The sequence below is a fragment of the Leptospira montravelensis genome, from assembly GCF_004770045.1.
Lineage (GTDB): Bacteria > Spirochaetota > Leptospiria > Leptospirales > Leptospiraceae > Leptospira_A > Leptospira_A montravelensis.
The window spans coordinates 1-230,686 of sequence record NZ_RQFO01000017.1; the positions used below are offsets into that span (position 1 = coordinate 1).

At 38.1% G+C, this 230,686-nt stretch carries 211 protein-coding genes and 2 rRNA genes (1 of these 213 cut by a window edge); 92 read left to right on the plus strand and 121 right to left on the minus strand.

Features of this window, described 5'->3' with window-relative positions:
• Nucleotides 1–141: 141 nt before the first annotated feature.
• From rrf (EHQ31_RS13915) to EHQ31_RS13925, 3 genes are all read right to left on the minus strand, one after another.
• Nucleotides 142–258, minus strand: a 5S ribosomal RNA gene (gene rrf / locus EHQ31_RS13915).
• A gap of 56 nt (nucleotides 259–314) precedes the next feature.
• On the minus strand, nucleotides 315–1,262 hold the full coding sequence (locus EHQ31_RS13920; RefSeq protein ID WP_135571159.1) for a hypothetical protein: 948 nt from the start codon (nucleotides 1,260–1,262) through the stop codon (nucleotides 315–317).
• 245 nt (nucleotides 1,263–1,507) lie between these two features.
• Nucleotides 1,508–2,536, minus strand: coding sequence for a hypothetical protein (locus EHQ31_RS13925; protein WP_135571161.1), 1,029 nt, complete (start codon nucleotides 2,534–2,536; stop codon nucleotides 1,508–1,510).
• Nucleotides 2,537–2,734: 198 nt separating this feature from the next.
• Between EHQ31_RS13925 and EHQ31_RS13930 the strand changes: the two genes are divergently transcribed.
• On the plus strand, nucleotides 2,735–3,214 hold the full coding sequence (locus EHQ31_RS13930) for a VOC family protein (RefSeq protein ID WP_135571163.1): 480 nt from the start codon (nucleotides 2,735–2,737) through the stop codon (nucleotides 3,212–3,214).
• A gap of 269 nt (nucleotides 3,215–3,483) precedes the next feature.
• Here EHQ31_RS13930 and EHQ31_RS13935 read toward each other — a convergent pair whose 3' ends face one another.
• The 3 genes from EHQ31_RS13935 to rrf (EHQ31_RS13950) all read right to left on the minus strand — a co-directional run bounded on the left by EHQ31_RS13935 (nucleotide 3,484) and on the right by rrf (EHQ31_RS13950) (nucleotide 5,499).
• On the minus strand, nucleotides 3,484–3,978 hold the full coding sequence (locus EHQ31_RS13935; RefSeq protein ID WP_135571165.1) for a hypothetical protein: 495 nt from the start codon (nucleotides 3,976–3,978) through the stop codon (nucleotides 3,484–3,486).
• Between the two features lie 354 nt (nucleotides 3,979–4,332).
• Complete coding sequence (locus tag EHQ31_RS13940) at nucleotides 4,333–4,665, minus strand: helix-turn-helix domain-containing protein (RefSeq protein WP_135571167.1); 333 nt, start codon at nucleotides 4,663–4,665, stop codon at nucleotides 4,333–4,335.
• 717 nt (nucleotides 4,666–5,382) lie between these two features.
• Nucleotides 5,383–5,499: ribosomal RNA gene (gene rrf, locus EHQ31_RS13950) — 5S ribosomal RNA — on the minus strand.
• A 91-nt stretch (nucleotides 5,500–5,590) separates the two neighbouring features.
• On the opposite strand from rrf (EHQ31_RS13950), the gene EHQ31_RS13955 reads away from it, so the two are divergent.
• Nucleotides 5,591–6,055: a GyrI-like domain-containing protein gene (locus tag EHQ31_RS13955; RefSeq protein WP_135571169.1), complete on the plus strand. Its 465-nt coding sequence runs from the start codon at nucleotides 5,591–5,593 to the stop codon at nucleotides 6,053–6,055.
• On the opposite strand, the gene EHQ31_RS13960 is transcribed toward EHQ31_RS13955, so the two are convergent.
• A complete protein-coding gene (locus tag EHQ31_RS13960; RefSeq protein WP_135571171.1) occupies nucleotides 5,992–6,762 on the minus strand; it encodes a PrsW family glutamic-type intramembrane protease in 771 nt (256 codons plus the stop codon). The two genes, EHQ31_RS13955 and EHQ31_RS13960, sit on opposite strands and share 64 nt — an antisense overlap.
• Nucleotides 6,759–8,567, minus strand: a complete 1,809-nt coding sequence (locus tag EHQ31_RS13965; protein WP_135571173.1) for an energy transducer TonB family protein — start codon at nucleotides 8,565–8,567, stop codon at nucleotides 6,759–6,761. The genes EHQ31_RS13960 and EHQ31_RS13965 overlap by 4 nt, the downstream gene beginning before the upstream one ends.
• A gap of 63 nt (nucleotides 8,568–8,630) precedes the next feature.
• On the opposite strand from EHQ31_RS13965, the gene EHQ31_RS13970 reads away from it, so the two are divergent.
• The 6 genes from EHQ31_RS13970 to EHQ31_RS13995 all read left to right on the plus strand — a co-directional run bounded on the left by EHQ31_RS13970 (nucleotide 8,631) and on the right by EHQ31_RS13995 (nucleotide 14,683).
• Entirely contained in the window at nucleotides 8,631–10,031 is a 1,401-nt protein-coding gene (locus EHQ31_RS13970) for a glycine--tRNA ligase (protein WP_167481668.1), read from the plus strand.
• Nucleotides 10,032–10,496 carry a GNAT family N-acetyltransferase gene (locus EHQ31_RS13975; RefSeq protein ID WP_135571177.1) on the plus strand — a complete coding sequence of 155 codons (465 nt, stop codon included), beginning with the start codon at nucleotides 10,032–10,034 and terminating at the stop codon, nucleotides 10,494–10,496.
• Nucleotides 10,497–10,698: 202 nt separating this feature from the next.
• Nucleotides 10,699–11,625 carry an esterase/lipase family protein gene (locus tag EHQ31_RS13980; protein ID WP_420844120.1) on the plus strand — a complete coding sequence of 309 codons (927 nt, stop codon included), beginning with the start codon at nucleotides 10,699–10,701 and terminating at the stop codon, nucleotides 11,623–11,625.
• 95 nt (nucleotides 11,626–11,720) lie between these two features.
• Nucleotides 11,721–12,770: a lipase secretion chaperone gene (locus tag EHQ31_RS13985; RefSeq protein ID WP_135571181.1), complete on the plus strand. Its 1,050-nt coding sequence runs from the start codon at nucleotides 11,721–11,723 to the stop codon at nucleotides 12,768–12,770.
• A complete protein-coding gene (gene lnt / locus EHQ31_RS13990) occupies nucleotides 12,739–14,361 on the plus strand; it encodes an apolipoprotein N-acyltransferase (RefSeq protein ID WP_135571183.1) in 1,623 nt (540 codons plus the stop codon). Before EHQ31_RS13985 ends, lnt begins: the two co-directional genes overlap by 32 nt.
• 25 nt (nucleotides 14,362–14,386) lie before the next feature.
• A complete protein-coding gene (locus EHQ31_RS13995; RefSeq protein WP_135571185.1) occupies nucleotides 14,387–14,683 on the plus strand; it encodes a hypothetical protein in 297 nt (98 codons plus the stop codon).
• A gap of 106 nt (nucleotides 14,684–14,789) precedes the next feature.
• Here the strand turns inward: EHQ31_RS13995 and EHQ31_RS14000 are convergent, their stop codons facing one another.
• On the minus strand, nucleotides 14,790–16,790 hold the full coding sequence (locus EHQ31_RS14000; RefSeq protein ID WP_135571187.1) for a helicase: 2,001 nt from the start codon (nucleotides 16,788–16,790) through the stop codon (nucleotides 14,790–14,792).
• Between the two features lie 115 nt (nucleotides 16,791–16,905).
• Here EHQ31_RS14000 and EHQ31_RS14005 point away from each other — a divergent pair, with 115 nt between their 5' ends.
• Genes EHQ31_RS14005 through EHQ31_RS14020 form a run of 4 tightly spaced genes read left to right on the plus strand, consistent with a single transcriptional unit; the run spans nucleotide 16,906 to nucleotide 21,544 of the window.
• Entirely contained in the window at nucleotides 16,906–18,204 is a 1,299-nt protein-coding gene (locus EHQ31_RS14005; protein ID WP_135571189.1) for an ABC1 kinase family protein, read from the plus strand.
• Between the two features lie 10 nt (nucleotides 18,205–18,214).
• A complete protein-coding gene (locus tag EHQ31_RS14010) occupies nucleotides 18,215–18,454 on the plus strand; it encodes a FeoA family protein (protein WP_135571191.1) in 240 nt (79 codons plus the stop codon).
• Nucleotides 18,451–20,520, plus strand: coding sequence for a ferrous iron transport protein B (feoB, locus tag EHQ31_RS14015; RefSeq protein ID WP_135571193.1), 2,070 nt, complete (start codon nucleotides 18,451–18,453; stop codon nucleotides 20,518–20,520). The genes EHQ31_RS14010 and feoB overlap by 4 nt, the downstream gene beginning before the upstream one ends.
• Nucleotides 20,521–20,551: 31 nt before the next feature.
• Nucleotides 20,552–21,544 (plus strand): N-acetylneuraminate synthase family protein, encoded by a 993-nt coding sequence (locus tag EHQ31_RS14020; protein WP_135571195.1) that lies wholly within the window; start codon nucleotides 20,552–20,554, stop codon nucleotides 21,542–21,544.
• Nucleotides 21,545–21,557: 13 nt separating this feature from the next.
• On the opposite strand, the gene EHQ31_RS14025 is transcribed toward EHQ31_RS14020, so the two are convergent.
• From EHQ31_RS14025 to EHQ31_RS14065, 9 genes are all read right to left on the minus strand, one after another.
• A complete protein-coding gene (locus tag EHQ31_RS14025) occupies nucleotides 21,558–22,790 on the minus strand; it encodes a vitamin K epoxide reductase/DsbA family protein (protein WP_135571198.1) in 1,233 nt (410 codons plus the stop codon).
• Nucleotides 22,790–23,536 carry a 1-(5-phosphoribosyl)-5-[(5-phosphoribosylamino)methylideneamino]imidazole-4-carboxamide isomerase gene (hisA, locus tag EHQ31_RS14030; protein ID WP_135571200.1) on the minus strand — a complete coding sequence of 249 codons (747 nt, stop codon included), beginning with the start codon at nucleotides 23,534–23,536 and terminating at the stop codon, nucleotides 22,790–22,792. Before hisA ends, EHQ31_RS14025 begins: the two co-directional genes overlap by 1 nt.
• Nucleotide 23,537: 1 nt before the next feature.
• Entirely contained in the window at nucleotides 23,538–24,164 is a 627-nt protein-coding gene (gene hisH / locus EHQ31_RS14035; RefSeq protein WP_135571202.1) for an imidazole glycerol phosphate synthase subunit HisH, read from the minus strand.
• Nucleotides 24,161–24,742, minus strand: coding sequence for an imidazoleglycerol-phosphate dehydratase HisB (hisB, locus tag EHQ31_RS14040; RefSeq protein ID WP_135571204.1), 582 nt, complete (start codon nucleotides 24,740–24,742; stop codon nucleotides 24,161–24,163). The genes hisH and hisB overlap by 4 nt, the downstream gene beginning before the upstream one ends.
• 263 nt (nucleotides 24,743–25,005) lie before the next feature.
• The gene (locus EHQ31_RS14045; RefSeq protein ID WP_135571206.1) at nucleotides 25,006–25,473 is read right to left on the minus strand and encodes an LIC11177 family protein; all 468 of its coding nucleotides are present in this window, start codon (nucleotides 25,471–25,473) and stop codon (nucleotides 25,006–25,008) included.
• Between the two features lie 49 nt (nucleotides 25,474–25,522).
• A complete protein-coding gene (locus EHQ31_RS14050) occupies nucleotides 25,523–26,470 on the minus strand; it encodes a rhomboid family intramembrane serine protease (RefSeq protein ID WP_135571208.1) in 948 nt (315 codons plus the stop codon).
• Between the two features lie 183 nt (nucleotides 26,471–26,653).
• The gene (locus EHQ31_RS14055; RefSeq protein WP_135571210.1) at nucleotides 26,654–27,352 is read right to left on the minus strand and encodes a Crp/Fnr family transcriptional regulator; all 699 of its coding nucleotides are present in this window, start codon (nucleotides 27,350–27,352) and stop codon (nucleotides 26,654–26,656) included.
• Between the two features lie 65 nt (nucleotides 27,353–27,417).
• A complete protein-coding gene (locus EHQ31_RS14060) occupies nucleotides 27,418–28,236 on the minus strand; it encodes an enoyl-CoA hydratase/isomerase family protein (protein WP_135571212.1) in 819 nt (272 codons plus the stop codon).
• Nucleotides 28,220–28,747: a hypothetical protein gene (locus tag EHQ31_RS14065; protein WP_135571214.1), complete on the minus strand. Its 528-nt coding sequence runs from the start codon at nucleotides 28,745–28,747 to the stop codon at nucleotides 28,220–28,222. Before EHQ31_RS14065 ends, EHQ31_RS14060 begins: the two co-directional genes overlap by 17 nt.
• A 92-nt stretch (nucleotides 28,748–28,839) precedes the next feature.
• Between EHQ31_RS14065 and EHQ31_RS14070 the strand changes: the two genes are divergently transcribed.
• Nucleotides 28,840–30,129 carry a PilZ domain-containing protein gene (locus tag EHQ31_RS14070; protein ID WP_135571216.1) on the plus strand — a complete coding sequence of 430 codons (1,290 nt, stop codon included), beginning with the start codon at nucleotides 28,840–28,842 and terminating at the stop codon, nucleotides 30,127–30,129.
• Here the strand turns inward: EHQ31_RS14070 and EHQ31_RS14075 are convergent, their stop codons facing one another.
• From EHQ31_RS14075 to EHQ31_RS14090, 4 genes are all read right to left on the minus strand, one after another.
• Nucleotides 30,130–31,284, minus strand: coding sequence for a tetratricopeptide repeat protein (locus EHQ31_RS14075; RefSeq protein ID WP_135571218.1), 1,155 nt, complete (start codon nucleotides 31,282–31,284; stop codon nucleotides 30,130–30,132).
• Nucleotides 31,285–31,370: 86 nt separating this feature from the next.
• Nucleotides 31,371–33,911, minus strand: coding sequence for a penicillin acylase family protein (locus EHQ31_RS14080; protein ID WP_135571220.1), 2,541 nt, complete (start codon nucleotides 33,909–33,911; stop codon nucleotides 31,371–31,373).
• 3 nt (nucleotides 33,912–33,914) lie between these two features.
• Entirely contained in the window at nucleotides 33,915–35,117 is a 1,203-nt protein-coding gene (locus EHQ31_RS14085; protein ID WP_135571222.1) for a hypothetical protein, read from the minus strand.
• Nucleotides 35,118–35,187: 70 nt separating this feature from the next.
• On the minus strand, nucleotides 35,188–35,844 hold the full coding sequence (locus tag EHQ31_RS14090) for a lytic transglycosylase domain-containing protein (RefSeq protein ID WP_135571224.1): 657 nt from the start codon (nucleotides 35,842–35,844) through the stop codon (nucleotides 35,188–35,190).
• A gap of 163 nt (nucleotides 35,845–36,007) precedes the next feature.
• Here EHQ31_RS14090 and EHQ31_RS14095 point away from each other — a divergent pair, with 163 nt between their 5' ends.
• The 4 genes from EHQ31_RS14095 to EHQ31_RS14110 all read left to right on the plus strand — a co-directional run bounded on the left by EHQ31_RS14095 (nucleotide 36,008) and on the right by EHQ31_RS14110 (nucleotide 41,128).
• Nucleotides 36,008–38,389 (plus strand): HAMP domain-containing sensor histidine kinase, encoded by a 2,382-nt coding sequence (locus tag EHQ31_RS14095; RefSeq protein WP_135571226.1) that lies wholly within the window; start codon nucleotides 36,008–36,010, stop codon nucleotides 38,387–38,389.
• Nucleotides 38,390–38,535: 146 nt separating this feature from the next.
• Nucleotides 38,536–39,342 carry a hypothetical protein gene (locus EHQ31_RS14100; RefSeq protein ID WP_135571228.1) on the plus strand — a complete coding sequence of 269 codons (807 nt, stop codon included), beginning with the start codon at nucleotides 38,536–38,538 and terminating at the stop codon, nucleotides 39,340–39,342.
• A 41-nt stretch (nucleotides 39,343–39,383) separates the two neighbouring features.
• Nucleotides 39,384–40,190, plus strand: a complete 807-nt coding sequence (locus EHQ31_RS14105) for a hypothetical protein (RefSeq protein ID WP_135571230.1) — start codon at nucleotides 39,384–39,386, stop codon at nucleotides 40,188–40,190.
• Nucleotides 40,191–40,345: 155 nt separating this feature from the next.
• Nucleotides 40,346–41,128, plus strand: coding sequence for a hypothetical protein (locus EHQ31_RS14110; RefSeq protein WP_135571232.1), 783 nt, complete (start codon nucleotides 40,346–40,348; stop codon nucleotides 41,126–41,128).
• A gap of 106 nt (nucleotides 41,129–41,234) precedes the next feature.
• Here the strand turns inward: EHQ31_RS14110 and EHQ31_RS14115 are convergent, their stop codons facing one another.
• The 4 genes from EHQ31_RS14115 to EHQ31_RS14130 form a co-directional block, all read right to left on the minus strand.
• Nucleotides 41,235–44,414 carry an efflux RND transporter permease subunit gene (locus EHQ31_RS14115; RefSeq protein WP_135571234.1) on the minus strand — a complete coding sequence of 1,060 codons (3,180 nt, stop codon included), beginning with the start codon at nucleotides 44,412–44,414 and terminating at the stop codon, nucleotides 41,235–41,237.
• The gene (locus EHQ31_RS14120; protein WP_135571236.1) at nucleotides 44,392–45,804 is read right to left on the minus strand and encodes a TolC family protein; all 1,413 of its coding nucleotides are present in this window, start codon (nucleotides 45,802–45,804) and stop codon (nucleotides 44,392–44,394) included. The genes EHQ31_RS14115 and EHQ31_RS14120 overlap by 23 nt, the downstream gene beginning before the upstream one ends.
• Before the next feature lie 4 nt (nucleotides 45,805–45,808).
• Nucleotides 45,809–46,033, minus strand: coding sequence for a YgaP-like transmembrane domain (locus EHQ31_RS14125; protein ID WP_135571238.1), 225 nt, complete (start codon nucleotides 46,031–46,033; stop codon nucleotides 45,809–45,811).
• Between the two features lie 98 nt (nucleotides 46,034–46,131).
• On the minus strand, nucleotides 46,132–46,398 hold the full coding sequence (locus EHQ31_RS14130; RefSeq protein WP_135571240.1) for a metal-sensitive transcriptional regulator: 267 nt from the start codon (nucleotides 46,396–46,398) through the stop codon (nucleotides 46,132–46,134).
• Between the two features lie 41 nt (nucleotides 46,399–46,439).
• Here EHQ31_RS14130 and EHQ31_RS14135 point away from each other — a divergent pair, with 41 nt between their 5' ends.
• Nucleotides 46,440–47,195 carry an SAM-dependent methyltransferase gene (locus tag EHQ31_RS14135; RefSeq protein WP_135571242.1) on the plus strand — a complete coding sequence of 252 codons (756 nt, stop codon included), beginning with the start codon at nucleotides 46,440–46,442 and terminating at the stop codon, nucleotides 47,193–47,195.
• Nucleotides 47,196–47,208: 13 nt separating this feature from the next.
• Here EHQ31_RS14135 and EHQ31_RS14140 read toward each other — a convergent pair whose 3' ends face one another.
• Nucleotides 47,209–48,462 carry an FAD-dependent oxidoreductase gene (locus tag EHQ31_RS14140; RefSeq protein ID WP_135573948.1) on the minus strand — a complete coding sequence of 418 codons (1,254 nt, stop codon included), beginning with the start codon at nucleotides 48,460–48,462 and terminating at the stop codon, nucleotides 47,209–47,211.
• Nucleotides 48,459–49,961, minus strand: a complete 1,503-nt coding sequence (locus tag EHQ31_RS14145; RefSeq protein WP_135571244.1) for a succinate CoA transferase — start codon at nucleotides 49,959–49,961, stop codon at nucleotides 48,459–48,461. The genes EHQ31_RS14140 and EHQ31_RS14145 overlap by 4 nt, the downstream gene beginning before the upstream one ends.
• Before the next feature lie 71 nt (nucleotides 49,962–50,032).
• Between EHQ31_RS14145 and EHQ31_RS14150 the strand changes: the two genes are divergently transcribed.
• The gene (locus EHQ31_RS14150) at nucleotides 50,033–50,443 is read left to right on the plus strand and encodes a zinc ribbon domain-containing protein (protein ID WP_135571246.1); all 411 of its coding nucleotides are present in this window, start codon (nucleotides 50,033–50,035) and stop codon (nucleotides 50,441–50,443) included.
• Nucleotides 50,444–50,451: 8 nt separating this feature from the next.
• Here the strand turns inward: EHQ31_RS14150 and EHQ31_RS14155 are convergent, their stop codons facing one another.
• Nucleotides 50,452–52,335, minus strand: a complete 1,884-nt coding sequence (locus EHQ31_RS14155) for an ABC transporter ATP-binding protein (RefSeq protein ID WP_135571248.1) — start codon at nucleotides 52,333–52,335, stop codon at nucleotides 50,452–50,454.
• Nucleotides 52,336–52,337: 2 nt separating this feature from the next.
• Here EHQ31_RS14155 and EHQ31_RS14160 point away from each other — a divergent pair, with 2 nt between their 5' ends.
• Nucleotides 52,338–53,762, plus strand: coding sequence for an ABC transporter substrate-binding protein (locus tag EHQ31_RS14160; RefSeq protein WP_135571250.1), 1,425 nt, complete (start codon nucleotides 52,338–52,340; stop codon nucleotides 53,760–53,762).
• Here EHQ31_RS14160 and EHQ31_RS14165 read toward each other — a convergent pair.
• Genes EHQ31_RS14165 through EHQ31_RS14195 form a run of 7 tightly spaced genes read right to left on the minus strand, consistent with a single transcriptional unit; the run spans nucleotide 53,719 to nucleotide 64,300 of the window.
• The gene (locus EHQ31_RS14165) at nucleotides 53,719–56,202 is read right to left on the minus strand and encodes a transglycosylase domain-containing protein (protein ID WP_135571252.1); all 2,484 of its coding nucleotides are present in this window, start codon (nucleotides 56,200–56,202) and stop codon (nucleotides 53,719–53,721) included. The genes EHQ31_RS14160 and EHQ31_RS14165 overlap by 44 nt on opposite strands.
• Entirely contained in the window at nucleotides 56,199–58,526 is a 2,328-nt protein-coding gene (gene lon / locus EHQ31_RS14170) for an endopeptidase La (protein WP_244247470.1), read from the minus strand. The genes EHQ31_RS14165 and lon overlap by 4 nt, the downstream gene beginning before the upstream one ends.
• A 58-nt stretch (nucleotides 58,527–58,584) precedes the next feature.
• Nucleotides 58,585–60,579 carry an excinuclease ABC subunit UvrB gene (gene uvrB, locus EHQ31_RS14175; RefSeq protein WP_135571256.1) on the minus strand — a complete coding sequence of 665 codons (1,995 nt, stop codon included), beginning with the start codon at nucleotides 60,577–60,579 and terminating at the stop codon, nucleotides 58,585–58,587.
• Nucleotides 60,580–60,585: 6 nt separating this feature from the next.
• On the minus strand, nucleotides 60,586–61,254 hold the full coding sequence (locus EHQ31_RS14180; RefSeq protein WP_135571259.1) for an ATP-binding protein: 669 nt from the start codon (nucleotides 61,252–61,254) through the stop codon (nucleotides 60,586–60,588).
• 48 nt (nucleotides 61,255–61,302) lie between these two features.
• Complete coding sequence (locus EHQ31_RS14185; RefSeq protein WP_135571261.1) at nucleotides 61,303–61,770, minus strand: tRNA (cytidine(34)-2'-O)-methyltransferase; 468 nt, start codon at nucleotides 61,768–61,770, stop codon at nucleotides 61,303–61,305.
• A gap of 8 nt (nucleotides 61,771–61,778) precedes the next feature.
• A complete protein-coding gene (locus tag EHQ31_RS14190) occupies nucleotides 61,779–62,933 on the minus strand; it encodes a S1 RNA-binding domain-containing protein (RefSeq protein WP_135571263.1) in 1,155 nt (384 codons plus the stop codon).
• The gene (locus EHQ31_RS14195; RefSeq protein WP_135571265.1) at nucleotides 62,930–64,300 is read right to left on the minus strand and encodes a hypothetical protein; all 1,371 of its coding nucleotides are present in this window, start codon (nucleotides 64,298–64,300) and stop codon (nucleotides 62,930–62,932) included. The genes EHQ31_RS14190 and EHQ31_RS14195 overlap by 4 nt, the downstream gene beginning before the upstream one ends.
• 37 nt (nucleotides 64,301–64,337) lie before the next feature.
• Here EHQ31_RS14195 and EHQ31_RS14200 point away from each other — a divergent pair, with 37 nt between their 5' ends.
• Nucleotides 64,338–65,042, plus strand: a complete 705-nt coding sequence (locus EHQ31_RS14200; RefSeq protein WP_135571267.1) for a histidine kinase — start codon at nucleotides 64,338–64,340, stop codon at nucleotides 65,040–65,042.
• A 3-nt stretch (nucleotides 65,043–65,045) separates the two neighbouring features.
• Nucleotides 65,046–65,888 carry a glycosyltransferase family 2 protein gene (locus EHQ31_RS14205; RefSeq protein WP_135571269.1) on the plus strand — a complete coding sequence of 281 codons (843 nt, stop codon included), beginning with the start codon at nucleotides 65,046–65,048 and terminating at the stop codon, nucleotides 65,886–65,888.
• Here EHQ31_RS14205 and EHQ31_RS14210 read toward each other — a convergent pair.
• A complete protein-coding gene (locus tag EHQ31_RS14210; RefSeq protein ID WP_040917277.1) occupies nucleotides 65,793–66,137 on the minus strand; it encodes a hypothetical protein in 345 nt (114 codons plus the stop codon). The two genes, EHQ31_RS14205 and EHQ31_RS14210, sit on opposite strands and share 96 nt — an antisense overlap.
• A 74-nt stretch (nucleotides 66,138–66,211) precedes the next feature.
• Between EHQ31_RS14210 and EHQ31_RS14215 the strand changes: the two genes are divergently transcribed.
• The 5 genes from EHQ31_RS14215 (at nucleotide 66,212) to mutS (ending at nucleotide 72,183) form a co-directional block, all read left to right on the plus strand.
• Complete coding sequence (locus EHQ31_RS14215) at nucleotides 66,212–67,102, plus strand: shikimate dehydrogenase family protein (RefSeq protein WP_135571271.1); 891 nt, start codon at nucleotides 66,212–66,214, stop codon at nucleotides 67,100–67,102.
• A 42-nt stretch (nucleotides 67,103–67,144) separates the two neighbouring features.
• Nucleotides 67,145–68,344 carry a Mur ligase family protein gene (locus tag EHQ31_RS14220; protein ID WP_135571273.1) on the plus strand — a complete coding sequence of 400 codons (1,200 nt, stop codon included), beginning with the start codon at nucleotides 67,145–67,147 and terminating at the stop codon, nucleotides 68,342–68,344.
• A 62-nt stretch (nucleotides 68,345–68,406) separates the two neighbouring features.
• Nucleotides 68,407–69,027 carry a TetR/AcrR family transcriptional regulator gene (locus tag EHQ31_RS14225; RefSeq protein ID WP_135571275.1) on the plus strand — a complete coding sequence of 207 codons (621 nt, stop codon included), beginning with the start codon at nucleotides 68,407–68,409 and terminating at the stop codon, nucleotides 69,025–69,027.
• A gap of 17 nt (nucleotides 69,028–69,044) precedes the next feature.
• Entirely contained in the window at nucleotides 69,045–69,677 is a 633-nt protein-coding gene (locus EHQ31_RS14230; RefSeq protein ID WP_135571277.1) for a phosphoribosylanthranilate isomerase, read from the plus strand.
• On the plus strand, nucleotides 69,661–72,183 hold the full coding sequence (gene mutS / locus EHQ31_RS14235) for a DNA mismatch repair protein MutS (RefSeq protein ID WP_135571279.1): 2,523 nt from the start codon (nucleotides 69,661–69,663) through the stop codon (nucleotides 72,181–72,183). Before EHQ31_RS14230 ends, mutS begins: the two co-directional genes overlap by 17 nt.
• On the opposite strand, the gene serB is transcribed toward mutS, so the two are convergent.
• The 7 genes from serB to bioD form a co-directional block, all read right to left on the minus strand.
• Entirely contained in the window at nucleotides 72,154–73,053 is a 900-nt protein-coding gene (gene serB / locus EHQ31_RS14240; protein WP_135571281.1) for a phosphoserine phosphatase SerB, read from the minus strand. The two genes, mutS and serB, sit on opposite strands and share 30 nt — an antisense overlap.
• Nucleotides 73,054–73,055: 2 nt before the next feature.
• The gene (locus EHQ31_RS14245; protein ID WP_135571283.1) at nucleotides 73,056–73,781 is read right to left on the minus strand and encodes an SGNH/GDSL hydrolase family protein; all 726 of its coding nucleotides are present in this window, start codon (nucleotides 73,779–73,781) and stop codon (nucleotides 73,056–73,058) included.
• A gap of 19 nt (nucleotides 73,782–73,800) precedes the next feature.
• Nucleotides 73,801–73,980, minus strand: coding sequence for a hypothetical protein (locus EHQ31_RS14250; RefSeq protein WP_002975048.1), 180 nt, complete (start codon nucleotides 73,978–73,980; stop codon nucleotides 73,801–73,803).
• Nucleotides 73,981–74,004: 24 nt separating this feature from the next.
• On the minus strand, nucleotides 74,005–75,519 hold the full coding sequence (locus EHQ31_RS14255) for an MFS transporter (protein ID WP_135573950.1): 1,515 nt from the start codon (nucleotides 75,517–75,519) through the stop codon (nucleotides 74,005–74,007).
• Nucleotides 75,520–75,611: 92 nt separating this feature from the next.
• The gene (bioB, locus tag EHQ31_RS14260) at nucleotides 75,612–76,667 is read right to left on the minus strand and encodes a biotin synthase BioB (RefSeq protein WP_135571285.1); all 1,056 of its coding nucleotides are present in this window, start codon (nucleotides 76,665–76,667) and stop codon (nucleotides 75,612–75,614) included.
• A gap of 63 nt (nucleotides 76,668–76,730) precedes the next feature.
• Complete coding sequence (gene bioA / locus EHQ31_RS14265) at nucleotides 76,731–78,053, minus strand: adenosylmethionine--8-amino-7-oxononanoate transaminase (protein WP_135571287.1); 1,323 nt, start codon at nucleotides 78,051–78,053, stop codon at nucleotides 76,731–76,733.
• A complete protein-coding gene (bioD, locus tag EHQ31_RS14270) occupies nucleotides 78,043–78,735 on the minus strand; it encodes a dethiobiotin synthase (protein ID WP_135571289.1) in 693 nt (230 codons plus the stop codon). The genes bioA and bioD overlap by 11 nt, the downstream gene beginning before the upstream one ends.
• 59 nt (nucleotides 78,736–78,794) lie before the next feature.
• Here bioD and EHQ31_RS14275 point away from each other — a divergent pair, with 59 nt between their 5' ends.
• Together EHQ31_RS14275 and EHQ31_RS14280 are read left to right on the plus strand one after the other, a co-directional pair.
• Nucleotides 78,795–79,316 (plus strand): cyclic nucleotide-binding domain-containing protein, encoded by a 522-nt coding sequence (locus tag EHQ31_RS14275; protein WP_002975024.1) that lies wholly within the window; start codon nucleotides 78,795–78,797, stop codon nucleotides 79,314–79,316.
• Complete coding sequence (locus EHQ31_RS14280; RefSeq protein WP_135571291.1) at nucleotides 79,313–80,371, plus strand: AI-2E family transporter; 1,059 nt, start codon at nucleotides 79,313–79,315, stop codon at nucleotides 80,369–80,371. The genes EHQ31_RS14275 and EHQ31_RS14280 overlap by 4 nt, the downstream gene beginning before the upstream one ends.
• A 37-nt stretch (nucleotides 80,372–80,408) precedes the next feature.
• Here the strand turns inward: EHQ31_RS14280 and EHQ31_RS14285 are convergent, their stop codons facing one another.
• Complete coding sequence (locus EHQ31_RS14285; RefSeq protein ID WP_135571293.1) at nucleotides 80,409–81,323, minus strand: DMT family transporter; 915 nt, start codon at nucleotides 81,321–81,323, stop codon at nucleotides 80,409–80,411.
• Nucleotides 81,324–81,368: 45 nt separating this feature from the next.
• Between EHQ31_RS14285 and EHQ31_RS14290 the strand changes: the two genes are divergently transcribed.
• Genes EHQ31_RS14290 through EHQ31_RS14305 form a run of 4 tightly spaced genes read left to right on the plus strand, consistent with a single transcriptional unit; the run spans nucleotide 81,369 to nucleotide 84,399 of the window.
• Nucleotides 81,369–82,583, plus strand: coding sequence for a hypothetical protein (locus tag EHQ31_RS14290; RefSeq protein ID WP_135571295.1), 1,215 nt, complete (start codon nucleotides 81,369–81,371; stop codon nucleotides 82,581–82,583).
• Nucleotides 82,564–83,229 carry a uracil-DNA glycosylase gene (gene ung / locus EHQ31_RS14295; RefSeq protein WP_135571297.1) on the plus strand — a complete coding sequence of 222 codons (666 nt, stop codon included), beginning with the start codon at nucleotides 82,564–82,566 and terminating at the stop codon, nucleotides 83,227–83,229. The genes EHQ31_RS14290 and ung overlap by 20 nt, the downstream gene beginning before the upstream one ends.
• Nucleotides 83,219–84,106, plus strand: coding sequence for a DMT family transporter (locus EHQ31_RS14300; protein ID WP_135571299.1), 888 nt, complete (start codon nucleotides 83,219–83,221; stop codon nucleotides 84,104–84,106). The genes ung and EHQ31_RS14300 overlap by 11 nt, the downstream gene beginning before the upstream one ends.
• A complete protein-coding gene (locus EHQ31_RS14305; RefSeq protein ID WP_135571301.1) occupies nucleotides 84,103–84,399 on the plus strand; it encodes a 4a-hydroxytetrahydrobiopterin dehydratase in 297 nt (98 codons plus the stop codon). The genes EHQ31_RS14300 and EHQ31_RS14305 overlap by 4 nt, the downstream gene beginning before the upstream one ends.
• Nucleotides 84,400–84,456: 57 nt before the next feature.
• On the opposite strand, the gene EHQ31_RS14310 is transcribed toward EHQ31_RS14305, so the two are convergent.
• The gene (locus tag EHQ31_RS14310) at nucleotides 84,457–85,380 is read right to left on the minus strand and encodes a porin OmpL1 (protein ID WP_135571303.1); all 924 of its coding nucleotides are present in this window, start codon (nucleotides 85,378–85,380) and stop codon (nucleotides 84,457–84,459) included.
• Nucleotides 85,381–85,604: 224 nt separating this feature from the next.
• Between EHQ31_RS14310 and EHQ31_RS14315 the strand changes: the two genes are divergently transcribed.
• From EHQ31_RS14315 to EHQ31_RS14325, 3 genes are read left to right on the plus strand one after another with little or no spacing between them, the layout of a single operon-like run.
• Nucleotides 85,605–86,126: a hypothetical protein gene (locus EHQ31_RS14315; protein WP_135571305.1), complete on the plus strand. Its 522-nt coding sequence runs from the start codon at nucleotides 85,605–85,607 to the stop codon at nucleotides 86,124–86,126.
• A gap of 46 nt (nucleotides 86,127–86,172) precedes the next feature.
• A complete protein-coding gene (gene carA / locus EHQ31_RS14320) occupies nucleotides 86,173–87,258 on the plus strand; it encodes a glutamine-hydrolyzing carbamoyl-phosphate synthase small subunit (RefSeq protein ID WP_135571307.1) in 1,086 nt (361 codons plus the stop codon).
• A gap of 26 nt (nucleotides 87,259–87,284) precedes the next feature.
• A complete protein-coding gene (locus EHQ31_RS14325; RefSeq protein ID WP_135571309.1) occupies nucleotides 87,285–87,470 on the plus strand; it encodes a DUF5808 domain-containing protein in 186 nt (61 codons plus the stop codon).
• On the opposite strand, the gene EHQ31_RS14330 is transcribed toward EHQ31_RS14325, so the two are convergent.
• From EHQ31_RS14330 to EHQ31_RS14410, 16 genes are all read right to left on the minus strand, one after another.
• On the minus strand, nucleotides 87,432–88,478 hold the full coding sequence (locus EHQ31_RS14330; RefSeq protein WP_135571311.1) for a hypothetical protein: 1,047 nt from the start codon (nucleotides 88,476–88,478) through the stop codon (nucleotides 87,432–87,434). The genes EHQ31_RS14325 and EHQ31_RS14330 overlap by 39 nt on opposite strands.
• An 8-nt stretch (nucleotides 88,479–88,486) precedes the next feature.
• Nucleotides 88,487–89,884 (minus strand): MBOAT family O-acyltransferase, encoded by a 1,398-nt coding sequence (locus tag EHQ31_RS14335; protein WP_135571313.1) that lies wholly within the window; start codon nucleotides 89,882–89,884, stop codon nucleotides 88,487–88,489.
• Nucleotides 89,885–89,894: 10 nt separating this feature from the next.
• A complete protein-coding gene (locus EHQ31_RS14340; protein WP_135571315.1) occupies nucleotides 89,895–92,111 on the minus strand; it encodes a GAF domain-containing protein in 2,217 nt (738 codons plus the stop codon).
• Nucleotide 92,112: 1 nt separating this feature from the next.
• On the minus strand, nucleotides 92,113–94,413 hold the full coding sequence (locus EHQ31_RS14345) for a hypothetical protein (RefSeq protein WP_135571317.1): 2,301 nt from the start codon (nucleotides 94,411–94,413) through the stop codon (nucleotides 92,113–92,115).
• A gap of 9 nt (nucleotides 94,414–94,422) precedes the next feature.
• Entirely contained in the window at nucleotides 94,423–94,719 is a 297-nt protein-coding gene (locus EHQ31_RS14350) for an SLBB domain-containing protein (protein WP_135571319.1), read from the minus strand.
• A 47-nt stretch (nucleotides 94,720–94,766) separates the two neighbouring features.
• On the minus strand, nucleotides 94,767–95,147 hold the full coding sequence (gene atpC, locus EHQ31_RS14355) for an ATP synthase F1 subunit epsilon (RefSeq protein WP_135571321.1): 381 nt from the start codon (nucleotides 95,145–95,147) through the stop codon (nucleotides 94,767–94,769).
• A gap of 5 nt (nucleotides 95,148–95,152) precedes the next feature.
• Nucleotides 95,153–96,559, minus strand: coding sequence for a F0F1 ATP synthase subunit beta (gene atpD / locus EHQ31_RS14360; protein WP_135571323.1), 1,407 nt, complete (start codon nucleotides 96,557–96,559; stop codon nucleotides 95,153–95,155).
• A 21-nt stretch (nucleotides 96,560–96,580) separates the two neighbouring features.
• Nucleotides 96,581–97,450: an ATP synthase F1 subunit gamma gene (gene atpG / locus EHQ31_RS14365; protein WP_135571325.1), complete on the minus strand. Its 870-nt coding sequence runs from the start codon at nucleotides 97,448–97,450 to the stop codon at nucleotides 96,581–96,583.
• Between the two features lie 11 nt (nucleotides 97,451–97,461).
• Entirely contained in the window at nucleotides 97,462–98,976 is a 1,515-nt protein-coding gene (atpA, locus tag EHQ31_RS14370) for a F0F1 ATP synthase subunit alpha (RefSeq protein WP_100742137.1), read from the minus strand.
• Nucleotides 98,973–99,536 carry an ATP synthase F1 subunit delta gene (gene atpH, locus EHQ31_RS14375; RefSeq protein WP_135571327.1) on the minus strand — a complete coding sequence of 188 codons (564 nt, stop codon included), beginning with the start codon at nucleotides 99,534–99,536 and terminating at the stop codon, nucleotides 98,973–98,975. Before atpH ends, atpA begins: the two co-directional genes overlap by 4 nt.
• A complete protein-coding gene (locus tag EHQ31_RS14380) occupies nucleotides 99,533–100,057 on the minus strand; it encodes a F0F1 ATP synthase subunit B (protein ID WP_100742135.1) in 525 nt (174 codons plus the stop codon). The genes atpH and EHQ31_RS14380 overlap by 4 nt, the downstream gene beginning before the upstream one ends.
• Nucleotides 100,058–100,059: 2 nt before the next feature.
• On the minus strand, nucleotides 100,060–100,344 hold the full coding sequence (atpE, locus tag EHQ31_RS14385) for an ATP synthase F0 subunit C (RefSeq protein WP_002975055.1): 285 nt from the start codon (nucleotides 100,342–100,344) through the stop codon (nucleotides 100,060–100,062).
• Between the two features lie 48 nt (nucleotides 100,345–100,392).
• Nucleotides 100,393–101,490 (minus strand): F0F1 ATP synthase subunit A, encoded by a 1,098-nt coding sequence (gene atpB / locus EHQ31_RS14390; protein ID WP_420844121.1) that lies wholly within the window; start codon nucleotides 101,488–101,490, stop codon nucleotides 100,393–100,395.
• Nucleotides 101,491–102,067: 577 nt separating this feature from the next.
• Nucleotides 102,068–103,081 (minus strand): DUF5018 domain-containing protein, encoded by a 1,014-nt coding sequence (locus EHQ31_RS14400; RefSeq protein WP_135571332.1) that lies wholly within the window; start codon nucleotides 103,079–103,081, stop codon nucleotides 102,068–102,070.
• A 232-nt stretch (nucleotides 103,082–103,313) separates the two neighbouring features.
• Nucleotides 103,314–103,679, minus strand: a complete 366-nt coding sequence (locus EHQ31_RS14405; RefSeq protein WP_420844122.1) for a MarR family winged helix-turn-helix transcriptional regulator — start codon at nucleotides 103,677–103,679, stop codon at nucleotides 103,314–103,316.
• Nucleotides 103,680–103,752: 73 nt separating this feature from the next.
• Nucleotides 103,753–104,238 carry a glutathione peroxidase gene (locus EHQ31_RS14410; RefSeq protein WP_135571336.1) on the minus strand — a complete coding sequence of 162 codons (486 nt, stop codon included), beginning with the start codon at nucleotides 104,236–104,238 and terminating at the stop codon, nucleotides 103,753–103,755.
• Between the two features lie 323 nt (nucleotides 104,239–104,561).
• On the opposite strand from EHQ31_RS14410, the gene EHQ31_RS14415 reads away from it, so the two are divergent.
• Both EHQ31_RS14415 and EHQ31_RS14420 read left to right on the plus strand, forming a co-directional pair.
• On the plus strand, nucleotides 104,562–105,851 hold the full coding sequence (locus tag EHQ31_RS14415) for an ammonium transporter (protein ID WP_135571338.1): 1,290 nt from the start codon (nucleotides 104,562–104,564) through the stop codon (nucleotides 105,849–105,851).
• Between the two features lie 5 nt (nucleotides 105,852–105,856).
• On the plus strand, nucleotides 105,857–106,204 hold the full coding sequence (locus EHQ31_RS14420) for a P-II family nitrogen regulator (protein ID WP_135571340.1): 348 nt from the start codon (nucleotides 105,857–105,859) through the stop codon (nucleotides 106,202–106,204).
• A 43-nt stretch (nucleotides 106,205–106,247) separates the two neighbouring features.
• On the opposite strand, the gene EHQ31_RS14425 is transcribed toward EHQ31_RS14420, so the two are convergent.
• The 3 genes from EHQ31_RS14425 to lepB all read right to left on the minus strand — a co-directional run bounded on the left by EHQ31_RS14425 (nucleotide 106,248) and on the right by lepB (nucleotide 109,551).
• Complete coding sequence (locus EHQ31_RS14425) at nucleotides 106,248–107,942, minus strand: thiamine pyrophosphate-binding protein (RefSeq protein WP_135571342.1); 1,695 nt, start codon at nucleotides 107,940–107,942, stop codon at nucleotides 106,248–106,250.
• Between the two features lie 342 nt (nucleotides 107,943–108,284).
• On the minus strand, nucleotides 108,285–108,512 hold the full coding sequence (locus tag EHQ31_RS14430) for an AtpZ/AtpI family protein (RefSeq protein WP_135571344.1): 228 nt from the start codon (nucleotides 108,510–108,512) through the stop codon (nucleotides 108,285–108,287).
• 1 nt (nucleotide 108,513) lies between these two features.
• On the minus strand, nucleotides 108,514–109,551 hold the full coding sequence (gene lepB / locus EHQ31_RS14435; RefSeq protein WP_135571346.1) for a signal peptidase I: 1,038 nt from the start codon (nucleotides 109,549–109,551) through the stop codon (nucleotides 108,514–108,516).
• A gap of 112 nt (nucleotides 109,552–109,663) precedes the next feature.
• On the opposite strand from lepB, the gene EHQ31_RS14440 reads away from it, so the two are divergent.
• The 4 genes from EHQ31_RS14440 to EHQ31_RS14455 all read left to right on the plus strand — a co-directional run bounded on the left by EHQ31_RS14440 (nucleotide 109,664) and on the right by EHQ31_RS14455 (nucleotide 113,069).
• A complete protein-coding gene (locus EHQ31_RS14440; RefSeq protein WP_135571348.1) occupies nucleotides 109,664–110,455 on the plus strand; it encodes an aldolase in 792 nt (263 codons plus the stop codon).
• Complete coding sequence (locus EHQ31_RS14445; protein WP_135571350.1) at nucleotides 110,456–112,282, plus strand: DUF2079 domain-containing protein; 1,827 nt, start codon at nucleotides 110,456–110,458, stop codon at nucleotides 112,280–112,282.
• 132 nt (nucleotides 112,283–112,414) lie between these two features.
• Entirely contained in the window at nucleotides 112,415–112,675 is a 261-nt protein-coding gene (locus EHQ31_RS14450) for a ribbon-helix-helix protein, CopG family (RefSeq protein WP_135571352.1), read from the plus strand.
• Nucleotides 112,653–113,069 carry a type II toxin-antitoxin system VapC family toxin gene (locus EHQ31_RS14455; RefSeq protein ID WP_135571354.1) on the plus strand — a complete coding sequence of 139 codons (417 nt, stop codon included), beginning with the start codon at nucleotides 112,653–112,655 and terminating at the stop codon, nucleotides 113,067–113,069. Before EHQ31_RS14450 ends, EHQ31_RS14455 begins: the two co-directional genes overlap by 23 nt.
• A 25-nt stretch (nucleotides 113,070–113,094) precedes the next feature.
• Here EHQ31_RS14455 and EHQ31_RS14460 read toward each other — a convergent pair whose 3' ends face one another.
• The 3 genes from EHQ31_RS14460 to EHQ31_RS14470 all read right to left on the minus strand — a co-directional run bounded on the left by EHQ31_RS14460 (nucleotide 113,095) and on the right by EHQ31_RS14470 (nucleotide 115,571).
• Entirely contained in the window at nucleotides 113,095–114,117 is a 1,023-nt protein-coding gene (locus tag EHQ31_RS14460) for an MBL fold metallo-hydrolase (protein WP_135571356.1), read from the minus strand.
• Nucleotides 114,118–114,126: 9 nt separating this feature from the next.
• Nucleotides 114,127–115,305 carry a MaoC family dehydratase gene (locus tag EHQ31_RS14465; protein WP_135571358.1) on the minus strand — a complete coding sequence of 393 codons (1,179 nt, stop codon included), beginning with the start codon at nucleotides 115,303–115,305 and terminating at the stop codon, nucleotides 114,127–114,129.
• Between the two features lie 71 nt (nucleotides 115,306–115,376).
• The gene (locus EHQ31_RS14470; RefSeq protein WP_135571360.1) at nucleotides 115,377–115,571 is read right to left on the minus strand and encodes a hypothetical protein; all 195 of its coding nucleotides are present in this window, start codon (nucleotides 115,569–115,571) and stop codon (nucleotides 115,377–115,379) included.
• A gap of 71 nt (nucleotides 115,572–115,642) precedes the next feature.
• On the opposite strand from EHQ31_RS14470, the gene EHQ31_RS14475 reads away from it, so the two are divergent.
• The 3 genes from EHQ31_RS14475 (at nucleotide 115,643) to EHQ31_RS14485 (ending at nucleotide 120,033) form a co-directional block, all read left to right on the plus strand.
• Nucleotides 115,643–117,247 carry an NADP-dependent glyceraldehyde-3-phosphate dehydrogenase gene (locus EHQ31_RS14475; protein ID WP_135571362.1) on the plus strand — a complete coding sequence of 535 codons (1,605 nt, stop codon included), beginning with the start codon at nucleotides 115,643–115,645 and terminating at the stop codon, nucleotides 117,245–117,247.
• Nucleotides 117,248–117,323: 76 nt separating this feature from the next.
• Entirely contained in the window at nucleotides 117,324–118,637 is a 1,314-nt protein-coding gene (locus EHQ31_RS14480) for a DUF1554 domain-containing protein (protein WP_135571364.1), read from the plus strand.
• Between the two features lie 118 nt (nucleotides 118,638–118,755).
• Complete coding sequence (locus tag EHQ31_RS14485) at nucleotides 118,756–120,033, plus strand: esterase/lipase family protein (protein ID WP_135571366.1); 1,278 nt, start codon at nucleotides 118,756–118,758, stop codon at nucleotides 120,031–120,033.
• Nucleotides 120,034–120,043: 10 nt separating this feature from the next.
• Here the strand turns inward: EHQ31_RS14485 and EHQ31_RS14490 are convergent, their stop codons facing one another.
• Both EHQ31_RS14490 and EHQ31_RS14495 read right to left on the minus strand, forming a co-directional pair.
• A complete protein-coding gene (locus tag EHQ31_RS14490; protein WP_135571368.1) occupies nucleotides 120,044–120,985 on the minus strand; it encodes a histone deacetylase family protein in 942 nt (313 codons plus the stop codon).
• Between the two features lie 98 nt (nucleotides 120,986–121,083).
• Nucleotides 121,084–121,647, minus strand: coding sequence for a hypothetical protein (locus tag EHQ31_RS14495; RefSeq protein ID WP_135571370.1), 564 nt, complete (start codon nucleotides 121,645–121,647; stop codon nucleotides 121,084–121,086).
• Nucleotides 121,648–121,733: 86 nt separating this feature from the next.
• Here EHQ31_RS14495 and EHQ31_RS14500 point away from each other — a divergent pair, with 86 nt between their 5' ends.
• Nucleotides 121,734–122,690: a putative glycoside hydrolase gene (locus tag EHQ31_RS14500; RefSeq protein ID WP_135571372.1), complete on the plus strand. Its 957-nt coding sequence runs from the start codon at nucleotides 121,734–121,736 to the stop codon at nucleotides 122,688–122,690.
• 40 nt (nucleotides 122,691–122,730) lie between these two features.
• Here the strand turns inward: EHQ31_RS14500 and EHQ31_RS14505 are convergent, their stop codons facing one another.
• The 4 genes from EHQ31_RS14505 to EHQ31_RS14520 all read right to left on the minus strand — a co-directional run bounded on the left by EHQ31_RS14505 (nucleotide 122,731) and on the right by EHQ31_RS14520 (nucleotide 126,914).
• On the minus strand, nucleotides 122,731–123,753 hold the full coding sequence (locus EHQ31_RS14505) for a lipase secretion chaperone (protein ID WP_135571374.1): 1,023 nt from the start codon (nucleotides 123,751–123,753) through the stop codon (nucleotides 122,731–122,733).
• An 87-nt stretch (nucleotides 123,754–123,840) separates the two neighbouring features.
• The gene (locus tag EHQ31_RS14510; protein ID WP_135571376.1) at nucleotides 123,841–124,752 is read right to left on the minus strand and encodes an esterase/lipase family protein; all 912 of its coding nucleotides are present in this window, start codon (nucleotides 124,750–124,752) and stop codon (nucleotides 123,841–123,843) included.
• Between the two features lie 156 nt (nucleotides 124,753–124,908).
• Nucleotides 124,909–126,276 carry a DNA repair protein RadA gene (gene radA / locus EHQ31_RS14515; RefSeq protein ID WP_135571378.1) on the minus strand — a complete coding sequence of 456 codons (1,368 nt, stop codon included), beginning with the start codon at nucleotides 126,274–126,276 and terminating at the stop codon, nucleotides 124,909–124,911.
• Nucleotides 126,276–126,914: a ribonuclease D gene (locus tag EHQ31_RS14520; protein ID WP_135571380.1), complete on the minus strand. Its 639-nt coding sequence runs from the start codon at nucleotides 126,912–126,914 to the stop codon at nucleotides 126,276–126,278. The genes radA and EHQ31_RS14520 overlap by 1 nt, the downstream gene beginning before the upstream one ends.
• Nucleotides 126,915–126,968: 54 nt before the next feature.
• Here EHQ31_RS14520 and EHQ31_RS14525 point away from each other — a divergent pair, with 54 nt between their 5' ends.
• The 4 genes from EHQ31_RS14525 (at nucleotide 126,969) to EHQ31_RS14540 (ending at nucleotide 132,846) form a co-directional block, all read left to right on the plus strand.
• Nucleotides 126,969–128,855 (plus strand): glycoside hydrolase family 36 protein, encoded by a 1,887-nt coding sequence (locus EHQ31_RS14525; protein WP_135571382.1) that lies wholly within the window; start codon nucleotides 126,969–126,971, stop codon nucleotides 128,853–128,855.
• Nucleotides 128,856–128,924: 69 nt separating this feature from the next.
• Complete coding sequence (locus EHQ31_RS14530; protein ID WP_244247407.1) at nucleotides 128,925–129,389, plus strand: putative lipoprotein; 465 nt, start codon at nucleotides 128,925–128,927, stop codon at nucleotides 129,387–129,389.
• A 350-nt stretch (nucleotides 129,390–129,739) separates the two neighbouring features.
• Nucleotides 129,740–131,227 carry a hypothetical protein gene (locus EHQ31_RS14535; protein WP_244247408.1) on the plus strand — a complete coding sequence of 496 codons (1,488 nt, stop codon included), beginning with the start codon at nucleotides 129,740–129,742 and terminating at the stop codon, nucleotides 131,225–131,227.
• On the plus strand, nucleotides 131,224–132,846 hold the full coding sequence (locus EHQ31_RS14540; protein ID WP_135571386.1) for a dolichyl-phosphate-mannose--protein mannosyltransferase: 1,623 nt from the start codon (nucleotides 131,224–131,226) through the stop codon (nucleotides 132,844–132,846). The genes EHQ31_RS14535 and EHQ31_RS14540 overlap by 4 nt, the downstream gene beginning before the upstream one ends.
• Here the strand turns inward: EHQ31_RS14540 and EHQ31_RS14545 are convergent.
• From EHQ31_RS14545 to EHQ31_RS14555, 3 genes are read right to left on the minus strand one after another with little or no spacing between them, the layout of a single operon-like run.
• Nucleotides 132,803–133,915, minus strand: coding sequence for a SpoIIE family protein phosphatase (locus EHQ31_RS14545; RefSeq protein WP_135571388.1), 1,113 nt, complete (start codon nucleotides 133,913–133,915; stop codon nucleotides 132,803–132,805). The genes EHQ31_RS14540 and EHQ31_RS14545 overlap by 44 nt on opposite strands.
• Nucleotides 133,916–133,942: 27 nt before the next feature.
• The gene (locus EHQ31_RS14550) at nucleotides 133,943–134,758 is read right to left on the minus strand and encodes a hypothetical protein (RefSeq protein ID WP_135571390.1); all 816 of its coding nucleotides are present in this window, start codon (nucleotides 134,756–134,758) and stop codon (nucleotides 133,943–133,945) included.
• Nucleotides 134,758–135,657, minus strand: coding sequence for a histone deacetylase family protein (locus tag EHQ31_RS14555; RefSeq protein WP_135573954.1), 900 nt, complete (start codon nucleotides 135,655–135,657; stop codon nucleotides 134,758–134,760). The genes EHQ31_RS14550 and EHQ31_RS14555 overlap by 1 nt, the downstream gene beginning before the upstream one ends.
• Nucleotides 135,658–135,748: 91 nt before the next feature.
• On the opposite strand from EHQ31_RS14555, the gene pyk reads away from it, so the two are divergent.
• Nucleotides 135,749–137,185, plus strand: coding sequence for a pyruvate kinase (pyk, locus tag EHQ31_RS14560; protein WP_135571392.1), 1,437 nt, complete (start codon nucleotides 135,749–135,751; stop codon nucleotides 137,183–137,185).
• Here pyk and EHQ31_RS14565 read toward each other — a convergent pair.
• From EHQ31_RS14565 to EHQ31_RS14595, 7 genes are all read right to left on the minus strand, one after another.
• On the minus strand, nucleotides 137,178–138,440 hold the full coding sequence (locus EHQ31_RS14565) for an aminoacetone oxidase family FAD-binding enzyme (RefSeq protein ID WP_135571394.1): 1,263 nt from the start codon (nucleotides 138,438–138,440) through the stop codon (nucleotides 137,178–137,180). The two genes, pyk and EHQ31_RS14565, sit on opposite strands and share 8 nt — an antisense overlap.
• 3 nt (nucleotides 138,441–138,443) lie before the next feature.
• The gene (locus EHQ31_RS14570) at nucleotides 138,444–138,866 is read right to left on the minus strand and encodes a VOC family protein (protein WP_135571410.1); all 423 of its coding nucleotides are present in this window, start codon (nucleotides 138,864–138,866) and stop codon (nucleotides 138,444–138,446) included.
• Nucleotides 138,867–138,875: 9 nt separating this feature from the next.
• Entirely contained in the window at nucleotides 138,876–140,060 is a 1,185-nt protein-coding gene (locus EHQ31_RS14575) for a sterol desaturase family protein (protein WP_135571412.1), read from the minus strand.
• A 142-nt stretch (nucleotides 140,061–140,202) separates the two neighbouring features.
• Nucleotides 140,203–140,814: an ABC-type transport auxiliary lipoprotein, LBF_0736 family gene (locus tag EHQ31_RS14580; protein ID WP_135571413.1), complete on the minus strand. Its 612-nt coding sequence runs from the start codon at nucleotides 140,812–140,814 to the stop codon at nucleotides 140,203–140,205.
• Nucleotides 140,815–140,819: 5 nt separating this feature from the next.
• Entirely contained in the window at nucleotides 140,820–141,767 is a 948-nt protein-coding gene (locus EHQ31_RS14585; protein ID WP_135571415.1) for an MlaD family protein, read from the minus strand.
• On the minus strand, nucleotides 141,764–142,531 hold the full coding sequence (locus tag EHQ31_RS14590) for an ABC transporter ATP-binding protein (protein WP_135571417.1): 768 nt from the start codon (nucleotides 142,529–142,531) through the stop codon (nucleotides 141,764–141,766). Before EHQ31_RS14590 ends, EHQ31_RS14585 begins: the two co-directional genes overlap by 4 nt.
• On the minus strand, nucleotides 142,528–143,652 hold the full coding sequence (locus EHQ31_RS14595) for an MlaE family ABC transporter permease (RefSeq protein WP_135571419.1): 1,125 nt from the start codon (nucleotides 143,650–143,652) through the stop codon (nucleotides 142,528–142,530). Before EHQ31_RS14595 ends, EHQ31_RS14590 begins: the two co-directional genes overlap by 4 nt.
• 87 nt (nucleotides 143,653–143,739) lie before the next feature.
• Here EHQ31_RS14595 and EHQ31_RS14600 point away from each other — a divergent pair, with 87 nt between their 5' ends.
• The 10 genes from EHQ31_RS14600 to fliE all read left to right on the plus strand — a co-directional run bounded on the left by EHQ31_RS14600 (nucleotide 143,740) and on the right by fliE (nucleotide 152,725).
• Nucleotides 143,740–144,828, plus strand: coding sequence for a helix-turn-helix domain-containing protein (locus tag EHQ31_RS14600; protein WP_135571421.1), 1,089 nt, complete (start codon nucleotides 143,740–143,742; stop codon nucleotides 144,826–144,828).
• Nucleotides 144,829–144,943: 115 nt separating this feature from the next.
• Nucleotides 144,944–145,807, plus strand: a complete 864-nt coding sequence (locus tag EHQ31_RS14605) for a sterol desaturase family protein (protein ID WP_135571423.1) — start codon at nucleotides 144,944–144,946, stop codon at nucleotides 145,805–145,807.
• Nucleotides 145,808–146,001: 194 nt separating this feature from the next.
• A complete protein-coding gene (locus tag EHQ31_RS14610; RefSeq protein WP_208652785.1) occupies nucleotides 146,002–147,282 on the plus strand; it encodes a DNA methyltransferase in 1,281 nt (426 codons plus the stop codon).
• A gap of 1 nt (nucleotide 147,283) precedes the next feature.
• On the plus strand, nucleotides 147,284–148,141 hold the full coding sequence (locus tag EHQ31_RS14615) for a DNA methylase (protein ID WP_135571425.1): 858 nt from the start codon (nucleotides 147,284–147,286) through the stop codon (nucleotides 148,139–148,141).
• A 175-nt stretch (nucleotides 148,142–148,316) separates the two neighbouring features.
• On the plus strand, nucleotides 148,317–148,673 hold the full coding sequence (locus EHQ31_RS14620) for a YciI family protein (RefSeq protein WP_135571427.1): 357 nt from the start codon (nucleotides 148,317–148,319) through the stop codon (nucleotides 148,671–148,673).
• Entirely contained in the window at nucleotides 148,660–149,904 is a 1,245-nt protein-coding gene (locus EHQ31_RS14625; protein WP_135571429.1) for an RNA polymerase sigma factor, read from the plus strand. Before EHQ31_RS14620 ends, EHQ31_RS14625 begins: the two co-directional genes overlap by 14 nt.
• Before the next feature lie 164 nt (nucleotides 149,905–150,068).
• Nucleotides 150,069–150,923 (plus strand): SDR family NAD(P)-dependent oxidoreductase, encoded by an 855-nt coding sequence (locus tag EHQ31_RS14630; RefSeq protein ID WP_135571431.1) that lies wholly within the window; start codon nucleotides 150,069–150,071, stop codon nucleotides 150,921–150,923.
• Nucleotides 150,924–151,354: 431 nt separating this feature from the next.
• Nucleotides 151,355–151,786, plus strand: a complete 432-nt coding sequence (flgB, locus tag EHQ31_RS14635) for a flagellar basal body rod protein FlgB (RefSeq protein ID WP_135571433.1) — start codon at nucleotides 151,355–151,357, stop codon at nucleotides 151,784–151,786.
• Nucleotides 151,787–151,796: 10 nt separating this feature from the next.
• Complete coding sequence (flgC, locus tag EHQ31_RS14640; protein ID WP_002975027.1) at nucleotides 151,797–152,258, plus strand: flagellar basal body rod protein FlgC; 462 nt, start codon at nucleotides 151,797–151,799, stop codon at nucleotides 152,256–152,258.
• Nucleotides 152,259–152,359: 101 nt separating this feature from the next.
• Complete coding sequence (gene fliE / locus EHQ31_RS14645; RefSeq protein WP_135571435.1) at nucleotides 152,360–152,725, plus strand: flagellar hook-basal body complex protein FliE; 366 nt, start codon at nucleotides 152,360–152,362, stop codon at nucleotides 152,723–152,725.
• Between the two features lie 75 nt (nucleotides 152,726–152,800).
• Here fliE and EHQ31_RS18965 read toward each other — a convergent pair whose 3' ends face one another.
• From EHQ31_RS18965 to EHQ31_RS14670, 5 genes are all read right to left on the minus strand, one after another.
• Nucleotides 152,801–153,334 (minus strand): hypothetical protein, encoded by a 534-nt coding sequence (locus tag EHQ31_RS18965; protein ID WP_244247409.1) that lies wholly within the window; start codon nucleotides 153,332–153,334, stop codon nucleotides 152,801–152,803.
• Nucleotides 153,303–154,235: an MBL fold metallo-hydrolase gene (locus EHQ31_RS14655; protein ID WP_135571437.1), complete on the minus strand. Its 933-nt coding sequence runs from the start codon at nucleotides 154,233–154,235 to the stop codon at nucleotides 153,303–153,305. Before EHQ31_RS14655 ends, EHQ31_RS18965 begins: the two co-directional genes overlap by 32 nt.
• Before the next feature lie 61 nt (nucleotides 154,236–154,296).
• Nucleotides 154,297–155,901, minus strand: coding sequence for a glycerol-3-phosphate dehydrogenase/oxidase (locus tag EHQ31_RS14660; protein ID WP_135571439.1), 1,605 nt, complete (start codon nucleotides 155,899–155,901; stop codon nucleotides 154,297–154,299).
• Complete coding sequence (locus tag EHQ31_RS14665; RefSeq protein WP_135571441.1) at nucleotides 155,898–156,749, minus strand: aminoglycoside phosphotransferase family protein; 852 nt, start codon at nucleotides 156,747–156,749, stop codon at nucleotides 155,898–155,900. The genes EHQ31_RS14660 and EHQ31_RS14665 overlap by 4 nt, the downstream gene beginning before the upstream one ends.
• 15 nt (nucleotides 156,750–156,764) lie before the next feature.
• Nucleotides 156,765–158,363 carry a xylulokinase gene (locus EHQ31_RS14670; protein ID WP_135573960.1) on the minus strand — a complete coding sequence of 533 codons (1,599 nt, stop codon included), beginning with the start codon at nucleotides 158,361–158,363 and terminating at the stop codon, nucleotides 156,765–156,767.
• 243 nt (nucleotides 158,364–158,606) lie between these two features.
• Here EHQ31_RS14670 and EHQ31_RS14675 point away from each other — a divergent pair, with 243 nt between their 5' ends.
• The gene (locus EHQ31_RS14675) at nucleotides 158,607–159,812 is read left to right on the plus strand and encodes an MFS transporter (RefSeq protein ID WP_135571443.1); all 1,206 of its coding nucleotides are present in this window, start codon (nucleotides 158,607–158,609) and stop codon (nucleotides 159,810–159,812) included.
• 119 nt (nucleotides 159,813–159,931) lie between these two features.
• Here the strand turns inward: EHQ31_RS14675 and EHQ31_RS14680 are convergent, their stop codons facing one another.
• The 3 genes from EHQ31_RS14680 to EHQ31_RS14695 form a co-directional block, all read right to left on the minus strand.
• Complete coding sequence (locus EHQ31_RS14680) at nucleotides 159,932–160,426, minus strand: DUF7000 family protein (RefSeq protein ID WP_135571445.1); 495 nt, start codon at nucleotides 160,424–160,426, stop codon at nucleotides 159,932–159,934.
• A 266-nt stretch (nucleotides 160,427–160,692) separates the two neighbouring features.
• Nucleotides 160,693–161,328: a hypothetical protein gene (locus tag EHQ31_RS14690; protein ID WP_135571448.1), complete on the minus strand. Its 636-nt coding sequence runs from the start codon at nucleotides 161,326–161,328 to the stop codon at nucleotides 160,693–160,695.
• Nucleotides 161,329–161,385: 57 nt separating this feature from the next.
• The gene (locus EHQ31_RS14695) at nucleotides 161,386–162,039 is read right to left on the minus strand and encodes a TetR/AcrR family transcriptional regulator (protein WP_135571451.1); all 654 of its coding nucleotides are present in this window, start codon (nucleotides 162,037–162,039) and stop codon (nucleotides 161,386–161,388) included.
• Between the two features lie 165 nt (nucleotides 162,040–162,204).
• Between EHQ31_RS14695 and EHQ31_RS14700 the strand changes: the two genes are divergently transcribed.
• Complete coding sequence (locus EHQ31_RS14700; protein ID WP_135571452.1) at nucleotides 162,205–163,674, plus strand: aspartate aminotransferase family protein; 1,470 nt, start codon at nucleotides 162,205–162,207, stop codon at nucleotides 163,672–163,674.
• 246 nt (nucleotides 163,675–163,920) lie between these two features.
• On the plus strand, nucleotides 163,921–165,621 hold the full coding sequence (gene fliF / locus EHQ31_RS14705) for a flagellar basal-body MS-ring/collar protein FliF (protein WP_135571454.1): 1,701 nt from the start codon (nucleotides 163,921–163,923) through the stop codon (nucleotides 165,619–165,621).
• A 5-nt stretch (nucleotides 165,622–165,626) separates the two neighbouring features.
• Here the strand turns inward: fliF and EHQ31_RS14710 are convergent, their stop codons facing one another.
• Nucleotides 165,627–168,188: an adenylate/guanylate cyclase domain-containing protein gene (locus tag EHQ31_RS14710; RefSeq protein ID WP_135571456.1), complete on the minus strand. Its 2,562-nt coding sequence runs from the start codon at nucleotides 168,186–168,188 to the stop codon at nucleotides 165,627–165,629.
• Between the two features lie 86 nt (nucleotides 168,189–168,274).
• Between EHQ31_RS14710 and EHQ31_RS14715 the strand changes: the two genes are divergently transcribed.
• On the plus strand, nucleotides 168,275–169,162 hold the full coding sequence (locus EHQ31_RS14715; RefSeq protein ID WP_244247410.1) for an alpha/beta fold hydrolase: 888 nt from the start codon (nucleotides 168,275–168,277) through the stop codon (nucleotides 169,160–169,162).
• A gap of 100 nt (nucleotides 169,163–169,262) precedes the next feature.
• Here EHQ31_RS14715 and EHQ31_RS14720 read toward each other — a convergent pair whose 3' ends face one another.
• Genes EHQ31_RS14720 through dapA form a run of 4 tightly spaced genes read right to left on the minus strand, consistent with a single transcriptional unit; the run spans nucleotide 169,263 to nucleotide 172,821 of the window.
• On the minus strand, nucleotides 169,263–170,312 hold the full coding sequence (locus EHQ31_RS14720; protein ID WP_135571461.1) for a CdaR family protein: 1,050 nt from the start codon (nucleotides 170,310–170,312) through the stop codon (nucleotides 169,263–169,265).
• Nucleotides 170,309–171,139, minus strand: coding sequence for a diadenylate cyclase CdaA (gene cdaA / locus EHQ31_RS14725; protein ID WP_135571463.1), 831 nt, complete (start codon nucleotides 171,137–171,139; stop codon nucleotides 170,309–170,311). The genes EHQ31_RS14720 and cdaA overlap by 4 nt, the downstream gene beginning before the upstream one ends.
• 1 nt (nucleotide 171,140) lies before the next feature.
• On the minus strand, nucleotides 171,141–171,944 hold the full coding sequence (gene dapB / locus EHQ31_RS14730) for a 4-hydroxy-tetrahydrodipicolinate reductase (RefSeq protein ID WP_135571465.1): 804 nt from the start codon (nucleotides 171,942–171,944) through the stop codon (nucleotides 171,141–171,143).
• A complete protein-coding gene (gene dapA / locus EHQ31_RS14735) occupies nucleotides 171,937–172,821 on the minus strand; it encodes a 4-hydroxy-tetrahydrodipicolinate synthase (RefSeq protein WP_135571466.1) in 885 nt (294 codons plus the stop codon). The genes dapB and dapA overlap by 8 nt, the downstream gene beginning before the upstream one ends.
• A 77-nt stretch (nucleotides 172,822–172,898) precedes the next feature.
• Here dapA and EHQ31_RS14740 point away from each other — a divergent pair, with 77 nt between their 5' ends.
• Both EHQ31_RS14740 and EHQ31_RS14745 read left to right on the plus strand, forming a co-directional pair.
• Nucleotides 172,899–173,966, plus strand: a complete 1,068-nt coding sequence (locus EHQ31_RS14740; RefSeq protein ID WP_135571468.1) for an MraY family glycosyltransferase — start codon at nucleotides 172,899–172,901, stop codon at nucleotides 173,964–173,966.
• A gap of 27 nt (nucleotides 173,967–173,993) precedes the next feature.
• Nucleotides 173,994–174,977: a DUF368 domain-containing protein gene (locus tag EHQ31_RS14745; RefSeq protein WP_135571470.1), complete on the plus strand. Its 984-nt coding sequence runs from the start codon at nucleotides 173,994–173,996 to the stop codon at nucleotides 174,975–174,977.
• Here the strand turns inward: EHQ31_RS14745 and EHQ31_RS14750 are convergent.
• The 3 genes from EHQ31_RS14750 to EHQ31_RS14760 are packed head-to-tail and all read right to left on the minus strand — an operon-like array spanning nucleotide 174,943 to nucleotide 179,116.
• A complete protein-coding gene (locus tag EHQ31_RS14750) occupies nucleotides 174,943–176,448 on the minus strand; it encodes an aromatic amino acid ammonia-lyase (RefSeq protein ID WP_135571472.1) in 1,506 nt (501 codons plus the stop codon). The two genes, EHQ31_RS14745 and EHQ31_RS14750, sit on opposite strands and share 35 nt — an antisense overlap.
• 43 nt (nucleotides 176,449–176,491) lie before the next feature.
• Nucleotides 176,492–177,958, minus strand: coding sequence for a sodium:proton antiporter (locus EHQ31_RS14755; protein ID WP_208652800.1), 1,467 nt, complete (start codon nucleotides 177,956–177,958; stop codon nucleotides 176,492–176,494).
• Between the two features lie 57 nt (nucleotides 177,959–178,015).
• Nucleotides 178,016–179,116 (minus strand): MBL fold metallo-hydrolase, encoded by a 1,101-nt coding sequence (locus tag EHQ31_RS14760; protein ID WP_244247411.1) that lies wholly within the window; start codon nucleotides 179,114–179,116, stop codon nucleotides 178,016–178,018.
• A 13-nt stretch (nucleotides 179,117–179,129) separates the two neighbouring features.
• Between EHQ31_RS14760 and EHQ31_RS14765 the strand changes: the two genes are divergently transcribed.
• The 5 genes from EHQ31_RS14765 (at nucleotide 179,130) to EHQ31_RS14785 (ending at nucleotide 183,682) form a co-directional block, all read left to right on the plus strand.
• Nucleotides 179,130–179,531, plus strand: coding sequence for a hypothetical protein (locus EHQ31_RS14765; protein WP_135571477.1), 402 nt, complete (start codon nucleotides 179,130–179,132; stop codon nucleotides 179,529–179,531).
• Nucleotides 179,532–179,561: 30 nt separating this feature from the next.
• Nucleotides 179,562–180,338, plus strand: coding sequence for a YdcF family protein (locus EHQ31_RS14770; RefSeq protein ID WP_135571479.1), 777 nt, complete (start codon nucleotides 179,562–179,564; stop codon nucleotides 180,336–180,338).
• A 101-nt stretch (nucleotides 180,339–180,439) separates the two neighbouring features.
• The gene (locus tag EHQ31_RS14775; RefSeq protein WP_135571481.1) at nucleotides 180,440–180,832 is read left to right on the plus strand and encodes a cytochrome c maturation protein CcmE domain-containing protein; all 393 of its coding nucleotides are present in this window, start codon (nucleotides 180,440–180,442) and stop codon (nucleotides 180,830–180,832) included.
• Nucleotides 180,829–183,027, plus strand: coding sequence for a heme lyase CcmF/NrfE family subunit (locus tag EHQ31_RS14780; RefSeq protein WP_135571483.1), 2,199 nt, complete (start codon nucleotides 180,829–180,831; stop codon nucleotides 183,025–183,027). Before EHQ31_RS14775 ends, EHQ31_RS14780 begins: the two co-directional genes overlap by 4 nt.
• A gap of 1 nt (nucleotide 183,028) precedes the next feature.
• Entirely contained in the window at nucleotides 183,029–183,682 is a 654-nt protein-coding gene (locus tag EHQ31_RS14785; protein WP_135571485.1) for a cytochrome c-type biogenesis protein CcmH, read from the plus strand.
• 30 nt (nucleotides 183,683–183,712) lie between these two features.
• Here EHQ31_RS14785 and EHQ31_RS14790 read toward each other — a convergent pair whose 3' ends face one another.
• Nucleotides 183,713–184,870, minus strand: coding sequence for an aminotransferase class I/II-fold pyridoxal phosphate-dependent enzyme (locus EHQ31_RS14790; RefSeq protein ID WP_135571487.1), 1,158 nt, complete (start codon nucleotides 184,868–184,870; stop codon nucleotides 183,713–183,715).
• A 74-nt stretch (nucleotides 184,871–184,944) separates the two neighbouring features.
• On the opposite strand from EHQ31_RS14790, the gene EHQ31_RS14795 reads away from it, so the two are divergent.
• Nucleotides 184,945–185,700: an SIR2 family NAD-dependent protein deacylase gene (locus EHQ31_RS14795; protein WP_135571489.1), complete on the plus strand. Its 756-nt coding sequence runs from the start codon at nucleotides 184,945–184,947 to the stop codon at nucleotides 185,698–185,700.
• Between the two features lie 85 nt (nucleotides 185,701–185,785).
• Nucleotides 185,786–186,142 carry a DMT family protein gene (locus tag EHQ31_RS14800; protein WP_135571491.1) on the plus strand — a complete coding sequence of 119 codons (357 nt, stop codon included), beginning with the start codon at nucleotides 185,786–185,788 and terminating at the stop codon, nucleotides 186,140–186,142.
• On the opposite strand, the gene EHQ31_RS14805 is transcribed toward EHQ31_RS14800, so the two are convergent.
• The 4 genes from EHQ31_RS14805 to EHQ31_RS14820 all read right to left on the minus strand — a co-directional run bounded on the left by EHQ31_RS14805 (nucleotide 186,128) and on the right by EHQ31_RS14820 (nucleotide 191,485).
• Nucleotides 186,128–186,805 carry a phosphopantothenoylcysteine decarboxylase domain-containing protein gene (locus EHQ31_RS14805; RefSeq protein WP_135571493.1) on the minus strand — a complete coding sequence of 226 codons (678 nt, stop codon included), beginning with the start codon at nucleotides 186,803–186,805 and terminating at the stop codon, nucleotides 186,128–186,130. The genes EHQ31_RS14800 and EHQ31_RS14805 overlap by 15 nt on opposite strands.
• On the minus strand, nucleotides 186,802–187,332 hold the full coding sequence (locus tag EHQ31_RS14810; protein ID WP_135571495.1) for a phosphopantothenoylcysteine decarboxylase: 531 nt from the start codon (nucleotides 187,330–187,332) through the stop codon (nucleotides 186,802–186,804). The genes EHQ31_RS14805 and EHQ31_RS14810 overlap by 4 nt, the downstream gene beginning before the upstream one ends.
• A complete protein-coding gene (locus EHQ31_RS14815) occupies nucleotides 187,333–188,703 on the minus strand; it encodes a hemolysin family protein (protein ID WP_135571497.1) in 1,371 nt (456 codons plus the stop codon).
• A 172-nt stretch (nucleotides 188,704–188,875) separates the two neighbouring features.
• The gene (locus EHQ31_RS14820) at nucleotides 188,876–191,485 is read right to left on the minus strand and encodes a hypothetical protein (RefSeq protein WP_135573964.1); all 2,610 of its coding nucleotides are present in this window, start codon (nucleotides 191,483–191,485) and stop codon (nucleotides 188,876–188,878) included.
• 56 nt (nucleotides 191,486–191,541) lie between these two features.
• Here EHQ31_RS14820 and EHQ31_RS14825 point away from each other — a divergent pair, with 56 nt between their 5' ends.
• The 3 genes from EHQ31_RS14825 to EHQ31_RS14835 all read left to right on the plus strand — a co-directional run bounded on the left by EHQ31_RS14825 (nucleotide 191,542) and on the right by EHQ31_RS14835 (nucleotide 197,621).
• Nucleotides 191,542–195,036 carry a PAS domain-containing hybrid sensor histidine kinase/response regulator gene (locus EHQ31_RS14825; RefSeq protein WP_135571499.1) on the plus strand — a complete coding sequence of 1,165 codons (3,495 nt, stop codon included), beginning with the start codon at nucleotides 191,542–191,544 and terminating at the stop codon, nucleotides 195,034–195,036.
• 139 nt (nucleotides 195,037–195,175) lie between these two features.
• The gene (locus tag EHQ31_RS14830; protein ID WP_135571501.1) at nucleotides 195,176–196,111 is read left to right on the plus strand and encodes a family 2A encapsulin nanocompartment shell protein; all 936 of its coding nucleotides are present in this window, start codon (nucleotides 195,176–195,178) and stop codon (nucleotides 196,109–196,111) included.
• A complete protein-coding gene (locus EHQ31_RS14835) occupies nucleotides 196,098–197,621 on the plus strand; it encodes a family 2A encapsulin nanocompartment cargo protein cysteine desulfurase (RefSeq protein ID WP_135571503.1) in 1,524 nt (507 codons plus the stop codon). The genes EHQ31_RS14830 and EHQ31_RS14835 overlap by 14 nt, the downstream gene beginning before the upstream one ends.
• Before the next feature lie 15 nt (nucleotides 197,622–197,636).
• Here EHQ31_RS14835 and epsC read toward each other — a convergent pair whose 3' ends face one another.
• Nucleotides 197,637–198,503, minus strand: a complete 867-nt coding sequence (gene epsC, locus EHQ31_RS14840; protein WP_135571505.1) for a serine O-acetyltransferase EpsC — start codon at nucleotides 198,501–198,503, stop codon at nucleotides 197,637–197,639.
• A 144-nt stretch (nucleotides 198,504–198,647) separates the two neighbouring features.
• Between epsC and EHQ31_RS14845 the strand changes: the two genes are divergently transcribed.
• Both EHQ31_RS14845 and EHQ31_RS14850 read left to right on the plus strand, forming a co-directional pair.
• Nucleotides 198,648–200,525 (plus strand): ABC-F family ATP-binding cassette domain-containing protein, encoded by a 1,878-nt coding sequence (locus EHQ31_RS14845; protein ID WP_135571507.1) that lies wholly within the window; start codon nucleotides 198,648–198,650, stop codon nucleotides 200,523–200,525.
• On the plus strand, nucleotides 200,522–202,276 hold the full coding sequence (locus EHQ31_RS14850; protein WP_135571509.1) for a PP2C family protein-serine/threonine phosphatase: 1,755 nt from the start codon (nucleotides 200,522–200,524) through the stop codon (nucleotides 202,274–202,276). Before EHQ31_RS14845 ends, EHQ31_RS14850 begins: the two co-directional genes overlap by 4 nt.
• Before the next feature lie 7 nt (nucleotides 202,277–202,283).
• Here EHQ31_RS14850 and EHQ31_RS18970 read toward each other — a convergent pair whose 3' ends face one another.
• From EHQ31_RS18970 to EHQ31_RS14870, 4 genes are read right to left on the minus strand one after another with little or no spacing between them, the layout of a single operon-like run.
• Complete coding sequence (locus EHQ31_RS18970; protein ID WP_244247412.1) at nucleotides 202,284–202,853, minus strand: hypothetical protein; 570 nt, start codon at nucleotides 202,851–202,853, stop codon at nucleotides 202,284–202,286.
• Nucleotides 202,854–203,543, minus strand: coding sequence for a hypothetical protein (locus tag EHQ31_RS14860; RefSeq protein WP_244247413.1), 690 nt, complete (start codon nucleotides 203,541–203,543; stop codon nucleotides 202,854–202,856).
• A gap of 7 nt (nucleotides 203,544–203,550) precedes the next feature.
• Nucleotides 203,551–204,090 carry a hypothetical protein gene (locus EHQ31_RS14865; protein WP_135571511.1) on the minus strand — a complete coding sequence of 180 codons (540 nt, stop codon included), beginning with the start codon at nucleotides 204,088–204,090 and terminating at the stop codon, nucleotides 203,551–203,553.
• 3 nt (nucleotides 204,091–204,093) lie between these two features.
• Nucleotides 204,094–204,501 carry a hypothetical protein gene (locus EHQ31_RS14870; RefSeq protein WP_135571512.1) on the minus strand — a complete coding sequence of 136 codons (408 nt, stop codon included), beginning with the start codon at nucleotides 204,499–204,501 and terminating at the stop codon, nucleotides 204,094–204,096.
• Between the two features lie 240 nt (nucleotides 204,502–204,741).
• On the opposite strand from EHQ31_RS14870, the gene ilvC reads away from it, so the two are divergent.
• On the plus strand, nucleotides 204,742–205,743 hold the full coding sequence (gene ilvC, locus EHQ31_RS14875) for a ketol-acid reductoisomerase (protein WP_135571514.1): 1,002 nt from the start codon (nucleotides 204,742–204,744) through the stop codon (nucleotides 205,741–205,743).
• Between the two features lie 51 nt (nucleotides 205,744–205,794).
• Nucleotides 205,795–207,114, plus strand: coding sequence for a thiolase family protein (locus EHQ31_RS14880; protein WP_135571516.1), 1,320 nt, complete (start codon nucleotides 205,795–205,797; stop codon nucleotides 207,112–207,114).
• Nucleotides 207,115–207,362: 248 nt separating this feature from the next.
• On the opposite strand, the gene EHQ31_RS14885 is transcribed toward EHQ31_RS14880, so the two are convergent.
• Nucleotides 207,363–208,235, minus strand: coding sequence for a hypothetical protein (locus EHQ31_RS14885; RefSeq protein ID WP_135571518.1), 873 nt, complete (start codon nucleotides 208,233–208,235; stop codon nucleotides 207,363–207,365).
• Between the two features lie 122 nt (nucleotides 208,236–208,357).
• Between EHQ31_RS14885 and EHQ31_RS14890 the strand changes: the two genes are divergently transcribed.
• Together EHQ31_RS14890 and EHQ31_RS14895 are read left to right on the plus strand one after the other, a co-directional pair.
• A complete protein-coding gene (locus EHQ31_RS14890; RefSeq protein WP_135571520.1) occupies nucleotides 208,358–209,212 on the plus strand; it encodes an SH3 domain-containing protein in 855 nt (284 codons plus the stop codon).
• The gene (locus EHQ31_RS14895) at nucleotides 209,205–210,458 is read left to right on the plus strand and encodes a phospholipase C/P1 nuclease family protein (RefSeq protein ID WP_135571522.1); all 1,254 of its coding nucleotides are present in this window, start codon (nucleotides 209,205–209,207) and stop codon (nucleotides 210,456–210,458) included. The genes EHQ31_RS14890 and EHQ31_RS14895 overlap by 8 nt, the downstream gene beginning before the upstream one ends.
• Here EHQ31_RS14895 and EHQ31_RS14900 read toward each other — a convergent pair.
• The 3 genes from EHQ31_RS14900 to EHQ31_RS14910 form a co-directional block, all read right to left on the minus strand.
• Nucleotides 210,455–210,835: a DUF2237 family protein gene (locus EHQ31_RS14900; RefSeq protein WP_135571524.1), complete on the minus strand. Its 381-nt coding sequence runs from the start codon at nucleotides 210,833–210,835 to the stop codon at nucleotides 210,455–210,457. The two genes, EHQ31_RS14895 and EHQ31_RS14900, sit on opposite strands and share 4 nt — an antisense overlap.
• Before the next feature lie 154 nt (nucleotides 210,836–210,989).
• On the minus strand, nucleotides 210,990–212,192 hold the full coding sequence (locus EHQ31_RS14905) for a M23 family metallopeptidase (RefSeq protein ID WP_135571525.1): 1,203 nt from the start codon (nucleotides 212,190–212,192) through the stop codon (nucleotides 210,990–210,992).
• Nucleotides 212,189–213,394, minus strand: coding sequence for a M23 family metallopeptidase (locus EHQ31_RS14910; RefSeq protein ID WP_135571527.1), 1,206 nt, complete (start codon nucleotides 213,392–213,394; stop codon nucleotides 212,189–212,191). Before EHQ31_RS14910 ends, EHQ31_RS14905 begins: the two co-directional genes overlap by 4 nt.
• A gap of 102 nt (nucleotides 213,395–213,496) precedes the next feature.
• Here EHQ31_RS14910 and EHQ31_RS14915 point away from each other — a divergent pair, with 102 nt between their 5' ends.
• Complete coding sequence (locus tag EHQ31_RS14915; RefSeq protein ID WP_135571529.1) at nucleotides 213,497–214,234, plus strand: glutathione S-transferase N-terminal domain-containing protein; 738 nt, start codon at nucleotides 213,497–213,499, stop codon at nucleotides 214,232–214,234.
• On the opposite strand, the gene cutA is transcribed toward EHQ31_RS14915, so the two are convergent.
• Entirely contained in the window at nucleotides 214,204–214,527 is a 324-nt protein-coding gene (gene cutA, locus EHQ31_RS14920) for a divalent-cation tolerance protein CutA (RefSeq protein WP_135571531.1), read from the minus strand. The two genes, EHQ31_RS14915 and cutA, sit on opposite strands and share 31 nt — an antisense overlap.
• Nucleotides 214,528–214,577: 50 nt before the next feature.
• Here cutA and EHQ31_RS14925 point away from each other — a divergent pair, with 50 nt between their 5' ends.
• Nucleotides 214,578–215,366, plus strand: a complete 789-nt coding sequence (locus EHQ31_RS14925; RefSeq protein WP_135571533.1) for an NADase-type glycan-binding domain-containing protein — start codon at nucleotides 214,578–214,580, stop codon at nucleotides 215,364–215,366.
• Nucleotides 215,367–215,384: 18 nt separating this feature from the next.
• Here the strand turns inward: EHQ31_RS14925 and EHQ31_RS14930 are convergent, their stop codons facing one another.
• Together EHQ31_RS14930 and EHQ31_RS14935 are read right to left on the minus strand one after the other, a co-directional pair.
• Complete coding sequence (locus EHQ31_RS14930) at nucleotides 215,385–216,428, minus strand: hypothetical protein (RefSeq protein ID WP_135571535.1); 1,044 nt, start codon at nucleotides 216,426–216,428, stop codon at nucleotides 215,385–215,387.
• A 108-nt stretch (nucleotides 216,429–216,536) separates the two neighbouring features.
• Nucleotides 216,537–217,631, minus strand: a complete 1,095-nt coding sequence (locus tag EHQ31_RS14935; protein WP_135571537.1) for a DegT/DnrJ/EryC1/StrS family aminotransferase — start codon at nucleotides 217,629–217,631, stop codon at nucleotides 216,537–216,539.
• Nucleotides 217,632–217,764: 133 nt separating this feature from the next.
• On the opposite strand from EHQ31_RS14935, the gene EHQ31_RS14940 reads away from it, so the two are divergent.
• The 3 genes from EHQ31_RS14940 to EHQ31_RS14950 are packed head-to-tail and all read left to right on the plus strand — an operon-like array spanning nucleotide 217,765 to nucleotide 223,671.
• Nucleotides 217,765–219,039, plus strand: a complete 1,275-nt coding sequence (locus EHQ31_RS14940) for a valine--pyruvate transaminase (RefSeq protein WP_135573970.1) — start codon at nucleotides 217,765–217,767, stop codon at nucleotides 219,037–219,039.
• A complete protein-coding gene (locus EHQ31_RS14945; RefSeq protein ID WP_135571539.1) occupies nucleotides 219,036–221,357 on the plus strand; it encodes a hypothetical protein in 2,322 nt (773 codons plus the stop codon). Before EHQ31_RS14940 ends, EHQ31_RS14945 begins: the two co-directional genes overlap by 4 nt.
• 49 nt (nucleotides 221,358–221,406) lie before the next feature.
• Entirely contained in the window at nucleotides 221,407–223,671 is a 2,265-nt protein-coding gene (locus tag EHQ31_RS14950; RefSeq protein WP_135571541.1) for an arginine/lysine/ornithine decarboxylase, read from the plus strand.
• Nucleotides 223,672–223,888: 217 nt separating this feature from the next.
• On the opposite strand, the gene EHQ31_RS14955 is transcribed toward EHQ31_RS14950, so the two are convergent.
• Nucleotides 223,889–224,530 carry a hypothetical protein gene (locus EHQ31_RS14955; protein WP_135571543.1) on the minus strand — a complete coding sequence of 214 codons (642 nt, stop codon included), beginning with the start codon at nucleotides 224,528–224,530 and terminating at the stop codon, nucleotides 223,889–223,891.
• Between EHQ31_RS14955 and EHQ31_RS14960 the strand changes: the two genes are divergently transcribed.
• Nucleotides 224,529–225,563, plus strand: coding sequence for a sodium:calcium antiporter (locus tag EHQ31_RS14960; RefSeq protein WP_135571545.1), 1,035 nt, complete (start codon nucleotides 224,529–224,531; stop codon nucleotides 225,561–225,563). The genes EHQ31_RS14955 and EHQ31_RS14960 overlap by 2 nt on opposite strands.
• Here the strand turns inward: EHQ31_RS14960 and dprA are convergent.
• On the minus strand, nucleotides 225,553–226,479 hold the full coding sequence (gene dprA, locus EHQ31_RS14965; protein WP_135571548.1) for a DNA-processing protein DprA: 927 nt from the start codon (nucleotides 226,477–226,479) through the stop codon (nucleotides 225,553–225,555). The two genes, EHQ31_RS14960 and dprA, sit on opposite strands and share 11 nt — an antisense overlap.
• 11 nt (nucleotides 226,480–226,490) lie before the next feature.
• On the minus strand, nucleotides 226,491–227,408 hold the full coding sequence (locus tag EHQ31_RS14970) for a tetratricopeptide repeat protein (protein ID WP_135571550.1): 918 nt from the start codon (nucleotides 227,406–227,408) through the stop codon (nucleotides 226,491–226,493).
• A gap of 50 nt (nucleotides 227,409–227,458) precedes the next feature.
• Here EHQ31_RS14970 and EHQ31_RS14975 point away from each other — a divergent pair, with 50 nt between their 5' ends.
• Genes EHQ31_RS14975 through EHQ31_RS14985 form a run of 3 tightly spaced genes read left to right on the plus strand, consistent with a single transcriptional unit; the run spans nucleotide 227,459 to nucleotide 229,990 of the window.
• Nucleotides 227,459–227,887, plus strand: a complete 429-nt coding sequence (locus EHQ31_RS14975) for a GNAT family N-acetyltransferase (protein WP_135571552.1) — start codon at nucleotides 227,459–227,461, stop codon at nucleotides 227,885–227,887.
• Nucleotides 227,884–228,657, plus strand: a complete 774-nt coding sequence (locus EHQ31_RS14980; protein ID WP_135571554.1) for an SDR family NAD(P)-dependent oxidoreductase — start codon at nucleotides 227,884–227,886, stop codon at nucleotides 228,655–228,657. Before EHQ31_RS14975 ends, EHQ31_RS14980 begins: the two co-directional genes overlap by 4 nt.
• Nucleotide 228,658: 1 nt before the next feature.
• Nucleotides 228,659–229,990 carry a DUF445 family protein gene (locus EHQ31_RS14985; RefSeq protein WP_135571556.1) on the plus strand — a complete coding sequence of 444 codons (1,332 nt, stop codon included), beginning with the start codon at nucleotides 228,659–228,661 and terminating at the stop codon, nucleotides 229,988–229,990.
• A gap of 4 nt (nucleotides 229,991–229,994) precedes the next feature.
• Here EHQ31_RS14985 and EHQ31_RS14990 read toward each other — a convergent pair whose 3' ends face one another.
• A protein-coding gene (locus EHQ31_RS14990) for an Lnb N-terminal periplasmic domain-containing protein (protein WP_244247416.1) crosses the window boundary here: on the minus strand, nucleotides 229,995–230,686 show its end. Its footprint extends 1,366 nt past the window's final position; the window shows 692 of its 2,058 coding nt (coding positions 1,367–2,058); its start codon lies off the right edge, out of view; it ends in the stop codon at nucleotides 229,995–229,997.

Consider the following 230,686-nt stretch of genomic DNA (forward strand, 5'->3'; position numbering starts at 1 on the left):
TGCTCCCTATGGGTCGCAAGTCTGTCATTTCGCGAACAATTGGTGACTAGCGGTACTATTGGGTTTGCTCAATGGATTTTATTTTGTACATAAAAAAAGCCAACCTTGCGGCTGGCTTTTTTTATTGAGTTATAAGTGCTAACCCGGCAACGTCCTACTCTCCCATTGAGCGAACCCAATAGTACCATCGGCGATGAGAAGCTTGACTTCCGTGTTCGGAATGGGAACGGGTATGGCCTTCTCTCCATAATCACCAGGAGTAATTACCATTACTTCCAAGTGGACTGGATTTGCAAGTACTTTTATAAGAAAAGTTACAAATTTAAATCGTAAGTAATACCTAGTTTTAGACCAGACATTGCGATTTGGTGGTCAGCTGTAGCAGATACAAACTCCATCAATGTCCCAACACGGTCCAGTGTGTCTCCATAAAAACTAAGGGCGATGGGACTCTTGGCTTTAGCAGTCATGTTCTCTCTTTCAAAACTGACAAAGAGCCGAAGTTTTGGTAAGATTACAATACTTCCTCCCACACTTATTTTTTCAGAATAGAAAGTATAACCACCGTTAGCAAAATTAAAAGCAAACCCATTATTATAAACTCTAATCTGTTCTGTGTTGTAGGTTCCTGTTGAATTTAAGAGAAAAGGTCCAAAAAGTAAGAAATCAGCAAATAATGTAGCTCTATCGTTAAGATCAAATTCGAAACCAACACCTACAAGTCCTGAAGTACCTGATGTTGTTTTTGTATCTTGTCCTAAAAACGAAGGACCACCAATCCCTAAATAATTGCCTTCAAATGATTGGCTCATACTACGAATGACATACTTTGGAAGGATCCGAAAATTGGAACTGGGAGACAAAGTGATTCCTAAGTTTATATCTGAATAAAGTAAACGGTAATCTCCTTCTTTAATTCCTAGACCTGTGGCATAATAAGAATTCCATTCATAACCACGGGTAAACCGATTCAAATGTAATCCAAGAAAAACATTACTCAAGATCCCTGCATTTAAAGAATGAAAATAATCAAATCCAAAATCGTTGATAAGTGACATTCCTCGATTGTTTTGCCAATCTTGGTTATATTCTAATCCAACAATATCACTGTAAAAATTTCTTTTCTCTAAATCTGTCCTAAGGCTTCCGAGGAATGCTGCACCTTTGATTCGTAATGCGTTCCCTTCCACTTTACCTTGTGCGAACACTGATCCGGTAAAAAGGGAAATGATGATCAGAAAAAAAACGAGACTACGTTTCATGAATTGAATACCTCTACCTTCCAATAACAAATGAGAAACAGTTGGCTCAAGGAAAATTTTAATCTATAAATTCTTTTTATAGCATGATATATCCAAATCCCTGAAATTTTTTTCTAATTCGAAAACTTCAACTGCATTTCACAAATTTGTCACGAAGATAAAACATTAAAAACAATTTAAAGTAACAATTCAAAATATCTGTTTCAAAATTATAGCTTATGATTTTGAATAACAAAAAATGAAATTCAAAACTCTATAGGCATATACACTGCTATGTGAAAGGTTCTCATTTCGTATGTGTAACCATTTTCTTTTACGATTGGTCCGCCAAAAGAAAGACGACCACGAATACCAGCAAACTGCGGAGTTTCAATATAAAACATAAAAGCAAATCTTGCATTTGAGTTAATATTCACCTGGTTTCTGAATAAACTACTCAAAGCCAAAGATTCAACTGCAGAATAACGTCCAGTAGAAAAAGCTGTCGCTGCTGTCAAGTCAGGGCGGAGTAAACCTTGGCTGGCAAAGTAATATCCTAATAGTTCCAAATTATTTCCTGAACCTAAATTTGCCAATAAATAGGAAAGCGTAGGATCATCGCTTGGATTTATATTTCCAGATGCAAATTGAATCGCACTAACATTGTTTAGAAATTCAGACCGGTTTCCTCGATTAGACAATGCTAATGCGATTCCAGTTCCTGGATCCTGAAAATCAACATTTCCACGCATACGAACAGTGGCGGGTCCCAATCCAAATCCTAATCGAAATGTATCTGGGTTTCCTACGTAAAAAATAGGAACTAACATTGAATAGGTTCCTTCCATACTTGTATCCAAGTCATCTTTTACGCGGTTACTTTGAGTAGGATTTGAATTCGAACTACCAGAACCAGATGAACTTCCACTTGAAGATGTCGAAGAAGGCGAATCAACAGATGGCAATTTAGTTACAAATTGCCTATCAAGATAAAAATTCGAATTATGTAAAAGTAAGTTGATACCAAAATATTTTGTAATTTGGTAATCGGCTGATTTTAGATCCAACATCCACGTAATTTTACCCGGTCCCTCCTGTGTCATGGTTGCATTTCTTCCACGGCCAGATATATCAACAGTTACACTTTCAATCATCACCCCAGGGTTGATGGAAAAATATTTTGTCCTAGGAGGTTCTTCGGCAGCGATCTCCTTTTCCTTTTCAGAAGCTTCATCAGCAAACAATGGGTAGGCACAGAAAAATGTTGAGAGTATTATTAGTAAAAAGTATCGCATAACAAAAACTATTTTTGGCTAATCTAAAAACCAGCAACTATTGGTGCAATGATAAATTCATGACGGACGGATCTTTGGAAAAAAATAAGGATCTCCGCAGACAAAAATACATAATATTGACGATGATTTTGTATACTCTAAAACCTTAATATATTATAATCTCCTTGATCAAAATTGCTTTTATCATAGAAAAAGACTATGAAAAAGAGCCAATTATTAGAAATGCACAATGTAGGAATCGTTGTGGAATCGCTCGACAACGCCATTTCCTTTTTCCAAGAAATTGGCCTAATACAAGAAGGCCGAATGACCGTTGCTGGCGAATGGGCAGGACTAGTCACTGGACTAAAAAATCAGCAAGTAGAAATTGCGATGATGGTGACGCCAGATGGACACACTCGTATTGAACTTTCTCAATTTATATTGCCAAAAGCAATCGATGACCATAGGAGAGCACCTGTCAATTCTCTAGGTTATCTTAGGGTCATGTTTAGAGTGGACAATTTGGACGAATTGTTATCACGTCTAACAAAACACGGTGCTTCTATTGTAGGAGAAGTAGTATTATTCGAAAATATATATAAACTCTGTTATATTCGCGGAGTTGAAGGAATCCTAATCGGACTTGCAGAACAAATTGGAATCCATACTGCAACAGACATTTTAGAGAAACCGTAATACAGCTCTAATGATTTCCAGTATTTTTTATAAAATAAGAAATACAAGATGATTGTTTCAAAAAAAAATATTCCATCCAAATCTTATGTTGGATACCAAGTAGTAAGAATCAATATGTTACCATGCCTAAAGTAAAAATTCATTACTTTACTCACAATTGGAGTATATTTTTTGGACTGCGAAAGCTAAATTGCCTACCTAACTAGAAATGTGTGAGAACAGCGTTGATCGTATATTATACAATGATTGGCACTTAACTGCTTTTTAATTTATATGCAGAGCCCGTTGTTTTCCTTTTTTCCGTTTAGAATATTAATTCTATTTCTTGAATATCCAACTTTCCCATTCCATTTAAAGCAACTGGTATGAAAGTAGATTGATGGACATTCAAAGTATATTGAAGTTAGCTGTCCCGGGAAATTCCAAGCTTCATTACTATAAAGAGGAATATTATTTCGGTTAATCTTGAGATTAATAAATTCTTTTTCTTTTCCTTGTGTATTAAAAATAGCTGAAACTATTAATTCATTATTTTGGTTATCCCAGATTTTAATCTTACTTTTAGAGTTTTGATTAAAAAATGTTTTTTGATCTGATGTTAAGTTTAGGCAATTTTTAAAAGGAAATTTTATGTTCTGGTTATCAGACTCAACCCAATTTTCCGTTTGATTACAATAAATTTGCAATTGGAGTATTGATAAAAGAAAAAAGGTTATCGCAATCCTTTTTAAACTTTGATATATTAGAAATTGATTTTTAATCATAAGATTTTTTTGAAATTTAATATAAAAAAATTCTGCATTTTCATTTTGTAGTTTTTGGGAAATCTTGAATACTTTAAATTCTATGAAATAATATTAGAGAATAGAGTAATGCACGTATACCTGATTATTTAGAAATAGAAAGAATTACCTGAAAGTGTTACCTATGTCCTCACGGCATACAACCGAAATGTTCGCATAACGAACTAGGCTAATCGACATCCCTGCCCCTAAGTCCCGAACGGGACGTTAGGGACTGGCACGGAGTTTGCGGATGCAAACGGAATGTGCCGAAGCGCAGCGTTTCCACGCTGTTATACGAAGGCCCCAGTTATAGAATAATATTGTTTAGAAAAATTAGGAAGCTTTCAAGAGAACAAATTCTTTTTTGGATTTTCCTGTTTTGTTATTTCGGAGTCTTGCTTTTATTTCTAGATCCATTCCTAGACTGTCCAAATAATTAATTAAAGTAGAAATTTTCATATCTTTTCTTGATTCAAGTTTAGAGAGCCCAGATTGTGAAAATTTAGTAATGTCTTCTTGTCTTAATCCCACAAGTTTTCTTAATTCTGCAAGATTAATATGAAAAAGCATTTGTTCTGCTTTATGTTTTGCTCTCGCAATACTTTCTGCAGGAAGCGATTTTTCAAGATTTTCTATTGAATTTCTTTTTACTTTTACTTTCTTCATAATTCTCCCCGTTTTCGATTAACCAATTCTTGTAAATCTTCTCTACCATCGGAATCATTTCTTCATAAAGCCCTCTTATCATTTCCTCTTTTATCGCCACCGGCAAGCAATAGGCCAATACTACCTTAGGGAAAACGAAAAAGATTCTAATTAATTTTAACTTAACTTAAACACGAAGTTCTTTGAGATTTTTAATCTTTGAACTTTGAATTGAATCAGCAAAAGGTCTTCCGAGTAGTAGCCATTTTTGTCGTAAAAGATAAAAGTGAACTAATATTTCTTCTAAAGTGTTTAAATCGAGTTTTTGAAGCCAATTATCGAACTCTTCAGTAGATTCAATTTCCCACACATTAAATTTTTGCCTAAAAAACTTGATTCAGTCAAATGAATATTCACTTAAATTCATATTTTTATAATTTAAAAGAGAATATCTGTGGCTTTCGTATAACTTGTAAATTAAAGAAATACCAAAGATGGATTTTATTTTGTACATAAAAAAAGCCAACCTTGCGATTAGCCTTATCCTAAATATATTTTTTTATTCAAATCCACCCGGCAATGCTGCGCAAGTGACCCGTAGGGAACGAGCAGGTGACTTTGGCGGGCGTAGCAGCGAAGCGTAGCCAAAAGTCGCGGACATTAGCCGGACAACACAGAGTGCCCACAAATAAAAAAGGCGCTCACTTGCATGAACGCCTTAATAAACAATAATGACTAACCCGGCAATGTCCTACTCTCCCATTGAGCGAACCCAATAGTACCATCGGCGATGAGAAGCTTGACTTCCGTGTTCGGAATGGGAACGGGTATGGCCTTCTCTCCATAATCACCAGGAGTAATTACCATGTGTACAGAGAGCTACGGTAAGTCAAACCATTCTTTAAGAAAAGGTTGCGTTTTTTTATCAAACTGAAACTTTTTCTTTATGCCGGAAATGACAGAGCCACTCATAAAAACTGAAACATTCACGGTGATGGGACTTCGCATTCGAACTTCCAATGCACCTGGAGACGCCGATGTGAAGATACCCGAAGTTTATTCCAGGTTTTATAAAGAAGATATACCAAAACTTATGGAAGTTCTACGTAAATTTGATCCATTGTTTGGTGTGTATTTTAACTATGCGTCTGATGAAAATGGAGCTTATGATTTTTTGTTAGGTTATGCAGTGGAAACAGATGTCAAACCGCTTCCGGGAATGGAAAAGATTGAGATAGCACCACAAAACGGTCGTTATTTTCAAATTCAACCTGGAGCACCTGAAGAAGTAGTTCCTAAATTTTGGGCAGAAATTTGGAACCATCCAGAAATTCCCCAAATTAGAACCTACAAATTCGATTGGGAAGAATATTCAGAAGCTGGAATTAGAGTTTTTCTTTCTACAAAATAAACATATTCCCGCCAATCGTTTACCACCCAAACCCAAATTCCTACAAACATGGAAGTAGCGATCCAAAGCCCAATGGTGGATCCTGGAATGAGAAGAAAATCCACAACTCCGTGTTGCCAAACTGCTAATACAAATCCAAAACCTAAATATAGTCTTTTGGTAGTAACTTCTAATTTAGCGTTACTCTTGAGTAGAAACATAGAAAAACATAGATTGATTAACAAATGGATGTTTGAAGAATGAATCGTTCTTGCAAAAAATAGGTCTAATTTTTTTTCTTCTGGTTCTCTGGCAATATAATGAGTATTTTCAATAAAAGAAAATCCCATCGCAACAAATGCACCAAACAAAACAACGGCGGGTGAAAAAGTTTTATTCTTTTTATCGTAACCCAATCCAAAAGACAAAATCATGATAAAAAATATTTTAAACGTTTCTTCCATAATTCCAGCTTGAATAAAAGCCAAATGAGCAGTTTGCGATAACATACTTACTTTTTTCTTTGGCATAAAATCAGTTTCCGGCCAAAGAATTGGATGTAGTCTTAAAATCAGATCTGTGGACAACCAACCAAAGAACAAAGCCAAAAGTATTCCCAAAATTTCCTGCCATCCTTTTTTCGGTTGGTAAGCCTTCCAAATCACAATAGCCCAAGGTAGGACTGTCAAAGATCCGATGAAATACTCAAATAAGCCTACTTCTTTCATTCTGATAATTCTTCCATATAACGGCCGTCAAATAAATTGATCATTTCTTTTTGGAGGGGAGTTGGAACAAATTCTGGGTCGATCGGTCCATTCCAAAAAAGTTCAGTCACACGAATGTCGTTTTTTGTCCCCGGAGGTGGCATAAGCGGCCCTAAACTTTCAACAAGTTGTAAGGTCCGTAAATCTTGGTCAGGGTAATCAGAAGCTTCCACAAGTTCTACATCAATCACATCCCCATCTTGGGTAATGGTATAGGCCACTACTGAAGAATAAGGATGGGGTGCCTTAGCCCAATAGTCCATATAACTTTCAGGAATGCGCATCTTTGCTGAAATATAATTGGAGTAAGTTGGTGGAACTTTTTTTCCGCGTATCTTTTTGATATAACCTTTGACTGGGCCACTATCTGCGACTTTTTCGTTAGAGATTTTTTCCCCTTTCTCCTTATTTTCTGTTTCGTTTCCGGTAACAATTCCCCCATTTAAACCTTTCGTATCATCTGGAACATTAGGATCGATGAAATAGAATTCCATTTTTTCTGGTTGGAAGTGGTTATTTTTTTGTGAAGACTGATCTATCTTTTTATTACGTTGGAGTGTGATAGGGATAAGAAAAACAAGGCAAATCAATATCAAATGAAAGAGTAAGGAGAGTGGTAATATATTTCTAAATCCTTTTCGTAAACCTGGTTTAAAAAAAGGTTCGGAATCTCCTACCCTGTCTTCTTTTACTCCTAAATTTTCTAAACTAAACGACTTTTCTAAAAGGTAAGAAGAATAAAAATAGATTCCAACAAGTGCCGAAATCGAAAATACCGCATAGGCAATGTTTTGTGAGGAGATAAAAAAATCTTTATCTGGAACTCCGGGTTTTAATCCAAATCCTGCCAAAAACTGAATCCCAAAAATGGGGCTGACATAAGAAAATACCCAAACTGCAGAAAACAAAAACAAAAGTAAGGTCAAAAATAAAATGGGGAATCCACGCCAGTATTCATAAACATATACATGTCCAAAACCTGGTAAGATACGGTCCCGAAATTTTGCTTTTTCTTTTACAACCAGTTCCAAACGAAAAGGAAATTTTGTCTGTGTAACTACGGCTTTTTTCCAACGTTCGCGAATACGAATTCCCTCCATATAACGCAAATAAGGTTTTGCAACAATAGAAGGAATTTTATTTCTATTGAAACTAAAAAGCAAAATACAAAGTGAGATGGAATAATTAAAAACAAATTGGTAAACATCCACTAAAGGTGAAAGTGGTGAAAGAGATTTGTTAGGATGTAACTTTTCTGAAAGATACTGAAATCCGAAATTCAAAAGGAGAGCTAAAAACAATACAAGTAAGACCGTATCGAACTTAGCATCTCGAATCCGCATGTCTGTACGGATTTTATCATAAGGATTTATCGTTTGTAACCTTGCCGATCTTATCGATTCTCTTTTATGATTTCTCTTACGACTATGAATGTAGTTTGAAAGTAAAAGGATAAAACAAAGTAAAACAAATCCAAATTTTAACTGGAAACTCCTGGAATCTTTTGCCAGAAATTCGTTGATCACAGCTTCCCATTCCAAACCCGACCTGTGCAAAAGTTCAATTGGGTAAAAGATAATCCAAGAAAGGATGTAAACTGCCACGACAGCTATGGCTCGCAGACGTAGCCGGAATTCTCCAGGAAAAGCAAAAAGAACCCCCAATGCCAAAAAAGGTCCGAGAGAAAATTGTGGGGACATCCAAAGGAAGAAGGTTAAGGATTTTTTAGCCCAAGGAGAGAGTGATTTTACGTTTGCCGAATCCATTCTTTAGTCTTATCTCAAGGAAAATACTTTGAATTTTCATGGAAAACAAAAAATTTGGCGGATATGGCACAGCCGAAAGAGAAAGAAGAACAGTCGCTCAAACCCATAGTCGCAGTCTCCAAAAGAAGGGGATTTGTTTTCCCAGGTTCCGAAATTTACGGAGGCCTTTCCAATACCTTTGACTATGGTCCGAATGGAATTGAAGTATTAAACAATCTAAAACGACTTTGGTGGGAATACTTTGTGCACAGACGGGACGACGTTTTGGGCCTTGATTCCTCTATTCTCCTCCACCCCCGCGTTTGGGAGGCATCTGGCCATATTTCCAACTTCAACGACCCCTTAATGGATTGCAAAAAATGCAAAACTCGCGTGCGAGTGGATAAATTTTTGGAGGATAAGGAAGGTGAAGGTGCTGCTACGGGGAAAAGTTTAGAAGAACTAACAAACACCATTCGAGAGAAAGCCTACGCCTGCCCTACTTGCGGAACTGTGGGAAGTTTTACCGATGCACGTCAGTTCAACTTAATGTTCAAAACATCTCACGGTGCTTCGGAAGAAGGAGCGACTGACATTTATCTTCGTCCGGAAACCGCCCAAGGGATTTTTATTAATTTCAAAAACGTCACCCAAATTGCTCGGAAAAAAGTACCCTTTGGAATTGCTCAAATTGGAAAATCCTTCCGTAACGAAATTATGGCCCGCCAATTTATCTTTCGGACCCGTGAGTTCGAACAGATGGAAATGGAGTTTTTCTGTGAACCAGGCACTCAAAAAGAATGGTTCAAGTATTGGGTGGATTACTGCATGGACTGGCTTGTGAATGTGGTAGGCCTAAAAAAAGAGAATCTTCGCGTTCGTGAACATGAAAAGGAAGAACTTTCTTTCTATAGTGATTCCACAAGTGATATTGAATACAAATATCCATTTGGTTGGGGTGAACTTTGGGGTGTTGCTTCCAGGACTGATTATGATCTTACCCAACATGAAAAGTTTTCTTCCGAAGATTTAAAATACCATGATTTGGATCAGAAGAAAAAGTATCTTCCTTATGTTGTGGAACCGGCACTAGGCCTAAACCGCCTATTCTTAGCCGTGTTATGTGATGCTTACGAAGAAGAAAAATTAGAAAAAGACGACATTCGTACTGTATTACGATTTGGGAAACGAGTGAGCCCCATGAAAGTGGCCATTTTTCCACTTATGAAAAAAGACGGACTTGATGCCAAAGCAAAAGAGATATATTCCGATTTAAGAAACCATTGGTATGTAGACTATGATGAAAGTGGCGCCATTGGAAAACGATATCGCCGTCATGATGAGATTGGAACTCCATTCTGTGTTACCGTAGACTATGATACAATGAACGATGGAACCGTTACCATTAGAGAAAGAGATTCTATGAAACAAGAAAGAATTTCAATCACTGAGTTAAAAAATTACCTCATCAATCGAATGGTTTAGGTGATTCGAGATTTAACAGAAACTGATAGAAACCAAACCATCGAACTTGTAAATCAATTTTACCGGAAGGTAAACGAACTCGAGTTAGATGGTTTGTTTCGCATCCGCCCCCGCGCTGCCACAAAATTTACTGATATCTATTTCAAACTGGTTGGAACTGGCAAAGTTTATATGCGAGGTTTTTTCGAAGAACAAGAACTTGTTTCCTTACTCATTGGAAGGATAGAAGAAAAACCTCACTTAGAAGAAGAAAGAAGTCTTTTTATCGATCTTGCTGTCACCAAACTAGGCAAAAAGAAAAAAGGATACATGTCTGCCCTTTTAGAGGATGTCGATCTTTGGTGCAAAGAAAAATCCATTCCCGCCATTGAACTCAGAGCCATTTTACAGAACGAAGAAGCCGTTAAGTTCTGGGACAAATCTTCCTTTGAAAGATTTTACATTCGCTACCGTAAACGGGTGTGACTAAAATCCCATAGACCTTTTTTACCTGACGTTCACTACCCACTTAGAAACTCCTTTACCAACCCGAAAGCAAGTACCTGGAATCTTTCGAATTACTAAGAAATGCCTCTTTTTTTCCTATTTGTAGTGAAAATATCCTTGCCCCAAATAAGGCATTTTGACACAGTTTTATCTTAGAAAATTCAGAGGTGAAATATATATGATTCGAAAAGGTCTTTTAGCCATTTTTATCACAATTGCTCTTGCAACTCCTGTCCTTGCCAGTTCCGGTTCTTCTTCCAAACCACTTGCAGGCACTTATCCCATTATCCTTTCTCATGGCCTTTTTGGCTGGGGCGAAAACTCCGGTGGAATCATTAGTATTGTAAACTATTGGGGTGGATCTGACGACTACCTAAGAAGCCAAGGAGCTACGGTATTTGCTCCAGGAAAAACAGCTGCCAACTCAAACGAAGTTCGTGCTGCGGAACTAAAAGCGGCTATTCTTACTTATGCTGCTGCTACCAATTACACTGGAAAATTCCACATCCTTGGACATTCACAAGGTGGACTTGATAGCCGTTATATGGTTTCTAACTTAGGACTTTCGGGCCGCACAGCAACACTCACTACTCTGAACACACCACACTACGGATCACCGATTGCTGATATCGTGAAGACAGTTTTACCTAGTTGGATCCAACCATTTGTAGCAAGCATCGTTGAAACTCTTGTGAAAATTGTTTATGGTGGTACTAACCAACAAAACGCATTGGCGGCACTTTCCTCTTTGAGCAAAGAAGGACTTACCTCTTTTAATTCTTATACTCCTAACAGATCAGGAGTAAAATATTTCTCTTACGGATCTTCAATCACCATTCCTGACCTCATCCAACACCCACTTATGGGTATCCTTCACCCTGCTTGTGGTGCTGGTGGACTTTTCCAAGGACAAGGTTTTACTAACGATGGTCTCGTTCCACTTTCTTCACAAAAATGGGGAACATGGAAAGGTGGGCCTTCTTATGGAATTTTTACTACAGGGATCGACCACTTACAAGCATCCAACACTCTTCGTTCAGGAAGTCTTTGGTATGATGTGGAAGGTTTTTATATGAATATGGCTTCTAACATGAAGGCTAATCAATAGTCCACTACCGAAGATTTTTTTAAAAACCCAAGCGCTTGCTTGGGTTTTTTTGTTTCCAGAAGTATCAATCCATCCTTTACTACGAACCATCTCTTATGAATCTTAAAATCTTTCGTTATCTTAGTTATGTTTTGGGAGCCATCCTCCTGCTTTATATTGTGTACCGTATCATTGGACCGAAGGAATTGGAAATCTCAAATGAGGAAAATCCCAATGACAAAGCAGAATCATACTTTCGAACACAAAGTGATGGTTTCTCTGTGGACCCCTTTTACTTAGAATCTGCAAAAACAATCTTTTCTCCAGACGGACAATTCCTTCGATTTGATGAAATATTAAGTCGTGCCAAATCAGGTGAATTAAATTTAGTTTCTGAACTTTGGAATTTACGCAGACAATGCCCGGAAGGAAGCACCAGGGAACAATGTCACGAATATATCAAAGCATTTCTTCAAAACGAATACGGTGGAGAAGACGCTAAAAGACTCATCAATATGCTCTCCAATTATCTGAAATATGAAGAGGCAATGGTACATTTAGATCCTTCTAGTAAGTCATACACCAACCAAGAAAGATACGAACAAATCAAACAACTTCGTAGGAAGTATTTTGCAAAAGAAGATGCAGAACTCATTTTCGGTTTAGAAGAAGCAACCGCAGATTTTAGTTTTAATAGAAAAAATTTCCTCGATGAAACCAAAAATCTAAAAGCTGACGAAAGACTAAGATTATATGAAGATTATCGAAAAAAATCTTTTGGAAACTATTACAATGCTGTAGTTGCTAGAGAACCATTATTTGATAAATTCGAAAACGAAATGGATTTAAGACAGGCTGAACTTTCAAGGTTATCCGGTTCAGAGAAAGAATCAAAAGAAAAAGAAGTTCGCATTCGTTACTTTGGAAAAGATGGAAATGATCGAATGGAAAAGGTTCTCAAGGAAATAAAAGAAGAAGAGGAAAAAATTTCTAAACTCCAAGGAGAAGAAAAAAACCTTCTTAAAAACTATCCGAATCTTTCCGAATCAGAACGTGAAAAAAAATTAATGGAACTTAGAATCCAAACCTTAGGAAGCAAGGAATTAGCAGAGGAATATACAAGAAGAATGGAATATGAGAAAACACTCAAGAATTCCGAAAATTAAACATCCTCTTCTTTTACTTTTACCAGTAGCAATTTTATTTGCATTGGCACTGGAACCCTTCGGATTATCATCCGCGGGGTTTCTCTGTATATTTTTGATACTCTATATCACAAAACAACTTACTATCATTTCTAGTTGGAAACAAACTTTCATTGCTACCCTATTATTTTCAAGCCTTGTTACTTTAACCAGCTTCTACTGGATTTGGAATGCCATAAGAAATATATCGGGACAGGGGATTTTCGCCTCCTCCCTTCTGTTTTTGGTCTATGCACTTCTATCGTTTTATAAAATAGGTTTTATTTTTTTGGGCTCTGTTTTTCTCACCAAACAGAGAATCATTAAAGATTCATATTTTTTTTTATTGGTTTTACCTTCTCTTTTTTTGATTTCCGATTGGATTTGCCCAATGATCTTTCCCGTGTATTGGGGAGACTTGTTTCGTAACCAAATCCTTTGGAGGCAAATGGCAAGATTTGGGGTAGAGGTATTAGGATTTGTTTCGGTCATCTCGGCCGCCTTATTTTATTTGTTGTTTTTAAAACAGACAAAAGGGATCCGAAGTTATTTTTCTTACCTATTACCAATTGTTTGTTTTTTCTCGATTAATTTATACTTCCTCGCAGAAACCATTCCTCAAGGTAGTATGGTACATCTTGCATTAATACAACCAAACACAAAATTTGCAAAACGGGAAATTCAGGAAAACCAAGTATGGATGACAAATACCATCCAAACAGTTTACGATATAGGTTTAGAAACCATTCGTTTCGCACCCAAACCGATTGATTTACTGGTACTACCTGAGTCTTCCATTCCATTTCTTGGCACCTTAGATTCAAAAAACCCCGATTCAACGTATAGCAAAAGTTTTGTGGAAATTACAGAAAGCCTCGTTACACTCAGTAATGCACCTCTTGTTTTTAATGAATTGGTATGGGACGGAGGGTCTAGAAACTCATTTACCCTCCTGCATCCAATATCTCTAATCACAGAAAGAAGATACAAACAGGCACTATTACCTTTTGGTGAATATTTACCGGGAGAAAATCACTTTCCTTGGCTTAGAAACATATTTCCAGAAACGAGCCATCATATTCCCGGCAACCTAACAGACGCTTTAAGATTCCAAACCAAAACGGGAGAAACGGTTACACTTAGTCCGATGATTTGTTATGAAATCCTATACCCCGAATTAGGTCGTAAGATGATAGGACATTCCCCATCGGAATTCATTCTCAATCTCACCAATGATTCCTGGTTTGAAAGTCAGACAGAAACGATGCAACATGCAGGCGCCGGTAGACTTAGATCGATCGAACTCGGAAGGCCCGTTGTCCGTGTTGCCGTCACTGGCCTTACCACTGCCTATGATTTCTGGGGAAGAGAAATGATGGGAGAATTACAAACATTCCAAAAAGCTATCGGTTATTTGGATTTGCCATTAGTTCCTAAGGAAAGAATGACTCCTTATATCCAATTCGGACCTAGTCCTTGGCGAATCATGGCTGTTTTTCTAATATTTTTTGTATTTTTCCGTAGTCCTCGACCTATACTCCTCAATAAAATGAAAAATGAAATTGAAATTTAGGTAAGGATAGAAAGGCTATTCGAATATGGAATGGGAAAAAATACTTCGCGATGCGGTGAAAGAAAATTCAATTAAGGAATTGTATCTCAGAAAGGTACCTTCTTTAAAGACCTGCGAAGATTGGAATAAGGTCGTAGAAGTGGGAACAGTGGACCACAAAACGAAGTATGCGTATTATAAGGGTGGACTTGTTAAATATGGAGAAAGGTTGTTCTTTGTGACACAAGAACGTTTGGACGCAGTTTCTCCCTTTCGTAAATGGGATTTTAAAAACAAAATCAAAGTAACTGACCCAGAACTTGCTGCTGGCGAAAAAAAATAAATTCCTACACTGGTAATTGATTTCCTACACGAATCAATTGCTGTACATAAAAAAAAGACCAACTTTAGTTGGTCTTTTTTTATTATAAACAGAAAAGTTTCTTAAACTAACGATTCAGTCGAATGATCATGTTTAATTTTTCTGCAATGGCAATGACTTCCATCACCTTCGATTTCTCGATGATGATTCCTGTCGGACTCACTTCTTCTAAAACAAATTTTTTGCCTTTGATCTGACCCAAAAGAAGTTCCATCACCTGAGAGTCTTTGGTTCTCAGGAGAACTGAATCTTCTGTAATAGTAACGATAGGAAGGTTATTACCCCAATCATCCAATAAGAAGAGTAAGTTCTGAGCAAGTTCCGCCTTCGATGATTCTCTTAAAAAATGAATGAAAGTTTCTTTATCATAACCAAGCAAAATTCCCAATTGGAAACTATCTTTGGTAAGTAAAAAAGTATAAACCCTATCGTAATCTTTTAACTCACAGAAAGCTTTTAATAAATGAATTCCATGTAAAGAAACTCGATCAGGGAAAGCAATGATCGAGAAGTCAGGGTTGATGGTAATTCCACCTTTTTCTGTTACCGTAACCAGAGGTTCATGGTTGAAATAGTGGGCTCCAAGCTCGGAAAGGCTAAGGTTTCTTTGCGGATATTCTACTTCAATAAGACCAAAGAGTTGTAAGTAAAAAATAGCAGAAATGATTTCTTTACGTAAGTCTGCTAAATCCTCTTCATAAGTTTTGATCTGAAATGTTGGTGAAAAAACCAAATGGTCACGAATGATATGAGAAAAAATCACTGAAGAGTTGATTTTTCCATGTGCCATTATGAGTTTTACTGTTTTGTCTAAAATACCTTTTTCGTAAAACGGGACTTCGGTGGCAGTAAACACTTCTGCTGGATTGAGACGACGTGTTCTTGCCTCATTCACTTCATGAATCACAAGCTTCATGATTTCAAAGATGTCTTTCTTTAAAAATTCATCAGTTTCTTGAATGAGAATTACGTTTTCACCTTTGATATCTACATATCCTAAAAGTTTTAAGATAGGAAGGATCAGTTCAATTTGATACACCTGGCTTTTTTCAGGAAAAATTTCTATATCAGGAGATAAAAGTTCGGTTTCCGTTCTTTTGTGATCTGCTTGTTTGATTTTCCCAGATTTTGCAAGGTTCAAACCTTTACGCGAAATATAGGAAATGAGTTTTTTTACGTTTAAGAAAAAGTCGAGACCATTGGCAGAAATTTTTTCCTGACGAACTCGGGTTCCTTTTTTTACAGGAGGTAAAATAGGAGAAAACTGCAAAAAATCCAAAATTTCTTTTGGAATCACAATCACTCGAATGAATTTGTCTTCAACGTAATATAAATCACGAACTAAATAAAGAGATGTAAGGTGAGGGATGGTTTGTTCAAACCTACCACGATTTACCGTGATATAATTACGAATGGTATTTGCTTCAATGACACCACCATGAATGTAAATTTGGTGAAGGACATCTTTATCAAAATCAGAAAGGCCATCGATTAACTTTTGAAGGAACTCTTGTTCGAGAGCATTCTTTAAAAATGTTTCAATGTGTTCGCCTTTTTTGGCACCTACAGCTTCTTTCCATTCTTCTGGAAGTTCCGCTAGTGTTGCTTTGTGTAAAGCTTTCTCAATCGAGAATTTAAACTTTTCACCTTTAGGATTTGTTTCTACTTTGATGAGTTTTAAGTATTCATCATACGTATGGTATTTATCTAAATTGTTAGTGAGACGTTCGCGGTTCTTTCTTTGGTATAGAAGGTAGTACTTTCTGAGTACGTTCAGTTCCATCTCCACGTTAATGGGAGGAATGTTGACCTTTCTCGAAATTTCTCCGAGTGTCATGACCCCTTTGTTCTTTAATATGGAGGTCAGAATATTGACTTGGAGGGGAGTGAACTTTTCCAGAATCCCTTTTAGGTAAAATTCGTTCTGGAAAATCTCCATGAGGCCCAAAATAGTCGATTTTTTGTCCTTTCCTGGGATCTTTTGGATGTTCCAAAGGCTTGCGATTTTTTTGATCTCGTTGAGATCGAGTTTCTCTAACTCTTGGTACAGGACAGTTTCTTGGCTCATGGTTGCGATTTGATAAGTTTTTGATTGAGACCTATTCCTGCAACTCTATTTCACTTACAGGATCGAAGGGGATTTTCTCGTTTCCAATCCCGATTTAGGTCTCAAACTAGGACGTATGGATTCTCTTTCTGAAATCGTTTCTTTCGGCTGGCAATCGAGCCTACGAGTCGCCCATTCCAGTTTTGTGTTCACTTCTAGGGCGATTGGGATTCTGGCCCATCTTACCAAAGGAAACCCCAACCATAGAGAAATAGCCATTACCCTCCGAGAAGCATTCTCTGACCTGGGAGCCACCTATATCAAACTGGGGCAATTCATCGCAAGTGCCCCTTCCTTGTTTCCCAAAGAGTATGTTGAGGAAATGCAGGCTTGTTTGGATTCAGTGCGGCCTGTAGCATTTCGGGACATCCGATCCTCCGTCGAACGAGAATTGGGTGGTAAACTCGAAACTTTGTTCCATAGTTTTGATGAAACCCCTCTGGCTTCTGCTTCCATTGCGCAAGTCCATGCTGCTGTCACAAAGGAAGGTTTGGATGTAGTTGTAAAAGTCCAAAGACCTGACGTTCACCTAACGTTAAAAACTGATATGCAGATTTTGAGAATCCTTACAAAGATATTAGAAATCATTGCTCCTGAATTTAAAAAATCAGGACTTACCGCTATGTTTGAAGAATTTCAAACTTCGATCTTACAAGAAATAGATTTTATACAAGAAGCAAAAAATATTGAAGAGTTTGAAGATTACCTTTTGCGTGTGAAAGAATCAAGAGCAAGAGTTCCAAGAGTATACCATACACTTTCCTCAAAGAAAGTTTTGACTATGGAAAGATTTTATGGAGTTCCTATCACCGATGAAGTCGGCCTTCGTAAGTTCACAAACAATCCGAGAAAAATTTTAAGTGATGCTTTAGAAATTTGGTTTTCTTCTCTATCCAACCAAGGTTTTTTTCATGCCGATGTACATGCAGGAAATCTTATGATTTTAAAAGATGGAACCATTGGATTTATCGATTTTGGAATTGTAGGAAGAATTTCTCCTAAAATTTGGAAAGGACTTATGTTGTTTACCCAAGGAATTGGCATCGGCGAACCTACGTTAGTGGCAAAAGGGTTAGTAGAAATGGATTCTACTGATAGTGGAGTGAATCCTACTGTACTTGCAAAAGAATTAGATTCTGTTTTTAATGAATTAGAATCAGTCTATGTTCATTTGACCGATAATGAGATATTTGACGAATCCAGGGTGAATCGAATTATGTACGAGATGAAGGAAATCGCCGAAAAAAATGGATTAAAAATTCCGAGAGAATTTGCCCTTCTCATGAAACAAATGTTATATTTTGATAGGTATGTAAAGTCGATTGCACCAGAAATCAATTTATTTCGCGACACACAAAAATTTGCAATCTCATAAACCAAAGATAATGACAATACAAGATTTAAAAATCGGAGAAACAGCAGCGATTGTTTCCTTAGATTCAAGACATCTCCCAAGACCAATGTTAACCGAGTTATTAGAACTTGGCTTTTTCCCCGGTGCAGAAATCACACTCAAAGGAAAATCTTCAATACTGGGTAAAATGATTTGTGATCTTAACGGAACCACAATAGCTTTACGAATTCAAGATGGAAAAGCCATAGAGATTAAATTAAAACAAACATGAAAGAAAATCGAATTTATTTAGTTGGGAATCCTAATTGTGGGAAATCAACTTTATTCAACCAACTTACAGGCCTAAAACAAAAAACAGGAAACTTCAGCGGAGTTACCGTCGAAAAAAGAGAAGGAACTCTAAATTTAGATAACGTTGACTGGACTATCACCGACTTACCAGGCACATACGGTCTTGGAGGAGTTGCGGAAGATAAAAAAATTGCTTATGAAGTATTACTTTCAAGAAAACCAGAAGAACAAGTAATTTATGTTTTAGATGCGTTGAATTTAGAACGTGGTCTTCAGTTTTTACTTCAAATTATTGATATGGGTGTTCCAACACTTGTAGTTTTAACTATGAAAGATGTGTTGGAGAAAAAAAGAATTCAATTGGATTTAGAAAATTTAAAAAAATCCATTGGACTCCAATTTGTTTTGGTTAATGCAAAATCTGGTGAGGGGATTGAAAACTTAAAAGAGATTCTAAAAAATCCAAATAGTTTTCAGAAACGCCCTCGATTATGGACTTGGGGATCAAAAGAAGAAATTTTTTTGTCTACCGCAAAACAAAAGCTAGGCATCAATACAAATGAAGCAGAATTCTTTTTATCACAATCGCTCAAGTTTATCAATAAGGACCCTCACTTAAGTGACAAACGTTATTTCACAAAGTTTCCAGAAGAAACTCAAAACTGGTTACAATCAACTGTAGAAGGAAAAGGTTTTCATTTTTACTACGAAGAAGAAATGATCCATCGCTCCTTTTTTATTAAAAAAGTTTTGGCAAGTGTTATCACCTACCCAAAATCCATTCCCGGCAGTTGGGAAGAAAAATTAGATCGAGTTTTATTACACCCAGTCCTTGGTTTTGTTTGTTTTTTCCTTTTGATGGGACTTCTATTTCAAAGTTTATTTAGTTTTGCCGAATTACCAATGGATTTAATTGAATCCGGGATCACAAACTTACAATCATTTGTTGATGGTTTCTTAGACGATGGACTTTTAAAATCTTTAATTTCAGAAGGGATTATTGGTGGTGTGGGAAGTGTTATCGTATTTATTCCTCAGATTGCACTTTTATTCCTATTCATAGGAATTTTAGAAGAATCTGGTTATTTAGCGCGTGCTAGTTTCTTAATGGACCGAGTGATGGGAAAATTTGGACTATCCGGAAAGTCTTTTATTCCTTTACTTTCTTCTGCCGCTTGTGCCGTTCCGGCGATCCTTGGAACAAGAACCATAGAAAACAAATCAGACCGTTTTACAACAATTATGGTATCCCCACTTATTATGTGTTCTGCTAGATATCCTGTATACATTTTAATTGTGGGAACTGTTTTTAGTTTTCCACCTGTTTTGGGAATATTTAATATCCAAGGGTTTGTTCTTTTCTCTATGTTTTCTCTTGGTATGATTGTTAGTTTCGGGTTTGCCCTTCTCTTCCGCAAAACTGTTTTTAAAGAAGATGCTTCCTATTTTGTAATGGAACTTCCCAGATACAATCTTCCTTCTTTAAAAAGTTTATTTCATACAGTTTATGCAAAGGTAAAATCGTTTTTATCAACCGCAGGGCAGATCATTTTGTACATATCTGTTTTGCTTTGGTTTCTAAGTCACTTCCCCGCAGATTACAAAAACAACGAATGGAAAACAAGTCCCATTGAAACATCATATATAGGTACCATTGGTAAGGGAATGGAACCTGCGATCCAACCGCTTGGTTTCGATTGGAAAATTGGAATCTCCATTTTAACATCTTTTGCCGCAAGAGAAGTGATGGTTTCCACCTTAGCAGTGCTATATGGATCAGAGGAAAACGAGGAAGGAGAATCCCTACGATCTACACTTCGCACCGAAACAAGGGCTGATGGAAGCCTCGTTTGGACACCACTCTCTGGATTATCACTCCTTGTATTTTTTGCCTTTGCCAGTCAATGTATGTCCACACTCGCTGTAACCAAAAAAGAAACCGGAACCATTTTTTGGCCGATTGTGCAGTTTTTGTATATGACAACACTTGCCATTTGTTCTTCCTTTCTCATTTTCCAATTAGGAAAAATTTTAGGATTTTCTTAATTTGCCGACAATGATCTAAAGAAGGGAACAATTGGATTTTAAAATTGGATCAAAAACTCTTACAAGAAAATCAGAACCGTATTTAGTTGCTGAAATTGGACTAAACCATAATTCTGATTTAGAAATTGGCAAACGAACTATTGCCAAAGCAAAAGAATCTGGAGCGCATGCGGTCAAATTCCAAACCTATAGGACAGAAGAGTTCATTGATTCGACAAACCCTGACGTAAAATTTCTTTTTGATATTTTCAAACAATATGAATTGAACGAATCACATCATAAGGAATTTCAAAAAACTTCCTTAGACCTAGGACTTGATTTTTTTTCTACACCACTTTGTGAATCCGCAGTTGATTTGTTATGTGGATTAAATGTACCTGTATTAAAAATCGCTTCTGGCGATATAGTTAATTTGCCTTTATTAAAAAAATCAATCCAATCCGGGAAACCTTTGATTGTTTCCACTGGTGCTGCATTGCCAGAAGAAGTGACAAGAGCCATTTCTCTTTTTCAAACTAACCAAACAGAAGTTTGTCTACTCCATTGTGTTTCTATGTACCCCACACCATTAAATAAGGTAAACCTTAGATCCATTCCTTATTATTTGGATACCACTGATTATGTTGTTGGTTTTAGTGACCATTCGGATGGAACATTGGCATCTTCTTTGGCTTGTGGTTTGGGTGCCGTGGTTTTTGAAAAACACTTTACTTTGGATCGAAATTTAGAAGGCCCCGATCATGGAATTTCGATGGACCCAATGATGTTTTCTAAATTGGCAAGTGACCTAAAACAAAGTTTTGAAATGGGCGGTGTTTATGGAAAGAATACACACACGGAAGAAACAGGTGGTTGGTTCTATGGAAGAAGGTCATTGTATAAAAAAGGGAATTCAGTTCTGAGCCTCAGGCCAGCCTTACATACAAAAGATCAAAATGTTTTAAATTCCTGGGAGTTAGACCGAGTGGGAGATCCTTCTCTATTACAAGAAGGACCGATTCGTTTGGCACCTAAGTCTAAATAGGTGCCAAATTAAATTACATTTTTTGAATGATTTGTTCGAGAAGTGATTTTAGAAAAGCTGGATTGGGTGTTCCACTTTCGATTTTTCTATCATTCACATAAAGAGAAGGAGTCGATTGGATATTTAACTTCTCGGCTTCATCAATCTCCGCATTCAATTGATTTTGTGCTTCTTTAGAAGCCATACATGCTTTCAATGAATTGACATTGAGGCCAATAGAATTAGCTAAATTGACAACACTAGATCCTGAGTGAGCAACACCCTTTTCCAAGTTATCATATAAACCACGATACATCGGCTCAAACTTTCCTTGTTTATCTGCACAAATGGCTGCAATGGCTGCAACACAAGAGGTTGCCCCTGGCCTTGGTTGTTGCATAAGACGGTTACAAGTTCCGTCTAGTGGAAAGTTTTTATAAACTACACGAACCATTCCATCATATTCGGAAAGAACCGTATGTAAGATATGACTTGTGTGCATACAATGCCCACAATTATAATCTGCATATTTTACAATAGTGATCGGTGCATCTTTTTTACCAATAAAAGGATAACCTTCCACTTTGATTCCGAGTGTTGGCTCTTGGAAATAAGCCGCAATTTTTGATTGGATTTCTGCCGAATCCATTCCTCTTGAAGTGGCTAGCGTATTGGAATTAGACCCACTCACCCACATTTTGCTTGTGGCAAACCCAAGAGAAAAACTGAAAAAATATACCAGAGCTGCCGTTGTTATTCCATCTTTGATGGCAACAGGGAAATTCAAGGTTGGTTTACCTTCAGTTTTCCAAAGTAAAAACAAAATCCCTAGGAGAGCAATGGTAACGATGTAAGTGATGAAACAAAGTTGGCAAATGGTTCCGATAATACCTACAGAAATCCCAAAAAGTACAAAATCAAAAATCAGTCCTAAAACCAGAATAGGAAACAAAAGAGAAATAAAATTAGAAACTTCTTCATTCGTTTTAGCTCTAGTTACCAAAAAGAAAGAATATGTAATTAGTCCGTAGAAACCAAATCCAAGTAAGGCGATCGGAACATTTCCTAAAAAAGGAACTCCAGGAATCGCCGAATAAGAACTCTCTGCAACTTTTAAGCAGGAGTCACCACCGCCTAACGCAGAACAGGCAGAACTAGCAACATTTTCAGTTCCAATTCCAAAATATTCAATTGCCAATAGGAAAGAGACGATGAGTCCTATGGCTCCACCAATCACCCCTGCTAATGCTAAATTCTTACGATTCATCAATTTTCATTCCTCTTCTTACTTAGAATCCTGATACTTTCTTTTAGGTCTAATTTTCCTTCATAAATGGCTTTTCCCGTGATGGCACCAAAAAGTTTCCCTTGGGAAACCTCATATAAATTCACCAAATCATCGATAGAGGATACTCCTCCCGAAGCCACAAGTTGCAAATCAGGAAATTGTGATAACAACTCTAAATACACCGCAGTATTAGGTCCTGCCATCATTCCATCTTTCGAAATATCAGTAAAAATCACATGCCTGATTCCCATAACATACATTTTTTTTAAAAAATCTGTGTATTTGATACCAGAGTTAGTTTCCCAACCTTTCGTGCGAACCAATCCATCTTTGGCATCCACACCAATCACAATACGGTTTGGGCCGTAGGTTTTTAAACCTAACTCTACCACTGACGGATCTTCCACGGCCACAGTTCCTAAAATAAACCTAGAAACTCCAAGCCCATCATAAAATTTCATATTCTCCAAAGAACGGATTCCACCGCCTAGCTCTAATTCTACGGAGCAGTTAGCTTTGATTTTACGGATGGCTTTCTCGTTTTCTGATTTCCCGGTTTTCGCAGCGTTTAAATCCACAATATGGATGAGAGTGGCACCTTGTTCTTCAAAAACTTGGATCATTTTTTCTGGTTCAGAAGAATAAACTGTTTTTTTAGAATAATCCCCTTGGAGTAAACGGACAGCTTCGTTATCTAAAAGATCAATAGCAGGTAATACTAACATATTAAAGTTCTATAAAATTTTTCAGGATTCCAAGACCTGTTTTATCTGATTTTTCAGGATGAAACTGAGTTCCAAATATAGCTTCTTTTTCTACTACAGCAGGAAAGGATTCTCCATAATAATGGCAGTTAGCTGTGATGTCCAACCTGTCTACACCAACAGGTCTATAGGAATGGATAAAATACATAAAGGATTCGTTCGGAATCCCTTTCAGCAATTTTGTATTTTTTGCTTTGATATCGAATAGTTTGTTCCAACCCATATGGGGAACTTTTAAGTTTTGTTTGCCTTCAAACTTTCTAATTTTACCACGAATAAGCCCTAAACCAGGAATGGTGGTTCCTACTTTCGACGTTTCATCTGAATCTTCAAATAACACTTGATAGCCGATACAAATCCCAAACAAAGGTTTGTTGGCCGCAACATGATCTTTTAATACAGATGAAAATCCAGCTTCTTCTAAGTTCTGCATCGCTTTATCAAAATGTCCATCACCAGGCAGAATAATTTTATCTGCTTTTTTTACTGTTTCTATATCACTTGTGAATTTAAAATCATTTGTATAAAGGGAAACTGCTTTTAGTAGGGAATGGATATTCCCCATTCCAAAATCTAAAACTGCAATCACTCCAACATTCCTTTTGTAGAAGGGATTTGATCCTTTGCCAGTGTATCAATAGCAAGCGCTTGCCGTAGAGCCTTACCAAGGCCTTTAAATATAGATTCATGGATGTGGTGGCGATTTTCACCGTAGTGAACGACCACATGCAAATTCATTTTCGCATTGAGGGCAAATTTTTGAAGAAACTCAAGGGTAAGTTCTGCATCATAAATTCCAAATTTTCCGTCCATAGGAGGCCCGGTGTATTTAAAATAAAAACGTCCACCTAAATCCACGGCTACGGTGGTTAGAACTTCGTCCATTGGCAAAGTGAAATGACCATAACGAAAAATTCCCTTTTTGTCACCTAGCTGAGTGTGGATCATTTGGCCCATGAGGATGGCGGTGTCTTCCACCGAGTGGTGGCAATCGATACCAATATCCCCACGGAGTTTTAGATCCATATCGATGAGTCCATGTTTGGAGATATGAGAGAGCATATGCTCAAAAAAAGGGATTTCTGTATCAAACTGATAGACCCCTGTGCCTCGGACATTGAGGTCGAGTCGGATGTCTGTCTCGGATGTCTTTCTTGATTCCACCATATTCCTAGCATGTTTGTTAGAAAACCCAGGTGTCAAGAGAGAATGTGAGGGAACTTTAAGACGCGAGGCTAAAGACCCCTGCCAAATCATACCCTACGAAAACCCAGAAAAAATAAACTAAGGCAATTACCGTAAAAATAAGAATGCGTTTCCAATATTCTTGCAAAGAAGTCCCTCTAAAGAGAGAAACAACTGTAACCAAAATCCTTTTCAGTTTTTTTAGGGAAATCCCAATTTTTTAAAGCCCGTAGGCGCTTTTTCTCTTATTTACCGAATCGTTGGTTGAACATACGCACGAGTTCCGAGATGGAATCTTCCACATATTTAAAATGTTTTGGTTTCATCGGATCCAAAGGCATCATATCATGAATTTTTTTATAACGGTCAAAGGACTCTCGAATGTATTCTAGGTACTTTTGGCTTGTGATTCCATAACGTTTGAAGATAGATTCATTCTCAAGGAACATTCTCTTAAAATCATCTGCATATGTTCCGTCGTTCAAAAAATAGAAACGGAGGTCCGTTTTAGCCTGTGAAAAAACTATATCGATATTCGTAATGAATTTGGAAGTTTTGACCGTATCTGTTGTTTCTTGGCTCTGCGAAGACAATTTCGCTGCCGCTTGTTCGATCGCTTTTTGTTCGGAACTACGTTTTTCTTTTTCGAATTCTTTTGCTAATTTTTCGCGTTTGAGAACCTCTTCTACAGAGGATTTCTTTTCTACAGGCATGTTTTCATTATCCCCATCTCAAGAGACTGTCAAGAAATTAGACGAAAAATTATTCTTTTGCCTTACGAAGTGCACAATTTGCTAACCATTCACAACGTAAGCAGATCGGATCCTCGGTGTTATACGTAGATGGAGGACAAATATTGGCGTTTGCCACTTGGATTCCTTGTAAATAATTTATTACCGAATCCTTATCTTTCTTAGAATCAATCTGTTTCAATACAGATTCGTTGATTTTTTTTTGGTCTTGGAAAAGATCCTCAACAACAGCCGGTTTGGCCTTCTGTTGGATTTTAGTCTCTCGTGGAGCTTCCCATTCTAGTCCTGGAATGTAAGGCAAACTACCCGGTTTGATTTGTTTTTGGAAAATTTTATAGAGGATGAGCGCAGTAAGTGCACCACCCAAATGACAGGTATTGGAGATGGCTGCATTTCCCAGTTGGGAAATTAAATATCCAATCACAAGGGATACCCAAACTGCATTTTTAGCTTTAACTGGAAAAATAAATAATAGGAGTTCGGCATTAGGATAAAAAATACCAAATAAAGCGAGCAATCCAAAAAGAGCCCCAGAGGCACCAATGGTTTGTGTGGTCATGGATTCCAAAAATGGAATATTACCACCTAACATTGTATTCAAATAAGCAGAAAGAACCACAAAAATTCCCGCACCAATTTGTGAGGCAAAATACAAAATGGTAAATTTTGTTTTTCCAATGATGGGAATGATGTTGGAACCCAACATATACATCCCATACATATTCACCAGTAAGTGAAAAGGAATTAGATCTACAGCATGTAAAAAACCATAAGTAAAAACTTGCCAAACTGCTCCACCTAACACAAAATCAGGTGTTAATCCAAATCGATAGATTAACTGTTGGTTTGCAAAGTATTGCAGAAAAAAAATAAGACAATTGATGATGAGAATTACATTCAGGGGATGAAGGATGGGATTCCCAAATAAACTAGGACTCTGGCCTCGATTTCTAGACATGTAACCTCCAGATTTTAGATGGCTTGGAAAGAAACAAGGGAAATAAAAAAAGGGGGAATCCTTTCGGAAAGTCCCCCCGGGAGTGATTTTAAGGTAAAATCAGGCAACAGACCTTACCTTGATTATCAATCATTTCTACCATCGGAATTCCGAGGTTCTGGCTTAATAGTTTATGAGAAAAAATTATGCGATTTTTGAAAGTGAATACAGAGCTGCTCTGTTCAGAATGTCGATCCGGTTTTTGTCAACAGAAATGAATTCTCTGGCCTTTAAATCAGAAAGTGCGCGAACTAAAGTTTCTGTTTTTGTTCCGATAAATGTGGCAAGGACATCACGAGTCACTTTGAGTTCCACTTGGTTCTTTCGGCCTTGGGCATTGTCTAAGACGATGAGTATTTCTGCTAATTTTTCGTGGACTTGTTTGGTTCCAAGAGAAACAACATGTTCCTCCATCTCCTGCCATTCCTTTGCCATTTGTTTAAAAACTTCCTTCTGGAAGTTGATGTCATCTTTCACAAGTGCATCGATAAGATCACCTGTGATGTAACACGCATGAGTATCTTCTACAGCAACAACGTTGTGGTGGGAAACAGAATCAGAAATACAATCTCGAAATCCAACCCAATCCCCAGGCCCACTGAGACGTAAGGTTTGTTCCTTACCACTAGCAAGTTGGACATAACTTCTCACAAGACCAGATTTGATGAAGAAAAAACCAAGAGCCTTTTCCCCTGAGGAAACAAGATGTTTGCCTCGAGGAAATACAGTGAAGTCTTTACCAGCATTGATTCTTTCTATAGTCTCATGCGCCGCACAGTGAAGGACATTGTGATTTTTATAATCACAAGCAAAACAATCAGGATTGAGTGGAAGATCCGCCATTCAGCTTCGATGTAACCTCTTAAAAAATCCTTGTCGAGCCATAATTTAGAAACCTTCTAAATTTTTTATTTGCCGGTAAACTTGGGATCCCGCTTTTCTAAGATACTTTTGATCGTCTCTTTAAAGTCGTCCGAAATAAAGTTCCGCGCTTGAGATTCTGCTTCTTTTTTTAAGGCCGAGTCTAAGTGTTTCCAGGAGTATAAATTCTTCTTTAACTCTTGTAAGGCGAGCGGTGCAGCCTTTGACAACGATAATGCTAACTCCATTGCGCGTGCATATACTTCTGTTTTGGGAACACTATCCAGCGCGAGGCCACAAGATTTGGCAAATTTACCATCAAAAGTTTCCCCGGTAAGTAATAACCTTCCCCCTAGACTTTTTCCAAGGAGTTCTGGAGATAGATAACTTGAACCCATACCAGGATGGATTCCAAGTCTTACAAAATTAAAAGAATACTTTCCTTCATCAGCAAAAATGCGCAAATCACATCCAAAGGTTAACGAAAGACCTGCTCCAATTGCATGTCCATTGACTGCTGCAATCACAGGTACTGGTAACTTACGAACTGATAAAAAGAAACCATAGAATTTCCTCATATCACGTCTGTTTTGCGAGAATGATTTTTCAGAAAACGATCGTAATAAATTTAAATCGCCACCTGCACAGAAAACATCATTTCGACCGGAAATGATTACTGCCCGAGGTAGGACTTTTTCTTTTTTAATGGAATGGATAAGGTCGGCAAATTCTTCCCCCATTTTCCATGTCATGGAATTGCGGGAACTAGGATTGTTTAGGAAGATGGAAACAATCTTTCCATCTTCTGTTTCACGGGATTCAACTTCTAGGAATTCATACTCTTTGGATTCAAATCGCGATTTCATCTATCTGAAAGGATTCGTACCAGGCTTTATCTTGTAAAGATAAAGGTTTCTTTCCAATCTCCATATTTTCAAAGTAGTTGAGTAAAATTTCTAGGTGTTGGGACTCTAAATTCTCTTTAGGAAGTGCAGAATCGATTCCTTTACTTACCAAAACTTCCGCCCTTATTTTATCTTTATAATGGTCTGGTTTTCCGCTAAAGATCAAATGGGCGGAGATAAGGTCAAAACGAATGGTATCGACAATTCGTCGCAGAGAATCTTCTGACTCTAAAAAATAACGCGACGCCACTTCGGTTTGGAAATAATCACCCCAAGTAATGAGATCAGGCAAAGATCCTGTCCGTTCCAAAATTTTCTTTTGGCTTTCCTCATCTGTATACAAACAACCGGCAAATCTTTCTACAAGTGAATGTAATTCGGTTAGGATGGCTAATTTCTCCGGACTGAGAAGCCCTTGGCGGATCATTGGTAAAAGTTCAGGATTGACTTGTTTTGGGAGAGTTAGTTCCATATACTTCCCATTTCGGCGAATTCTGTCGTTTCCTTGCATATTTTCCTCGTTAGAAAATCGATTTTGACCCTTAGAAAATCGATAATTTTAGTATGGCAATTGGCAGAACCGATTCGATGCAAGAACTCATAACGATTCTAGAATCGTTATTTGAAGAAACCATCATAGGATCCGATGTCAATATCGTTAAACATCTCTTTTATTACCTAAAGGCCGATAATAGAGAATTTGAATTTATATATGAAGAAGAAATAATTGTAGCTGCCGTAGAAGAAATTGAAGCCCACACAGTCACTTTAATGATTCCCGATCTGGTGGAACAAGGTTCCAGGCGGGCACGAGTTCGTTTTGAGGTGATGAACATCAATTACCAATTTGAGGTAGTGATCCTAGATATCCAAAAAGACAAAACAGTGATCAAAACTCCTACGGAGTTACAGTCCTACCAACTCAGAACCAATAAACGGATTCCAGTAGATGATTTGTTTATGAATTTTATCATTCTATTTAGAAGTTTAACTGGTGGTTCGAGAGAAGTGGGTAAAAACCTATATGCCGAAAGTCGATTTCCTCACCTAATGAAAGAAGTCCGAAAAGACAGGCCCGATAGTAAACTCATCAATGTTATGTTAACTGAGGCAATCGAACGAATTTCCAAAGATTATGAAATTCATTTTTTTCAACCAGATGAAAAACTAAACGAATATGATGACTTCATTAAAAAAACCATTCTAAGAACTGGAAAAACAATTTATATTTCAGATTGTAATCGAATCACTTCTTATATCAATGATCCAGGCAATGATGTTCTTTTTAATTATTTTAATGAACATAAAGAAATGACGAAGGAGTTCGGAGAAGAATTCGCATTGGATTTTTTTGAATCTATGCGTAAACATGAGTCTCGCAATTTTTACGTTTCCTATGTAATTACACCGATTCGATTGTATGAAGATGTTGTCGGATTTATCAAAGTACATTCCACAGCGATGGAACGATTTACCATCTCCAACAACCAAGCCGTATATATTTTTGAACTAGCTGAAATCATAAGTTATGTATTCACAAAAATTGCTATTCAACATGGCAGTTACGAGACCATGCAGTCCACGACAAAAGTTGTGGATATTTCTCTTGATGGACTTCTATTTGAAATATATGACAAACGCCTGTTTCAATATTTGAAACGCCACAATATCATCAAAATGTTTATACCTCTAAACAAGGAACGAACCATGATCATTCGTGGTGAAATCATTCGATTTTTAGATAAGGGAGATCATTATCACCTTGGGGTAAACTATTTCAGTTCGGCCCCAGATGATATGTTGCATTTGGAAACGTATTTATTCGAAAAGAGTATGAAAATTCTATCAGAGTGATCATGGCTGTTTTTCAGCTAGTCTAATTGCATTCAAAAGATCTTCTGACAAAGTGGTTTCACCAGTATAGTAAAGACGTAACAACTTTCCGTGTTCAATTAATTTATTACGATAATCCGTTTCTTTGACTGAACCACGAGTTTCCTTCCATTTTATATTATAGAATTCGCAAGCTAGTTTATGAAGGTAATAATCTGATTTTCTAATTGAGTAGGCTTTCTGCAAATATTCTTCTGACCTATCAGACCACTCCTCTCTTTTTTTACGGCCGTCTACCCCAACATCAGCCATATTTGAATATAAAAGATTTAAAAAAGAAGTTTCAAAACTATACAACCAAACTTCATAATTTTTTGGATAAAGATTTCGTGCTTCTTTAGCGACCAAAGGCATTAGGTCTAATTGTTTTTTATTTTCTTTTCCTTCTACTTTAAAATAAAAAGTTAAAAATCGCAAATAATCTACTAGGAATAAAAGTTTCTCTTGGGGATTCGAAAACCGCTCTCTATTTTTCCAAGCCATTGAATATTCAAATGCTGTTGATACATATCCCTCCCCATCTTTCCAATGAGCTTTTCCCAGCGCATAATGGGAATCAGGTGATCCTGGATCCAGAGAAACTGAATGTTTATACATTCGTAAGGCTTCGTCCATTTGCCCTTTGGCAAAATAATGGTCACCTTTCTTTTTAGCCATAAAAGCTTCATCGTATTTTGTAGTATCAAGTAATCTAGCGGCTGTGACTGGCCTGTCTTCAATAAGGCGCAAATACCCTTCCCCACGAACTTGCCATCCAAAAAAAGTAGTTTGGTAAACAGATTTAACAGTGATCATTCCCACAATGTTTCCATCACGAAATGTTTTGTGGTCTTGGTTCTTTTCTATTAAATACAAGGTTTGGCCCACCCGAATTCCTTTTGGGTCCCCTACCTTGATTGTCACAGTATCTGGTCTTGTGTCCACTTCCAATTCCTGTGAAAGTGTATCCACTTCATAGTAACTGGCCTTTTCAATTCCCACAACCTCCCCCACAACAATCATTCTAAGTGGATCGAGGGAAGCTTGGCTTCGAAATGCAAAGGCCAACCGATCGGATGATGATTGGGCCAAAGTTGCCGTAACCAAAAAAATAAAAAGGAAAAAGGAACGAAACATCTGGTTTAAAGATCGGCCAGAAATGAATCTTAGGTTGTAGAAAAACTGAATCCCCCACAGGCCTTGTGGGGAATTTTTATTAGAATTTACTGAGGTCGGAATTCCAATCGGAACTTTCCTGGACCCACTTGTTCTTTCGAATACAAGATTTTCCTATGGACTCCGTTAATATAATCATCTACTAAGTTCCCATAAAAGGGGCTGGCAAGATTTCCGCTATTTCCAATCGGTAGTTGGGTCACTGACTCTTCAAAACGACCATAGTCAATGACTCGTCTCTTGGAAGGACCTGCGGTAGCCGTCCAATCTTCTTTCATCAGTTTGTATTTTAAATTGTTAACCACTTCGGCACCACCGGCAGAAGGAAGAGGTCCAATATCAAAAATACCACCTATCACAGGCAATACGCCAAGCGGATGAGGATGTTTGATTTTATATAAGTTTTTCCAAGTCCAAAGACTGGGAGATGCTGATAAATGGGATTCTAAATACTTACCTGTCTCCTCAATCGACCTTTTGAGGATATCCGCTCTTGTTTCAATGACCCCTTCCGTACGTAAATCATCCCAATAAGGAGAACTTGGATTCCTTACAAAACGGCGATACGCGTTCCAATATTCAGCCATATCACCATATAACTCAAAATTGGCGGGACCCATCTCATCGATTAACAATTCACGAAGAGTGATATAAAAAAACACATCGTAAACGGCTGCACCTTGTGATTCAGGAAAATGTTCAAAATTCCATTTTTTTAGAATTCCTAAAACTTTTTTTCCGTTGGGAGTTTTTGCATCTGCAACCGACGATAAAACAAGTTCCAAATACTCTGGTGCAAAGGAAGAAACCGTATCATTCTGGATTGCTGCCAGGTCTTCCAAACTCCACTTCTCTTTTGTTTCCAAAATTCCAACTAACCTTTGAAAACGGTCAGGAGGTTGCCAGTTCCCTTCTGGTTTTCCAAGTCCTGGAAGAGACTTATTTGTCACTTGGTTATTTGCAGTAACAATGATTCCATTTTTTGGATTGATGATCTTTGGATTGTCTTTTACCGGAACATAACCAATGACATCGTTTTCACCCGTAGAACCTTCTAAAATTTTACGCGAATTCCCTGATTTTAAAATAGGGAATCTTCCTACTGCGTAATAAGCAATGTTTCCATTTTTATCCGCATAACTAAAATTAAGCCCAGGCGCCCCAATCATCGAAGAAGCAGAATCAAGTTCGGCAAATGATTTTGATTTTCCCATTTGAAAAAGAACTTCAAGGAGTGGATTTGGTAAGTGGTGGTGAGCCCAATACAAACTCACTGGCCTACCCTTAAATCCTTTTATATGTTCTGTAATGAGTGGACCGTGGTTTGTAATCCCTACTTCAAAAGGAATTTCGGTGCCATCTTTTTTACGAATGGGATCTCGATAATATGTTAAATCTTTCCAAGTATTTCCGGATTTGAATTTCCCACCCTCGATGGTTTCCAAATACAAATTTACATCATCCTGTTCTAACATGGTAAGTCCCCATGCCTTATCTCTATTATGTGCAATCAATGGGAAAGGAATGATAGATAAGAAGTATCCATAATTTTCATATCCTGGGAATTCAATGTATGCTTCATACCAAGCTCCAGGATTGGAGAGAGCGATATGTGGGTCATTGGCAAGAACTGCTCCACCACTTTCGGAACGGTTAGGTGCCACAAGCCAGGAATTACTACCTTCCAAAGGTTCAATGGGAAGTTGTAATTGGTTCACAAAAGCAACTAGTTGTTTTAAATTAAGAACCTCATTTTCTTTGGTGTTGATTTTGTTCTCAGATTTAAGTTTAGAACTTTGAATTGCGATTCGGTTTAAATCGAATTTCTCTGTTTGTTTAACATTATTTTTTTGGGAATTTCCGGCATCAGCTAACCTTTGTACACCTGGCTGTGTTTCCAAAATGGTAGCATTAGTTTCAAAATCATAACGAGGGAAAAGTTCATTTGCAGACCTACCCTTTAGTTCTGACTCCATAATGGTGTACAAACTGTCCGATTTGATCCCTTCCGCAAAAGAAAATCCCATATAAAATAAAAAGGAAATGGCATCCACCCGATCAAAAGGTTTCGGTTTGATCCCAAGAATCGTATATTCAATTGGTAAATTATCTTCAGAAAGAAAATGGTTCACTCCCTCCAAAAACCAGTCCAATTGGTTCCATGCTTCAGGATAAATATGTTCTTTTTGGCTTACATACTCTTCCGCTGTTTTTTTCAAAAGTAGTGATTTCAAAAACTGATCGGTTGGAATGAGTTTATCACCAAAAATTTCAGTGAGTTCTCCTTTCCCAATCCGCCTTTGTAATTCCATCTGAAAAATACGATCCTGTGCCATCGTATAACCTAACGCAAAATAAGCGGACTTTGCGTCTCCACCCACAATATGCGGGATCCCTGCTTCATCGCGGGTCACAGTGACAGTAGAAGTTAGTTTATTTGAAATAATTTCTCCGCTGTAACGTGGAGCTTTCAAAGATACCAGTCCCCAAAACAAAAGATGTAATGTGACTGGAAGAGTGAGAATGAAAAGTAGAAAGAGACTTAAAAATGGTCTCTTCCTGGTAAATTTAATAGTTTTTTCTAACATAGTTTATAGTAATGATTTGATTTGCCGAATACGATTTTGTTTGTCTGCCGAATCCCAAGCTGCATTGGAAAAGGATTCCACTTTATAATATTTTGTTTTATATTCATCCTTATAAGGAACAACAAGTTCACGGTCTGGTTCTGTTGTTTTTGCGGCTTGGATTTTTCTAAGTCCTTCTGCCCCTTGGTTAAACCATTCGGGATCAATCGGTAAATTCACCCGATGCCCACGAAAAGAAGTCGCCAAATAAGGACCATCTAAGTCTTTATCACGAAGTATCTTTCCAAAAAAAGTAAATTCTACTTCATTGGAACCAGAAACTAAATCACCGTCATACACAGCATAGGCGATGTATTCCCCATTTTTTTCATCCTTTAAATTTGCCTCTAAATGGTATTTCCCTTTTTTATAAACATTTACCACTGCACGAACAATAAGAGACCCGTCTTGTAATGAGTCAGAAAATACCCCGTTAAATTCTGCCGGGATGGATGGACTAGAAAAGAAACTAGAAGTAAGTGTTGTTTTTAGATTCTCTGGGCCATAGGTAATTTCAGCAACAAGTGACATTTGTCCCCAATCAGCTTTTTGCGGTTTCCATGAGAAAGTAAAAATATTATCTCCCCTGGTTTGGTCTCCATCGGTTCCGCTATCATTGACAGAGGCACTGACAACTCCATACCTTTGTCCCTCCCATTCTTTAAAAACTTGGTGAGAATCAATGGATACCTTTACTCGGTTTCTTGCTTTGTCACGACATTCTAACGTTACATACATCATGTCTTTGTTACCAATGACTGCCCAAGTTTTCGGTTGGAATAAACATACATAACCGGTTGGTTCGTTCGTTTTTGGATCAATAGAATAATCAGGTGAAGTTTCAATGATGAATGGGAAAGCCAGATCATGATTGAGAATGGACATAGGTCTTGAAAAAGGAGGGTATTCAGCCCATTCTAAATACTTTTCTAAAATATATTCTGGAGTGGCACCATCGTCAGGAACCCCACTGGATCCATCCGATCCACTTCCTGAACCGTCATCACCTTGCGTTGGATCAGAGTTACTAGCCATCCTTTCTTGTCTGGCTTTCTCTCTAGCATCTTGATCCGATCCAACATTATCCTTAAATAAAAAGAAGATAAGGCCAATCACGACCAATATAACAACTGCTAGATACACACCGTATCTACGAATTAAATCCATACGCTCCCATCCTTTTGTTTTATAAAACGGATAAGAGCCTTGTCGGTTTTAAAACTATGTAAAGTAAAATTTAGATAGAAAGAAGACTCGCAACGGTTTCAGAAATCAGACTTTCTGTTGGAGTTGGCATCGATTTCCATTCTTCATAGTATCGGTACACTGATCGTGAATACTCTGGAATGCCTCCAAATCGTTTATAACCTCCAAGCCCTGCATTATAAGATAACAAAGCGGCATCCAAGGAATCAGTACGTTCCATTAAATAATTCAAATAAAGAACACCAATGTACAAATTAATTTCAGGATCATACAAATCCTTAGCAGAAGAAAAAGGAATTCCTTCTTTTTCAGCCAACCACTTGGCTGTTGCCGGCATTACTTGCATGAGGCCCAGCGCTCCTTTATGTGACTTTGCTCTTTTGTGGAACTGCGATTCGGTCTGCACAAGGCCTACCAAAAATCCCAATTTGTCATAACGTTCCATTTTGTTACCCACGGGAAACTTAAGGTTTAGCGCTGCATTTTCCATTGCAGAAACCAATTCTCGTCTTTCCTTAGAAGTAAGGTTTGGCCTATGTTTGGCAATGTAGACCTCCAATTTCCTTTTGGAAGACTCATTTCGAACAGAAAGACCTGCAGAACTGATCTTTCCATAGGATTCTGTTAAAAAAATAAGAAGGAGGAAGGTTGCTCCTAAAATTTGGGTGAGTGAGTTTCGTTTTCGCATGGGGTCCTCTTTTTCAGACTTTCATTTGTGCATCGCACAATAAGTCCATCATTTTCGAGCGCTCCCCGCTGGCAAGGGCAAAATTGTGCACCGCACTATGGTATTTCTCCTGGGAAAACGAAATGCTTGCCGAAAGCGAAATACCAGGGTTTTCTGGATTGGCTTGGCTCCCTTACTGAATCTATACAGCTTCTTTTATTTTGGGCTCTGTTTGGTGAGTGGGATTGCCTTTGTCTACTTTATGTCTCGAAAGGAGGATTTAACTCCCACTTTCCGAGGCCTTCTCATCCCTCTGTTTTGTCTTTTTTTCTGGTCGGTGGCTTGGTCGATTTGTAATTCTTTTGTCGCACCTTGGACCGCATATGTTTTCGTTTTTTTGAAAAATCCCGTCATTTTGATTTTGGGTGTCGCTTCCTCCCATTTGGCGTTTGGATTTCAGGAAAATAGTTTTCCACGTTGGAAACAATGGAGCCTTCATATCCACAGCACACTTGCCCTCCTTGCGATTCTTTCCAACGGAATCGGTTTTTTTTTCCGTGAAGTTCATTTTGATCCTAAAATGGAATTCTATGTTCCAGACCAACATTCTTCTTCTCCGATGGTCCAACTATCCATCCTTTCTATCGCAGGTACTATGTGTTTGGTTCTTGGAAATACAATCGCCGTGCTTTTCGCTAAATATTTAAAGTTTCAAGGATTACAAAAAAGAAACACAGGTGGATTTCTTTTAGCGATCTTAGGAATTCTTTCTTTGGCTTTTGCTGACATCCTTGTGGATCTAAATTATTTCAGTAAACCAACCTTTCTTTTTTTACTCACTAACCTAACAATCATTATCATGACGATTCTTGTTTTAGTTTCACTGAACCAAGAAACAATTCCTTCCACGGTTGGATTTAAAATCATGACTTTCAACTTAACCGTATTATATTTGATTCTCTCCATTGTTGCTAATTTTTTATTCAACAGGTTTCGTGTTGATTTCCAAAATGAAATGAGTCGAGAAAAACATAGCATTAAAACACAACTGGAACTTGGTTCAACTTATCCTTTTGTTTATCTTTCTGAACTTGTCATAGACTTACAGAATCAAAATTTCCGAATCAATAAAGCAAACCTTACAAAAGAAAATATAGTAGATATCCAAAGGATTCCTAATTCATTTGAATCATTCCATCTACATTCATTTTCTAATGACCCTAGTGGAATTTATTGGACTTCCGATTTTTATGCAAAAAACCACCACTTTTTAATAGCAATCCCCTATATTGAATACAGAAACATGGTTCACCAAACTGTTGTTTGGCTAATCATCACACTCTTGTTTTCCCTATTTACTATCTTTATGTTATATCCCGTACTACATAAAACAAGTATTGTTTACCCGTTAACCAGATTACTGGCAGGGATTAGAAAAATGCATTCGGGTGATTTGTTTGTTACAGTCAAAGTATCAAGCAGAGATGAGATTGGTGAGTTATCTAATAGTTTTAACGAAATGATTTCCATTGTTAGGGACGCAAGGCTTCAATTAGAACAAAAAATCAAAGAGCGCACAGAATCTTTAAACCAAACCATCTTAGAACTAAGAGAAACCCAAGAACAACTTTTACATGCAGAACGAATGTCCACTTTGGGTAAAATTGCAGCTAGTGTGGCACATGAAATCAATAACCCACTAGCAGCTATTAAAGGTAGCATTCAATTCATAAAAGATGGACAATCAAATGTATTTGGATCTGAAAAAACTGATATGGTTATTTTAGCAGAACAATTTTTGGAAGAGTTCAAAACCCAAAAGAGATCTGAAGTCACATCCAGGTTCAAAAGAAAAAAAGAACTCATTGCTTATTTTAAATCCAAAATGATTTCCGATCCTATCTCCTTGGCAGATACCTGTTTCGATTTTAAAATTGAAACCATTCCCGAGGAATACCAAAAGTTATTCGATACAGAAGAAGGAAGAAATACCTTCCAATCCAAACTCAATGAATTTGTCATTGGGTTTCATTTAGGGATTATTGAAACGGCAGTGGAACGAGCCTCAAAGATTGTTTTTGCACTCAAACACCATTCCTACGCCGGTCCCAGGGAATCTCAAAAACACCTTTCGCTCAAAGAAGGAATCGATTCCGTTCTTTCCATGTACTCGACCAGTTGGAAACAGAATATCGAGATTGATTGGAAAATCAGTGGAGATCCCGTCATCCTTGGTCATGCAGATGAACTTGTTCAAGTTTGGACTAATCTCATCTACAATGCCATCCAAGCTTGCCCCAAAGAAGGAGGCAAAATCCAAATTTTCCTTAAAGAGGAGGAAACAGAGGCACTTGTCACCATTGAAGACAATGGAAAAGGAATCTCTGAAGACATCCTTCCCCGAATCTTTGAGCCATTTTTTACCACGAAAGAACTAGGGATGGGGACGGGGCTTGGGCTTTCCATCGTCCAAAAAATAATCCAGAACCACAATGGAAACATCCAAGTGGAAAGCAGACCGGGTAAAACCCTCTTCACCATCCGCATTCCCCTAGCAAAATCCTAGGAACCTGTCCTAAAGATTGTCAGAGAAACCCTGACAATGGCAAATTTATGTTAAAATTTTGTCTAAATTTGTAAAAAAATTTCTTGTCAATCTTTTGCCAAACTTATAAAACAAGGAGAACATACCTTCAGAAACAGGAAAACAAAATGCGAACTCTACTAGCAACCATAACGGCAGTCCTTTTAGCAGGATCCCTTAGCGCTCAAACCTACACAGTCTTCATACATGGAAAATCAGACAAAAACCATAATGGTGTCGGAACTACCGACGTAAACAGCTACTGGGGTTCCTCTGTTAATTCGGTAGGTGGAACGAGAATTTTTATCGGTTACGATGGAACTAGTGACCCGAGATCTTACGGATCTTCTCGTGCACAGACCAATATCGCTACAGGACTCACAAACTATTGCAAAGGATCTAACTCATGTAAAATCGTTTGCCACTCCGCTGGTTGTTATGCGATCGAGTATTGGTTGTCAAACTTAGGTTCAACCGCATCAGCAAAAGGATTCAATCTCACAAAAGTAACGGCACTGGCAGCGGCTTCTGGTGGATCGGAACTTGCGAACGCTCTGAATGGAATTACTTTTGGGTTTGGTGGGAACGCAATGGACAAATCTCTCATTGTTACCACAGCTCGTGGTGCCTTCAATCACAACAACACTGCTGGTGTTGCCGTAAACCACGTTCCTGGTTACAAAGGTATGATAGGTGCATCCCTCATTCTTCCTGGAGAAGATGACTACGCTGTAGCTTACCACTCTTCTTGTGGATACAACAGAACTGGTGGATTAAATAAATGCCAATCTTCGCTCACTCAGTATGAAGGTCTTTGGCCATTTGGATCCAATAAAACATACAACCAATACAGTGGACACTACCGTGCTCCTTCTGTTTCTTCTACAGGGCTTTATCTCGACCACGGTCAAATCAAAACCGAAGGTTGGAGATAAGTTAATCGGTATCATTTAAAGAAAGGAAAAGGAAAAAAGAGATGCGTAGCTCAATCACAACAATACTTGCGATGCTGTTTGCAGGATCGCTCAGTGCACAAACTTACACTGTGTTCATTCACGGTAAGTCAGACAAAAACCACAACGGTGTGGGAACAACAGATGTAAACGGATACTGGGGATCTTCCACTAGCTCCGTATCTGGATCTAAAATTTTCATCGGTTACGATGGAACTTCTGATCCTAGAACTTACGGATCTTCTCGTGCACAAACAAACATTGCCACAGGACTTACAAACTATTGCAAAGGGTCTAACTCTTGTAAAATCGTTTGTCACTCTGCTGGATGTTATGCAATCGAGTATTGGTTGTCTAACCTTGGTTCTACGGCATCCTCCAAAGGATTCAACCTTACAAAAGTAACAGCACTTGCTGCGGCTTCTGGTGGATCGGAACTTGCTTCTGCACTCAACGGAATTACTTTCGGATTTGGTGGAAACGCGATGGACAAATCTCTTATCGTAGGAACTGCACGTGGTGCCTTTAATCACAACAACACTGCTGGTGTTGCGGTAAACCACGTTCCTGGTTACAAAGGGATGTTTGGTGCGTCTGCGATCCTCCCAGGTGAGGATGACTATGCGGTGGCATACCACTCTTCTTGCGGTTACAATAAAGCAGGTGGACTTAACAAATGCCAATCTTCTCTCACACAAAGTGAAGGAATCTGGCCTTTTAATTCCAACGTAACTTACACACAATACAGCGGACACTACCGTGCTCCTTCTGTAACTGCGACTGGACTTTACCTAGACCATAGCGAAATCAAATCAGAAGGATATCGGTAAATCGCCGAAACTCCCACTTTTTTCTGAATCAAGAGAAAAGGATAGGTCAGCCAAACGGCTGGCCTTTTTTTTGCCCTAATCATATATAAATTGACATATTTGACTTATTTATGTAATTTGTGTCGTAATATAGAAAATCAGGAAAGGGAAAAAAAATGCGAAGAACCATAACAACTGTACTTGTGATGCTGTTTGCAGGATCGCTCAGTGCACAAACATACACCGTGTTCATTCACGGTAAGTCAGACAAAAACCACAACGGTGTGGGGACAACAGACGTAAATTCGTATTGGGGAACCTCTGCGAATACGGTTTCTGGATCAAAAATTTTCATCGGCTATGATGGAACCTCTGATCCTAGAACTTACGGATCTGCACGCGCACAAACAAACATTGCCACTGGACTCACAAACTATTGCAAAGGGTCTAACTCTTGTAAAATCGTTTGTCACTCTGCTGGATGTTATGCGATTGAATTTTGGTTGTCAAACCTAGGTTCAACCGCATCTGCCAAAGGATTTAACCTCACAAAAGTAACAGCCCTTGCTGCGGCTTCTGGTGGGTCAGAACTTGCTTCTGCCCTCAATGGAATAACGTTTGGGTTTGCAGGAAATGCGATGGACAAATCTCTTATCGTATCCACTGCTCGTGGGGCTTTCAATCACAACAACACAGGTGGAATTCAGATCAACCATGTGCCTGGTTATAAAGGTGCATTTGGAGCTTCTGCCATCCTACCGGGAGAAGATGATTATGCTGTGGCATACCACTCTTCTTGCGGATACAACCGTGCTGGTGGACTTGATAAATGCCAATCTTCTATTGTGAGTGGTAGCACTACTTACACACAATACACTGGTCATTTAAGAGCTCCCTCTTTAACAGCAACAGGATTGTATAAGAACCATAGTGAAATTAAAAACGAGGGAACTCGTTAATTAGTTTGTCAAAAAAAAACTTTAGGTATCGAACCTAAAGTTTTGTCTTAAAGGCTGAAAGTAATTTCAGCCTTTTTTGTTTTCATTAAGTGATTCACTTAATTCCTTAAGCGTGTTTAATCACTCCTTGTCTTGATTTACCGATAAACCAATAATATAAAACTGGGACAGCAAATCGACTGAGGACAGTGGCAGCAATTTCACCAAACATAAGTGAGATGGCAAGACCTTCAAAGATTGGATCAAATAACATCACAAAGGATCCAACCACCACAGCAGAAGCAGTGAGTAACATAGGTCGAAAACGAACTACCCCTGCATGGACCACAGCTTCTTTAAGTTCCACACCTTTCCTAATTTCACCTTCGATAAAATCTACAAGTATGATCGAGTTTCTAACAATGATCCCCGCACCGGCGATAAAACCAATCATTGAAGTTGCCGTAAAATAAGCACCCATCGCCCAGTGACCTGGTAATATTCCAATTAGTGAAATGGGAATCGGAGCCATAATCACAAGTGGGACGGAATAACTTTTAAACCACCCAAGCACTAAAACATAAATGAGTAAAATCACCACGGCAAAAGCACCACCTAAATCGCGGAACACTTCATAGGTGATAAACCATTCGCCATCCCACTTAATTACAGGTTTTGTAGTATTCCAAGGAACATCTGCAGTTTGTGTTTCATATTTAATTTTGGGTGCAAGTTTTAACATTCCATATACAGGGGCTTCTTCTTCACCAGATAGTTCACTCATCACATAATTGACTGGTTTTAAGTTTTTACGAAAAAGAGCTCGATCTTCTTCCAAATATGGTTTTCCTAAAACACGTTCCGAGGAAACAACACCCGATTCCATCGACATGATGTTCTGGTTTTGAAAAGGGTTTTTAGATCCTCGGAAACTTTGGATCACAGAAAGATTCACAGTCACTTCTTCAGGTTCTTCCGCTGTCGCCAAACTGACTAGAGGAGATTCGGAAAAAAGGATAGATCCTGTATAAGCTAAGGCTGAAGTTTTGATCCCGTAAATTCCTGATTTTTCAAAATCGATTGGGTAAACCATTTTTGGACGACCATTTCTAAGAGATGTATCCAAATCTACTACACTTGGTTCCTTACGAAAAACTTCGTAAATTTCTTCAGTTACCTTTTTTCGTTCTTGTGCTGTTGGACCATACACTTCTGCAACCATTGTAGCCATCACTGGCGGCCCTGGAGGAATCTCCAATACTTTTGTTACGGCATCATAATGTTCACCAAACTTTTGTATGTCGGATCTTAAAGTTTCTATGATTTCATGGCTTGATTCTTTACGTTCATTTTTATTTTTTAGAATCACTTGCAAATCATTCATTGAATCAAGGTTTCGAAGAAAGGAATGTTTTACCATTCCTGAAAAGGAAAATGGTGCCGCTTCTCCTGCAAAAATTTGAATTTTTTCTACATTGGGATTTTTTAAAAGAATTTTGGTTAATTCTTCAGAATACCTCATACTTTGAGTCAGCGTTGTTTCCGGTTTATAATCTAACAACACTTGGAATTCCTCTTTGTTATCGAAAGGTAACATTTTTACCTTCACCCACTTAAAACCAACAAATGCCATGGAGATCAGCAATAATCCTATGGTAACCGCACCAAATACCGCAGCGTTCTTTTTGAAACCAAGTAACCAATTCATGAAGCGGATATAAATTTGATCCAGTTTGGAAACTTTATGTTCACCGGATCCGTTTTCCGCATTTAAATGGTTTTCTTTAAGTAATCTTACAGAAGCCCAAGGTGTGATGGCAAAAGCAACGATAAGAGAGAGAATCATAGCAAGGCTTGCACCGACAGGGATTGGTTTCATATAAGGACCCATGAGTCCTCGAACAAATGCCATTGGTAAAATAGCAGCGATTACAGTAAATGTAGCAAGGATAGTAGGATTACCAACTTCCGATACGGCAACGAGTGTAGCACGAATGATTCCTAACTTTGGATTTTCTTCTAAATGCCTTTCAATGTTTTCAACAACAACTATGGCATCATCCACAAGGATCCCAATAGAAAATATCAAAGCAAATAATGTGACACGGTTTAGAGTATAGCCAAGAAAATAATAAATCGCCAAAGTAAGTGCAAGGGTCACTGGAATTGCAATTGCTACAACAAGAGCAGACCTCCAACCCATCCATAGCGCAATGAGAACCGTAACAGAAATGGTAGCAATGAGTAAGTGTTCTATCAGCTCATGCGATTTATCTTCTGCTGTACTTCCGTAATCTCGAATCACACTCAAACGAATTTCTTTAGGTAGATCTTTTTGAAATAAGTTTGCTCTTTCCAATAAATCCTTGGATAAATTGACAACATTTGTTCCTTTTCTTTTAGCAAATACAATGGTAACGGCATTTCGTTTCCCTTCACCGATTGATTTATCATACAAAGCAGAAGATTTTGTTCGTTCTTCTGGACCTTCCTCGACAGTTGCCAGGTCTTGGATCCGAACCACTCGCCCACCCCTTTGTGCGACTGGAAGTCGTTTGACATCAGATATTTTCTTTAGTACGCCACCAACCTCAATATCCATAATGGCATCTGAGGACCAATTTTTTCCAGCAGGGATCAAAGCATCATTTTGTTTCAAACTCATCGCGACTTCAATTGCAGTGACACCAAATCGATTTAGAAGGTTTGGATCTACTTTTACCCTCACGACTTTTTTCAAGCCACCTAACATTTGTACAGATGCTAAATCAGGAGTAGAAGAAAGTTCACGTGCTAAAGGTGCTACTAATTGACGTAATTCGTAATCGTTCATGTTTTCTGCACTAAAACTTAATGCCAGAAAAGGAACGTCATCTATGGAATACGATTTTACAATAGGGCTTAAAGTGTTTGGAGGAAGCACATTCTTAACTTCCATCAATTTATGATGGATTTTAACTAAAGAAGGTTCAATAGGTTCTCCCACTTTGAATCGAACGGTGATATAACTTCCATGCCATTTACTAGTGGAATAAATATATTCAACACCCTCGAGTCCCCATACGGCGCGCTCTACAAACTCTGTAACTTTACGTTCCGTCTCTTCCGGTGAAAATCCAGGTGCAGGAATCTGGATATCAATCATAGGAACAGAAATTTGTGGTTCCTCTTCTTTGGGTGTTAAGTATACAGCAAATAACCCCAAGATTAAGCTAGCAACTGCGATAACAGGAGTAAGTCTCGAATGCAGAAATGTTTCTGCAAGGCGTCCAGCAAACCCTTTTCTAATTTCTTCCAATGGATTCATTTGATTCTTCCTTATTTGAAAATAACGATGTTTCTGTTCTTACTTGTAAAACAGCAATTTCTGTTTCCATAAGCACTCGGGATAATTCTAGAGATTTATTTAATGTTTCTGCAAATTGAATGGCGTTGATGGCTCCACTTTGAAAGAGTCTCTGCATATTTACAATTTGTTCGTCTTGGAATTTTACAGTTTCTCTTACTAAATCAAGATTCTCTTTGAGAGAAATTTCTTTTTGAAAAAGAGATTTAACATGTGCTTCTTCTTCCTTAGTTTTCTCTTCGATCTTTTTCAAAGCAGCCTCTGCATTAAGTTTAGATTCTTCGACTGCTCCCATATCTTTTGGATTGTAAAGATTCATTTGTAAATACACACCAGCTTGGTAAGCATTTGTTATGTTACGACTCCCTTGGTATCCATAAGCTTCCGAATAAGCGCCAACTTTAGGTAAAAATTTGGCCATCTCCATATCGCTTTTAAGTTTTTCCCCTTCGGCATATTTGATCTGTGCATTCATTTGGTTGGATCTTTCGTAACTGGTAGGGCGTTTGAAGTGTGTATCTAAAAAAATATTCAAATCTGATTCTATAATTTCTAATTCAGATGGAGGGAGGTCTGATAGAACATATAAAGTTTCTTTATAATCATTGATTTGTAGGTCAGATTGTTTTTCTAAAACGGCAATTTGGTTTTTTATAGATTTTAATGCAAGATAACCTGCATATCCAACAGGATTTCCTTTATTACCTAGGGAATAATTGGATTGGAACTTAGATTCAATTTTCCTTATTTGTTCCAATCTACGTTTGTATTCATTTAAAGTTTGGATCGCTCGGTAATAAAAACCAGTTTGTGCAAACTCCCGGTCCCTGACAGCAAGCCACTCAAACTTAAGGCCTGTTGATCTTTTTTCATTCATGGCTGCGAGAGTTTTTCCTGAACCACCTTCATACAGTGGTAAATCCATACCAAGGGTTCCGCGAGAATATGTATGGCTTCCTGGATAATTGAGGGTATCCTTTGCAAAAAGATTCATTGTGTCCGGGTTTAATGTCGAATAAGCTTGGTTATTCGAATCTAAAAAATTTCCAGGACGATATCTTGTTGAAGCTGTAGAAAAATCGGAATCCGTTGCACTTCTTTGACTTAGTTTTCCCATAAAATTTAGCGTGGGATCGTTTGTTTGGAAGGTACGCAAATCGGTATAAACTCGAGGTAACCAGTGTTTGTCGGATCTATCTTTTGCAATTTCTCCAGCTTTCCATTCCAAATACTTGGCTTTTCTTGCAGAGGAATTCTCTTCAATTCGTTTCCACAAATCACTAAAACCTAGGCCCTCCGCAAAGAGAGCCATTGGACCGACCAAAAGCAAAATGCTAATGATTGATTTCATAATTTTAGTCCCTTACCTTTGGTTCAAAACCAAGTTTGTTCAAAAGAATGGCCATTGGACAAAAACCAATTGTTGAAAACACAACTAAGTTCACACCCACAAGTAGATTCAATAAATACCACCAAGGCGAAACAAAGGTTCCAAGTGAAACACCCACGAGACTGAAAAGTCCTGCGATGAAATATACCACACGTTCCAAATACCAAGTTTTTGTTGAAGCTAGAAACATTACCATACCCCCTATAGTATATAGATACTAAATCCACATATACCCCTATGGGTATATGTGGCAAGCGATTTATGGATTTTTTACTTATTGGGAGGGATTTAGAGAGAAAAGGCGGCGGAGATTGCTTTTTTTACATCAGTTTCGATGTTTTGTGTGGATTTTTTTTCTTTAAAGCAAGTATCCATATATTCATGGATATAAGCCTCTCCAAACTTTTTCATGGCTTGGTGGGCCGCTTTCAAAAGTAAAATTGCCTTTTCGCAGTCTTTTTCTTCCGTTGTGATTGTATTCTTGATTGCTTCCAGCTGTCCCTGGATTCGATTGATACGGTGGATCAGTTTAGTTTGGTTTTCCGAAAGGCTCATACTACATACCCGGCAGGGTATAAGATTCCAGCAAGCAAAAAATGACACCTTTCCCCTTTTCTAAATCACCAGCGTATATCCTTCCCCAATCCCCCCCTTTTTACCTTTCCAATTTTGGATTTTGGGAAGGAGAATCTTCTTTTCACACAGCAGGAATAAGGTTTGTTTCAGAATTTGCCAAAGGATGCCAGCTAAAACCAGAAGCAAAGATTTTAGAAATTGGTTCTGGGCTTGGAGGAAGTTTATTATACTGGTCCAAATACTATCATCCAAAACTCCTATCCGCAATCAATCTCCCTGGAGAACAATCTGACTTCGCCGAACAACTATTTGGTTCTAATAATATAGATGTAAAACCTTTCATAAAAGGTAGTTGGGAAGTTTTAGGATCTATACCGGATTCTTCTTATGATTATGTATTTTCTTTAGATGCAGCCTATCACTTTAAGAATCTTACCGCATTTTATAAAGAAAGTTATCGGGTCCTAAAACCTGGTGGAAGATTTGTTTTTACAAATTTTCAAATCGCAGATAATAAATTTAAAAAATTCGTATGGCTTTATTTACCTTTTCTTATACCCAAGGAAAATTTAAAATTAAATGAAGAAACTATTTTAGATTTAAAAGCCGTTGGATGGAAACAAATTGAAAGCAAAAACTGGACCTTATTCGTAATCAAAGGTTTTACCAATCATACAACAAATTTACCTATTTCCTTAAAAACATTTGCAAAGGTTTTAGATTGGTTTGTGAATTACCTTGGACTTACTTACTACTATCATGTTTTCGAAAAATAAATCCAAGTAGTGGTTAGTTTTGAATCAAATCATCTATGTTTTTGTTTAATAATTGAGAAACAACCTGTAACGCAGATTTTGCACCAGCTTCTAAAAGAGGAATTCCATACAAAGAGTAAGATCCACACAACCAAAGATTGCAGTTTGTTTGAGAATGCAATGTTGAAATCCTTTGTATGGCCTTTGCGGTTCTTTCGTCCATTACGGGTCTTTCAAACTTAGCAACTTTTAGAATATCAACCTCTTTAGGCAGTTTGTGAGGATTCCAAGTTTGAAAGATTTTTTTTCCTTTCAACTCGGGGATGATTCTCCCTAAATCCAAAGTTACCTCAGGTTTATCAAAACCTTCCCTAATTTTAAAAATTAAAGATACTTTGGGATTTAAAAAATATGATTCATCAGTATGCAGTACAACATCGCTGGATTCATAACGAAATTCATTTAAAATTTCTTTTTCTAAATCAAATCCTTCACCAAGTAAGTCTTTAGCTTGGTTCGCTTGAGTAGAAAGAATCACATGATCAAATTCTTTTTCCTCATTGGTAAATCGAATGATTGTTTTATGATTTCGTTTATAAATTTTTTGAATCCCAGCATTTAGGTTTAAATTTTTTAAATTCTCTGTTAGCCGATTCACAACATCCCTTGTTCCTAAACTTGCTGTTTCTTGAGGAGTATAAGAATAACCACGAGAATGGTATCCAATAATGGTCTCAGCCGGATACGCACCGACTGTCTCCGTTTTGCAAGTATTTACTAAAGCAAATGTTGGTAGAAGGAATTCATAAATAAATTCAGTGGAGTATCCATATTTTACTAAAAAATCTAAAATGGAAATGGACGGATTTTCTTTTTTCCAGTCTTCTTTAGCGTTTGTGTAAAACTTCAATAAATCTGAAAAAATTTGCCTTCCTTTCCCTGTTCGAAAAGAATCCATTGTTGGTATTCCAAAAGGAATACCAAAGATTTGGTGAGAACGAAATCCAAAAATAGGATCTCCATTCGATTCAACAGAAAAAGAATAATCCACTGGCCTTGTTTTGATTCCGGCCTTATCATACACTTGAAAGAGTGTTGGATAATAGTCGCGTTTGATGGTTCTAAACGGAATATCAAATTCAATATTTTCCCCATCAATCATCTGTTTGGCACCAAAGGCAGCCATACCAATCTCCGGATGTTTCTCAAATAAAGTTACATCCTTATACTTTCCAATTGCCCATGCTGCTGTCAGTCCAGTGATTCCAGATCCAACTACTGCAATCACTTCATACTTCCCGTTTTTAAGAATTGCACATGCCAAGAAAGTGCCCTTTCCAAATCATGAGGAGTATGTTTGCCTTTTGATACGCGGAGTGCGTTTTCGTAATATTCGCGAAGTTTATCTCGGTAAATGGGATGAGCACAGTTATTGATAATGAGCTCTGCTCTTTTTTTAGGAGGACAACCTCTAAGATCAGCTAATCCTTGTTCTGTTACAAATATCATAGTTGAATGTTCGTTATGGTCTGTATGTGACACCATTGGAACCACTGCAGAAATATTTCCGTCTTTGGCAAGCGATGGTGTCATAAAAATACATAAATGGGAATTTCGAGTAAAATCTCCCGATCCACCAATTCCATTCATCATCGAGGTTCCCATCACATGTGTAGAGTTGACGTTTCCATAAATATCAACTTCGATTGCTGTATTCATAGCGATGAGTCCCATACGTCGAATCACTTCTGGATGGTTTGATATTTCTTGCGGACGAATGATAAATTTAGATTTCCATTCTGAAATGTTTTGGTGGAATCTCCGGAGGCCTGCATCAGAAAAAGTCAACGCAGAGGTAGATGCAATTTCTAATTTTCCTGCATCAATCAAATCAAAAACAGAATCCTGAACCACTTCTGTATACATCTGTATCGAATGGAAGTTTGGATCTTTCGCCATACTCGCAAGAACTGCGTTTGCGATATTCCCTACTCCATTTTGAAATGGAAGATACTCTTTGGGGATTCTTCCTTTTTTAATTTCATGTTGAATGAAAGACAGTACATGAGCTGCAATGTTTTGACAATCTTCATCAGGAGTTTTAAATACAGTAGAGGCATCTGGTGTACTAGAGCGCACAATCCCTTTGATTTTATCAGGAGGGACTTGGATGTAAGGCAATCCAATACGATCCCCAGGTGTTAGAATATTAATCGGAAGTCCTTTTTCATGATGGTTGGGAAGATATACATCATGGTAACCTTTTAACTCTAACGGATGTGTATCTGTTAATTCAATAAAAACTGATTCCGCATTTTGAATGTAAGTGGCACTCATCCCAGAAGACGTGGAAAGATATATTTTTCCATCTGTGGTTACATCAATAGCTTCAACTATTGCAACGTCAATTTTTGGCAAAATTCCATGTTCGATGTATTTCACAACATGAGATAAATGCATATCGATGAAATCGGTTTCACCTTGGTTGATAAGATTACGCAAATGAGAATTGGATTGATATGGAATTCTTAATTTTAAAGCGCCAGTTCTAGCTAATGCACCGTCTAGTTCTTCTCCAGTGGATGCACCGGCATATAAATTAATAGAAAACTCTTTTCCTGATTTTATTTCTTCTTCAATTCGTTTGGCAAAAGCAACAGGAATCAGTTTTGGGTATCCAGCCGGTGTAAATCCAGAACATCCTAGAGTGACATGTTGGGGAAGAAGTGCTGCCACTTCTTCTGCTGTTTTAATTTTTTGTTCAATTAAAGGGTTTGTTACGGCCATAATTTTAAATTCTCTTCTTTGACCAAAGATAAAGAGATTGCCTAAAAATAAAAAGTCCAAATTCTGAACGTATGGATTTTCTCTTATATCTGTATTGTTTGCTATTTGGAATCATTCTGGTTACGCCTTTTTTAGTCTTTTATTACAGATTCCGACTGGATGAATCACCCTTTGGTAAAGATGAAGGAGCTTATCTAAAACCCTTTACAGAAAAGAAAAACAATTTGTTGGATTCACTGAAAGACATTCGTTCTGACTTTGATTCGGGCAAATTAACAGAAGAAGAATTCCAAACCCAATCCCTTCCCTATATTGAAGCTTTGGATTCTTTAGAAGCAGAACTAATAGATAAAAAGGCAAATGTGGCAACTCTTCCCACTCCCAAAATCAACGAGAATTGGACTTGTGCCAACTGTGGTTCGTTTGTTGCTGTTCCTAATGCAAAGTTTTGTCCCAATTGTGGAACAAGTCGTTTAGCTTAATAAAAGTATTAATTTGAGCCAGAAAACTGCATATCATACAAACGTTTGTATTTAGAGTTTTGGTTTTTTAATAAATCAGAATGGCTTCCACTTTCTACGATTTCACCGTTTTCTAAATAGTAAATTGTATCTGCAATTTTGACAGTAGATAAACGGTGAGCAATGATGATAACTGTTTTGTTTTCATACAATCTAACAAATGCTTGCTGGATAAGACGTTCAGATTCAGTGTCTAAGGCCGAGGTTGCCTCATCCAAAATTAAAACTTCCGGATTGGCAAGTAGAGTTCTTGCAATTGAAATCCTTTGTCTTTGACCACCCGACAACATTACTCCGCGTTCACCAACGATGGTATCATATCCTTCTTCAAAGGCTTCTATAAACTCAGAGGCAAAGGCATCTTCAGCAGCTCGTCTCACTTCGTCCTCAGATGCGTCAGGTTTTCCGAAAGCAATATTTTCACGAATTGAACCGTTAAATAAAAAGATATTTTGCGAAACCACTCCGATGCGTTGGCGTAAATTATCTAAACTGATATCTTTTGCATTTACACCGTCCCAAAAAATACCACCTTCACTTGGATCGATTAATCTCGGCAAAAGGTCAACTAACGTTGATTTACCGGCTCCAGAAGAACCAACAATCGCGATGGTTCCACCACGGGGCAAACTAAGATTGATATGTTTCAGTGCATAAATATCTGTATTAGGATATAAATAAGAAACGTTTTTATATTCGATGGAGGTAGAAAGTGGTCCCAAAGGATTTGGGACTTCTGGTTCCTTAATGTCCACATTTCTTCCCAAAATTTCAAATACACGATCACTTGCTATGACAGATGCTTGGATTAAATTCACAAGAATACTCATCTGTTTTAACGGGCGCATCAAAAAAATTAAGGTTAGAAAAAAAGCAATAAACATCCCTTTTGAAAAACTTGCATCTTCTAATAAGTAAGCACCTATTCCTAAAAATACCATAGTCACAACAGAGCCAGATAACTCTGTCAAGGCGGGACCTATTTGGTGGTAAAAATGTGTTTTAAAAGTTTTATCAGAAAGGTTTTGATTTACTTTAAAAAATCGATCGGCTTCTTTATCTTCCATTGAAAATGCTCGGATCACTCGAATTCCAGAAATTACTTCCTGAAGGTCCCCATTCAATTCAGATAACTGTTCTTGTTGGTTTTTTGTGGTTCGCCTGATTCGATCAGCGAATGTACTGACAGGTCCTACAATCAACGGAATTACAATAAATAATAAAAAAAACAATTTCCAACTTAATACAAGTAAGATGATCAAATGAGTGACTATATAAAAGAAATCATTAATCGCATCTTTTAGATCATTTGAAACTACTTTTCCAACAATATCCACATCATTGATCACCCGGCTCATAAGCACACCGGTCTTTTCACGATAGAACTCATTTAAAGGTAATACCTGCAGTTTTTTATAGAGAGCTTGTCTGAGATCACTGACAGCAAGTAAACCTGCAGAATTGACAAAGTAAACCGTTCCCGCAAGACAAAGAAGTTTCAAAAAGTAAATAGGTAGGATGATTAAACAAAATAGATATACCAAATCATCAGGTTTTTTATCAACTAGTTCTTCGTTTGTTTTTTGTTTGAGATTGGCAAATTGCCATTCCCAGTATTTAAGTCCCTCGAGTTGGTTTGGTTTGTTGTATTCTGAAAGTAAGGTTTGGTCTTTTTTGGTAAGAGCAATTTGGAACTTGTAATTTTCACCAGTACCCAAGGAATCAAAAATAGGAATCAGAGACGTGAGGGAGGCCCCATTGAATATGGAAACAAATATAGACAGAAATATACCAATACTGAGTCTGTATTTGTATTTTGCCAAGTATGGCCAGAGTTTTCGGTAAATCTTCACGTATGAGAACCTTATCCCTTGTTTTCTTTCTCTTGTCCCTCACTTTTTGCCAAAAGGAAACTCCCCATTTTGACTTAAAAATCGCTCTTCCCTCTGATCCAGCGCATTTGGATCCCCTATTCCTGACTGATTTGTCAGGTCAAAAATTAGCAAAGTTCCTACACCAAGGACTATTCACTCGAGAGAAAAATGGTTTTATTTCTCCTTGGATTCTTTCCTACAAAAAACTTCCACACCCAAAAAATGAAGTCTGGCGCTTCCATCTTCATTCCCATGCGCCTAGTCTTTCCGATATCGAATACAGTTTATCCCGTTTAATTTTTGAAACCTATCCCAGAAAAGGAGACTATCAGTTCTTAGTCTCTATTCGTTTGTCAGCTGAAAACCAAATCGATTTAGAATTTAAACAAGGAACCAAAGAAACAGAGTGGAAAGAAAAACTAAGTTTGCCATTTGCTTCCATCATTGGGAAAGAGGAATGGGAAAAAGGGATTTTAAAGTCTTACGGAATATACAAACTCATCACATGGAAAAAAAATGAGTTTTTAGACTTAGAGTTACAAAGTGAAACAGATCTTGAGTTCCCTAAAAAAATTAGGTTCTTGATTTTACCGCAATCCACCACTTCCTTATTTTTATACAAAAAACATCAACTAGATGCATTCAAACTTACAGACTTTCTACTTTCCTTACCCGAAGCTAATTCCGAATTCACTCTAACAAAAAGAGGAAGGTCTGTTCAGTATGTTGCAATCAACCAGAACAATCCATGTTTTGATATTCATTTTCGTAAAGCGCTCAATTTAGCAATCCCCCGCGAACTGATCATTCAGAAATTATTAGAAAACCATGCCGATTTCACTTATGGACCCGTTCCTTTTATTTACTTGGATAAAATCCAGAAGGAACCAAATAAATTTAAAGAAAAATATGATAAAGATCTAGCGATAGACGAGTTAAAAAAATCTTCCTGTTTTTCAAAAATCAAAAATACCAAATTAGAATTTCGAATGCGAGGTGATGATGAAAACCAAGCAAAAGGAAGAGCCATCAAACAAACGCTAGAGGAAATTGGACTAAAGATCCAAATTAAACCTATGGAAAAAGCTCCCTTATACAAAGAAAATGGAGAAGGCAAAGGAGACCTTACATTACTCACTTGGTATTCCGATTTTGATTCGATATGGAATTTTTTAGATCCACTCTTTCATCCGAATAAAGTTGGTAATGGGGGGAACCGCGCTTTCTATAAAAATGCAGAGGTAGGTAAAATTCTGGACCAACCTTTCAAAAATGATAAGGATGCCGTTAAAGTCATCGAATGGATCCGAGAAGACAAACCCTGGATTTTTCTTTGGTCCATCCAGGAAAACTATTTAGTATCTAAGGATTTTCTTCGTTATAACGCGCTCGTCGATTTTCTATAACGGGCGGTTCCAATTCAACTGAATCCACAGCAGTTGGCCGAATTCGACTTCCTTGCGCATCATAAGTAGAAATTTCAGAATCATCATCAACTGGTTCTGGATTGAGATTAGCATTTTGATTTAAAGGTTCTTGTTTTACAAAACCTGCTCTTTTAGGCGGTAAATCACCAATATAATAATACTGCGCATACAAAGGAACCTTACAGACGTAATCTGGATTGGATTCAATGATGGTTCCATCATCGGCACAAACATCTACCTTAACAAAATCCCCAACAAAATTTGAAATCAACTGATTCCCCATTCCTAACTTAGATTTTACATTTTGTGTGTATCGGTACCATATCCCACCTGAAACTCCAGATCCTGAACCAGGGAAAGGTGCTCCTTCATCATGCCCTACCCAAACAACGGTTACATTTCTAGGAGTAAGTCCAGCAAACCATACGTCACGAACTCCTTTTAATCCTTTCCATCTTGAGGATTTTAATTTTGGAGATTGAACGGTTCCTGTTTTCCCAGCGTATAAAAAAGGTTCCCCTTCTTTTCGCTTTAAAGTCATTGTTCCTTCCTCTGTAAGGACAGATTGTAAAGTATTGATAGCCATAGCACAAGCAACTGGATCTAATATCTGTTCTGCGGCCTCATTAGGCACTGTATTATAAAATTCGTTCCCATCTAAATCTGTAATTTTTAGAATCTTTCGAGGAGTAACTCGCCTTCCTCCATTCATAAGAGTTGCATAGACCACGGAAAGTTCCATAGGACTCAGTTCCCCAGATCCAAGTGCTAATGATAAATTCTTTTGAAACCTAGCTTCTGCTTCTTCTTCGGGGATGGAGAGAATAGCGCTTAGCTTTTGAATAAAATAGGAGATCCCAATTTCATGTAATAATTTTACTGAGACTGTATTCACAGATTGAGCAAGTGCTTGTCTAACCGTTATCTCACCTTTATAGCCCTTATACCAGTTCTTAGGTGAATAACCAGAAATATCTAACTTTTCGTCTTTGATTTTTGAAGAAGGATTTACGATTCGTTTTTCAAAGGCTAATGCATAAACAAGGGCTTTGATCGTAGAACCAGGTTGTCTCTTCGCATCTTCTGCACGATTGAATCGAAATACATTTGAGATTTTATACCCACCAACTAATGCTTCAATATCTCCTGTTTCAGGATCAAGAGAAATCATAGAACCACTAAGTTGTGGCAAAATCGCCCTTGTTACTTCTGCTAAATCTGATTTCCCTTTACTTTGATAATCTGATTCTTGTTTGGTGAGGTCTGCTCTAACTGAATCAACACCAACACGTAAAGCTTCTTCGGCAAATCTTTGTTTTTCCAAATCTAAAGTTGTATATACAAGTAAACCTCGTTCTTCCAAATCTTCATTGGAAAATCGCTCTAATATAAATCTTCTGATTTCCGAATTAAAATCTGGAGCTAAGTTGACTCTAAAATCTTTGTCTGCACCATATTTCCCAATTTCACTTGAGTATTTTGGATTTCCTTCTTCGTCTTTGGTTTCTTTGACTTTATAGATAGTTCTAAACTTTTTTAAATTCAATTCAATGGAATCTGAGAACTTATGAGGAATCTCTTTTTGCGAGGGGTGAAGCTCAGGATTCCTTGCCATATCATATAACACGCGTTTTTGTCTCGAAAGAGCGATTCCTAAATTGCGAACAGGATTATAGACACTGGGAGCGGGGATAATTCCCACAAGTAAGGCAGCTTCTTCAGGACTTAGTTCTGATGCAGGTTTTCGAAAATAATATCTAGCAGCCTCTTCGACACCAGTATTCCCTTCTCCCAAAAATATTTGGTTTAAATACATGGCCAAAATTTCTTCCTTAGAATATTGGCTCTCAATATAAAAAGTGCAATAAAGTTCGGTTAGTTTATTAAATAAATTTCGTTTTCCTAAGTTTAAAGTTAGTTTTGCTAACTGTTGTGAGATGGTAGATCCACCTTGGGACAAACGAAATTGGATTAGATTTGTCACTACAGCACGACCAATGGCCGTATAGTTTAATCCAGAGTGGGAAAAAAATTCCCGATCCTCAGAAGAAAGAACGGCCCAAACAAGGACATTATGTTTTCCTAAGTTGTCTGTTCGAATGGGCCTGAAGTTTCTCCTATAAAACTCTCCCATAACTTTTCCACTGCGATCCAAAATCTTCACTGACTTTGGTTGAAAACTATCATAAAAGTTAGAAACTTCGGATCTATATTTTTCTAGTGATTTATGTACACGAGCTTCTTCGCCTGACCAAACCACATAGGCCCCACCCAAAAAGAAAAAAGATAAAAATACACCGAAAACAATTCCTAAAGTTAGGAAACGGACTCGCCTAACCCAAAAAAAGCGAGCTAGGTCTTTCAAATGACCGTATAATACTTCCAGGATGAGAACAAAAGAATTGGTTTGTTGGTTCATCTCTTTTTACCTTTGGATTTGGGAAAAACCAACTCTTCCACTTCTTCAAAACGAGTGACAGGATAAAAAGTAACACCCTTCTTTACGTAATCTGGAATTTCTTGGAATGCCTTTTCGTTATCCTTAGGGAAAATGATTTTTTTCACACCCACACGTTTTGCAGCAACGATTTTTTCACGTAATCCACCGATAGCCAGCACTTCACCAGTTAACGTTAGTTCTCCGGTCATACCAAAACCTGGAGCAATCACACGATCTGTTACAAGTGATAAAAGTGCCGTAGCCATTGTAATCCCAGCACTAGGTCCATCTTTTGGAGTGGCACCATCTGGAACATGTAAGTGAATTGCTTTTTTCTCAAATAAACTATCATTGTTCACATAATTTTTAACAAACGACAAAGCTATGTTTGCCGACTCTTCCATCATTTTTCCCATCTGTCCGGTAAGTGTCAGTCCACCTTTACCTGGAATCAGTACGGCTTCGATTAGGAGCGTTGAACCTCCCGCATTGGTCCATGCAAGACCTAAAGCTGTTCCCGGAACTTTCGGTATGGTCATTCGATCATCCACAAAAGGTGGTGGACCTAAGTATTCTACTAAATCTTTTTCTCGAATTTCTTTGGAATACTTATCCTTTAACACTTGTTTTAAGGCAATTTTACGAACCAATTTATCAAAAGTTTTTTCGAGTCCACGTAAACCGGATTCTCTAGAATAAGAATTGATAAGGACTGATACCGTTTCCTTTTTCATAGAAAAGGAGTCAGGATTTAATCCATTTTTCAGAAAGATTTTTTTCCAAAGATACTTTTGGAATATTTGTACTTTTTCTTCTGTAATATAGCCTGAAAGTTGAATGACTTCCATGCGATCCAAAAGTACACGTGGGATAGGTTCAAACGTATTTGCAGTTGCGATGAAAAGTACATCTGAAAGATCAAACGGTAAATCCAAATAATGGTCTCTAAAATTTGAATTTTGTTCGGGATCTAAAACTTCCAGTAAGGCCGCTTGCGGATCTCCTTGGTATCCTTGTGACATTTTATCAATTTCATCTAATAAAATTACAGTATCTCGTTCTTTAGTAATTTTTAATGCACTAATGAGTTTACCAGGCATAGCACCTATATAAGTTCGCCTATGTCCTTTGATTTCAGCCTCATCTCTGACGCCACCCACAGAAAAACGATAGAATTTACGACCCAAAGCTTCCGCCACTGACTTCGCAATGGAAGTTTTACCGACACCAGGTGGGCCAACCAAACAAAGAATAGATCCTTTGCTTTTTGGATTTAGTTTATGTACTGCTAAAAATTCTAAAATCCTTTCTTTCACATCTTCTAATTTGTGATGGTCCCGATTGAGAATTTTTTTGGCATGAAGTAGATTAACATCTTTTTCGGCAGGTTTTTCCCAAGGAAGGGCATCCACCAAATCTAAATAATTTCGAATGACATTATAATCGCTGGAGATTGGATCTGAATTTTTAAATTTATCAATTTCTCTTTCTATTTCTACTATAATTTCATCCGCAACAGGAATGGACTTCAATCTCTCCAAAAGTTTTTCGTATTTGATTTCGGTTTTATCTTCTCCGACTCCTAACTCTTGTTGGATGGCTTTTAATTGTTCTCTGAGAAAAAACTGGCGCTGCTGGTTATCTATTTTATCGTTGATCTGTTCTTGGATTTTTTTCTGAAGAACCACCAACTCTATTTCTTTTTTTAAGAATAATAAAACCTTTTCCAATCGATCGTTGATCTGAATTGCTTCAATCACGGACTGGTATTCTTCTTTTTCTAAGTTTAGAATCGAACAAACAAAATCAGCCATCTTTGCTGGTTCATTCACATTCATCATCGTAAGTTTCATATCTTCTGTGAACAGAGGATTGTTTTGTGCCAGTTCCTTGGTCAAAATAAGTAAGGTTCTCATCAGAGCCTTGATATTATTTTTACTAGTACCCAACTCCTCTTCCGGATAATTTACGTTAGCTATCAATACTGGTTCTTTTGTATGTATGGAATTGATTTTAAATCTTTGAATGGTATTTACTAAAATATTCATTCCACCATCAGGTAGATTGATTTTTTTCAAAATTCGAGCCACCACTCCGATTTGGAAAATATTATCTTCCGAAGGAAGGTCAGATTCATCTTCTTTTAAAAGGATAAGTCCCAAAAATCCAGCACCTTTAGATGATTCTTCAATGGATTGAATGAATCTGCCTGGAGGAACAATTAAAGGTGTGATGATTCCTGGGAATACTGGCCTTACCTTAATGGGGAGAAGAAAAATTTGTTTTGGAAGAGAGTCTTCCATTCTCGCCAATTTTGTTGAGTTTTCCCAAAATTCATTTGTTTCCAATCAAAATCCTACCTTATGATTCTATCTTATCGGGCCCGAGTGCTAACATTTTATCACGAAACATAGCGGCCTTTTCAAAATCCAAATCGGAAGCATAACGCAACATTTCTCTTTTCAATGCATCGCGTAACTTGTCTTTGGTTTTGTATTTTTTCAAGGTAAATTCTTTTTCCATTTCCTTGAGTGCTTCTTCTTTACTATCCTCTTCCGCCATTTCACGTGGAAGGATATCATGAATTTCTTTAATGATACTTTGGGGAGTGATCCCCATTGCCGTATTATGTGCTTCCTGAATTAGACGGCGTCGTTCGGTTTCGCTGATCGCTTTTTTAATAGAATCAGTCATTCGGTCAGCAAATAAAATAGCTTTTCCGTTCACATTCCTTGCGGCCCGTCCAATGGTCTGGATCAGAGATTTATAGTTTCGTAAAAAACCTTCTTTATCTGCATCTAAAATCGCAACGAGGGAAACTTCCGGAATATCTAATCCTTCTCGGAGTAAGTTGATTCCCACGATACAATCATAAACACCCTTACGCAAATCTCTGATGATTTCAGTTCGTTCGATAGTATCAATCTCCGAATGTAAGTATGCAATTTTTAATCCCACTTCCTTATAATAATCAGTTAAATCCTCTGACATTTTTTTGGTAAGAGTAGTGATAAGTATACGTTCTTTCTTTTCAATACGAAGCCTAATTTCGTTTAATAAATCTTCGATCTGGTTGGTGGTAGGACGAACTTCCACCACGGGATCAAGCAGTCCCGTCGGACGTATGATTTGTTCAATGACCGCCTCACTTTTATCAATTTCTTTTTGATCAGGTGTAGCCGACACATACAAAGTCATCGGAGTTAAGGTTTCAAATTCCTCAAAATTCAGTGGACGGTTATCAAGAGCACTGGGAAGACGAAAACCAAAATCAACTAACGTCTGTTTTCTGGACCTATCCCCTGCATACATCCCACCAATCTGTGGAAGGGTTACATGGGATTCATCAATGATGAGCAAAAAATCCATATTGGGAAAATAATCAAGTAAACATGCGGGTCTTTCCCCTTCGTTTCTTCCAGTTAGATGGCGAGAGTAGTTTTCGATCCCACTACAATATCCCAGTTCCACAAGCATTTCCATATCATAATTGGTTCTGGATTCAATGCGTTCTGCTTCTAAATGTTTTCCCTGTTTTAGGAATTTTTCCTTTTGATCCGCCATTTCAGTTTTAATTTTTTCGATAGCGTCTTTAATTTTAGGACCAGAAGTGATAAAGTGTTTAGCAGGATAAACTACCACTCGGTCTAGTTTGGTTTTTACCTTTCCGGTCAGTGGATCAATTTTAGAAAGTCCATCAATTTCATCTCCAAACAGTTCAATCCGAATGCCTTCCTCTTGGTAAGAAGGCATAATTTCAATAGTATCTCCACGAACACGAAAATTTCCTCGGCTAAAGTCTATATCGTTTCTTGCATATTGGATATGGAGAAATTTTCGTATGATTTGGTCCCTATCGATTTTGTCGCCGATTCGTAACATCACAACCGAATTCATATAATCTTCGGGAGAACCCAAACCATAAATACAAGATACAGAACTTACGATGATTACATCATCACGTTCTAACAAACTAGACGTGGCACGTAATCTAAGTTTGTCGATCTCTTCATTCATCGACATATCTTTCTCTATAAATGTATCAGAGGACGGCACATAGGCTTCTGGTTGGTAGTAGTCGTAATAAGAGACAAAGTACTCTACAGCATTTTCAGGGAAAAATTCCTTAAACTCACGAAAAAGCTGTGCCGCAAGAGTTTTGTTATGTGACAAAATGAGAGTTGGTTTTTTGACACGAGTGATTACCTCTGCCATCGTAAAGGTTTTACCAGAACCTGTTACACCGACTAAGGTAATTTTATTTTTACCTTCGCCGAAGGACTTTGCAATATCTTCAATTGCTTTGACCTGGTCTCCGGCAGCCTTAAAAGGAGAAACCATTTTGAAATTTGCCATAGGAACCTATGTTAGTTTACGAGTTGCTTTGAGTATAGCTTGTTTTCGATTGTCGCTAATTTCTAAATCAACTGAATCGAAAAGTTTTTGCATGACCATCATACCACGCATGAGTGTTGCTGTGGAAGAAAACTTACCCCTTTGAATATCGTCTTCTAGATTAAAATCTTTTACTGTATTGATCATTTCAATGGTAAAGGTTTTGTGTTTGTCGATTTGGAATATAACTTCCACTCCGCCACCATCCCCATACTTCGCGGCATTCTCTACTGCTTCCACGGTGGCTATACAAAGATCCATACGTAAGTCTTCAATGATCCCATTTCGTTTCAGAAAATAATCAAGCCTGGCACGAACATATTGCATGGGATTGTATGGTAGAGCACCAAGGATTACAAACTGTTCTGAAGTACCCATCTTGCGAATGATAGGAGAAGATTCAGCTAACAAATATTCCCTTGGGTCCAAGGGGTTTGTGGTGATGATTCCGTCTTTGGTAAATTCATCCAGGACAGAGGTCATAGTTTCCAAAGTTGTATTTGGAATGTCCTTAAATTTCCTCTGGGTTTCCATAAACACCCAAGAGTAGAAATCGTTCACATTCCCCGAGAGGCCATTGGAGAACAAAGTTTTCACTTCTTTCTCTAACTCAGTTCTGGAGAGAGGGAACGGCATATATTCCCATTTCAAGGGGAACGGAAGAGTTGTAAATTGTTTTATCCTTTAAGGATTAGTCCGTGTATTCTCTTGGCGCAGTGCTTCATAAAGTACAATGGCAACGGCATTGGAAAGATTGATCGAACGGCTCACCTCTGCCATAGGTAAGGAAATGATATGTTCTGGAGGGCAAGACTTGTGAATTTCTTCTGGAAGTCCCGAGGTTTCCCTCCCAAATAGAAAGACATCCTTCTTTTGGAAGGTTACATCCCAGTAGACTCTGGTCCCAAACTTGGATACTAGGAAGATTCGACTCCCTTCTTTTTCCTTTTGAGTTCGGAATTCTTCGAAATCCTCAAATCTACGCAGATCCAGATCTTTCCAATAGTCAAGTCCTGCACGCCTGACTGCTTTTTCCGAAAGGTCAAAGGAGGGCTCCCCCACGATAGAGAGGGGAACACCGGCATTTACACAAAGTCTTGCTATATTTCCGGTGTTAGGTGGAATCTCTGGTTTAAAAAGTGCGATCTCCAATTCGTGAATTACTTTTTATTCTTTTTTTCCAATGATTTTTGAAGGGCTAAACCAAAACTAGAAACAGCACCTGTTGATTCCTCTTTGGACATATACTCTTGGTATTCCATCCGGTCTTTGGCTTCTGCCGCTTTAGAAATTGACAAAGCAATTTGTCTTTTTTCAGGATTGATCTCCATCACAAACACTTCCAACTTTTGCCCAGGATTAAAAACTGTATTTAGCGGAGTGCGTGAGGGAACTCCTGTTTCTTTGTTCGGAACAAGTCCAGAAAAATCATCACCTAACCGAACAAAGAGGCCAAATGGTTTGATCGACTCTAATGTCCCTGTCACAATATCAGATTCTTTAAAAGGAAGTTTCCCTGACCAAGGGTCTGACAAAAAGTCTTTTACGCTGAGAGAGATTTTGTTAGTAACCCAATCAAGCGTAAGAATTTTGGCCCGTAACGTTTCTCCGACACGAAATTCTGTGGTTAAATCAGCATTTTTTTTGTAAGTTGCTTCTGATTGAGGAACCAAGGCATCAAACCCGTCCATATCCACGATGAGTCCAAATTTATGAATGCTTTTTACAGTGCAGGATACAAACATTCCGGCCTTTAACTCTTCGCGTAACAGTTGTTTTTTGGTTTCTCTTTCTTTATCTGCAATTTTTTTCTGAGATAAAACAATTTTATTTTGTTTTTTACCAATTTCAGAAATCACAAATTTAATTCGTTTGCCGGCAATATTTGTTCCTTTTAAGGAACCATCTAATTGACTAAAAGGTACGAATGCTGGATGACTTCCCAGTTTTACATCCCATCCGCCATTAGATTCAACTAACATTTGGCCAAGAACAGGGATTTCATATTGAGCTGCCATCTCCATATTTTCTTCTGTTAGGTTGTCTCCAGAAAGACAGGTGGTAAAATAAAAATCGCCCGAGTTTTCTTTTAAAAAATAAACAACAAGTGAATCACCAACCTTAGGTAAAACTTCTTCTCTCCATTCTTCCGTAGAGATATTTCCTGTGATTTTATTTTCTATGGTTCGAATGAACACATAATCATTTTTAACAGCTGTTACTTTGGCTTCATGACGTGAGCCAGGTTCAATGGATTGTCTTTTTTTAAAACTTTCTTCTAATAAACGTTCAAATTCTGAGGATGGGCCTTTCATTTTGCGGTTCCTTCCTTGGTGGGTTTAGGGGTATAGACCAATTTTCCTCCTAATATCATGGATTCAATTGGAAATATTCCGGAACTGCGTTTCAGAGGATTTTCGTCATGAATGGAAAAATGGGCAGGCCCACCGACCCGAATTTTCCCCTCATGATCTGTGCCCATATAGGAACAAGTGCGTAAGGTCAAAGTTTGGATGATGTCACGGCGGATTTGGGAAAGAGATTCTGGGTCTCTACTGGTAGGAAGTATACTTGGGGAAAAACTTCCAAAAAGGGAGGCCCAAAACCCAGGTTTTCCTTTCACGAACTCGGCCTTCCGTTCCTCAGGTTTGGCCAAAATTGCCTCCCAAAGTCGGATTTCCACAATGGCTGCTTGGCCAGGGAAAAGTCCCCAATGCCCAGCCCCGCTGGCAAAGAGTAAATTTTTCCCAACATCGGCTTCCGTCTGGAAATTAGATTGGTAGGGGGAAAAGGAAAGTTTTTCAGAAGTATCCTCCTCCGCATCCCAAGACAAGGAATCCTTCCAACGTGATCCAAAAACCGAATGGAGACGGGACCAAACTTGGACCTCTTCTTTCCAAAGTTCTGGATTTGTTTTTAATTCCTGGAGATACAAAATAGACAACATAGGAGCCCAACGAAAGTCCCGTTTTTGAGCTCGGTACAGATTGGTTCCCTCTGGCATGGGATGAAAGATCACGGGAAAACCGGTATCGAGAGCATCCTCCCAGCTGGTTTTATCCGCAAAGGTATAAGCAACAGGAAGATACCCTCTTTCTTCTCCTTCTCTGCGTTTGGCAAAAAGTTCCGTTTGAGAAAATCCCCGGTTTTCTACTTCTTTTAAAAAGATAGGGAGGTGGCGGTTTCTTTTCGAATCGGGGGATCCGGTAAGCCCTGATTGGTAGAGAATCTCCTTCCCAGTAGTAAGTTCTGGATACAAAGCCGGTTTTTGGGATTGGGTGATGATGGGAGAAAACCACTTTGATTTGGAAATTTCGGTTTGTAAATTAGCCAATGGGGGATCGCCTACCGACTCAATGTGGCTAAATCCAGCCGCTAAAAACCCCGAAAGAAATGTGGAAATCTCATCACGACCCGTCTTTCCGCCCCGGGCATTGGAGCCTAAAGTGACAGAAGCATCACAAAATCCAGGCAATAAGTACTTAGTTTGTACAGTGGGAGCTGCGGCCTTTAGAGAAACGATTTTCCCTTGCACCACCTCTACATCCACAAATCCGCCAAAATTGGATTTTTCACTGTCCCAAATTCGAACCGATTTCATTTTCAAATTTTGAGACAAAAGTATCGTAGGGGCAAAAGCCGATATAAATAAGGAGAGGAATAGAAGCCTGCGGTTTTTCATGCTAGCGGTCTTAGTTACCTTGACAGTAAGGACTAGAATGGAAAAGATTTCGGGTATGGGAAAGGAAACAAGCGAGATTTCTGATCACATCAAATTACACATCGAAAATGGGAAAATTCTCTCGCTTAAGACACACAGAGTGTCCAAATCCGTGGAGGAACATATCAAGGAAGCAGTAGGCCTCATCCTAGATCGCCTTACTTACCCTACTCTTGTCCCCACTCTTTACACCATCATCAAAGAACTAGCGATCAATGCTTGTAAGGCCAACCAAAAACGTGTGTTTTTTGAAGAACGTGGCTACAGTATGTTAAATCCTTCTGAGTATGCCAGGGGCGTTAGAGAATACCGAGAGATGTTTTCGGAAGAAATGTCCAATGAATTTGGAATGAAAGCCAAAAAGAAAGGATACTTCTGCCTAATTAATTTTAAATTCAATGACGATGGAATCACCATAGAAGTCATCAATAACACACCCATTGCCAAAGAAGAAGAAAAAGCCATCCGCGAACGATTGGAAAAAGGAATGGTCTATGATGATATCGCTCAGTTCTATATGGACAATGCTGATACTACAGAAGGTGCAGGTCTTGGACTTGCCCTTATTCTCATCATGTTAAAAGGGGAAGGTATCGATCCCAATTTCTTTCGTATCATCATCGGAGAAGACTCTACCATAGCTCGTTTAGAAATTCCTCTCTCTGATAAATTCATTTCTGTCCGCGACCCAAACCAAATTTAATTTATGCCTCTTCCTTTATCCTGCGCCATCATTACCCAGAACGAAGAGGATAATATATCTCGCACTCTCGTTGCCCTTTCCTTTATTGAAGATATAGTTGTCATTGATTCCGGTTCTACTGACAAAACAGTTGAGATTGCTAAATCATTAGGTGCGCGCGTATTCTATCGTAAGTTTGTAAATTATGCGGATCAAAAAAACTATGCTATCGAACAAACAAAATACGATTGGGTACTTGCAGTCGATGCCGATGAAGTGGTATCAAACGGATTAAAAGTAGAAATCACAGAATTATTTACGAAAAATAAACTACAGTCGGTTGGATACCTTATCCCTCGTTTGACTTATTATTTAGGGAAGTGGATTCGATTTAGTGGATACTATCCCAATTACCAAATTCGTTTGTTTAAAAAAACGGCCGGTGAGTTTAGCGGTGGTTTGGTGCACGAAAGAGTCAAACTTTCAGGAAAACCAATTAAACTAAAAAATCCACTCTATCATTATTCCTATAAAAACATATCCGATCATTTACAATTCATTGATCGTTATTCTAGTCTGTTTGCTGAGGAAGAATTCCGAAAAGGAAAATCGAGTTCAGTACTTTGGGCTTTTTTGAAAGGTTGTTTTAAAGGATTTTATATGTATTGGATTCGGCTGGGAATCCTAGATGGCAAACAAGGATTTGTTCTCGCCCTTCTAGGATTTTATTATAACTTTCTCAAGTATTTAAAGTTATATGAAAAGTCGAATTCAATCTCTTCTTTCTTTGTTATGGTTGATTCGGTTCATGATGTAAAGAGCCGTAAATCCTCCAAGAAAGATAGCAACCAAGTTCACGTTGGATAATTGAGTGGATCCGATTTTTGGTGACATGAGCCACATGATGATATCTCGGATGTAAGTTTGGAAAGTTGCAAAAACGATTAAGGCGCCAATTCCTGCAACGAATGTAGATCCCCAAAATTTTCCGAGTAAGTCTTTACGTTTATAATAATAAAAATAATAGGCACAGGCTGCTGATGCGAGAAAAAAGAATAAAATATCTACGAGAATGGTCCACGGTTCTGATGGTGCGGCAAGCGGTAATGAAATCATTGTTCTTGTACCTGTCTATTACCTATTTTCGGTAAGCCATAGTTTAGTCCATAAGATAAAAAAAGAGGTTTTCCTTGTATTCAAAACACACTGAGATATTTGGCATCTTGGGATATCCCTTGGGCCACACCCTTTCCCCTTGGATTCATAATACCCTTTTTCAACTCTCTGGATATGATGGAGTGTATTTGGTTTTTGAAAACAAACATTGGAACGAGATAGGTCTTCGTCCCTTAATTGACTTAGGCGTACGGGGAGTATCAGTGACCATACCTTTTAAGGAATGGGCGTATTCACAAGCGAACATTGTTTGTAAGGCTTCCCAAACGATGGGTTCATCCAATACATTACTTTTCCGGGAAGGGATTGAAGCTGTGAATACAGATGGAACGGGTGCCGTTACCTCTATTTTAAAATGCGATCCCAAACTTTTAGATCCGCATATAGAAAAACAAATTTTGGTCCTAGGTAGTGGGGGTAGTGCCAAAGGAATCATATTTTCCATCGCAGAAACTCTCCATAAAAATGCGAAGAAAGGAAAAATCCAGAGAAAGGTTAAGATCCTTGCAAGAAATGAATCTGCAACCAAAGAGATTCTCAATTCTTTAGGAAATCCAGAATGGATTGGTGTTACGACCAAAGAAAACTCTATGGAAGAAGCAGAAAACTATGATCTTGTCATCCATACAACTCCCGTTGGTATGAAAGGATTTGAAGGGGAACCACTTCTAAACTCCGACTTTTTTACCAAAAAACATACGTTATTCGATATTGTTTATAATCCCTTAGAAACAGAATTAGTAAAACAAGCAAAGAAAAAAAAAGCTGAGATCATTCCTGGATACCACATGTTACTTTTCCAAGGGATTCGACAATTTGAACTATTTACAAATATTCAAACAAAACAGAAATGGATTAGGAAGGTAGAATCACTCCTTCTCAAACAATTAAAAAATCGCAATTAAATCGATTCCCAAAGTTCACAAAGGATTATAAAAATATTCTATATGTTGTTTTTAGATTTTTTAAATAGTTTACAAAACATAGAAAAAACAAGGAACTTCAATGTTTTTAAAGAATATTCTTTAGATGAACTCTCTAAACTTTTTTTATTTGTAAATACTAAACACAAAATACAGAAACCAATTCGCATCAGTGTGGTTGGAACCAATGGAAAAGGATCTACCTCACATTACCTTGCATCTCTTTTATCCATTTTTGGATACAAAACAGGACTATATACTTCCCCTCACCTTTCGACACCGCTAGAACGATTTCAAATCTTTGAAGATGGAAAACCTCAGGTGCCTAAAGAAGAGGAAGTAAATTCATTTTTTAAAAATTCAATCCTTCCTGATTTAGATAAATTTAAATCACTATCCTATTTTGAATTTTTAACCATTTTTACTTATCTCTATTTTGCAAAAAAAAATACAGATTTCGAAATTTGGGAGGCAGGACTTGGCGGAAGGCTTGACGCCACAAAACTTGTGAATGCCGACCATGTCATATTTACAAAAATTGGATTGGATCATTCTGAAATTTTAGGAGATACCAAAGAAAAAATTTGTATGGAAAAATTAGGAATCCTAACAGATGTTTGCCGAAACCTTTTGGTGATGGATCACGAAGATAATTCCTTAAAAACTCTCATTCAAAATTTTCACAAAGGAAACACTTCAGTTCAGTTCCTCCCTTTGGAACAAAAACCCACGTATTTAGAAACTAACTTTCTTTTTTCCCAAACGGCACTCAGCATTCTTTATCCAGATTTAACTCCAAAACTGAATTCGATAACTTTCGAATCTGTAGCCAAACCTCGGGGGCGTATGGAAGTTTTACAAAACTCTCCTGAAATTGTTTTTGATCCGGCCCATAACCCAGATGCCATCGCTACGACTACTCGCGAATTTGCCAAAACACATCCTTCCTTTTCCCTGCTTCTAGGAAGTCTTCCCGATAAAGACCTAGAAGGGATCCTTTTGCAACTGGAAAGCCTTCCCCTACAATCTCTGGTTTTATGGGAAGGCAGCGGTTTCGGAACTTTCCCAGCCTTACCGGATCCCCTGAAGCCAGTGGCTCAAAGGATCAACAGAAAGGAAGACCTAATCCCCCTTTTTCAAGGCAGATTTCCTGTTTTGGTGTTAGGAAGTTTTCGTCTCTATGGAATTGTGGCAAAATTAATACAAAATACAACAAACATGTAAAATTAAACTTTACAAATGAATCCTGAACGACATTGTTCTTTTAGGAAACATCGTTCAGGACCATGCAAACTCCCAAAGAACATACACGAAAAGAAATCTTACAAGCGGCTCGAGAGGAATTCATCCAACTCGGTTTTGAGAAGGCTAGTATGCGGACCATTGCAAAAAAAGCAAAGGTATCGACGAGTAATATCTATAATTACTTTGAAAACAAAGAACACCTTCTAACAGAGATACTACAGCCGGTTCTTTCTGGAATGGAAAAAGCCTTTGCTTACGTATCTCATCCAGATTACTTCGAAAAAAGATTTAACGACAGTTATGAGGCTTGGCAAGAGAGATTTCATATTGCACTTGATTATGTGGATGCCAATCGAGATGATTTTATCTTACTTTTAACCAAATCACAGGGTTCTCATTTAGAAGAATTTCCTGATACGGTTCTCACTCGTCTGACAAAAATCAACTTTGAACAGTATAGCAGTTTTAAAGAAAAAAATCCAAGTTACAAAGGGGAAGTCAGCGAATTTGTAGTTCGCAACATTCTTTCCTTTTTTCTCAATATCTTTGTGCAGATGGTTCGCCAAGGAATTTCTAAACAAGATATGTTGATTTATCAGGATAGTTTCCTTAAATTTTTACACTTTGGATACAAAGGATCGATTGCCTCTGATCTGAGTTGATTCAATCTGGTTTCCAAATGGGAACCAGATACAAAATCAAAATCTGTGGAATCAAAGACCTGGCCACATTGGAACTTTGTGTGGATCTCCAGGTCGATTTTGTAGGTCTCAACTTTTCACCACGTTCCCCTCGTGCCATCACACCTCAAACCGCTGAGGAACTTCTCCGCATCAGACAAAAATCTGGATTTCCTAAACTTGTATTTTTATTTTTTGAAAACGATATTACAGAAATTAAAACCTTAACAGAGCGTTTCAATCCAGACCTCATCCAACTCATCCGAGGAGATCAGTGGATACTTCCGCAAATTTGGAATGAATTCACGGAAACAAAAAGGTTACTACCTGCCATCCGCATCCAATCCAAGGTCACAAGTGATGAAGACCTAGAACCTAAATCAGACTTGGTCATTTTAGACAGTTATCAAAAAAATTTAGGTGGTGGGACCGGACATTCATTCCCTTGGGAATATGTAACATCCGTAAAACGACCTTTTTTACTTGCTGGTGGAATCAATCCAGACAATGTCAAATCTGCTTTGGAAACCGTAAACCCATATGGAATTGATGTAGCCAGTGGAGTGGAAACCGACGGGAAAAAAGACCCTAATAAAATAATAACTTTGGTACAAAATGTCCGAACACTATGAAGCATTAAACACTCCTGTTATGCGCCAATATATGGAAGTGAAAGAACAACACCCAGATGGAATTGTATTTTTTCGAATGGGGGATTTTTATGAAATGTTTTTAGAAGATGCAAAAATTGCCGCACAAATTTTGGACATCACTCTTACGAAACGTCAAAACCAAATTCCTATGGCAGGGATTCCTTATCATGCTACAGAAAGTTATATATCAAGGCTCATTGCAGCGGGTAAAAAAGTAGTAGTATGTGAACAAACAAAACCTGACGATCCAAAAGCCAAAATCATGTCGAGAGAAGTGGTTCGTATCATCACACCGGGAACTGTGGTGGAAGACAACCTTCTTGGCGGATACCAAAACAATTATTTATCCTTGTATTATAGGGAAAAAACTTCCGTTTACTTAGCGTTTGCTGATGTTTCCACCTCGGAGTTACTTTATTTCTTTTTTTCAGAAAATGAAACAGAAAGAATTAACGATACTATCAAACGGTTTTCTCCTAAAGAAATCATTTATACAGAAGAAGTTCCACCCTTAGCGAAAGATTCTAGAATCATCCTTTCTAAAATTCCACCTGATTATCTTCCCAAAAAGAAAGGAGCTGGAATTGATACTGTTGTCCATGTCCTTGATGCTTATCTTCAGTATAACTACCGCAAACAAAACTTTGTTTTTAAATCCCCAAGACGAATAGATGAAAACGAATATTTAGTTTTGGATGAACAAACTGTTTCTCACTTGGAGCTTGTCGAAAATCCAAATGACAAAAACCATACTTTATTTGGGGTTTTAAATCGTTGTATCACTGCCACAGGAAAGAGATACCTCAAACAGAGAATTTTATTTCCCACTCGAGATGAAAACAAAATCAAAGCCCATTGGGATAAAATAGAAATTCTTTCTTCCAATAAAAAGGAAAGACAAAAAATAAAAGAACTGTTAGGTGATTTGATTGATTTAGAGCGAGTTCTTACAAGATTTCGCGTTGGAAAAGCTTTGCCTCGTGACTTTCGTGGGATCGAAAAAAGTTTAGAATCCACAGCAAATATCAAATTCATTCTAGATGGAATTGGTTATGATTTTTCCAAACTTCCCAAAGAACTAAATGCACTATCAAAATTGTTTTTTGACACCCTTTATGACGGCGAACTTCCTGTATTTCTCGGGAACTCTCCCTTTTTAAAATCCGGGTTTAATAAAGAATACGATGATGCCATTCTTGCTCGAGAAAAAGGAAAAGATTGGATTTTGGAATTGGAAGAGAAGGAAAAAAAAGCATCAAACATTACCTCTTTAAAGATTCGTTACAACAAAATCCTTGGTTACTTTATTGAAATTTCCAAAGCACAAGCAAAAGAAGTCCCTTCTCATTTTTTAAAAAAACAAACACTGGTTACCGGAGAAAGGTTTACTTCACCCGAATTAGAAGAACTAGAACGAGCCATCCTGCAAGCTGACGGAATCATCGAAAGAATTGAAAAGGAAAAATTCGAAGAATTAGTTGCGCACTGTATTTCTCTTTATGAAGAGTTTTTGACATTGTCCAACGAAATTGCTTCTTTGGATTATCATCTTTCCCTCACCGAAACCAAAGAAGAATACCAATGGATTAGGCCTGAGATTCGAAACGACGGAATCTTAAACTATTCCGAATCACGCCATCCTGTTGTTGAAACTTTTTTACCCATTGGCGAACGTTTTGTACCTAATAGTTTGGAACTCAATCCGAGTGACAACGCCATAGCCGTGTTAACTGGTCCCAATATGGCCGGTAAGTCCACTTTTATGCGCCAAATTGCGATTAACCAAATCCTATTTCAAATGGGATCTTATGTTCCTGCAAAAAAAGCCTCCCTTGCCGTGGTAGACCGAATTTTTACTCGGATTGGCTCGGGGGACAACCTAACTAAGGGTGAATCTACTTTTTTTGTAGAGATGAAAGAGACAGCCACCATCTTAAATCAATTTTCAGAAAATAGCCTCATCTTATTTGATGAAGTTGGTCGTGGGACATCTACTTATGATGGACTTTCGATTGCATGGGCCATTTTGGAATTTTTATCTGCAAAGTTTCCCAAACCAAAAACCATTTTTGCGACCCACTACCATGAGTTGACAGAACTGGAAAAAGGAAATGGAATCTTTAATTTATATTTGGATACGTTTGAAAAAGAAGGTGAAATCCTATTTTTAAAGAAAGTCAAACGGGGAAAATCAAAACAATCCTTTGGAATCTATGTAGCAAAACTCGCAGGGATTCCAGAAACCGTTTCCGATCGTGCCAAAGAAATTCTTTCAGGGCTTGAATCTAAAAAACGAGAAATTAAAATTAAAAACGAAGAACCAAGTTTGTTTGCGGGTCTTATGGATAACCAAACAACCAATCTTTCCCCTAACGAAGAAAAGGTTTTGAAACGATTAAAACAAATTGATCCAAATCAAATTCCACCGATGGAAGCTTTATCGATTTTGGATGAATTAAAAAGAATTCTCAAAGAGAAAAACTAAAGCGGATAGATCAGTAAAATCAATCCAGTTGGTGATTTGATCTTTTAACCCTTGTTTCGCGTGAATTCCAATTCCTATTCCTGCAGCACCAAGCATTAGGGCATCGTTTGCCCCATCACCAACAGCAACCACTTGTTCCAAAGGAATCGAAAGATCTTTTGCATATTGTTTTAGATAAATTTCTTTTTTTTCTCGGTTGATGATCTCACCAAAAATTTCGCCGGTAAAAGATCCGTTCTTTTCTTCCAAACCATTGGCTTTGTAAAAACTTACAGGATACTTTTCAGAAAATAATTGCAATACAGGAGTAAATCCACCACTGAGAATTCCTAGTTTGGATCCATTTGTTGGAACAAATTGAAATACTTTTTCCATTCCCTCATTTAATGTTAATAGATCATATACTTCCCGAAAACTTTCTTTGGAAAGACCGGCTAGATGTTTCACTCGCAATCGAAGTGCTTCGTCAAATCCCATTCCACCTTCCATCGCTTGTTTGGTGACTGTGGCCACGGCTTCATACACTCCGTGTTTTCTTGCCAACTCGTCAATGACCTCTTCTTTGATGACTGTGGAATCCATATCAAAAACAAAAAGAGATTCTGCATTTTTTGGTAACAAAGATTTAAGAAACAAAAAGTCAATTTGGTGTTCTGCTAATTTCTTTCGAATTGTTAAAATTATTTCTCGATCCAACAATTCATTTACTAAAATTCGCACACAGTGTAATCCAAATCTTTCCGATCGAATCACATTTGAAGCCCTTAAATTTGATTGAAAAGATGTCTCACCAAACTTTGAATTGGTGAAAGTTTCAGAAAGTATAGATTCAGTAATCGGAGACCGAGAAATTAGTAGGAGTGAATGCATTTTTACTTTTGTAGATAGGGTCTTAGTTTTTTACCCCAGATTTCATATCCTTTTTCATTAAAATGAAGACTATCCCCATTAGGGCGTATGAATTCATCACTTAGTGTAGGAGAATCGGTTTTACGCATTTTATCCCAAACTTCGATATATTCCACATTAGAAGTGGTTCTTGCAACTTGGTTTAAAAACAAATTGAATACCGGAACAATTTGGTTTAATTCCTTCACCCGAGTTGGTGGCACAGCAATCAGAAATATCTTTGTGTTTCGATTCCGAGAGTGGATTTTATGAATGATAGAAAGGAGATTGTTTTGTACGAGACTAAGGCATTTACCTTGAATAAAGTCGTTTCCACCAATTTCAATAACTACCTTCTCAGGGTGAAGGATAAGGACATCATCTTCAATTCTAGTAAGAAGAGTCTCTGTCATATCCCCGCCAATCCCACGATTGGTAACCGACTTGCCTGGAAATTCCTTGGCCATCAAGTCTGGCAAAAACAAGTGAACCAAACTATCACCAGTAAAAACAATATCGGTTTTTTTGATTTTTATATTATCTTCTGCGTATAACAGCCGTGTGGGGAGCCAAGCTTTCTCTATATACTTTTTAAAGTTAGAGTTGTCTCGCCACCCAGGCTCCGCAAAACATTGGAAATTGGTATCGAAATAATCTCGTTTTGAGGAAGATTTACAATCAGTAACACTCAAAACAAGGGCAAAAGCCATGCCCCATCGGAGGAAGAATTTAGTCCTGTTCTTGCGGTTCATTCATTCGGAAGCGCTTTTGCCAATCTTTGATTTGGGCCTGCGCATATTCTTCCGTGTCACAAATCCGAAACTCGATCGGGTTATTTGTGGTTGTCTCGATGAGTTTGGCTTCGATATACCCGTTCTTTAACTTGGTTGTCTCAATGCGATATCTCATCTGAATAGCTCCAAAAACCAGGATTTAATTACCACGTATCTTTGCAATCTCTTCTAAAGTTTCATCTTCCTTGTATTTTCCAAAGAGAAAGATGGCGAGTAGACAGAATGCTGAGGCAAGAGGACCGGTTAAACGAACACCGAGTTCCCCTCCTACTTCTACATCTTCGACTTTACAAATGGTAGTTTCCATACTTATTTTTGCCTCTACTTCTGAATTTTTTTTCAATTCTGACTTTGGTTCTGCTACGGAAGGTGCGATGATCCCTGTTACATGGGGTGAACCATTTTTCTTTGTTTCACGATCCATTCCCAAAAGGATAACGGAACTAAAAATGAGAACTGCTAGCGTTTGTCCCAATTTCTGCATAAAAGTTCTTCCCGCATAAAACAAACCTTCGCGTTTAGAACCAGTTTTTAATGAATCAAGTTCAGCGATATCGGCAAGGATTGCATTTGGTAAGATTCCAAGGATTGCTATAGGAACAGCGGCAATCGCAACAATCAAATAACCTTGGATATGTGGTGATAATGGCAACGAATTTTTCCCGACAAAATATATAGAAAGAAAGAGGATAAGAAAAATATAGAATCCAACGAGTACGGTTTTTTTCTTTCCGATCCTTCTGGCGATCCAGTTGACCACGGGATAAAAAGCAAACGATACCAGTAACATCACAGTGAGGAGTTGGGTCACAAATTCGCGTTCTAATTCCAAAAGTACAGTTACATAATAGGAAATTCCTGTGGTGAGGATGGTAAGGGCTAAAAAATAACAGAGATCGGACAAAGCGAAGTATAGAAAATTCTTATTTTTGAATGTAAGAAAAATGGCCTCTTTGAAAGGAACACTGGAAGCTTCCGATTCACAATAGGTTTTTTCATGAATCGTAAAAACTGGAAAATACATACAAATAGCAGCAAACACACAAAGGATTCCCAAAGCATACTGACGCGATACCAAAGTTTGAACGGCACTATCCGCATCAAAAACAAACGAAGATTTTAAAACACCGGCAATCATTGGCTCGGTGGATGCCACAATGATCCCCAAGGCGTATGTCACAGAAATATAAGTAGAAAGATTCAACCTCTCTTCCGGTGTATGCCCTAGCTCTGGAATGAGAGCAAAGAAAGGTGTGACATACACTGTTAAAAATAAATAAAATAACAACATACATCCAGTCATCCAAACCAAATTGGCAGAAGAGATAAAGTTGTGTGGGGGAACAAAAATGAGCCAACAAAAGACGGCTGCAGGCAATCCTCCGAGAAAAAGAAAGGGAATCCGACGTCCAAATCGAGAACTAAACCGGTCCGAAGAATTAGCAATGATGGGATCAGTAAAAGCATCCCATAAACGACCAACCGCAGCGACCACTCCAATGGTAGACAGCCCCCAGAAGGCCAACTTTTCAATGAGATCAGGGAAACATTCCTGTCCTAGTTTTGGTGCGGGTGGAAGATAAAAATAAACTTGGTGAAGACCAATGATATTGATGAGAGTGGACCAACCCAATTGGCCGATCGCATAACTCATCTGTTTTCGAAATGGTAAAGAAGGTTTTCGCATTTTTCTCACTAGAGGCGGTAAAGTAGAAGCATACTACCGCCAAAAGTTAAAAAGGCAAACTACTTTTTATGTTTATAGAGTTCTGGAAAATTTTTCTCGTCGTAAAGGAACTGCGACTCGTACTCATCCCATCCTTCTGGTACCCCTTCTGTAAATTCAGGAACCATAGAACAATCCCGAATTAAGTTCATCGTTTGAACCATCTCACTGCCTTTTACATTTAAGTATCCTTCAGCAAACAATGAGTTGGCTACAAAAAGTGCCATTGATTGTAAAGAACCTAAATGACCTTCTCTTCCGGCACCAATTCGAATTTCTGAATCGGGATTCACCAATCGAAACATAGACAATACACGAATACAGAATTCTGGGGTGAGTGATGACTTCTGGATGGCATGGCCTTTGATAGGAATAAAGAAATTAACAGGGATAGATATCACACCAAGTCGTTTGAGTTCAAAAGCAACTTGTACCAAATCTTTGAGTTCTTCTCCCATACCCACAATGATCCCTGAACAAAGCCCGATGTCAGCTTCTCTTGCCGCCTCAAGTGTTGTTAGTCGGTCTTTAAAGGTATGTGTGGAACAAATTTCGTTGTATTTGGATTCGGATGTGTTGAGATTATGATTGTATCGGTCAAGGCCCGCATCTTTTAAGGTCCGAGCTTTTTTTGCATCCAAGATCCCAGCCGACAAACAAACCTTCATTCCCAATTCCCCATTGATTTTAGAGATTGTCTCGGCAAGTTTATCAACAGCTTTGTCTGTTGGACCACGACCCGAAGTTACCATACAAAAGCGGTAAGCTCCGTTTTCTTTGGCACGTTTGGCATCTTCCCAGATTTCTTCAGGAGATTTAAGTGAATACTCTTGGATTCCTGAGTCTCCACCCTTTCTTTGGGCGCAGTAACCGCAGTCCTCAGGGCAATAACCATTTTTGATATTATCTAATATATGAATGCGAACACGATTGGTATAATAACGATTTCTTTCTTCTGCGGCACGAGCGACGACCGAAAGCAAAGGGACTTTTCCTTCAAGGATTTCAAGGGCTTCCATTTCCGTAATTAAGGAAGGTGTGGTGGAAACAGTTTTTTCTTGGACTTCTGCGATCATGGGAACAGATTCTTTTCGACGCCAACCTGTGTAAACGAAGAAAATCTCTTCGTATATTTAGTATCAATCTGAATCTACAAAACTAAGAAGGGTTTCTTCCATTGCCAAAAAAATTTGATCTAGGGATTCCTCCGAAATAGTATAAGGAGGTGTGATATAAATCGTTCTTCCAAGTGGACGCAAAAGAACGCGAAACTCTCTCATTTGTTCCCGTATTTTTTTCCCAATAGGATTCAAATATTCATCTTCTGCGATAGTTTCTTTGTATTCAAAAGCAAAGATTCCACCAAACACACGAACATTCTGGATTCGTTTTCCTAATTTTTTTTGGAATGGTTCTATTCGCTTTCGCAATGAACTTTCTAATTTTTTAACAAGTTCGAGTCCATTTTCTTTTAAAAGTTTTACTGACGCATAACCCACGCTACATGCCAAAGGGTTTCCCGTCATTGTATGTGCATGAAAGAATGCATGATAAGGATCTTTAGATAAAAATTGTTGATATATGAATTCAGAAACTAATGTGGCACCGAGGGGTAACATCCCCCCAGTGAGTCCTTTTGCCATCACTAGAAGATCTGGCTTCACTCCTGCCACTTGGTAAGCAAAAAACTCACCTAGTCTTCCCATTCCTGTAAATACTTCATCAAAGATAAGAAGCGTATTGGTTTGTGTCGCAAGTTCCCTAAGTTTGATTAATACTTTTTTATCATAAAATAACATCCCGTTGGCGCCAAATACCAAAGGTTCAATGACAATGCCTGCATAGTCATTTTGTTTGATACTAAGTTCTAAATCGTTTAAACATTCTGTAGCACAACTGCTCACATTTTTTCCCCAAGGGCAATTCATACAATTGGGAGCTGGGAATTCTTTTGTTGGGAACCTAAGATCAGAAAAAATTCGATTAAAATAATTTTTTCCAGAAACATTCATGGCTCCAATGCTATCACCGTGGTAGGAACTAGAAAATACTAGAAACTCTGATCTAGGTTTGAAGTCTGGGTGGTTTCTATAATATTGGATAGCGAGTTTTAATGCAATTTCTATCGCATTTGATCCGTTATCTGAATAGAATACTTTATGGAAATCAAAATGAGTGAGTTCTAATAATGATTTAGATAAGGCTTCGGCAGCAGGATGGATGTGACCTGCAAGCATCACATGATCTAGTTCATCAATTTGTGTTTTAAGTGCGGATACTAACTTAGGATGACGATGACCAAAAATCATTGTCCACCAACTTGCAATGGCATCAATCCACTGATTTCCTTCAGAATCTTTTACGAACTCCCCTTGGGCTTCGACGATATCGATTAATGTTTCCCCTTCTTCTTGGATGGTCAAGGGAACCCATGTATACGTTTGGAGTGGGTTAAACTTCATCTTCTGGATTGAGTAAGGTATCAATTACATTCCGATCGGTATCAAAATGATTATTAGTAAAAGAAATAAATTCGGAAGGAGATAACTTTTGCTTTGGAAAATTGGTAATTCCTAAACAAGGAGCACCACCTAATCTTTGTATTGTTTCCGCATTATCAACCTGAAGCGAACTTTCAGGTCCCACTAAATAAAATCCAAGTACAGCAACGAACCTACTTGTAAGTGCATCTAAGGTCAGTAAGGTATGATTGATAGTGCCAAGCTCAGTCGATCCAATGACCACAACAGGAAAATTACTTTCCCCGATACCTCTTATGGTTAAATAGTCGTCAGTCCACGGAACAAAAACGCCACCGGCACCTTCTACAAGGGTATTGGATTTTCTTTCTTTAGAAAGTTCATTCAATAGGAACTTAGGATCTAAAATTCTGCCTTCTTGTTTAGAGGCATAATGTGGACTGGCAGGAGTTTGGAATTCATACACTGGTTTTAGAAAATAAGATTCTGGTAAGTCGGTAGTTTTTTGGACCAATTCTGTATCACCAGTGCCTACAGCCCCAGTTTGGATGGGTTTCCAATAACGAAATCCATAACTTTCCGCGTATTTTGCCATAAAGAGGCAGGAAAAAAAAGTTTTTCCCACATCGGTCCCGGTTCCTGCAACGTAAAAAGCTTGGCCCATACGGATCAAGTTTTATCAATTCTTACCCTCGTCTATCCGATTTATATAGGAGAGGCTTTATGCAACTTCCCCTTTGGAAATCCATTCTCAAACGTGACGAAAATCCGATTACCGAGATTTCTCATTTTTTACGTGAAACCGCTATCTTTGAAGGAATGTCTCGAAGGACATTACGAGAAGTAGCAAGACTCATCCACAAACGGAAGTACTATGCAGGTGAAACCATTTTTTACCAAGGCCAAGCGGGAACGGGAGTGTATCTCATTTTACAAGGGAAAGTTGAAATTTTTTCGGAAAGAGAAGGTGTTACTTTAAAGCTCGCCGAACTAGAGAAAGGTGCCTTTTTTGGTGAACTTGCGTTATTCCAAGACTTTCCAAGATCTGCAACTGCCGTGGCCCTTGTTGATTCTATTTTACTTGGTTTTTTCCAACCAGAATTAAAAACATTATTGGAAACCAAACCGAGAGTGGGAAACGACTTACTGCTTAGTTTTGCATCCATTATTGCCGACAGACTCCGCAAAACAAATGATACACTCGAAGCTGCTTACTTCAAAAGTAAAAAAAATAAAACCAAATGAATCCAAAAGAATTCAATATATCATCCTTAATATTAAGAACTGCATTTTTTGGACTCATAGCTCTAACGGTTTTAATTGGAGTTGTAGGTGTAAAGTTCTTAGCAATTCCACTCTTAATTTCAGGAATCCATTTTTATATCTTTCATGGAATTGTTGACTATTTTGAATCAAGAGGAATCCATAGAGCCATAACAATTATCATTATTTTTTCTATTTTGATTTTTGCTGCTTATTGGTTTCTGGCTTTTTATCTACCAAATCTTTTTGAAAAGGCACAACCCATTGTTTCTGAATGGTCTGTCAAAATGGATGATCCCAATTTTCAATTATTAGATTTTAATAAATTACCAGTACTCTCAAAAAATCCGGATCTCTGGAAAAAAATCATTAATCCAGAAGAAGTGGCAAAGATGGCAACAAGTAATTTAGAAGAATTTTTAAGAGAATTGATTGTGATGATCCCCACTTTTATAAGTTGGATGATCATTATACCAATCATCAGTTTCTTTTTGCTTCTGGATGCAAATTTGATTTATAAAACAATGATAAGTTTTATACCAAATCGTTTTTTTGAAATGTTTCTAATGGTTTTTTACCGAATGAACCAACAGATTACTAGTTACTTAAAAAGTTTAGTGATCCAATGCGGAATTATGGCTATGGTGGCTTCCATTGGATTTTATATCGTGGGAGTTAAGTTCTTTATTCTATTTGGTGTGTTTTTGGGTGTTGCCAATTCGATTCCCTACTTAGGACCACTTGTAGGAGCGATTCCACCTATTTTATTTTCGATTCTGTTTCCAGAAATTTCACCATCGATTGGATCGATAGCCTCGGTGGTCGTGGTAGCACAGCTAGTAGACAATGCGATTGTACAACCAGTGGTCATTGCCAATGCAGTTTCACTTCACCCACTAGCAATACTCATCGGAATTGCCGTTGGCGGAAATTTTTTCGGAATCTTTGGGATGTTACTCGCAATCCCAGTTTTATCCATTCTTAAAGTAACCATTGGAATTCTTTACCACGCACTCAAAGAACACCAGATCATTTAATCTATCAAAAATGGAGAGGAGATGTATTACCGGTGTGTTATTCTTCTCTCTGGTTCCATTTACCTAATTCAGAAAACACAATTCCAAAAAGGGTAAGACCGGAACCAATAGTCCCTACAATTCCCAATCTTTCGCCTAACACTAGATATGCGAGAAAAAAAGAAAACACAGGCTCTAAACTATAGAGTAAACCTGCTCTTGCGGGAGGAACTGCTTTCTGGTATCTGGTTTGAATTTGGGTTGTGAAAATCGTTGCAAAAATAGAAGTATATATGACTCCAATCCAAAATTTTAAATCAAAATGTATGGAGATGGATTGATTTAAAAATATGGATTCCACTGGAAATAAACTTGTAGATACAATCGCGATGAGTAGAATCTCAAAGGATACCAAAATTTGTGCAGGAATCTTTTTACTAAATATATCAATTAATATGATATAAATCGCAAAGAAAAATGCACCGATCAGCGTGAGCCCATCACCCAATCCAAAACCAGTGGATTTAAGAATTTCTTCATAGGATTTTCCATTTTGAGAAATCAAAAATAATCCAACCACAACAATCAAAACAGCAATCCAAGTTCGAATGGATGGAAGCCGACGTTCTATAGCAATTTGTAATAAGGGTACAAAGACAACATAAGCCCCGGTCATAAAACCAGACTGAGTGGCGGTTGTATAAACAAGGCCAATGGTTTGAAATACATATCCTAAAAGAGCAGAACAAGCGACAAAAAAGGCAGGAAATATATAGTCCCATCTGCGGTTTGCTTTGGAAAACAAAGTCTTTCGGTAAAGGAGTAAGGTGACAATTCCGGCGAGCCAAAACCTGACAGCTAAAAATAGAAAGGGAGGCACTGAATCCAGCGCAAGTTTGATGACCACAAAGGTTCCACCCCAAAGAATGGCGGCAATCACCAAAAAGAGTTCCGGAGTGAAGATCCTGGACATATTAGAAGACAATTTCTCGAAAGAAAGGTCCAGAGCAAGGAAAAGATGAATTGGAAATTTAGAATCCGCAAACCACAAACCGGAACAACCCTGAGTTGGGAGGTGTATTTTCCACCTGGAACAGCAACTTGGTCTGGAGAAAAAATCAAAGAGATTTTACAAACTGTCCCACTTCCCAACCAACCTGAACCAAATATACGCGTTTTTTCTGAAAAAATTAAACTAGAAAACACGAATTCACACCAAATCGCCTATCTTTTGTTTCACGGTCTTTTTTTAAGGGACGTTCGACTGGTAATTGGGCGTACGAAAGATTGGGACAAATCTTCTGAAGTAAGAGAAGAAGAATGGGAACGAATCCTAACTGAGGCTGTTACAATCGCAAAACCTTTGTTTTCTGACCCAAATACACGGTTCTACGAAATCAAAGAAAACTTACATATTAGTTATTTCGAAGATGAAATCACAGTTTCTCTGTCTGTAATGGGAGAACCAGCATATAAACGAGGTATTAAATCAAATTTCCCAACCAGTGCCCCTGTCCCGGAAGACTTAACACAAATTTTAATCCAACAATGTTTTGATATCTTTTTGGTTCCCAAAAAAAATGTGACTGGTTTATACATTCCATTTGCTGGTACATTGACATTCGCCACCGAATGGGCGTTACAGGAAGAGAACATTTCTCTTCTTTCCCTACCTAGAGATTTTTTGTTTTTTCAACTAATTTTGTTTCCAGAAAAATCGTTGGAACATTTCAAAAAGAAAAAAAAGGAACAACTTTCTTTAACACCAATCACATCTACTCCCATTGTCATCCAGGATACAGACCCGGCTCTAGAAAGTTACTGGTTAGAAGAGTTCAAACGTTGGAGAAAAATAATTCAAGTATCTCATTGGGATCATAGTATTTCTGATTTTTTAAGAACCTTTCCTGTTTTACCGGAAGAAGAATCAGAAGCTGCCCATTATTTTTTACCTCTAAACCCACCGTATGGTCTTCGTAAAAATGAAAGGATTGGACCTGAAGAAAAGCTGTATTCTAAAATTGGGAAACGATTGGAAGAACTTTTAAAACTCACAAAAAATCATCCTAAACTCATAGGTTTTATCCTATGCCCTACAGAAGAAAAATGGAGCGATTGTATGAGAGAACTTCGAAGTTTTTCTAAAAAAACCATCCATGTCACACATGGAGGAATCGACTTACGGGTATTATACTTTCATTCGGAGGGAAGAATTGAAAGACGTACAAATTGAATCTGGTTGGAAAGAAGTTCTCAAGGAGGAATTTGAAAAAACTTATTTTACTAACTTACGAGAATGGGTCAGAGACCAATACAAAACCTCTACCGTATATCCTCCTGCAAAATTGATCTTCAATGCATTTGATTCTTGTCCTTTTGACCAAGTAAAAGTGGTGATCCTTGGTCAAGATCCCTACCACGGCCCAGGACAAGCACATGGACTTTGTTTTTCCGTCAATGAAGGAGTTCCCTTTCCTCCATCCTTACAAAATATCTTTAAAGAAATAGCAGACGATTTACAAAAACCCATCCCAAAATCAGGGAACTTAACCCATTGGGCAAACCAAGGTGTCCTTCTTTTAAACGCAACGCTAACTGTGCAAAAAGACAAAGCAGGATCTCATCAAAACAAAGGTTGGGAAGAATTTACTGATGCTACCATCAAAATCTTGGCGGAGAAAAAATCGAATCTAGTGTTTTTGTTATGGGGATCATTCGCTCAGAAAAAAGAATTTCTCATCCCACCAAACAAACATTTGGTTTTAAAATCAGCACATCCCTCTCCTCTTTCTGCTTACAGAGGATTTTTGGGAAACAAACATTTCTCTAAAACCAACGAATACTTACTTACACAAGGAAAGAAACCCATTGACTGGTAACGAAAAAAAAGGATATTTTTTTGTATTTCTGACGGGAGTTTTTTTTGCCTTTGAGGTCATTGGGTTTAAAGAGATTTTTCGAAAGTTTAATTTGGAACCAGAAATAGCTGCTCTCTTTGGAGTTGGGTTTTCATTTTTAGTGGTGACACCCTATTTTTTAATTTCAAAAAGCAGAAGAATTAAGGTGGTCACAACGATAAAAAGAGATGGTTACATTTTAACCTTAGGAACTGTTTCTAATGCAATAGGGATCGTTTTATATTACTATGCTCTCAAACAAACCGATTTAGGTCCCGCCGCCATTCTTATCAAAACAACAGTTCTTTACAATGTATTACTTGGAGTTTTTTTCTTAGGAGAAAAGTTACATAGTACAGAAGTTTTTGGAATCCTGATTGCTATTTTGGGAATATATATGATTTCCACATTGGAAGGCCAAATCAATGTTTTGTCGGCATTTTGTATTTTACTCAGTGCCTTTCTTTTTGCGATCCAAAGTTATATGATAAAAAGATTCATCCCTGAAATTTTAGGATTAGAATATGCTTATTTAAGACTCTTACTTTTGAGTTTGTTTTTCTTTATTTATTCCCTATCTGTTGGAAGTTTTCATTTTCCTGATCTTTTTATCATAGTTACACTTGGTTTATTTTCACTTCTTGGTTATTTTTTAGGTAGAGCCTTTTATTTTGAAGCACATAATTATTTACCTATCAGTAAACTCAATGCAACTTTGCTTATTGAACCCATCTTCTTAATGTTTGTTGGTATATTGTTTATGAAAGAACCTTTTGACGAGAAAAAACTCGCAGGTGCTGCTCTCATTCTAACGGGATTGTATTTGATTGTTTTTCATAAACGAAAGGAGAAATTATGAGAGAAAAACCAACAAGTTTATCAGAAGAGGAAATTGAAAATCTTTTAGATCATTACAAGGAATGGAAATTAGACAAAAAAGATGGAAAACCAATTTTCAAATTTGAAAAAGAATTCCGTAATTTTATCGAAGCATTTTCATTTATCACAAAAGTGGCGTTAGTTTCTGAATCCATAAATCACCATGCAGAGATTTGGAATGTTTACAACAAACTTAAATTGGAATTATTTACACATGAAACCAGTAGCCTTACCACAAAAGATAAAGAATTCATCACTTTACTGATGAAATAAAAAAAGCCGGGGTTGGAAATCCCAACTCCGGCTTTTAATCTAATCAGCTAAGACAGATTAAATTTCGATTTTGTAACCTACACGGTAAGTTTGTCCACCCACTACTACTGGGTAAGCTGCCCAAGGAGCAAGTGCACTAGCACCACCAACAGATGTTACACCCGCAACACCCATTCCTGCTGAAAGGATAGTTTCCAATTCGAAGAAAAGGTGACCTTTGTCAGTTACTTTTGTTTGAGCTCCTACGATCCAGTTGAAACCGAATCCACTAGCACCAAATTTTGCATTTTCTTTTGCAACACCTGGACTTGGAACATCACCCAAAAGAGCGCCCCCACGACCAAGTAGTGGAGAACCATTAGAACCTAGTCCAGCAGTCATTAACTCTAAACCAGGAGCGTTGATTGTTCCAGATACATTCCACATACCTTTAAAGTAGTTCACACCACCACCGATGTAAACAGCTGTATCGTTAGCTGCATTGTATAATTTAACACCAATGTAAGTAGGAACTGTTACAGCAGTATAATTCCACTCTTGGTCTAACCATTTGTAACCCATTACTGTAGATGTTGTATCACCACCGGCAATTTTAGTAGTGTAGTTAGCATTGATACGGAAAAAGAGATTGTTGAGTCCGAAGATTCCTTCTTTTTCGTAACCGATGTTAATGTTACCACCAGTCATCGCTCCGCTATTTTTTCCACCGATCACTCCACCAGTAGATCTTTTTAAGCTGACCAAAGTGTTTTCTGAATAAATGGCTTTTTGTTGTCCACCAGTCAAAGCACCTGCGTTATTAGTAACTGGAAGGCGAGAATCGAGACCATCTTTTGTGATAGTTCCGCCGAGTTGCGCTAGGTCAAATTGCATACCTAGACCGACCATAAAATACGAGCGAGGACCGGATTGTGCGCTTAAGCTACCAGCTAAGCACAAAAGTAAGAACCCCATCATTCCAAAGCGAAGAGATTTGAGCATTTGATGATTACTCCTTAGTGAGTGTTTCCTGAATTTTTTTTCATTCCTGTGGACAAACGAATGCAAGTGAGCAACCGTTCATACCGACAATTGCAATGAAACTAGTCGTTCTTCTAGGATTTGTCAAATAAAATTGTTAAATTTAAACGAAAATTGTGTTAAATGTGGTAATTCGAATGAGTCTAATGCCGTCTAGGCAACAATTCCTTATTTGCAGATTGTTCTTGCTTTTTGTTCTGTTTTCCAGCGAGAATTTTGGTCGGGAACGCAAAATCATTCGTTTTTCAGGCGAATTGGTTCATTGGGATGCAAATGGACCGGAACCACAGTTCCGTTATTTGGACCCTACCAATTTACGGGAGAAAACAATCTATTGTGATGCCGACACCATGAGGTTGGCCCTTGGCAACCAATCCTTCGAAAAACACAATATTGAAGGCAAAGCCACGCAATTGAACCCCACTTCTGAGATTTGGCTTTGTTTGGGGAAACCTCATATTTTCCAGAAATTTCAGGTTTCGATTCGTTCCTCAAGTCCTCAGTCCAAAAGGATCCAAGGTCAGGTCATCGAAGCCGATGGGCAGACTGGCCAAATTGACTATTTGGTGAGAGGCAAAAGGAATTATATAACCATAACACCAGAGATTGCCAAAGAAATGGAAGATTCCCTTTCCCGAATGGAAACTGTAGAAATCGATGGGGATTACCATTACGATAGGATAAAACGTTATTACATAAAAGATTGATGAATTTTTGTTCGTCATTAGGGACCATTTCTTTGGAATGGACTGGATGCAGGCTTTTTTGGTTTTAGCAAACGGAACGGTCATGAAGGGCCGATCCTTCGGTGCAAATAAGAATTCGATTGGTGAGGTAGTCTTTAATACCTCTATGGCGGGATATCAGGAAATCATTACTGATCCTTCCTACAAAGGCCAACTTGTGACACTCACTTACCCTATGATTGGGAACTATGGAATCAATCCTGATGACATGGAATCAGATAGGATACAGGCTTCTGGACTCATCGTCAAAGAATACGTAAAACGTCCTTCTAACTTTCAATCCAAAGAAACACTAAGTGATTTTTTGATCCGATTTGGTGTTCCAGCGATTGAAGGAATCGATACTCGCAAACTAACGCGCATGATTCGTAACTCAGGTGCCATGTCTTGTGGAATTTTCATTAGCGAAACTTACGATGATTCTTTTTTGGAGGCAGTCAAAAAGGCTCCTTCTATGGAAGGCCAAGACTTGGCCCAAGTGGTCACTTGCGAAAAACCTTATGTATTTGGTGCCCATTCTCCTAGTAAGTTTAAACTTGCAGTATATGATTTCGGAATCAAAAGAAACATTTTAAAACTTTTGGATGCAGCGGGATTCAATGTTCATGTTTTCCCTGCCAAAACTAAAGCTGAAGATTTACTAAAAGAAGGTTTTGATGCATTTTTCCTTTCCAATGGTCCTGGGGATCCAGCACCGTTGGACTATGCCATTTCCTCTGCAAAAGCCATTATGGATGCTAAAAAACCTCTCTTTGGAATTTGTTTAGGCCACCAAATCATTGGTTTAGCCTTAGGCAAAAAGACCGCCAAACTCAAGTTTGGTCATAGAGGTGGAAACCATCCTGTCAGAAATGAAGAAACTGGCAAAATTGAAATTACATCCCAAAACCACGGTTTCCATGTTCTTGGTGAATCCACAAAAGAGATGCCGATTACAAGGATCAACTTATTTGATCAAACAGTTGCAGGTCTAAAAATTACAGGCCTTCCAGTTATGGCAGTCCAATACCATCCAGAGGCCTGTCCAGGTCCGCATGATTCCGCTTACCATTTCCAAGAATTTTATTCTATGGTAGAATCCAGCAAATCATAAGATTTGGCTAAATAGTGAGGTGATTCATGTCATACGGTGAAGATAAAAATTTTTGGGGAATCCCATACGGAACAGAAATTTCAGCAGAAGCATTTGTGAAAGATATTTGGGACCCAAGTACAGAGGAAATCCTAACGCCAAAACAATTTTTTGGACTCGGTTGGGGAATCAACCTACATGCCTTGGGCCGTAGAGTGGGTGTGATCAAATAAAGCCTTTTTCAAAATTACAGCAAAAGCATCTCTTCCCTTTTGGTTGAGATGTGTCAAATCTCCAAAATACTGATAGTCTTCTAAAAATTCCGATTTAAAATCTAAAACTTCCACACTCCGCTTTGGACCTACTTCAGCTTTAATTGTTTGGAAAAACTCATCCGCCACTAAGTTTGCTTTTGTTGCCAAAATGTCTTTTTCCATTTTCGGAGAAAATGGGATACGAAGAAAAACCACCTTTACTCCTCTTTCTTTCCAAAGTCGGATAAATTCGAACCATAAGTGAATTGATAATTCCCTTTTACCAGAAAGAACCTGTGAACTGCGGTGTGGAAATTCTTCCTTCTCATCTAAGTTTGGATCATCTCCAATGAATTTCCAAACCCAAGATCCTTGGTTTTTTTCCATACTTTCCTTTATGTAAAGAAATTCCTTTTTTCTTCGCGAAACATCTATTTGTGCAATGGGATCATACACCAAACGATTGATATTCGAACTTAGTCCAAAGTATGGAAATATCTTTATGATTAGCTTCCAACTCAAATCAGTTAAATTGGAAAAATAAGCCTTACGTAATAATGGATGAGTGATCGTGTATAAGGAAAAACTTCCGAAGGATAGGAATAGTTGCCGATTAGCATCAGTCACAGAATTTTTACTGGTATTTAGTGGAGAGAGGTTTACATAGACCTTTTTAAGTTTCGGAATCTTGGAAAGAACCTCCAAAGATTCCAATAAAATTCCTTCCGGTTGTTGGCTAGGTTTCGGCAAATACACAACTTCATTTATGGTAACACCTTCAATTTCTGCAATTAACTGAGGAGTCACTCCGGTTACTATTTGGCTATCACCTAATACCAATACTTTTGCATCTGAGTTAATCTTCCGTTCGTTTGATAGATACCAATAAGAAGAAGTTGTTTCACAAAAAGGCACAATCCACTCGACGGTAAGATGCATAAAAAGAGAAAGAAGAATGAATGTGCATAAAAAATAAATTGGTTTCATAGGCTAAACTAAAACTGGAAATAAAAGAAATCCTGTTTCCCAAAAGGTGAAAATAAAGAAAACCAAAGAAATAAGAAAAAAAACATTATCAAAAAGGAAAAGGGTTTCGATGAAATAAAAAAATTGGGCCTGTCGGTATCTTTCCACTCTTGCCATAAATCAAATGCTAACAATGGGATTATGGTTAATAAAACCATAATTGGTATGGAAGATACGTTTGGTAAATGGGATAAGTTTTCCAAAATCAACTTTGTTTCCATTGGCGATTGAATTCGAAATAATAGTAGCCCTAATGAAAAACTATAAAACGTAAGAAATATCCCAAGGATAAATTGGATATGATTTGATTCCTTTACAAACCCATAATGTTTTAAAGAACGATAGAATACCAAACAAAGCCCTAAATATACTCCCCAAATCAAAAAACCATAGCCTGCCCCATGCCAAATTCCCGCAAGGAACCAAACAACCATTAAGTTTATGTTTTCACGAAAGAAACCATGCCGGTTTCCACCTAACTTAATATAAACATAATCACGTAACCAAGTAGATAAAGAAATATGCCATTTGGACCAAAACAGAGAAGGATTGGATGCAAAAAATGGTCTTTTGAAGTTATTCATCAATTGAAAACCCATCATTTCGGCAAGCCCCATTGCACAGAGAGAATATCCAAAAAAATCAGCATACACTTGAAACGCTATCACTGGAGCGACAATCCACAAAATCCCAGGTTCTAAGGAATCAAAGTTCGGAGAATGGATTTCTACATAACGAGAAAATGGATCTGCAATGGTTGATTTTATAAAAACTCCCCAAATAAACAAAGATATACCATTCCAAACTTTTTCTTTAGTAATGGTTTGTTCCGATTCTATTTGTGGTATAAGATTACCAGGTCTTTCAATTGGACCGAGCAACAATAAAGGGAAAAACAAATCATATATAGCAAAAGTAAAAAAACTCTTACAAGGAAGAATTCTTTCATCATAAACTTCTATCAAATAACTAATATTATGAAATGTATAAAAAGAAATACCAATGGGTAACAAAATTTCAGGTTTCCATGTTAATCCAGGAAAACCAAAACCAATTCTTAAATCAGAAAATAATTCCCAAACAAAGATAAAATACTTAAACGCGCCAAGATAGAATAAGTTAGTAAAAATTGCGAATACGAAAAGGACTTTCCTCTTTTTCCCAGAGAGTTGTGACAAAAACCTAGCCAAACTATAGTTAAATGCCACAGAAAGAAGCAATAGAATTGTAGCGTTAACATTCCACTTTGAATAAAAATAAATCCCAAAAGCCAAAAGCAGATATTTTCGAATTCGATAGGAAACAAAATAATAAATAGTGTAGAATAGAAGAAAATGAAAAAGAAAAGAAAGAGAGTTAAATAACACAGGTAGTTACTTAGGCTTCTTCAACCATTTCCAAAAACTGATTTTTGTCCTTTGTATCATGAGGATAAGATAAATTTAATACACGATAAGTAGCTCGAAAGGATCCAATGATAGCTTCTTCTTTTTTGGAAAAAGAAGATTTTATTTTTTTAATCACTATTTCAGTTTCTTCTTTGTCTTTGCCATGAAGGACCATAGCAAACTTTCCTTGACCTACTCTCGTGAAAAAATCCAGTTCTCCAATATGATCCATCATGGTTTTTCTGAGGGCATCCGCATAGCGGGCAAATGTTCCTGCACCCACTAAATGTACCATTCGAGAAACATTTTGAATCTTAAATAACGATACTGTGAAATTAGTATTCATCTGTGATGCTTTTTCAATTTCATTTAATATCCTTGTTTCCAATGGATTAAAAGGATTTCTAAATAAAGCTTCTTTTTCTTGTAAAATCAAAAGATTGGCAAATACAGGAGCAGAAGTTTCCAAAAGAGTCACGGCTACATCTCTCGTAGTGTCTGTCCAAGCAGATCCAGTAGAATGAACAATGACCATACCCACGAGCCAATTTAAGTTGATAACAGGTAAGATCGTAAATTCGCTCATGATGCCTAATTCATCGTTAGTAAAAATTGACTTTAATTCGGCATCTTCTCTAAAATTCTCTAATTTATAGACTCCAGGAACATTGGAAACCATTCCAACAATATCAGAATCTTTACTTAGCTTAAAATCTTTCGCTCGCTCAGGAAGTATAAAATTAGAACCGAATACAATGTAATCAGAACGAGTTTCAGAATCTAAAACTAAAAAGGAAAACTGCTTTACACCTAACTTTTGCTTGATGTTATCAATAAGAAGATCGAAGGCTTCATCCATTTTCCGAACACGAGCAAATTCACGTGCAAACCGCAAAACCGATTCATTAATTTCTATAACTTCTTTTGCATGAACTAAATTTTCATTTATTAACTCAAATTCAGATACTCTTTCAAATACAGAACCTGCAATATCACCTACAATTTTTGCAAATTCTAAATCATCGGTGATATATTCTTCCCCATTAATTAGTTTTCCTAATGATAATAATCCAAAACATTTACCACCATGTCGAATCGGAACTAGGATTTCAGAACCCATTTCGTTTAATAAATTTAACTCTCGACTAGGCAAACGGGAGGATTTGAATTCACCTGCATAAATGACTGTCTCCGAATCGGATATACGTGAATAGATTTCATCGTTAGGTGAGAGATACCAAGAATCTTTGGATTGTATCCCTTGCACAGCAACTGCTTCCCATTTTGGATTTTTTGGATTCGTGGACGTAAGGACTACGACTGAATTACATCCCACTTGACCGATCAAACTATAAACTAAATTATCAAAGTAATCAGAAAATTCTTTGGAAGAGGCAATTTCCTTTGTAATTTCAAATATTGCTTGGTAATTCTCGATTCGTTTTTTGGAAGCAAGATGATAAGACATTGGTGCAGTACCAAAATCAGATTCGTCATCGAATAATACATCTTCGCCTATAGGAGCTGGATCATCTTTAGTTGGTCTTAGCGGTTGTTTTGCGGCTTCTTTTTTAGCCTCGTTTTCCCACTCATCAAAAATATTTATTTCAGGGAGTGGTGCATCAGTTTCAGTTGTATCGTCGTGAAAATCTCTATCCACTAAATCATCACCAAACTCTGGTTCATTTTCTATTGTTGGCTCAGGTGGTGGTTCTTCGTTAGACGGGAGGTCTGCCGCTAACTCAGGTGAAACTTCTTCCTCTGCAGGCAAATCAAAATCTAAATCAGGTTCTGCAAGAGGCTCAGTTTCGGAATCTTCATCTAATATTGGTTGATAATCATTGGGACTATTTTCAAAATCATCTTCTAATTGTGAGATTGGATTTTCATCCCATGCCTCATCTGCTAATTCACCAAAATCAGCATCTGTTAGCTCAGGAATATCACTTAAATCAAATTCTTCCTCCCCATCAGGATTTGGGAGGTCTCCAATTTCTGTTGGAAGAGTCTCTTGAAAATCATCGTCTAACCATTCAGAGTCGGAGTCTGCTACCGGTACAGATTCGGTTTTCGGAGTTTCAATCTCTTCACGGAAATGTTCTGCTTTTTTTAATAAAGATGGTTTATCTTGTATTTCAGAGGTAACTTTTGGAGCCTGGGACCCCGAAGTTTTTTTAATTTCTTCGGCTCTGTCGAGAAGTCCCACTTTATAACTCCAATTCTTTCATCATTTTCTTGTATAACTCGAAGTATTGTGATTTCGAGAATTCGCGAATGACTTCATCAGGAAGGTTCCCAAGTAAATTGTCTAAGTAACCCAGAACTTTTTTTCGATCACCAGCTGATAAATTTTCACTACCTGCTTCTGCAAAAGCTTCTTCAGCTGACGTTTGTTTTTCCTCTGGTGCAGATACATCTGATTTACGGAGCTCTTCCAATGGAGAAAGTTTTCCTTCCATTGCATACTCATCTAAATCAACTTCGTATACTTCCGAATCATCCGATGCCAAGGTCGGAACTCTAGTTTCTTTAGGTGAATCACTAATTGATAAATCAAAACTATCATCTTCTGTTGAATCTGATGTTAAATCTCCAAAATCTATATCTGCTTCATGTTCAACTAAGTCTTGTTCTTCGACAGAGTTAAAATCAAGTTCTGATGAATCCTCATCGCTAATTTGTTCTGACAAAGAAAATTCTTCCTCAACAGGAAGGTCAGCGATATCTTCTAATTCATCACCAGGGAGTTCTTCTCCTAAGATTTCATCCAAACTTTCGGGAGAAAGAGTAACATTTTCTGGTTCCAATTCAGCCTCTAAGGAGTCTGAGATTTCATTTGCTGAAACTTCTTCATCTTCCTCTTCGGAGGCAGTAATGTTTTCCAACTCTTCCATTGATAAAGCAATGGATTCATCTTCTTCATCCTCTTCCATCAAATCAGATTTTGGAGCCAGTTCTTCCTCATAAGGAAGTGGTGCGCGGTCAAAACTATCTACAAGTTCTTCTTCTGAACTTTCTTCAGCATCAGAAGCAATGGATTCCAATTCTTCCATTGAAAGTGCAATTGGTCCTTCGTCTTCTTCTTCAGAATATTCAAAACCTTCCATTTGGCCTTCAAGTCCTTCTTCTGAACTTTCAGATTCTTGTAGCTCGGATTCCGGTTCTCCTAAATCAAAACCGAAATCATCACCGAGGTCCGTTTCTAGTTCGTCAGTTCCTTCCATTTCAGAAGTTTCGGATTCTTCTGTTTCTTCAATTGGATCACTTGCAATGATATTACCAAGTTCGTCTGGACTTAAAGTGATAGATTCGTCTTCTAATTCTTCGTTTAGAATGTCTAGTGTAGGTTCTTCAAAATCCTCTTCAACAGCTTCGCCAGAAATGTTTTCTAATTCTTCTAATGATAATGTGAGTGGACCTTCATCATCTTCTTCTTCATCCACTTCTAAATTAGGTTCTTCTTCAGGCGTTTCAAGTTCTCCACCTAACAGGTCAAAGCCGCCTTCTTCATCAGTGAAACTAGGAAGATCAGACTCTTCATCTGATGTGAGGAATTCTTCTTCAGAACCTAAAGTTTCCTCTAAACTCGCTTCACCGCCAGCGCCAAGTATGCTACCCAGTTCTTCGTCAGATAAAGTAAGATTTTCATCTTCTTTATTCTTCCCGAATAGTTCTTCTTCTTCTGGATCGACTAGTGGTTTGAAACTTGTATCTTCTTCCTCTGTCCCAGGTCCCAAATCATCTTTAGGAATAAAGGAATCTTCATCGTCATGATCTGTTAAATCAAATTGTGGTTTTCCTTCTTCATCGAAAGCAAGGTTTGTATCAATTTCTGAATCGTCTAAATCTAAATCAAGATCAGAATGTTCGTCGATAAGATTATTAGTATGGTCTTCTTCGTCAAAGTTTGAGCGTTCTGGTTCCCCTAAATGATCTTCTTCTTCCAAATTTCCAGTGATGTTTTCTAGTTCTTCCAAGGAAAGAGAAATTGGTCCTTCTTCTTCATCCTCTGTTTCTTGTCTGGATTTTTTGGAAGTTAAAATTCCATCGGCACCGTTAAGAATTGATTCAATTTCTTTATCAAGATCAATCAAATCATCATCGAACTCTAATTCAAGATCTTCATCAAGTGCTTCGTTATATGATTGTTTTGCGGGGCTTTTGGAATTTTCTTTTTCTGACTCTTCTTCGTAGTCAGAAAAATCAGCATGAATGTCTTCATCATGCAAAATGGGGTCTTCTTCCCCAAGTAAGTTTAAATCAGAATCTAAATCTATATCTAATAAATCATCATATGAATCTGAGGAAGCAACCATATCGGAAATGGAATCATCTTCCTCATCAAAGGCGGAAATATCGTCGAGATTTGGTGCTTCAATTCCAGGCGATACATCTAAGTCATCATCACCCATATCAAAATCATCCAAATCCAAGGAAAACGAGTCTTCATCAAGTATAGGTTCGATGTTTTCTAGATCTTCGTTTTTATTCTGTTCTTGATCCGCCATTCGCCTCGATTACCGTTTTCCCAAATTTAGTACCTGGCCATCCTCTAACGGCTGTTCCAAGATACTGTCCTCCATTTTGATTTGCGTTCCGGGTATATATCCACCCGCCAATTCAATCAAATCCTTTCCGTTTGCACCTGCATCCAAGGAATAGAATCCAGGGTTCCTTACTGGTCCCTCAATTCTAACACGAATCGGTTGTTCAGAATAGATTCTTTTTCGCAAATCAGGGTTTTCCTTTAAGTAATAGAATCCGGTCAAAAGTATCGTCACCAATACAGAACGTCGAATCCAATCTATAGCCAAAGGAAATCCCCCTCTGGTTTATTTTCGGCAAGAAGGGGGGAAAAAAATTAACGTTCGTGCAGTAAAATGCGAACTTTTGCTTTCTTTAGAAGAATTTCTTTGTCTTTCGAAACCGGAAGGGCTTCCGCTTCCTCTAGGAGTTCTACCGCGTGGTCATGGGACAAATCATCCTCAGAATCTCCACCTTCGGTAAGCACTCGGATTTGGTCATTTCTCACTTCACAGAAACCCCCATCGATGGCGATTCGGAACTCTTTTCCTGCAGAATGCAATTTGATGAGCCCGAAATCGAGTTGGGAAACAAGTGTGGCATGTCCTGGCAAAATTCCAAAATAACCCACAGAACCTGGCAGAATCACTGATTCTGCCTTGCCCTGATAAAGGATTTTGTCGGGTGAGATGACCGTTAAAGTCAGTTCTTTACTCATCCGAATTAACCTTTGAGTTGTTTTGCCGCTTCGATCGCTTCGTCAATCGAACCGACCATATAGAAGGCTTGTTCTGGAAGTGTGTCATACTTACCTTCAATGATTCCTTTGAAGGAACGGATGGTATCTTCCAATTTTACATACTTTCCAGGTCGACCAGTGAACTGTTCCGCTACGTGGAACGGTTGAGAAAGGAATTTCTCCAAACGACGAGCACGAGATACTAGAATTTTGTCATCCTCAGAAAGTTCGTCCATACCAAGGATCGCAATGATATCTTGAAGGTCTTTGTATCTTTGAAGGATTCTTTGTACTTCACGCGCTGTGTTGTAGTGTTCTTCCCCAACGATTTGTGGGTTCATGATGCGTGATGTGGAATCGAGCGGATCCACAGCAGGATAAATCCCTTTTTCAGAAATCGCCCGAGATAATGTCGTTGTTGCATCTAAGTGAGCAAACGCCGTTGCTGGAGCCGGGTCAGTTAAGTCGTCGGCAGGAACGTAGATCGCTTGCACCGAAGTGATGGAACCACGAACCGTTGATGTAATCCGCTCTTGTAATCCACCCATCTCTGTAGAAAGAGTTGGTTGGTATCCTACCGCAGATGGCATACGACCAAGAAGGGCCGATACTTCAGACCCTGCTTGCGAGAAACGGAAGATATTATCTACGAAAAGTAAAATGTCTGATCCGGATTCATCACGGAAGTTTTCTGCCATAGTTAATGCAGAAAGTGCGATACGAAGACGAGCACCTGGTGGTTCGTTCATCTGACCAAAACAAAGAACTGTTTTGTCGATAACTCCCGATTCCTTCATCTCGTTCCAAAGGTCGTTTCCTTCACGAGTTCTTTCACCCACACCAGCGAACACAGAGTAACCACCATGTTGTTTTGCAATGTTGTTGATAAGCTCTTGGATAAGAACCGTTTTCCCTACCCCAGCACCACCGAATAGTCCTGTTTTTCCCCCCTTGATATAAGGAGCGAGTAGATCGATTACCTTGATTCCTGTTTCAAAAATCTCAGTTTTAGGTTTAATTTCTTCGTAAGAAGGAGCGTTTCTATGGATTGGCATCTTTTTTACGTCTTTAGGAAGGTCACCGAGTTCGTCGATAGCCTCACCAAGTACGTTAAAGATACGACCAAGAGTTTTTGTTCCTACCGGAACAGAAATTGGAACTCCTGTATCAATGACTTCTAATCCTCTTTTTAATCCGTCAGTGGATTGAAGGGAGATCGCACGAACCGTGTTGTCTCCAATGTGCTGTTGCACTTCTGCAGTAATAGTTACGTCTTTGCCGTTCACTTTAGATTGGATTTCAACAGCATTGTAGATCTCAGGCATATTCCCGGATTCAAAACTGATGTCCATTACCGAACCGATGATTTGTTTAATTTTACCTTTATTCATATATACTCCGAAAGACCTTTGTTAGGAGATGGCTTCCGCTCCCCCTACGATTTCTGAAATTTCCTGCGTAATTTTTGCCTGACGTACTCGGTTGTAACCGCGAGTCAGAAGTTTGATCATCTCACCAGCAGCATCCGTAGCTGCTTTCATTGCCACTCTTCGTGCAATGTGTTCGGAAGCTACCGACTCTAAAATGATTTTAACAAAAGTAGTTTTGATCACCATAGGAAGTAGGTTTTCCAAAATAGTTTTTGGATCCGGTTCATACAAAACCTCTGGACCAGAAGATCCTTTCACACTTGAATCTTCCATTGATAAAGGAAGAACCGTCGTGATCTCCGGTTTTTGAGTTGCTGCCGAATAGTAATGAGTGGAAATAATTTCAACTGAATCCACTGATTCATTTGCAAAACGTTCCATAAAGTAAGAAGCAAGATCGTTTGCTTCCTTACTTCCTGCTTTATCATCGATATTGGTATGTGTTGTTACCAACTCAACTTTTGCAAATTTAAAGAAAGAAATTGCCTTTTTCCCTGCTGCATGGACTTCAACTTCCACACCTTTTGACTTCAACTCTTCGATACGGTTTTTGACCATACGAAGAAGGTTGGAGTTAAAACCACCGCATAACCCACGGTTTGCGGCAATCGCAAGGATAGCAACTTTTCGGATTTTGTCCGGCTTCCTTAAGTAAGGGCTGTGGATGATCCCAGCAAGGCTAGACAAAGAAGATACTAACTCACGAGTTAAATCGGCATACGGTTTTGCCGCATTCACTTTGTTAGTGGCTTTTTTTGCCTTTGCCGTGGAGACCATCTCCATCGTTCGAGTGATTTTTCTCGTGTTTTTAACCGAGTTAATCCTCTTTTTTATCTCACGCGGTGTCGCCAAGATCTTTCCCCTTAATTATTCTTTGCTAGAAAATGTTCAGCAATCGACTTGATTGTTTTTTGCAGAGCTGCTTCTTGTTTTACTTCTTTGGCAGTTCTGATTTCTTCCAAAATTTCAGAGTGTTGTTCTCTCATCGTTTTCAAAAGGTAAGTTTCAAATTCACGAACCTTAGCTGTAGGAATTGTATCCATAAAACCTTTGGTTACAGCAAAGATGGAGATCACTTGTTCTTCTACCGGAGTGGGAGAATTGTTTGGTTGTTTGAGAATTTCAAGGACTCGGTATCCACGATCAAGCTGTGCTTGTGTCACTGGGTCGAGTTCTGTTCCTAACTGTGCAAACGCTTCTAAGTCACGGAACTGTGCAAGGTCGGACTTGAGAGTTCCCGCTACTTTTTTCATCGCTTTGATTTGCGCAGCAGATCCAACCCGTGATACAGAAATTCCCACATCCACCGCAGGGCGAAGGCCCGATGCAAATAGGTTGGATTGAAGGTAAATCTGACCATCAGTGATGGAAATTACGTTGGTAGGAATGTATGCAGATACTTCCCCTTCTTGAGTTTCAATGATTGGAAGTGCTGTCATAGACCCACCACCAAATTTATCATCAAGTTTCGCTGCTCTTTCAAGGAGGCGAGAGTGAAGGTAGAATACGTCCCCAGGATATGCTTCACGACCTGGTGGGCGGCGAAGTAAAAGTGACATTTGTCGGTATGCTACGGCTTGTTTAGAAAGGTCATCATAAACAACGAGTGTTGCTTTCCCTTCTTCATACATAAAGTATTCAGCCATAGTCGCACCAGAGTAAGGTGCAATGTATAACATAGGAGCAGGTTCAGATGCGTTTGCCGATACGATGATCGTATATTCTAATGCACCTTTTTCGCGTAACATTTCGATGGTGGAAGCAACAGTAGATGCTTTTTGTCCAATCGCTACGTAAACGCAGATCACACCTTTTCCTTTTTGGTTGATGATGGTGTCGATCGCGATGGAAGTTTTTCCTGTTCCGCGGTCACCAATGATGAGCTCTCTTTGTCCACGTCCAATGGGGATCATCGCATCAATTGCTTTGATTCCTGTTTGCATTGGTTCATGAACTGATTTTCTCATCGCAATCCCTGGAGCTGGTGACTCAACAGGTCTTGTTTTTTTTGCGTTCAGAGGTCCTTTTCCGTCGATCACTTCCCCGAGTGGGTTAAGCACACGACCGAGAAGTTCTGGTCCCACTGGAACTTCGAAGATCTTTCCTACACGTTTAACGGAAAAACCTTCTTCAATTTTAATATAATCACCGAAGATTACAACCCCTACGGAGTTTTCTTCTAAGTTGAATGCTTGTCCTCGAACTCCGTTTTGGAATTCAACAAGCTCTCCTGACATTACGTTTGTGAGTCCGTAAACTCTCGCAATCCCGTCCCCTACTTCGAGAACCGTTCCGACTTCTTCAACTTGAAGGTCTTTTTTGAAGTTTTTAATTTCTTGTTTTAGTACCGACGTTACTTCGTCTGTTTTAATTTTCATTCAAATGCTCCGACTGGGATTTTCTTTTGGAGGAGAGCCTCTTCTATTCCTGCAAGTTTTGCACGGATCGAGGCATCGATTAAAAAGTCGTCTATAAAGAGTTTGAATCCACCAATAAGGGCTGGATCCGTTTGTTCCGTAACACGTAATTCGCGTTCGAACTTGGAAGAGATAGACTTGGTGATTCGATCTACAGCTTCTTTGCCAAGAGAATCTTTGGAAACAATGCGAAGAGAACTACGATTTTTAAGTCGGTCCACTCCTGTTCTATAATCTTCCAAAATATCCTTGAGGAATAGAAATCGATTCTTACGAACCACAAGTGTGATGAAGTTGGCAACGATTTCCGATGCCTTCCCTTGAACTGACTTTTCAGCAGTTCTTTCTTTCTCAGAAGGATCAACTAATGGAGAAAGGAAATAATGGCGAATTGACTCATCAGAGAAGAAAACATCAACGAGTGCTGAAAGTTCCTCTTCTGTTGACTCAAGTGAGTTAGCTTCCTGAGCTAACTCCAAAAGTGCCGTTGCGTAAACCTTTGAAATTTGGTTCAGACTCATTTGATTTTAAGTTTATCGAGTTTTGCGATCTCTTTTTCGACAAAGGAAGCATAGTCTTCCTTCTTCAATTGTTTCTCCAAGATCTCACTCGCGATGAGAACGGACATTTCCACAATTTGGTTTTGCATTTCAGATAAAGCTCTGCTCTTCGCTAAATCGATTTCGCGAATTGCGTTATCTTTAATGCCTTTCACTTCGTTGTGTGCTTCTTCCGTCAATCGAGAGCGGAGAGCAACTGCATCTTTTTTAGCTTCATCTACAATTTTATGAGCTTCTTCCGTCGCTTTGAAGAGTTGGTCTTTGTATTCTTTTAAAGACTTTTCTGCTTCTACACGAAGGGTTTCTGCTTTGTTGATATCGCCTTGGATGCCGGAAGCACGTTCTTCGAGAGCATGAAGGATCTTGTCCCATGCAAATTTTTTAAGAACGAAGACAACAACTGAGAAAGTGACCAGGGTCCAGATGACCAGACCCGGATTGACTTTCAGCAAATTGAAGCCGGAAGCCGCGAGGATAACCAAGACTATTGTCCTTGTTCTACTTTAGTGGCACCAGCACCAATTGTTTTGTCAATTGAGCCATTGAGTTTGAGCGCGATAAGAAGAGCGATAACCACTGCGAAAAGTGCTGCTCCTTCAATCATACCTGCTGCTACGTAAAGAACGAGTTGGATCTTTCCAGCTGCTTCTGGTTGGCGGCTTATGCTTTCTGCCACTGATCCACCAATTCTACCAATACCGATTCCTGCACCAAGTAATGCAAGTCCTGCTGCGAGTCCTACTGCGATGTATCCTAAACCGAATTCCATTGTTTTCGTTTCACTCCTGTGTGTTTTATAATATAAATAAAACCAATCTTAATGTCTATGCATCACAGTTCCGATGAACACGGTTGTGAGCAGTGAGAAAATGAACGCTTGTAAAAAAGCTACAAGTAGTTCTAAAAAGTAAATAAGCACTGAACTGAGAACAGATACAGGTGCAATGAGCCAATTTTCGCTCATAAAGATAAACCCAAGTAACGCAAGGATCATAACGTGTCCTGCTGTCATGTTGGCAAGTAACCTCATGGTTAACGCAAACGAACGTGCAATATGAGTGACGATAAATTCAAGAACCCACATCAGTGGCCAGAGTGGGAGTGGAACTCCCTTAGGAACCGCATGTGCTACAAAGGAAATTCCTTGGTAAGAGAATGCGGTGCCGTATATCGTAAGTAAGGTGATGGATGCAAGAGAAAGTGTGACACTGATATCACCCGTTGGCGTGATCCCTGACCAGATCTCTCCAAAAGTATGGAGAGAATGAGGTGTATGCAAACCTAATCCTAACGAAAACTTTTGGTCTAAGGTCACAAGTCCATCGGAAGCAGCTACTGTTAGCTCACCGATCGAAGGAATGAGGCCAAACAAGTTACAGAAAAGGATAAAGAAAAACAACGAGAAGATATAGTGGTAATAAGAATGTCCGTGGTGATCAAGGGATGCATCCACAACGTTTTCTTTTAGGTAAGATATGAAAGCCTCTACACCGGATGTGAATTTGTTATGAACTTTTTTAGGGTTCCTTGAAATCAAATTGGCTGCAGGGATAAAGATGAGGAACATAAAAAAACAAGCAATCCACATCATGGTCACTCGTTTGGTGATGTGAAGGTCAAGTCCACCAACATAGTGGTATTTCACACCGTCATGGTTTACGAAGACATCATGATTTTCAGCGTCAAAACCAGGTTGCCCTTCTGTGACGATAGAACCACCAAAGTTGAGAGGGAAAATGGGAGCATCCCCTAAGTGGTGCGCCATCACTTCGCTGAAATCGAAGCCCTCATCAGAGCTGTGCCCTTCCGAATCGTTTGCAAAAACATTCGTAAAACTAAGGGAAAAAACTAATAAAAATGATAAAAAAAACCGATATTTAGACTTATTTTCCACTGAAATAGCTCGCAAATACAAGGAAAAGAAGGTGGACGAAATAGGCAATTAAAAATCCAGAAGTTGCCTCAAAAGGGTACTTTAAGACCTGCAGAGCAGTCAAAATGCCCAGATTTAGAAAGAAAGAGAGGAATACTGTAAAAAAGGGGAAGCCCGACTCTGCTAGGGCTGGTATTTTTCTCGGAAGAAACCGGAGTTGCAAGATGGCCATTTGGATCGCAAAGGACATGGCACCTCCAAAATAGAAAATCACACGATACCCATCTTCCACCAAACCAGCGGTTAGCGGGAGACTTAAAATGAAAGTAAAAAATAAATAAGTAAAATAGTGGAGATGGAACCTTTTTAGATTGATGGTACTTAGATCCATTGGTTGTAGTTTGCGAGGTGGGGGTGTGAGGGCAAGTAGGATTGGGGGTTCGTGGGGGATAGGAAGGTATAGATCCCCGCCCTAATCGAACTGGGTGGGGTTATCCACCCGCCACCCAATGGCTACCATATATCACATGTTTGTTGGCTTGAGAAGGAGGAATTGTAGGTTCACAAATTTTATTTGCTAAAGTTCATCTTTTTGCCAATTCTAAATAGAAAATTACAATTACTTTGACGAAAGTTTGTATTTGGTATTCAAATAAAAGAAAATTTTTTCCACATCTGCTTCTGAAAGATCCGTATTGAAGAATAGAACTTCAGCTATATCGGCATCAAGATTTCCATTACCTAAATAAATAGTATTTGGACTAGCACCACCAGAATAATCATAAGAGATTGATACTTGACTTTTCAAACTTCCATTCCAATACTCACGACCAGATGTCACCAACACTTGCACTGAACCTATCGCCAGAAATTCATTTTTTGGAATTGGTAAAGCTGATATAGTAGAGCAACTCGCACCATTTCGACAGACAAGATATGCAGAAATTGGATGATCTATAGAAATCTCTCTTCCTTGGCCGCCATGTATATTGATTAAAGTGATCCCACCAGTAATCGTATTAACCAACTTCATCACAAAGAAAACGCTTCCGCTATTATTAGCATACAATCCTACTCCGCCCGATAAATTCATCCTTGATACATTTGCATTTCTGAATTCTGCCACTGGGTAGCCATTGACTTGACCTTTTCGAAATAGAGTATGCACTGTCGGATATGCTGCTTGAGAAATATGATTTCCATAACCACTGACATCAGGCCAGGCAGTAATCGGATCACCATCATTTAACGTTAGTTGGTCTGCCTTAAACCAAAGCCTAAGAGAACCGGAGCCCAAAACTCTGGGTGCTACCATTTGAACAGTGTATTCATTGGTACTGCCATCTACTCCAGTCACAATATATTTTAACGGAGCTGAATAAGGGTTAGAAGTAACGCCACTTATTTGTTCCTGTCCATCCACCGTAACAGAGACACCATTTGTTTTGAAAGTTGCAATATAGGAAGATATAGAAACTATTGATTCGGAAGTGATGACAATTTTGTTTTCTGTGATGATCCCAGTCACACCTAAACTAGGAATCGAATACTCCAATATTTCTTTTGCCACCGATGGAACATAGACTTTACCGCAAGTAGGACTACCATCGGAAGTGGTCCATTTTAAGAGCAAAGTGTCTATAAACCGTTTTCCATTGGGGTCACACGGATTTTCAGAAAATGGATTTTTGCAAGACAACAAAAAAAGAATGAAACAAAAGCAAAATTTAAAATATGGCTTCAGCATAGCGCAGTTTACCTTTGCTTTTGTAAGTTCAAGTGGTTTAAAACCTAAATGATGTTGGATCATTTTTATACGACTTTTTATCAGTCAAGAATAAATTAGGAAATTTATTCCCATAATACTACATTTGGTCTAAATTTATACCAAACTTATCGAGAATTTCCTTTAATTGGTTTGCTTGGCTTTCACTAATTCCAGATAAACAAAAAATTTGTTCCGGGATTCCTTTGACCTTTTCTTTTAATTGTTTTCCCATCTTGGTTAAAGTAACAATCACAACACGTTCATCGTTGGGATTTCTATTGCGTAGGATCAATTCGTTTTGTTCCAACCGTTTGAGTAGTGGGGTTAAAGTTCCGGAATCTAGTTGCAAACGATCTCCTAATCCACTTACAGAACTTTCCCCTTCCTCCCATAGAACTAACATAACCAGATATTGTGGGTAAGTTAGTCCTACCGACTCAAGTAAAGGCCGGTAGATTTTCATCAATCGATGCATCGAAGAATATAAGGAAAAACAAATTTGGTTCTTCAAAAGAAGAACCTCCTCTGTTGGATTCTTAAGCTTTGACAAGTTTTTCGATGTCCTTTTCGATATCTTCTGGTTTTGTAATCGGAGCATATCGTTTCACAACGTTTCCGTTTTTATCAATTAAGAATTTTGTAAAATTCCATTTGATATCCAAAGAACCGAAGATTCCAGGTGCTTGTTTTTTAAGGTGTTGGTAAAGTGGATCTGTATTTGGTCCATTTACTTCTAATTTTGAAAAGATAGGAAAAGTAGTAGAGAATGTTCTCTCACAAAATAATTTGATTTCTGCGTCCGTTCCAGGTTCTTGTTGTCCGAACTGGTTGCACGGAAACGCTAAAATTTCCAAACCCTTTCCCTTCCATCGATCATAAGTTTCCTGAAGGCCTTTGTATTGAGGAGTGAATCCGCATTCGCTCGCAGTATTTACGATCAAAAGTACTTTGTCTTTAAATTGCTCCAAAGGAACTTCCTCGGATCCACGTTTTACTTTGATTTTATAAAATTCATCTGACATTTTTTCTCTCCCTTATTGCATATTAGATTGTGCACAATTTAATTTTGTTCAATCTTTTTAATGGAATTCATTGATTTTTTAAGTGGTTCTTGGAGAAATTTGCGGATAAATATAGCCCCGCCCTAATTTGGGTGGGGAACTAGACCCGCCTCCCAATACCATCGCCATACCACAACCCCAAGGACCTGGCCACAACCTTCCCCATTTCCCAATATTTTTTACAAAAAAGTTCCTAGTATTGCAGAATTGACTAGCCTTTCTCGTGAAAACATTCGTAATGATACGAATTTTATTTCTCATTTCAAAGATATTTGGAGCAAACAATGAAAATACAATTGGTCTTACGGCCTTTGTTGGTATGTATACTTTTCTTAGTGCCAGGATTCTTGGCGGCAGAAGGAGAATTACCTCCCCCCTCTACCATCGATAAATCCGACACCTCATGGATGTTAGTCTCTTCTGCATTTGTGTTTTTTATGATCCCAGGTCTTGCTTTGTTTTACGGTGGTATCGTCCGATCCAAAAATGTTCTCTCCACGATGATGCATAGTTTTGTGTCCATCATCGTAATGACATTACAATGGACGATTGTAGGATATAGTTTTGCCTTTTCAGGAGACAACCCCTACATAGGTAATTTTGATTTAGCTTTTTTAAACGGGATCAATGTTGATTCAGTAAAAGGAACTATTCCAACCTATGTGCACTTTTTATTCCAAGGTATGTTTGCCCTCATTACACCAGCGCTAATATCAGGAGCAATTGCCGAAAGAATCAAACTTTCTGCTTATGTAATTTTTATTCTCGTATGGTCAACGTTAGTTTATGATCCAGTCGCACATTGGGTTTGGTCCGATTCGGGTTGGTTGTTCCAAATGAATGCACTTGATTTTGCCGGTGGAACGGTTGTCCATTTAATCTCAGGGATTGCTGGACTTGCCGCAGCGATTGTCATCGGAAAACGAAAAGGCGACGCCGGTCTATTAACACATCCCAACAATATGACTTATACTTTACTTGGCTCAGGTTTATTGTGGTTCGGTTGGTTTGGTTTCAATGCTGGTTCGGGTCTTGCAGTAAATGGACTTGCTGCAAGAGCATTTTTAGTGACTCTGATTGCACCAGCTGCAGCAGGAGCCAGTTGGTTACTGATTGAATGGTTACATACAAAAAAAGCAACAGCACTAGGAGCTGCATCAGGAATTGTGGCTGGTCTTGTAGTGATTACACCTGCATCCGGTTATGTGGGAGTACAAGGAGCGATACTTATGGGGTTTGTTGTATCTCCAATTTGTTATATGGCTATTCTACTCAAAGGTAAACTAAATTACGATGATACTCTTGATGCTTTTGGTATCCACGGAGTAGGTGGTGCATTCGGTGCCATTCTAACAGGTCTTTTTGCATTAGAGTTAGCAGAGGGAATGACATTAGGAAACCAGATGAATGCCCAAGTAATCAGTGTAGTTGCAACAGGGATTTATTCCTTTGTTATTTCGTATATACTAGCATTAGTAATCGAAAAAACCATTGGCTTTAGAATCGAAGAAGATAAAGAAATCACCGGACTCGACCAAGAAATTCACGGTGAAAAAGGATATGATATTAGGTAAACATTATGAAATTAGTCGTCGCAATCATCCAACCACATAAGTTAGAAGAAGTTAAAAACGAACTTACAAAAAACGAAATCTATCGTTTAACAGTGAGTGATGTCCAAGGTTATGGACAACAAAAAGGGAAAACAGAAGTATTCCGTGGACATGAATACCAAGTGAACCTTCTTAGAAAGGTAAGATTAGAAATTGCTGTGAATGATGAGTTTGTCAAACCCACTGTCGATGCTATTCTAAAAGCAGCAAAAACAGGACCAGAAGGCAAAATTGGAGATGGAAAAATCTTTGTTATGCCTCTGGAAGAAGTGATTCGCATTCGTAGTGGGGAACGAGGAAACAAAGCCATCTAACATAAAATCGGCGCTCCGAGGTTTTTTCCCTCGGAGTCAAAACTTAGGTTGTTACTTGGCCTAAGATGTATTCCTGATTGGATTTTCCACCAGGTACAAATGGATACACTCCCCAACTAGACGGAACTTTCAATTCAATGATGGCTGGTCCTTCGATTTCTAAAACTTTTCCTAAATCTTCAACCCCAAACCTCCAGTCCCACTCAAAATAACCAATTTCGAATGATTGACATAACACTGAAAAATCAGGATGGAAATAGAATTTAGAACCAGAATACAAACTTCCGTAAAACAAGTCTTGTTGTTGTTTCACTAACCCCAAATGTTCATTGTTGATTAGTATGATCTTTACATTTAGGTTCTGTTCTCTAAGTGTAGATAGCTCTTGTAAGTTCATCATAATAGATCCATCACCAGTAAAACAATACACATGAGAATCCCGATGGCTTAATGCAACACCGATGGCAGTGGGAAGACCAAACCCCATAGTTCCTTGTCCACCAGATGTGATCCAAGAAAAAGGCTGACACAATGGAAAATATTGAGCTACCCACATCTGGTGTTGGCCCACATCAGTTAGTACAAAATGTTCACCCATTGGTAAAACCGAAGCAAAATCTAGAAGGATGGACTTCATTGGATGTTCCTCCGGAATTTGTTTCCAAGTTTCGATCTGTAACAAAGAATCCTTGTTTTCAATTAAAAACTCTTCTTCTAAAAGAAAGGGAAGAATTTCCGAAATATCTTTCTGTAAACTCAAGGTTACTGGTTTATTTTTTCCAATTTCACGGGCATCGATATCAATATGTATGACTTTCGCTTGGATACAAAACTTCTGAATGGCACCTGTTGCCCGATCATCAAAACGAACGCCTATTGCGATTAGCAAATCACAAACACCTAGTGCTTCATTGGCAGCTACTGTTCCATGCATACCCATCATTCCTAAATTCATAGGGTCATCTTTTTCGAAAATCCCAAGTCCCATAAGAGTGGTAACTACAGGGATATTAAAACGAGAAACAAATTCTCTTAAACGTAAGTATTCTTTTTTTGCTCCTCCACCAATATACAACAAGGGAAACTTAGAATCCTCAAGTATGGATTTGAATTCTTGTAAAAATAATTCCATCCATTGTAAGGATATATCATTTCCCTTTGGAATATGTTCATTGTAGGTGCCTGCTTTGATCAATGGATCAGAACCATTATTCCTATTTGGTAATGTAATCTTTTGTGTCTGGATGTCTTTAGGTAAATCAATCCAAACAGGACCTATCTTTCCTTCACCACATAACCTATAAGCCTCCTCCAATGTTTCAATAATTTGGTTTGGCTCCTGGATCAAATAAACATTTTTAACAATTGATGATACGATTTTTGTAGTTGGCAATTCTTGAAACGCATCAGATCCCATTAAGGCCAATGGCACTTGCCCTGAAAAAACTAACAGGGGAACTGAATCCCTTTGTGCATCAGCTACTGCAGTGATCAGATTAGCAACGCCAGGTCCAGAGGAAACAAACACGGCACTTACCTCACCTGTACTCCTGGACCTGCCTTGCGCGATAAAACCGGCACCTTGTTCATGCCTGGCTAACACATGTTCGATATTTGACACCGCCAAACTTTCATATAACGGTAGTATGGTTCCACCAGGGACACCTGGAATCCATGTAATGCCTTTTGATTCTAAAAAACGAATGATATATTGACTAACGGTGATTTGTTCCGACATAAAGATCCTCTCTTGTTGGTTTCCCCGTCGACTTTCAGCTTTCTGTCGACCGAGGAAACAAGTGAGAATTATGACAGAAAGCTACGTATGTATGAGGAGACTACGACGACGACGACTAGGACGAGAGTAGAGAGGACATAGCTAGACAATCCAAAAACGGGCATGGTGTCCATGAATTCGTTGTTTGTGGTTGCCTGTGAAGCCATTACAGTAAAAAGTTTTTTGTAAACTTTGGATCCGTCAAGAATTTATTTGAAGTGATTGAGCGATTTTCTGCAAACATGTCGCAGCCAAAGTTTAGTTTAAGTAGATGCAGTTGTAGTCGTAGAGTGGATTGGATTTTTATTCGTTTTCCTTGGCTCGTTTGATGAGAGAATAAAATGCATAAAGAAAACCTAAGAAAAAACCAATAAGGAGCCAAAGGGGCTCCGTTTTCAAATAGTCGTCAAGATAGTATCCTCCCACCACAAAAAGTGCTATGGAGGATACAAATTCAAAACCTGCACCAGCCATTGCCATAGGTGACTTCTCAGGTTTTTTGGCTGATGGTTTTTCGGATTCGTTTTCCATCTTACTCTAGGATACGACCAATTCGGTTCCACCTAACACTTAATCTCCATAAACGGTATCTTAAAGTCCTTTCAATCCAACCAAATCGAGACTCATCATCACGATAGCGAGCATTATGTGAAGAAAAAATTTCAGAATAGTGACAACGTCTATCCAATGCATCTCCTTCATATCGTTCCGCAATTTCAGGCCCTTTCTCAGCGAGTTCCTGACCATCTTTATATTCACAGGTGGAGTCCTTCCAATCGATAGAAAAATAAATGATAAGTGCCTTACCTAAAATATCTTCACGTTTTACAAATCCCCAGGCGCGAGAATCATGTGAATCATCTCTATTGTCTCCCATCACCATATACTGGCCTTCCGGGATTTGACATCCGTGTAAAAAATCGCAGAATTCGAAGATATGTGCACGACGATCATCTTCAAATCCTTCTAAAATATAATGTTCAAATCCTGGTTTGACTTCCTTAAAGAGAGCTCTTTGAGTCGCTTCTAAATTATCCAAATCTGAAAGTTCTTTTCCAATCGGAACTTCTTTTGGTTGGTAAGATTGGAACTCGTCGGAGCCTTTTTCCTTATACTCAACCAGTGCAAAGTGTACTCTGCCTCTATCTTTAGTATCAATGTATTTACGAGTGATTCGGATTGTATCACCCGGAAGACCTACAACACGTTTCACAAATCGTTTGGCAAAAATCCCAGTCCTCGATTCTTCTTGGGCAAGTGCGGTTGCCGGTGGAATAAAGGTAACAATGTCACCACGTTTGGGATCATCAATGCGAAAGAGTTCCTTTTCGGTAAAAGGCATTCGAAAAGAATATCGCATTTTATTCACAAACAAAAAATCCCCAATTTTGAGTGTGGGTATCATCGAACCTGAAGGAATATTATTAGCATCTAATATAGATGATTTGAAAGCAAAAACAAGAACGACAATGATTCCGAAAGAAATTCCAGAAGCTGCGGCTCCTTCTTTTGGTGGTTCTTTGGAATCTTGTTTTGGTTTGGATTGGAAGATGGACGAGAATATTCCCATAGGTTCGAAGCTAAGGAATCGGAATTTTCTGTCAAGAAAGGGGGAAAAAAAGCGCAAAAGACTTGTACTATTTTAGGGAATCGACGATACCATACATGGAGATCTTCTACTTATGGAAACATCAATCCACGTTTTACGAAAAACCTTACTGGAGATGAAGGAAAACTACTCTTTTGTCTGCATCAAAACAGGTACGGAAACCGAGGACATGGGAGAAGAAGAAATCTCCCTTTTAAAAACGATCACTGCCGGAATTTTGCCACTCTATGTGAAAATCGGCGGCCCAGAAGCAAGAAATGATATCCGAATTTGCCAAAGGATCGGTGTTTCTGGTATTTCTGCACCGATGGTAGAGTCCGAATATGCTCTAAAAAACTTCATTCAAACCATGAAGAATCTCCTATCACCTTTGGAATACGAATCTTATAACAAATCAATCAACATGGAAACCATCACTGGATACAGAAACTTGATGGATATCTTCGATTCCGTTCCTTTTCAAAGTTTAGAGCAAGTAACAGCTGCTAGATCAGACCTTAGTGCTTCTATGGATAAAAAACCTGATGACAAAGAAGTCACAAGAGTTTCCAAAAAAATAATATCGGAAGCAAAAAGCAGAGGGAAAAAAACTTCTGTTGGTGGAACCATCACTAAAACCAATTTTGAACTCATTGCCAATGAAATTGAACCCGACTTTATCAACTCACGCCATGTAATGGTGGATACAAAAAAGGCAATTTCAATTGGTGCGACAGATGTGGCCGAATGTATGTTATTGTTTGAAATGGATTTATTTGAATTTTTCTCTAAAACATTTCCAGAAAAAGGTTATTATTACCGTAACCGAGTGGAAATCAACAGAGAACGGATTGGCGAAAGAAAGGTATTGTACTTTATTCGTTAAGTGGTTTATTTATTTTTTTTATTCAGTTTAGTTTCTTCTTTTCTCTTTATTTCTCCTAAAAACTTTCATGCCCCCTTTCAAAAGGGGGTATTTCTTTTTTTAATTTCCCTGACCATCATTAGTTTTTGGAAAGAAAAAAAATTCAAATCAAAACAAAATTCCATATCGACTAACTTTGATTTTTTATCCGACAAACAAATCACCGTTCTCCCCTATTTACTTTTTATTAGCTCTCTTTTCTTTTTAATCACAAGTTCTTATCATGTTTTCCATTTATCAAAATCATTGGCCGATGTTTTTTTATTCCAAGACGCGGATTATATTGGCATTTCGGATATCCTCCTCTCAATTTCACGTGGAGAGGGATTTACCAGTAGCTACTATTCCGAATCAGGCGAAGGAAGTTACCTCCATCACCACTTTGCCCCAGGAATGGCAGTTCTATCTCCCTTTGTTTATTTAATTCCAAATAGATGGGGGCTTGCTGCAGGAATTTTTTTTGTATATCAATTGGGAACTATACTTTGGTTGCTTTGGGCATATCAAATCACAACCAAAAACTCAAAAGAATCTGTAAATAAATTCTTAGTATTCTGGGTCCTTGTTACAAACCAATTGTATCTCTATCGCATTGGATCCAGTTTTCATTTCGAAGTTCTGGTTTTAGTTTTCGGAATTTTCTTTTTTTATATTTGGGAAAAAGGTAAGAAGATACAAAATGCCCAGTCTTTGCAGAGCTGGTTTTACTATAGTATTTTGTCTATCGCTACAATTCTTTACCTTACTGTCAAAGAAGATATTGGGATTTACTTACTTCTATTTTTTATTCCTACAGTTTTAAATCTTTTATATAATCTTTCGAAAAAAATTAAGAATTCTCCAAAGGCTAATCCATTTTTTATTTTTTTATCTCAAGAAAAATCTACCAATCTATCACTAACAATCGTCCTTAGCATTACATTCATTTGGTTGTGTTTCATTTTTTTCTTTTATCCAAAGTTTGGTGACAAATCAGAATCCATCTCCTGGACCCAAACACTCACCCAAGAATACCATCCCGTATTCAAACAAGTAAACGGTTTTCAAAAATCACTTCAATTTTTTTTGGAGTTAACCATCAGCGGGGGACTCGGCATCTTTCAGATGTTATCTGAAGTTATGGGAATCGGACTAATATACACGACTCATCTTTTTTCATCAAGACCCTGGCACCATGAAGTATATACGTATTACTGTTATTCGCTTATACCTTTTATCCTCTATAGCGGAATTTTATGGATTCAATCCGAAAAAAAAACCAGTCCTACTTTTATTTTCTTTATGTTGGCTTGTCTGTTTTGGAAGAACTCACTCGATCAAAATTATCCACTAAATACTAAAATCGAAAGCCCTTGGAAAAATCCAACGATCCAAAGGGAAATCCAATCAGATCTGAAAGAAGTCAATTTGATTCTACTCTCCAAAAATAAGGAACCTATTCCTTGGAAGCCAGATGAGAAACAAATCCCTGAAATTCTAAAGTATTTAAATTTGCCTTCGGATCTGAAAGAAAACTCAAACCGAATATTTGTCTTCTCACAGTATAACCTTTCTTTCTACCTCGCAGACAAAACGACAACCTATCCGTTAGAACAAATCAAACACTCCTCATCTATATGCAAAAAAGCAAATGTTTGTTATATGGTCATGGCTCCTGAATTTACAGATGAAATTCTCTGGCCGAAATCGAGAATATTGGAGTATAAAAAAGAATTAGAAAACCAAAAGGGTGTTTTTGTATGGAAAGGGAACCAAATAGAAGTTTGGAAATTAAAACAAACAAACTAAGATGGTTGATTTAGGTGGGTGCTGGTTCTCTGGAAAGGGAATTAAACGATATACGCAAAGTTGCAAAATGAATCAAGAGAAAGAAAAAATAGAACTTGATTGTGATACAAATTCGTATTACAATTCTAAATTATGATCAGTTTGCGTTTACCCCCAGAATTAGAAAGAAAACTAGATTCATTTGCAAAATCTGAAGGTAAAAGTCGCACTCAAATAGTAAAAGATTCGATTCTGGAATATATCCAAAACCGAGGTAATAGCAAAACTCCCTTTGAATTAGGGGCAGATTTATTTGGAAAACATGATTCAGGGAATGCAGATTTAGCTCAAAATAGAAAAGTTTACCTTCAGAAAACTATTGGAATGAAGAATGAAAAACGTAGCTCTCGTTGATTCAGGTCCAATCATTGCATTATTCAATTCGAAAGATAAATTTCATAAACCAACTTTAAAATTTCTTAAATCATTTAACGGTGAATTAGTTTCTTCATGGCCAGTCATTACTGAAGTTGTTTACCTATTATCATTCTCAGTTGAGGCACAATCAGACTTTCTTGAATGGATTGAAAGAGGAAGTATCAAAATATTTGATTTAAACATAGAGGATCATAAATACATCAAAAATCGAATGAAAAAGTATTCTGATTTACCTATGGATTTAGCTGATGCTTCCTTGATGTGCATTTCTGAAAAAATGGGTATCGAACGAATTGTTAGCATTGATTCAGACTTTTCGATTTACAAAAACTTAAAAGGAAAATATTTACAAAACCTTTTCAAAGTTTAAATGCATTTAATCGCATAACACCGACTTAACCTACAAAATGAAAAACTTCATATCCATGCTCACGTTTTTCGATGCGAATCTGGCCTTCTAAAACCAATTTCTGGATGATGCTATACACAAGTCCCAGTGCCGTAGGTAAGTGACCGCCATTATGAACTTTTTTTCCAATGGCCGCCTCCATTAGCACTTTTAAGTCGGATTCCCCTTCTTTGAGCCGGCGTAACACTCCTTTTTCAAGGATACTCAATGTTTTTTTCACAAGCGTGATTGTTTTTTTAGGATCTTCAATTTCGCTACCATGTGCAGGTAACATTCGTTTAATGGGCTCTTCCAAAAGTTTGGAAAGTGTAAAATAATAATCACTTAAATTCCCATCCATTTCAGAATAGATGGCGGTGAGATTGGCAATGATCAAATCCCCAGAAAAATAAATGCCTGTCGAAGGATCTACAGGTGTGATATGATACAAATTATGACCCGGTGTGTGTAAAAATCGAAACAACCTCCCACCTAACTCTAAGCTGTCGTTATGATCAATTTTGACATCAATTCGTAAAACAGGATCTCCTTTTTTGGTTTCACTAAATTTACTATAAAACTGTCGCCAACCGTGGCGAGATTCTTCTAAAATTCGATTCAGTTCTTCTTTATCACCAAATGCTTTTTGAAACAAGTCTTCTGTGGCTTCTTCAAAAAGTTTCATCGATTCTAAATAATTTCCCACCCCGTCGGCCATAGCACGGTATCCATAATAGGTTACATTCTTTGCATAAGACTTCAGAACTAAAGAAGAGGAGATATGATCAAGATGGTTATGAGTATAAATAATATGACGAATGTCTTTAAACGAAAATCCATTAGTTTTTAAGGATGCTTGTAACATCGGGATGGATTCAATATAACCAGAATCAATGAGGGTTAAACCATCATCACCTTGGTATAAATAAATATTGTTTGGTGCGTAAAATGGTTGGGGGAGAATGATTTTAAAGACACCATCCCCGATGTCTTCCATCTCAGGAATTCGTTTGGGGATGGTAACTTTCATTTTTTCACCTTATGGTTGTTTTTTGATGATCAATCTTCTTTCAATTTCGAAGATTTTTTCTGGAATTTTTTCTTTTCCCAATTTCTTTTTATCGTTTTCTTTTAGGAAAAGATCAGCACCAAATTTTTCTAAAGCATCATTTGCTTTGATGTTTTTGAGTCCAATGAACTGGATTTGTACTTCACCCGCAGGGATTCCGTATTCCGTTCCTTTGTCTTCTGTAGTTAATATACGAGAAATACAAGTTACTGTATCACCAGAAAAAGCAGGTTGTGTGTGGTAACCTTCTGTGAATCCAAGTTCCCAAATAGCATTTTCAGAAATATCACGGGAAGCCATACCAGCTAACCAACCAAATACGAGTCCACCATAAACTACTGGTTCTCCACCCATTGGGCCAGAGATTCCTGCCGAATACAATTTGTCATAATGAAGTGGGTGCGTATTTCCTACTCGGAAAGTCCATTGGTAATGTTCATCAGTGATGGTTCTTCCATTTTGGTGCACATAAATTTGGCCTGGTTTGAAGTTTTCAAAGTAAGTATGGCCCCAAGTAACATCTTTCATCTCTGTTGGGAATTTGAGGTTAGGAAGTTTGAGGACGGGCGTTTTTGATTCTGGAAAAAATGCGGAAGCATCACCAGGTTTGGGATTGCCTTTGGGTTTTCCGTTGGACTGGTAAATCATGATTTTACGTTCGTATTGTAAAACCACTTCGTTTTTTTGGTTGAGACAAAGTGTTCTCACACTTACGATTCCTGGTTTGTCAGGACCTTTGTCATCGACTGCCAAAATTTTTGTGCGAGAAGAAAGTGTGTCACCTGGATAAACTGGTAATAAAAATTGTGCGTTGTAATAACCGAGGTTTGCAAGCGCCTTCTCACTGTTATTTTGTACACCAATCGAAAGTGCTAGGTTAAACACCATAAGAGGGTGGACTAGTAAATCAGCAAATCCATGTGCCTTTGCATATTCTGCAGATAGGTAAAGTGGGTTTGCATCCATAAACACAGTCGCAAATTCTTGGGCAAAACTTCTGTCCACAGTGAATTGACGAGGGTGAACATAGATATCACCTACATTAAATTCTTCGAGGTATCGTCCATAAATGTTCTTTTTGACATCGGAGAGTGAAGCAGGTGTGCTGGGAGCTAACTCACCAAAGGGGGACATAGGTTTTTCGGCCATGATAATTCCTTTTTCGAATGGGATAGGACTAATTTTCCAAGAGAGGTCCTACCGAAAACGATTTTTCAGCCTCATCCGGTCGCTCGTTTGGCGTATTCCTCCTTCCAAGCACTATGCCAGTGGTACCATTCTTCACGCACAGCACGGTACCGAACCAAATCACTACGAACTTCTAACATAAGTGATTCTAATTCTTCCACACGGCGGAAAAGTCGTAAGGTCAAAGCCTCCCACTCTTCCTGGTTTTGGTCCAGCCAAGGTTCCATAAAATTTATATCGGCTGATCTTTTCCGTAAAATGTTGCTTTTTTAGCCGGGTGGCCATTCGAATCTGGATCATGACCTTTGTTTTTCCTACTGAAGATTCCATTCCTCAAAAATACAAGATCCAACCCATCCACCAAAAAGAATACCTTCTGGGTGGAGAAATTCGGATTTGGGAGGGTGAATCACAAATTGTCAAATCACCAATCTTTTTAAACAAAAATGGGAAATTGGAACAAGTGGTTTTAGGATCCTATCCTAATTTTGATGAAAAACAAAGTTTATTAGCACTCGATGCAGCTGTCAAAGCCTTCGACCACGGAACAGGCGTTTGGCCCATTGCCACTTCTAAAGAAAGAATTGATGCCGTTCGAAAATTCATTACACTCATGAAGGGGAAAAGAGACCAAATCATTTTACTTCTTATGTGGGAGATTGGCAAAACAGAAAAGGATGCCACAAAAGAATTTGAAAGAACTATCGAATACCTAGAAGATACTATCGAATCTTTACAAGAACTGGAAACAACTTCCTCCAATTATATCAAAGAAGGAGGTCTGATTGCACAAATCAAACGTTCTCCTTATGGAGTGGTTCTTTGTATGGGACCATTTAATTACCCATTAAACGAAACTTTTTGTACACTGATTCCAGCCATCCTTATGGGAAATACAGTTGTTTTTAAACCAGCAAAGTATGGAGTGTTATTACTCCAACCGCTTCTTGAATGTTTTAAAGAAGCTTTTCCACCGGGTGTCATCAACACCGTATATGGTGATGGTGCCAAAGTCATTTCTCCGATTATGGAGTCAGGCAAAATTGATGTTTTTGCATTTATTGGTTCGAGTCATACAGCAAACCTCATCACCAAAAAACATCCCAAACTAAACCGCCTAAGATCCGTTTTAGGATTGAATGCAAAAAATCCAGTAATCGTTTTACCTGACACGGACTTAAAAACAATGGTTCCTGAAATTCTATCGGGATCCCTTGCTTATAATGGACAAAGATGTACGGCGCTCAAAATTCTTTTTGTTCACAAAGACATTTTAGATGAGTTTACTAAACTTTACTTAGAAGAGTTAGCCAAATGGAAAGCGGGAATGCCTTGGGAAGAAGCGGTGAATTTTACACCACTACCTGAAGAAGGAAAAACAAACTGGTTAAAAGAACTTTTGGATGATGCTTTGGCAAAAGGATCAAAAATTCTGAATCCTGGTGGAGGCGCAATCCATGAATCGTTTATGTTTCCAGCAGTCCTTTCGCCAGTTTCACCAAACGCACGTTTGTATCATGAAGAACAGTTTGGGCCACTGGTTCCCATTGTTCCCTTTTCGACGATCGAAGAACCTTTAGATTATATCTATGCATCCAATATGGGCCAACAAGCGAGTGTCTTTGGGAAAGATCCAAAAACCGTTGGCAAACTCATTGATATTCTAGTAAACCAAGTGGCTAGGGTGAATTGGAATGCACAGTGCCAAAGGGGTCCAGATTCCTTTCCTTTTTCTGGACGTAAAGATTCTGCCGATGGAACACTTTCCGTTTCCGATGCCCTTCGTGTTTTTTCCATTCGTACGGTTGTAAGTTTCAAAGACAATGAAATGGGACGTAATCTTCTAGGAGAAGTACTGAAAGAAAGATCTTCCAACTACCTAAGCCAAGAATTTCACTTGTAACCCCTTTTCTTTTTCCGATACTTGGGAAAGGTAAATCCCTAAATTGTTTTAGTGGATAAAGGGAGGTATACAAAACATGCGTTGGAATTTGTTAGTTACCTTCCTTTCCCTGGGTTGTTTTTTTTCCTGTAACCAGGTGAATCCTAGAGATGAGTTACTCTTTACACTCATCAGTGGACTGAATCCCATTGTTTCATCCTCCACTTCTGTTTCAGTTTCTTCCTCAGCAAAAATCAATGTATCCAGTACAAGTGTTTTACTCAAATATGGAACACCACAAAACTTTGGTATCTCACTTGTAAGACAACCAACCGCAAATGTTAACATCTCTCTCAGTTTTACTTCCTCTAAATTACAAGTAAACTCATCAAACTCTCCACTAACAAATGTTTTAACTTTTACATCGGGCGATTATAATGTTACCAAAACCGTTAGTTTATCATCAGCGACTCAAATATTAGATTCCTCATCTCTTACCATTACAGCAACCAGCGCCGACCCATTTTATAACACGAGCGGTGCAGTCTCCATCAGTCATCAGAATATCTACATGGCCTATACAGGGAATTCGTTTATATTTCAGAATGCTGTGGCGGTACCAACTCTCACTCCTTCTATCACCTTTGTGATTACCAATTGTACGGTGACTCCTGCTCTTCCCACTGGACTAAATTTAAATGCAAGCAATTGTGTGATTTCAGGAACTCCTACGAGTGGTACACTACCGGCAACCTCTTATGCAGTGACTGCCACAAACGGTTCTGATTCCGACACTCATAACATATCGATCCAAATAGAACCAACAGTTTATAAAGTGTTTATTACAGCAGCGACATTTAATGGAGACTTAAAAGGAGCCGCTGCTGATGGTCCAGCAGGTGCCGACTTAAAATGCAATGCGGACACAAACAAACCATCAACGGGAACTTATAAAGCAATGTTAACGACAGACGGTGGAGATCGAGTCGCCTGTACTTCTGACAATTGTAGTGGCGGCATTGGAGAAAATACATTTTGGGTTTACCAATCTGGAAGAATTTATGTTCGTGCGAGTGATTCCGCAAATTTATTCAGTCCTAATTCTGCAGGAATTTTACCAGCAGATGGTTCTGGCAATTTTACAACCAATCCTTACTATCTAAACCATTCCTTTGATTCAGGAACTACCAATAAGGAATTTTGGACTGGATTTGCCCTAACTAATTATTGGCAAACGGCAACGCAAGAACCTGAAAATACATGCAACAATTGGACAATCAATGTAGGTCCGTCACCAACTAGCGATGGTGGGAGGGTCGGTGCCTCCAATAGTACAAATTATTCAGCCTTCCGAAACGGCAGTGGAAGAAGCTGCGCCTCCTCATACTACCTCCTTTGTGTTGAACAATAAAACTTCCTCATTTCGATCGATTCTTTTTCGAAATTGAGTTTAAGTCACCCAGTTCAAAAAGATAGTACCAAACTTTTTTCACTCGCTTTCCCATAGATCTGAGTTACAATCTTTCTCCGTGATCCAAATCATCATCAATTCCCTTGCTGGAAAAACAGTATCCCTCACCCAAAAAACCACTGATGCCTTACTCAAAGGAGTTCAGTTCTTAGTGAAAGGAAGCCTAACGAATGCAGGCGGAGGTTTAGATTTACTATCCAATGCTTTTTTCTATAAACCGGAATGGAGAGAGGCCTTACAAAAAGCTGGTGTTCAAGTAAAGGAAACGGGTCACAAATCAAACGAAAGTTTACAGAAGACAATCGAACAGACAAACCAAGCCTTTGACAAAGCACTCTTTAAAGTAGAACTCACGGCCAAAAAAAGTGATGATATGGTTTTTGATAACAGAATGGTCTCAAGTATACTCGGAAGTTCTCATGATCAAAAATTCAAACTCACAAAGATAGATATGAGCTTTCGAACTATCGGAAAAGACATCACAGCAAAAGAAACAATTACAGAATATAAAAATTCCAACCAAACAAAATCCGTTCTTTTTCTTCCTGGATTGTTTACAGATGAAACAGTTTGGCAGGAACAAATCATAGAATACAAAGACAGAAAAATAACTTCCCCTGGCCTTGCTACAGAATTACAAGAACAAGGGTACTACCCATTTTATTTGAGATACAATCATGGACTCCCCATTCATGAAAATGGTAAAAAACTGATGCATCTTTTAGATGTTTTTTTTAATGAAGATCCAAACATTAAACCAGATATCATTTGTTATAGTTTGGGATGTTTAATCTTTCGTTCTTGTTTGTATCATGCAAAATTAGAAAATAAAGAATGGCTCAATCGATTTGGGAAAATTATCCTCATTGCAGCACCTAACAAAGGTTCGTATTTGGAAAAAATAGGATTTTGGCTTGGTTTTTTATTTGAAAAAAGTCCCAATGTTGCTCTTAAAATCATTGGGATGATTGGGAATCTTCGTAGCGATGCCATAAAAGATCTATCCTTCGGACTCATTCGCAAAGAGGAAAAAGGATGGATGGAAACCATTTCCGGTTACTTTGGAGAAACCTATTTTGGTGAATTAGATGAGATGGATGTTTACCAAGCTTACGCACTTATGGAAGGAGTAGAAAATCCACTACAAAACTTTTTAGGTGATGGAATTGTGGAGAAAAAAAGTCTCACCTATTTAACTGATAAGGTATTTACCAAAAAACCAAATCCCTCTTTAAGAACCTTAGAGCTAATCAAACAAAATCATTTTTCTATCATTAGCGCGAGACCACTCATCCATTGGGTAAAGGAAGTTTTTGGAGTCACACCGAAACTTTGAGTTTATGATATTAAGAGGTCAAGGTTTCCAAATGTAATTTCACTGATTCGGCAAGTGCCTTAAAATCATAGCCACCTTCCAAAAAGGAAATGATTCTACCGTGTGCATAAGTATCTGCGATTTTTTGGATTTCTCTAGTAAAAGTTTCAAAGGCTGAGGTAGGTAAATTCATTCCACCCAAGGGATCGTTTGTATGAGCATCAAATCCCGCAGATACCAAAACAAACTCTGGTTGGAATTTTTCCATTTCTCTATGAATTGAAGGAAAACTGGATAGATATTCAAATTCACTGGCGCCCCTTGCCAATGGAATATTTAAAGTGGTTCCAAACCCTTTCCCTCTTCCTCGTTCTGCCAAAGATCCTGTTCCCGGATAAAAAGGAAACTGATGGAGAGAAATAAAATATACAGAATCATCTTCGTAAAACTGGTGTTGGGTGCCGTTTCCATGATGGACATCCCAATCTAAAATCAATATCCGTTTGATTCCTTTGGACTGAAGGTATTTTGCAGTCACTGCAATATTATTAAAAATACAAAATCCCATAGCGTGATCCGATTCCGCGTGATGGCCAGGTGGACGAACGAGGGCCATTCCATTTTTCAAATTTCCGAGTAGTATTTCATCCGCTAAATACAGTCCAGCACCGACAGCCAAACTAGCTGCAGAAAAAGAATTGGGAGAAAAAACAGTATCTCCGTCCAAATATCCAGAGCCTTTTTCTTCGCAATACCTTCCCACCAAACGAATGTAATTTGGATCATGAATCGAGGAAATGATCGATAGTGGCGCCTCCTTAAAATCTTTTTTCAAAAGAAAATTTTTAGAAGGCAAATCTGAAAGATGGTCTAAAATGGACTCCAATCTTCCATGAGTTTCGGGATGCCCTGCGCCTGTATTGTGTTTTAAAAATGTTTCATGGAAAGTAATTCCGGTTTTTAATGATTCCACTTATCCCTCAACAATTTGTAAATTCGATTCCGTTTTATATTTTTTAAATTCCAATCATGAGTTATAAACAATTCATTGGCTAAGGAATTTAGGAAGTATTATTGAAATAACATAAACCTTTCAATAAACACAATCATCTCCACAATTTCAGCAATGATACGATCAATTTGTTTTGTAATTTGAATTTTTTCTTCTGGAGAAATGACTTTGTCCATTCCCGCATTCCCATAAATTGCATAGAATGTTTTGATATCAGCAGAAAAGGATGTGTTAAACCATTCTTTAAAGGTTCTTTGTTTCATTTTGTATTCGGGTTTAATGGAACCTGAAAGTTCCCAGACAGATCCTTCGGTGAACCTAAGTCTAAGTTCGAACAAACCTCGATCCTTTCGGATATAGGTTTCTTCATCGACAGGTGAAAAATCAATTTTACGTAACATCACAAGAACTAATAAAATATTTTCTAAATACTCAATGAGGTTCTTTTTTTCCGAACCACTAATTTTAGAATCATCACCTAAATGTTGTAAGTATGATTCCCCCATTCCTTGAAAGAGGCGTGAAACTTCCACCATGCGGTCTTTAAAATTTTTTGGATCCGATAATTCCTCAGGGAACCGTCCGTATGATTTCAGATTGAAGTCATTGGAAATTTCTAACATGCCCAAATTTTCTAGTCCCAGGCTAATTTCGTCAATCGATTCGATTTGAATTTTCCGAACCAAATGAAATTCTTGTCAATACCACCATGAAACAATACATTTCACTGCTCATCTTACTATTTTTTATATCCTGCCAGTCAGCATCCAAAACTGAAAGACGACAGAATTCAGATTCCTCAGGTATCAGTCCTGATTTTATTGAAGGACTTTACATCAATACCAAAACCATCCGTGATAAAAAACGGTGGAGCCAAATATTCCAAGGAATGAAAGAAGCTGGTATGAACACTGCAGTTGTGGATATGCAACCCTATCCACCTACTCCAGAACAAGTCGCAGAAGCAAAAGCACTTGGATTTTATATGGTAGCTCGAGTGGTTAACTTTGAAGGTGGTTTAATTGAAAAATCTCCCAACGCAAACCTAATGGCTTCGATCCAGAAGTCGATTCGCAAAGCTTGTGAATTGGGTTTCCCCGAAATCCAACTGGATTATATTCGATACGCTGACGGCGGAACCAACTTCAGTATGAGTTATGAAAAACGATATGAATCTATTCTTGGAATCATCAAAGAACATAAAGAAAAAACCAAAGATAGTTGTTCTAAAGATACACGTTGGACCGCCGATGTATTTGGACGTGTACCTTTTATAGAAAACGATGTGATTGGCCAAAAGGTAGAACCCTTCAGTGAAGAACTGAATGGACTTTATCCCATGTTATACCCATCCCATTTTTATGGTTTAACCAAAAGGGTAGCAGACCCTTATGGAACTATCAAAGACGGACTCGATCTCACAGTCAAACGTGCCAAACAAGGAACCAAGGCCATCGCGTGGGTACAAGGATTCAATATGATGGTTGGTCCAAGTAAATTAAGTTATACCGACTATATCAAGGTGCAAATGCAAGGTGCAAAAGATTCACTAGGTCATGGATTTATTGTTTGGAACGCAGGAAATGATTACTTTGAAACAATGAAAGCTTATGAAAAATACAAGTCGGAGCCAACTCCAAACAACCAACAAATCACCAAAAACTAAAAATCAACTTTTAGGTTTTGGTGCCATTGAAAGCGGGATTTTACTTTCCCGCTTCCTCAATATTTTTACGCCTGATATAAGCATCCGCTTCTTCTTCCGAACCAAGAAATTGAATCCTTAATTCTTTTAGTTTCTTTTCTTTTTCGCTAGCAGAAAGATTTGGATTCTCTTTTAAAAATTCTTTTTCTTTAGATTCATACTTTGCGATGGATTCAAAAAATTTTGTTTCTTTGGCTCTTTCCTCTGACAAACTTGCAGCACGTTCCTTTCCAAAGTATTTGGTTTCAATTTTGTTCAGATATTTTTCTTTTTCTTTGGGATCGGTAATGGCACTGAGCTCTTTATCTCGAAGACTCATTTCCAACTGATAATGGTCATATTTATCTTCTCTGGAAACTAAGGAATCGTAATAGGCACCATAGGTTTTTCGTTTTAAATCTTCATATTGTTTTACTCGTTGTTCTGCAGGAAGGTTTGCCGATTGTTTGATAAAGTTTTGTGTACCTTCTAAAAAAGAAACTTGAGATTCTTCCATTCCAAATACTAAATCTGCTTTATCACCAAGCACATCTCTACGTTTGGATTTGATTTTTTCATACAATTCCACAAACGATAAATCCGTTGGTTGTTCCCACTTTCTATATTCTTCTTCATACCGAAAGTAAGAAGAAAAGAGATCTTTTACTTTTTCTTTATCAGGTGACTCATATTCCGAATCAATATAAGCAAGGATGGTCGCATTACATTGGTCTGGAGTGTATTCAGGTTTACATTTACGACGTAAGGCCCAAACCTCCCAGACAAAGTTGACTTTACCTGTTCTCAAATCTTCTAATAACTCTAAATAAGGTTTGGTTCGGTCCTCTTTAAAAGGTGAAATTGCCTCGTCCCAAAATCCTTCCCCTGTTCCCAGAGGTGAAATTCGATCCATAGCCATTTGTTCTTCTGGAGTGAATGATTGTTTGGAAGAGTTTGTGTTTTCGTCTTTTTTTAAAAAATAAAGTAAACCCAAAAAAAATATAAGGAAGATAACTACTATGATAATAATTTTTTTAAAATCCATTCTGACTGTGTTAGAACCTAATGAGGAGTTTTGAAATTGATTCGAAATAAAAAAGCCGGACTTGGTATCCGGCTTTTGATTATGGTTTTATAAACCAGCTTTTGCGTTCTTTGCGATGTTTAGATAATAACCTTGCACATCAAAATAGTTTTGTCCACTCCAAGCCAAATTGGTTGCTTGTAAATGGTCAATACCAGTTGCAAACCAATAAGAAGACGGAGTTCCTTTCCATGCACCCCATTTTTGGGAATTCAATGGAACCACGCCATCATTACCACCACCTAAACCATAATACAATCCGCCTGCCCAAGTAATTGGGTGTGTGAGTGCCATAATAGGGTGTTGGATGAGGTCGGCCCAAGCCATTTCACTTCCATAAGAGTAGTACTTGATTCCCGATTTGTTAGGAGAATTTGTATTAAAAGTCTTCACATAACTTACAGTAAGCGATTTTCCCATTGCAATTACATCTTGTGGGCGTCCATCACGGTAAACTAGTTTTGCAAGTAAACTTAGTGCCGAATTTGCGAAAGGTTGTAACCAACCTGGGATGGCAGCAAGAACGATATCAGCCATAGGAGCCCCTTGGTGGAGGGAATTGATAGTTGTAACTGTTTGTGTTTTTCCGTTAAATCCGAGATTGGAAACCATATAACGAATGACAAGTCCCCCTTGGCTATGGCCCATCAAATGCACCTTAGAACAACCGTTTGCTGTCATCCATGTAGATACTGCCGATTGGATTTGGCTTGCACGAGTAGGAATAGAATTTGTAGCAGAACTTCCTGGCGTTGTTACTTTTGCTCCTTGGCTACGAAGGTAACCATCGAGTCCTCCCCAATACTTTACGAGTCCACCGGCAAGACCTTGGGTGTCGTCAAAACCAAGGATTCCATGAACCAGTGCGATACACTGACCATCTAATGGACCGGCAAACAGACCGGAGGTGGGGACGGAGAGGAGGGTTGCGAAAACCCCAATCATAATTTTCTTTTTCATATTTCACCTGAACTTTCTTTGTTTTTTACAATAGAAGCCCAGAAGAATGACATCAGTCAATTACTTATGGCAAAATCAGGTCAAATGTTTCAGAACAATGTTCCTAGCTAACGCTGTCTGTTAATGGATTACGAAGGACCAACTGTAGGCTTAACCCTAAAAACCTAACTCTTGTAAGTGTTTAACGGGAGTAAGTTCTAAAGAAGGAAAAAGACCATCCACTTCTTTAAAATTTCCCTGTGGGATATAGACCTTAGAAATTCCGATACCAGCCAGTTCTTTGAGTCGCAGACTAACCTGGCCGACACTCCTTACTTCTCCCGAAAGTCCCACTTCTCCAAGAAATCCCATTTCTCTGGAAACTGGTTTGTCTTTAAAAGAAGATGCAATGGAGGCAGCAATCGCTAAGTCAAGACTTGGTTCATCAATGCTAAGTCCACCTGCGAGATTACTAAAAATATCAGACTCGGATAATGGGAATCCCAAATATTTTTCAAGAACCGCTGAGAGTAAAATCACACGACGGTTGTCAAGGCCCTCAGCCATTCGCCTGGCTTGTCCATAAGAAGATTTGGTTACTAACGCCTGTACTTCGACACTAATTGCACGAGATCCTTCCATCACAGAAGATAAAACGCTACCTGACCTTTCTTCTGACTCGGGGGAAATGAACAAACGATGACGGTCGAGTACTTGTTTGAGTCCACCCGATACCATTTCAAAAATGGCAGTATCCCCAACCGCACCAAATCTGTTTTTGACAGCACGAAGGATGCGGTAATAGTTAAACCGGTCCCCTTCAAAATACAAAACCGTATCTACCAAATGTTCTAAAACCTTAGGGCCAGCAATTTGACCCTCTTTGGTAATATGACCAATCAGAAAAATAGGAACTGACGTACGTTTGGCGGTTTCTAAAAAGATTTGTGAAGACTCTCTCAGTTGAGTGATGGTACCTGCTTGGTTCACTAAACTTTCTTTGAGAATGGTTTGGATGGAATCAATAAAAACTACTTTAGGATGTAAATCAGAAATCATTTGTGAAATATTTTCTGCATACACTTCTGAAGATAAGAGAATATTTTCTGAGGTAACTCCCATTCGTTTGGCGCGTAGGCCAATTTGTGAAGCAGACTCTTCACCAGAAATATATAAAACCTTTCCTTCCTCTGCAATGTTTTTGGCTATTTCGAGAACGAGAGTGGATTTACCAACCCCCGGCTCACCACCAACTAACACCAAACTACCAGGAACAATACCACCACCAAGCACCAAATCCAATTCGCTAAAACCTGTGTGAGTGCGGGTATGGACATCGCTTACCACAGAACCTATCGATTTAGGATCGGTGTATTTTCTGTCCTTCGGTTTCCCTGAAACGGGAGAATCAAATCTTCCCGAAGAAGTATTGGTCACTTCTTCAATTTGGTTCCATTCTCCGCACGTTGGACATTTCCCAGCCCAACGAACAAAACTTTCCCCGCAGGATTTACATTGGTATTGGGGAAGTTGTTTTTTAGCCATCAGTGTTCAAAAAGATTGGGTACTTCTAAAAGATCGAGTTCTACTTGTGTTTCTAAAAAAGCAAAACAACGTTCGGCTAAAGCAAATCTATTTTCACGAATCATCATCTCAGTGAGAATAGACTCAAGTGCGATTAAAAATCGAACATCTGTGGAAGCATAATCTACTTGGTCTTTGGTGAGAATTTTTTTCCCCCAATCAGAACTCTGATTTTTTTTATCGATGTTTTCTTCAAAAAATTCACGGATTAGTTCTTTTAACCCATGTTTGTCGGTATAAGTTCTTGCAAGTTTACTACCAATTTTTGTACAAAAAACATTTTGGACTTTGATACCGAGCCTAGCCCGAAGGAAGGTCATATCCATTCTTGCAAAATGAAAAATCTTTGTGATATCTTTAGATTCAAATAATTTTTGGATGTAGGGAGCTTCGGTTTGCCCAGGAAGAATTTGAACGAGTGCGACTTTATTTTTGGAATCGGAAATTTGTACGACACAGAGTCTGTCCCGTCTGGGATTGAGCCCCATCATTTCACAATCCACAGCCAACCTGTCATCCTTTTTGAAGGCATCAAAGAAATCTTCGTTCAGATCTCCTTGGAGGACGACTGGTTTTATAGTTGAACGTTTTTGGGTCATAATGGCTTACTATGGAAACCACCCTATCAAAATCATCAAATAGATTTTTCCAAGATGAAAATTCAATACAGAGTTCATAATTCCGTCACTATTTCGAACTTCCTTCCCGTTAAGGCAGGGGTTTACCAATCCGAATGTAAAAAATTCGAGCTTTTACTTACATCCACAACTGACACTAAAACTGGCACCATCCTCAGTCCCAAACTCATTTGGCGAGAGTCGACAAGACCCGAAGTGGGATTTTCAGTAGATTACTTAGAATTAGAATTATCAATTCTGCCAGAAGGCGGAGGATATTCCTTATTCCAACATGGATACCAATCCTGGTCGATCTCAAGAAAAGTCGAAAATACATCGATTGACAGGCCGCCTTTTTTATCCTTTTTGCAATACTCCCAAGAGAATATTTATTCAAAACATGAATCAAAAGTTGGGAAGTTCATTTCGGAATACCTCACTCTTGTTTATAATAAAGAAAATGGAAATGGAGTTTTATATGCTCCTATTGAACAGGGAGAATTTGGAACCAAGTTTGAAGTAGTTTTTGGAGAATCAGCTAATATAACTTCAGTTAAAGCCATTTATGATATCCACTGTTTGCCTGACCTTCGTCCAAATGCAAAGCTAAGTATTGCTAAAATCAAAGTTCTTCCTTTCAAAGGAAACCCAGAAGGAAAACTTGCCAAATACTTTGAAGAGTTAGGAAATAAAGAAGGTCCAGGAAATTTACCAAAAAAAGTACCTACAGGCTGGTGTTCTTGGTATTATTATTATACAAAAATTGATCAAAAAACAATTTTAGACAACCTGACAAAAGTTAGAGAACTAAATCTTCCTTTTGAATTTTTCCAAATTGATGATGGATACCAAAGAGAAATTGGAGACTGGCTAATACCCAACGAAAAGTTTCCAGGAGGGATGAGAATCCTTGCTGATGAAATCAAACGTGTGGGTTTAAAACCAGGGATCTGGCTTGCCCCTTTCCTTGTTCGAAAAAAATCAGAATTCTTTCGTAAGTACCCAGAGGCCATCCTCAAAGATCAAAACGGAAAACCAGTTCCTGCTATTTACCAACCACTTTGGGGAAAAGGTTATACATATGCTTTAGACATCACTCATCCCACAGCTTTAGCCTATATAGAAAAAGTTTTTACAACTCTTGTCAAAGAATGGGGATACCCTTATTTAAAATTGGATTTTCTTTATGCAGGTCTACTTCCTGGAGATGTATATAACAAAAGTTTGTCGCCACAAGCACGTTACAGGAATGCCTTGGAACTCATTCGTAAAGTAGTTGGAAAAAACACATTTTTACTTGGATGTGGCGCACCAATGTTACCTTCAGTCGGAATTTTTGACGGGATGCGTATCTCTTGTGATGTGGCACCATTTTGGTATCCCGAAAAACTTCGTGTATTCTTAAAAGATAGAGATGCACTCTGTACAAGAACTGCCCTCATCAACGACATAACACGTTCGTCCATGCATAGACATCTTTGGCTAAATGATCCAGATTGTTTGTTAGTTCGCAAAAAAAGAAACAAAATGAACGAAGCCCAAACAAAACTAATGGCCTCCGTCATGGCAGTGTCAGGTGGGATGTTACTAGTTTCAGATGACCTCACTAAATTGGAAATGGACCGATTGGATCTTTTGAAAAAAGCCTTCCAATTGAACCGGGAATGCCAAGGGTATACGCCGGTACCTATAGGAATTTTTGATGAAGAATTTCCGGTGGCAATGTACAATCCAGCCGGTTATTTGGGAATTTGGAATCCAACAGAAGAAGAACAAACAGTGCGTTTCACCATCCCGCTAGGTTTAAAATCAAAAGCACCATTTTTAGATTTTTGGACCGGAACAATGGTGGATCTTCGAATCGTAGATGGACATTTTGAAACCACTCTTCCGGCATTTGGTTCAGTTGTAGTTGCGGTATAGTTGAGAAAATTAATTGACGGTTTCTAGTTTGGACCTAGAATCTTTGCAATTCGTCGTAAGAGGTTTTTTATGCGTTTGATTAAACATTTGAGTGTAGTATCTGTTTTAGCGGTACTTTTTTCATTTAACAACTGTTCTTTCCTGGATTCTGCTTCAGCCAGCTTGAGTCGCTTTGGTTTATCTATTTCAGATTCAACTTCTGCCCTTGTAAAATCTGTATCAAAGAGTATTTCATCCATCTCTGAAGGTGGTGACGAAAAAGCATTGAACGAATACAAAGAAGATGTTATCGCAAGTGTTGCTTTACAAATTCGTTATGAAAACCAAAAACAAGAACTAGAAAACCAACTTTCTCTTATCGCTAAATCACATGGTGTAGTAGCTTGGAGATCAAATAGTGCCACTTACATTGCTATTGGTCAGGGTTTAAAACAAGCGAACCTCACTCCATCAGAAATGAAAGCAGTTGTAGCAGATGTTGCGAAACAAAATGCGACTGTCGCAAAACTAATATTTAACGGGTACAACTTATAATTCAGATCATCTTTGGGCGGAACTTTACCGCCCTTTTCATATTTTTACTCATTCAACTTTTTGTATTTTTCCCCCAACATTTAATTTCAAAACCAAATTCTTACGGTTTTTTATATATCGATTCGAATTCTGGACAATCCAGTGGAGGCCACTCTGCCTTACGTTTTGGCGACCGAGTTTACCATTTACAATATTCCTTTGATGACAAAATTTTTCATATAGTTAGGGAACCTTGGGATGATTTTCGATTCCAATATGGAATCGTACAAAATAGAAATATAGAGTTTTACGAGTGGGAGCTTTCCGAAAAGGCAAAACAAGTATTACGTCAAAAATGGAATGAACTCTATTTGATCCAAGAAACACATATCCAAAACAGGAAAAAACTAGAGGAAGAATGGAAAGAACTAGAAGAAAAAAACAAACAAACTAATCTTAGTTTACCAATTGCGGGATTTGGTTATTTTACAAATCTGCCTGATCCCCATTCCCCCATTCCGAAACTGTTTTCCTTTACTCAAAAAGAAATAACGAAAATAAAACAAGATTCTTTATCTTTAAAAGAATCTCCGAACCAAAACCAACTAACGAATGATAATTTATCATTGCCAGATACAGAATCACCTTACCGACTAATCCATTCCATTCAAACTAAAAGAAACCTCATTCATGGTGCGGTAAAAAAACGATTTATACGAAGATTCCTAATAGATCCTGTACTTATCTATGAAAGTTCGTTTTTACAATTAAATGGTCCTGAATTCCAATTAAGCGAATCGGAAATAAAAATTTGGAAAAACCATCTAAGTCGATTGGTTCAGGATTTACGATCTTGTTTGATAAGTATAGAATGCAATGATTGGGAAGAAATGACGTTACTGATGCGAATTCTTTATATGGAAAAATCTATAACAGCTAAGACGGTCGTATTCCCTAAAAAAAATCTAAATGGATTTCGATATCTTCCTGTATTCGAGTTACCGGACTCAGTAATGAACACCAAACAGAAGGAATACGAGCAATTATTCAAACTTCAAAAAAAAACTTTTATTTCTGATTACGGCCCAATTCAATTTTTCAATTGGGAATCCTTTTTGGTTCGTTACCAAAGTTTTTTGGAGTCAGGTGTTGCCGAGGAAGGTATTGAATTTAATTGGGTAGGATATAATCCTTACCAAGAGAACTTAGAAAATCTGGAATTCTCAGATAAAGAGGAAACCAAAAACAAACAAAAGAATCTGGAAAATTACACAGAAGGAATCCAAAATCTTTATTCATATCACCTAACTTATCAAAATTGCACAACGGAACTGTTTCGTTATATGAACGAAATGTTTCCTAATGGTCGAATCGGAAATGAAACCTTTTGGGAACCATTATCAAGTAATGTCGTTAGTTTTAACTTTATACCATCAGTGGCAGCTTGGAAATTAGAATCGAATGCAGGTACGATACAAAATAAAATATTTTTATCCTATCGAAACCTAAAGAGAAAACAAATAGAAGGATTTGCAGAAAAACATTTCAAAGAGCGGTTTGTTCCAAGTTCTAAAATTTATAAATCAAACCCTATAGACCATCCGTTTTTATTTTTTACCGAAGAAACAGTTTGGAACCGTCCGGTCTTAGGATTAGCAAATGCAATTTATGGAGTTGGATATACTGGTATGGGAATGTTCACTGCTCCTTTTGATAAAGGTTATCGATTTTCCAAAGGTACAGAGACTGTATTTTATAGCCTTCCTGAACTTATGTTTTTTAATATCCGTAAAGGTCATTTTCCATTTATCTCTGCCGAAGAAATCCCAAAAGAATATTATATAAAAGAATCCTTATGAAAACAGCCATTTTTTACATCCCCTATCTTTTCGTATTACTGTCTCAATTTCTGACTACAAAACCTTGGTTTTTTCCAGGTGAAAAAAATGTTTATATATCCATATCTATTTTATTTATATTTCTACAATTCATCATATTTCATTTAAAATCAAATAAGAATAGTTACATCACAAAATGGAAAACCCATGTTCCCTCAAACTGGATCATCGCAATTTCATTTTTTATTGGTTTATTAATTTTTCCTATTCGAAATATGGATTGGGGTGATGGCTTGCTTCTATTAGAAACAAATCTTTTAGAAACAAAACTATTCGGATTTCAATTTACTTTGGATGAAATTTTAGAAACAGTTTTACATAGCCAACTTTCTAACACATTATCTAATCTCGGTTTTACAGATGATCCAAGAAATTCCTATACCTTTTTATCTCAATCAGCAGGGATTGGGATTATCTTTGGATTTCTATGGATGGCCAAAGAAAATTTTAAATCAAATTCCTTATCCATTCTCATTTTACTTTCCTCTGGTGGAATTTTACTCACGTTTGGTTATGCTGAAAACTATACTCTTGTAACAGCCTGCCATTTATTCTTATATATATTTATTTCAAAATATGTAAAAAATCCCCAAGACAGGGAAATATTGTTATATGGTGCGACTGTTCTTGTCGCCATTTCTATGTTATTCCATTTGGTTTCTGGATATTTAGTTTTACTTCTAGCCTATATATGGTTTGAACATTCTCCGAAAGAAAAAAAAATAAAACACTTATTACTTTGTGGCCTGATTGGTTTTAGTATTCTAATTCCTTGGTTTCTCTATTTTATCTATTTTCACGATCCAACAATAGACAAAAACAGCACTCATTTAATCCATCCACCTTTTTATCCAAAAAATAGATTGGTATCACTTAACCATATCAAAGAAATTATATCGGTTATATATTGGAATGCTTCGATTGCCTCTTTATTTTTACTGTATCAAATTTTCTTTTCTAAACATGCTTGGAAAAATTTTATCCAAAGGCCTGAGTCAAAGACTATGATAGTTGCCATCTTAGCTTTTTTCCTTCACGGTTTTTTTCATAACCCACAGTTAGGTTTTCCTGCGGATTGGGATCTTTTAGGTTTTTATTGGTTACCTATTACCTTTTTGGCTCACCAATTCTGGATTCAATCCAAAGAAAACGAAATTGAATGGATTCCTCCTTTTTTATTTGGAACATTGATTGTTGTCTTTTCTGCGATTACACTAAACAAAACGAATCCAGACAAAGAAATTCTTTGGGAAGTGACTAAAGGGACAATTCAAAGTTATGTGGCTGAAAATAAAAAGTATATAGATAGTTTACCTAAAGAAGATAAGAAGTTCTTTGCAAAAGGTGATTTTTTATTTTATAAAGGCGCAAATATCACAACACAATTATGCGATTTCCCCACTAAAAAAGAAATTATTAGAAAAATGGAATCACATAGAAAAGATTGGAAACTAGGTTTTGAAACTGGGAGTTTTTTATCTAAAGAAAAACTCGGTCAATTTTTGACCGAAGCCACAAAAACAAATATCGAATATATTAAATCTCTAGAAGCAAATAAGATATGTCATCCGAAGATTTAGAAGAAGTTTCTAAATATTGAATATAGTTTGTAATCTCAGTTTTCATACCTTCAACTCGGTTGTCACCACCAGGCAGTTGAATTAGAGTTTGCACCAAAGGATGGGTGCTGGAAGCGAGTAACCCATCTGAATACAAAAATAAAACATCACCCTTCTCAACCTGGATTTGATTTTCCGCGAATTCCATATCTTTCAGTATTCCTAAAATTTGCCCAGATTGGTCATGTAAAATCAATGGAGCACGTGTCTCTTTTTGAAATACAATTGGAAATGGATGACCACCCCTTGCATAAGTAATTTTTTTATTCTTATGATCCACAATGATACTTATGGCTGTCATACTGTGCGTTCCGATTTCGTTACAAAGTTCACGATTCAATCGAGAAAGTAATTCAGAAGGTGCGATAGTTGTTGTTCGTACCAATTCTCTATGAATTGTCGTCATAAGAATGGCGATGAGACCAGAAGTTACACCATGACCTTCGATATCACCCATCAAAATAAGAGTCCGGTCCCCATCCAATGGTAATACTTGGAAAAAATCACCTGATACAAAACTTACAGGTTTGATATCAGCAAATAGCTTGTGATCCAATTGAGGTAAGTTCATTGTTTTGGTTTGAATTTTTGCAGCTAACCTAAGGTCACGTTTAATGGATTCATCCATTGATTCTTTTTCTTTTAGAAAATTATAATATTCAAATGCACGTGAAATTGCAGCCTCAATAGATTTAGTATGAAAAGGTTTTAAAATAAAATCTGAGGCTCTATGGTAAAGTGAAGAAACTACCGTTTGTATGTCATGTTCCCCAGTCATCATTAAAACTTGAGTTTTTGAATCATTAGCTTTGATTTTCTGTAAGAGATCTAAACCAGAAGTCTGCGGCATATTCACGTCTAGAAAAACGATTGGATTTCGTTCCCCTTCGAAGTATTCCAATCCTTGCATTGGATTCGTGAAATATCGGACAAAATATCCCAACCCATTGATGATGAGTTCAAGAGTTTCGCAAATTTCCGTATCATCATCTATGATCAGAATTTCGGGTTTAAAAGAATATTGGGACATCTACTAGATTATCGGCTTTTGGTATGATTATTTTGAGACTAATGTGAATTTTAGTTTTTCTTTTACTTCCTCCACTTTTTTAAAATAGGCCTCATGAAATACTTTTTTCTCTAAATAAATATCTGTGCAGGATATCATTTCTCCATATTTCCATTCATAAGCTTCACCATTTTCATAACGAACTCTGTTCTGATGGATTTGAGAAGATAAATTTCTAAGGTTCGTACCTCTGAAATTTTTTACAAGAGCCCGAAAGGTTCCCTCTTTTTCAGGATCAATGAATCTGAATTTTCTAGAAAATAAAACAGCATCATGAAAATACTCGGGAACGTTGAATGCACCCGATGTACCTAATTTTTTAGATAAGTCCCGAATAAAATCTGTAAATTCATTTAGAACATTTAAACCAGGGTATTCTTGACCAAAGTATAATTCTTTTTTGATGTCACCTGGCTCAAAATTTATGTTTTGGGTGAGTAACCAATCAATATAAATCATTGGGAATTGTTCATCGTCACCTTTCAATTGAAATTGTGATACTTTTAAGCGAGTGTGAACTAAAATTTTTCTATTTTCTGATTTGATATATATTCGATTATCATAATCATTAAGGATTTCTAATTCAATGATAGAGTTATGGAAACCACGTTTTTCAACAGCTTTAATGAGACCAGCATTTACTAACATCTGTTCTACTTCATAATGAGTGAACCGATTAAATAATTTAGGTTCCATATTCAATGAAGTATTTAATTCTTTGGAGACATCCATCAAAGACAAATCATCCAAATCTAACCAATCAGACTGGTTTTTCTTTTTGTCTGTAGATGAAAAAATTCCCATTATTTTTCACCAAAGGCAGTGATGGTATTAAAATGGATTTCCACAGTGTCGCGAAAATCACGTGCATAACCACCAGCAAGAGTAACTACACAAGGTACATTCAACGACTCAGCAAATTTACGAACCATCAAATCACGTTCCTTCAAACCTTTCATGGAAACTTTCAATTCTCCAAGAGAATCATCTTCATAAGGATCAGCTCCGGCAACATAATAAATTATATTGGAGTCAAAATCTTTCCGAATTTGATTCAACGCTGTTTCTAACGTGGATAAATATTCATCATCTTTTGTGTTCGCTTCTAAGTTAATATCCAAGTTAGATACTTCTTTCTTGGGATAAAGATTTCCCTGATGCATCGAAAATGTGTAAACTTTGTCATCATATTGAAAAATATAGGAATTCCCATTCCCTTGGTGCAAATCTAAGTCAATGATGAGTGCATTTAAGTTTGGATTTGTTTCTTTCTGTTTACGTATAGCAATAGCTACATCATTTAGATAACAAAATCCTTCGGCTTTGTCAGGGAAACTGTGGTGGTAACCACCTCCCATATTAAAGGCAAACTGAAATTTCTTTGAAAGTTCTGCTGCCATCATCGTACCACCTACTCCATACATAAAACTTTCCACAATACTTCGATTAAGTGGAAGTTCGGAATACATAGTTCGCGAAGTATGTTCAAAGCCAAACAAATCGTCTAAGTATTCTTTTGTATGTACCAGTTCTAAATCTACATCTTCTGCTTTTTTAGGTAGCAAAATGTCCCAAGATGCATAGACCGGATCTCTTTTGACTCGGTTATATAAATGTGAATACTTGTGAGCCGGAAATACATGCCCCGGTAATTCGAGATTGTACGAAGAATGGTAGATGAGAGCGAGTGCATTGGATGCCATTAAATTGATATTTTTGTGAAAAATGACACAAGTCAATTCAAACCGTACAATTTACTTGCAGGAAAAAACAAAAAAGATAAGAATAGAGACTATGCCGGTAGACGAAAAAATCCCAAACAAACGCACCAAAATTATCTGTACCATTGGCCCTGCTTCCGCAAATCGCGAAACTATTTTAAGTCTGATTTATTCAGGAATGGATTTAGCAAGGATGAACTTCTCCCATTCTACTCATGATTATCATAAAGAAATATTTGAGTTATTACGGGAATGTGAACAGGAGTCCGGCAAGTCCATTGGCATTCTAGCCGATTTACAAGGCCCTAAGATAAGAACTGGAAAATTAGGCACTGGTCCCTTAGAACTCAAAACTGGCGACCAAATTGCCATAAACAATAAATCGGACTTTCTCGGTACAAAAGAGGAAATCGGCTGTACTTATCAGTACATTTTGAACGATATTGATGTTGGACACAAACTGCTAATTGACGATGGAAAACTTTCATTCGTTGTAAAATCGAAATCAAAAGAAAAAGCAATTTTGGAAACGGTCATCGGTGGTATCTTAAAAGATAACAAAGGGATTAATCTTCCAGGAACACCAATATCGGCACCAGCTCTTTCAGAGAAAGATATTGAAGACTTACAATTTGCTTTATCATTAGGAGTAGATTACATTGCTTTATCGTTTGTTAGACGGGCGAGTGATCTAGAGATGGCACGTCAGTTTATGAAAGATAGTTATGCAGGACTAATTGCAAAAATTGAACGACCTGAAGCCATTCAAAATATCGAAGAGATCATCGATAATTGTGACGGAATCATGATTGCACGCGGTGATTTGGGTGTGGAGTTAGACACACAGTATGTTCCTATCATTCAAAAAGAAATGATTACAAAACTGAACCAAAAGGGTAAACCAGTCATCACTGCCACACAAATGTTAGAAACAATGATCGATAACCCTCGTCCAACCAGGGCAGAGGCAAGTGACGTTGCCAATGCTGTAATGGATGGCACTGATGCAGTTATGTTATCCGGAGAAACTGCTTCTGGAAAATTTCCTATCGAAACAGTTAAAACTATGACAAGTATCATTCAAGCAGCGGAAGAATCTGAAATATATTTATCTCACTTGAGATATATGGATCGTTCTGAATTTGAAGTAGAACGAACGGCTCTTGGTAGTGCAGCAGAATCTATTTCTAGATCTATCAATGCAAAAGCTATCATCAACTTTACAAGATCTGGATATTCTTCCCTTCTCTCTTCAGAGTTTCGTCCTTTAAAACCAATTTACTCTTTCACCCCTTTTCTTGGTACTGCAAGGAAGATGCAATTGTATTGGGGTGTTGATTCCTATGTAATGCCTATGATGGATAAGTTTCCTGATATGATTGCCTTTATGAGTAAAACTCTAAAGTCAGAAGGAAAGTTAAAATCGGGTGATACTGTGGTAATTCTATCGGGAGCACCTGGATCAGTAGCACAGACTGTTGACTTTATACAAATCCATAAAATCAAGTAACGATTGTTTTATGAATGCCTCGGGCTGCGAGTGTTGCTGTAGTCCAGGCATTTTGAAAATTGAATCCCCCGGTAACCCCATCCACATCAATCACTTCACCAGTAAAAAATAGTCCTGGAGTTTGTTTACTTTCCATAGTTTGGAAATGAATGTCCTTTCTTGAAACTCCTCCGGCCGTTACAAATTCCTCTTTAAAGACTCCTTTTGCAACCATACGAAGTTTTGTCTGCGTAAGGGCAAGGCTCAGCGCCCTAATTTCAGATTTGGAAATATCGGAATAACGTTTGTTTGGTAGTAATTTAGTTTCTTTTAAAATCCATTCCCAAAATCTACTTGGAAGTTTCCACTCAGGATCTGGTATCAACTTTTCTCCTGGCGTTTTTTCTTTTTTTCTTAAATATATTTCTTCGATGTTTTGAGACTTTTCTCCACCGATCCAATTGACAGATAATTCTACTTTATAATCAGCTTCAAACAAAGTACGGGCTTCCCAAGCTGACAATCTCAGTGCACAAGGTCCACTTAGTCCCCAATGTGTGATTAACATTGGTCCTTTCTGAGGTTTGCCTTTTGGTAAAATTTTAATTTCAGAGTTTGGGATAACAAGACCTGTTAAATCTATAATATCTGTATTTTCAAGAGTCAGTGTAAAAAGAGAGGGAACGGGGGTTATGATTTTATGGCCTAACTTTTCGAGTATACTCCAAACTTTTCGATTGGATCCAGTAGCAATCACTACAATATCAAAATTTTCCTCAATACCACCTTCCCATAAAACTCTAAATTCATTGTTTCGGTTTGGATCTTGGTTTGTTGTATGATTCGAATAAATGCCAACTAAGCCTTGTTCAAAATGTATTGGAATTTTTTTCGATTTTAATTCCTCCAAAAAACATTGGATTATGGTTTCAGAACTATCAGTGGTTGGGAACATTCTTCCATCCGGTTCTGCTTTTAGTGTTACTCCTCTTTTTTTAAACCAATTGATTGTATCGTTAGGGCCAAAACTTTCAAATGCCCAACGTAGTTCTTTATTTCCTCTTGGATAACGCATCGAAAGTAGTTCTGGGTCAAAAAGATTATGGGTGACATTGCACCTTCCACCACCAGATATCTTCAGTTTAGAAAGAGGTTCTTTCGATTTTTCAAAGATTTGAATATCACATAACCCTTGTAATTCTTCGTAAATTTGTAGGGCGGCAAAACAGCCAGAGGCACCGGCGCCAATGATAGCAATTTTTGGTTTCTTTCGCAATTCCTACCACTCACCTGTATTAGGCATAGAGACCCACGGTTCCATAGGTGGGAGGGCTTTTCCTTTTTGAAGAAGTTCAATGGATATTTGGTCTGGCGACCTAACAAATGCCATACGGCCATCCCTAGGAGGACGATTGATGATAACTCCCATCTTTTGAATTCGTTCACAGGCTTCGTAAATATTATCTACTTCATAAGCCAAGTGTCCAAAATTTCTGCCGGTGGAATAAGGTTCTGTTTGTCCCCAGTTGTAAGTAAGTTCTACTTCTGGAGCATCCTCTTCGCCTGTAGACAAAAACACAAGTGTGAATTTTCCTTCTGGATGTTCATTCCTTCTCGAAACTTTCAGCCCAAGGATCTCTACAAAAAAATGGAGGGACCTTTCCAAATCCAAAACCCGAATCATGGTATGTAAATATTTCATCTGTTCTTACTATAAGAAAAAATACACCAAAAGCACAAGCCAAGAAAAATATTTTGGAATTTCAAAACGTGACCATTCTTTTTTTCCTTCCAAAAGCCTTCCTAATGAAACAAATGAAAAAACTAAAAGAAAGAATACTGAAGTAATTTCACCTAAAGAAAAATGGTGCATTCGTTTCAAAAAATACAAAGTCAAAATTGTCGGGATCAAAAAGGAAAATAAAAGATAAATTCGGTATATAAAATTTCCCGCCTTATTTCTGTATTGCGGAATTTTCACTTTCCTGTCTATCTCCCATTTGTTATGACTTAACCAGACTTTAGGGTCAGTCACTCCTCGGTCGACTGTAGATTGAAGATCATCCGGCCTTACAGAAGGATAAGAAAAAAAGGAACGAATCCCTTGCCATTTGTATTTTGTTTTCCACAAATCAGTAAATAAATCACGGAATACATGTATTTCGGCAGTGGCTGGGTCATAAGTTTGCAATTGTGAAACTAATCCATATCGAGGTTCCTTACTTTCTTCACAAAAAGTTCCGAACATGCGGTCCCAAAAAATGAACACTCCACCGTAATTTTTATCAATGTATTCTGGATTCATTGCATGGTGAACTCTATGATGGGAAGGAGTCACAAATAAAAACTCAAACCATGTAGGTAATTTTTTAATTGTACGTGTGTGAACCCAAAATTGGTAAGTTCGATTAAGTGCATCAATGATTAAATACGACTCCACAGGAAAACCTAACAACGATAAAGGTAAATAAAAAAGTCCTATACCAATATTACGAACAAAGGATTGCCTAAGTGCTACTGACAAATTAAATTCTTCACTAGAATGATGTACTACGTGTGAAGCCCACAAAACTTTAATTTCATGGCTGTAACGATGAGCCCAATAAAATAAAAAATCCAAAACAATAAACAAAACAATCCAATGGAAAGGTGAAGTTGGAGATAAATATATCTTCGAAAGGAATGTCACTCCCCAAGAGATTTGGTATAACTGTTTGTAAATAAAAACTAATCCTAATAGGATAAGGCCATCAAAAATACGGCTAAGGACTCCCAAACTGAGATCGGCCAAAGTATCTTCATAAAAATAATAATCCTGCTTTTTAAAACGAGTATAAAGCACCTCGGCCAACATAAGGAGAATGTAAATTGGTGCAATGGTTTCAATCAGTCTCATAGTGGATCCTTTAAGTTCCTATTATCTATACTGATCAAATTGAAAAAGCAACCTAGTTTCTTATGTTCCCACCTCGAGAAGATTTAAAAAAACAGACAATTTTGCAGAATTGTTTTTTAATAAACAATCCAGATCAGAAACTTTATTTTAATTGTTTGCTAAGATCAGAATTCAACTCATTAAAGGAATTCGTTAGTCCTAAATTCCAACCGAGTACTAAAGCTTCTGGCTCTTTTTTATCAATAGATTGGATTTGTTTGTAAGTTTTTCTAAATACTGGTGAAGAAATAAAATCTTTATCCTCATAAACTACAACTTCAAATTCAATCACTGCTTTCGGTTCTTTGGTTCGAAAATCACCATACAATTGAGTTAAATTTAATTCAATAAAATGAGTAATACTTAAACGAGTATGAACACTTGCATCCCATTCAAAATTTCCAGACTTCAAAAGAGAACGAACAAATTCTTCTTTGAAATTATGTGACGGTGGAATAAAAAAAGCATTATAAAAATCAGATTCATATACAGCGTTTTCTTTTCTATATACAAATTCTTTTCCTTCAAATTTTGGAGAAATAAAAACTTTGCGGACAATGAAAGTTCTTGGCTTTGGAACATTAAACAACTGATTAGTTTCAGTCGCCTCAATTAAATAAAATCTTTTTTCAGGAAATGTTTTACTGACCCCGAAACAATGAGTTAGGGAAAAAAGGATTCCAAAAAAAAGAAAAAACCGAATTATAACTTTCATTGTATTTATTTCCAAAGTTTAGACTTGTTTGGCGCTTCTCCAAAGAGAAACTGTGATGGGTATTTTTTTGCATTGGCAGTGACTTCTTTTAAGTCTTCCGAAGCAATTCTCAAATTTTCAATCGAAGTGGATATATCACCTTGGTTGGAAGCAAGAAGAGTGTCCAAACGTTTTAGAGTTGTTTGTAATTGAGTCATAGATGAATCCAATTTTTTTGGAAAACCTTGTGTCTCAGGACTAGCAATGAGAGCCTTTACTTCTGCATTTGTTTTACGTAGGTCTACAAGTAGACCTGTTGATTCACGTGCTAGGTCACCAAGTTTTGCATCAAGAATGGATTGATTGAGATTTTTAATGAGTTCCCCGACACCCATAAGAATTTTATCCACATCTGCCTTTTCCACTTTATCAAAAAACTTATCCACGGAAGCGGTGAAACGAGAGATGGTGCTTGGTGCTGAAGGGATATAAATAGTTTTTGGTTCCCATTCGATCGACAAAGGAGGATTTTTTTCTGGATTTAGGTAATCTACTTCTAAATATGCCGTGCCAGTTAACCCTTGTGAAGCGAGACGTACACGTAGACCACTTTGAATCATTCTTTGTACAGTTCTTTTTAAGTCGTCGCCATAAACTCCTTTGACAAAATCCGGTACTGACATCTTAATCAAAACATACCTTCCATACCTAAGTTCGGTATCTTGATTTAATTTTTCAGAATATACATTTTGCACAAAAGTAATTTCTTGAACAGTACCAACCTTTACACCACGATGTTTCACCGGAGATCCGATATCCAAACCTTGTACAGATTCGTCGAAATAGGTTTCCAAACTCACCGATCTTTGGAAGATATTCCCGGCTGTAAAAATGATCAGAAATAATATAAGTGTAAAAAAACTAACTAGGACAAAAATCCCAACTTTGAAATAAGTTTTATTTGATTGGTTCATAACTGGGAACTCTCCTGAGGAATACGATTAAAGAATTGTTTCACAAAAGGGTCTTTCGATTTTTCTTTTAAATCTTTTGGTTTACCTTCTGCAATAATACCTTTTTTGGATTTATCTAATACGATAACACGATCTGCCATTGTAAAAACAGATGGTAACTCATGTGTCACAATCACAAAGGTAACACCAAGTGTTCTCGACAAACGAATGATTAGGTGGTCCAACTCCACACTAGTGATCGGATCCAAACCAGCACTTGGCTCATCTAAAAATAGAATTTCTGGATCCATAGCCATCGCACGCGCTATGGCCGCACGTTTTTTCATACCTCCGGAAAGTTCAGAAGGATAAAGATGCGCAAAAGGAAATAGGCCAACCATTTTTAACTTCGTCATGGCAATTTCATTCATGATTGCTACTGGTAATTGCGTAAACTCTTCTAGAGGTAAACGAATGTTTTCCAAGAGAGACATGGAACCAAACAATGCACTTTGTTGGTACATAACTCCAATACGATTCCAGATTTCGATTTTTTTCTTTCCCTCTGCGATTACGATATCATTTTCATCTATCCATATACGGCCGCTAAATGGTGAAGTTAGACCAATCATATTTTTTAATACTGTAGATTTACCACAACCTGACCCACCAAGGATTCCAAAAATTTCTCCTCGGTTTACATCAAAAGAAATATCTTCCATAATAACGGTATTTCCATATCCCGTTGTTAGATGTTCCACTCGAATGATCGGTTTTTCTTTCATATTTTTAGATAAAAGTATAAGACGGAAAAAATTCCATCTAGGATAGAGACAAGTATAATAGATCCTACTACTGCCGAAGTAGTCGACTCACCAACAGCTCCTGCTCCAGATGCGGTTTTTAGACCTCGGTAACAACCGATGGAGGCAATGATCATTCCAAAAAAATAAGATTTTAAAAGTCCACCTAGGATATCTGAAAGTCCCACCGCCAAATTCACTTGGTTGATAAAAGTTACGAGAGGAAAACCAAAACTAATGAGAACAACAGCACCACCAATCAAACCAAACAAATTAAACACAATGGTCAGTAGTGGGGTCATTAAGAGTGATGCCACAAGCCTTGGAATGATTAGAAATTGTACAGGAGGAAGACCCATAGTCGTCAAAGCATCGATTTCTTCCGATACCTTCATGGTTCCGAGTTCTGCAGCAAAGGCCGAACCGGATCTTCCTGATAAAATAAATGCTGTCATCAGTGGTCCAAGTTCACGAAACAAGGAAAGGCCCACAAGGTTTGCAACAAAAATCTCGGCCCCAAATCTTCGCATTGGAATGGCTGATTGAAAAGACATGATAAGTCCAAGTAAAAAACCAATCATCGCGATGATAGGGAATGCATTTACTCCCATCGATTCCGCAACTCGAAATGTATCTTTCCAACGAATTTTAGAAGGATGTAAAAAAGAACGCCAAAAAGAAACAGTAAGTTCCCCAGTAAAGGTTACTAAATATTTAAACTCTAACAAAGAATCAATGGTAAGTTTTCCAATTTTTTCAGACCGGCGAAGACTATTTAAAAGAGTTTCTTTATTCTTTTTGCTATCATCTTCTGCAATGCTTAATCGGTATGTAAACTGATCACCTAATCCATGTAGCACGAACCTTATTTTTCTTGTTTCGCACTCGATACGTATGAGTTTTATAAAGGATATCCCAGAAGTATCAGCTTCTAACAAATTGTTTGCTTGTACTACCACTGATCGAGGAGGGTTTGATTTTAGGATATTATTGAAGGCAGTCCAATCTATGCCAGTTTCCAAAGCAGTGAGAACTGCCGGGAGGTGGATTTCTAAGGTGCTGCCTTCCCACAAAAAGGAGGATTGTCGATGAATGGTATCCACGTTTCAAACGTAATTCTAAATCGGAAGGAACCTTAGGCAAGTGATTTTATTTTACAATCCAATCGATCGAATAAAAGATGAACAAGAATGTGGAATCTCACAAGTAGTTTAATTGGTTTTTCTGCCGGGCTTTCTCTCCTTTTTGCTTGGGGAGAATTCATTAGAAAAAATACAACAGGCCAAACCAAAATCCAAGGAATGTTATTTCTCTTTGCTTCCCTATTCCAGGCACATACTTTTCTCGCTGCCACGGGGCTTTATCATTTTTTCCCACACATTTATCTGGTTCACTTGCCCTTTACTGCCTGCATAGGCGCTCTACTCAAACATTATTTTTCAGAACTTTGGGAGGAAAGTCCCAAAAGAAACCGTTTTTCTTTTTGGGAATTAGTCCCAGCCTTAATGGTAATCGTTTTGTTACTCCCTTTTTATTTATCTTCCGGAGATGAGAAAATTGCGCTTCACACAAAATACCAATCAGAGGGAGTTCCAATAAAATTTCAAATTACCATTCTCATTGCTGTTTTACCCATATTTTATGCGGCTTTTTACGTTTTTTACAATATGGTAAAATACATTCGTTTTGAGAGATTCAAAAAGTCAGCTCACCTTCGTTTGGTGGGAATTATCGTAGGGTTTGGAGCCTTTTCGAGCCTTGTCGGAATTTATACTTTATTTTTCCACCAAAGTCACGGATTGGAACTAGTTTCAACTCTTATCGCCTTGCTTCTCATCGTTGTCTATTTACTCAGACAAAAAAGTCCGGAACTTTGGGGAGAAGTGCAGAGGATTGTCAGCGAAGAAAAAAAATACCAAACTTCCCAACTGAGTGGATTCAACCTGGAAACCTTACAAAGTAAACTCAAACACTTAATGGAAGAAAAAAAAATCTACCGAGATGAAAATATAAACTTAGAGAAGTTAGCAAAAGAGATGGATCTTTCTGAACATCAACTTTCGGAATATTTGAATCTACACCAAAAGAAAAATTTCTTTCAGTTTGTGAACCATTACCGTATCCGAGAAACAAAAGAGCTTTTTTCACTACATCCAGAACGGAACATCCTTACGATCGCTTACGATGTGGGTTTCCCTTCCAAATCCACTTTCTACGACGCCTTCAAACGAGAAGTAGGTACAAGTCCTAGCGAATTTCGGAAGTCTCTCAAAAGCTGATCCGGATGGACCCGATCGGAATCTTTTTTTATTCCGGCTTTACCAATCCGGTCGATTTAGGTTTGGATTATTGTTAGAATAGATTCATTCTTGGAACAGAGGGTTAGGAAAGTTTATGTTTGGTGGACCGGTTCAGTGTGATTTAGTTTTAGATTGTGTTACCAAAATTGGTTTTACACAAGGAGTTTTGAATTTCCTTCGTTATTACCCAATTGCAGGATTTGCATTTTTACTATTCTATGTTTGGCGAAAGGATTTTTTTGAAACTTATCGCATCCAAAAGGTATATCCCAAAGTAGAAAAGGTTTGGAAAGAATTTCGCCAATCAGCTGTTACATTAATTGTATTTACATTGATTGCTACTACTAATATCACTTTGATGAAAGCAAAAATAGTTCCGAGTGCTGTTTACTTTGGGCCGCTGTCTGGTTTTGCGGGGATCGGATATATTTGTTTAAGTTTTATACTGATTACTATCTGGCATGAGACTTGGTTCTATTGGATGCATAGATTTGCTCACATTAAAAAAGTATACCCACATGTTCATTCGGAACACCACCAATCAGTAAACCCTTCTCCCCTCGCAGCCTATCGGTTCCAGGCAACAGAAGCTTTTTTAGAAGCAATTTACATTGTTCCTTTTGTTATGTTTGTTCCTGTCCATTTTTATGTAGTTTTATTCCATACTTTTTATGCCATGATCCTCAACATTTGGTGGCATTTGGGTTATGAATTTTTTCCAAAAGGTTGGGCCTCTCATCCGATTACCAAATGGATCAACACATCCACTCACCATAACCTTCATCACCAAAAGTTCCAAGGCAACTACTCCCTCTATTTCAATGTTTGGGACAGACTCATGGGAACCAACTTCCCTAATTATGAATCTTACTACGAGCAAGTCACAGCGGAAAGGGATAAAAAACGAAACGAACAAAAACTAATAAAGAATGCAGAAGCAGAAGTTTTAGTTTCTTGAAAAATTATAGGGTCATCAACCAATTAAAATGGTGACCCTGTTAGCTGGAAGATGATTATGTTTTCTCACCAAAAATCTATTTTTACAGATTCATAATGAATTATCTGTCGATTTAAATATTTAAATCTCAAGGCTAATTACTAGCCAAGAATATGAATGCAATTATATCATTATGAGATTTACTTGGCATTAGGATGAATAGTGAACAGCTTTTGTTTGATGACTTAAATTCAACTTATCCTGCCAATAGTACTACATTTGCTGACAATATGAAGTTACCTGTCCATCGATGGTTTCGGTACTCGGCTGGTTTTTCAGCTGAATGGACAAAATTTTTGATCGCTGCAAATTCATCTAAAAAAACTAAAATCCTTGATCCTTTTGCAGGTTCTGGAACAACCCTAGTATCTTCAAATGAAATGGATGTTACATCGTTTGGATATGAAACTCACCCCTTTGTCAATAGAATTGCAAAAGTAAAATTAAACCATAACCCTAACATAAAAAAACTAACAAAACTATTTAACCATGTAATTACTGATAAAAGTAAATCTCGATTTCTCTATGAAAACCAACCAGAATTATTAAGAAAGTGTTATACTGAAGATACATTGAAAGAATTGGTCAATTTCAAATATCGTTTCGATACTATCAATGACGGCAGCATTGAATCGGAATTGGTCTGGCTAATTATTACATCAATTCTTCGAATTACAAGCCATGTAGGTACTGCACAATGGCAATATGTTTTACCGAATAAAACCAAAACGAATAAACAGACACCTCAATTCGCAATGGAGAAAAAATTTAACGAAATAGTTCAGGATTTAGAATTTTTTCAAAACAAAAATATAAAAGAACTTGGACAAATTAAAAACCATGATGCGCGAAAAATTGATAATGAGTTAAAAAACAAAATTGATATGGTGATAACTTCACCTCCTTACCCGAATAACTTTGATTATGCTGATTCAACAAGACTTGAAATGATATTCTGGGGAGAAATTTCAGGTTGGTCTGAATTACAATCCAAAGTCAGAACATTTTTAATAAGGTCGTGTTCACAACATACGGCTGCTGAAAGATTAAAACTACCAGACTTATTAAGCCAAAAAGAAATTTCTCCCATTCAGGAAAATCTTGAAGAAGTCTGCTTTGAACTGGAAAGAGTTCGAAAGGATCATGGAGGGAAAAAAACTTATCACACCATGATTGCCGCCTACTATCTTGATTTGGCGAAAACTCTTCGTTCCTTACGGCACTCACTTAAAGAAGGTGGTAAAATGTGTTTCGTGATTGGTGATTCGGCGCCTTATGGTGTATATGCGCCTGCCGATCAATGGATTGGTAAACTTGCTATCGCTGCGGGCTTCAACAACTGGGAATTCGAGAAAACTAGAGATCGAAATATTAAGTGGAAAAATCGGAAACATACTGTCCCTCTAAAGGAAGGACGATTATGGATATACGGATAAAATGGCAATTTCTTATTCACACAAATTTGGACAAATCATTGGAGATTCTCTTGAAAAAGCGATTGAGCCTCATCTAAGAGAATTTGCATTAAAGAATAATCTATATTTAGATATTAAAGGAAAAAGAATCACACGAAAAGGAACAAAACTTACCTGGACCGATATTAACAACAACAAACATGACTTAGATTTTGTTATGGAAAAGGGTGGTAGCGATCACAGTCAAGGTATCCCCGTAGCATTCATAGAATGCGCATGGCGACGATATACAAAACATTCAAGAAACAAAGCTCAGGAAATACAAGGTGCAATCATCCCGCTTTTCCAAAAGTACAAAAGTAATCATCCGTTCATCGGAGTTATCTTAGCAGGCGAATTCACTAAAAATTCTATTTCACAATTAGAATCATTAGGCTTTTCTGTTTTATTTTTTGATTATGAAATTATTATTAATGCGTTTAAAGATATTCAAATTAATGCATTTTATGATGAAACCACATCCGAAAAAAAATTTCAGAAAAAAATAGAGAAATGGGAATCTGCCACAGAAGTCCAAAAAAAATCAATCTATAGTAAAATTGCAGAACTTAATAAATCCAATATTTCTTTATTCTTAAAATCATTAGAAAAATCTATAGTAAGAAAAGTAACTTCTATCAAATTGTTATCACTTTTTGGAGAGGACTATTCATTCTTAAACATTAAAAACTTAAAAAAATTTTTAATAGATTTCAACCCCGAGATTTCAAAACTAAAATTTATCAGATTTGAAGCTATTATCGAATATTCTAACGGAGACCAAATCAAAGTAGATTTTAAGAATAATAAAGATTTTGTTGAATTCCTAGAAAAATTCTAATAAACGATTTAAGAAAAAAATACTTTAAGATGATACTTTACAGGACTACCCGTAAAAGAACATTCCCATCAAATGGGATACCGATATTTGCTAAAAAAATCCAATTCCAACTATTTTTTTTCCAAGTCCATGTCCCCTTTTTCAAACTGAAAACGTTATTGTTAAGAGGTAAAAAATGAAAGAATTCACTTTGATTTTCAGAAATAGTAACCAAGAAGGAGAAAGACCTTCCCCAGAACAAATGCAAAGGATCTTACAAGAATGGATGTCTTGGATGACCAATTTATCTGCAAAAGAACAGTTAGCTGATAAAGGAAACCGTCTAGCCATCTCTGATGCAAAAACCGTCCACCCAGGTCACTTGGTTACAGATGGTCCTTACACGGAGATAAAAGAATTCATCAATGGTTATATTGTAGTAAAGACTGAATCGTTAAATGAAGCGGTAGAAATTGCCAAAGGATGTCCCATTTTAAAAATAGGAGGAAATGTGGAAGTTAGAAAAGTTGTGACTCCTGATGACCATAGCTGATAAGGGAACCATTTTACTTTCCGATTTGTTTCGAAAGGAACAAGTAAAAATGACGGCTGTGTTATGCCGTCATTTTGGAATCAAAGACCTTGATTTTGTCGAAGATATGATTGCTGAAACATTCCTTAGAGCCACCGAAGTTTGGCCACATTCAGGAATCCCAGAAAATCCATCTGGTTGGCTTTACACAGTCGCCAAAAATATCGCAAGAGATAGTTTCAGGAAAAACACAACTGAGTTAAATAATTTTAAAAATCATTTTGAGACAAACCCAAAAGAAACTTTAGAAGTAAGTTTTGAAGAGAACGTGATTGCTGATAGTCACTTAGCTATGATATTTGCGGTCTGTGAAAATACACTTTCAGCCAAAGGAAAAATCTGCCTAAGTTTACAAATACTCTGCGGGCTTAGTGTTGAAGAAATTGCCTTTGCTCTCCATTCTAATAAAGAAGCAGTTAAAAAAATTCTTTTTCGTGCAAGGGAACAACTGCGTGAATCCAATTTTGAAATTAAAAATTTGTCTACAGATGAAATCAAATTTCGAATGGATTCCGTTCTTTTAACAATTTATCTTTTATTTAACGAAGGTTATTCTTCAAAAACCAAAGATTCGGTCATTCGTATCGATTTAATAAAACAAGCAATGAATCTTGGTCTTTCACTATTAGAAACAAAATCAGCAAAAACGCCTGAATTATTTGCACTCATGTCATTATTTTGTTTTCAAGCATCTAGGCTCGATTCTCGAATAAGTTCACAAGAAACTGTAGTGGTTTTTCAAGACCAAGATAAGTCCAAGTGGGATCAAAATTTAATACAAAAAGGAAATGAATATTTTTTAGAGGCGTTTAGTGTTCCTTCCAGGTCTCGATACCATTATGAAGCTGCAATTGCATATTGGCACACCCAAAACGATTCCCTGGAAAAATGGAAATATATTTTAAGTATATATGATAATTTTTTAAAAATCTTTAACTCACCTTCTGTTTTCTTAAACAGAGTATTTGCTTATTCTAAAGTATTCGGAAAACAAAAAGCAATTGAAGAGATAAAAAACTACAGGGAAGATAAAACTCGGGATTATTTTTCTCTCTTAGGTTATTTATATTCAAACTTGAATAATGAATTAGCTTCCCTTCATTACCAAAAGGCAATTCAAATGACCAAACCAAAAAAGGAAATTGCACTATTAGAACAAAAAATCAAAGAATTAAAATTAGAAGAAATATAAATTCGCTTAACCCACTTACATAAGTTATACTCCTTTAAACCCTACTTTAAATTAATATCTTCTTTTAATACCTTATAAAGAAACAAATTTGCCGTTTGGTTCTTTTTGAATTAGAAGTTGACCGTTTTATGGAATGGATCCTTAACAGAGTTAAAAGGAAAAATATGGCTTATCATCTAAAAGACAAAGTAGTTCTCATCACAGGTGCTTCCGGAGGAATTGGAGCTGCATGCGCAAGAGAATTGTACAGGCTAGGTGCCAAACTTGTATTAACAGATATATCTCAGACATCCTTAGATGCATTAGCAACTGAGTTTACAAAAGAAAGAGTGATCACAGAAACAGTGGACGTAACCGATTGGAAATCCATCAAACAAGTGACAAATCTTGCAGTTTCTAAATTTGGAAAGCTTGATATCGTTTTTGCTAATGCTGGAATTTCATGGAAAGAATCCGCTTATACCGTTTTTAATTGCGATGCATCTGAATTTGAAAAAATTCTAGAGGTGGATTTACTTGGTGTTTGGCGCACAATCAAGTCCACATTGCCAGAGATTGTCAAAAATAAGGGACAAGTGGTTGTTACATCTTCCATCTATGCATTTACTAATGGTATGTGTAACGCACCTTATGCGACTTCTAAAGTTGGAATTGAAATGTTATCTCGTTCCCTTCGTGCAGAACTTGCAGGTAAAGGTGTAAATGTTAGTGTTTTGTACCCTGGTTGGGTTTCTACTCCCCTTACAGAAGGTGTTTTTGGAGGTGATAGTTTAACTACAAACATGCGAGAACTAGGTTTCCCTATGGTTTTAAGAAAACCAATTTCGGCTGAAAAAGTTGCAAAAGCATTTGTTTATGGGCTCATCCATAAAAAACCAAGAATCATCGTTCCGGCTCGTTGGATCCCCATCCAACTCTTCCGAGGGATTGTTGGAATTTTTTCGGATTGGTATCTTGCCAATCATACGCGCATCCAATCCTTACTTCTCGACTTGGAAAGTAGAACCAAGAAACAATAATATATAAATGGATTCAAAAAGAAAATAGGATGTCCAAGGCAAACGAGTTTCGATTGGCACACGGTGAAAAAGGAAAGTGACTTACTTTTGGGCGTAGCATTCAATTGAATCGATATAGAGAGTATGGCCTCCATATTGTTTCCTTAGAAACAAAAGAAATACGATACTTACGAGAAGGAAGGACTCCCGTTTGGTCCTCCCGATCCCTCCAAGAACTCGGATTTTAGTTCCATTCTCTGCGGCAGGGATCGAGCGGAAATCCCTCCCCAGAACCTTGGGGAGGATTGGAGGGAGAGCCCGACCCTTCCTGCTTCTCTGTTTGGTTTTAGAAACCATTGGGGCCGCCCAAAAAAAAATCGATTGAGGCGACATAAAATACTTTAGGAGGAAGAAAAACCGACCGAAAGGGGAAGGTAGAGAGGAAGAGAAATATGTTTGAAGCAACACATTTCATGAAAACTCAAGACCTATTGGAACGTGGCCTCGGTGCTGCGACACAAAGGCGTAAAGTGATTACTGATAATATCGCCAATGCGGACGTTCCTAATTTCAAACGTTCGGAAGTGGTCTTTGAATCGATGTTGAAACGTGCTATCGAATCAGAAAAAATTGAAAAGGACAAAGCAGTTCCTACTAAAATCACAAACGACCGTCATATTGAATTTTTTAAACCTCTAGATTATCGGGATGCAAAACCCAAAACCAATTTGGACTATCTGACTACAATGCGACCCGATGGAAACAACGTAGACATTGAAAAAGAAGTGGTAGATGCAAACCAAAACCAAATGAGTTACAGCCTTATGATTGATCGCTTAAACCAAAACAACCGCCTTCTCAACATTGTGATGAGAACCAACTAAGGAGTAAGTTATGGGAATGTTTGATTCGATTAATATATCTGCCACTGGCCTTTCTGCCCAAAGACTCCGAATGGATGTTATTTCGAATAACATTGCAAACTCGACTACAACGAGAAATACAAATGGAGACGGCCCTTTTCGACGTGACCGTGTCATCTTAACGCCGATTAACCTAAGAACCAATTGGAAAAGCCCTGTGTATCCTTTTGGTGTGGCTCCCGGCGAAGGCAAAGGGGTAAAGGTAATGAAAATCGAAAAGGACATGAGCCCTTTACGACTCACTTATGACCCAACCCATCCAGATGCCATCCAAACTGGCCCGAAAAAAGGCTACGTGGAACTTCCGAACATCAATATCGTCACGGAGATGACAGATATGATTTCGGCATCTCGTTCTTATGAGGCCAATGTCCAACTCATCAATGGATCCAAAGCCATGATGAATAAGGCAATGGAGATCGGTCGGGCGTAACCCCGGCCAAATACGTCGTTATTTTCCCTTTTTTTAATGTGACATAATTTTTTTCTTTAGGTTTTTTAGATTTCGCCGATGGATAGAATGAGGAAAGACCCATGTCCATTGATCGCATTGCAAACATCAGTTCCCAAACTTACAAACCACATTCCCTACTCCCACAAGGTGACAAGGTAGGAATCTTTCGCTCGAACGAACGTCACTATGGTAAAACCAATGAAGCCAAATCTCCGGATGAAGTGGCTGGAACTTTTGGAGATGCTTTAAAGAAAGCCTTCGAACAGGTGAATGACCAACAAGTGGAAGCAGATGAACTCACACAGAAAATTGTTTTTGATCCAAACTCAGTGGAACTTCATGACGTGATGATTGCGGCAGAGAAGGCTCGGATCTCATTGACATTTGCAAAAACAATGTCGGATGGATTTGTTAGAGCTTATAGAGAACTCACAACACTTAGATAAAATTTAAATCACTAACTGAACCTGTATAGCCAAACAGATTCGTTCTCTTGGAAACATACAGGTTCGTTCCATGGGTTATGGCGTAGGGCGACCAAACACGCGCTCTACGGCCTCATACCGAATTTCTATTTTGTCACTGGGAGAAACTCGAACCCCACGTTTCATCTGGACTCCATCCACCCTTTCCTCATTCACATAAACCACCCAACCTTCTGACCAAGAGTTTCTTTTCCCATTCACTTCCATAATCTCTTCGGTTCGGTTGGTAGAAATAAAACGCATGGAAGGATCTTCTTTTTTGGATAATTCAGCCAAGATGAGAAGTAAATCTTTTGATTCTAATAACGCAGACGGAATCTTTTTTGTTTCTTCATACTCATCAGATATAAAATGAATTTGGATTTGGGGTTCCTTGGAAGTTTTTGATTTCGTTGGATATGAACATTGGGAACTTAATAAAACCGGAATGGCTATGATGTAAAATAAAACGAATCGTGAAAAAAATAAGGTCCTCCATCGTTTCCAGGGGTTGTATAAATTTTGATTCATAAGTTCATATTTCAATTGAAGTTGGAATTTATACTTTTGGTTGTTTCTTTTCAAACGCATAGACTAACCCTTGCGCATTTAAATTTACATCTAGATGTAATAATTTCCAATCAGATTCTGACAGTGTAAGGGAATGTTTGTCTGCCAGTGTTTGGATCATGGCTTCCACTTTTGATTCTACAAAAGGGAGACGATCTTCTTTGGGGATGGTTTCTAAGTTGTTAATGGCTTCCTGACAAAGGATGAGACCTTCTTTTAAATCGGTCGCATTCTCTTTTAAATTTCCGATCACACCAAAATGAGTGAGGTAAGCAACCTCCGCTCCTGTTTCTAAAATTCGTTCGAGTGATCGGATGGCTTCCACCGAATCAAAGTCAGTTGGCGTTGTTGTAGGAAAAATAAATCGTTTTCCATTTTCTAAATGGGGATAGGAAATTCCAAAGGAATCACCGGTATAAATACCATTCGATTTTTTATCATAAATACAGAAGTGGTGGTTGGCATGTCCCTTTGTGTAAATAAACTGAAAGGAATGGTCTTTCCAAACAAGCCATTCCCCATCTTCCATCACTCGAACTCTATCTTTTGGCACTGGTTTAATTTCACCATACAAAGAATCAAAGTTTTCTTTTCCATAAACGGATGTGGCACTTTTGATCAGTAAACTGGGATCTATCAAGTGTTTGGCGGTTTTGGGATGAGCCAGTAAAATCGCATTAGGACAGGCTTCGAGAAGTGCCCAGGCACCACCTGCATGATCCAAATGCACATGAGTCACAATGACATAGTCGAGGTTTTCTCTTTTGATTCCCTCCGACTCCATAGTTTTTAGAATCTTTGGGATGGCATGAGTGGTATTGGTTTCCACAACCACTCCGTGCCCTTCTTCTTCTAAAAGATAAGCCGATGCCACTTGTGGCATATTTGCATACTCGGTATCAATGGTGATCACTTTGCCCATAACATGATTGTATAAGGGTAAAGTGATCTTTGTCAGCTGAAAAATTAGGAAGAGGAAAAGATCAAACTGGTAATTTTAAAGTTTTGTAAATGACCTCTGTTTCTTTCTTTTTTGTGTCTTCTGACCAGTTCCATTCCGTAGCAGCCGTATCAATGATCACCTTCATGATTTCATCCGAAAGAATTCCAAGTGTTCCAAGACCTGTCCTTCTCAAAAAAACATCTGAAAGCGATTTTGCCATTTCATAACGAATCACGTACACTACTTCCGCTAAAATTTCACCATCCGCATTCAGAACGGCTGCCAGATTTTTTGTTTTCCTAGCCAGGTCCAAAATGATTTCATATTGTAAACCGTAGTGACGAATCAAATAATCTATGGTATTTTCTGAGAAGTCAGAATTTTGTTTTTTTGCCTCTTGGATGAAAATTTCTACATTCGGGATTTGTGAAGCGTATAAGTGTTGTTTTGCGGAAATAGCTTCACCCGATTTTTTATCCAATTTTTTTTGGATTCGTTTGAAAATTGATTCTGCAAAATGTCTGCTTGTTGTGTACTTTCCACCGGCAGCCGTAATCAAACCTTGGATTCCATCACGGGCATGATCATAGAGTTCTGACCTTCTGGATGCAGAATAGGTATCATCGGAACTTTCCACCAAAGGCCGTAAACCCCCGTAAGCAAAAATAACATCATCCACTGTTAACTTCTCTTTGAGATGAGATGTTTCATTGATATAATCGATAAACTCGGTGATACTTTCTTTGGTGAGTTTCCAATCTTCGACATTTCCAAAATAAGATTTTTCAGTGGGCCCAATCATAGAGTGTCCACGCCAAGGAGCAAAACTGAAATGGCCTTTATCACCCACATACAAAGTCATTAGGTTTGTTAATTTTTTGGTAATGATATAGATCCCTTCCGAACGTTTTTTCGGCATGGGTTGTTCTGTTTTATTCGATTTAGAAAGAATGTTATGTGTCCAAGGCCCCGACGCATTGATCGTTACCTTAGAACGAATTTGGTGTTTTTGATTTGTCAATACATCATGGACTAAAATTCCAACAACGGATTTGTTTTCCCAAATTAAATTTTCCACCACTGCGTAGTTAGCAATTTTTGCACCATAAGAAACAGCAGATTTTAAAAAACTAAGGGTTAACCTTTCTGGACTCAAACAAATTGCATCATAAAAGTAAGCAGCATCTTCAAAATCACCTAAGTTTTTTTGGTTGAGTTCTTTTCGTTTGAGATACTTATGATTAGGAATTTGTTTGGATTCGTCCCAAGTCCACTTACTGTCAAAAGAAAGCAGATCATAAACAAAAAGTCCAATCCTTGCAATAAGACCTGGTTTTGGAAGTACCATAGGATAAGGATAAACTAAATTCGGTGCGATGTTAGATAGTATCCTTCTTTCTTTTAAGGCCTCTCGGACTAAACCAATTTCAAACTGTTTGAGATATCGTAGTCCACCGTGAATCAACTTCCCCGTAGCCGCAGAAGTGGCTCCACCGAAATCTTTTTTTTCGACTAAAGCCACCGTATAACCACGACTAGCCACTTCGTAAGCCAATGTGGCGCCGGTGATTCCACCACCGATGATTGTGACATCAAACTCTTCACCTTTATAAGTTTCAATAAAACGATCTAACTTTAAATTCATACTTTTCCACCATTAGCTAGCAAACGAATGGTTTGCGCCCTTAATCCTTCCCTTTCACTTGCGATATCCCAAAGTCCCATCCGTAGAATGAGTGAAGGAAGTCTCCAAGCGGAAATTTCTGCATCCATCATCCCACTTAATTTTTTATAGGATTTTAAATACCCACCGAGAATGAACTTTCTGATGATTGTATAAAAAATAATTTTTAATTTTGGTGTTCCTGGCCAAAGTTCTCCATCGGTAAACAAAAGATAGGTGAAGGCAACATCCGCAGCAGGACTTCCTTTGGCCGCAGTCATCCAATCAATTATAATTTCATCTTTTCCTTCTACGATTACATTTTCTGGATGGAAATCCAAATGCAAAATGGAATTTCCATTGGGAAGAGTTGCGATATACGATTTGGCCTTTTCTTTTTCAGTCGCACTCAAAAATGAAAGTGGTGCAGATTCCAAACAATGGTTTAAGATTTCTTTTATGTCTTGAAATTTATCTGATTTTAGCTGATGAATTCCGTAATGTAACTTCGCAAGTTTTCCAGCGATTCGAAAGAGCTCCAATGGATTTTTGTCTGGAAGTTTTGTAAGTGAAATTCCATTTAACCTGTCAATTACGATTCCAAACCGGTTCTCAACTTTGGCTTTTCCATAACAACGCATTTTCGTTGCACCTTGCTGATTGGCTTCGATGGTGTTTTTAACTTCTAAATCGATTTCTGATTCCTTTGCCTCAGGAAAAAAAAGTTTTAGAATTTGATTCTCTGGCAAGGCAAATAGATCCGCTGACCTGCCAATTGCAAAAGGTTTCCCCAAACTTGTTTTACTGTATTCTTTGTTTTGTTGATCCATTTTCTTTTCCCGAACTTATGTATTTAAATTTGCAAAATTGTTTTGGTTGGCTTTATAAAGATTTTTAAAGACCTTAAAGTTTTTATCATAAATTTCTTTATGCTTCAAATTAGGGGTCCATCTGTCCTGGATGGGAATCATTGATTTGATATCTTCAAATTTTTGAATTTTTCCAATTCCAAAAGCTACAATGGCAGCCGCTCCCATCGCGCCAACGTTTTCGGGATGAACCACTCTTTCAATGGTTTTTCCCGTGATGTCAGCTAACAACTGACAGATAAAGGCAGACCTTGCCACACCACCCACAAACCGAATGGTATCTGATGTAGGGATCTTTTTATCAGAAAGTTCTAAAATCCAACGTTTATGAAAAAGGATTCCTTCCACTACTGCACGGATGAGTGTTCTTTTTCCTGTATGTAAGCTGATGTTAAAAAATATCCCTCTTGCTTTTGGGTCTTCAAAAGGACAACGGTTGCCATGAAGCCAAGGTGTAAAAATCACTCCCTGCGAACCAGGTTCCGTATCTTTAATGGAATCAAACATAAACTCGAACAAACTTTCATACACGGCATCAGGACCATCAGTGATTTTCTTTTTTTCTAAGTACAAATCGATTTCATCTAAGGCCAAGTGGTCTCTCACCCATTGTAAACATTTCCCTGATGTTTCTTGTTCCCCAAAATAATTATAATATCCTTCTCTTGCTCCAACGATGGATGCAATCCTTGCTCCTATATCCACTGTTCTTTTTTTGGTTACAGTCCCGATCCAACCAGAAGTTCCTGCATAGATATGAGTATCACCTTCACTTACGGCTCCTGCCCCCACACCAATGAGTGAGGCATCTCCTCCACCACCAAACACGGATATGTTTTCGATTAAACCGAGATACTCCGCTGCTTCTTTTGTAAGTCCACCCACCCTTTCAGAAGAATTTACAATCTTTGGCAAATGATCCAAACGAACACCGAATAACTTACACAAAAGAGGACTCCAATTTCCTTTTCCTACCCTTGAGTTATATAAAAAAGTAGCAAAAGCAGAATCTCTTGTCATCACTGCTTCGTTTGTAGAGCGTGCGATTAAATATTCTTTTACGTCAAACCACCACTTTACTTTTGTAAATACTTCTGGTTCGTTTTTTTCTACCCATTTGTATTTCCAAATTGGATCTTTGACACTGGCAGCAACTGCCCCTGTAATCCAAAGAGATAACAAAAGTTTAATGGCATTGATTCCTTCGATTTTAAAACCGTGGCTCACTCCCGCTTTCATTTCTAACGTCGCTCTTTGGTCCATATAACTCATAGCAGGGCGCACTGCTTGAAAGTTTGCATCTGTGAGCACCAATCCTTGCATTTGCGAACAAAAGGATATACCTTGGATGAACTCCGGTTTGATTTTGGACTCTGTCAAAATTTGTGTCGTGGTATCCTTCATGGAGGACCACCAATCGTCTGGATTCTGTTCGGCACCCCCATTGTCTAGAAGTTGGATTGAATATTCCTTTGAGGCTGATTGCACAAGCTCCAGAGCCTCTGAAATCCGAAAGAGACAGGTTTTTACCCCCGTTGTGCCGATATCATAAGTCAGTATATATCCAGATTCCATGTGATCTCCGTCCGTTCGCTTTTTCACTCACTCCTACCACTTTTTCCCTTCTCCAGGGAACTATCCGAAAGGACTTTTCGTTTTTCTCCTGAAACTAGAAAAAAGTGAGTGATGACTCACAAAGATTCAGAATCATCGGCTCGGATGGCAAATCATTTTCCGTTGGGATTTCTCCATAAGAGAATTTATTCCGAACGTTTGTTTGGATGCCAAATCCGTAGATCGTAGAAAAAGGGAGTCCCCATGAGCCAAAACACTCCAAAATTATATTCCTACCGCTGGGTTGTGTTATTTGCCTATATTGTCATCACTGCCACCATTTGTTTGCAATGGTTGACCTTTGCTCCCATTGCCCGTGATGCCAAAGAGTTTTACCAGGTAAGCCCCTTACAAATCGATTTACTCTCGCTCGTATTTCTTGGCGTTTTTGTCATCATTGCCATTCCGGCTTCTTATGTAATTGATACGTATGGGATCAAAAAAGGGGTTGGGTTTGGTGCCATACTAACAGGAGTTTGCGGGTTACTCAAAGGAATTTATGCAGCCGACTATTCCATTGTTTTAATCTGCCAAATCGGTTTGGCCGTAGCCCAACCTTTTTTACTAAACGCAGTCACAAAGATTAGTGTATTGTGGTTTCCTATCCAAGAAAGAGCCACAGCGGTTGCTCTGGGAACTCTCGCCCAATTTCTAGGAATCATTCTTGTGATGATCCTCACACCCATCTTACTCCAATCAGGAAATTCCATACCTGGAGTCATGATGATTTACGGTTTTGTATCTGTAGGTTCTGCCTTTCTTTTTCTTTTACTCATCAAAGAAAAACCGCCAACTTCTCCGAGCACTCATGGAGAAGACCATGAACTCCCATTTTTGGAAGGACTTCGTTTTTTATGGAAACAAAAGGATATGAGAAAAATCCTATTTTTGTTTCTTATTGGTCTCGGAGTCTTCAATGCGGTGAGCACTTGTATCGATCAAATTTGTGAAATCAAAGGACTGAATATCGACGAATCAGGACTTGTTGGTGGAGTGATGCTGATTTCAGGAATCATTGGTGGGGTCATCATACCGCCGTTATCCGATAAATTACAAAAAAGAAAATCATTCCTCATTATTGCAATGGCTGGATTTCTTGTAGGACTTTGTTTATTCACCTTATTCCAAGGATTTATTTTCTTACTCACAGGTTCCGTAATCATTGGATTTTTTCTCCTCGGTATTGGAGCACCCATCGGATTTCAATACTGTGCAGAAATTACTTCACCAGCACCAGAATCCACTTCCCAAGGTTTGTTACTCCTTGTGGGACAAGTGTCAGGGATCCTATTTATCTTAGGATTGAACTTTTTTGGAATGATATCGTTTCTCTATATCCTACTCATTTTATCACTGATTAATTTTGTGATGGTGTTTTGGTTAAAAGAATCACCGTTTATGGAAAGTTAATTGAGAAAAAATTCGCACTGGGGGGTATCATTAAAAATTACCCCTGCGCAAGAAGGAAAAGTGAAAAATTCAAGAATCGCATAACTAGCACAAATATTCGCTTTGTTTGCCAATTCCTTTTATTTCAATTTACTACGTTTAATGTCCTCAATGATTTCCGCAGTCACCTGAACAAGACGATCTTCAATTTGTTTCGACAGCCGATCCAAATCACTAAAATCGGGGGTTTCAATGAGAACAGTTTCTAAAATGGAATATTGTGGTTTGGTAGTTCTATTTTTGTTCCACTTTGTGTTTTTAAAATACTCCCAATACCTTTCTTGGATGGGAATGGTCTGCCCCAAAAGCCAAACTTCAAATTGCATTTTTGGATGATTTAAGACAAGTCCCATCTTTAATTTTCTATCTTTCAAGAACTTGTTTCCGTAATAGAAATAGGTATAGTCCATATAGCCTTGAAAAAGACTTCCGAAGGAATAAATTTTAGAAAGATTTTTAGATAAAGTTGTGCCGAGTTTGGTTACGTATTTTACAAGCCTAGCGTATGCTTCTTGGATGTCTCCGATTTGGAGTTGTTTTTTGTATGCTTTTACATAATCATTCAAATCTTTCACTTGGCAACCTTACCCTTCTTTTGCTATTTTGTTTGTTATCGTTATCTCATACAATCTTTCAAAAAACGTAAACAAACTATCATTGATTATGCAAAACTATATTGATTGATCAAATACTCTTCTAATTCCAAAAATTTTCTTAAAAATGGAATTTTCCCAGTTTGAAAATAATAAGTGTGCCTATCGTCGTGGGCGATACCGAGGAAATGGAATCCAAACCTACTAGCAGATTCGTAATCGGCAGGAGAATCACCGTTTATGGGAAGTTAACGAAAAAACTCTTTCTCAATTTTTAAATTTGTTTCTTTCATTAACAAATAAAAGAGATATGATTCCTTTTCTTTATATGGTTCGACGAAAAGCGCATAAGGAGCGAGTGGTAGCCAATCAAAAAATCTAACAATTTTTGTATTAGTATAAACTTTTTTAGCTACATTATTGATTGAAAACTTAGTTGTAAGCGTGTAAGTAACGGATTTAGTGTTTGGTATTAGATAAATCGACAGGATAGAAAAAGCATATAATAGCCGATTTTCTTCTGCGGGGTTTTCAAAATTATATTCAAAGGTATAAACGTTGTTTGGATCAGAGTTAAGGATACTTTCACATATTGACGTTCTATAAAAATTTTCTATAATTTCTTTTTGATTTAAATAACCTCCCTTTACTTCAACTGGAAAAATAATTCCAGGTCCCAAATGGATTATATTATCATTTATTATGATTTTATGTTTATTGTAAAAATCTGGAATTCTATAGTTAGTGATATAAAAAGAATTTTGATTGATACCCGGGTAATAATGATCCAAATCTGCACTGGATCTGCATGAAATGATTACTGCCAGACAGAGCAAAATGGTAATAAACTTTCTTGATACCTTTATAGAACTATTTTGTAACATCCAAATCACGGAGTAAGGAGAAGAAAACTATTCTCACAAAAAAAACTTATTTTACCCCTACCCACCAAGCGCTCTACGGATCACTCGCATAACCCCCGCCACAATGTCTTCATCCTTATCAAACACATCTTCCCCTAAATAGATCTTCATGCGTTCTTTATAATATACGGTGGAATACGAAAATTGTAGGGTCATAAAGATATTATCTAGTAAAAATGCAGAAAGGTTACTGTCGATATCGGAGGAGATGGTTCCTTCTTTTTTGGCAAGATTGATCATTTCAATATAACATTTTGCAGATAAAGATTCAAGCTCACCGGAAAGACGTGTGATGAGTTCATAATTACTTTCCGTTGTCATTTCATTGTAGAGACGGATGATGTCTTGGTTGATCCGCGAGTGGGTTTGGATGATGCGAATGATCTTTTCTATTTTGCCAAACAAATCCAGATCCAAGGAAAGAACAGATTCTAAGGTTTTTTCTAATTGGGTGATTCCATGATCCACAACCGTGAGGAAAAAATCCTCTTTGGTTTCGAAGTATTTATAGAGGGAACCGACACTGATCCCCGCTTTTTGGGCGATGGTATTCGTATTGGCGCTGGTAAACCCACGGTTGGCAAATTCAGAAATGGCTGTGGATAAAATTCGATTTCGTTTTTCTTCGGAAATTCGTTCAAAACTGTCATTAAAATGCTTTGTCTCTGCCATACCCATCTTCCGTCCTATAAATGAAAAAAGGCTGGATTTCTCCAGAAAATTTAAGTTATTTTCCAAAGAATCCGTCATTCTTGCTAAAATTTGTGAAATCCTCCTTGACAATGAGTGATGACTCACTCATTGTCAAGAAAAAAGACCCGGAAGAGGAAAGATATTATGGCCCAAGGCTTTTCCATGAACGAATACCCAGACGTAGACCAAGTTTATAAAGATTTAAGGAAACTCATTTCCCTTCCCATCCGCTCCATTCGTAAAGACGCAATGGATGATATCATTCATAATTACTTTGATAAAAAATGCAGTAAGTCCAAAGCCATGATCACCAAGGCTTCGGAGTACATTCCAGGTGGTGTTCAACACAACCTTTCCTTCAATCACCCCTTCCCACTTGTATTCACAAAAGCATCGGGTGCTTATCTCTACGATTTAGACGGAAACAAATACATCGATTTTTTACAAGCGGGCGGGCCAACAGTTCTTGGCAGTAACCCAACTTCTGTCCGAAAAAAAGTCATCGAACTTCTAGACACAACAGGTCCTGTCACTGGCCTCTTTCACGAATACGAATACAAGTTAGCTGAAAAAATTGTCGAGTTAGTTCCTTCTGTGGAAATGTTTCGGATGCTCGGCTCGGGAACCGAAGCTTGTATGGCATCCATTCGTGTGGCAAGACTTGCCACTAAGAAAAAAAACATCGTGAAGATGGGTGGAGCCTATCATGGTTGGAGTGACCAATTGGCTTATGGACTACGAATCCCAGGCACAAGGCATTTTGAAGCCAATGGAGTTCCTAAATCCATTTTCAAATACACGCAAGAATTTTATCCGAACGATTTGAACGCTTTAGAATCTGTTCTCAAACGAAATCGTTTCCGTGGTGGCACTGCTGCTGTTCTCATTGAACCAGTAGGACCAGAAAGTGGAACAAGACCTCTTGACCGTAATTTCAACAAAGGTGTTAGAGAACTTTGTGATAAATATGGTGCCCTTCTTATTTTTGATGAAGTGGTTACCGCATTCCGTATCGGACTCAGTGGTGCTCAAGGGTATTACGGTGTGACTCCTGATCTTACTATTTTTGGAAAAGTAGTGGCTGGTGGATATCCGTCAGCTGGTGGACTAGGTGGTAAAAAAGAATACATGAAATATGTATCGGCAGGTCTTCAAACAGGCACCAAAAAGGCGTTAATCGGTGGAACGATGGCAGCAAACCCACTCAGTTCAGCCGCTGGTTATTTTACACTTTGCGAAATGGAAAAAACAGGGGCTCTTGAAAAATCAGGAAGAGCGGGAGACCGTCTTACAAAAGGATTACAAAAACTGATCAAAAAGTATGACCTTCCTTTTGTTGCCTTTAACCAAGGTTCCATTTGCCACTTAGAAACCGTAGGCACTATGTTACTCGATATCAACATAATGAAGTTCTGGACCATTAAAAAAACCATCTCTGAAGCTCATAAACGAAAACATGCGATGGAAGAAATGGGAGCTGCTTATATGTCTGAAGGACTTGTGACTCTGGCAGGAAGTAGACTTTATACCAGTGCTTCTGATACGGACGAAGTGATCGATGACGCCCTCAAACGATTTGATCGTGTGTTTCAAAAAGTGGAAGGTGTGGCTTAAAAGAAATTCTTCGAGAAAACTAGATTATCCATTCGATTTCTAGTTTTCTCTATACTTTAAACCAAACATTTTTTCCTACCCAACCCATTGAATGACGGCTGAAAACGGGAGGTCTCCTCCGTTTCTAATTGGTCTCATCGAGAAATTCAGCTAAATCCTCCTTAATTTCCACCCACCTTCGAAAAGTACTTGTACATTTCAGAATTCCCGGGAGATTATGTCTCAAATCCTCACGAGGCCCGTACTATGCCTGAACCACTGCAAAAAATCATCGATAATCTCAAAGAGTTATTCAACAAACTCGATAAAACCAAAAAAATGATTTTGGGTGGTGTGCTTGCCGTTGTGGTGGTGGCAGTCATCATTTTATCCAATGTCTCGTCCCAACGCAATCGTGTGGTTCTCTTTAAGGATTTGGATTCCAAAGACTTTTCTGAGGTTACCAAAAAACTGGATGCCCTTGGTTATTCTTATGGTTCAAGTGAAACAAATCTCATCACTGTAGATCCCGAACAAAGACAAGAGATCGTCACAAAACTTGCACAAGAAAATTTAATTCCTGCAGGTGTGACTGGTTGGGAATTATTCGACATTGAAAAATTTACAGAAACCCAATTCGACAAAGACATTAAAAAATACAGAGCACTCAAAGGTGCGATTGAAAAATCTCTCAATACATTAAGACCTATCGAAAGATCCGATGTCAACATCGCCATTCCTGAAGGTGATCTTTTTGAATCCAATTCCTATCCAGTGAAAGCCAGTGTAATTTTACACTTCAAACCGGGTGTCGAAGGAATGAGTAAAAAAGAAATCAAAGGGATTGTGAACTTAGTCGCTCGTGCGGTTCCTAAGTTAAAACCAGAAAACGTAAGTGTGGCCGATCCTGATGGTAAAATCATTTCTGACTTTGAAGAAGATTTAGAAAAAGAAAGATTAGAACTTCGTATCGTTCAAGAAAAACTTAGAATTGAAGAAGAAGAACGAGTCAAACGGCTCATCGACATTCGTAATACCCTTCGTTGGTATTTGGGTGGAGAAGATCGTGTGGACATCACACGTTTTGAATATTCCTTCAATTGGGACCAAGAGTCCTTAACAGAAAACGAAGTATTACCTGTGGTTGCGGAAGAAGACAATCCTGATACACCATATAACGAAAGAAAGTTGGTTGATGGATATTCTTTAAAAGTATCTTCCAAAGAAACAAAAGAATCTTTTAAAGGACGCGGGTTTACGCCCGATGGCCCAGCAGGAACCGAGCCAAACCTTCCTCCTGGTTATAAAGATACTGACTACCAAAAAGCAGAATATTCCAAAGACGAAAATATCAATAACTATGAATTCAACAAACGTGTGAAAGATATCAAACGCCAACCTTGGAAAATTGAAAAAATTGGTTTATCCGTAGTTGTGGATGGTGTTTGGGAACGAAAAGAACGCGAAGATGGAATGGGATATGATAGAAAGTACATTCCAGTTGCCGAAAATGATCTAAAACTCGTTCGTAAAAACTTAGAAGCAGCCATTGGATACACAAGATCTCGTGGTGACCAAATTAGTGTCATCACCATTCCCAAAGATAGAACCGAACAATTCCGTGCGGAAGACGAAGAGTATCAAAGACAACGTGCCATTCGTAATATGGTGATTGCTTCTCTTGTTATTTTAATTCTCTTAATACTAGCTATCTTAGTCTATCGTGCGATCAAAAAAGAAATCGCAAGAAGAAGAAGACTCAGAGAAGAAGAACTGGCAGCCCAACAACAAATGATGCGGGAAGCAGCTCTACGAGTGATGGACGAAGGGGGAGCCGAAGTCGAACTCTCCCTCGACGAAAAACTCAGACGAGAGTTACTCGAAAACGCAATTAACCTAGCAAAAGAAAAACCAGAAGATGTGGCACAGTTATTACGCACTTGGCTTGCTGAGGAAGAACAAACTTAACGCATTTAAGTTTCGTTTTTCCAACGGATATTGGCACCTTTGGTGATCCGGGAATATACTTCCCGGAAATACTGGTTAGGTGCCTTTCCGTCTGGATCCTGCGAATAACGAGGTCTTAGGCGATGAACAAAATACATATCCAACTCACCTTTATTTTTTCCGTGAATTTTACCTCTGTATTCCGTAACAAAAAAATATTTTACTAATTCATAAGTTTCTTTGGAAACATTGATTTTTCCTGTTTCCCCACCAGATTCCATTCGGGATGCCGTATTAACAGTATCTCCCCAAATATCATAGGCGAATTTAAACCTTCCCACCACTCCGGCTACAACAGGCCCTGTATGAATACCTAGTCGTAATTCCCAAAAAGGTAAACCTAAAGTAGATTTAATTTCCTTTAGTTGGTTCATAAAACTTTGGACTTCTAATGCCGCCAAACAAGCGTCAATGGCACTTGTTCTCGTTTCGACGGGAACTCCCCCAGCACACATATAACTATCACCAATGGTTTTTAATTTTTCTAAATTGTTTCTGAGAATGATTTCATCAAATTGAGTGAAACAGGCATCCAGTTCCTCAATTAAACTTTGTTCATCCATTCCTTCAGCTACTTTGGTAAACCCTTTGAAATCCGTAAAAAGTACAGTTACATTTTCAATCCGAGACGGTGTAACACTCCCTTTTTGTTTTAATTCCTTTGCAACTTTATAAGGTAAAATGTTGAGAAGTAACTTTTCCGATTCTTCTCTTGCTTCTTCTGCTTTGTCTTGGGCGATCAAAGCTTTTTCTCTTTCTTCATCAGCCTTTTGTTTTTCTAAATCTAACAAAAAGTAACTGATATCAAGTTCCTCTGCTAAAGGACGAGACATGATGTAAACAACTAGGTAGTTAAACAAAACAAGAGGTAGCACAATCATAGTTAAATGAAAGGCAGATTCCCCAACCCCATACTGCTCACGAATCAATGGGAAATATAGGATTGCAGCAATGCCCATAGTAATGAGGCCTAAGTTAGCAAGTCTTTGACTGAGTTGGATGGTCCTACCTTCTAAGGACAAAGCTCCATGCCGTAACACCGCATAACCAAGTAAAAACGCTGGTATAAATTGGAAATCTGCCAATGGATAAATAGGGAAACCATGACTAGGAAAAAGAGCGGCTAATAATAAAATAGCAGACAAAAAAAACGAGCCTATGATCCATTTAGATGCAAAGTTAATATAACCTTTGTTGCGAATGAATGTAAAAAGAACTAAAATAATAGCAATAGCACCATTAGCTCCAACAAGTAATTCTGCTGGGCCACCATGATGTACTCTTGACCAAGGGTAATCAAAATAACCAACAAAAAGGTAAGGTGAAGGTGCAAGGATAGCCGCAGTTACACAAAGGAAGTCGATACCTTGAATCCAAAATGGTGACTTTTGACCAATGGCCTCAAATACCAATCGCACCATGATACTTGGTGCAAAAGCAAAAGCCACAAAGGTCATCTGAGAAATACGAAGTTGAACTACATAAGAGATGTTTAACTTTAAAGGAACCGATTGGATGACATAAAATCCAGTGAGAATCAGAGCAAAGGCACAAAGTTGATTGATCCTTGCCGATGGATTGGCACCCGCCACAATGATGGAAAGGAATACAGCACCAAATACAGATACTACGGGTGGGATTCCCCAAGGATACCATTTGGCTGATTCATAAGCATCAGGGGAAAGTCCAAAGGAAACACCAAACGAAATAAAAATTAAAACAAAAGATAAAAGTGCAAATAAGAAATAAAACATTCCATTCTTTTGAAATAGAAGTTCATTTACATCAAAAAAGTCAGATCGAAATACTCCATAGGCCACAAGTAACATTGGGATAAATAAAAAGAATCCTCCCGGATACACTTTGAACCCAAGGATACTTGGAGCATTTAAAGTTGTGAGTAAAAAAAGTAAATTAACACCGTGAAATAAAGTTAGGTGATAATGTTTACGTATGTATTGATAATGTTTAATAAAAGAAGGTAATATTAGAATAAAATACCCAAGTGGTGCCAAAATCCCCCAAGGCCTAACAAATGAACTTCCTCTTGGATACTTTCCGAATGGAAATTCAAAAATAGTAGTTTCAAATCCTTTTCCAATTAAAACACCGAAATACAATACAAAACTAGCCAACCAACAAAGATAGGAATAATATAACAACAGTTTGCTTTGTTTTCCCGTCATATGGTATGCCATATAGAATGCAGTGGGAGCTAGCGGTGCTACCAGGAAGTATAATAAATCATTCCAAAAAACTAATGTGTTTACATCCTGAATCCAAGCCCTTGTTGTGAGAACAAGACCCACCGATCCAAAACTTATAAATGAAATCGTTAGGTTTAAATGGAAAATTTTATTATCAACATCTGATTTACGAAACTTTTGAAAGGCAAAATAACTTAAAAAAACACCAACAAAAAAAGTGAGAATCCCTGGAGCCCCATAAGGTATCTGGTACCAAAAATATTCCCAATCGGAAATAATTCCTTCTGGTTTTAAAAAATAAATGAGTGGGTATGATTCCATCTCTTTAAAGATCGGCTTTCGAGAAAAGAGAAAGTAGCAAATTCTTCTATTTGACTCACTTCCTCTTTTGTTGTTCTATGTCGGATATGGTTGATCTAAACTTTCCAAAAAAGAACGCTACTGAATGGTTAGCTGCTGGTAAATTTTTCGAATATAAAAAGTTTCAAATTTTCTTTATCCAAGAAGGAAGAGGACAAAACTTAATACTTCTTCATGGATTCCCAACTTCTTCTTGGGACTATTCCAAGATTTTTAACGGACTAACACGTTATTTTAATACAATCGCCATTGATTTTTTAGGATTCGGATATTCCTCAAAACCCAAAAAACATAACTACACTCTCATCGAACAAACTGATATTATAGAGAACTATATAGAAAAAAATGCATTAAAAAGAGTGAAGTTTGTTTTTCACGATTATGCAGTCAGTGTAGGCCAGGAAATTTTAGCAAGGCACTTGGAAAGAAGTGATCGAAAGTATGAAATTGATGGGGCAGTGTTTTTCAACGGAGGACTTTTTCCTCACCTACATAGACCTACTTTCAAACAAAAACTTCTCGCCACACCCATATTAGGTGCAGTCCTTTCTCGATTTTATGATGAAAAAAAATTTGGAGTAGCTTTCTCTCAAGTATTTGGAAAAAACACAAAACCAAGTGACAAAGAAATTTCTGTCCTTTGGAAACTCATCACCTACCCAAACAAAGTATTAATTCCACACAAACTTTTGAAATACATTAAGGAAAGACGAGTTCACGGAGAACGTTGGAAAAATGCACTCCTCCAAACAGAAGTTCCTTTACTTTTTATTAATGGCGGAGAAGACCCAGTGAGTGGAAGCCATCTAGCTGATGAAATCGAAAAGTTACCAATCAAAAACAAAAAACTAATTCGTTGGGAGACAATTGGACACTATCCGCAATGGGAGAATCCGGAAGAAAGTTTTAAAGAAATATATGAATTTTTAAAGTAAGGATTAAAGACCTTTATTATTTGAATTCGGTTTCAAAGAAAATGAAATGAAACCTGTCAAAATAACACCGAATTTATTCGTTAAAAAAGAAAACTCAAAATTAAGACCGATCGGAAGGAACTGTACCAGGACCTTCCATTCCGGTTCCATCATCGGTAGGATCCGAATCTGGATTCTGTTGTTCTTTTACTTTATAACGAATTTCAATTTTTTCAGGACTGATTTGTAAAATTTCAATCGCTTTTAAATCTTTATTTTTAATAATTCGGACTTTTGCAACTTGCGGTTGTAATTCGGGGATAATTTTGTTTTTAATAGGATCAAAAATATAATTACAAGGAACTTGGGCTGTAATTCCAGTAAGGATTTGTGCGGAACGAATTGGTTTTAAAGAAAAATAACGAATCGCCACTTGTTCTTCTGAAAGTTCCGCATCCAACCGAACATCTTGTCCAGAACAAACTATAGGAATTCCTGCTGCCGTTTGTTCTCCTGTTTTATAAGAAAGAGGAATGATATTAACATTCACTGTGACATCGCGTGATCCAAGGACAGTGATTCCTTTGGGAAGGTCTGGAATCCTTACTGTTTTTGCAAATGGTTCCTTTTTATCTAAAAGAGAAATTTCTGGTAATACAATCTTTGCGATTTTTTCTAAATCTTGTGGTTTTCCACTGAGTGTAATTTTTTGCGGGCTAACAATCTGCGTCAACTTTTCAAAGTTAGCTGGTGGTGCGCCTTCAAAAACCACTTCCAATGGAACCACTTTTAACCCACGAGACTCAATTTCCACAGGTACTGTTTTTTTGAGTTTAGTAACTTTTACTCCACTAGGAACACCCACGATTTTTTTAATGGGAACTTCTGTAACTCCGAGTTGGACATCCTCTGGATCAATGACTGCTTTCATAAATTGTGAATAATAATTTACTACATCTTTCAAACCTTCCACACGTACGGGAATGGTTTTTTCAGGATTTTTGGAATAGTTTAAATTACCAGATAACTTTGGATAGTCGACAGGGACATTGATTGTTTTAATTAATACTTTGGAATTTTGAAGATTTACATAAAAAATACTGGCGATGATTAACGAAACAAGTTTTGCCTTCCAGTTTCTTACCAATTTTCCATATACTTTGGAGATCATATACTCACTCCAGTATCTTTTTCTTTTGATTTACGAAGAGAATCATCCTTAGACCTTCTAGTTCCAGTCATCAAACTACTGACTAAAGCCTTGAGTTCTAGTGGTTTAACAGGATGTAACATTTCTCCTTCATAACAGATGGTAATATCACCTGTTTCTTCTGAAGTAACAATAATGATTGCATCCGTTTCTTCTGAAAGTCCCAAAGCGGAGCGATGCCTTGCCCCCAAGGTAGAAATTTCCACAGAGCTACTCATCGGCAAATAGGAGGCCGCACAAACAATTCTATTTTGTTCAATGATGACTGCTCCATCATGCAGGGGAGAATTCTTAAAGAAAATTGTTTGTAAAACTTCAGAGGTGACTTGTGCATCCAAAGGCACAGCGTTTTCAGATATATCTTTCAAACTAATGTCTTTGACGAGAACGATGATAGATCCTGTTTTTTCCTGAGCCATGATCCTAACTGCTTCCACAATTGGATCTAAATCAAAAGTAGGTTTGAGAAAAAACAATCGAAGGAGTCTTATCCTTGCCAAATCACCGGTTAGTCTTCGCAGTTCTGGTTGTAAGAGTACAATGATTGCAAACACAAGAGCTGGTCTGATATTGGTTAGGATCCATTCCAAAAGTTCGAATCCTAAATATTCAGCAAAACTTCCGGAAATCCAAATAATTCCTACACCTAGCAAAAGTTGGATTCCACGAGTTCTTCGGAGTGTTGTGTAAGTTTTATAAATTAAAAATGCGACGATTAAAACATCTAAAGATATGGAGATATAATTTTTACTCCACGGAATGATGTATAATCCTCGGAAAAAATCCAATTTATATTCCTAACACATCGAACATATTATAAAGACCTTTTGATTTGCCGTGTAAAAATTCGGCGGCCTTTACAGCACCCGTAGCAAAAGTTTTACGATCTTGCGCTTTATGAGTGATTTCAATTCGTTCTTCAGAACTTAAAAAATAGACAGTATGTTCCCCAACCACTTCACCAGCGCGCATTGTGTGCATGGCAATTTCTTTTTGGTCTCTTTCGGAATACATTCCATGACGACCGTAGATGACATTTTCTTCCGTACGTTTTGTAGCATTTAAAAGAACCTCTTTTAAATACATAGCAGTTCCCGAAGGTGCATCCTTTTTATGTCTATGGTGGATATCGAGAACTTCTACATCAAAATCTTCATCTAATACTTTAGCTGCGATCTCTGTTAATTTAAACAAAAGATTCACACCTACTGACATATTAGGCGAAAACACGATAGGAATCGAAGTTGCCGCCGATTGAATGAGAGCCTTGTCAGCATCAGTTAATCCAGTGGTTCCGATCACCAAAGGTTTTTTACTAGTTAATGCCGCATTTAAAATAGATTCGAAACCAGTATGAGTACTAAAATCGATTAGGACATCCGAAGTCTCACATGCTTTTTGTAAGTCGGTAGAAAGTAAAATACCCGATTCTTTGATACCTGCATGGTTTCCCGAATCAAATCCAGCATACACAGCACCTTCTCTTACAACGGCAGCACTTAACTCCGATTTTTTAGAAAGAGAAAGCACTTGGATGATGGCCTTTCCCATCCTTCCACCAGCGCCGATGACACCTACTTTGATTTTAGACAATGCCTTCCTCTTTTAATTGGAATACAATTTTTTTAAAGGTATCTGCCGCCGATCCTTCAGATAAAGAAGTCATTGGAAGACGAAGTTCATTTTCGCAATACCCAAACCAACTCATAGCAGCTTTGATAGGAATGGGATTGGTTTCGATAAAGGCATTGATAAATACAGGAAGAAGTTTGTAATAAATCTTTTTGGAAGCTTCTAAGTCTCCACGTAAATATAAGGAAACCATATCCACACAAGCGCGAGGAAAAAGATTTGAAACCACAGAAACTACTCCCTTTCCGCCGATCGATAACACTGGTAAGGTTAGGTTATCGTCACCTGACAACAAATCAAAGTCAGGTGGCGTGGCCGCAATTACCTTTGCCATTTGTCCTAAATCGCCTGTTGCTTCTTTGATGGCCGCGATTTTTGGATGGGCAGAAAGCCTTACAACAGTTTCCGGAAGTAAATTGACATTGGTCCTCCCAGGAATGTTGTATAACATCACCGGTTTAGATGATACATTAGCGATTTCTGTAAAATGACGATACATTCCCTCTTGTGTGGGTTTGTTGTAGTATGGATTGACCGTAAGGATTCCGTCTACTCCATCAGCACATGCAGACTCCGTGAGCTCAATGGCCTCTTTCGTAGAGTTTGAACCAGTGCCTGCAATGACTTGGATTTTCCCTGCCACAACATTTACGGTTTTTTGGATGAGTTCCTTATGTTCTTCGTAAGAAAGGGTGGGAGATTCCCCTGTTGTCCCACAAGGAACCACACCCGCCACGCCGGAGCGGATCTGGTTTTCTAGGATTTTAAAATAACTATCATAATCGATTTTCCCCTGGCGGAAGGGGGTGATGACCGCGGTATAAACGCCCTGAAACATAAATTAAACATCGAAGAGGGACGGAATTTTGCAATAAAAAACTGCCAAAAGACCCCATACCGATAAACTTTACGAAAATGCTCTATTTTTTTCCGCCAATGTTTGCCATTCTTGCGATTCTAAGCCTTATTTTGCATTCATTTTATGTTTATTCTCGATTTGGGGTCAAAGATGTGCCAAACGAACGGAGTTTGCACAATGTAATCACAAAGAAATCTGGGGGAATGTTTTTTATTCCCTTGTTTCTCCTTTCTGTTATTTCTCTCTTTTTTTGCCCCCAAACGAGAGAAGCATTTTCCTTACCAGAAGACTGGGTCCCCAAAAAAGACATTTATCTCTTGTTAGTCGGAGTTTTTATTTTTTCTATCATAGGTTTCCTTGATGATTTGTATCACCTAAGTCCTAAACTTCGCTTGTTTCTGGAACTCACAACTGTGGCTGTATTTTTAGTTTGGATAAACCCCGTGGTTTCCTATTTTGGAGCCGTATTTCTCACCAATTCGCTCCAAGTTGCTGTTCTCACCATCTTTCTTGTTTTTGCAGTAAACCTAGTAAACTTTATGGATGGGATGGATTGGTATTTAGTCACTACCTTATTCTTATCTTATTTTTCATTAGTCCTAACGGCTCCCGATTTTTACTCCATTGGAAATAGTGGATACAGTTTGTATGGAATCTTGTTTCTTTCTATGTTCGGATTTATATTTTATAATTTTCCAAGAGCCAAACTATTTATGGGAGATAGTGGGTCTTTAGCATTAGGTTTTTTTGTTATGGCATTACCGTTGTTTGTTGGGAAGTGGGGAACAGAAAAATCGGAAATTTGGGATATCACCTATTACTTTTATTTGTTTCCTTACTTTTGGTTGGATGGGATTTTTACCTTAATCAAACGATTCTTCCAAAAAAAACATCTATTCTCCGCACATAGAGAACACCTATTTCAAAGAATCACGGAAACCAAGTTCGGAAAAGTTGGATCACTTTGTATTTTTTCCCTCTTAAACCTTCTCATTGTTTGTATCCATTTTATCTTAAAAACTAATGGCATTTCCAATCTGCTTCTATTTATTATTTTATTTCTTTTTGCATCGATCAGTTATGGAATCCTTTGGCTTTTAGTACCTAGAAAAAACCTTGCATAAAGACTTTGGACTCACATCCTTTCCTTTATGCCTCTATCGAAAAAAGAAATTCTATTCTGCCTTCTCAATGGTTTTCTCATCGGGATCGCCAACCTCATTCCCGGTGTTTCCGGAGGGACTTTTGCACTCATTCTAGGGCTCTATGACAGGCTAATCACTGCCATCACTTCCTTAAACTTCGATACCATCAAAGTTTCATTAGCACTTGTATTTGGATTTTGGAAAAAAGATGTAAGAGAACGTTTTGCTTTAGAAATGAAACGTATCGATTTTTGGTTTCTTGTCTTCCTTGGAATCGGACTTTTACTTTCCGTAGTCTCTGGTGCCAAACTCATCCAGTTTTTACTCCAAAATCATCCACAAGCAACACTTGCCCTTTTCATCGGACTTATTTTTCCATCTCTTGCTGTTCCATACAAACTCATCGAAAAACATAGTTTCTTTGTTTGGTTATTCCTTATTCCAGGAATTTTACTTACCATTGTCCCTAGTTTCTTTATGGGTGATACAACTGGTTCCGAAAATCCTTTGATTGCCTTTCTCACAGGAGCCGTTGCCATCTCCGCAATGATTTTACCAGGTATTTCTGGATCTTACATCATGCTTGTGTTAGGTGAATACCAAATAGTGATTGGGAAACTTTCTTCCATCCTCGAACCAAGTTCTATTATTTTTCTAGGAGCGTTTGGAATTGGATGTTTGCTCGGACTTCTTATTTTTACTCATTTTGTAAAATGGTTATTTGTAAAATATAAATCCCATACCATGACTTTCCTCCTTGGACTCATCCTCGGATCGTTTTTTATCCTTTGGCCTTTTAAGGATTATGCACATGGCCAGGCAATCGTGGGAAGGTCGGGAGAAGTCAAACGAGACATTCAAATTGCTACAGCAAAGAACGTTCTACCAAATGATTTTGCAGAAACACAAATCCCTCTCGCTGCTTTAGTTTTTGGTCTAATACTTGGGTTTGGTCTCAACCGTTTGGAATCTTTACAAGAGAAGAAGTAGAATTTTTAAACCTTTCCATCAAAGTCTGGATTTCAAAGTCCAGACTTCGATCCGCCGCCATTGTCTTTAGGCCGGCAAACAAATCTTTATTTGGAATTAGATCCTTTCTTTTGGCAAACCGAGATGACTGGAAAACCGAAAATGCCAAAATAGATAATAATTTATACCCACTGACAACCGTTCTGCGATTTCTCAAAACAGAAATGGCACCCATAGGAACAATGTCTTGGTTATTGCCATTGGTGGGAACAGACTGCACAGAACCTGGCATACTATCTCTTCTCACTTCTGCTGTTAGGTGGGTCGACATAAGCCCTAACCCCGATAATCCTGCGTATGTACCAGGTTTATCTGATAACATCAAAGGAAACTCTCCGTTTTCTTTAGGTTCGTAGAGATAATTCAAAAAACGATCGACCCAAGTAAACCAAACAGCCATCGCATTCTGCAATCGATCAGCCGCAAAACTGACTTGGGCAGCATAAAACCCACCACCTTCAGCAAACCGAACCCCCTCTTCCGTTGGAATTAAAACAGGATTGTCTGAAAGAGAATTTAACTCTTGTTCTACGATTTGTCCTACAGAAATCATTTCATCCAAAATAGAACCAAGAATTTGAGGAATACAACGAATGGAATATATATCTTGGATTCGACTTCCTTCTTTTTTCTCTTTGGAATGTTTTGAAACCACAGGATAAAGAATTTTAACAATTTCTTTTGGGCCATGAAACTGTTTGTGGTTATGGTAAGCCGGATGGAAGGCATCAGAAAATACAGAATGAAAACTAAATAAAAACTCGAGTAGTTCCAAACTATAAGAAAGTATGTTTCGAAATTCAAGGACTTGGAGCCCGAGGAGAGCCGTGGTAAAACTTGTTCCATTGGTAAGAGAAATGGCTTCTTTTGCCTTTGGTGTCCAAGGTAAACCTGGAATTTGGGAAGTTCCACCATTCCACCGACTCGGCCCTAAATCCTTTCCTTTTCCAGTAAACCCAGATTCACCAAGAAGTGCCAAAGGAATATAACTAAGAGGAATCAAATCGCCAGAGGCAGATAGTGAACCTTTTTCAGGTAAAACAGGAATACAATCCAACTCCAAAAGTGTATTCAATAGTTCTAATGTTTTAAAATCAATTCCCGATCCACCAAGAGATAAACAGTGTATCCTCGCTGCAAGAACTGCCCTTGCTTCATTATGACTCAAATGGGAATGAGGAATCCCATCGAGAGAAAATACGGGTTCTACAGTTAAATGATAGATTAATGATTTTTGGATTTTTTCGGTATCCTCATTGGAGGCGAAGGCATGGGGCCCAAATCCAGTATGGATTCCATAAATTAATTTTTCTTTTGAAAACTTTAATATAGTTTCCAATTGGTTTCGTTCTTTCTCTAAAGATAGGCGAACGTCAGTTAAATGAGAAAATGAACCAGTTTTTGATAAGGATTGAAGTTTAGATAAGTTCAAAATGATTTAAAACCGGGGAAAAGTCCCCGGTTTGTCCAAAAGTTTAGACGAAGAACACGAAAGTAATGAGGATAAAAACAGGAACTAAAATTCCCATCGAATATGCTAAGTATCCACCGAAAGATGGCATCTTTACTTTGTTTTCTTCGGCAACAGATTTTACCATAAAGTTTGGAGCGTTACCGATATAGGTATTGGCACCCATAAACACCGCACCCACCGAAATGGCTTTTAAAATCTCTTCCGCTTGGACATTTCCAATGAACTGACCTAACGTGAGAGGAGCCGCTGCACCCGCTGGAGTGAGAAGTCCAGAAGCTAACGAACCAAAGGTGAGGTAAGTTGGCGCATTGTCCAAAACAGAGGAGAATGCTCCTGTGGCCCAGAAAAACTGCCAGTTTTGTGTAATCCCAAGTTCTTTACCATGTGCCTCAAGTAAAACAAGAGCAGGAATCATGGTAATGAAAATCCCGATAAATAAGTATGCCACTTCTTGGATCGGATGCAGAGTAAAATTGTTAAACTTACGATCTGCTTCTTTAGAAGTAAACTTAGAAAGACCAATCAGAATAATTAACACTGCCTCACGGATAAATCCAAGTGATGGAGTTTGGTTAATTTCTGGAATGTAGTTACTGTTTAAAAAAGCAACTGCCAAAATCACACCAAGTAACCAAATGAAGTTCACTTGACCACCAATGGAAAAAGGAGTGGCGAGTTTATCGTCGCGTTTTAAATCTTTTTTGGTTTCTTTTTTGTAAGCTAAGGTATCCCAAACGAAATACACTACTAACAATATAGAAACTGCCACGAGCATCTCAGGTAAAAGTTTGAATGTCCAAGTAAAAGGAACTCCTTTCAAATAACCAAGAAAAAGTGGAGGGTCGCCGAGTGGAGTTAATGATCCACCAATATTGGAAACAAGGAAGATAAAAAACACAACTGTGTGAACTACATGTTTTCTTTCGCTATTTGTTTTTAACAAAGGACGAATGAGTAACATAGAAGCACCAGTCGTTCCAATAAAGGAAGCAAGGCCAGCACCAATTAACAAGTACAATGTGTTATTAAGAGGAGTTGCATGAATGTCTCCCTTGATTACAATTCCCCCGGAAATATAAAACAATGATCCGAGTAAAATGATAAAAGGAATATAATCAAAAAATACTGTGTGAACAATATTATGGCTGTAACCATAAACCAGTAGAACCACAAAAGAAATGGCTCCGAGTCCCACAGCAAGGATCAATTTGTTATTATTGTCTTCCCACCAATGAGAAGTTTTGTGAGAGGCAACCGGTAAGATTGCGATGGAAAGTAAAATGGCAACAAAAGGTAAAACCGTCCAATACGGTAGTTCCTCGTGTACTGACTCGCCATGAGACGAATGTCCTGTTTCTTCCTGAGTGGTTGTTTGCGTCTGAACTGGAGTCGGATCTTCCGCAAATAAACCTGCTGTTGTCACAGACAAACAAACCAGGAATACTATCATTGTGAGAAGCTTCTTCAACATGCTCACCATCCTATTTTTTTAGGACAGCTTATCCGAAATCCAAACCTCTTGGAACTAAAAAAACCGTGATTCTCCAATTTTTAAAGGAACCAACTGCCCTTCTTTGAATCCTGCTCGTTTTAACTCTTCTATAGTGCGGGGCACAGGAGAATCCAGCGGCTCATCAGAAAGAACAAAGGTCATATAATGCATGGGAACTAAGTACTTTGCCTTTAGGTCGCCAAAAGCTTGAACTGCTTGTTTTGGATCGATATGCACAGGTTCCATAAGCCAACGAGGTTCGGTAGCCCCAATCGGTAAGATAGCAACGTCTACTGGCCCCAATTGATTTGTGATCTCTTGGAAATGAGTATAATACCCAGTATCTCCCCCAAAGTAAACTTTCTCTTTTTTTCCAGAAATCAAATAACTTCCCCAAAGAGTTTTATCTCGATCGAACAATCCACGACCACTAAAATGTTGGGTGGGTGTGAAAGTAATTTTTAGATCTTTCATCGTAGTTTTTTCCCACCAATCCATCTCTTGAACATTCCGTATCCCTTCATCTAACAGAAGTTTTCTGTTTCCAAGTCCTGTGAGAACTAGAGGATGAAATTTTTCTTCTAATTGTTTCAGTGTGGGTAAGTCCGTATGATCATAATGATTGTGCGATAAAATGATTAAGTCTATTTTTGGTAAGTCATCGATTTTGATTCCTGGTGGGGTATACCTTTTAGGGCCAATAAAACTAATAGGGGAACACCTTTCGCTCCAAATGGGATCGGTTAGGATGTTCACTCCATCAATTTGGATGAGAGTGGTTGCATGTCCCACCCAAGTCACAGAAAGTTGGGATAAATTTGTTTTTAACTGATTTCCATCATTCTCGACAACGGGAAAGTCCGAGTAATCAATGGGATCCACACTATAAGGCAATCGAAATCTTTGGATTTGCCAAGTGATTACATTCCAAAAACCTTTTGTTTCAAAATTAGGATTTGGGTTTTTGAACCCGCTAGGGGTATGGTGCGATGTACGAACACTAACATCAGCGAAACAGGATAGAACAAAAAAAACAAGGATGGAATATAAGCTTAGGGACTTCACTTGTTTTAGACGAAAAACAAACTTAGCTTGTTTGTAATTTTCGATTGCGTTTTTTAGAAAGAAGAACAATCGTTTTGTTATTATGTTTAGGTATAACGAAACAAAGGATTTGATGATTGCCTATGCAAAATGGAGAGACACAGTCGACCGAACCGAAGGAAGTGAAACCATTTTTGGTGCAAATGCGGAAGTATCCGAAATTGCTCGGGACCAAAGAGAAGATGCAGAATTTGAACTTAGAATTTTGATCCAAGATTTAAAAAAACAAAATCCTTCCGCCATCAAAGAATGGGTGGATATGACCAAAGCTTATTTACATAAAATCGAATCCTCCACTCCCGAAGAACAAATCCAACAACGCAAACAAATTGCAAGGGATTGGAAATATTCCAGGTCGCCGCTCGGCATTTCCGTTCGTTACCCACATCCTTCCCAATATTGGGGGAGTGGGATTGGGGTTTTCGGTCCTGATTTAGACTGGTAAGATTCCCTTGGATTCAGAATCTTACTACCAATGGATTCACTCTTTTTTACACTTTCTAAACTTGGTACGGTATTACTTTTCCCCCTTCCTATTTTTTTTATCTTATCTTTCTTTCTCATTCTAAAAACAAAGTCAAAACAAGGAAAATTACGCCTTATAGGGATCGTATTGTTTTTATATCTGGCATCTAACGCGTATGTGGCGAATTTTTTATTAAGATCCCTGGAAAAAGATTATCCACCCATCCACATCAAAGAGGTTCCCCCATCAGAAGTAGCCATAGTTTTAGGTGGGATGATCCAAACCATTTCTTCGCATCCAGGAAGGCCTGAACTTACGGACTCGGTAGACAGGTTAACGGATGCGATCCGGCTATATAAAGCGGGGAAAGTTAAAAAGATTCTTTTTACAGGTGGATCGGGACTTCTTTTTACGGATGTTTATCGAGAAGCAGACTTAGCAAAGGAATTGTTTTTAGGTCTTGGTGTTCCAGAAAAAGATTTAATTTGGGAAAACAATTCCCGAAATACCTACGAAAATGCAGTCGAAACAAAGAAGTTACTCACTGAAAAAAAGATAGAATCTGCGGTTCTTATTACCTCTGCTTTCCATATGAAACGGGCAGCAGGTTGTTTTCAGAAACAAAACATATCTTTTGTTGCCTTTCCGACAGATTACCGTTCGACAAATTTACAATCGGGAGCCTTTGAACTCTACATTCCTTCTTCCGGCTTTTTAGACCAAACGACATTATCGATCAAGGAATGGGTGGGATATTTTGTGTATCGTGCCAAATCCTATTTATAACAGTCGATTTTCTCTGGTATTTTTTAAGACCTTTTTGTTTGACCGAAACCTGCAATCAGAGAGGTTAGAGGAAAGACGGGAATCCGTCTAAAGAATGGATTATGAATCGTAAGTTTTTAACTCTTTTGTTTCTCATTGGACTTTCTCTCGGCGGAATTGCTTATTTCTCTTCGCAAGAGACCTCCTATCTCCTTTTGGATGCTTCCGAACTAGCAGCAAACCAAACTAAGTATTCAGAACAAAACCTACGCGTAAGAGGATTTGTGCGGGTGGGAAGCCTTGTCCGCGAAGGAAAAAAAGCCAAATTTGATTTAGAACTAAACGATCAAATCATTCCAGTTTTTTTTACTGGGGAAACACTTTTGCCTGATGCTTTTAAAGAAGGAGCCAGGGCTCGAGTGGATGGAAAGTTAGACCACGGGGTCCTAGTGGCTAGTCACGTAGAAGCAAAATGTGCTTCGAAATATGAAGCGGGATACGCTGAGGAAAAATGAACAATTTAGGAACCATCCTTTTATCTGCATCACTCGCCGTATTAATTTTTTCCGCCTTACAAACCATCTACGGAATTTATAAACAAGACAGAAAGGCCATAGAACTTGGCCGACTTGCCCTCATGACAAATCCATTTGTCATCGTACTTACCTTTACTGTTTTATTAACACAACTGGTCCGATCAGACTATAGCAACTATTATGTGGTCATGCATTCCAGTGAACACTTACCTCTATTTTACAAAATGACATCGATTTGGTCTGGTTCCTCCGGAAGTTTGTTGTTTTGGAATTTGATCCTTAGTGTTTTCACCTTTATCGTATTATGGCAAACTAGAAAATCCATCGAAGATCGAATTCCGATGATGAATCTTATCCTTGCTGTTTTATCTGGATTTTTTTCTTTCCTTGCCGTTTTTTATGGAGATGCGCAACCATTCCGTGAATTTGTTCCTGAAGCCGCTGCCGGAAGAGGTTTGAATCCCCTCCTCCAACATTGGGCGATGATCATTCATCCACCGATTCTTTACATTGGTTATGTAAGTATTTCCATTCCTTTTGCCATTGCAATGTCAGCACTTGTTTCTGGCCAACTTTCAGAAGACTGGATGAAGTTCATTCGCAAATGGACTTTGTTTTCTTGGTTCTTTTTGGGAACAGGGATTTTACTCGGATCCAAGTGGGCCTATGAAGAGTTAGGTTGGGGTGGTTATTGGGCTTGGGATCCTGTAGAAAACGCATCCCTTATGCCTTGGTTACTCACCAGTGCCTTTGTCCATTCTGTAGTGATCCAAGAAAGAAGAGGGATGTTAAAATTCTGGAATATGTTACTTGTCATCCTTGCATTCCACTTTAGTTTACTAGGAACTTGGATCACACGTTCAGGAGTTTTGGAAGGTCCTCATAGTTTTTCCAAATCAACCATCGGAACTCCTTTTATCATTTATATCATCGGTAGTTTTTTATTTTTCACGGGATTTGTGATTTACCGTAGAAAACAACTCACTCCTGAAAGAAATTTAGAAGCCATTACTTCCAAAGAAGGCAGTTTTTTATTAAACAACTTTCTATTAGTTCTCTCTACCGCAGCTATTTTGCTCGGTGTCTTTTCTCCTCTTTTGTATGGAAAAGAATTTAAGGCACCTTGGTTTAACTCCTGGGGTGTCCCTGCAGGGATTTTTCTTTTGCTTCTCATGGGAGCTGCCCCACTTCTTGCTTGGAGAAAAGGTGCAGGGGCCGTATTTTTTTCTACCTTACTCAAACCATTCATTGCAGGTCTTGTCGGTGGTGGGCTCTACATTCTTTTTTATTCGCAAAACTTTACCAAACCAGATAGCAAATATGGAGATGTTTTGGCAGAAGTGTATTCGGTTCTGACTGTAACGATTGGTGTGTTTACCATTTCCGGAATCATCCAAGAATACTACCGAGGAATCCGAGCACGAAGGGAAGAATTCAAAAACGAAAATATATTGGTAGCCGGTTACCGAATGTTACTCAAAAACAAACGGCGGTATGGTGGATACTTAGTGCATTTTGCTCTAGTATTAATTTTTATAGGTTATGCTGGAAATGCCTTTAAAATCAATACATCCGTTCGTTTCTTTTATGAACTCCAACCGCCGACTTCGGAAGAAATTGTCTATCAATCCATTGATAAAGCAATGATTGGTGGTTATCAAATTGAAGCCTCCACTCTCAAACTAAAACCTGTATTGATTTCTGGACTTGGTGGGGAACCAAACATTCAAAATGTGATTGTTTCCCAAGAAGGAACTTATGGAATTTTTAGAGGTACAGAAAAACTTAGTGATCTAACTACAGAACGAAGGTTTTACCCACAAATCTCTCACCTAACAGGAGATTTTGAAACCCATATCCCAACGAGTGAACCTGCAATCCTTTCGATGGCAAAGGAAGATTTTTATATCCAACTGGGAGCCATTGAAACCTCTGATTTAAAATCAGAAAATCCTGACCTTCCATTGATGTTTATGCAGTATTATTTCACACCTGGAACAGAGATGGATAAACTTAAACTATTTCTAAATTTCCCAAAACAAATTGTAGCAAACTTAGAAGTATGGGTGAACCCACTGGTAAAACTGATTTGGATCGGATCACTACTCTATTTCTTATCAGGGATATTTTTACTGCTCCCAGTCGGCGAAACCAAAAAGAAAACGGTAGGATAGAATGAAATTTGGTGATCAAATCAAAACCGAATCCACAAAGGAATCTTCTTCCTATTTTACGAATGTTTGGTTCCGCTCTCTTTTGAAATCAATTTTATTGGTGATTGGATTTTTTTTCCTATTTCCAAGTTTACTTTTAGCACAAAAAACGACCACAAATCTCAAAGAAGAGGCTCAAATCCAAACTTTTTTAAAGGTTACGGAAAACATTCGTTGTATTTGTTTACCAAGTCTCCCTATTCAATCGTGTTCGTTTAACATGTGTGCAGCGTCGAGTTATCTAAAAACCTTTATCGAAAACCGAGTCAAAGATGGAATGAAAGAAGAAGAAATCATTTCGAAAATGGAAAATGGATTCGGAACTTCCGTTTTACAAGATCCAATCGTAGTGATGTTTCAAGAAAATGGAAACCAGGGAATGGTTGATTCGATTGTCTATGGGTTCGGACCAAAAATTTTGGCCAAACCTGATGATACATGGATTAATTTCACTCTACTGGCTCTCGGAATTTTAGGTTTGTTTGGAATTTACAAATTCGGAACTAGAAAAAAGAAAGAGCCCATCACACCTAACACCAATCAAACTCTTGGTGCCTTAAAAACAACCACAGAACAAATTAAAAACAAAATCCGCAAATTCGAAGAAGAAACCTAAATCGTATTTCAAACAAAAAAAATAAACCAATTAGAGAGAATTCCAATTCTCTCTAATTAAAACTAGTTCCTTGACTAATAATTGAATATCAGGTAAGCTTAGTTTTGCATTTAAACTAATTCGTAACCTTGGTGTCGACACAGTGGGAGGACGGATGGCTCGAACATCCAATCCTCTCTCTTGTAAACTATTAGCAAAAAATAAAGCCTCTTTCTCAGTTGTCAGTAAAACGGGGATTATATGCGAAGTAGAATTGGTTAAAACAAATCCATTTTCTTCCAAAGAATTTTTTAGTATTTTTGCCAACGCCAATAAAGTCTCTCTCTCTTTATCCATAGAACAAAGTAAAGAAAGAGCAAAAGAAGCAAGTTCTGAAATCATAGGGAGGGGTGCAGTGGAAAAAATAAAGGGCCGCATTACATTCACTAAGTGATCACGTCCTATTTTTTTGGTAACAATGATCCCACCTTCAAGTCCTAAAGATTTTCCCAAAGTGTAAACTCTGTAATCAATGGATTGGATTTCAGAATAAGTCAAATCACGAAAAACTAATCCCTTCCCACTTGGGCCATAAATTCCCAAAGTATGGGCCTCGTCTAAAACCAAAACAAATCCAAATTCCTTTTTTAAACTTAGTAAAGTTTTTAAATCAGGTGAATCACCATCCATACTAAATAAAGTTTCAGTCACAACGATACGTTTATGTTTGTGGTTTGGGTCTTCCGAATCAGCTTTTACTAATAAATTACGTAAGTGGTTTAAATCCAAATGATTATAATATTTTTTTTTAGCTCCCGAAATGCGAATCCCATCTAAAATAGAAGCGTGATTTAATCGATCGGTAAACACGAAACAGTCGGGTGCAGCAATGGAATCTAAAAGTCCAAAATTTGCAGTAAATCCAGTAGAAACCAAAAGTGCGGCCTCCCCTTCAACAAAATCAGCAAATTCCGATTCAAACCTATCCATTGAATTTGTATTTCCACGGACCAACCGCGATGCTGTCGATCCAAATGGATATATATCTTTTCGCGACTGGAAGAACTCCAACATACGAGGATTAGACGTTAATCCCATATAGTCATTGGAACAAAAGTCAATTCCTTGATAGACCTTCGTTTCCCGAAACAATTGTTTTTCGTGAATGGAATTTAGTTTTTTTTGGACTTCTTCCCAATGATTAGCCATTGGCTACCAGTTTTCTATTTCCTTTATTTTTTCCGATTTAATTTTTTACCTGATTTGTTAGAATGATCCCATAGATGAGTGCCCTTCCTCCCGATATCATCCAGAGAATTCGTTCCGCTAAGAATATTTTATTTATCACGGGGGCAGGAATTTCTAGCGAAAGTGGGATTCCCACCTTTCGAGGAGAGGGCGGATATTGGAAAACATTCAAAGCCGAAGAACTAGCAACACCAGAAGCGTTTAAAAAACATCCAAATGTAGTTTGGGAATGGTACGATTGGCGACGTGGGATCTGCGCTGACGCAAAACCAAATCCAGGGCACCTAACAATTGCAAAATGGCAACTGGCCTCTCCTTCGATACACCTAATTACACAAAACGTTGATGGACTCCACCCCAAAGCAGGTAGCAAAAACTTATTAGAAATTCACGGAAATATTTTTCGTGCAAGGTGTACAAGTTGTGGTGAAAATTTTTCCTTAATGGAAGAAGGTATCAACCAACCTGGATTAAAGTATTGCCCAATATGTGAATCTCTTTTACGACCCGATATCGTTTGGTTTGGCGAAGGATATGACAACAAACTTCTAACCAAAGCCTGGGAACTTAGTAAAGCCGCCCAGATAGTTTTTGTGATTGGAACCAGTGCCAATGTTTCTGTTCCTGCAAACTTAGCATTGACTGCGATCCGAAATGGGGCATTGGGAATTGAAATCAATCCTGAAACCACTACCCTCACACCATCCATGCAATTCCACTTTAGTGCTAAATCAGGAGAAGTCCTTCCTGAAATCTTTAAAGAAGTGTTTCCAGATGCAAAACCAAACTAAATTTTTGTTTATGTTTGAAGGCTTCTTATTAGATTATCAATCATTTATACATTCGCCATTCAGAAATAACAATTAAGAGAAACTTATGTTAACCATCTTTCTTCTAGTACTTTCCAATATCTTTATGACCTTTGCTTGGTATGGACATTTAAAATACGCCAAATCAAACAATATGTTTTATATCATTTTGTTTTCTTGGGGAATTGCTTTTTTCGAATATGTATTAATGGTTCCGGCAAATCGGATCGGATTCACTGTTTATAAATTTGAAGGATTCCAACTAAAAATCATTCAAGAAGTGATAACCATTTTTGTATTTATTATCTTTGCTACAGTTTTTTTAGGAGAAAAAATCAAATGGAACTATATAGTAAGTTTTGGATTGATACTTCTTGCTGGTTATTTTGCCTTTGGTTTTGGAACTAAATCAAACGGACACTAAAAAAGATACCAGTTCTTCTGCGATTTTTTCCTTAGGAAGTGGGCCAATTTCTTTTTCTAGCCCACTAACACCAAAAATACGAACACTAGAATCCACTTCCCCAAAACCAATTCCTGATCCAACATAATTTCCAACAATAAATGTAAGTCCTTTTCGAACCAATTTGTCCTTGGCATGAAGGTCTAAATCTTTTGTTTCAGCGGCAAAACCAACTCGAAGTGAGTTTAAAATTTTGTGTTCGGTAACATATTCTGTGACCTGTTGTAATACATCTGGATTTTCTTCTAACTCAAGTAGGAGTCCTTTGGTTCCTTCTGAAGTTTTTTCTTTTTTAATTTTATGTTCAGCAGTCATAATGGGGCGAAAATCTGCCGGTGCGGCAGCCATCACAAGTAAACTATCGCTACTGATTTCTGATAATACTGCATCTCTTAATTGAATTGTGGTTTCTACTTCAATGTTTCGAACTGCACCCTTGACATGGGAGTAACGTTCCAGGGTATTTCCGTGAATATAAACTACCTCCACTGGGTATTTCAAAAAGGAAGTGGCAATTTCGTAACCCATCTTTCCCGAAGAAGCATTGGAAATATAACGCACAGGATCAATCCATTCCCGTGTGGGTCCGGAAGTAACAATGACTCGTTTGAATTTTAGATTCATGAATTAGCAGTATGAAGTTTTATGATTTGTTCCATGATGGATTCCACTGCGGCTAGTTTGCCGTATCCCTCATCCCCACAAACCACAATCCCTTTGTCAGGAGAGACAATAATCACTCCATCCGATTCCAAAGTTTTTAAATTTCTTTGGACAGCAGGGTGTAAATACATTCCAGGATTCATTGAAGGAGCCACTAACACAGGTGATGTGCATGCCAAATAAGTAGACGTTACCAAATCGTCAGCAATTCCGTTGGCCATTTTGCCTATGATATTTGCGGAGGCTGGAACCACAGCAAAAACAGAAGCAATATTTTTGATTTCAATATGAGCCATACCCGTATCAAATTCATCCACTCTAACAGGTTTTCCCGTGAGGGCTTCGAAGGTAATTTTTCCCACAAATTTGGTGGCATTGGAAGTCATAATCACACGAACTGGAAATCCTTGTTTGGTAAGACCTCTTACCAAATCGCAAGCTTTGTAAGAAGCAATGGATCCAGATACAGCAATTACAATTTCCTTCATTTATCTGTCCTCGTAGGAGAGTTCCCTTTCCATTTCTGAGTCGGTATCTTCTTCTAATTTAGGAGTGAATTGGATGGAGATGATTTTGTTTCCCTCCATTTTTTTAACCTTCAAACTTCCTTTTTTGATTTGAACGACACTACCTTCTTTTGGCATATCTTCGTTCTTTTCCATAAAATAACCAGCGATGGTTCTAACTTCTTCCATATCGGAAGGTTCTTCCCCTTCCAAAATATCAGATAAACTTGATAGTTCAGTTTCACCATCTAAAGTGATAGTTTTGGTTTTTTTATTTTTAGATGTCACATCTACCTCATCGGTGTCTGTTTCATCTCGAATTTCACCAAAAAACTCTTCGATAATATCTTCTAACGTAAGTAAGCCGGAAACACCACCGTATTCATCAATAACAATTGCCATGTGTTGTTTTTTCTCACGAAGTTTTGTCATCACACGTTCTATGGACATAGATTCTGGGACTTTCACAAAATCCTTTTCCATAATGACTGTGATTTTTTCTTTTTTACCTTTCGCAGAGAGATGTGCCGCTTGCCATTTTAAATATTTTTGAACATGGACAATACCTACAATTCGATCCAAAGTTTGATCATAAACAGGGTATCTAGAAAAACTATGTTCGGCAATGAGAGGGAGCATTTTATCTATCGTCGATTCTTGCGAAATTCCAATGATAGAAAGTCGATGTGTCATTACATCTTTTGCGGTATGTTCTGAAAAATCAAAAGTCTTTTGGATGAGTTGCATTTCTGCATTATCAATCCGACCTTGTTTCCTTTGTTCCTCTATGATGATCATAAGTTCTTCTGCCGAGTGAACATACTTATCACCAGTCCTTTGTAGACGGAAAAGTGTAAGAATTCCACCCGCTAACCGATTCATTACGAAGGTTACAGGAAAAAACAAATAATAAAACAACCACATGGGGCCAGAAACGCCTAGAGCGATTGCTTCAGTGTTTTGAATCGCAAGGGTTTTCGGAACTAGTTCTCCTAAAATCACATGTAATAATGTAATAAGTGTGAAAGAAACTCCAATCGATATGCTATGAATGGTCACAAGGTCCAGTTCAATTTGAAACATGTGAAGAAATCCGGTGACAACACTGGCAAACAAAGCTTCGCCAATCCAACCAAGGAGTAGGCTTGCTACAGTGATTCCCACTTGGCAAACCGATAACATATCGTCAATTTTAGAGATGGCTTTTTTAGTTAGATGAGCCATTGCTCGGTTTTCTTTGACAAGCTCCTCGAGGCGAGAGGGGCGAATGGAAACCATAGCAAACTCGGCTGCTACGAAGAAACCATTGACAAAGACAAGGAGGAAGATGAGAAAGATGCCGATTATTTCCATAGAAACTCGAACACCACTAAAGTATTATGATCAGGGTCCATTGGTATGAGGAATAGAATTAAGTATTTTGGACCGATCTCCCAGTGTCGCCTATAATTTTGGCTGATTTTTACCGGAAACGACCAGGATCCACGGAATTTGTCCAAAAGATTTAACTATGATTATGTCACTTTTATTGCGCTGTGGCATAGATCCAAACCCCTTCTTCACGATAACGAGTAGGATCGGCAAGGCCGGAAACTGTTCCCGCATCCAAAACAGGAAGTGTTGGAAGGTATCCCATTTTTTTTGTCCCCGAACGAAACCAAAAATGCAGCCATTGGTAATGCCAAGAGTAATCGAAAAAGGATTTGCCGACCACACGTTCGGTGTAAACGACCATCCTTGGTACAGTTCGATAATCAATCCGACGGAATAATTTTAGAAAAGGTATTTCTTCAAAAGAACCAGTTTCAGACTTACAAGACCAAGAAAGGTTCGCTACGGCATTCGCAGAACCGGCATTTGCTGGAAAATCCCAAAGATGTAACCTTTCCTTTTCTTTTAGAATCCGAGAACCTTCGAAATATGCGGTCTCCACTAAATTCATTCCTTTACCTTCCAAAGAACGCATGTTTTGTGGACACTTCCAGGAAAACACATTTAAAGGTTTTTGAGGATCCGAACCTGGTTGGAGTGAAAAGAAAAATACAAATCCGGTATCTTTCATTTCTTTTTTGAGCGTACGCATGAGACTGGCCCCAGATTCATTCAAATATATTTGCACAGTTTCATTATCTTTACTGGAACTCACAAGCTCTCTAACAGATTCAATGACTTCCGATGTGTCTGGCCTTTGGGAACGTATGACTTTCCAATTCAGTTGGTTTCGTTTGGATTCTCTCGGATTAAAAGTGAAAAGATAAAACTCTTCTTTGTAAGGTAATAAAAGAACAGTAGGATGTTTAGCAGATTCTAAATTGCGAACAGACTCCTCTTCATTTTTTCTTTGAATTTGGCTTTCCGTTTCGCGGCTATCGGCATAAGTAGAATCAAAAAACTTTGATTCTCTTGTTGTGGAAAAACCAGAGAGATATTGGAATTGTTTGTCAACAAACTGAATTTGAAATAAAGAATGGGGACTACCTTTTAAGCTGCGTGTCCATTTTACAACATTGTATTTGTAAATAGAATCCAAAAGTCCCCAAACATCGTTATCATCTCGCAAATGGCTTAAGGCATATTCAAAAAATAAATCGGTTGAAAAAGCTAAGGGCCTATAATTGCGAATATAATACAAATCTTCATAAAGATTGTTTTGTAAATAATCAGAAACTCCATCCCGAATGTTTCCATTCACTGGGCCCTTTTTGCCGGAAGCTGTATGAGCAAATACAAAGCCAAAATTTCGAAGAAACTCGGCCGCATAAAATGCATTTTCTTCATCCAAAATTCCCCTACTCTTTGTTAGTTCAATTGTGGATTTACGAAATTCTTTTCTATATATTTGGTTGTATCCTTGTAAAATGGTGGCTGCATACTCCAACCTTCTCCATTTTTTTTCCTGAGCCATATAAATAATCTCATCTGTCATTCTCGATGATAACTCAGGATTTTGATCCATTAACATTTGCGAAATTCTAAGTTTTGGCCAAATATCTGCCTCCGTTAGTTTCTCGGGATCTTTAATTTTTTGTAATGCTTTAAGCGCGACTTCGGCTCCACTAACTTTGTATAAAGTTACTGAAATCAAATCCTTAACTCCACTGATAGACATTGGTTCGTTTAAATAGGGATGATGAATATCTGCCGACCAGTTCGATAAATCTAACTTTAAATAATAATCTAAAGATTTTTTATAATCCTTTTGCAAATAAGCAAGTGCACCTAACTTGACATAAACTCTATTGAGGATAGATGCTTTTTTACCTTTTGCTAATTTCACAAAGTTAAGAAGCGATTCTTCGGTGGCTAAATAATCCCCCGAAAGGATTTGGAAAAAAGCCATACGTTCGTTTGAATTTTCGCTGACGAAACCATCTGCAATTTTTTCGAGATCCATAATCATTTTTTGTAAATGAATTCCTTCTCTCACAAAACCAAGAAATGTTAATTTGGCAGGTAGGTCTTCGTCAATTCGATCGAGCAGTGGAATCCATTCTAAATTTGGATCTTCAAAAAAAGGGGAACTGACACGCATGATATTCACAAAATGTTTATGCATATCCTTCTCTTTTCCAGAAGGTAAATCAATATAGTATTGTAATCGAAAAACTCGGCATAATGAATAGTAAGGTTTGTTCTTTTGACAATCCATACGAACCATTGATTTTTTTTCATCTTCTCCTGTTTGAAAAAGATTGGTTCGCATATTTTTTGCTAGGTTGCGAAAGTAAGTATTAGGTTCTTTTTGCACATAAGTATCAAGGATTTTAATCGCTTGAACTTCTTCCCCTTGTGATTGTTTCCATAAAGAAGTGAGCAAAGAATCGGCAAAAGCATACTCTCCTTTTTTCGTTCTTAGATCATAAAGTATATTTGCGATTCCCACTTTATCTTTTTTGCGGAGGTAATACTCCCCTAACATAAGATAATAATCAATCTCTTGGATTTGGTTCATTCCTTCCGGAGCTTTAAAGCGAAACTCATCCCGAGAATTTGAAATTTCTTTTCCTTGGATGAGAAGTTTAGAGGAATTACCCGAAACCACCCAACCATGATTTCTTTGAGTTTGGCTCATCAAATTTCCGACTGGAATGGCAGAAACGCACAAGATAAAAATAGAAAGTGACAGGCGATTCATCATCGTATCCATTATTCTTTAGGACCAATTGTTTTGGTCAAGTGACATAACAATTCATGGCAGAAAGTTTCAACTACCAATCCATTGTGGAGAGTTTTGACGAATTCCTAATCTACCTGGATCCTTTTTTAGAAATTCAATTTTCACGCACTTCTCCCAATGTTTATCTGCCACCGGATTCTATTTCTGTCGGAAAACATATCAACGACCTACATATCTCACCAAGAGATGCTCTAATTCTCGTAAATTTATGCCAAGAAACTTTGGCCAACAGGACTCCATTTCAGTTTACGACAAGCCTTCTCGGAAACCCTTTTCGTATTTCGGGGCGTTATTTAGAATTCAAAAACCAACCAGGAGTCATCCTCCGAGGGGAACCAAACTTTAGCATCGAAAATGTAATTTTGGACAGTGGACCCTATGTGATCTTTCGTTATAAATTTGATACAGAATTCGTAACAACGTATGTTTCTCCCAATGTGTCATTAAACTTCGGTTATCAAACGGGGGATTTTAAAAAAGGGATGTTAAAACCCGATGACCTCATTCATCCGGATGATAAAGAAAGATCAAACCGCGAAGAAAAAGAACATTTAAAAAATAAATCGAATACTTACCAAAGAGAATTTCGATTCCGAAAACAAGACGGTAACTATATTTATGTTGCTGTTTATAGTGTTGTGAGTTACTTCAACTCCATCCCAACGGAAAAAATTTCTTATCTTATCGATATCACAGAAAGAAAAGATAAGGAATTAGAAGTCATCAAACAAAGAGATGAACTCGCTAGTATAAAACTTTTATTCGAAGAAACAAATGCTGCTGCCAATGTAGGTGCCTGGGATGTTGACTTAATCAATAATACTTTATTTTGGGCAAAAGAAACCAAAAGAATCCATGAAGTCCCCGACGATTATATACCAAATCTAAAAACTGCGTTTGATTTTTTCCCCATAGAAGAACACAAACAAATGTTATTAGAAGCATTCAACAAAGCTGTAACTCTAGGCATATCCTATGATTTAGTATTACAAATAAAAACCAAATTAGGAAGAATTAAGTGGGCAAGGACAATTGGACATTCCGCATTTAAAGATGGGAAATGTATTCGTGTGTTTGGTAGTTTTCAAGACATTACAAGAAACGTAAACTTAGACAAACAAAGAGAAGATGCTCTTTCTAAATTAGAAACTTTATTAGATGCCACCACTCATGTGACCATTATCGGTTCAGACACTACAGGAACCATTACCCATTTTAACAAAGGTGCTGAATTCCATTTGCAATACAATGCAGAAGAGATTATCGGTAAAACCACACCTGCAATTTTTCACAGAAAGGAAGAAATCGAAGCCCGTTCCGCTTCATTAACAAGTGAATTTGGAATTCCCATTTCAGGTTTTGATACTTTTATCCACAAAGCGAAGTTAGGTGAATATGATTCTCGTGAATGGACCTACGTCCGTAAAGACAAAACAGAGTTTCCTGTCCAACTAGTCGTAACCGCTACCAAAAACAAAAATGGAGAAATCACCGGTTATCTTGGGATTGGAATTGATATTTCTGCTCATAAGGCAACGGAAGAAGCCTTACGTGCTAGTGAAAGTCGTTGGCAATTTGCATTGGAAGGTTCGGGAGATGGGATCTGGGATTGGAATGCGATTACAAACAAAGTTTTCTTTTCCAACCAATGGAAAAACATGTTAGGTTATTCGGAAGAAGAAATAGGCTCCGATATTTCGGAATGGGAATCAAGAGTCCACCCAGAAGATAAAGGAAATTATTTTGCCGATTTAGATAAACATTTTAATGGAGAAACTTCAGTTTACGTAAACGAACATAGAATGTTATGTAAAGATGGCTCCTATAAATGGATTTTAGATCGAGGGAAAGTCATTGAGTGGACAGAAGATGGAAAACCCCTCCGAATGATTGGAACTCATACTGACATCACCGAACGAAAGTTACTTGAGAAAGCACTTATTGTTGCTCGGGAAAACGCAGAAAAAGCTTCACAAGCAAAATCTGATTTTCTAGCCAATATGAGCCACGAAATCCGAACTCCACTCAATGGTGTGATTGGTTTTTCAGACCTTCTTATGCGTACAGACCTGAGCCAAGTGCAAAAAAAATACATGGAAACTGTATATCTTTCAGCTAGTTCCTTACTCGACCTCATCAATGACATTTTGGATTTCTCCAAAATCGAATCAGGAAAAATGGAACTTTATAAAGAACGTGTGAATATTTATGATTTACTCCATCAAATTGCCGAGATTGTAAAACACAAAGCATACGAAAAAGGACTCGAACTTATTCTTAACATCTCTCCCAAAGTTCCTAGAAATATATTTGTCGATTCACTAAGGTTACGACAAATCCTTTTAAATTTGATAGGTAATGCATTGAAGTTCACCCTTAAAGGTGAAATCCAAATTAAAATTTCTGCAGAGCCAAAAGACAATAACGAATACGAATTTTTATTTGAAGTCATTGATACAGGAATTGGAATTAGCCCAGAAAATAGAGAGAAAATTTTTGAAGTATTTTCTCAGGCAGATACATCCACCACACGTCAGTTTGGTGGCACAGGTCTCGGATTGTCAATATCAAGCAAATTATTAAACTTATTTGATTCTAAAATGGAACTCGAATCGGAACGCGATAAAGGTTCTCGTTTCTATTTCAAAATAGTAACATTGGCAGATAACGAAAGAAACACCGAACCGGAGTTAAAGGAAATCAAAAAAGTAATGGTTTTGGATGATAATGAAACGAATTTACTTGTGATTCGCGAAATGTTAAGCCACAAAGGCATCCAAGTTGACGATTTCAGAACAGCAAAAGAAGCATTAAATGCTATTTCCTCGGGAAACATATATGATGTTGTCATCTCGGATTTTAATATGCCTGAGATGAATGGTTTAGATTTCATTGAAAAACTTTTAAAAACAATTGAAACTAACAATCTAAAAAAACCTTTTTTATCTCTTCATACATCCTCGAATGATGAAAGTATTTACAAACGAGGGAAGGAACTCGGGATTCAATCAATTCTTTTAAAACCAATTCAAACAAACATTTTGTATGAAAGTTTAGATAAACTGATTTCTGGAAAAAATCAAGAGGTTCTAACAACCAATTATGAGCCAGTATCTCCTATCGTAATTAACGAAAAAATAAAGATCATGATTGTAGAAGACAATCCAGTCAATATGATGTTAACAAAAGCAATTGTTCAAAAATCAATACCTGGCACTATCATCATCGAGGCAGAGAATGGAGCCTTAGCCGTAGAGAATTTTATCCAAACGGAACCACAATTGGTTTTAATGGACGTACAAATGCCGGAAATGAATGGATATGATGCGACTAAAGAAATCCGAAAATTAGCAAATGGGAAGATGGTTCCCATCATTGCTCTTACCGCTGGAACTCTTTCTGGGGAAGAAGAACGTTGTCTAGATAGCGGAATGAATGATTACATTTCTAAACCTGTGGTTTTAAAAACGATCGCTGAAAAGATAAAACTTTGGCTCCGATTGGATTAAGTTGTTTAGTCTACTGATCAATTTTCACAATATTCCGCACAAAACTTAACTCTATTTTCTCAGGTCCTATTGATTCTCGTATTCGTGATTTAGGAATCAAGTAACAGTAAATGATCCATTCCCGATAAAGAGGTCATTTATGGCAGAACAAACCCAACACGCTTTGGGAGATTTAGCCGCTCGCCAACTGGCAAATACGGTAAAAACAAAAACACAGTATGGTGCCATCACTCCACGTTTTTTAGTTAGGTTACTTGACTGGAAACCTTTAGAAGCCGGTGTCCTTCGTGTCAACCGTGTGAAATCCAATGCACAAGTGGATGTACTTTGCGGACAAAAAGGAGAACAAGAACTTCCAGAAACCTTTGTTAACTACGAAGAAAAACCACGTGAATATACACTTAGTTTAATTTCCACAATCCTTGATGTACAAACTAGAGTTTCGGATTTATACAGTTCTCCACATGAACAAATCAATGAACAACTTCGTTTGGCGATTGAAAGTGTAAAAGAAAAACAAGAACTAGAACTCATCAATAATGACGATTATGGACTACTAAAAAATGTACCGGCTCACCAACGAATTAGTACAAGGAAAGGACCTCCTACACCTGATGATTTAGATGATCTCATCACAAAAGTTTGGAAAGAACCATCTTTCTTTTTGGCTCATCCACTTGCCATTGCTGCCTTTGGACGTGAATGTACAAGAAGAGGAGTTCCACCGGCCACAGTCACAATGTTTGGTACACAGTTTCTCACCTGGAGAGGACTGCCACTTATTCCAACAGACAAACTTCTAGTCAATGGAGAAACCAATCCAAAATCTGCAGCGGGAACTTCCAATATTTTACTTCTGAGAGTGGGAGAAAAAAAACAAGGGGTTGTGGGTTTATACCAATCCAATCTTCCAGGGGAACAAACTCCAGGACTATCGGTACGATTTATGGGGATCAACCGATCTGCCATTGGATCTTATTTGATTTCTCTCTACTGCTCAGCAGCCATACTTACTGACGATGCCATTGCAGCACTCGACAATGTAGATGTGGGAAATTATTATGAATACAAATGATCCGAGTTTTTTAAATCTAAAACCGGACTCATTCCCCAATGTTTCTTCGTCTCCATTTCCAGATGAAAAAACACTGGAAAAAATGGCGAAGGAAATGTTTGGCGTTTTGCAATCGTTTGGTGAAAGTAACGTTTCCACATCGGGTTTTCCAGCAAATGTTTTACCATCGCAAAATTTACCAAAAGAGTCCTTACCTTATTTAGAAGACTTAAAACTAACGGATACAGGTTTTTCCTATTCTGAGTTTTTGTCTTTTCCTAGTATCAATATACCGCAGTCAGGTGGTAGAAATCTTGCGACTTCTAGGAGAGATTTCCCTATTTTGACGGAAACGGTAAATGGGAAACCTTTGGTTTGGCTCGACAATGCGGCTACCACACAAAAACCAACTTCGGTGATCGAAAGATTATCTCAGTTTTACCTCCATGAGAATTCGAATATCCATCGTGCGGCCCATACTCTGGCTGCAAGATCCACAGATGCTTATGAAAAAGCCAGGTCTCTTGTCCAAGGATTTATCGGAGCGGGAAGTGTAGAAGAAATTGTTTTTGTGAGAGGAACTACGGAAGGAATCAATCTTCTTTCCAATATCATCTCCGACAAACACATCCAAGCTGGTGACGAAATTCTCATCACACATTTGGAACACCACGCAAACATTGTTCCCTGGCAGATGGTTTGTGCCAAAAAAGGTGCAAAGTTACGAGTGGCGCCCGTAGATGATTCAGGACAGATCATTCTCAGTGAATACGAACGTTTGTTAAACTCAAAAACAAAAATTGTTTCCATCACTCAAGTTTCCAATGCACTCGGGACTGTGGTTCCTGTAGAGGAGATGACAAGGTCGGCTCATAAAGTGGGAGCTCTTGTGATTGTGGATGGGGCTCAGTCCGTATCTCATATGCCAGTGAATGTAAAAGAGATTGATTGCGACTTCTTTGTGTTTAGTGGTCATAAACTTTTTGCTCCGACGGGCATCGGTGTGGTTTACGGAAAAAAATCCATCCTAGACAGTTTGCCTCCTTGGCAAGGTGGCGGGAATATGATTCAAGATGTCAACTTTGATCATACCACTTTCCAAGAAGCGCCGTTTCGTTTTGAAGCCGGAACAGGTAACATTGCTGATGCGGTTGGCCTTGGAGCAGCAATCGAATATCTGAATCAGTTTGGAATGAAACAAATTTCTGCCTTCGAACATGATCTATTGGAATATGGCACCAAAGAATTGTTAAAGGTTCCGGGCCTACGTTTGATCGGAACTGCCAAGGACAAAGCGGGTGTGTTATCCTTTGTCATTGATGGATTCAAAACAGAAACGATTGGAAAAAAACTAGCAGAAGAAGGAATTGCTGTGCGAGCCGGTCATCACTGTGCCCAACCAATTTTAAGAAGGTTTGGATTGGAATCAACTGTAAGGCCATCACTTGCTTTTTACAATTCTTGCGAAGACATTGATGCACTCATACGAGTGTTGTACAGTTTAGGAAGCAAGAATCGGATTGGGATTTAGTGATTTGATTTTAGTTCAAATGGTGAAATCCAAACCTTGGATTTCATTCGAACTCCTGACTCGCACTTCAGACTTCTGATACACAACCGAATAAGGAGGAATGCTTTGGGTGATCCAAGCATTCCCTCCGATGATTGACTGTTTGCCGATCACAGTGTCGCCACCTAGGATGGTGGCCCCCGCATAAATCACCACACCTTCTTCAATCGTCGGATGTCGTTTTTGTTTCGCCAAAGACTTGTTTACCGAGAGAGCACCCAGAGTCACACCTTGGTAAATCTTTACATTGTCTGCAATTTGGGTGGTTTCACCGATGACAATTCCTGTTCCATGATCCATAAAAAAGGCTCTGCCAATTTCTGCACCAGGATGGATGTCAATCCCAGTGGCTTCGTGTGCTACACCGGACAGAAGTTTTGGGAAAATAGGCAAAGCCGACTTAAAAAAATAATTAGCAACTCGGTGGACGGCAGCAGCGTAAAACCCCGAATAGGCGAGAATCACTTCATGGATACTTTCTGCCGCTGGATCTCCTAAAAATGCTGCTTCGGCATCCTCCCACATCCATTGATATAATCCAGGAAGTTTAGCTATGAAATTATGCAAAATATCATCCAAAGCAAATATGCGACCAAGTTCCTTATCCGCATAAACGGAGTAAGGTTCTAGTAAATTTTTCCAACGGATACGGAAGAGTTCCAACTGGTCTGAAATTTGATCTTTGGAAGTAAAGTTACGTTCGGAATGGTATCCTGAAAAAAGAATTGAAAACAATTCTTCTAAAAACCGACTGGCGACTTGTTTGCCACCCACAACAGATTCCGGAATGGATTGCCGACTTAGAATCGAATTGTATAATTCATCTTGTCTGTTTGATAACATGATCACCCAGTAAGTCTTGGAATAAAAAAAGAGAGAACGCTAAAAAACGGATTCCCTTAAAAACCAGAGCAAAGCAGGTAAATCGGATGTACATTCATAACAAAATATTGAATGAGATTGTCCGAATGGGCCTCATTCCATCTCATGGACATTGTGCTAGTCTCTGTATCCAAACTTTCCAAAACCATCGGCGAAAAAAAACTTTTTTCAAATCTTGACTTCTCTATCAGTGAAGGAGAAAAACTAGCCATTGTCGGGATCAATGGATCCGGTAAGTCCACACTACTCCGTGCTCTTCTTGGAAAAGAAGAAACAGACTCAGGGCAAATCATTAAAAACAATAATCTTAAAATTTCAATCCTCGACCAAAATCCTATCTTTGATCCTAAGGAAACCATCCTCGACCATATTTACAAGGGTGATAACAAACTTGTCAAAACCATCCGCAAATATGAAGAAATCTGCGAACGAATGAGTGAAGGGGAAGAAGGACTTGATGATGAGTTTACCAATGCCTCACAAGAAATGGACAGGCTTTCTGCTTGGGATTACGAACAACAAATCAAATCCATATTAAAAGAGTTAGGTGTTGAAAAATTAGAAAGAAAGATGTCTGAGTTGTCCGGAGGGATGTTAAAGAAAGTAGAACTTGCGAAGTCTCTCATTGATGAAAGTAACCTACTGATTTTGGATGAACCAACAAACCACTTAGATGTAAAATCCATTTTATGGTTAGAAGATTATTTGGCAGGACTCGACAAGGCCATTATCCTCATCACACACGATCGTTATTTTTTAGATCGGATTGTAACCAAAATTTTGGAACTGGATCGCGGCAGCCATTTTCTCTATGAAGGGAACTATTCTATTTATTTAGAACGAAAAGTAGAAAGAGAAGAAACCCTCCAAAAACAAGAAGATAAAATCAAACAGTTTTTAAAACAAGAAGTGAAGTGGTTGAAACGCCAACCCAAAGCTCGTTCCACAAAACAAAAGGCAAGGATTGATCGTGCGAGTGATCTCCAAAACAGAGAAAAACGCGAAATACAAAAAGATCTAGAACTGAGTGTGGCTGCGAAACGCCAAGGGAAAACTATTTTAGAAATTCATAATTTGAAAAAAGGAATCGCAGACAAATTACTCATCAATGATTTCACTTATACCTTCAAAGCAAAAGAAAGACTCGGAATCATTGGTCCCAATGGAATTGGAAAGTCTACTCTCTTAAACTTAATGGCAGGTCGCATTACACCCGATAGTGGATTTATCAAACCAGGAATGAACACAAAGGTGGGATACTTTGACCAAACTAGTTCCGAACTCCCACTAGAGAGAAATGTCCTAGATTATATCAAAGATGTAGCCGGTGAAATGATTGAAACCGAATCTGGAGAAAAAATTTCTGCTTCCAAAATGTTAGAACGTTTTCTATTTGATGGGAAATTACAATACACACCGATCGCCAAACTTTCAGGAGGCGAAAGACGACGTCTTTTCCTTGTTCAGATTTTGATGACTGGACCAAACTTTCTCATCTTAGATGAACCAACCAATGATTTGGACATCCAAACACTGTCAGTATTGGAATCTTTTTTAGATGAATTTCCAGGAACCGTTGTGATTGTCTCACATGATCGTTATTTTTTAGACCGCACAGCAGAAAGCCTACTTATCTTTCGCAAAGAAGGAAAACTGGACCATTACATTGGAACTTTTTCCTCCTTTTTAGAAAATGATTCTTTAGAATTGGAAAACGAACCAAGTTCCCCAAAACAGACCGTAGTTCCGCAAGCCACACAGACAACGGATAAACCACAAAAATCAAAACAAGATCAAAAGAAACTTTCTAAATTAGAATCAGAGATTGCCAAACTTGAATCATCAAAACTAGAATTAGAAAAGAAATTGAGTACATTCGCAAATGATCATACTGAACTTCAGAAAATATCTGAAGAAATCCAAAAGATAGAAACGGAAATTCTTTACAAAATGGAGGAATGGGAAATGCTTCAATCCGAATGAAGACAGTCCTATATACAAGAATTTTTATTTGGACACCCATCATCTTTATTGGGTACTTCATCTCAGCACAAATTGGTTTTAAAATTGCCTTCCTAAACAGCCAAGTTTCTCCTGTTTGGCCACCGGAAGGAGTGGGCCTTGCTTCTCTTTTGCTCCTTGGGCCTGTCGCTTTGCCTGGAATTTATTTAGGAGCAACTCTTGCTAATTTTTTCAACAACCCCCATTTACCAACAGCATTCCTGATTGGTATAGGAAATACACTAAGCAGTTTTATCAACTACCGAATCATCAAACGTGTCACTGAAAAAAGTGATCCGATTTACTCCACAAAGGATTTAATTTATTTCCTAAGCATAGGTACTTTTCCTGGATCATTGGTAAGCACCATTTTAGGTGTCACAAGTTTATGGTATTGGGATTTTTTATCTTCTGAACTTTATTTCAACGTATTCTTTACTTGGTTTTCGGGAGAGATGCTCGGTTTTCTCATCGTTGCACCTTTACTTTACGTTTGGTTTCATCCTAAAGCAAAATTAAAGTTAGAACTTCGCAAACAAATCGAACTTTTAATTTGGATCATTTTAGTATATATTTCCGGATCCATTGCTTTTAGCGATGAATGGCCTTTACTCTTTTTACCGATTCCCTTTGTGATTGTGACAAGCATTCGGTTTCGCCAATTTGGAGCCACTCTCTCCACAGTGGTCCTTGCATTTACTGCTGTTACACTCACTATCGAAGGGAAAGGTGTATTTGCTAGAAGAGATGAAAGTGGACTCTCCATCAACGATTCCCTTATCTTTTTAGATGCGTTTTTGTTTTGTATCAGTGGAATTGCCTACTTTTTGGTGACAGCCACCAGAGAAAGAGAAAGAGCACAACTTGCTTCTTTAAAATCCTTACAGTTCTTAAATGAGCTAAAAGAAAAGGCTAATGAAGAATTGGAACAAAAAGTTTTAGAAAGAACCGCTGTGATTGAAGAACAAAGGACAGAAATTGAAAAACAATTGGATATGGCCAAACGCATCCAAGAATCCCTTTTTCCTCAAAAAGAAATTTTGCCACAAGGTGTTGATATTCTTTTTAAAAATATCCCTATGATGAAAGTGGGTGGGGATTTGTATGATATTGTTTGGAAACCCGAAAAACAAGAGTTAGGTGTATTTATTTGTGATGTTTCTGGGCATGGAATTCCCGCTGCCTTATTAAGTGCTCTTGTCAAAACATCACTGGAAAAATGGAAACAAGATCCAGTTGACCTTAAAGATAATTTAGAATCCATTCGCCACCAAATCATCCCCAACCTTCGGGAACATTTTGTCACGGCAAGCCTACTCCACCTTTATACAGGTACGGGTTCTCTCACATTTGCAAGGGCTGGACATTTTCCACTTTTTATCATTCGTAAATCGGGTGCTCTTGTGAGTTTAAAACCAATGGGAAGGATCATTACCCCCATTTTCGAAATCCTTGCGGAAGAAGAGAGATTCCAATTGGAAACGGGGGATTTGATTGTAATGCTCACAGATGGGCTCACCGAAGCAAGAGAACCCGAATCATTACAAATGTTTGGTGAGGAGAGACTTCTTCACTTAATTCGCGATATACGAAGCCTTCCTCTCTTTGAAATCCAAGACCAAGTTTTCCAATCCGTCATCCAACTTTCTGGAGGAATTGCTGCCATCCAAGATGATTTGACTCTCGGACTCATACGTTATTCGGGGATTACCGAAGAAACATCCAAAGTTTGATTCTGTTTTATTCCTTGGTCAGTGGTGGTTCTAAAAATTCTTCAATACAGGGAAGAAGAACTTCTGTTCTTTCTTTTTCATTCATGGGACCTAAGTCTCCACCTTTATTGAACCGACTGAGTGGTTTGGTATAGTCTGCATAGTTAATCATAGAGGCCATTTCAACGATTTCAATCGCATTCCCCTTGGTTTGTCTGAGGTAAGCACTACAAGAAATATAAGAGCCGAGAAAGGTTTTCTCTTTTCGGAAGAATACAATTTTATAAACAGCAGCATAAGGGGAATCGCTTCGTAAATGATTTGGGAATTGTTTCTTTTTTGTATCCATCCAATCATGGATGTCCATTCCTTTAGGCAAGGAAACAGGGTTCTTGGGATACACTCGTCTCTCAGGAGGAAGTAAACTTGCACAACTGACCGAAAAAAATGTAGATATACAAATCAAAAGACCAAGAGAGCCAATTCTAAATCGGCTCCATCTCTGTCTCATTTGTTTTCTTATGTTCAATTGAGCCATTTTAGAATCCATTTCTCTTACTATCCCCCCTACAAATTCGTATCTATGGTTTACTTTCATTTAAGGCACACCCTTCGTCTCTTCCACCAATTCGTCCGGCAGATTTAAATAAATCTCATCAATGGCTTCTTGGAAACCTTGCAAATACATCGCAGAGACAACACTGGGTTCATCGAACAAATTTCCGTGATCTCGCATTTGAAACTGATGCGGATTCAAAACATACCAGGGACTAATATAACGAGTGGCAAGTTGCAATGTTTTTTTCTCTGAGACCAATCGGCTTTTGTGATACAACTTTACTGTTACCTCCAAATTCAGTTTTTCTTGGCAAGGGAACAAACAAATGGTTAACATTTGTAAAACCTGACCAAAACTTTTTTGGTCCCAATCACTTTTAGGATGGTTTGCGACAACAAAAATCACATAGTCTGTCTTCAGATTGGTAAGTTCAAAATGTTTATCTTCTATATTATGGATATAAATTGTTTTCCATTGGTAACGAGAAGTTCCAATTTCATTTTGTTTTTTGACAAAGTATTCACTTCTAGGCAATCCAAACATTGGATTCATTTCGATCCAACCAGTAAATGCTCTATGTTGGAAAACACGATTTTGATTTAAGATGGTGATGGACTCACTCATTTTTTCTTTTGCTGTTTTTTCCGAAAATGGTTTCAATTGATGTTCTAAATCAGCAAAGACACATTGATAAAAGAAAATCATTGGGCATAAATAAATATATTTCACAAATCAATCATTCCTTTGATTGGGCTGGTTCTAAAAATTCTTCGATACAAGGAAGTAGGATTTCGGTTCTCTCCTTTTCATTCATAGGACCTAGGTCCCCACCTCTCGGAATGACAGATTTTTCATAATTGGCATAGTTTACATTGGAGACCATTTCAATGATTTCAATCGTATGAATGTTCGTTTGGCGAAGAAACGCACCACAGGAAATAAATGATCCTAAATTTGTGAATTTCTTTCGATAGAACAAAATCTTATATGAATCCGGATATGGAGAATAACTTCGCAATCGATCTGGATATTGATTCTTCTTAGTTTCCATCCACTTATGGATGTCCATACTCTTTGGCAAAGTGACAGGATTTTTCGGATACACTCTCCGTTCGGGTGGAAGCAAACTCGCACAACCGATCAAAAGAAAAACTGAGATACAAAGAAAACGAATAGAAGAAACCAATCGGAAGTGGGACTCCGATTTCTTCGGACAGAACGTACGGTATTTGTCATTCCCATCCGAAGAAATCGTATTTAAGTTTAAATTTTCCAAGACCTATAACCTCCATTTCCCGGGACTGCCAACATTATGGTATCTTCCGGCAGGGACATGGAAAGGATTATGACCACCACCGTGAGACCTTGGGATTTGGAACTGGTTTCCTCCTCCATGATGCGGATACGGAACACCATAACTTCCTCTCGATCCTTGGTAGGGATAAGGATATTGGTGGTAGTTGTGACCATTTTGGCTGGGGTGTCTTGTATAGTACGAGTCATGGACGAGGTCAGGAGAAATACAACCGCCTCCCAAGACCGCAAGTCCACTTACAAAAAACAAGGAACAAATAAACCTAACGAGTCTTTGTCGGTTTAGTTTTTCAACGGATTCTAAATTGATTCGGTTCATCATAAGTTTAGTATAGGGTGAAAATTCCCGTGCGCCAATGGAGGGTTTCCGCATTTGCGGATATCACCTATGCCGATCGTTTGGACTAGTAAGAGAATTCCTGGACAAGGGAAAAAAATATTATGTCACTAAGCGCCCTTGATGCGGAGGAGGCGTTAGCCGTCCGAAGGACCGAAGCGAACGCGGAGTCCGGAACCAGCAAGGAAAGGCGCCCTAATTCGTTCTTGTTTCCCTCCTTATAGTTAAAAATGATGGAAAAATAAGTTAAATTTTCCGCAGGAAGTGTGCCCATCCATGGCAAATATCTATTACGACGACAGTTGCGATCTAAATCTCCTTAAAGGTAAGACCATTGCAGTGATTGGCTACGGAAGCCAAGGTCACGCCCAAGCTCAAAACATGAAAGATTCTGGTTTGAAAGTCATTATTGGACTTCGCGACGGATCTAAATCAATCAAAGAAGCCAAAGAAGCTGGCTTTGAAGTGTACAATGTTGCGGAAGCTGCAAAAAAAGCAGACATCATCCAAATCCTTGCTCCAGACACAATCCAAGCTGACATGTATAAGGCGGATATTGAACCAAACCTTACTGAAGGAAAGGCTCTTGTATTCTCTCATGGATTTAACATCCATTACGATCTCATCACTCCTCCAAAAAACGTAGACGTGTATATGGTGGCTCCGAAAGGTCCAGGACATCTTGTTCGCCGTGTTTACACTGAAGGTGGTGGAGTTCCATGCCTAATTGCCATCTACCAAGATGCCACTGGCCAAGCAAAAGCTCGCGCCCTTGCTCACGCAAGTGGAGTCGGCGGAGGAAGAGCTGGAATTTTAGAAACATCTTTCCGTGAAGAAACAGAAACTGACCTTTTCGGGGAACAAGTGGTTCTTTGTGGTGGTGTTGCCAACCTCATCATGAGTGGATTCGAAACACTAACAGAAGCAGGTTACGATCCAGAAATCGCTTACTTCGAATGTTTACATGAAGTGAAACTCATCACTGATTTGATTTATGAAGGTGGCCTTGCTCGTATGCGTTATTCTATCTCTGATACTGCAGAGTATGGAGATTATATCAGCGGACCACGTATCATTGATGCTGGTGTAAAAGCTCGTATGAAAGACGTTCTCACTGATATCCAAAAAGATAAAGGTGCAGCGTTCGCTAAACGTTGGATGGCGGATACAAAAGCGGGATACCCAGAATACAAAAAACTCAAAGAAAAAAATGCAGCCCACCCTATCGAAGCAGTAGGAACGAAACTACGTTCGATGATGAAGTGGCTTGCGAAGTAATTGTTTAGGTAACTAAAGTTTTAGTCTAAAGAAAGGAAGAAGGGATTTTATATGAAAGTAACACAAAAGATAGTACTCGCAGCACCTGCACGAACTCCTTTTGCTCAAATTGGAAAGGCACTCTCGCAGTACTCTGGTCACCACCTTGGTAAAATCGTTGGTGAAGAAGTAATGAAACGCAGTGGATTAAAACCTACTGATATTGACGGTGTGATCGTGGGAGAAGGTTTTTCTAACGCACCTAACTCGGCACGTGTGATTGCAAACTTACTTGGGCTTCCTATGGAAATTCCTTGCCTTACTGTTGCAAACAACTGTGTATCTGGTTTGGAAGCAGTTGCGGAAGCTACTCGCCGTATTTCCCTTGGTGAAGGAAAAGTTTTCCTCGTCATTGGGGAAGAATCACAAACTTCTATGCCTTTTGTTGTGAAAAATGCGCGTCTTAACAAAAAAACAAACAGTTTAGATTCACTTGTAAAACTTCTTCCAAACGACCTTCCAGAAGGTGTGGAACTTCGTGATACACTAGAAGACGGACTTGGTGATGGAGAAACTTCTTTCGGAATGCAAGTAACGGCAGAAATTCTCGCACAAAACTATGCACTTGCTCGTGAAACACAAGACAAAGTAGCTTACGAATCTTTCAAACGTGCCTTTGATGCCACACAAGAAGGTCGTTACAAACCATATATTATGGAAGTGAAAGATGATGAAGGGAATATGTTACAAGCTGACGAAGCAGTTCTTCTTCGTGAAGGTCTTGTAAAAAACCCTACTCGTATGGGTCGAGCAATGTTACTCTTTGACAACCCTCAAATGAAATTTGACCAGTTCAAAGAAAAATACAGTAAATACTTAAAAAAATCTCATGGACCAACTCTTTCTATCTTCAATGCAAGTCCACGTTCTGATGGAGCGGCTGGTATCATTGTAGCTTCTGAAGATGCGGCTAAAAAATTAGGTCTGACTGCAAAAGCTTATGTGAATGGTTTTAACATGCGCGGTGTAGATCCAAACCTTATGGGTCTTGGACAAGCAGAAGCAACGATTGCTCTTCTTGGTGAAACTGGTGATAAAATCGAAAACATCGACATCATCGAAATCCACGAAGCATTTGCTGCAACAGCTGTAGCGGCTCTTGAAGAAATCAAATCTAGAACTGGTCTTGACTGGGAAAAGAAATTTGATGAGAAAAAAATCAACCCGAACGGTGGATCTATCTCCATTGGACACCCGTTTGGTGCTACTGGTGTGAGACTCCTTCACAACGCAATCATGGACTTTGAAGAAAACAAAGACGTGAAAAAAGTGTTAGTGACTGCTTGTGCACACGGTGGGATCGCAGGATCAATGATCGTAGAAAGAGCTTAAATAGCGAATTTTAGATTCGAATTTAAGTTTCGTTAGAAAGATCGATGGAAAAGCCAAGGGTAACCTTGGCTTTTTTGTTTTAGGGAGGGATCTTTTTTTCAGAGACCGACTTTGGAAAAGATGAACTTATTGGAAAAGAATTTTTGATTTTGAGAAAGGGTTTTGTAAGAAAGGAAAAGATGTGGTAAGAGGTGTGTATTGGGAGGCGGGTCTAGTTCCCCACCCAAATCAGGGCGGGGATATAAGATTCACACCCCACCCCCAAACCGCGTAAGCATAGGAACAAGCCCTTCTTTTGTCTGACCGGCAGTGTCGTATCCAGGAAAAATCTTAACCAACTTCAAATAAAAATGTTTTTCGGTTCGTTTTGTCCCGTTGGAAGTTTTTTCAAACACATCTTTACTGTACAAATGAAATTCAAAATATCCCGACTTAAACTTGCCATCAACATTAATGCGACTACCGATTCGAAATCGCAATGGTTGTTTAGGATTGAAAGATTCAAAACAAGGTTCCCCATCAAAAGAAAGAGCTTTAGAAATATGAATTTTTTCTTTAATACCCATTTCTCGAAAACCCCGAGCACCAGGTAGTTGTAATAGAACTTTTCCTTCTCTTCTCAATTCTACAGTATAAGATAAAATCTCCATGTTAGAAACATCAATTGCACTTATATCCAAAGTTAGGTGATGATCTAAAACTTCGGTGGACCGAGTGATGATACTCCCCTCTCTTTGTCCAATGGTAATAACTTTATTAATGTCTAATGCAATAAGATATTTAAAAACCATACCGGGATCCAACAAATCTTTACCATGTATTGTCATCTCGGAGTGAATTGGAGTTTGTGTAATGGTATGAATGTCGGCAATGGGAACTTCATTAAAATCTAAACGACCTAGACCTACATTTGAAATTGTACCTTTTCCCATCAATTTGGTTTTAGAAGTTTCAATGCTTTTTAACTTTGCAATCGTCAGTCTTTGTAGGACAGATACTAGGATAAGTACGGCAACAAGTAATATCAGCAAGAAGACCCAATTTTCATAGGCATTCATTTTATCTTCCAACAATCGTATTTGTTCTACAGAATATGCTTTCATTACTTGTGCAAATATCATCCAGCCATCATCCTTTTTGAAATAAACCTATACTTTCATTGTCGACCTATCGTTTAGAGAAAAATACCACTACTATCGAAAAGAGATCGACTCTTGACCTTACGTTCCCTATTTTTTACACTATGTCGGGTTACAAATCTTTACTCAGCATTTTGATGTTTCTATTCGTTTTTCCCATTTTTCCTCAAAATCACTGGGATGACTATATACACGAAAAAACCGAAGGTTCCACCTATCTGATATTTGGTGACAATGTCAACCTTAGAGAAACAAATAATATAAATGCTAAAGTTTTAAAGAAACTTTCAATCGGCGATTCAGTCAAAATTCTCACAAAAACGAACCAAATTTTGGAACAGAATTCAGTTAAGGAATACTGGTATAAAATCCAATCAGAAAAAGAGATTGGATATGTGTGGGGTGGATTACTCTCTGATTATGCATTCGAATGGAATGACAAAACTCTATTAGCACGAAACCTAGGCGTACGGTTAAGGAAACTCGAACTAAAACTAATCCAAAACAATCAAATATTATCCATAGGAAGTTGGGATGTTGGACCTATAAGCAATGAAGGATGGAATCATACAATTTATCAACCAACCTCGTTTGCACCTGCCCCCGTTGCCGTTTTTGGATTAAGATATCTTGTATTTTCAGAAATTGAATACGGATATACAAACGAACAAATTTTCACAATGGATAAAGATCTAAAATTCGTTCCACAGTTTTCTTGGAATCCTGGTGCTTGTGATCCTCCTTCTTGTGCAGAATCTTGGCTTATTTTTCCCAATGAAAATTTGCCTGCCGACAAAAGAATCAACCGTAAACTTATAAAAGGAAAACCAAATACAATCATCGAATTAACTCATAGTTTTGATGTCGATGATGAAAGTTCTCATGAATACTTCCAATCCGAATACAATTGGAACGGAACTATCTTTCAAAAAAAGGAAAATAAAGTAACCAATGAATAAAATTATCAGCTTCGTCACCATTTTTGTTTTTACTATCCCTGCCTTTGCCTGGAACAACCACGCAGGAATTACCTATTTAATTTTAAAAGACCATTGGAAAGGTCAACCTACCCCTTTAGTCAAAGTAGAATCTTTAAAGACATTTTTATCAAAAGAAAAATCTTCCATCCAAGAAAGTTTGTCTATTTCTGAAGAATGGGCAAGGAATCGCCTTCCTCACCTAACTCCTACTAACGATAGTTTAAAGTTTTCTAAATCGACAAAAGATACAGATCTTGTTGTTAGTTTTTATAAAGCACTTCGTGTGAACCCAAACCACAAGGCTTCGCTTTATATACAATCTGTCGCCAAACGAGGTGGGACAAAACTGCCTTTGGACAAACTCACAACTTTAAATGATAAAGGAAAACTCACCAACGAAACCTTTTTATCCTTACATGAAGGTCAAATGATTGGTGCTGATGAAGTTTTGATTTCGGCCACAGATGAACCTGATTACGATTTGGATTTATATCTTTTTGAAGATAGTGGTAGTGAAGTCGGAAAAATTTACGGCTTCGGATACCAACCATTTGGAAATCCTGCTGTTGAATTTTCGTCACAAGCACCCTTCCATATGGGATTCTATTATGAACCCGGCATAATTTTTGCTCTAGCTGGATTTTTAAAACGAACTTATCCCGAATACCGCATCCATCAATTTACAGAGTTATCCAACTTAGCATTTCGAACAGGTCATCCTTATTGGGGATATCGTTTTGCAGGTTGGGCACTACATTACATTCAAGACCTGACACAACCATACCATTCTTCCGTATTACCGAGAGTGAGCGCTGCCAAACAAATTGGCGTACAACTCGTATCGATTGTAGGATACCAAACACCAAAAGATGATATGGTCCGGTTTGTTTCGGGAAGGCATACTTTGATAGAAGAATACCAGTATTATTTGATTCGAAACTTAATTGAAACCAAAAACTGGAATCACCCAGTGGCCACTTCCATCACCGACTTTTCCAAAAAAGAAAAACCACATTGGTTAGGTATGGATGGACTGCGAGAAAATGTTTGTAAAGAAGCCTACGATGCTGGGGAACCTATGGATGAACAGTTGGAAAATTTGGAGATTCCGAAATACGAAACTTTATATGAAGCCAATCATCCGATCCATAATATTCTCGGTTCCCTCCTCCACAATACATCCAAACACACACGAGCGTATTTGGATGCTCTTAAAAAGTACTAATTGAATTCATCAGCGGCAAATCTTTCCAATAACTCCAAGGGAATGATCTCTAACGCACGTTTGTGGGTAGACTCCAAAAAAACTTTGGGAGCTACCCCATTACGATAAGCCTCTAACCACCTAGAAGCGCAAAGGCACCAACGTTCTCCTGGTTTGACACCAGGGAATGCATATTGTGGCCAGGGAGTGATGAGATCATTTCCACTTTGTTTTTGGGATTCCAAAAATTCCTCTGTTGCCAATACACAAACCGTATGAGAACCGACATCTTCGTCAGAAGTATTACAACAGCCATCCCTAAAAAAACCTGTAAGTGGCTGTGTGGAACATGGAACCAAAGGCCCACCGAGAACATTGACTGATACATCCATTTCCATAGGAATCTCAAACTAGGAAAGGAATCAATTCTGGGAAGACGAATCTGCACTCAGGTGAGAAAAAAGATGGGGGTTTGCACCCCCAGTAGAACGACCAAAAGGTCTTGGAAAGCCCATAGCCAATCTACTATACATACATTTACTTGTCAAATAGTTACTGTTTCACATCAAAAAAAAGTATCTTTTTTTCCTCTCCGTTGATCCGCACTTTCACCTTCCATCGGCCGATGAATTTGGGATTGTTCGCGATAGAAAGATACCTCCCTTCAAAGGCTAAGTTTTTTTGTGCCACCCAATCCAGCTTCATAGGTTCAAAACCTTTTCCATCAATGGATATATCTACCTCAATTCTTTGGTTTCCCGGCCGAATGAATTCTAAAGACACAAGGAAGTTTTCCCCCAATTGAAAGGTATTATCCCCACATTGTATTTTCTCACGTTTTGTATTTAATTTACAAACCTGAATGTCTTCTGGTAAAATATCTGATTTAGGCGGATCAATCCCTGGCTTAGGATGCCAATACGTATAAAATTCATTCAAAGTATCTCTGTCGGAATATTGTGTTTTAAACACAGTGGGAATGGTGGTTACCTCAAGTTGGCGATTTGGTTTGTGAACTTCAAAGTGAAGGTGAGGCCCTTGCGTATAACCAGTATTACCCGAATATCCAATCAATTGCCCAGCATCTACAGTATCACCTACTTTCACAACCACACCATTTTTCATAAGGTGTGCATAATTTCCTAAAGTCCCATCCTCATGTTGAATGATGATAAAATTTGCTTTCGATAATAAATCTTTGCGAAACCCGCCCTCCGAATAACGTGACTCAGTTGCCATCACATAACCTTTTCTTGCTGCATGAACGGGTGTGCCAACAGGAATTCCAAAATCAATCGAATGGGCAAAGTTGCCAAAATGAGTTACACTTCCGTTGTATCCTTGTACGACTTTTGCATGAATTTCCGGACCAAAAGGTAATAGATAACTCACCGAATCATCATGAATGCTATCCCAATCTCCAGGTCTGACTCGAAAAGAAAACGAATGGAATGCATTTTTAGTTTTATCATCTAACAGGAACTTGGTTATAAAAACAGGAGAAGGACCTTTGACAACAACGAAGTAAGGAAAAACTATATCCGTTTTGAAATTTACCAGGGTAGCGTTCAAAAGAACGGAATTTGTAATTTTTGCATTCGAATTGTAGTTACGGATAGATAACTCAATTCCATCCTCATCCTTTGATTGGATAAGACAAATCCATTCCTGATTACATTCTTCAGTAACATTTGATTCCGCATACAATCCAAAAGAAAAACAAAAAAATAATATGATGATTAAAAACCGATTCACTTGATACTCGTTAATTGAAATTCAACTTCCTTTTGGACAACTCCATCGATTGATACAATGGCCGTCCAATCTCCTTCCAAAGTTTCCAAAGGATCTTCTAGCTGGACATCTAAATAAGTATCCCACCAGTCAGAATTTGTCTCCCAATTATACAATTTCAAAATAGAGGTACCATTTTTACGAACGGAAATTTGAATTTTATAACGAGATGGCTTCAAAAGAGGAATATAAAAATAAATTGGGGAACCCGTAGCAAAAGAGGTTCCATTACATCCCAATCTCTCTAGATTTTGAACAGATTCACAAATTTGAATTTCATCTATATCCGACTGAAGTTTTATAACAGGCAAATTAGGATCTCTTCGCCAGAGAAGTTCTCCTTCCTTAACAACATCCGCTTCGGTAAACTCCGTTCGAAATTGAGTAGGAATTGTTTGTTTGCGCAAACTGCGAGTGGGCTTATACACTTCAAAGTGTAAATGAGGTCCATCGCTGAACCCAGTGCTACCTGCATAACCAATCGGAGTTCCAGCTGTAACACGTTGGCCTCGTTTGACAAGAACTCCCATATAACGAAGGTGGGCATATTGACCTATGGTTCCATCGTCATGAAGAATCTTTATATAATTTGCAGAATGAATATATTTGATTTCGAAACCACCTTCATTATTTTTTTGTTCTGTATCAATCACAACTCCATCTCTTGCTGCTGTAATCAAATCTCCTTCTTTCAATCCAAAATCGATCGAATAACGATTGTCACCTTGATGGCTTTTGGTTCCTTTATAACCTTGGTACACCCGAACTTTTAATCCTTTTTCAAACGGAAGTTCATAGACAACTTTAGGATCGTGGGAGGCGGAATAATTTCCTAAAATCCATTTGTATTTAATTTGATACACCCAGCGTTTGTTAGGTTTATTTACGTTTAGTCGGAATAGTTTTTTACGTTTTGGACCTTTTAAAACAGTCACTAAGGGAAGTTTACGAGAACTTCTCATATTCGTGGACGTTGCATTAACGGAGACAGTAGTAAAAGTTTCATCAATGGCGATTTTGTTTTGAAAGTAAATATCCACTCCTGTTTTATCCTGAATGTAAATGACACACAATCTTTCCATCGAACAGAATTCCGAATGTTCTTTGGCAACTAGAAATCCAATGGGACAAACTAGAAATAGGATAAAAAAACCAAATCTCATAAAACAGGAATCATATTTACGATGTGAACTCTTAAAAGACAATCCATTTTCCATGACAAAAACTTGATTGCCGAATGATTTCTTATCTACTAACTTCGACAAATGACTGCAACTTTATTCACCTTCCCCATTTCACATTTTTCTGAAAAAGCTAGATGGGCATTGGATCTTGCAAATTACGATTACAAACTAAACCCTCTTGTTCCCGGACAACACATCCAAACTTTAAAACCCATAGTCAGCGATCTCTATGTACCAGTTTTAGAGACAGAAACAGGGATCATTCAAGGTTCTGGCAATATTCTGGATTTAGTGGAAGAAAAGGCATTTGGCCACAAAGCTTCTTCAGAAGAAAAACAGATGGAAGAAAAAATCGATACTCAAATTGGAAAAAGTTTACAAACACTTTTGTATCACTTTATTTTAGATTATCCTGAAATTGTAGGTAAATTATTTTTATTAAAACCCGCATCGCCTAATGATACCGTTGGTGCTCCTGAACATTTTGAATTGATAGCTTTATCTCTCAAAAGAAGATACAAAATTACTCCCAAAAACTTGGAGGTCGTAAAACAATCACTAGACGAATGTTCCAAAGAATTGATTGAAATTTATAAAGGCAGCAAATTTTTTAATGGAACTACCTTTGGCCGCGTTGATTTGACCTTGGCAAGTCTTATGGGAATGCTTGCGGAACCAAAGGAATCACCTGCCTATCCTTGGTTTACTTCTGTACAAATGCCTGAAACCTTTCTCACTTGGCGAAAAGAATTAGGTTTCGAAATATTATTCGATAAAATCAAAGAATTCTATAAGGATTTTCGAATCCAATCTAAATAGTCTGGATTACCAGAAACAATAGGCCACTCCACAATGCAGGGAGTTTCATAAGAATGTAATTCTTTGATCCTCTGCATTAAGGACCCAACCTTATCCTTGGTGGTTTTGAACAAACAAACCATTTCCGTTGTTTCTTCCAAAACATCATTCCAAATATAAATTGAATCCATTGATTTTATGATATTGGCACAAGCTGCCAGTCGTTCTGCCACTACCTCTTTGGATATTTTTTTGGCTTCCTCTTCCGAGGAAAAAGTGACATAGATTGTGCTGAAATCCCAAGCTTCCTTCATTTGTTTTTTTTCCTACTTGCTCAAATTTTTAGATACTTATAATTCTGTGTATGCAGTTTTCTATTTCAAAAACTTCCCTAATCATTGCGGCTTTTTGTTTTCCTATCTTAGCAGAACCACTCAATCCTCCAAACATTACTTCCACGAGTCAATTGTTACCAAATTCAAAAAAATACACTCCTCTATTAGCTATGGACGGAAAACTCAAAACCAGTTGGGTTGAAGGGGCAGCCGGCGAAGGGATTGGAGAATCTTTACAAATCAAATACAAATCGCCGATTAGTTTTCGCTCTCTTTCCATCTACAATGGATTTGGTGATCCTAAACTTTGGGCTGCAAACAACCGAATCAAAAAATTAAAAATTTCTACCGAAGATGGAAACGAAGAGATTGTTACTTTGAAAGATAGTTTATCTCTTCAAATGATCGAATTCAAATCAGAACTTAGGACAAAAGAAATTACTCTGACAATCCAAGAAGTATATAAAGGAACCAATACAGAAAATACTGCCATCGCAGAAGTTTTATTCAATTCAGAACAAGCAGGTTCTGCTCTTATCCCTCCCAAAAATACTTGGGCCATTGGAAAATGGAAAACCAAATCCAATATTGCAAGGATCCAACTTCATAATGATGGAACTTGTGAAATGGGATATGAAACTGCGAAGATGTTATGTACTTGGACAGAAAAAGGGGACAAAGTCATTGTGAGTTTAGAAGCAACACTTCCTCTCACGAATACAGATATTTTAGAAATCAAACGCAGAGGAAATCCAACTGATCCAATCCTCGAGATCAATGGAAAACATGAATTTATTTCCAACAGAGATGGTGTTTAATAAAAGTTTTTAAAATAATCAAGCCATCCAGGATAACCAAATAGATTCTACCACGGATGGTTCTTTTTCCTCCGTGGTTTCAAAATACAAAACTGTATTTTGGTATGGTTTTCCAGATAAATCTCTTACGGGTGTTAATAGAATTAAACTAACACCTAATTCTTTTTCCAATCGATTTAACGTAGACCATTCCTCTAAAGAACCTTGTTTCGGGTAAGGCAATATTAAAATTCCACTGACAGTATCTTTCCCTGCATTTCGTTTTTTTCTAATTTCCCACAAAATTCGACCAATCGAGTAACGAAAGTTAAATTCAGATACAGGTTGGATTTGAGTCCTTCCTTCTTCCCTATACAAAAACCCATCAATCGCACAGGGCCCAGAATATTCTTTAGGAACAAGTCCCTTGGTATCACGTACAAGATCCATGACAGGTGGTAAAAAGTGAGCTGAATGAGGAAGGTCTGTTCCAGCGATACGAATCCCACGAAATACTCCTTCCTTATCGATGAGCATCGCGGTAGAAGTTAAATAAAAGAACTCTCCATCTAACACATCCCATAAAGTTGAAAAATCAAAGAATCTTTCCTCTCCCACCCAAGACTCAGCTACGATGGGAAAACCAAAAAGTTTTTTGTTCACTTGGGACATCTTCCAGGAGTCTGATGGCGATTTAAAAATGATATGGTTTCGACCAGCTAGACCAAATTCACTTTTAAGAACAATGGGAAGTTTTGTTTCTTCTAGTTCGGCAAACAAATGTTCTTCGGAAGTAATTACCTTTGCAGGCAAAGGTGAGTGGTGTTTTCGAAAATCTAGTTGGGTAATTTTGGAATTGAGATACCTTGAAGTTTCGATACGAATCGGATCTTCCTGCAGTCTACCTTCATACCATTCGTTTCGGCACCCCCATTCGACAAGAGTGACATCGCCCAGGAGCCCCCCTTCTAAAAACGGTGTTCCCGGAGTGAGTCCAGAGTCCTTCCAATGTTTGGAAAGTTCTGCGCTGGGTAATTCTTCAACAAGGACAAAGTCTTCTGGCCTTGAGATCGGAAAAAACATTTTCTCTAAACAACGATTCCTCCTTTTGAGAGAGGAATCTAAATTTGGAGGATTAGAAGGCAATCTATACTCAAAAAGTGAGTCTAGATAATAGAGAGTCCTATCCAATCAATAGATTCGTCGGATGGCAGTGGCAATCCGTTGTACATTATCTTTTGTTAGGTTAGGATAAATTGGAATACAATGCCCTCTTTGGTAAAGGCGTTCCGCATTAGGAAATTCCAAAGGATTTTCTTCCAACACTCGATGAATTGGTTCATCTACAGTTCTTTGTGTTCCAATATGAATCGACTTAAAATATCGTTGGATCTCTTCGTAGTTTTGGCCCGATACAACGATAGGAAATCTTTGGAACGTATCTTCTGTTGGATTTTGAAAATAAGTTTCTAATCTAGAATTTTGAACTGCTTGTAAGTAAGCAGACGCAATTTTTTTCTTACGTTCTAAAATCACACCGAGTTTAGAAAGTTGTTCGATTCCAAGAGCAGCTTGGTAATCCACCAAATTATAATCATACTTTGGTTCACCAAAGTTACGTTTGGCGGAAGACCCAGACTTATAGGATTTCACTGCATTGGAAAGAGAAAGTTCCGAAGTAATGATCATCGCCCCATTTCCGGTGGTGATGATATTTTCAGCACTGAGGCCACAAATTGCAATTTTAGATTGTTTGCCGACGGAAATGGTTTCGGAAGTGGCACCAATGGCTTCTGTAAAATCTTCTACTATTTCCAATCCTTCGATAGAATAATCGGAAAGACGAATGAGAGATCCAAAACTATGATCAAATAGAGCAAATTTCGCACCTGACTCATTTTTTTTGCGAAGGAATTCTTCAGGACATGGGTGGAAAGAATTTCGTTTTAAATCCACAAGCACAGGTTTTGCTTGCAAAAGAAAAATGGCATCCAAAGCCGAGATGGGTGCATAACTAGAAAGGATAACGGAGTCCCCTGCTTTTACACCTAACGCAAGTAATGCTAAGTGGTATGCGGAGGTAAGGGAATTGGAAGAAACTGCATATTTAATTTTAAATGTATGGCAAAACGTTTTTTCGAAACGTTCTACGATTTCACCGGTAGAAAGATGTTCTTCTACGAGACACTCTAAAACCCCTTTCAGGTCTTCCCTGGATAGAGTCGGTTTAAAAAATTCGATATCTTTTTCTTTTCGAATAGGTCTTTGTATTGTTTCGGTGCTCATCCAACAGCACTCCTCTATATTATGTCACTTAAATACCGTATTTCTGAATTATGTCACTTCATTTTTCGAAATGCGAACATAATTTTAAGATTCCCTCAGAAAAATGGTTCAGAAACGAGAAAGTCTGGTGAATATGACGCCCATGACGGATTCTTTTCCTTCTCTTTGGGCCAGCCGCCTCCGCCAAAACCAGGGAATTCGTTCTCTCATGGAAGATTTAGGCCAAGTTACGGGACACCCTGAGGAAATCCTACTCGGGGGTGGAAATCCCGCCCATATTCCCGAAGCCGAAGAAATTTTTGCTGCCTGTTTTCAAACCTTAGCCAATGACCCGAACCTCACTGCACTTCTCGGAGACTACCAAGCTCCGATTGGAAACGACCGTTTCCGTTCGTTAGCCGCTGAATATCTTTCTCCGCATTTAGGTGCCAGACTCACAAAAGACAATATTGCTTTTTTTAACGGCAGCCAAAATGCCTACTCCTATCTACTCAACATCCATTCAGGAAAAATGTCTGATGGGAGTTTCAAAAAAATCCTTTTACCCGTAGTCCCAGAATATATTGGTTATGCGGACCAAACCATCGAAGCCGATACTTTTTTGGCAAACGCACCCGATGTGATCCCAACAGGAAACCATAGATTTCGTTATGGATTTAACAAAGAAAACTTTGATCTCTCAAACATTGGTTGTGTTGTGATGTCAAGGCCCACAAATCCCACCGGAAATATTTTTCCAATGGAAGACATTCAATGGATAGAAGAAAGAACCCAAAAAAAATCAATCCCACTTCTTGTTGACCTAGCTTATGGAAATCCTTTCCCCAACCTCATTGCAACCGAAGAACCTATCACTTACGCCGAAGGAAGAACTTTATCTTTAAGTTTTTCCAAAATTGGTCTACCAGGGGTTCGATTGGGTATCATCATCTCCAATCCAGATACTATTGAAACTCTTTCCTCTTTTGCGGCCGTTGGAAACTTAGCTGTGGGGAACCTGGGTGTATATATGATGGAGATTCTTTTTCGAAAAAATATCCTACCCGATCTTGCAAAAAACGTCTTACGTCCGTTTTATGAAAAAAAGTTGGAACTTGCCATTGCGATCTTTGAATCAGAATTTAAAAAGTTGGGAGTGGAGTATGAAATCCACGATCCTTTGGGTGGATTTTTTCTTTGGATTCGTTTTCCGAATCTTTCCATATCAAATCACAAACTTTACCACCTTTGTAAAGATAAACGGCTCTTTATAGTTTCAGGTCATTATTTCTTTCCGGGATTAAACTCAGATTTTTCCCATACTAAAGAATGCATACGTTTGACATATTGCCGTAAGGAAGAAGAATTAGCCAGGGGAGCCCATATCCTTGCAAAAATTGTGGCTTCACACCAGGCAAAATCCAAATGAGTGAAGACAACTTTGATCTATCAGACACAGACGTAGAGAATCCGTCTGCCAAAGAGGAAACATCTTCCGATAGACCATCCGCACAATCCTATATCTTTTTGTCTGATTCGGTTGGTAGTCTAACACCTACAGCACGTTGTATCCTGGACGAACTCAAAGACTGGCACAAACGTTTAGAAAAACATGGCTCCAAAGAAAAACACGCATCCTATTTGCTGACTGTAGACAAACTTCCCGAAGCTCTTGGAAAATATACAAACCTAGGAACCCAAGGTCGCACGGAAAATTCCATTTACCATGCACTGCGTCAAATTTTGGACATTGACCACAGAGGCCAAAACAGAGCCGCTTACGCCTACCCATATCTCATTCGAAATGGTAGCAAAATTGCTTCTAAAATTGCACTCGTAGCACCGCAAAACGAAAATAAAACGGATACCCAACCTTACAGGCAGGCTTGTTTTCGATTTTCGCAAGACCTAATCAAGGTACTTTTAGATAACCGTGCTAAAAAAGGAAGGAATTGGGATGAAGAAAATCCAGGTTCCTTACTTTTGCAAAAGAACAAAGAAGGTAACACTTGGCTTTATCCAAAACTTGGATCTCTTGAAGCAGAAATCTCCTCTCTTGTCAGAAAAGGATTTGGAAATTTACCTTATATTCCCATGCCGGATTTTCTCCAAGACTTCACTGAATTTGCAAGAGAACAAAACTTAGCACTTCCGATTTTAGCCGATTATCATATCGTGATTGATGAGTTAAATATTTTACCAGATGGAAGTTTCAAACGATTACCAGAAGTGGTGAACCAAATCCTTGCACATATGAATGGATTGGAACATTTTACAAAAGACCAACTCACCAAACTTGCGAAAGACGCAAAATACGAATCTTTCCTTGCTACTTTTAGCGATTATTTATCTAAACCAAAATTTTCTTCTTTGGAATCGAAAATGAATCCAGAGGAAGAAGTAAAAAAGTTTTTATCCATCATTGAAAACTTTCCTTATCCAATGGAAAAAGGAAACAGATCTTTATCAGTTAAAGAAACTATTGAACTGAGTGTGAAAATTTTAAAAAGACTCTCGGAAGAAAAAGGTTCGGTTCTAAATCGTAAAGATGATAGCATTTATGGTACAGTTAAAAATGCAGTCATCGCCAAAATTCCTGAACATACAAAAAATCATAATACACTACTAAGAATTGATTTTGAAGAAGAAGTCGCAAAAGCGGGGATCACTTCGGAAGAAAAAGCAAACGAATACATCAAACGTTTGAAAGACGATGTATTTTCAGATCATTCTTATTATGAAGAAAAACTTCCTGATGGTAGATCTGTTTATTATGTTGTGGATCATGGTTATATGGCTGCGGTCATCCACAAACTTGCGTTTGAAGGAAGAACCAATCCCGAATACAAAAAACAATTGGGTTATGCCAAAATCATCAACCATAAACTTTCAAATCCTAAACATCCAGAACTTAATAACAAACTAAAACCTGAGTTAATTGCAAAACTCAATGCCGATGTCAAAAATATGGAAGTGGAAGAATTGGAAAAGGAAAGATCCAATGAAATTCGCTCTCGTTTCAATGTTGTTCCTGGAATTTTAACCTTTGTCGTCAGCACACTTATTTTTATCACAGGAGCTTACTACCTCCGTTCTGCGATGCCAATTTTCTTTGGGGTTCCTTTCTCTGTTGTTCTCGGATTTATGGCTGCCATTTATTTCCGAGAAAAATCTACAGAAGAGATCCGAGAAGATATCAAAAACTCAGGAAAATTTTCTGGGATTGGAGATTGGGGTAAACCAACCTATCAATCTAGCTCCTCTTCTTCTTCCTACGAGGATGAAACAGAAAATAGCAAAAAGGACGAAAAACTTTCTAATATCTATAAAGCCGCAGATAACTTCGTATTTCCCAAACGATTCAATAAAATCACCGACAAAGTTTTGGATCCTAAATCCTTACGATCTCGGATTTACGAAAACTTAGACAATATCAAACGAAACAATATGACATTGGGAAAAGAGAAAGATAACGACAAAGTTGCTTCGACTGTAGAATATGCGGTATTACAATCTGTTTCTACCGTAGTCATCCCAGACGATGTTGCCATTCGGGATCTGCCGAACACCATTCTCATCAACCGAAATGATATGAAGTCAGCACTCTTTCGTGGTCAACTTGCCGACCACTACAGAGAGGAAATGAACAAAAAGAAGTTCGATAAAAAATTGGTTAAGTACTACACCTACCTTATCAACACGATTGAAATGGAGTATTATAAATACCTTCCGAAAAAACGAGTTTAAATACTAAAATTATTTGATTCTAAAGTGGTCGCTCTTCCTATGGAGTGTGATGTATCAAAACGGTATCGTACAATTTCCTATCATCATCATCGATGAAGATTTTCGTTCCGAAAATGCCAGTGGTCTTGGCATTCGAGCTATTGCAAAGGCCTTAGAAGGCGAAGGTATCGAAGTTCTGGGTGTGACCAGCTACGGAGATTTGACGAGTTTTGTGCAACAACAGAGTCGGGCTTGTGGATTCATTCTTTCCATCGACGATGAAGAGTTCACTCCAGAAACGGAAGGCGAAGTTCCCGATGCTCTCCGCCAACTCAAAGATTTTGTGACACAAGTGCGTCATAGAAACGCCGATATACCGCTGTTCCTTTACGGAGAAACAAGAACCAGTCGTCACATTCCCAATAGCATATTAAAAGAATTACATGGCTTCATTCATATGTTTGAAGACACACCTGAATTTATGGCGCGTGCCATTCATAGAGAAGTTAAAACTTACTTAGATAGTTTGCCTCCTCCTTTCTTTAGAGCTTTAACCCAATATGCACATGATGGAAGTTATAGTTGGCATTGCCCTGGTCACTCGGGTGGAGTTGCTTTTCTAAAGAGTCCTGTAGGACAAATGTTCCACCAATTTTTTGGTGAGAACATGTTAAGAGCTGACGTTTGTAATGCGGTGGATGAACTTGGTCAACTTCTAGACCATACAGGCCCTATTTCTGCCAGTGAAAGAAACGCAGCACGAATTTTCCAATGTGATAGTTTGTATTTTGTAACCAATGGAACTTCCACTTCTAATAAAATTGTTTGGCATAGTACGGTTGCCCCTGGCGATGTTGTGATTGTTGACCGCAACTGTCATAAAAGTATATTACATGCCATTACAATGACTGGAGCCATTCCTGTTTTTTTAATGCCCACAAGAAACCATTTTGGGATCATCGGCCCTATTCCCAAATCCGAATTCAAATGGGAAAACATCCAGAAAAAAATTGCAGAACACCCTTTTGCCAAAGAAGTTAAAGGAAACCCAAGAATTCTAACCATTACACAAAGTACTTACGACGGAATTTTATACAATGTCGAAGACATCAAATCTGAGTTAGATGGAAAAATTTCAACTCTTCACTTTGATGAAGCATGGCTTCCACATGCATCCTTTCATCGTTTTTATACGGGAATGCATGCCATTGGATCAGACAGACCACGTCCGAAAGAAAGTATGATCTTTGCCACCCAGTCCACACATAAACTTCTGGCTGGCCTTTCCCAAGCAAGCCAGATCCTAGTGCAAAACAGTGAAAAAGAAACTCTGGATAGAAATCTTTTTAACGAAGCATTTTTAATGCATACAAGTACTAGTCCACAGTATGCCATCATCGCTTCTTGTGATGTGGCAGCGGCCATGATGGAGTCTCCTGGTGGGAATGCCCTTGTGGAAGAGTCTATTGAAGAAGCACTCGATTTCCGTAGAGCCATGCGCAAAGTAGGATTGGAATTAGAAGAAGATTGGTGGTTTAGTGTTTGGGGACCAGAGGCACTTGCCGACGAAGGTGCTGGAGAGAGGGACGAATGGATTCTTAAAGCCAATGACCGTTGGCATGGGTTTGGTGACATTGCCGAAGGCTTTAATATGCTCGATCCCATCAAGGCAACTGTCATCACTCCGGGGATGAGTGTGGAAGGTGAATTTGCTGATTGGGGAATCCCTGCTCTTATTCTTACTAAATACTTAGCAGAACACGGAATCATTGTAGAAAAAACAGGACTCTATAGTTTCTTTATCATGTTCACCATTGGAATTACAAAAGGTCGTTGGAATACAATGGTCACCGAATTACAACAGTTCAAAGATGATTATGATTCCAACCAACCTCTTTGGCGTGTGATGCCAAAGTTTACCGCAACTTATCCTAAGTACGATCGCATCGGACTACGCGACCTTTGCCAATCTATGCATGAAGTTTATAGGGCAAACAATATCTCCCACCTAACAACAGAGATGTATCTTAGCCCCATGATCCCTGCGATGAAACCTTCGGAAGCATTTTCGAAAATGGCACACCGTGACATTGAAAGAGTTCCTATTGATGAATTAGAAGGTCGAATCACTTCTGTGTTATTAACACCATATCCTCCAGGAATTCCACTTCTCATTCCAGGAGAAAAGTTCAACATGACCATCATTCGTTACTTACAATTTGCAAGGGAGTTTAACTCTAAGTTCCCAGGTTTTGAAACCGATATCCACGGCCTTGTGGAAGAAAAATCAGAATCTGGTATATTAACCTACTATGTGGATTGTGTATCCGAATAACAAAAATTAGACGCCAATTCCAGATTAAAGAAATGTAGTTTGGAATTGGATTTTAGCAACAGTAAAGACAACGGTAACAACAGTGTAAACGAATACTTAGTTAAAAGAATCAACTTTGTGCCACTTAATCTCCCTCTGACCGTTTATCTACATTCGTTTCCAAGACTTTGTTTTGTTTTTTTATCTCACCTTCTTATTCAACGGACCAAAGGTAAGTTTATTCCCATTCAATCATCTTCACCACATCTTTCAAACAATCTTCTCTAAATTCTTGGTTTGGTTTCAAAGTCGGTAATCCAGAGTACCATTTTCCATCAGGATACTTCAAATCCACCCAAAAGGTAAAAAGAGTGGTTTCTCCGTTGTTATTTTTAATTTCGATATTTAAAAGTTTTAAATCAGATACTCCCGTTTCTTTATAAAACACTTCCCCATTCTTTGTTCGGATTCGAATTTTTTTAGGAACCACTTCAAAGGTGATCCCTTTTTTTTCTTCTCGTTTTTGTTTTAGTTCCCAGGAATCAATTCGTAATGAGTCTAGTTCGTTTACATTCAATTTTTTTTTATAAAGAATTCCATCTTTTGAATGTTCAAATGACATCGACTGACTGCCGCTAGATGACTCACCACGAACGGTTCTTCCGTCACAAAGGGTAAGGTTTAAAACCTTAGGTTCTGTGGATTCTTTGTCTCCACGAGCATTCCTTGGTTCTTTCGATTCTTCCAAAGGAAGAGAAGGAAGGTTTGGTTCCTTGGGCAATCGTGGTTCTCCGAGTACGGGAGAAAAAAATCCGAGGGTCCCTACCCAAAGAAAGAGTCGCAGTCGGAGGAAGTTTTCCATATTCTGACCTTTATCTATGGATGCATTTCTTACTGCAACTTTTCAAACCCTTCCCTTACCAGTTCTTTTACTCATTATCATCGGCTCTATCCTTGTTTTGGGCAAAGCCGCAGACGTACTTGTAGACGAGGCGGTCTCCCTTTCGACACGCTGGGGTGTGCCTAAAATGATCATTGGTGCCACCATCGTGAGTTTAGGGACAACTCTCCCTGAAGTTTCGGTATCTGTGTTATCTGCTTTGGAGGGAAATCCAGGAATCGCACTCGGGAATGCCGTTGGTTCCATTATTTGCGATACAGGACTCATTTTAGGAATCGCCATTTTGATTTCCCCACCTGACATTGACAAACGACTTGTCAATCGTCAAGGTTGGATCCAAGTTCTAGCCGGATTTTTGTTGGTGTTTGCGGCCCTTCCTTGGACCAACCTAACATCCATATTCTCCACAGGGGGAAGGATTGACCAAGGAACCGGATTTGTATTTTTAATCTTACTTGCTGTTTATATTTATTTAAGCATTCGTTGGTCTCGTTCCAAACCTGGGGAAGTCGAAGCAGGAATTGATGTCACAACTGAGTATGACGAATCCCCTTTCTGGATTGTTTTACTAAAACTAGTAGTTGCCATTACCCTAGTGATTTTATCTTCAAAGGTTCTTATCCCTTCCGTCCAAGAAACAGCTGTTCGCCTGTCTATTCCTGACTCCATCATTGGAGCCACACTTGTTGCCTTTGGAACTTCCCTCCCAGAACTAGTAACCGCCATCCAAGCTTCTCGTCGCGGACATTCCGAACTTGCAGTGGGTAATATCATTGGGGCTGATATTTTGAATGTTCTCTTTGTTTCTGGGGCCGCTGCTGCTGTGACTAAAAACGGACTCGAAGCTCCCGTTAGTTTTTTTACCTTCTACTTTCCTTCTATGCTCATCGTTCTTGTTCTCTTTCGTTTAGGAATTGTTTTCTCTAAAGACAAAATCAAACGACCGTTTGGAGTGTTTTTACTTTTTATTTATGTCTTAGCCACTGTCGCAGGATTTGTATTTAAAGGGTAAAATCTATTTTCCATTCGCCATCTCTTCGAATTCCAGAAGGGATGGTTCGACTTTTCCTCCATTCTTCATAACTCATCTCCTTACTTTCCAATTCCACTTCCTCTTTTTGAAACTTTGTTTCCCCAAATAACCTTTGTGCCCCTTGCCGGAGGAGTAACCTTCCTCCTTCGTTATCAAATTGTTTGGGATGGTCGAAAACAAAGATCTCACGATTTTGTTCCATAGCACTATAGGCAGTAGAAATGGTTCCTGACTTACGTCCCGATTCCATAATGTACACTTTGTCCGCTAGACCGGAAATAACACGATTCCGTTTGGGAAAGGTCCATTTGGCTGGTTCTGTTTTTAATAAAAATTCGGTAATTAGAAGTTGGTTTGGATCTTCTTTGATACGTTTGTAAAGATCCCGGTTCCCCGGTGGGTACTCCATACCCAAAGTGGTTCCAAGCACACCTATTACCGGAAGTCCAAATTCCAAAGCAGATAAAAAGGCTTGCCTGTCAATTCCGAGGGCCATACCCGATACCACCGCCAAACCTTTGTTTGTCGAAAAAAGTTCCACCAATTTACTTGTGGCAGAAAGCGAAACTGGTGAAGACTTTCTTGTTCCAACAATTGCAACCATTGGAAATTGTAATAAGGTAAGGTTACCCAAACAGGCCAAAACTAGTGGTGGGTCATAAATTTCTTTTAAATTTTGTGGATACTCAGGATCAAAAAAACTAACTAGTTTCCAATTGGGATTTTTAGATTTTTCCCACTGGATACATTCTTCCAAATATTGGTTCCAAAGTTCCTCTTCTATTAGATTTGATAAAACCTGGTATAACTCAGAAAAATGGCCACACCTACACCAAACTTTTGTTTTTCGAAGAAACGATGATACTTTAGGATGTCCCAAAATGGAAACGACCACAACCTAAGGGGTCAGTTTGATTTGTTTTGGGCCCCCAATTGGTTTAAGTTTTTTATGACATTGCGGTATGATGAATTTTCATCCAAAGGTTCGCGGATGGTTCCTTTTTCTTTCATCTCTTCCAATATGGACTTAATCCGCGTGTATTCATCATAGGCTAAATTTGTCTTTCCCACTTGGTATAAAAAATTGGCCTTTGCAAACCGAGTGGGAACATTGTATGGTTCTTTACGCAAAATTTGGTCGAGAAGCAAAAAGGCAGTTTCCACTTCGTCATACCCATTTGCAAGTTTTCCATTCCAAGCCTCATCCTTTAAAGAAGAATCAAAATAGATGAGTGCCAATTGAAAGGGGAACCGAGAATCTTCTTTGTCTAATTTGGAAAGTTGTTTAAAAAGTCCAATGGCACGATTTCGTCTGACAGGCTCCCAACCCATATCTTTAGAAGCATTGGCATACGCCACAGCAGTTTCATATAACAACTGCTTGTCTAACTTTCCCGATTGGATCGCTTTTTCAAAAAATGGTAAGGCTGACTCATAAGAATGAATTTCAAATCCACCTTGTTTGGAATTGGGGAGCGTTTCTCCTATTGCCTCTTCATAATAACGGGCACCTAAGTCCGCCGAACCGGCGCGCATATAAGCCCTAGCAATTTTCCAAGAAAGGGCGGCCGCTTGATTGGACTTTTGGACCATTTTCCGAATCCGTTTGTCCATTTCTTCGATTTCCGCTTCTTCCAAAGCCAACTTTTCTTTCCAATTCACTATGTCTTTTTCGGAGGGAAGTTCCCCACCAATCCGTTTACGGTATTTGGATTCAGTGAGTGACTTGAGATAGTCACAACCAGACAAACTAAGTCCAAGCAGGAGAAAAAGAATCGCCAGTGGCAAGGAAACCAAAGAAAACCTGCTGTTTTTTGTGCCCATCAGTTCGATTTTAGTTTCTTTCTTTTGGATGAAAAGAAAAAAATGTGATTATGTCTCATAGTTTTCGAAGGCTGGGTGAATCCGATTTAACCTCGCTCCTCCAATGGGAATCTTTATGTTTCCCCGGTGAGGAATGGACAGAAAAAATGATCCAAACCCATCTTGAATTCCATGTGGCTTTTGGTTTGGGAGATCCGGAAATAAAGAGTTATGCTCTTGTTTGCGAAACTCCTTGGGAGATTGAAATCTTTCGGATTGCAACTCTTCCCAACTATCGAAAGTTAGGTTTGGCCAAAAACCTATTGTTGGCTCTATTTCTAGAATTTCCGAAAAAAGAATTCTTTTTGGAAGTGAAGGAATCGAATGTAGCCGCCATTACACTTTATGAGTCCGTCGGTTTTATTGAATTAGAGAGACGTAAAAAATACTATCCGGACGGATCCACAGCCGTCCTGATGAAAAGGAATCCATCAGAATGAAAAATGCATATGTCACTGGCGCATCCCAAGGAATTGGAAAAGAATTTGTTCGTGCTCTTGCGAAAGACTATAATGTCTTTTTAATTTCCCGTACGGAATCCGATTTAAAAAAAGTAATTTTAGATTTAGAACCTAAATCCAGAGGAATATTAAAATACTTCGCTTTGGACCTTACCAAAAAAAAAGATGTAGAAGAACTCGCTGAAATCATTTCAAAAGATAAAGATGCAGAACTTGTAGTCAACAATGCTGGGTTTGGAACTGTCGGTGAATTTGCCGCATTACCACTCGATAAAGAATTAGATGAAGTCAATCTAAATGTAAAAACCTTAGTACATTTAAGTCATGTTGCCCTCAACCGATTCAAAAAAAATAAAAAGGGTTATTTGATTAATGTGGCATCTATCGCTGGTTATTTGCCTGCACCAGGTAGTGCGATATATGCAGCCACTAAAGCTTTTGTAAAATCGTTTACAGAGTCCATCCATGAAGAAGCCAAACCACATGGAATTTATGTCCAAGCACTTTGTCCCGGACTCACTCATTCTGATTTTCACCAAAGAGCAGGAATTAGCAAATCCAAATACCCATCTTTTATGTGGCAAAATGCAGATGTAGTTGTGGAAGAATCGCTAAATGCACTTCGTTATAACCAAGCCGTTTGTATTACTGGTTCCTTCAATCAAGGTGCCATCACTGTATCTGAGCTTATCCCACGAGGTTTCCTTCGTAGGTTGAGCGGTAAATATTTAAAGTTAGAAGAGGAATAGGATGGATGTTGCAAAATTAGATACTTGGTATCGCAGACTCCTTGTTATCTTCTCTGTCATTGGCGGAGGTTTCCAATTTTATTATGAAGGGAATGTTTGGGTCAACGCGGTCTTTGTAGTTCTTATGGCAGGGATGGTCGGATATTTCACCAATTTCCTTGCAATTAAAATGTTATTCCAACCTAAACATGGTAAGGTGCTTGGTTGGTCAGGCCTTGTTCCCAAAAACAAATCAAAAATTGCTAAATCCCTCGGCGAGAGTATCCAAAGTAACTTACTTCATCCTGATATTATTTTAACTTATATCTACGAACGTAACTTAGTAGAAACAGGAATACAAAAAATAGTCAAAGAAATTGATGATGCCATACATAACGAAGAAATTCGAACTATGCTTGTGACAAAAATCATTTCGATGTTAAAGGAAAGAGGGCCAGAGATTTTAGAAGTTATCTTCGATTTTTCAGAAGAGACAATGAAAAAGATGGCTGAACGTCCCGAAGAAGTGCAAAAACTTTGGGATTATACAAAAGAACGCCTAACTTATTATCTTACAGAAGAAACCAATCGTGAAGAATTAGGAAAACAACTCCGAGTTATCCTTTTAGAAGAAATGCCAAAGCTTGCTAACTTACTGAACGAAGGTTTGGAAGAGTATTTAAAAACAAGAAGTACACTTGGTAAAATTGGAATTGGAGTAAAAAAGATTTTTTCTTTCAACGAAGATGCCATTCGGGAACTTTTAGAACGATTTGTGAAAGATCCAGAAACTTCAGACCAGTTTATGAATATGATGGATGAAATGATGGCTGGCCTCCAAGAACGATTGAACTCCAAAGAAACTCAAGAATTCATTACTGGAAAAATTTCCAATTGGTTGGAAGCTAGTGGTGACTACGCCAGACAAAACCTTCTCCCATCAGGAATCGAAAGATTACAGGCTTATTTGGATGATCCGAACAACTGGGAAGAAATCGAAAAGAATTTCTTTCGTGCTGTGGATTGGGTGAAAAAACGCCTACTCGAATTTATGAACAGTGAAGAAGGAAAGGTTTATCTTAAAACTAACATAGAAAAATTTGTGCACAATATCAATGTCACAGCCCTTGTAGAGGAACGAGTGATGGCACTTGACACAGACGATTTGGAAAAAATGATTTTGGATAATACTGGCGGGAACCTTGTCGTCATACAATTCTTAGGTGGAATTCTAGGAATGATTGCAGGACTCATCCAAGTTCATATTTATTTTGCGGTTCCTGTGGGTGCCCTTGTTCTTATCACCTACATCGCTCATTACAGAAATCAAAAGCGGGTTTCTCAGGAAATTTAAATTACTAGAACAAATAATGGAAGGAAAGGTTTAATTCTCTATAAAATCTCTCTGAAAACAACTCTAATCTAAGTTCAGCGGTATCGGAAAAAAGGTACCGCAACTTCAAACTCCCCGTAACTGTATTTGGATTTCTGCTAAAAGCATAATGTTGCGCGACTACACTTCCTAAAAATTTCCAATTCCCAAATTCTTTTTGATAAATTGTTTGAATATTCGGTCCAATTCGCGCACCTGTTTCAAAAGATGGATTTGACTGAAACTTACTACCGGCTAAAACTGAGATCATTCCAAACCTTGGTGCAAATTTAGAAAACTCATCCGCAAAAGTATAACCAAATGCTGCCTCAAAATTGGAAACTTGTTTTCTATAATATGGATTCAATTCTTCCACCGGACGAACTTGACCAAACAACTCCTTTTCTTTTGAAAAAACGACAGTCTGCCATCCAAAATCTACTAAGTAAGATAATTGTTTGGATATAAAATTATAGGGATGTAAAGATAAAATTCTCATTAAAGAGAAAGAGGTTAATTCAGGTTTTTTCCCCTCGTAATTTCGGACTGTCCCATCCAAAAATACCAATTCACCGTTAGGTGGTGATCCCATAGATGAATTTAGCAAATCATGATAAGCAAAACGATATTTCCATTCCAAAAAACTTCCCAAGTTGGAATATCCACCGCCTAAAGAAA

What these genes read in the sequence shown, in the direction of transcription:
- EHQ31_RS14745 (WP_135571470.1), top strand. Translation starts at nt 173,994, where the DNA reads ATGCCTCTATCGAAAAAAGAAATTCTATTCTGCCTTCTCAATGGTTTT.
- EHQ31_RS14055 (WP_135571210.1), bottom strand. Translation starts at nt 27,352, where the DNA reads ATGGCGGATCTTCCACTCAATCCTGATTGTTTTGCTTGTGATTATAAA.
- EHQ31_RS14930 (WP_135571535.1), bottom strand. Translation starts at nt 216,428, where the DNA reads ATGTTTTTTCCGATCTCAAGGCCAGAAGACTTTGTCCTTGTTGAAGAA.
- EHQ31_RS14785 (WP_135571485.1), top strand. Translation starts at nt 183,029, where the DNA reads ATGAAATTTGGTGATCAAATCAAAACCGAATCCACAAAGGAATCTTCT.
- serB (WP_135571281.1), bottom strand. Translation starts at nt 73,053, where the DNA reads ATGCATTCACTCCTACTAATTTCTCGGTCTCCGATTACTGAATCTATA.
- mutS (WP_135571279.1), top strand. Translation starts at nt 69,661, where the DNA reads ATGTCCGAACACTATGAAGCATTAAACACTCCTGTTATGCGCCAATAT.
- dapA (WP_135571466.1), bottom strand. Translation starts at nt 172,821, where the DNA reads ATGTTTCAGGGCGTTTATACCGCGGTCATCACCCCCTTCCGCCAGGGG.
- EHQ31_RS14345 (WP_135571317.1), bottom strand. Translation starts at nt 94,413, where the DNA reads ATGGCGGATCAAGAACAGAATAAAAACGAAGATCTAGAAAACATCGAA.
- EHQ31_RS14090 (WP_135571224.1), bottom strand. Translation starts at nt 35,844, where the DNA reads ATGCGAAAACGAAACTCACTCACCCAAATTTTAGGAGCAACCTTCCTC.
- EHQ31_RS14830 (WP_135571501.1), top strand. Translation starts at nt 195,176, where the DNA reads ATGGCAGAACAAACCCAACACGCTTTGGGAGATTTAGCCGCTCGCCAA.
- EHQ31_RS14245 (WP_135571283.1), bottom strand. Translation starts at nt 73,781, where the DNA reads ATGGCTTTTGCCCTTGTTTTGAGTGTTACTGATTGTAAATCTTCCTCA.
- EHQ31_RS14425 (WP_135571342.1), bottom strand. Translation starts at nt 107,942, where the DNA reads ATGTCGGAACAAATCACCGTTAGTCAATATATCATTCGTTTTTTAGAA.
- EHQ31_RS14105 (WP_135571230.1), top strand. Translation starts at nt 39,384, where the DNA reads ATGCGTAGCTCAATCACAACAATACTTGCGATGCTGTTTGCAGGATCG.
- fliE (WP_135571435.1), top strand. Translation starts at nt 152,360, where the DNA reads ATGTCCATTGATCGCATTGCAAACATCAGTTCCCAAACTTACAAACCA.
- EHQ31_RS14230 (WP_135571277.1), top strand. Translation starts at nt 69,045, where the DNA reads ATGGGAACCAGATACAAAATCAAAATCTGTGGAATCAAAGACCTGGCC.
- bioA (WP_135571287.1), bottom strand. Translation starts at nt 78,053, where the DNA reads ATGAAGTTTAACCCACTCCAAACGTATACATGGGTTCCCTTGACCATC.
- EHQ31_RS14530 (WP_244247407.1), top strand. Translation starts at nt 128,925, where the DNA reads ATGCGTTTGATTAAACATTTGAGTGTAGTATCTGTTTTAGCGGTACTT.
- EHQ31_RS14275 (WP_002975024.1), top strand. Translation starts at nt 78,795, where the DNA reads ATGCAACTTCCCCTTTGGAAATCCATTCTCAAACGTGACGAAAATCCG.
- EHQ31_RS14070 (WP_135571216.1), top strand. Translation starts at nt 28,840, where the DNA reads ATGGCAATTGGCAGAACCGATTCGATGCAAGAACTCATAACGATTCTA.
- EHQ31_RS14890 (WP_135571520.1), top strand. Translation starts at nt 208,358, where the DNA reads ATGTCGGGTTACAAATCTTTACTCAGCATTTTGATGTTTCTATTCGTT.
- EHQ31_RS14005 (WP_135571189.1), top strand. Translation starts at nt 16,906, where the DNA reads ATGGATTCTCTTTCTGAAATCGTTTCTTTCGGCTGGCAATCGAGCCTA.
- atpH (WP_135571327.1), bottom strand. Translation starts at nt 99,536, where the DNA reads ATGAGTCTGAACCAAATTTCAAAGGTTTACGCAACGGCACTTTTGGAG.
- EHQ31_RS14540 (WP_135571386.1), top strand. Translation starts at nt 131,224, where the DNA reads ATGAAAACAGCCATTTTTTACATCCCCTATCTTTTCGTATTACTGTCT.
- EHQ31_RS14000 (WP_135571187.1), bottom strand. Translation starts at nt 16,790, where the DNA reads ATGAGCCAAGAAACTGTCCTGTACCAAGAGTTAGAGAAACTCGATCTC.
- EHQ31_RS14505 (WP_135571374.1), bottom strand. Translation starts at nt 123,753, where the DNA reads ATGGATTTTAAAAAAATTATTATCATAGTAGTTATCTTCCTTATATTT.
- EHQ31_RS14665 (WP_135571441.1), bottom strand. Translation starts at nt 156,749, where the DNA reads ATGGATCAACAAAACAAAGAATACAGTAAAACAAGTTTGGGGAAACCT.
- EHQ31_RS14970 (WP_135571550.1), bottom strand. Translation starts at nt 227,408, where the DNA reads ATGGGCACAAAAAACAGCAGGTTTTCTTTGGTTTCCTTGCCACTGGCG.
- lon (WP_244247470.1), bottom strand. Translation starts at nt 58,526, where the DNA reads ATGGAAGACTCTCTTCCAAAACAAATTTTTCTTCTCCCCATTAAGGTA.
- EHQ31_RS14895 (WP_135571522.1), top strand. Translation starts at nt 209,205, where the DNA reads ATGAATAAAATTATCAGCTTCGTCACCATTTTTGTTTTTACTATCCCT.
- EHQ31_RS14010 (WP_135571191.1), top strand. Translation starts at nt 18,215, where the DNA reads ATGACAATACAAGATTTAAAAATCGGAGAAACAGCAGCGATTGTTTCC.
- EHQ31_RS14085 (WP_135571222.1), bottom strand. Translation starts at nt 35,117, where the DNA reads ATGGATTTAATTCGTAGATACGGTGTGTATCTAGCAGTTGTTATATTG.
- EHQ31_RS14710 (WP_135571456.1), bottom strand. Translation starts at nt 168,188, where the DNA reads ATGGAATCATACCCACTCATTTATTTTTTAAAACCAGAAGGAATTATT.
- EHQ31_RS14225 (WP_135571275.1), top strand. Translation starts at nt 68,407, where the DNA reads ATGCAAACTCCCAAAGAACATACACGAAAAGAAATCTTACAAGCGGCT.
- carA (WP_135571307.1), top strand. Translation starts at nt 86,173, where the DNA reads ATGCAGGCTTTTTTGGTTTTAGCAAACGGAACGGTCATGAAGGGCCGA.
- radA (WP_135571378.1), bottom strand. Translation starts at nt 126,276, where the DNA reads ATGGCTAAAAAACAACTTCCCCAATACCAATGTAAATCCTGCGGGGAA.
- EHQ31_RS14585 (WP_135571415.1), bottom strand. Translation starts at nt 141,767, where the DNA reads ATGAACCAATCAAATAAAACTTATTTCAAAGTTGGGATTTTTGTCCTA.
- EHQ31_RS14715 (WP_244247410.1), top strand. Translation starts at nt 168,275, where the DNA reads ATGGTTGATCTAAACTTTCCAAAAAAGAACGCTACTGAATGGTTAGCT.
- EHQ31_RS14475 (WP_135571362.1), top strand. Translation starts at nt 115,643, where the DNA reads ATGACCTTTGTTTTTCCTACTGAAGATTCCATTCCTCAAAAATACAAG.
- EHQ31_RS13920 (WP_135571159.1), bottom strand. Translation starts at nt 1,262, where the DNA reads ATGAAACGTAGTCTCGTTTTTTTTCTGATCATCATTTCCCTTTTTACC.
- feoB (WP_135571193.1), top strand. Translation starts at nt 18,451, where the DNA reads ATGAAAGAAAATCGAATTTATTTAGTTGGGAATCCTAATTGTGGGAAA.
- EHQ31_RS13970 (WP_167481668.1), top strand. Translation starts at nt 8,631, where the DNA reads ATGGCACAGCCGAAAGAGAAAGAAGAACAGTCGCTCAAACCCATAGTC.
- EHQ31_RS14805 (WP_135571493.1), bottom strand. Translation starts at nt 186,805, where the DNA reads ATGAATCTAAAATTCAAACGAGTCATTGTTACTTCCGGACCCACACGG.
- EHQ31_RS14545 (WP_135571388.1), bottom strand. Translation starts at nt 133,915, where the DNA reads ATGTCCCAATATTCTTTTAAACCCGAAATTCTGATCATAGATGATGAT.
- EHQ31_RS14630 (WP_135571431.1), top strand. Translation starts at nt 150,069, where the DNA reads ATGGCTTATCATCTAAAAGACAAAGTAGTTCTCATCACAGGTGCTTCC.
- EHQ31_RS14480 (WP_135571364.1), top strand. Translation starts at nt 117,324, where the DNA reads ATGCGTTGGAATTTGTTAGTTACCTTCCTTTCCCTGGGTTGTTTTTTT.
- EHQ31_RS14280 (WP_135571291.1), top strand. Translation starts at nt 79,313, where the DNA reads ATGAATCCAAAAGAATTCAATATATCATCCTTAATATTAAGAACTGCA.
- EHQ31_RS14205 (WP_135571269.1), top strand. Translation starts at nt 65,046, where the DNA reads ATGCCTCTTCCTTTATCCTGCGCCATCATTACCCAGAACGAAGAGGAT.
- EHQ31_RS14510 (WP_135571376.1), bottom strand. Translation starts at nt 124,752, where the DNA reads ATGAAAAAGAAAATTATGATTGGGGTTTTCGCAACCCTCCTCTCCGTC.
- EHQ31_RS14455 (WP_135571354.1), top strand. Translation starts at nt 112,653, where the DNA reads ATGAAAAACGTAGCTCTCGTTGATTCAGGTCCAATCATTGCATTATTC.
- EHQ31_RS14845 (WP_135571507.1), top strand. Translation starts at nt 198,648, where the DNA reads ATGGACATTGTGCTAGTCTCTGTATCCAAACTTTCCAAAACCATCGGC.
- EHQ31_RS14835 (WP_135571503.1), top strand. Translation starts at nt 196,098, where the DNA reads ATGAATACAAATGATCCGAGTTTTTTAAATCTAAAACCGGACTCATTC.
- EHQ31_RS14660 (WP_135571439.1), bottom strand. Translation starts at nt 155,901, where the DNA reads ATGAATTTAAAGTTAGATCGTTTTATTGAAACTTATAAAGGTGAAGAG.
- EHQ31_RS14250 (WP_002975048.1), bottom strand. Translation starts at nt 73,980, where the DNA reads ATGAGATATCGCATTGAGACAACCAAGTTAAAGAACGGGTATATCGAA.
- EHQ31_RS14415 (WP_135571338.1), top strand. Translation starts at nt 104,562, where the DNA reads ATGAAAATACAATTGGTCTTACGGCCTTTGTTGGTATGTATACTTTTC.
- EHQ31_RS14450 (WP_135571352.1), top strand. Translation starts at nt 112,415, where the DNA reads ATGATCAGTTTGCGTTTACCCCCAGAATTAGAAAGAAAACTAGATTCA.
- EHQ31_RS13995 (WP_135571185.1), top strand. Translation starts at nt 14,387, where the DNA reads ATGGAATGGGAAAAAATACTTCGCGATGCGGTGAAAGAAAATTCAATT.
- EHQ31_RS14080 (WP_135571220.1), bottom strand. Translation starts at nt 33,911, where the DNA reads ATGTTAGAAAAAACTATTAAATTTACCAGGAAGAGACCATTTTTAAGT.
- EHQ31_RS14880 (WP_135571516.1), top strand. Translation starts at nt 205,795, where the DNA reads ATGAAAGTAACACAAAAGATAGTACTCGCAGCACCTGCACGAACTCCT.
- lnt (WP_135571183.1), top strand. Translation starts at nt 12,739, where the DNA reads ATGAGAAAACACTCAAGAATTCCGAAAATTAAACATCCTCTTCTTTTA.
- EHQ31_RS14110 (WP_135571232.1), top strand. Translation starts at nt 40,346, where the DNA reads ATGCGAAGAACCATAACAACTGTACTTGTGATGCTGTTTGCAGGATCG.
- EHQ31_RS14065 (WP_135571214.1), bottom strand. Translation starts at nt 28,747, where the DNA reads ATGGAACTAACTCTCCCAAAACAAGTCAATCCTGAACTTTTACCAATG.
- fliF (WP_135571454.1), top strand. Translation starts at nt 163,921, where the DNA reads ATGCCTGAACCACTGCAAAAAATCATCGATAATCTCAAAGAGTTATTC.
- EHQ31_RS14430 (WP_135571344.1), bottom strand. Translation starts at nt 108,512, where the DNA reads ATGGAAAACGAATCCGAAAAACCATCAGCCAAAAAACCTGAGAAGTCA.
- EHQ31_RS14465 (WP_135571358.1), bottom strand. Translation starts at nt 115,305, where the DNA reads ATGGCCGAAAAACCTATGTCCCCCTTTGGTGAGTTAGCTCCCAGCACA.
- EHQ31_RS14800 (WP_135571491.1), top strand. Translation starts at nt 185,786, where the DNA reads ATGTTAACCATCTTTCTTCTAGTACTTTCCAATATCTTTATGACCTTT.
- uvrB (WP_135571256.1), bottom strand. Translation starts at nt 60,579, where the DNA reads ATGGCAAATTTCAAAATGGTTTCTCCTTTTAAGGCTGCCGGAGACCAG.
- atpA (WP_100742137.1), bottom strand. Translation starts at nt 98,976, where the DNA reads ATGAAAATTAAAACAGACGAAGTAACGTCGGTACTAAAACAAGAAATT.
- EHQ31_RS14945 (WP_135571539.1), top strand. Translation starts at nt 219,036, where the DNA reads ATGAGTGAAGACAACTTTGATCTATCAGACACAGACGTAGAGAATCCG.
- EHQ31_RS14985 (WP_135571556.1), top strand. Translation starts at nt 228,659, where the DNA reads ATGGATGTTGCAAAATTAGATACTTGGTATCGCAGACTCCTTGTTATC.
- EHQ31_RS14305 (WP_135571301.1), top strand. Translation starts at nt 84,103, where the DNA reads ATGAGAGAAAAACCAACAAGTTTATCAGAAGAGGAAATTGAAAATCTT.
- EHQ31_RS14690 (WP_135571448.1), bottom strand. Translation starts at nt 161,328, where the DNA reads ATGTTACAAAATAGTTCTATAAAGGTATCAAGAAAGTTTATTACCATT.
- EHQ31_RS14610 (WP_208652785.1), top strand. Translation starts at nt 146,002, where the DNA reads ATGAATAGTGAACAGCTTTTGTTTGATGACTTAAATTCAACTTATCCT.
- EHQ31_RS14075 (WP_135571218.1), bottom strand. Translation starts at nt 31,284, where the DNA reads ATGTTTCGTTCCTTTTTCCTTTTTATTTTTTTGGTTACGGCAACTTTG.
- EHQ31_RS14675 (WP_135571443.1), top strand. Translation starts at nt 158,607, where the DNA reads ATGAGCCAAAACACTCCAAAATTATATTCCTACCGCTGGGTTGTGTTA.
- EHQ31_RS14330 (WP_135571311.1), bottom strand. Translation starts at nt 88,478, where the DNA reads ATGAAACCAATTTATTTTTTATGCACATTCATTCTTCTTTCTCTTTTT.
- EHQ31_RS14325 (WP_135571309.1), top strand. Translation starts at nt 87,285, where the DNA reads ATGTCATACGGTGAAGATAAAAATTTTTGGGGAATCCCATACGGAACA.
- EHQ31_RS14180 (WP_135571259.1), bottom strand. Translation starts at nt 61,254, where the DNA reads ATGCCGTTCCCTCTCTCCAGAACTGAGTTAGAGAAAGAAGTGAAAACT.
- EHQ31_RS14915 (WP_135571529.1), top strand. Translation starts at nt 213,497, where the DNA reads ATGACTGCAACTTTATTCACCTTCCCCATTTCACATTTTTCTGAAAAA.
- EHQ31_RS14115 (WP_135571234.1), bottom strand. Translation starts at nt 44,414, where the DNA reads ATGAATCCATTGGAAGAAATTAGAAAAGGGTTTGCTGGACGCCTTGCA.
- flgB (WP_135571433.1), top strand. Translation starts at nt 151,355, where the DNA reads ATGTTTGAAGCAACACATTTCATGAAAACTCAAGACCTATTGGAACGT.
- EHQ31_RS14580 (WP_135571413.1), bottom strand. Translation starts at nt 140,814, where the DNA reads ATGAAAGTTATAATTCGGTTTTTTCTTTTTTTTGGAATCCTTTTTTCC.
- EHQ31_RS14130 (WP_135571240.1), bottom strand. Translation starts at nt 46,398, where the DNA reads ATGAGCCTTTCGGAAAACCAAACTAAACTGATCCACCGTATCAATCGA.
- atpE (WP_002975055.1), bottom strand. Translation starts at nt 100,344, where the DNA reads ATGGAATTCGGTTTAGGATACATCGCAGTAGGACTCGCAGCAGGACTT.
- EHQ31_RS14975 (WP_135571552.1), top strand. Translation starts at nt 227,459, where the DNA reads ATGTCTCATAGTTTTCGAAGGCTGGGTGAATCCGATTTAACCTCGCTC.
- EHQ31_RS13940 (WP_135571167.1), bottom strand. Translation starts at nt 4,665, where the DNA reads ATGAAGAAAGTAAAAGTAAAAAGAAATTCAATAGAAAATCTTGAAAAA.
- EHQ31_RS14605 (WP_135571423.1), top strand. Translation starts at nt 144,944, where the DNA reads ATGTTTGGTGGACCGGTTCAGTGTGATTTAGTTTTAGATTGTGTTACC.
- EHQ31_RS14050 (WP_135571208.1), bottom strand. Translation starts at nt 26,470, where the DNA reads ATGTCTAGAAATCGAGGCCAGAGTCCTAGTTTATTTGGGAATCCCATC.
- EHQ31_RS14765 (WP_135571477.1), top strand. Translation starts at nt 179,130, where the DNA reads ATGTTTAGGTATAACGAAACAAAGGATTTGATGATTGCCTATGCAAAA.
- EHQ31_RS14625 (WP_135571429.1), top strand. Translation starts at nt 148,660, where the DNA reads ATGACCATAGCTGATAAGGGAACCATTTTACTTTCCGATTTGTTTCGA.
- atpD (WP_135571323.1), bottom strand. Translation starts at nt 96,559, where the DNA reads ATGAATAAAGGTAAAATTAAACAAATCATCGGTTCGGTAATGGACATC.
- EHQ31_RS14980 (WP_135571554.1), top strand. Translation starts at nt 227,884, where the DNA reads ATGAAAAATGCATATGTCACTGGCGCATCCCAAGGAATTGGAAAAGAA.
- EHQ31_RS14405 (WP_420844122.1), bottom strand. Translation starts at nt 103,679, where the DNA reads ATGAAAATCTACCGGCCTTTACTTGAGTCGGTAGGACTAACTTACCCA.
- flgC (WP_002975027.1), top strand. Translation starts at nt 151,797, where the DNA reads ATGGGAATGTTTGATTCGATTAATATATCTGCCACTGGCCTTTCTGCC.
- EHQ31_RS14590 (WP_135571417.1), bottom strand. Translation starts at nt 142,531, where the DNA reads ATGAAAGAAAAACCGATCATTCGAGTGGAACATCTAACAACGGGATAT.
- EHQ31_RS14815 (WP_135571497.1), bottom strand. Translation starts at nt 188,703, where the DNA reads ATGGAAATAATCGGCATCTTTCTCATCTTCCTCCTTGTCTTTGTCAAT.
- EHQ31_RS14440 (WP_135571348.1), top strand. Translation starts at nt 109,664, where the DNA reads ATGGAAACATCAATCCACGTTTTACGAAAAACCTTACTGGAGATGAAG.
- bioB (WP_135571285.1), bottom strand. Translation starts at nt 76,667, where the DNA reads ATGATCGCAGAAGTCCAAGAAAAAACTGTTTCCACCACACCTTCCTTA.
- EHQ31_RS14420 (WP_135571340.1), top strand. Translation starts at nt 105,857, where the DNA reads ATGAAATTAGTCGTCGCAATCATCCAACCACATAAGTTAGAAGAAGTT.
- EHQ31_RS14190 (WP_135571263.1), bottom strand. Translation starts at nt 62,933, where the DNA reads ATGAAAGGCCCATCCTCAGAATTTGAACGTTTATTAGAAGAAAGTTTT.
- EHQ31_RS14500 (WP_135571372.1), top strand. Translation starts at nt 121,734, where the DNA reads ATGAAACAATACATTTCACTGCTCATCTTACTATTTTTTATATCCTGC.
- EHQ31_RS14550 (WP_135571390.1), bottom strand. Translation starts at nt 134,758, where the DNA reads ATGGGAATTTTTTCATCTACAGACAAAAAGAAAAACCAGTCTGATTGG.
- EHQ31_RS14290 (WP_135571295.1), top strand. Translation starts at nt 81,369, where the DNA reads ATGAATTGGAAATTTAGAATCCGCAAACCACAAACCGGAACAACCCTG.
- EHQ31_RS14795 (WP_135571489.1), top strand. Translation starts at nt 184,945, where the DNA reads ATGAGTGCCCTTCCTCCCGATATCATCCAGAGAATTCGTTCCGCTAAG.
- EHQ31_RS14775 (WP_135571481.1), top strand. Translation starts at nt 180,440, where the DNA reads ATGAATCGTAAGTTTTTAACTCTTTTGTTTCTCATTGGACTTTCTCTC.
- EHQ31_RS13930 (WP_135571163.1), top strand. Translation starts at nt 2,735, where the DNA reads ATGAAAAAGAGCCAATTATTAGAAATGCACAATGTAGGAATCGTTGTG.
- EHQ31_RS14950 (WP_135571541.1), top strand. Translation starts at nt 221,407, where the DNA reads ATGTATCAAAACGGTATCGTACAATTTCCTATCATCATCATCGATGAA.
- EHQ31_RS13965 (WP_135571173.1), bottom strand. Translation starts at nt 8,567, where the DNA reads ATGGATTCGGCAAACGTAAAATCACTCTCTCCTTGGGCTAAAAAATCC.
- EHQ31_RS14310 (WP_135571303.1), bottom strand. Translation starts at nt 85,380, where the DNA reads ATGCTCAAATCTCTTCGCTTTGGAATGATGGGGTTCTTACTTTTGTGC.
- EHQ31_RS13955 (WP_135571169.1), top strand. Translation starts at nt 5,591, where the DNA reads ATGCCGGAAATGACAGAGCCACTCATAAAAACTGAAACATTCACGGTG.
- EHQ31_RS14825 (WP_135571499.1), top strand. Translation starts at nt 191,542, where the DNA reads ATGGCAGAAAGTTTCAACTACCAATCCATTGTGGAGAGTTTTGACGAA.
- EHQ31_RS14165 (WP_135571252.1), bottom strand. Translation starts at nt 56,202, where the DNA reads ATGAACCAACAAACCAATTCTTTTGTTCTCATCCTGGAAGTATTATAC.
- EHQ31_RS14770 (WP_135571479.1), top strand. Translation starts at nt 179,562, where the DNA reads ATGGATTCACTCTTTTTTACACTTTCTAAACTTGGTACGGTATTACTT.
- pyk (WP_135571392.1), top strand. Translation starts at nt 135,749, where the DNA reads ATGCCGGTAGACGAAAAAATCCCAAACAAACGCACCAAAATTATCTGT.
- lepB (WP_135571346.1), bottom strand. Translation starts at nt 109,551, where the DNA reads ATGGGAATATTCTCGTCCATCTTCCAATCCAAACCAAAACAAGATTCC.
- EHQ31_RS18970 (WP_244247412.1), bottom strand. Translation starts at nt 202,853, where the DNA reads ATGAAAGTAAACCATAGATACGAATTTGTAGGGGGGATAGTAAGAGAA.
- EHQ31_RS14960 (WP_135571545.1), top strand. Translation starts at nt 224,529, where the DNA reads ATGGATGCATTTCTTACTGCAACTTTTCAAACCCTTCCCTTACCAGTT.
- EHQ31_RS14670 (WP_135573960.1), bottom strand. Translation starts at nt 158,363, where the DNA reads ATGGAATCTGGATATATACTGACTTATGATATCGGCACAACGGGGGTA.
- EHQ31_RS14520 (WP_135571380.1), bottom strand. Translation starts at nt 126,914, where the DNA reads ATGACCCAAAAACGTTCAACTATAAAACCAGTCGTCCTCCAAGGAGAT.
- EHQ31_RS14410 (WP_135571336.1), bottom strand. Translation starts at nt 104,238, where the DNA reads ATGTCAGATGAATTTTATAAAATCAAAGTAAAACGTGGATCCGAGGAA.
- EHQ31_RS14220 (WP_135571273.1), top strand. Translation starts at nt 67,145, where the DNA reads ATGTTGTTTTTAGATTTTTTAAATAGTTTACAAAACATAGAAAAAACA.
- EHQ31_RS14780 (WP_135571483.1), top strand. Translation starts at nt 180,829, where the DNA reads ATGAACAATTTAGGAACCATCCTTTTATCTGCATCACTCGCCGTATTA.
- EHQ31_RS13925 (WP_135571161.1), bottom strand. Translation starts at nt 2,536, where the DNA reads ATGCGATACTTTTTACTAATAATACTCTCAACATTTTTCTGTGCCTAC.
- EHQ31_RS14870 (WP_135571512.1), bottom strand. Translation starts at nt 204,501, where the DNA reads ATGCGGAAACCCTCCATTGGCGCACGGGAATTTTCACCCTATACTAAA.
- EHQ31_RS14575 (WP_135571412.1), bottom strand. Translation starts at nt 140,060, where the DNA reads ATGAGACTGATTGAAACCATTGCACCAATTTACATTCTCCTTATGTTG.
- hisA (WP_135571200.1), bottom strand. Translation starts at nt 23,536, where the DNA reads ATGTTAGTATTACCTGCTATTGATCTTTTAGATAACGAAGCTGTCCGT.
- EHQ31_RS14210 (WP_040917277.1), bottom strand. Translation starts at nt 66,137, where the DNA reads ATGATTTCATTACCGCTTGCCGCACCATCAGAACCGTGGACCATTCTC.
- EHQ31_RS14135 (WP_135571242.1), top strand. Translation starts at nt 46,440, where the DNA reads ATGACACCTTTCCCCTTTTCTAAATCACCAGCGTATATCCTTCCCCAA.
- ilvC (WP_135571514.1), top strand. Translation starts at nt 204,742, where the DNA reads ATGGCAAATATCTATTACGACGACAGTTGCGATCTAAATCTCCTTAAA.
- EHQ31_RS14850 (WP_135571509.1), top strand. Translation starts at nt 200,522, where the DNA reads ATGAAGACAGTCCTATATACAAGAATTTTTATTTGGACACCCATCATC.
- EHQ31_RS13935 (WP_135571165.1), bottom strand. Translation starts at nt 3,978, where the DNA reads ATGATTAAAAATCAATTTCTAATATATCAAAGTTTAAAAAGGATTGCG.
- hisB (WP_135571204.1), bottom strand. Translation starts at nt 24,742, where the DNA reads ATGGTGGAATCAAGAAAGACATCCGAGACAGACATCCGACTCGACCTC.
- EHQ31_RS14900 (WP_135571524.1), bottom strand. Translation starts at nt 210,835, where the DNA reads ATGGAAATGGATGTATCAGTCAATGTTCTCGGTGGGCCTTTGGTTCCA.
- EHQ31_RS14600 (WP_135571421.1), top strand. Translation starts at nt 143,740, where the DNA reads ATGTGGAATCTCACAAGTAGTTTAATTGGTTTTTCTGCCGGGCTTTCT.
- EHQ31_RS14695 (WP_135571451.1), bottom strand. Translation starts at nt 162,039, where the DNA reads ATGGCAGAGACAAAGCATTTTAATGACAGTTTTGAACGAATTTCCGAA.
- EHQ31_RS14570 (WP_135571410.1), bottom strand. Translation starts at nt 138,866, where the DNA reads ATGAAATATTTACATACCATGATTCGGGTTTTGGATTTGGAAAGGTCC.
- EHQ31_RS14025 (WP_135571198.1), bottom strand. Translation starts at nt 22,790, where the DNA reads ATGAATCGTAAGAATTTAGCATTAGCAGGGGTGATTGGTGGAGCCATA.
- EHQ31_RS14935 (WP_135571537.1), bottom strand. Translation starts at nt 217,631, where the DNA reads ATGAGCACCGAAACAATACAAAGACCTATTCGAAAAGAAAAAGATATC.
- EHQ31_RS14160 (WP_135571250.1), top strand. Translation starts at nt 52,338, where the DNA reads ATGAGAACCTTATCCCTTGTTTTCTTTCTCTTGTCCCTCACTTTTTGC.
- bioD (WP_135571289.1), bottom strand. Translation starts at nt 78,735, where the DNA reads ATGGGCCAAGCTTTTTACGTTGCAGGAACCGGGACCGATGTGGGAAAA.
- cutA (WP_135571531.1), bottom strand. Translation starts at nt 214,527, where the DNA reads ATGAAGGAAGCTTGGGATTTCAGCACAATCTATGTCACTTTTTCCTCG.
- EHQ31_RS14100 (WP_135571228.1), top strand. Translation starts at nt 38,536, where the DNA reads ATGCGAACTCTACTAGCAACCATAACGGCAGTCCTTTTAGCAGGATCC.
- EHQ31_RS14940 (WP_135573970.1), top strand. Translation starts at nt 217,765, where the DNA reads ATGACGCCCATGACGGATTCTTTTCCTTCTCTTTGGGCCAGCCGCCTC.
- EHQ31_RS14460 (WP_135571356.1), bottom strand. Translation starts at nt 114,117, where the DNA reads ATGAAAGTTACCATCCCCAAACGAATTCCTGAGATGGAAGACATCGGG.
- EHQ31_RS14145 (WP_135571244.1), bottom strand. Translation starts at nt 49,961, where the DNA reads ATGGCCGTAACAAACCCTTTAATTGAACAAAAAATTAAAACAGCAGAA.
- EHQ31_RS14620 (WP_135571427.1), top strand. Translation starts at nt 148,317, where the DNA reads ATGAAAGAATTCACTTTGATTTTCAGAAATAGTAACCAAGAAGGAGAA.
- EHQ31_RS13985 (WP_135571181.1), top strand. Translation starts at nt 11,721, where the DNA reads ATGAATCTTAAAATCTTTCGTTATCTTAGTTATGTTTTGGGAGCCATC.
- EHQ31_RS14125 (WP_135571238.1), bottom strand. Translation starts at nt 46,033, where the DNA reads ATGTTTCTAGCTTCAACAAAAACTTGGTATTTGGAACGTGTGGTATAT.
- EHQ31_RS14740 (WP_135571468.1), top strand. Translation starts at nt 172,899, where the DNA reads ATGCTCTATTTTTTTCCGCCAATGTTTGCCATTCTTGCGATTCTAAGC.
- EHQ31_RS14495 (WP_135571370.1), bottom strand. Translation starts at nt 121,647, where the DNA reads ATGTTAGAAATTTCCAATGACTTCAATCTGAAATCATACGGACGGTTC.
- EHQ31_RS14885 (WP_135571518.1), bottom strand. Translation starts at nt 208,235, where the DNA reads ATGATATTTGCACAAGTAATGAAAGCATATTCTGTAGAACAAATACGA.
- EHQ31_RS14925 (WP_135571533.1), top strand. Translation starts at nt 214,578, where the DNA reads ATGCAGTTTTCTATTTCAAAAACTTCCCTAATCATTGCGGCTTTTTGT.
- EHQ31_RS14615 (WP_135571425.1), top strand. Translation starts at nt 147,284, where the DNA reads ATGGCAATTTCTTATTCACACAAATTTGGACAAATCATTGGAGATTCT.
- EHQ31_RS14150 (WP_135571246.1), top strand. Translation starts at nt 50,033, where the DNA reads ATGGATTTTCTCTTATATCTGTATTGTTTGCTATTTGGAATCATTCTG.
- EHQ31_RS14525 (WP_135571382.1), top strand. Translation starts at nt 126,969, where the DNA reads ATGAAAATTCAATACAGAGTTCATAATTCCGTCACTATTTCGAACTTC.
- EHQ31_RS14200 (WP_135571267.1), top strand. Translation starts at nt 64,338, where the DNA reads ATGGAAAAGATTTCGGGTATGGGAAAGGAAACAAGCGAGATTTCTGAT.
- EHQ31_RS14255 (WP_135573950.1), bottom strand. Translation starts at nt 75,519, where the DNA reads ATGAGTTATGCGATCGGCCAATTGGGTTGGTCCACTCTCATCAATATC.
- EHQ31_RS14120 (WP_135571236.1), bottom strand. Translation starts at nt 45,804, where the DNA reads ATGAAATCAATCATTAGCATTTTGCTTTTGGTCGGTCCAATGGCTCTC.
- EHQ31_RS14555 (WP_135573954.1), bottom strand. Translation starts at nt 135,657, where the DNA reads ATGGCATCCAATGCACTCGCTCTCATCTACCATTCTTCGTACAATCTC.
- EHQ31_RS14700 (WP_135571452.1), top strand. Translation starts at nt 162,205, where the DNA reads ATGGCCCAAGGCTTTTCCATGAACGAATACCCAGACGTAGACCAAGTT.
- EHQ31_RS14720 (WP_135571461.1), bottom strand. Translation starts at nt 170,312, where the DNA reads ATGATCTCCAAAGTATATGGAAAATTGGTAAGAAACTGGAAGGCAAAA.
- epsC (WP_135571505.1), bottom strand. Translation starts at nt 198,503, where the DNA reads ATGTTATCAAACAGACAAGATGAATTATACAATTCGATTCTAAGTCGG.
- EHQ31_RS14790 (WP_135571487.1), bottom strand. Translation starts at nt 184,870, where the DNA reads ATGGCTAATCATTGGGAAGAAGTCCAAAAAAAACTAAATTCCATTCAC.
- EHQ31_RS14470 (WP_135571360.1), bottom strand. Translation starts at nt 115,571, where the DNA reads ATGGAACCTTGGCTGGACCAAAACCAGGAAGAGTGGGAGGCTTTGACC.
- EHQ31_RS14910 (WP_135571527.1), bottom strand. Translation starts at nt 213,394, where the DNA reads ATGAGATTTGGTTTTTTTATCCTATTTCTAGTTTGTCCCATTGGATTT.
- EHQ31_RS14060 (WP_135571212.1), bottom strand. Translation starts at nt 28,236, where the DNA reads ATGAAATCGCGATTTGAATCCAAAGAGTATGAATTCCTAGAAGTTGAA.
- atpC (WP_135571321.1), bottom strand. Translation starts at nt 95,147, where the DNA reads ATGAGTAAAGAACTGACTTTAACGGTCATCTCACCCGACAAAATCCTT.
- EHQ31_RS18965 (WP_244247409.1), bottom strand. Translation starts at nt 153,334, where the DNA reads ATGCGTTTGAAAAGAAACAACCAAAAGTATAAATTCCAACTTCAATTG.
- EHQ31_RS14045 (WP_135571206.1), bottom strand. Translation starts at nt 25,473, where the DNA reads ATGCCTGTAGAAAAGAAATCCTCTGTAGAAGAGGTTCTCAAACGCGAA.
- EHQ31_RS14285 (WP_135571293.1), bottom strand. Translation starts at nt 81,323, where the DNA reads ATGTCCAGGATCTTCACTCCGGAACTCTTTTTGGTGATTGCCGCCATT.
- EHQ31_RS14195 (WP_135571265.1), bottom strand. Translation starts at nt 64,300, where the DNA reads ATGAAAAACCGCAGGCTTCTATTCCTCTCCTTATTTATATCGGCTTTT.
- EHQ31_RS14820 (WP_135573964.1), bottom strand. Translation starts at nt 191,485, where the DNA reads ATGAATCGCCTGTCACTTTCTATTTTTATCTTGTGCGTTTCTGCCATT.
- EHQ31_RS14810 (WP_135571495.1), bottom strand. Translation starts at nt 187,332, where the DNA reads ATGAAGGAAATTGTAATTGCTGTATCTGGATCCATTGCTTCTTACAAA.
- EHQ31_RS14655 (WP_135571437.1), bottom strand. Translation starts at nt 154,235, where the DNA reads ATGGGCAAAGTGATCACCATTGATACCGAGTATGCAAATATGCCACAA.
- EHQ31_RS13960 (WP_135571171.1), bottom strand. Translation starts at nt 6,762, where the DNA reads ATGAAAGAAGTAGGCTTATTTGAGTATTTCATCGGATCTTTGACAGTC.